This window comes from Rhodoferax sp. BAB1 (assembly GCF_013334205.1).
Classification (GTDB): Bacteria; Pseudomonadota; Gammaproteobacteria; order Burkholderiales; family Burkholderiaceae_C; genus Hylemonella.
Genome location: NZ_CP054424.1, coordinates 2,711,367 through 2,934,244, shown reverse-complemented (window position 1 = coordinate 2,934,244; position 222,878 = coordinate 2,711,367). Strand labels below are relative to the sequence as shown.

Here is a 222,878-nt window from a genome sequence, read left to right as displayed (position 1 = left end):
AACCCTGAGCGACGACGAACTCGTGGCCATGCCGGACAGCGAGTACATGAACGACAAGCAGCTGGCCGCCTTCCGCGTGCGCCTGCAGCGTCTCAAGCAGGACATCCTGAACAACGCCGGCGAGACCACCGAGCACCTGCGCGAGGACACCGTCATCGTGCCGGACCCGGCCGACCGCGCCACCATCGAGGAAGAGCACGCGCTGGAACTGCGCACGCGCGACCGCGAGCGCAAGCTGCTCAAGAAGATCGAGCAGTCGATCGGCCGCATCGACGCCGGTGACTACGGCTACTGCGACGAGACCGGCGAGCCCATCGGCGTGGGGCGCCTGCTGGCCCGGCCCACAGCCACGCTCTCGCTGGAAGCCCAGCAGCGGCGCGAACTCAAGCAGAAAATGTTCGGGGATTGATCCGGAATTCAGGCCCCGAATGACGCGCACCGCATAATCCAGACATGGCAGAAGAGGAAAACCGGTCCGGCTTGTTGTCCAAGGTGGCCAAGTTCGTGCGCAATCCGACCAAGGATTGGTCCGAACTCGACCAGAAGGAGCCGGAGGCCGACAGCGGTTACAGCAAGGAGGCGCTCAAGGAGATGATCGAGCGCAAGCGGCAGAACGACTTCGTGCGCAAGCGCGAATTCGACCACCTGCGCAAGCTGCGCCGACGCGAACCGCTGGGCCCGGCCGACCAGGCCGGCCGCCCCTCCTTCTTCCAGAGCAGCCTGACCTCCAACCACGACGACCGCGCCGAGACCCTGAAGAAGATCGACGAGATCGAGGCGCAGATGTCGCGCCAGTGGTGGAAGGGCAAGGAAGCCGCCTCACGTGCCGGCGCCTTCCCCGTCTCGTCAACGGGCCTGCGGCCCGATGCCGGGCCGACCGAACCCGCCTCGACCACAGCGCCCGACGCGGCGGCAAGCCATTCCGAGCCCGAGGACAGCCGCTTCGAGCCGACCGAGGCCTCGGCCCTGCGCCCCAACAGTTCCCAGTGGGCGGATGGCCCGTCCGGCGGTGAATACCCGCCCACCCAGCTGGCCGAGGCCGCCCCCACCATGCCGGCGCCGATGGCCATGCGGCAGGCGTCCCCTGCGGCGGGCGGGCGCACCCCCGCCAGCCGTTCGCAAGGCCTGCAACCCATGGCCGCCCGCGCGCCCATGGGCGCCGGTTTTTCGACCCAGCGCCTGTACGCTGCCGTGCCGTCCGACAACCTGACCGACCCGGATCTGGAGGACGCTGCCATTCGCTTCGCCAATGGCGACGATGCCGGTGCCGAGGAGAGCCTGCTGGCCGTGCTGAATGGGGACAATCTGCGTCCCGATCTGGCCGAGACCTGGATGTCGGCCCTGTTCGACCTCTACCGCGCCACCGGGCAGCAGGCGCGTTTTGACAGCGTGGCCATCGAGTTCGCCAACCGTTTCGGTCGTTCGGCGCCGGCCTGGTTCTCCACACCCGACCTGCTGAGCCGCTCCAAGGTCAGCGTGGCGCCGGTCAGTGCGCGTGCCAGCACTTCGGCCGCCAGTGCGCCGGACTGGAGCTGCCCGGCCGAGCTGAGCGCCGCGGCCCTGGAAGAACTGCAGACCCTGATGCGAGTGCCCGGTACGCTGGTGCTGGACTGGCAGGCCTTGTCGGTCATCGGCCTCGATGCTGTGTCCGTGCTGGCCCGCCTGGTGGCCCAGTGGTGCGTCACGCCGGCTGCCCTGGTCTTCCGCGGCCAGGCCAGCCTGGAGCGGGCGCTCCAGGTGATCACGCCTTCGGGCGACCGTACCGTCGATCCCCTGTGCTGGCAGCTGCGCATGGATGCGCTGCGCATCATGCGCCTGCAGGACGCCTTCGAGCTGGTGGCGCTGGACTATTGCGTGACCTACGAGGTCTCGCCCCCCTCCTGGCAGGAGCCGCGCTGCAGCTGCGAACTGCAGGGGGCCATGGATGCCGCCGAGGCCGAAGCCGAAGCCATCCGCTCCAGCTGGGATGCCCCGCACTCTACCTGGGACGACCCCTTGCAGAACCTGACCGTGCCGGTCGGCCTGGAAGACCAGCCACCGGCGGTGGTTGAACTCTACGGCGAGATCCTGGGCGATGCCGCCGAAGTGCTGGCCCGGCTGGAAGCCGGCATGGGGGGCGCCACCCGCATGGTGGTCTCCTGTGCCCGCCTGATCCGCGTGGATTTCTCGGCGGCCGGCAGCATCCTGAACTGGGTGGCCGAGCAGCAGGCCCGCGGCTGCCAGGTGCAGTTCCGCGACGTCAATCGCATCGTGGCCGCCTTCTTCAACGTGATCGGCATCTCCGAACACGCGCGCGTCGTTCCGCGCGCCGCGTAGAGACGCCCACCCCCGACCCTCCCCCACTTCGTGTGGGTCGTATCCCCCCTCAAGGGGGCGCACCCGATGGCCCGGCAAAGCCGGTTCCATGGGTGCTTGGACATAGACCCCATGCACCCTAGGTCGGCATTCGGATGCCGGACAATACGGCCATGGAACAATTTCACGGCACCACCATCGTCAGTGTGCGGCGCCAGACGGCTGCCGGCCTGCAGGTCGCCATCGGCGGCGACGGGCAGGTCACGCTGGGCAATATCGTCGTCAAGGGCACGGCGCGCAAGGTGCGCAAGCTCTACCACGGCAAGGTGCTGGCCGGTTTTGCCGGCGCGACCGCCGATGCCTTCACGCTCTTCGAACGCTTCGAGGCCAAGCTGGAGAAGCACCAGGGGCATCTGCAGCGCGCGGCGATTGAACTCACGCGCGACTGGCGCACCGACCGCGTGCTGCGCCGCCTGGAGGCCATGCTGGCCGTGGCCGACCGCGAGTGCTCGCTCATCATCACCGGCAACGGCGACGTGCTGGAGCCGGAAAACGGCGTGGTGGCCATCGGCTCCGGTGGCGCCTACGCGCAGGCCGCGGCCATCGCCCTGCTCAAGCACTCCGAGCTGGGCGCACGCGACATCGTCAAGCAGTCGCTGGAGATTGCCGGCGAACTCTGCATCTATACCAACCTGAACCACACGATCGAGACGCTGGACTGAAGCTTCCACGTCCCGGTCTGCACGCCCGATACCGACATGTCCTCCATGACCCCGCAGGAGATCGTCTCCGAACTCGACCGCCACATCGTCGGCCAGGCCGATGCCAAACGCGCCGTGGCCATCGCCTTGCGCAACCGCTGGCGCCGCCAGCAGGTGGACGCCGCGCTGCGCCCGGAGATCACGCCCAAGAACATCCTGATGATCGGCCCCACTGGCGTGGGCAAGACCGAGATCGCACGCCGCCTGGCGAAGCTGGCTGATGCCCCTTTCATCAAGGTCGAGGCCACCAAGTTCACCGAGGTGGGCTATGTGGGCAAGGATGTGGACTCCATCATCCGCGACCTCATGGAGGTGGCCGTCAAGCAGACGCGCGAAACGGAGATGAAAAAGGTGCGCATGCGCGCCGAGGATGCCGCCGAGGACCGCATCCTCGACGTCCTGATCCCGCCGCCGCGCCATGAAGCGGCCGTGTCGGAACCTGCGTCCGACAGCACGGCGCGCCAGGTCTTCCGCAAGAAGCTGCGCGAAGGTCAGCTGGACGAGCGCGAGATCGAACTCGACCTGGCCGAGCCGCGGCCCCAGCTCGAGATCATGGGGCCGGCCGGCATGGAGGACATGGCCGAGCAGTTGCGCGGCATGTTCGGCCAGCTCGGTGCGGGCAAACGCAAGGCACGCAAGCTGAAGATCGCGGAAGCCATGAAGCTGCTGGTCGACGAAGAGGCGGGCAAGCTGGTCAACGAGGAAGAGATCCGCGCCCAGGCGCTGGCCAATGCCGAGCAGAACGGCATTGTCTTCATCGACGAGATCGACAAGGTCACCTCGCGCTCCGAGGGCAGCGGCACGGCCGAGGTCTCGCGCCAGGGCGTGCAGCGCGACCTGCTGCCGCTGGTGGAGGGCACCGCGGTCTCCACCAAGTACGGTGTCATCAAGACCGACCACATCCTCTTCATCGCCTCCGGCGCCTTCCACCTGAGCAAGCCCAGCGACCTGATCCCCGAACTGCAGGGGCGCCTGCCGATCCGCGTGGAGTTGCAATCGCTGTCGGTGCAGGACTTCGAGGCCATCCTGACGCAGACGCACGCTTCCCTGGTGCGCCAGTACCAGGCCCTGCTGGCCACCGAAGGCGTGACGCTGGTGTTCGCCCCCGAGGGCATCACGCGCCTGGCGCAGATCGCCTATGACGTGAACGAGCGCACCGAGAACATCGGCGCGCGCCGCCTGGCCACGGTGATGGAACGCCTGCTCGACGAGGTGAGCTTCAACGCGACGCGTCTTGAGGGACAGACCGTGCGTATCGATGCCGCCTATGTCGACGCGCGCCTGGCCGACCTCAGCCGCAACGAAGACCTGTCGCGCTACATCCTCTGAAAACGGGGCCCGGGCCTGTTCTTGCGTACATGGCTCCGGCGAGGGCGTGTCCCGGCGTCGCATTTTTGCGCCGCAGCCGGCTAGTGAGGCCTGCCGGGATGTCCCTTCAAGCATCACATTCATAACGTTGGCTAAGTGCTTAATTTAGAAAGACATTTCACGCCGGAGAATTGTGTGAAAGTGTTTCTAAGTCATTGATTTCATTGAAATTTTTCTTGTTCCCCCTTGTCTGCTGGTGTTTTGCTGCTACAGTGCAAAAAAGTGGAATTAAGTGGTAAAAAGTGCGTCTGCGCTTTTCTCCCTCCCGTACTGGTGCAGAAAAAGGGGTAGTGCGCGTGTTTCAAGGGGCTTCGTCGCTGAGTCTGGATGCCAAGGGGCGGCTGTCTGTGCCGACCCGGCACCGTGACGTGCTCAGCGCGACGGCCGCCGGCCAGCTCACCATCACCAAGCACCCGCACGGTTGCCTCATGGTCTTCCCGCGCCCCGAGTGGGAGAAGTTCCGCGAGCGCATTGCCGCGCTGCCCATGGCGGCCCAGTGGTGGAAGCGCATCTTCCTGGGCAATGCCATGGATGTGGAGATGGACAGCACCGGCCGTGTGCTGGTCTCGCCCGAGTTGCGCGCCGCCGCCGGCATCACCCGCGACACCATGCTGCTGGGCATGGGCAACCACTTCGAGCTCTGGGACAAGGCCACGTACGACGCGCAGGAGGCCCAGGCCATGCAGGGCGACATGCCCGACGTCTTCAAGGACTTTTCCTTCTGAAAGAAGACGGTGGAACAAGCCCCATGGACACACACCACCGTCTTGTTGAACGAAGCGATCGAAGCCTTGCTCAACAAGCCGGACGAGTTGGCAGCGGAGCCGGCCGACGGCCACTACGTGGATGCCACCTTCGGCCGCGGCGGACATTCCCGCCTGCTCCTGTCGAGGCTGTCGCCACAAGGGCGGCTGACCGCCTTCGACAAGGACCCGGCCGCCATCACCGAGGCGCAGACCATCGCGGACCCGCGTTTTGCGATCCGGCACCAGGGCTTCCGTTACCTGGGCGAGCTGCCGTCGGCCAGTGCGGCCGGCGTGCTGATGGACCTGGGCGTGAGCTCGCCCCAGATCGACGACCCCACCCGCGGTTTCAGCTTCCGTTTCGACGGGCCGCTGGACATGCGCATGGACACCACGCGGGGCCAGAGCGTGGCGCAATGGCTGGCGACAGCCGAAACCCGAGACATCGCGGAGGTGATACGTGACTACGGTGAAGAACGGTTTGCTGGCCAGATTGCAAAGGCGATTGTCGCGCGCCGACAGGAACGGGGCCCAGTTTCAACCACCGGCGAACTGGCCCAGCTCGTGGCTGACACGGTCAAAACCCGCGAGCCGGGCCAGAACCCTGCAACGCGCACATTTCAGGCTCTTCGGATTTTCATCAACGCCGAGCTTGAGGAGCTGCAAGAAGCGCTAGCGGCGAGTCTCGATGTACTGCAACCCGGAGGACGGCTGGTCGTGATCAGTTTCCATTCGCTGGAAGACCGCATCGTCAAACAGTTCATCGCGCAACACTCGCGCGAGGTCTACGACCGCCGTGCGCCTTTCGCCGAGCCGAAACCCATGAAGCTGCGCTCGCTCGACCGCATCAAGCCCTCGGCGGCCGAGGTGGCGGCCAACCCCCGCGCGCGCAGCGCCATCATGCGTGTGGCCGTGAGGACAAAAGCATGACCAGAGTGAATCTCGTCCTGCTGCTCGCCGTGCTGGCCAGCGCGCTCTATCTGGTGAGCGTGCAGTACGATTCGCGCCGCCTGTTTGCCGAGATCGACCGCGCCGTGCTGGAGGCGCGCCGCATCGAGACCGAGCGCGAGCAGCTGGAGCTGCAAAAGCGCCAGCAGGCCACGGTGCAGCGTGTCGAGAAGCTGGCCAAGGACAAGCTGGACATGCGCGCGGCCACGCCCGCCATCACCGACTACGTGAGCTACCAGCCCTACAGCGGCAGCGTTCCGGCCGCCGCTGTCGTGCAGCCGCGGGTCTCCGGGGGGCGCTTGCAATGAGCAGTCGCGGCATCCAGTACACCTCCAGCCCGCTGCTGGCCAGCCGCACGCCGGTGTGGCGCAGCAAGTTCGTGGTGGCCATGATCGCGCTGGCCTTCGTGGTGCTGGCCGGGCGCGCGGCCTACATCCAGGTGCTGTCCAACGACTTTTTCCAGAAACAGGGCCAGGTGCGTTTTGCGCGCACGCTGGAGCTGCCGGCCAATCGCGGCCGCATCCTGGACCGCAACGGCCAGATCCTCGCCACCAGCGTGCTGGCGCCCAGCATCTGGGCCATCCCCGAGGACATCGAGCGTGACCCGAAACAGCTGCAGCGCCTGGCGCGGCTGCTGGAGATGCCGCTGTCCGATCTCAACCGCAAGCTGGAGGACGAGGACAAGACCTTCGTCTGGCTCAAGCGCCAGGTTGATGAGGGCGTGGCGAAGCAGATCGCCGCGCTGGAGATCAAGGGCGTCTACCAGCGCAAGGAGTACAAGCGCCAGTACCCCGAGGGTGAGGTCGCCGCGCACCTGGTGGGTTTCACGAACGTGGAGGACCATGGCCAGGAGGGCGTGGAACTGGCCTTCAACCAGACGCTGGCCGGCAAACCCGGCTCGCGCCGTGTCATCAAGGACCGCCTGGGCAGCGTGATCGAGGCGGTGGGTGCGCAGGTGCCGCCGGTCGAGGGGCGCGACGTGCAGCTGTCCATCGACAGCAAGATCCAGTTCTTCGCCTATCAGCGCCTCAAGCAGGCGGTGCGCGAGCACCAGGCCAAGGCCGGCAGCGTGGTCGTGCTGGACGCCCAGACCGGCGAGATGCTGGCGCTGGCCAACTACCCCAGCTACACACCGGGCAAGCGCCAGGGTTTCAAGGATGCCTTGCGCAACCGCGCGCTGACCGATTCCTTCGAGCCTGGTTCGACCGTCAAGCCCTTTGTGGCCGCGCTGGCGCTGGAGAAGGGCGTGGTGTCACCTTCGAGCACGATCCAGCTCAGCAGCAGCGGACGCATGAACGTGGGCAACGCCACCATCAGCGACACCCACGCGCATGCGATGCTGACCCTCAACGAAGTGGTGCAGAAGTCCAGCAACATCGGCATGGTCAAGCTGGCCCTGCAGATGCCGGCGCGCGACCTGTGGGAGATGTACAGCCAGGTCGGTTTCGGCCAGCGGCCCCAACTGCCCTTCCCGGGCGCCGTCAGCGGCCGCCTGCGGCCCTGGAAGACCTGGAAGCCCATCGAGCACGCCACCATGAGCTATGGCTACGGCCTGTCGCTGAGCCTGGTGCAGCTGGCCCACGCCTACACGGTGTTCGCCCACGACGGCGAGATCATCCCCGTCACCCTGCAGAAGGCGCAGGGCCCGGTCAGTGGCGTGCGCCTGCTGCAGGCGCGTCACGCCCGCGCCGTGCGCCACATGCTGCAGCTGGCCACCGGGCCGGGCGGCACCGCGCCCAAGGCGCAGACCATGGGCTACTCGGTGGGCGGCAAGACCGGCACCGCGCGCAAGCAGGAAGGCCGGGGTTACGCCGACAAGAAATACCGCAGCTTCTTCGTGGGCCTGGCGCCGGTCGCCAAGCCGCGCATCATCGTGGCCGTCATGATCGACGAGCCCGATGCCGGCAAGTACTACGGCGGCGACGTGGCCGCCCCCGTGTTCAGCGAAACCGTGCAGCAGACCCTGCACCTGCTGGGCGTGCAGCCCGACATCGAGGTCACGCCGCAGATCGTGGCGCAGGCCGGGGAGGGTCTCGCATGGTGACCCTGCTGCAGACCCCGGTCCAGGCCGCCCAGTGGCTGCAGGGCCGCGTGCGTGGCACGCTGCAGACCGACAGCCGGCAGGTGGGGGCGGGCGACGGTTTCATCGCCTGGCCCGGTGCCGCGCGTGACGCTCGCCAGTTCGTGCCGGGTGCGCTGGCGCAGGGCGCGCTGGCCTGTCTGGTCGAGCGGGACGGCGTCGAGCCCTACGGTTTTGTCGATGAGCGCGTCGCGAGTTACCCGGGGCTGAAAGCCGCCAGCGGTCCGATCGCTGCGGCCTACTACGAACAGCCTTCGCAGCAGATCGATGTCCTGGCCGTCACCGGGACCAATGGCAAGACCTCCACCAGCTGGTGGCTGGCCCAGGCGCTGCAGGCCCTGAGTCCGCCGCTGCCCTGTGGCCTGATCGGCACCCTGGGGGTGGGCCGTGTGCCGGCGCCTGGCGCACCCGAAGACACGTCCATCGTCAGTACCGGCCTGACCACACCCGACCCGGTGCTGCTGCAGCAGACCCTGCGCCGTTTTGCCGACGAGGGGCTGGTCGCCTGCGCCATCGAGGCCTCGTCCATCGGCATCGCCGAGCGACGCCTGGACGGCACGCACATCCGCACCGCCATCTTCACCAATTTCACGCAGGACCATCTCGATTACCACGGCAGCATGGCCGCCTACTGGTTGGCCAAGGCCGGGCTGTTCGACTGGCCAGGCCTGCGCGCCGCCGTCATCAACCTCGACGACCCGAAGGGTGTCGAGCTGGCCGCGACCCTGTCCGCGCGGGCCCTCGATGTGTGGACGGTATCGCTGCGCCGCGAGGCGGGTGCGCGGCTGAGCGCGCAGGACATCCGCATGGGCAGCCAGGGTGTGCACTTCACCGTCTGCGAAGGCGGCGAGCGCATCGCGCTGGCCACGCAGGCCCTCGGCGACTACAACGTCAGCAACCTGCTGGGCGTCATCGCCACGCTGCGCACGCTGGGCGTGTCGCTGGCCGCCGCCGTCGAGGCCTGCCGCGTGCTGCGTCCGGTGCCGGGCCGCATGGAGTTCCAGGGCGGCGACGGATTGCCGCTGGCCGTGGTCGATTACGCGCACACCCCCGATGCGCTGGCCCAGGTGCTACAGGCCCTGCGTCCGCTGGCCGAGCAGCGTGGCGGCCGGCTGTGGTGCGTGTTCGGCTGCGGCGGTGACCGCGATCCGCACAAACGCCCGCTCATGGGGGCGGCCGCGGCGCGGCATGCCGACCGCGTGGTACTGACCAATGACAACCCGCGCAGCGAGGCCCCCGAGGCCATCGTGGCGCAGATCCGCCCGGGGCTGGCCGGCCTGGGCGCGACGGAGATCGTGTTCGATCGTGCGCAGGCCATCACCGGTGCGCTGCGCCAGGCTGCGGCGAACGACGTGGTGCTGGTGGCCGGCAAAGGCCACGAGGACTACCAGGAAACGGCGGGCGTGCGCCTGCCTTTTTCCGACCGGCAGCAGGTGGGCCTGGCGCTGCAGGCGCGCAGGCTGGGGGCAGCGGCATGAGCGCCCACACCGTCATGTTCAACCTGCAGCAGGCCCAGCCTTGGCTGGCTGGTGCGCGCCTGGTCGGGGACGGCTTGGTCGGTGTGCAGCGTGTGCACAGCGACACGCGCACCCTGCAGCACGGCGATCTGTTTGTGGCGCTGCAGGGTGAGCGTTTCGACGGCAACAGCTTCCTGGCCCAGGCGCAGCATGCCGGCGCGGTGGCCGCGCTGTGCAGCGACGAGGCGGCACTGCGCGCCAGCGGCCTGAGTGGACTGGTGGTGGCCGACAGCAAGCTGGCACTGGGGCAACTGGCCACGGGCTGGCGCGCTCAGTTCAAGCTGCCGCTGATCGCCGTCACGGGCAGCAACGGCAAGACCACGGTGACGCAGATGATCGCGGCGATCCTGCGGGCCTGGAAACCGCAGGCCACGCTGGCCACCGAAGGCAATCTGAACAACGAGATCGGCGTGCCGCTCACGCTGCTGCGCCTGCGCGGCACGCACCAGCAGGCGGTGGTCGAACTCGGCATGAACCACCCGGGCGAGATCGCCCAGCTGGCCGGCATGGCCCAACCCACGGTGGCGCTGGTCAACAACGCACAACGCGAGCACCTGGAATTCATGGCCACCATCGAGGCCGTGGCGCGCGAGAACGGCTCGGTGATCTCGGCGCTGGGGGCCAGCGGCACGGCCGTGTTCCCGGCGGACGATGCGTACAGCGGCCTGTGGCTTGAACTGGCGGGCGCCCGGCCGCATCTGAGCTTCGCGATCACGTCGCAGACCGATGCAGCCGATCTCAGTTGTGCTCCGCCGCAATGGATGGGCACGGCCTGGCAGGTCCAGGCGCGCACGCCGGCCGGACCTCTGGCGTACACGCTGCGCGTGGCCGGCCTGCACAACGTCAAGAACTCCCTGGCTGCTGCCGCCTGCGCACTGGCCGCCGGTGTGCCCCTGTCCCACATCGTGCTCGGGCTGGAGGCCTTCGAGCCGGTCAAGGGCCGGTCACGGGCGCTGGCCCTGCAGCTCGGTGGCCGCACCCTGACCCTGGTGGATGACAGCTACAACGCCAACCCGGATTCGGTGCGCGCGGCCATCGAGGTGCTGGCCGGCCTGCCCGGTCCGCGCCTGCTGGTGCTGGGCGACATGGGCGAGGTCGGCAGCGAGGGCCCGCGTTTCCATGCCGAGGTCGGCGCCTATGCGCGCGAGCGCGGCATCGAGCAGCTCTACGCCCTGGGCGAGCAGACGGCGCAGAGTGTGGCGCATTTCCAGGGCGGCCGTCATTTCGACGACGTCGAGGCCCTGAACGCCGCCGTGCTGCAGGCCTTGCCGACGCTCGCGAGTGTGCTGGTCAAGGGCTCGCGTTTCATGCGCATGGAGCGGGTGGTGCAGGCCGTGAGTGCCCACGCCGAACAGAACAAGGAAGAACATCATGCTGCTTAGCCTGGCCCAGTGGCTCCAGTCCATCTCGCCCGAATTCGGTTATTTCCGGGTCTTCCAGTACCTGACTTTCCGCGCCGTCATGGCGGCGCTCACCGCCCTGCTGATCGGCCTGATCGCCGGGCCCTACGTGATCCGCCGCCTGACCGAACTCAAGATCGGGCAGCCGGTGCGCGGCTACGGCATGGAGACCCACCTGTCCAAGAGCGGCACGCCCACCATGGGCGGCGTGCTGATCCTGCTGGCCATCGGCATCTCGACCCTGCTGTGGTTCGACCTGTCCAACCGCTTTGTCTGGATCGTGCTGCTGGTCACGCTGGGCTTCGGCGCGATCGGCTGGGTGGACGACTGGCGCAAGGTGGTCAACAAGGACCCCGAGGGCATGCGTTCGCGCGAAAAATATTTCTGGCAGTCGGTGATCGGCCTGATCGCCGCCTTCTACCTCGTCTTCTCGATTTCGGGCAGCAGCAACCAGGGCGTGTGGGAGCTTTTCATGACCTGGGTTCGTTCGGGTTTCTCGGTCGAACTGCCGGCGAAAGCCGGGCTGCTGCTTCCTTTCTTCAAGCAGGTCAGCTACCCGCTGGGTGTGATCGGTTTCGTCGTGCTGACCTACCTGGTCATCGTCGGCGCCAGCAATGCGGTGAACCTGACCGACGGCCTGGATGGCCTGGCCATCATGCCGGTGGTGATGGTGGGCTCGGCGCTGGGCGTCTTTGCCTACGTCACGGGCAGCGCGGTCTATTCCAAGTACCTGTTCTTCCCGCACATTCCCGGCTCGGGCGAGCTGCTGATCTTCTGTGCCGCCATGGCCGGCGCCGGCCTGGCCTTCCTCTGGTTCAATGCGCACCCGGCCCAGGTTTTCATGGGTGACGTCGGTGCCCTGGCCCTGGGCGGTGCCCTGGGCACCATCGCCGTGATCGTGCGCCAGGAGATCGTGCTGGCCATCATGGGCGGCATCTTCGTGGCCGAGGCGCTGTCGGTGATGCTGCAGGTCTCGTACTTCAAGTACACCAAACGCAAATACGGCGAGGGCCGGCGCATCCTGAAGATGGCGCCGCTGCACCACCATTTCGAGAAGAGCGGCTGGAAGGAGACCCAGGTGGTCGTGCGCTTCTGGATCATCACCATGCTGCTGTGCCTGGTGGGCCTGTCGACTTTGAAATTGCGATGAACGAAAACGACTTACCCGACGATCAGCCCCGGCCGCTGCCGCCTCAGGACGAGGCGGCTTCGGCGTTTTTGCCGGCTGATGAACCCATGCAGGCGCCGGTGGAGCTGCCGGCCGAGGTGCCAGGCGATCTGCCTGTGCCGCCGGCCGGCAAGCCGGCCAAGCGTGCCTTGCCCGAGACGCTGACGGCAGCGCAGGATGCCAAGGCCTTCGTGGCCCAGCTCTTTGCGGATGTGGCTCAGGCCGAACCCGCTGCGGCGACCGAGACGCTACCCGAGGCCAACGCTGAGCCCACAGCTGTCGAGTCGCCCGCGGAACCCGAGGCCGTCGCCGCGGTGCCGGTGTCCTCGCTGCAAGGGCAGCACGTGCTCGTGCTGGGCCTGGGCGCTTCGGGCCTGGCCATGGTGTGCTGGTGTGTGCGCCAGGGTGCGCGCGTGACCGTGGCCGATACGCGCGAGGCGCCGCCGCAACTCGTGACGCTGCAGGCCGAGTTGCCGCAGGTGAGCTTCCGCGCCGGAGCTTTCGAGGCCAGCCTGGTCGAAGGACAGGACATCCGCGCCGTTTTCAAGAGCCCGGGCCTCTCACCCGCAGCCGTGGCGCCGGTCTGGTTGGCGGCACAGGCCATGGGCCTGTGGACCGGCGGCGAGCTGGATCTGTATGCCGCCGCCTTGCGCGAACTGCAGGCCGAGCGCGGCTACGCGCCCAAAGTGCTGGCGGTCACGGGGACCAACGGCAAGACCACGACGACGGCGCTGACGGGCCAGCTGATCGAACTCGCCGGCAAGAGCGTTGCCGTGGCCGGCAACATCGGCCCCAATCTGCTGGACGTGCTGACGCAGCGGCTGGAGGCGGAGACTTTGCCCGAGGTCTGGGTGCTGGAGCTTTCCAGCTTTCAGCTCGACGGTGTGTCGGGCTTCGAGCCCACGGCCTCGGTGGTGCTCAACCTCACCCAGGACCACCTGGACTGGCACGGCAGCATGGAAGCGTACGGGGCGGCCAAGGCGCGCATCTTCGGCAGCCAGGGTCTGATCGTGCTCAACCGCGACGACGCGGCCGTCATGGCCATGCTGCCCGAGCCCCTGCGGGCCAAGCTGCAAAAACCCAAATACCGCGTCTACACGACCTTCGGTGCCGACATGCCGCAACGCCCGGGCGACTACGGCATCGAGCTGGTCAACGGCATGGCCTGGCTGGTGCGCGCGCAGGAGGCCGACGAGACGCAGAAACGGAAAAAGGGCGAAGAAGAGGAGATCTTCATCCAGCGCCTGATGCCGGCCGACGCGCTGCGCATCCGCGGCCGCCACAACGCCACCAACGCACTGGCGGCGCTGGCCCTGGCCCAGGCCGCAGGCTGCGCGCTCGGCCCCATGCTCTACGGCCTGCGCGAGTACCGCGGCGAGCCGCACCGGGTGGAGCCCGTGGCCATCGTGAACGAGGTCGAGTACTTCGACGACAGCAAGGGCACCAATGTCGGCGCCACCGTGGCCGCGCTGACCGGCCTGGGGACCGAGCGCCGCATCGTCGTCATCCTGGGCGGTGACGGCAAGGGCCAGGACTTTGCGCCGCTGTTTGCCCCGGTGCAGCGCTACGCGCGTGCCGTCGTGCTGATCGGGCGCGACGCACCGGCCATACGCCTAGCGGTGCAGGGCACGGGCGTGCCCCTGCTGGACGCGGGCACCTTGCCCGAGGCCGTGGCCCTGGCCCGCGCGCAGGCGCAGGCGGGGGATGCCGTGCTTCTGTCGCCGGCCTGCGCCAGCTTCGACATGTTCAAGGACTACGCGCACCGCGCCAGCGTTTTTGTCGAAGCGGTGCAGGCCCTGTCGAACGAGGGGGGGCTGGCATGACGGTATTGGCGCAACGCATTCGTGGCTGGTTCGGCGGCGCGCCGGCGAGCGATGCGCTGCCCGTGCGCCTGGGGCCGCAGGGTTACGGTCGCAGCGGCAGCCAGCCGGTGCGCCTGTCCGATTTCGACCATGCCCTGGTCTGGGTGGTGGTGGCCTTGCTGGCCTGGGGTCTGGTGATGGTGTATTCGGCCTCCATCGCCTTGCCCGACAACCCCAAGTTCGGGCGTTATGCCCACACGCATTTCCTGACGCGTCACCTGCTCTCGCTGGTGGTGGCCTTCGTGGCGGCGCTGATCGCCTTCCAGATTCCCATGGCCCGGTGGGAGAAGCTGGCGCCCTGGCTGCTGGTGGCCGCGCTGGTGCTGCTGGTGGCGGTGCTGATCCCCGGCATCGGCAAGGGCGTGAACGGCGCGCGGCGCTGGATTGCCCTGGGCATCACCAACTTCCAGCCCTCGGAGCTGGCCAAGCTGGCCGTGCTGCTCTACGCGGCCGATTACATGGTGCGCAAGATGGACGTGAAGGAGCACTTCTTCCGCGCTGTCGCCCCCATGGGCGCGGCCGTGGCCATCATCGGCCTGCTGCTGCTGGCCGAGCCCGACATGGGCGCCTTCATGGTGATTGCCGTGATCGCCATGGGCATCCTGTTCCTGGGCGGGGTGAACGCCCGCATGTTCTTCCTGATCGCCGCCATCCTGCTGGTGGCCTTCGTGCTGATGATCGCGCTGAGCGAGTGGCGGCGCGAACGCATCTTTGCCTACCTCGATCCCTGGGACGAGCGCCACACCCTGGGCAAGGGCTACCAGCTCTCGCATTCGCTGATCGCCTTCGGCCGCGGTCAGATCTTCGGCGTGGGCCTGGGCGGCAGCGTGGAGAAGCTGCACTGGCTGCCCGAGGCGCACACCGACTTCCTGCTGGCCGTGATCGGCGAGGAGTTCGGTCTGCTGGGCGTGCTGAGCATCATCGCCATGTTCTTCTGGCTCACGCGGCGCGTCATGCACATCGGACGCCAGGCCATCGCGCTGGACCGCGTCTTCGCCGGCCTGGTCGCGCAGGGCGTGGGCGTGTGGATGGGCTTCCAGGCCTTCATCAACATGGGCGTGAACCTCGGCGCCCTGCCGACCAAGGGCCTGACCCTGCCCTTCATGAGTTACGGCGGTTCGGCCATCCTGATGAACATGGTGGCGGTGGCCATCGTGCTGAGAATCGATTACGAAAACAGACAACTTATGCACGGAGGTCGGGCATGAGTTGTCTGTTTCATCAAAACACGGCACTGCGCGCAGCGCAGCATGACGCGGTACGCGACATGACTGATGCACGGAGGCAGATCATGAGTTGCCGGGTTCACCAAAACAGACATTGCGCGCCGCGCAGCATGGCGCGGTACGCGCCATGGCTCATGCACGGAGGTCGGTCATGACCGAACGCTGCGCATTGGTGATGGCTGGCGGCACGGGGGGGCATATCTTCCCGGGCTTGGCCGTGGCCGAGGCCCTGCGTGAGAAGGGCTGGCGCGTGCACTGGCTGGGCAACCAGGCCGGCATGGAAGGCCGGCTGGTGCCGCCGCGCGGTTTTGCCTTCGAGTCCATCGACTTCGGCGGCGTGCGTGGCAAGGGGCCGCTCACGCTGGCCCTGCTGCCGCTGCGCCTGCTCAAGGCCTTCTGGCAGAGCATCCAGGTGGTGCGCCGTGTGCAACCCGATGTGATCATCGGCCTGGGCGGCTACATCACCTTCCCGGCCGGGATGATGGGCGTGCTGCTGGGCAAGCCCCTGGTGCTGCACGAACAGAACTCGGTGGCCGGCCTGGCCAACAAGGTGCTGGCCGGTGTGGCCGACCGTGTGTACACCGCCTTCCCCGGCGCGATCAAGCAGGGGCTGTGGGTGGGCAACCCTTTGCGTGCCGCCTTCCTGCAGCAGGCGCAGCCGGCCCAGCGCTTTGCCGGCCGCAGCGGGCCGCTGCACCTGCTGGTGGTCGGTGGCAGCCTGGGGGCGAAGGCCTTGAACGAGGTGGTGCCACGCGCGCTGGCCCTGATCCCGGCCGAGCAGCGCCCGCAGGTCATCCACCAGAGCGGCGCGACGCAGATCGATGCGCTGCGCGCGAACTACGCCGCAGCCGGTGTGCAGGCCGAGCTCACGCCCTTCATCGAGGACACGGCGCAGGCGTTTGCCGCGGCCGATCTTGTGCTCTGCCGTGCCGGGGCCAGCACCGTGACCGAGCTTGCCGCCGTCGGCGCCGCTGCGGCGTTTGTACCCTTCCCGGCGGCGGTGGACGACCACCAGACGAGCAATGCGCGTTTCCTGGTGGACCAGGGCGCGGGGCTGCTGCTGCCCCAACAGGAACTGACCCCTGAACGACTGGCCGATCTGCTGCAGAACCTCGATCGCGGCACGCTGCTGCGCTGGGCCGAGCAGGCACAGGGCCAGGCCCAGACCGAGGCCACCGCACAGGTGGTCGCCGCCTGCGAGGAGCTGGCACGATGAAACACGCGATCAAGAAAATCCATTTTGTGGGCCTGGGTGGTGCCGGCATGTCCGGCATTGCCGAGGTGCTGCACAACCTGGGCTACGGCATCTCAGGCTCGGACCTGAGCGACAGCGCGACGCTGCGTCGTCTGGCTGCGCTGGGCATCCGCACCTGTGTGGGCCATGCGGGCAGCCACATTGAAGGGGCTGACGCCGTGGTGACCTCGACCGCCGTCAAACCCGACAACCCCGAGGTGCTGGCCGCGCGCGAGAAGAAGATACCCGTGGTGCCGCGCGCCGTGATGCTGGCCGAGCTGATGCGCCTGAAGCAGGGCATCGCGATTGCCGGTACGCACGGCAAGACCACCACCACCAGCCTGGTGGCCAGCGTGCTGGCCGAGGCCGGGCTGGACCCGACCTTCGTGATCGGCGGCCGCCTCAACAGCGCCAACGCCAATGCGCGTCTGGGCAGCGGTGACTACATCGTGGTCGAGGCCGACGAGAGCGATGCCTCCTTCCTGAATCTGCTGCCGGTGATGGCCGTCGTGACCAATATCGATGCCGACCACATGGAAACCTACGGGCATGACTTCGGCAATCTCAAGAAGGCCTTTGTCGATTTCCTGCACCGGATGCCTTTCTACGGCACGGCCATCCTGTGCACGGACGACGCCGCGGTGCGCGAGATCGTGCCCGAGGTGAACTGCCCCATCACCAGCTACGGTTTCAACGAGGGCGCGCAGGTGCGGGCGGTGAACGTGCGGGCCGTGGCCGGGCAGATGCATTTCACCGCGCAACGGCGCAACGGCGTGGTGCTGCCGGACCTGGACGTGGTGCTCAACCTGCCGGGCCGCCACAACGTGCTCAACGCCCTGTCGGCGATTGCGGTGGCAGCGGAGCTGGATGTCGCCGACGCCGCGCTGCTCAAGGCCCTGGCCGAGTTCAAGGGCGTGGGCCGGCGTTTCCAGCGTTACGGCGAGGTGCCGGCCAAAGACGGCGGCACGTTCACGCTGATCGACGACTACGGGCATCACCCGGTGGAGATGGCGGCCACGCTGGCCGCGGCGCGCGGCGCCTTCCCCGGGCGGCGCCTGGTGCTGTCCTTCCAGCCGCATCGCTACACACGCACGCGCGATTGCTTCGAGGATTTTGTCAAGGTCATCGCCGAGGCGGACGCCGTGCTGCTGGCCGAGGTCTACGCCGCGGGCGAGGCGCCCATCGTGGCGGCCGACGGGCGCAGCCTGGCGCGCGCACTGCGCGTGGCCGGCAAGCTGGAGCCGGTGTTCGTGGACGACATCGCGGCCATGCCGCAGGCCATCCTGGACAACGCGCGTGCGGGTGACGTGGTGATGTGCATGGGGGCGGGCTCCATCGGTGGGGTGCCGGCCAGGGTGGTCGAGTTGACGGGAAGTGGCAAGAAGTGAGCAAGGAACAAATGAATCTGGGCAAGGTGGCCGTCCTGATGGGCGGGTCTTCCGCCGAGCGCGACATCTCCATCATGTCGGGCACCGGCGTGCTCAAGGCGCTGCAGTCGCGTGGCGTGGACGCGCACGCCTTCGACCCGGCGCAACGTGATCTCTCCGAGCTCAAGCGTGAGGGGTTTGCGCGTTGTTTCATCGCGCTGCACGGCCGCTTCGGCGAGGACGGCACGGTGCAGGGCGCGCTGGAACTGCTGGGCATCCCCTACACCGGATCGGGCGTGATGGCCTCGGCCATTGCCATCGACAAGGTCATGACCAAACGCATCTGGCTGGCCGAGGGCCTGCCCACGCCGCAGTGGCGCAAGGTGGCCAGCGCCGAGGCCGCACGCGCCGCCTTCTCGGCGCTGGGCGCACCCATGATCATCAAGCCGGCGCGCGAGGGCTCGTCCATCGGCCTGACCAAGGTGCAAACGGCCGACGAATGCGAGGCCGCCTATGCCAGGGCAGCGCAGGTCGACGAACAGGTGCTGTGCGAGCAGTTCATCAGCGGCGAGGAGGTCACGGTGCCCGTGCTGGGCAGCGGGGTGCAGGCGCGTGCGCTGCCCGTGATCCGCATCGTGGCGCCCGACGGCAACTACGACTACCAGAACAAGTACTTCACTGACGAGGTGAAGTACCTCGTGCCCTGCGGCCTGCCCACGGGCGAGGAAGAGCAGATCCAGCAGATCGTGCTGCGGGCCTACCAGGTGCTGGGCTGCCGCGGCTGGGCCCGTGCCGACGTGATGATCGACGCGCGCACGCGCAAGCCCTATCTGCTGGAGATCAACACCTCGCCCGGCATGACCGGGCATTCGCTGGTGCCCATGTCGGCCAAGGCCGCGGGTATCAGCTACGAGGAACTGTGCGTGTTGCTGCTGCAGGCGGCCACGCTCGAGCATGGAGGCGTGCACGCATGAGCTCCAGCCTGCCCGTTCCCCTCGACGTCAAGCTCATGAACCTGACAGCCAATCTGCTGCTGCTCGGTTTCCTGCTGCTGGCGCTGGGTACGGGCGGGCGCTGGCTGATGCAGCACCCGGTGTTCGCGATCCGCGGCCTGACGGTGCTGGGTGACATCAGCCACACCAGCGCGCTGACGCTGCGCGCGCACGTGGGGCCGCAACTCAAGGGCACTTTCCTGACGGTGGACCTCAACGCCGTGCGCCTGGCTTTCGAGTCCGTGCCCTGGGTGCGGCGCGCCGTGGTGCAGCGCGAGTTCCCCAGCCGCCTGCGGGTGGTCCTGCAGGAGCACCAGGCCGCGGCCTACTGGGGCGAGGAGGGCGAGTCCACCCTGGTCAACAGCCACGGCGAAGTCTTCGAGGCCAACCTCGGCGAGATCGAGCAGGACCAGCTGCCGCGGCTGGACGGCCCGGTCGAACAGTCGGCCCAGGTGCTGGCCATGTACCGCGAGCTTTTGCCCCTGTTCGAGGCGCTGGACCTGCCCATCGAGCAGCTGGCCCTGAGCGGGCGCGGCAACTGGCGCGTGCAGCTGGCCAGCGGGGCCAGCCTGGAGCTGGGCAGCGGCGGCGTGCCGGAGGTGACGGCGCGCGCGCGGCAGTTCCTGGGCACGGTGGCGCAGGTGGCGGCGCACCACGGCCGCAAGCTCGACGCGCTGGAGGGGGCCGACCTGCGCTACGCCCAGGGTTATGCCCTGCGCCTGCGTGGCGTGAGCACGGTGACGGCGCAGGACCCGGCCAGGAAAAACTAGGAAAAAAGCAGGACCATCGACATGGCAAAAGAGTACAAGGATCTGGTCGTCGGCCTCGACATCGGCACCGCCAAGGTGATGGTGGTGGTGGCCGAGGTGCTGCCCGGCGGGGAGCTCAAGCTGGCCGGGCTGGGTGTGGCACCCAGCAACGGCCTCAAACGCGGCGTGGTGGTCAACATCGACGCCACGGTGCACAGCATCCAGCAGGCGCTGAAAGAGGCCGAGTTCATGGCCGACTGCAAGATCACGCGGGTCTATACCGGCATCACCGGCAGCCACATCCGCGGCATCAACTCCAGCGGCATGGTGGCGGTGAAGGACCGCGAGGTCAACGCAGCCGACGTGGCGCGTGTGGTGGAGACGGCCAAGGCCATCAACATCTCCTCGGACCAGCGCCTGCTGCTGGTCGAACCGCAGGAATTCATCATCGACGGCCAGGACGTGCGCGAGCCCATCGGCATGAGCGGCATCCGCCTGGAGGCCAAGGTGCACATCGTGACCGGCGCGCAGAGCGCGGCCGAGAACATCATCAAGTGCGTGCGCCGCTGCGGCCTGGAGGTCGAACAGCTCATGCTCAACCCGCTGGCCTCCAGCCTCTCGGTGCTGACGGACGACGAGAAGGAACTGGGCGTGGCCTGCGTGGACATCGGCGCCGGCACCACCGACGTGGCGGTGTTCACGGGCGGCGCGATCCGCTACACCTCGGTGATCCCGATCGCCGGCGACCTGATCACCAGCGACATCGCCATGGCGCTGCGCACGCCGACCAAGGACGCCGAGGACATCAAGGTCGAGAGCGGTTATGCCAAGCAGCTGCTGGCCGACCCGGACATCCAGGTCGAGGTGCCCGGCCTGGGTGACCGCGGCCCGCGCATGCTGAGTCGCCAGGCCCTGGCCGGCGTGATCGAGCCGCGCATCGAGGAAATCTTCTCCCTCGTGCAGCAGGTGCTGCGCGATTCGGGCTGCGAGGAAGTGCTGTCCTCGGGCATCGTGCTCACCGGTGGCAGTTCTATCATGCCGGGCATGGTCGAGCTGGGCGAGGACATCTTCCTCAAGCCGGTGCGCCGCGGTGTGCCGAAGTACAGCGGGGCGCTGTCCGACATGGTGGGCCAGCCGCGCGCGGCCACCGTGATGGGCCTGCTCGAAGAGGCGCGCCTGGCGCGCCTGCGCGGCTACAAGGTGGCGCAGAAACATGGCTCCATGAAAAACGCCGTGGGGCGCGTCAAGGACTGGTTCATCGGGAATTTCTGACCATGAAACACAGACTCTGGCTCGCGCGAGGCAGTCCGCACCACCGGCGGCGGTGTACCGGACCGCCAGGTTCGCGGCATCGACCCGACAGAGCAAACACACACGACACAAGGCAACTGGATTTAAGGAGAACAGCATGAGCATCGAAATGATTGAAGACGCAGCCTTCAACCTGGGCACCCAGATCAAGGTCATCGGCGTGGGCGGCGGCGGCGGCAATGCCGTCGAGCACATGATCGAGCGCGAGGTGCAGGGCGTGGAATTCATCTGCGCCAACACCGACGCGCAGGCCCTGAGCCGCAGCAGCGCGCACAAGGTCATCCAGCTCGGTGGCAGCGGCCTGGGCGCGGGCAGCAAACCCGAGAAGGGCCGCGACGCCGCAGAACTGGCCGTGGAAGACATCCAGAGCGCCATTGCCGGCGCGCACATGCTCTTCATCACTGCCGGCATGGGCGGCGGCACAGGCACCGGTGCGGCGCCCGTGATCGCGCGCGTGGCCAAGGAGATGGGCATCCTGACCGTGGGCGTGGTGACCAAGCCCTTCGACTGGGAGGGCGGTCGCCGCATGACCAACGCCGACGCCGGCCTGACCGAGCTGGAGGCCAACGTCGACTCGCTGATCGTGGTGCTCAACGAGAAGCTGCAGGAAGTGCTGGGCGACGACATCACCCAGGACGAGGCCTTCGCGCACGCCAACGACGTGCTGAAGAACGCCGTGGGCGGCATCGCCGAGATCATCAACGTGCCCGGGCATGTGAACGTGGACTTCGAAGACGTGCGCACCGTCATGGGCGAGCCCGGCAAGGCCATGATGGGCACGGCCGCGGCCAACGGCCCGGACCGCGCGCGTATCGCCGCCGAGCAGGCCGTGGCCTGCCCGCTGCTCGAAGGCATCGACCTGTCGGGCGCCAAGGGCGTGCTGGTGCTGATCACCGCGGCCAAGGGCAGCCTCAAGCTGTCCGAGTCCAAGCTGGCGATGAACACCATCCGTGCCTACGCCTCGCCCGATGCGCACGTGATCTACGGCACCGCCTACGACGACAGCCTGGCCGACCAGATCCGCGTCACCGTGGTGGCCACCGGCCTGTCGCGTCAGGGCGTGCGCCGCACCGCGCCCCCGCTGCAGGTGCTGACCACCACGTTGCGCACCGGCACCGACAACGTGCCTTTCCAGGTGCCCACGCTGAACAACGCCGTGGCCCCGGGCACGGCCGCCCAGGCGCCCGGCGTGGCCCAGCCCGACTACAACGCCATGGCCACGCCCAGTGTCTGGCGCACGCGCGACCGCACCCAGGCCGCGGCCAAGGTGGACGCGCTGTCCTCGGGCGGCATGGATGATTTCGAGATCCCGGCCTTTTTGCGCAAGCAGGCCGACTGAGTGAGGTGACATGCGCCCCGCGGTCTGCAGCGGGGCGCCACTTGGTCTAGGATGGACCGGTTTGTGCTGCCCGATGCCCGCGCATCGGCGGGCGGCGGCGCCACCGGTCCTCAGGAGTGCACCATGAAAACGCAACGCCCCTTCCTCGCACTGGCCCCGGGCCTGGCCCTGCTGCTCACGGCCTGTGCTCTGCCCACGGCGCCCCTGCCCCAGGACACGGTCTATGCCGTGACCCGCCAGCACGAACTGATCCGCTTCAAGGCCGACCGGCCACAGCAGGTGCTCGATCGCCGCGCGCTCAACGGCCTGGCCCCGGGGGACAGCCTGCGGGGCGTCGACTACCGCGTGGCCCGCGGTGTGCTCTTCGCCCTGGCCGACAGCGGCCGCCTTTACACCGTCGACACGGCGCAGGCACGCCTGTTGCCCGTGGCGGCAGCCGCACCCCAGCCCTGGCCCGTCCAGGGGGGCGTGAGCGGCTTCGACTTCAATCCCACGGTCGACCGCATCCGCGTCGTCAGTGCCAGCGCGCAGAACCTGCGCCTGCATCCGGAAACGAATGCCGTGGTGGATGGTGATGCGGCCCAGCCCGGTGTGCAGCCCGACGGCGCGCTGCGTTATGTGGCCGGCGACCGCCATGCGGGCCGCACGCCCGACATCGCCGGCGTGGCCTACACCTACAACCAGAAGAACGAAAAGATCACCACCAACTACGCCATCGACCGTGCGCTGGGTGCGCTGCTCATGCAGGGCTCGGCCGAAGGCGCCGAGCCGGTGGTCTCGCCCAACACGGGCCAGTTGCGCACCGTGGGCCTGCTGGGCACGGGCCCGCTGGCCGAGGCGCACTTCGACATTTCGGACATTGCCAACACGGCCCTGCTGGCGGCCCGGCCCGTCGGCCAGACACAGACGCGTCTGTACCGACTGGACCTGGCCAGCGGGCGCGCCACCGAAATCGGTCTGATCGCTCAGGGCGAGCCCCTGGCGGGTCTGGCCATCGAGCCCTGAGACCGTGACGCTACGCCTCTCCACCCTGTTCCTGCTGGCCTGGGCAATGGCCTGGCCGGTCCTGGCCGGCACGCTTGTGGTGGAGGTGCGCGACGGCGCCGCCCGGCCCCTGCCCGAGGCGGTGGTCTTTCTGGAATCGGCGCAGGCGCGCCGTCAGGTCCGCCCGCTGGACAAGGCGGAGATGGGGCAGGCCGGCAAGCAGTTCGTGCCACAGGTGCTGGTGGTGACGACGGGAACAGCGGTCGATTTTCCCAACCGCGACACGGTGCGGCACCATGTCTATTCCTTTTCGCCGGTCAAGAAGTTCGAGCTCAAGCTCTACATCGGCACCCCGAGCCAGCCGGTGCTGTTCGACCAGCCCGGCATCGCGGTGCTGGGCTGCAACATCCATGACCAGATGGTGGGCTGGATCGTGATCGTCGACACCCCTTATTACGGTCGCACGGCAGAACAGGGCCAGGTCCTGCTCGACAAGCTGCCGCCCGGCAACTACCGTCTGCGGACCTGGCATCCCGGCCTGCCCGTGGGGGCGGCGGCACTGGACCAGGCCGTGACCGTGCCGGCCGAAGGCCAACTGAGCGTGACTGTACGTTTGACGGGTGTGCGGCCATGAGTTTCACGTTCAACCGGCGCAGCCTGATCACCCGGCTGGTCGGCCTCTCGCTGCTGCTGCTGCTCTTCGTGCAACTCGCAGGGTTTTTCGTGGTGCGCGACAGCATTGCGCGCAACGCCCGCATGCAGATCGCGCGCGAATTCGATACCGGCGAGAAGGTGTGGCTGCGCCTGCTCGACCAGAACGCCGAGAAGCTGCGCCAGAGTGCCGCCCTGCTGGCCGCCGATTACGGCTTCCGCTCCGCGGTCAGCTCCGACGATCTGGAAACCATTGCCTCGGCACTGGAGAACCACGGGCAGCGCATCGGTGCGGCCATGACGGCGCTGCTCGATACCGGACTGAAGGTGCGTGCGGTCAGCACGGACACCCCCGGTGCCGACCTGTCGGCCATCCTGGGCCGGCTGGCCCCGGCCCTGGCCGAGCCCTCGCAGGGTGGGCGCATCGTCGTGCTGGACGGCCGCCCCTACCAGCTGGTCATGGTGCCCATGCGCGCCCCGCTGGTGGTGGGCTGGGTGCTGATGGGTTTCCCCGTGGGGGCCCCGCTGGCCGAGGAGATGCAAAGCCTGCTGGGCGTGCAACTGGTGCTGCAGGTGCGGCGGGCCGATGGCAGCCTGGCGGCGCCGGTCAGCACGCTGCCGGCGCAGGCGCTGCAGATGCTCCAGGGCATGAAGGGCGAGGTCCGGGAACTGGAGGTTGGCGGATCGACCCTGCTGGTGCGCGAGATCCGGCTCGACGCCGTCGGCGGCGAAAGCCGGGTGCTGCTGCTGCGCTCCATGGACGACGTGGTGGCGCCCTACCGCAATCTGCAGGTCCTGCTGGCCTTCATCACGGCCGGTGGTGTGCTGCTGTTCGCCCTGGGCAGCGGCCTGATGGCGCGGCGCCTGACCACGCCCCTGCGCTCCCTGCTGTTTGCCACACAGCGGCTGTCGCGCGGGGATTACAGCGTGCCGCTGGAAGACGTCGAGCGACGCGACGAGATCGGCAACCTGGCACGCTCCTTCGACCGCATGCGCGTGGACATCGCGGCCCAGCAGGCCGAGATCCGGCACCTGGCCTACTGGGACCGGCTGACCGGCCTGCCCAACCGGGAGAACTTCCGCGAATCGGTGCAGCAGGCCATCAGCAGCAGCGCGCCTGGCGGCGAGCTGGCCATCATCACCCTGGACCTGGACCGTTTCAAGCATGTCAACGACGTGCTGGGTTACGCCTTCGGCGATCAGCTGCTCAAGACCGTGGCCGGCAAACTGGCCGATGTGCTGGGCGACGCGTCGGGTGTGGTGGCGCGCCTGGGCGGCAATGAGTTCGCCCTCCTGCTGGAGCCGGGCAACCCGGCGCAGGCAACCGAGCTGGCGGCCCGGGTGGCCAGCAGCCTGGAAGTGCCGCTGGCCCTGGCCGAGCAGACCGTGGACCTGAGCGCTGGCATCGGCATTGCGTGCTGGCCCGCGGATGCTCAGGACGTGGACACGCTGCTGAGCCGCTCCGAGATCGCCATGTACGTGGCCAAGCGCAAGCTGGAAGGGCCGCTGCGTTACGACCCGGCCTACGATTCGGCCAGCACCCAGACCCTGTCGCTGCTGACCGAGTTGCGCCGTGCCGTGGACCAGGGCGAGCTGCGCCTGTTCCTGCAGCCCAAGGTGACCCTGGCCGACGGTGCAACGCACGCGGCCGAGGCCCTGGTGCGCTGGGAGCATCCGCAGCGCGGCCTGGTGCCGCCCATGCAGTTCATCCCCTTCGCCGAGCAGACCGGCTACATCCGCCAGCTCACGCTCTGGATGTTCGAGGAGACCGCACGCCTGCTGGCCACGCCGGCCGCCGCGGGCCTGCGCGTCTCGGTCAACCTGTCCACGCGCGACCTGCTGGACCTCGAACTCAGCGCCCGCCTGGGCCGCCTGCTGGAGGCGCACGGCGTGCCGGCTTCGGCCTTCTGCCTGGAGATCACCGAGAGCGCCATCATGGACGACCCGCAACGCGCCGAGGCCATGCTCAACCGCCTGTCCGAGCAGGGGTTCAAATTGTCTATCGACGACTTTGGCACAGGCTATTCCTCCCTGGCCTACCTCAAACGCCTGCCGGTGGATGAACTCAAGATCGACAAGTCCTTTGTCATGGGCATGGAGACCGACGCGGACGACGCCATCATCGTACGCTCCACCATCGACCTGGCCCACAACCTGGGCCTGAGCGTGGTGGCCGAAGGGGTGGAAAACGCCGCCATCCTGGAGCGCCTGCGTGCCCTGGGCTGCGACGAGGTGCAGGGTTATCACATCAGCCGTCCGATGCCCGCACCGGCCTTCATGGCATGGCTTAGTAAGTAAAATAAAGCCCATGCTGCAGCAACGTACCCTCAAGTCCCTGACCCGTGCCGTAGGTGTGGGCCTGCACAGCGGCCAGCGCGTGGAGATCACGCTGCGCCCGGCGCAGGCCGATACCGGCATCGTGTTCCGGCGCGTGGACCTGCCGCAGCCGGTGGACATCCCCATGTCGGCCATGGCGGTCAGCGACACGCGCCTGGCCTCCACCCTCTCCAACGGCGACGCCAAGGTGCACACCGTGGAGCACCTGATGTCGGCCTGTGCCGGCCTGGGTATCGACAATCTTTACGTGGACATCACGGCCGAAGAGGTGCCCATCCTCGACGGCTCTGCGGCTTCCTTCGTCTTCCTGCTGCAGAGCGCCGGCATCGAATTGCAGAACGCGCCGCGCCGTTTCATCCGCATCACCAAGCCCATCGAGGTGCGCGAGGGCGTGGGCGCCGGCCAGAAGTGGGCACGCCTGGACCCCTACCACGGCTACAAGCTCAGCTTCGAGATCGACTTCGACCACCCGGCCGTAGACTCCACCGGCCAGCGTGTCGAGTTCGACATGAGCGTGCACAACTACTCGCGTGACATCGCGCGTGCGCGCACCTTCGGTTTCACCAAGGACGTGGAGATGATGCGCGCCAACGGCCTGGCCCTGGGCGGCGGGCTGGACAACGCCATCGTGATGGACGACTACAAGGTGCTCAATGCGGGTGGCCTGCGCTACGACGACGAGTTCGTCAAGCACAAGATCCTCGACGCCATGGGCGACCTCTACATCCTGGGCAAGCCGCTGCTGGCCGCGTACAGCGCTTTCCGCTCCGGCCACGCCATGAACAACAAGCTGCTGCGTGAACTGCTGCAGCGCACCGACGCCTGGGAAACCGTCACCTTCGACAACGAGAAGTTGGCGCCCAAGGGTTTCGCGCAGCCGGCGCGCGCCTGGTGATATGGCCCCCACGCTCCACCGTTGCACGGGTCGCTGCCCCCCAAGGGGGCTAATTCGCCTTGGGGCGGCCCGGCGGCGAATTGCCCGCACGAGGTAAGCGCATGCTGCTGTTGCGCTGGCTCATCCTGCTGCTGCTGATCGGCGCAGCCGTCTGTTTCGCCTTTTATGCCGGCACCGGCCAGGCACGCTACAAACGCTGGGGCCTGGTCACGCTGAAGTGGACATTGATCGCCGCCTTCGGCTTTTTTGCCGTGCTGATCCTGCAGCGTATTGCCTAGACATCGGCCTTAAGTGCCACGGCGTCGCACCGTGGAAAACGGATCGGGCTCCCCCTTCTTTTTCGGTGCTTCGTCACGCGTCTTGACGGCATCGAGTTCGTTGAAGGCGGAGGGCATCTGGCTGTCCTGGAAAGCCACCGAGTCTTCCCACATGGCCCAGTCCGACTCCTGGTTGCCCTCGCTCACTTCCGGCAGGGGCGGGGGGGCGGGCGGCATGGCGCTGCGGGCCGAGGTGCCAGAGGGCGCCGCGGGCCGGGGCTGGGATGCCGTGGCTGGCCGGACGGGCTTGGCCGGGCTGGTGGGCTTCGGTGCGGACTTGAAGAATTTCAGCATGCGGGCATCCTGGGTGCTGTACGCTTGAGATGGCCACAATTTAGCGTGCGTAACGGTTTGTGACAAGTCGATGGCACGCATCCCCGTGAAAGAATGCCATGAAACCCCCATTTCTGCCGGATCTCCGGGTCGTGCTGCTGCCGGCGACCCTGTGGCTGCTGGCGGGCGCGGTTGCGGCCCAGGAGGGGGCATGGCGGGAGCGTCTGCGCGAACGCCAGCAGGCACCTGCGGTGGCGATCACCGCCCCGGGCGACTACCGCTACAGCTTGGAGCACGGCGGACGCACCCGCCTGTACCGCGTGCACGTGCCGGCCGGCTACCGCAGCGACAGCCCGGCGCCCCTGCTGCTCTCCTTGCATGGCGGGGGTGGCAGCATGGACCACATGGCCCGGGACGAGAATTACGGCCAGCTCGGCCATGCGGCCCGCGAAGGCCAGGTGCTGGTCTTTCCCAATGGCATCAGCCGTTTTCGCAATGGCATGTTCGCGACCTGGAATGCCGGCGCCTGCTGCGGCGCGGCGCGTGACGAGGGGGTGGACGACGTCGGTTTCATCCGCGCCGTGCTCGAGCGTGTCATGGGTCAGCTCAATATCGACCGCCAGCGCGTTTATGCCACCGGCATGTCCAATGGCGCCATGATGGCCTACCGCCTGGCCTGCGAGATGCCCGGCTTGATCCGTGCCGTCGCCGCGGTGGCCGGTACCGACAACACGCTCAGCTGCACGCCTGCGCAGCCGGTCTCGGTGCTGCACATCCATGCGCGCAACGATACGCATGTGCTTTTTGAGGGCGGCGCCGGCCCGGATTCGGTGGAACGGGCCCTGGTGACCGACTACCGCTCGGTGCCCGACACGGTGGCGCGCTGGGTGGAACGCAACCAGTGCCCGCGCACCTCCCAGCGTGTCCTGGAAAAGGACGGCGCCTGGTGCGAGCGTTACGCGCCCTGTTCGGGCGGCACCCAGGTGCAGTTGTGCGTGACGGACGCGGGCGGGCACAGCTGGCCCGGCTGTCAGAAGCGCCGCGGCGAGTCGCCCTCGCAGGCCGTGAGCGCGAACGAACTCATGTGGGCGTTTTTCGGGGCCCCGCCGCGCTGATCAGCGGCTGCGTCCGGCCCGGTACATGCCGCTGGTGCCGCGCGTGAGCACGGTGGCCCTGGCGATCTGGGCCTGCGAGGCGCCGGCATGGGCCTGCGTGATGGCGATGCCCAGCGCGTCGGCGGCGTCGGGGCCCGGCAGGCCCGGCAGCTTGAGCAGGCGCTTGACCATCTCCTGCACCTGGGCCTTCTGCGCACGGCCGTGGCCGACCACGGCCTGTTTCATCTGCAGCGCGGTGTACTCGGCCACCGGCAGGTCGGCGGTCACCAGTGCCGTGACGCAGGCGCCCCGCGCCTGACCCAGCAGCAGGGTGGACTGCGGGTTCACGTTGACGAAGACGATCTCCACCGCGGCCGACTGCGGCTGGTAACGCGCCACCACCTCGCGCAGGCCGTCGAACAGCACCTTCAGGCGCGCCGGCAGTTCGCCCTGGGCGATGTGCGTGGTGCTGATGGTGCCGCTGGCCACGTAGCTGAGCTGCTGCCCGGCGACGTCGATCACACCGAAGCCCGTGGTGCGCAGGCCGGGGTCGATGCCGATGATTCTCACGGCAGTTCGGCACGCCAGAGGCGGCCGGCGATCACGCTGGCGCGCTCGGCCAGGTAGGGTGACTGGGGCAGCTTTTCGTAATGACGCGGGCGCGGCAGCATGACGGCCAGGCGGGCGGCCTCGCCGGGGTTCAGGCGCGCCGCCGGCTTGCGGTAGTAATGCTGGGCCGCGGCCTCGGCGCCGAACACGCCTTCGCCCCACTCGACGTGGTTGAGGTAAAGCTCCAGGATGCGCTGTTTGCTCAGCAGCTTCTCCAGCAGGTAGGCCAGCACGAACTCCTGGCCCTTGCGCAGCAGCGTGCGTTCGCCCGAGAGCAGCAGGTTCTTGGCCAGTTGCTGCGTGATGGTGGAGCCGCCGACGATCTTAGGCGGGCGCACATTGCGCGCACCGTTGACGGCCAGCTGGGTGGCGCGTTCTTCGGCGGCGGCGTTTCTCTGCCAGGCTTTCTCCAGCGCGTCCCAGTCCACGCCCTCGTGCCAGGCGAAGCTGTCGTCTTCCGAGGCGATGACGGCGCGTTTGAGATGGTCGGAGATCTGCTCGTAGTCCACCCACTGCTGGCGCCAGCGCAGATCGCCTTTTTCACCCAGGATGCGCCAGGCCTCGGAGCGCTCGAAGGTGGTGGATTGCGGATGCGTCACGGCCATCAGGGCGATGCGGGCGACGAAAAAAAGCTGCAGCGCCAGCAGGGCGACCAGCAGCAGGACGAGCCAGCGCAGCACGGCTTTCATGGCATTCAGGGTGCGCTGAGGCGCGTTTCCAGGGTTTCGTTGCGCGAGAACTTGAAGCGCGAGACGACCACGATCTGGTCGGCCTCCTTGCGCATGCTCTCGGTGAAGCGGCCGAAAGGCGCGGACGCGCGGGCGATGGCTTCGGCGCGGCGGTCCAGCACGCGGTTGCCCGAACTCTCGGCGATCTCGGTGGAGACCACCTGCCCCTGGCGATTCACCGTCACCACCATGGTCAGTTCACCATAGAGTTTCCTGCCGCCCGAGGAGGGGAAGTTCTCGGTGCCCTTGTCCTCGATGGCGCGGCGCAGGCGGTCGTAATAGATGGCATAGGCTTCCTCGCGCGTGGAGGGGCCGATGTAGCGCTTGCGCGGTTTCTGGCTGTCCTGCTTGATGCGGCGCTCGATCTCGGCCAGCTGTTTGAGCAGCAGGCGGCGTTTGGCCTCCTGCGCGGCCTGTTCGTTGCTGGGCCTGGCCTGCTTGGGGTCCGGCAGGGGCAGGGAGGCGAGCTGCTGGCGCACCTGGGCCAGCAGCATGGTCTGCTGCTTCTGCAGTTGCTGCATCCGCTTTTGCGACTCCTCTTCCAGCGTGTCACCGCTGTCGGAGAGCTGGGTCGAGGGCAGGGGGCTGGTGGCGCGGCCACGCTCGGCCTCACCACCGCCCGCCAGGCTGGTCTGGGCAATCGCCAGCGCCTTGTCCGGGCGGGCGTTACCGCGCGCATTGACCAGGATGACTTCCAGCGGCGTGTCGCGGAAGGCGCGCTCGATCGCCTCGGGGTCGACAAAGCGCACCGTCAGCAGCACCGCATGCACGGCGACGGAGATGCCGAGGGCGTATTCGAGAGTGCTGAACTTGCGCAGTTTCACGAGGACGGATTATCCCCTGAAGCCTCGGCGGCGGGCGTCTCGGATTCGTTGACATCGACCGCAATCGCGATGGGGCCGGCGGCCAGGTGTTCGGCCTCGGCGTCCTCGGCTTCCTCCTCTTCCATCGGGGCCGCCTCGGCGTCGAGCCGCTCCAGCACCGTGCCGCTGACGTCCAGCGCTACCTCGTCGATGTTGCCCAGCCTGACCAGCACGCGTGCGCCGCGCGGCAGGCCCTGCGCGCCCATCACCGGCAGCACCAGTGGCAGGGTGTCGGCGCGCGCCAGGTTGTCCTTGAAGACCGTGGCTTCCAGCTCGGTGATGCCCCGCTGCTGCAGGTACTTCAGCGTCCAGTAGCGTTCGATGGTGGCCTGATAGCCGTTGTAGGTGCTGTAGGCGGCGTCGAAGCCCGAGATGATGGAGAACAGGTCCGCATCCTTGGGCTTGAAGGGCGCGGCCAGCGCGGCCGTCTTGCCGTGGCGCGCGCAGGCGATGATCTGCCACTGGTTCACCAGGTCGGTGTAACGACGCAGCGGCGAGGTGCTCCAGGCATAACTTTTCACGCCGAGGCCGGCGTGCGGCAGGGCTTTGGTGCCCATGCGCACCTTCATGCCCGGTGCGAGGGAAGCCTGGCTGCGGTAGATGGCCGGCACGCCGAGCTCGCCCAGCCACTGGCCCCAGGTGCTGTTGGCCAGGATCATGGCTTCGGCCACCATCAGGTCCAGCGGGGCGCCGCGGCTGCGGGTGCCGATCTGCACCTGCTCGCTGCCCTGTGGCTCGGCGCCCTCGTTGCCCACGAGCTTGAAGGTGTAGTCCGGGCGGTTGAAGGTCTCGGGTTTGCCGCGTACCACTTCACGCTGGGCCTTGAGGTGGCGCGCCAGGCGGTGCAGGAAAGCCAGTTCGGTGCGCAGGCCGGCGCTCAGGTGGTCCGGGTCGGGGGTCGCGTGTTTGAAAGACTGGTCTTCCAGCCAGGCGGTGGTGACCACCCCATCGATCTGGTCATGGCGCAGGTTGTGCGCGATCGGCACGCATTCCAGGCGCGTGTCGTGGCCCAGCACCTCCAGTGAGTCTTCCTTGAAGGCCACGTAGAGCGAGACCGCCGGGCAGGCGCGCCCTTCCTGCAGGGTGTAGCGCTGCACCACCTCGTCCGGCAGCATGGTGATCTTGTAGCCCGGCATATAGACCGTGGACAGGCGGGCGCGGCTGACGTTGTCGATGGGGTCGCCGCGCTGCACCGCCAGGCCCGGGGCGGCGATGTGGATGCCCACGGTGACGGTGCCCGTGCCCAGGCCCTGCACGGAGAGCGCGTCGTCGATCTCGGTGGTGGCCGAGTCGTCGATGGAATAGGCCTGGACGCTGGCCAAGGGCAGCTCATCCTTGATCTCCGGCGCCACCAGGGCCGGGAAACCATAGCCCTTGGGGAAATTCTCGAACAGGAAGCGGCGCCAGTGGAACTGGTAGGGCGAGTCGATGGCGCCGGCCTTCTGCAGCAGGTCCAGCGGCGCGAGGTGCGTGGCGCGCGAGGCCTCGACCACGGCCTTGTACTCGGGCGCGTTCTTGTCGGGCTTGAAGAGGATCTTGTAGAGCTGCTCGCGGATGGGCTGCGGGCACTCGCCGCGGCCCAGGGCCTGCGCCCACTCGACGATCTGCTCCTGGATCAGGCGCTTTTTCTCGATCGCAGCCAGCGCCTGCTGGATGATCTCCGCCGGCGCCTTCTTGTAGCGCCCCTTGCCGGCGCGACGGAAGTAGTGCGGCGCCTCGTGCAGGCGCAGCAACGTGCCGGCCTGCTGCGGCAGCGTGGGTGGGTCCTGGAAATAGACAGCGGCCAGATCGGCAAAACCGAAATCGTCTTCGGGCGCGAATTCCCAGGCCAGGTCCAGCTCGATGCTCTCGCTCAGGGCCTGGGCCGCGCCCAGCAGTTCGGCCGGGGCCGGCTTCTCGAACTTGAGCAGCACGTTGGCGGTCTTGACCTTGACGCGTTTGCCGGATTCCAGCTCCACTTGCAGCGAAGCTTCCGCTTCGGACAGGATACGCCCGGCGAGGAACTTGCCGGCTTCATCGAACAATGCATGCATAAACCCGATTGTCCCAGCAAATGCTGGCAGCCTCAGCTGGCCAGATCGAGAAAGGCCAGCACCTCATCGAGGTGGTCGGCAAATTCAGTGATGGCGTGGTTGCTGCCTTCCAGCAGTCGCATGTGTGCGCCCCGGTAGTGGGCGCTCATTTCCCGCCAGTCCAGCACCTCGTCGCCCTTGGCGATCAGGGCGTAATAACGGTCGGGGTTCGTGATGGCGGGCACGGCCAGGGCGCGCAGTTCGTCCACATAGGCGGCCTTGAACTCGAAGCTCTCCTGCGGCTCGTGCCAGCTCGGGTGCACGCCCACCTGGGTCGCCAGGTCCCGTGCCGCAAACACGGCCGGGTTGAGCACGGCGGCACGGCAGCCGGTCTGTTCGGCCACCCAGCTGGCATAAAAACCGCCCAGGGAAGAACCGATGACCGCCATGCGCCTGCGCGGCCAGTTGGCGATGCCCTGCATGACCCTGTCCATGGCCTCGTGCGGCGAGGGCGGCAGCTGCGGACACCAGAGCGTCACGCCCGGGTGCCGCTGCGCGATGCGCTCTTGCACCAGCTGAGCCTTGGTCGAGCGCGGGGAGGAGCGGAATCCGTGCAGGTAGAGCAGATGGGTGATGGGCATGGGGCGGTGGGATGCAAAAGTCACGACAGATCGTAAGGGATGGCACCTCCTCCCATGAACATGGGAGGGGCTGGCGTGGGCAGGGCAGGCGGTAGCGGCTATGCTCTGCCTGAACCGTGAGTGAGAGGTCGACAGGACTATGCAAGTGTGGCGCGTGCTGGTGGTGGAAGACGATGCGCAGATGCGGGATTTCTTCGCGGCCAGCGTCTCGCGCTGCGCCGGCCTGCAACTGGTGGGCGCTGTGGGCTCGGTGGCCGAGGCCCGGGCCTGGCTGGACAACGATGCCAATATGGTCGATGTGCTGCTGACCGACCTGGGGCTGCCGGATGGCAGCGGCCTGGAGGTCATCCGCCACGCCACGCGCCTGCACCCGCGCTGCGAGCCGCTGGTGATCTCGCTGTTTGGCGACGAGGACAACGTGCTGGCCAGCATCGAGGCTGGTGCCCTGGGCTACATTCACAAGGATTCGGCGCCGGACGACATCGCCCAGACCATCCTGGAGATGAAGGACGGTGCTTCACCGATCTCGCCCATGATCGCGCGCAAGGTCCTGTCCAAATACGCCAGCAAGCGCCCCCGTGCCGACGAGGTCCCGGCCGTGCCCGAGCCTTCGGCGCCCGCCCGGCCGTCGCCCGAGGCGCCGCTGCTGTCGCCACGCGAGCACGAGGTGTTGATGCTGATCGCCCGCGGTTTCTCCTATGCCGAGATTGCGCGCCTGCAGTCGGTCAGCGTGCACACGGTGCAGACCCATATCAAGAACCTGTACTCCAAGCTCTCGGTGCATTCCAAGAACGAGGCTGTCTTCGAGGCCTCGCGCCTGGGCCTGTTGCCACCGAGGGGCTGAGGCATGAGGCTGCTGCGCAGGCTGGGAGGGTTCTTGCTGCTGTGCGGCCTGCTGCCGCTGGCGCAGGCGGAGCTGCTGGAACTGCGCCGCGCGCAGGTGAGCACGGTGGTCGCCGGTGACCTGCTGGAGGGCGAGACCAGCCTGCCCTACAACTGGGACCGCCAGCACGGTGGCCAGTCGGGGGCGGCGGTGTTCGAAATTCCGTTGCAGCTGCTGCAACCGCCCGCCGAACCCTATGCCGTGTATTTCTCGCGGGTGGGCAATCGCGCCGAGATCTGGCTCAACGGCATCCTGCTCTCGCGTTTTGGCGACCTGAACCGGCCCAATCGCGAGGATTACGCCAAGGCGCCGCAGTACGTGCTGATCCCGGCCCAGCTGCTGCAGCGCGACAACCTGTTCCGCATCATCGTGCACGCCGATGGCGGCAGGCGCGGCGGGCTGTCCAGCATGCTGGTGGGGCCCGAGGTCGAGGTGCGCGAGCATTACCACTCGGTCTACCGCTGGCTGGTCAACGGCTCGATCGCGGTGTCGGTTTTCAGCCTGGTGGTGGGGGTGATCGCCCTGCTGCTGTGGGTGACCCAGGTCGAATCGGCCCCGGGGGCCCGGCCGCGGCGCGTCGGCCTGTACCTGAGCGCCGGCATTGCCGAGATGTGCTGGATGCTGCGCCTGTCCGACACGGCCCTGACCGACCCGCCGCTGGCCTGGCCCTGGTGGGGGGTGCTGCAGACCCTGGCCTACGCCGGCTGGTTCTGCGGCTCCGCCCTGTTCTGCCATTACGTCGCGGGCTGGCATCGGCATGCCTCCATGCGCTGGGTGCGCGGTGTGGTGTGGGCGCTGATGCTGACGGCCGCCCCGGCGGCCTGGCTGGCCTACACCCGCCACAACGATGCCTACCTGACCGGCTGGTATGGCTTTGCCACCTTCCTTTTCATCGCTTATGCCGCTGTCTATTTCTGGGGGTCCCTGCGCCGACCGACCACCGAGCATGTGCTGGTGGCCGCCGCCGGCGTGTTCAATGTGCTGGTCGGCTTTCGTGACTGGCTGGTGATCCGGGCCAGCAGCAATTTCAGCGAGATCTCCTGGATGCGCTATTCCTCGGTGTTGTTCGGCCTGGCCCTGGGGTACATCGTCATCACGCGCTTTCGCGAAGCCAGCGCCCAGGCACGCGACCTGATGGACAACATGGCGGCCAAGGTGCAGGAGAAGGAGCGGGCGCTGGCGGCCAGCTACCAGCAGCTCGAGCAGCTGGCGCGCGAACAGGAGCGTGCGGCCGAGCGCACCCGCATCCTGCGCGACATGCACGACGGCGTGGGCTCGCACATCAGCGCGGCCATCCGCCAGCTGCAGTCGGGCAAGGCCAGCAGCGACGACCTGTTGCAGACCCTGCGCGACTCGCTGGACCAGCTCAAGCTGTCCATCGATGCCATGAACCTGCCCCCGGGCGACCTGACCACCCTGCTGGCCAATCTGCGCTACCGGCTGGAGCCACGTTTCAAGGCCTCTGACATCGCCCTGGCCTGGGACGTGGACCTGTTGCCGCCGCTGGCGCGCCTGGACGGCAAGGCCATGCGCCAGCTGCAGTTCATGGTCTTCGAGGCCCTGTCCAATGTGCTGCAGCATGCCCAGGCCAGCGAGCTGCGCATCGAGTTGCGCGCTTGCCCGGGTGGCGGCGCCCGGCTGCGGGTGATCGACAACGGCCGCGGTTTCGACCCCGAGCGGGTGCAGCGCAAGGGCCTGGCCTCCCTGCGCGAACGCGCCGCCGCCATCGGGGTGGTGCTGGAGCTCAGCAGCGAGCCGGGGCGCACGGTGGTGGAAATCCTGATCGTCTAACGCCAGCTGGACACCGCATTGGCGGGATAATGCAGGCCATGCTGGTCACCTTCGAACGCCCCTCCCTGATGCAGCGCGCCATGCCCTGGTTCCAGGGCTTCGACGGGCCGCTGGCTTTTGCGGTCTTCATGCTGGCCGGCATCGGCCTGCTGACCATGTACTCCTCGGGTTACGACCACGGCACGCGTTTCATGGACCATGGGCGCAACATGCTGATTGCCGGTTTCATCATGTTCGTGGTGGCCCAGGTGCCGCCGCAGCGCCTGATGAGTTTTGCCGTCCCCCTGTATGTGCTGGGCGTGACCCTGCTGATCGCGGTTGCCATCTTTGGCATCACCAAAAAAGGCGCCAGGCGCTGGATCAACGTGGGCGTGGTGATCCAGCCCAGCGAGATCCTGAAGATCGCCGTGCCGCTGATGCTGGCCTGGTGGTTCCAGAAGCGTGAAGGCCAGTTGCGCCCGCTGGACTTCCTGGTGGCCGGCGCCCTGCTGCTGCTGCCGGTGGCACTGATCATGAAACAGCCCGACCTGGGCACGGCCCTGCTGGTGCTGGCCGCCGGCGTCTCGGTGATCTTCTTTGCCGGCCTGAGCTGGAAGCTGATCGTGCCGCCCGTGCTGCTGGGCCTGCTGGCCGTACTGCTGCTGATCATCTTCGAATCCGACCTGTGCGCCACGGGTGTGCGCTGGCCGCTGTTGCACGACTACCAGCAACAGCGCATCTGCACCCTGCTCGATCCCTGGCGCGATCCGCTGGGCAAGGGTTTCCACATCATCCAGGGCATGATCGCCATCGGCTCGGGCGGTGTGCTGGGCAAGGGTTATATGCAGGGCACGCAGACCCACCTGGAGTTCATCCCCGAGCGCACCACCGACTTCATCTTCGCGGCCTATTCCGAGGAGTTCGGCCTGCTGGGCAACCTGGTCCTGCTGGGCGCCTTCCTCTTCCTGGTGCTGCGCAGCCTGGCTATTGCGCTGGAGGCCCCCACGCTGTTCGCCCGCCTGCTGGCCGGTGCCATCACCACCATCTTTTTCACCTATGCCTTCGTCAACATGGGCATGGTCAGCGGCATCCTGCCCGTGGTGGGCGTGCCCCTGCCTTTCATCAGCTATGGCGGCACCGCCATGGTCACGCTGGGCCTGGGCCTGGGCATGCTCATGTCCATCGCCAAGTCCAAGCGCCTGATCCAGTCATGAGCGCCGCCCGGCCGCCAGCAGGCGCTCGCACCGCAGTGCACAGCACGGAGGTATTTCAGTGACGCGCCCGGCGGCGCCCTACCCCGTGGCCGTGGTGGGCGTCGGCAATATGGGCGGCGCCATGGCGGCACGCCTGCTCAAGCTGGGCTGGCCGGTGCAGGTGCACGACATCGATGCCCGGAAACATGTGACCTTGCTGGCCGCGGGCGCCATGGCCCATGCCAGCCCGGCACAGGCCGCCTTGGGCTGTGCGGCGGTGATCGTCTGCGTGGTCGATGCCGTGCAGTGCGAGCAGGTGCTGTTCGGCCCCCAGGGCCTGGCCGGGGTCATGCCACCCGGGGGCATGGTGCTGTTGTGCCCGACCATCGCCCCGCAGGACACCGAACGCCTGGCCGGGCGCCTGGTCCGGCATGGCCTCGAGGTGCTGGACGCGCCCATGTCCGGTGGCCCGGCCCGGGCGCGCGAGGGCAGCATGAGCCTGATGCTGGCCGGCCCCGACGCACTGGTCGCCCGGCACGAGACCCTGCTGGGCGCGCTGTCCTCGCGCATCTTCCGCATCAGCGAGCGGGTGGGCGATGGCGCCCGCACCAAACTGGTCAACAACCTGGCGGCCGGCATCAACCTGGTGGCCGCCGCCGAGGTGCTGGCCATGGCGCGCGCCATGGGTCTGGACCTGGGACGCACGCTGGACGTGATCGAGCAGTCCAGCGGGCAGAGCTGGATCGGTTCGGACCGCATGCGCCGGGCCATCGCCGGCGACTATGTCCCGCGCGCCCACATGACCCTGCTGGAGAAGGACACGCGCCTGGCCCTGCAGGCCGCGCAGGCGGCCGGTTACAGCGGGCCGCTGGGCGCTGCGGCGGCGCAGGTCTTTGCCCGCGCCAGCGCCGCCGGCCTGGCCGACCTGGACGACGCGGCCCTGCTGCGCTGGCTGGAAGACCCGTCCTAGTCCCTAGGCTGCAACGGACATGGGCCCGTCCTACAATGAACCCATGATTTCACGCGAACCCACCCTGGAGCGACTGGCGATCGCCCGTGAGCTGCTGCTCACCCCCTTCGGCCTGGACGAGTCGCACCTGCTGCGCGCCCTGTCCGAGATCCGCGCGCACAAGGTGGACGACGCCGACCTCTACTTCCAGTACACGCGCAGCGAGGGCTGGAGCCTGGAAGAAGGCATCGTCAAGACCGGCTCCTTCAGCATCGACCAGGGCGTGGGTGTGCGCGCCGTCAGCGGCGAGAAGACCGCCTTCGCCTATTCGGACGACATCTCCGAGGCCTCTCTGCTCGACGCCGCGCGTACCGTGCGCACCATCGCCAGCGCCGGCCAGTCGGGGCGCGTGAAGGCGGCGGCGCAGAAGATCGCCGGCTCGCGTTCGCTTTATCCCGGCACCGATCCCATCGCCACGCTGGACAGCACGGCCAAGGTGGCGCTGCTGGAGAAGGTGGAGAAGCTGGCACGCGCCAAGGATCCGCGCGTGGCGCAGGTCATGGCCGGTCTGGCCGGTGAATACGACGTGGTGCTGGTGGCCCGTGCCGACGGCACGCTGGCGGCCGACGTGCGTCCGCTGGTGCGCCTGAGCGTGACGGTGATCGCCGAGCAGGCTGGCCGGCGCGAGATGGGTTCTTCGGGTGGCGGAGGCCGTTTCGGCCTGGCCTATTTCGACGAGGCCATGATCCACCAGTACGTGAACGAGGCCGTGAGCGCGGCGCTGACCAACCTCGAGTCGCGCCCGGCCCCGGCCGGCGACATGACCGTGGTGCTCGGCCCTGGCTGGCCCGGCGTGTTGCTGCACGAGGCCATCGGCCACGGCCTGGAAGGCGACTTCAACCGCAAGGGCTCCAGTGCCTTTGCCGGCCGCATCGGTCAGCGTGTGGCTGCCAAGGGCGTGACCGTGCTGGACGATGGCACCATTGCCGACCGCCGTGGCTCGCTCAACGTCGACGACGAGGGCAACCCGACCCAGCGCAATGTGCTGATCGAGGACGGCATCCTCAAAGGTTACATCCAGGATTCCCTGAACGCACGCCTGATGAAGGTCCGCCCCACGGGCAACGGCCGGCGCGAGAGTTATGCCCATGTGCCCATGCCGCGCATGACCAACACCTACATGCTGGGCGGCGACAAGGCGCCCGAAGAGATCGTGGCCAGCATCGAACGCGGCCTGTACGCTCCCAACTTCGGCGGCGGCCAGGTGGACATCACCTCGGGCAAGTTCGTGTTCTCGGCCAGCGAAGCCTACTGGGTCGAGAAGGGCAAGATCCAGTACCCTGTCAAGGGCGCCACCCTGGTGGGCAACGGGCCCGACGCGCTGACCCGGGTGACCATGATCGGCAACGACATGCGCCTGGACAGCGGCGTGGGCACCTGCGGCAAGGAAGGCCAGAGCGTGCCGGTCGGCGTGGGCCAGCCCACGCTGCGCATCGAGGGCCTGACGGTCGGGGGAACGGCCTGAGACCGGCTGCGGCGGGCCCCGCCATTTCCTGTGCTATATTGAACGCCATGGTTTCGACCCGTTCCTACTTTTTTGGCTACTTTTGGTTCTCAAGCGCCGCCGGCGGAAGAGAGTTCTGAACGTACCCTGAAGAAACGTACCGAATTCCAAAAACCGCCGGCCCTGCCGGCGGTTTTTTTTTGACCTGAACACCTATCAACCGAGCAGAAGGAGCAAGACGATGACGGCCCAAGCCCAACCCACCAGCACCGACGCCTGGTATGCGCATCCCGGTGACAAGACCAGCCGCACCGACGATCAACGCATCAAGGACATCACCGTGTTGCCCCCGCCCGAACATCTCATCCGTTTCTTCCCCATCAGCGGCACGCCCGTGGAGAGCCTGATCTCCCACACGCGCCACACCATCCACAACATCATGGCCGGCAAGGACGACCGCCTGCTGGTCATCATCGGCCCCTGCTCCATCCACGACCCGGCCGCCGCCGTGGAGTACGCGCGCCGCCTGAAGGCGCAGCGCGAGAAGTACAAGGACACGCTGGAAATCGTGATGCGCGTCTACTTCGAGAAGCCGCGCACCACGGTGGGCTGGAAGGGCCTGATCAACGATCCCTACCTCGATGAGAGCTACCGCATCGACGAGGGCCTGCGCATTGCGCGCCAGCTGCTGATCGAGATCAACCGCCTGGGTTTGCCCGCGGGCAGCGAATTCCTGGACGTGATCTCGCCGCAGTACATCGGTGACCTGATCTCCTGGGGCGCCATCGGCGCGCGCACCACGGAAAGCCAGGTGCACCGCGAACTGGCCTCGGGCCTGTCGGCACCGATCGGCTTCAAGAACGGTACCGACGGCAACATCCGCATCGCCACCGACGCCATCCAGGCGGCGGCACGCGGCCACCACTTCCTGTCGGTGCACAAGAACGGCAAGGTTGCCATCGTGCAGACCAATGGCAACAAGGACTGCCACGTGATCCTGCGTGGCGGCAAGGCCCCGAACTACGACGCGGCCAGCGTGGCCGCATCCTGCAAGGAGCTGGAGGCCGCCAAGCTGCCCGCCACGCTGATGGTGGACTGCAGCCACGCCAACAGCAGCAAGCAGCACGAAAAGCAGCTGGAGGTGGCGCGCGACATCGGCGGTCAGATCGCTGGCGGTTCCCGCAGCATCTTTGGCGTGATGGTGGAAAGCCATCTGAACGCCGGCGCGCAGAAGTTCACGCCCGGCAAGGACGATGCGAGCCAGTTGGAATACGGCAAGAGCATCACCGACGCCTGCCTGGGCTGGGACGATTCCATCCAGGCCCTGCAGGTGCTGTCCGACGCGGTCAAGGCGCGGCGGGGATAAAGCTCCCCCAGGCTGCGCGCACTGCGTGTCGCTCCGCCATCCCCTCAAGGGGCGACACCAGCGGCCCGGCAAAGCCGGTTCCGCGGTGTCCCCGCTTAATTGGGCTTGATCACCTCGGGCTTAGCGCGTCCAGCAGCTTCTGGTGCACGCCACCGAAGCCGCCATTGCTCATGCACAGGATGTGGTCGCCCGGCCGGGCCGCGGCGACCACCTGGTGTACCAGTTCATCGATGTTGTCGGCCACCTGCGCGCGTACGCCCATGGGGGCCAGCGCCTCACGCGCGTCCCAGCCCAGCCCACCGCTGTGGCAGAAAGCCAGGGTGGCGTCCTCCAGGCTCCAGGGCAGCTGGGCCTTCATGGTGCCCAGCTTCATGGTGTTGCTGCGCGGCTCGAAAACGGCCAGGATGCGCGCCTGCGGCCCGACCTTGCGGCGCAGGCCGTCCACGGTGGTGCGGATGGCCGTGGGATGGTGGGCGAAGTCGTCGTAGACGGTGATGCCGTTCGCCGTGCCGCGCACTTCCATGCGGCGTTTGACGTTCTGGAAGTCGGCCAGCGCATGTGCCGCCACCTCGGGCGCCACACCCACGTGTTCGGCCGCGGCAATGGCGGCCAGCGCGTTGAGCTGGTTGTGCACGCCGCTCAGCGCCCACTGCACGCGGGCCAGGGGCCGGCCCTGCTGCAGTACCTCGAAATCATGCGGCTCGCCGCGCGCGCTGAAATCGCTGACCGCTGCTCCGAAGCTGCGCACCTCGCTCCAGCAGCCGGCGTGCAGCACACGCGTCAGGCTTTCCTCCAACCCGTTGACCACGACGCGGCCCGAAGCCGGGACCGTGCGCACCAGGTGGTGGAACTGGCGCTCGATGGCGGCCAGGTCGTCGAAGATGTCGGCGTGGTCGAACTCCAGGTTGTTCAGGATGGCCGTGCGCGGGCGATAGTGCACGAACTTGCTGCGCTTGTCGAAGAAAGCGGTGTCGTACTCGTCGGCTTCGATCACAAAGAGCGGACGGCCTTGCCCTGGTGCGGTGCCTAAACGCGCCGAGATGCCGAAGTTCATCGGCACCCCCCCGACCAGGAAACCGGGCTGGCGGCCCGCCGCCTCCAGGATCCAGGCCAGCATGGAGGTGGTGGTTGTCTTGCCGTGGGTGCCGGCCACCGCCAGCACATGGCGGCCCTGCAGCACGTGCTCGGCCAGCCACTGCGGGCCGCTGTTGTAGGGGGCGCCGGCCTCCAGGATGGCTTCCATCAGCGGGAACTTCGGGCTGCCGTCGGCGGCGCGGGCGCGGCTGACCACGTTGCCGATCACATACATGTCGGGCTTCAGGGCCATCTGTCCGGCCTCATAACCTTCGATCAACTCGATGCCCAGGGCGCGCAGCTGGTCGCTCATGGGCGGGTAGACGCCGGCATCGCAGCCAGTGACCTTGTGGCCCGCCTCGCGGGCGAGGGCGGCCAGCCCTCCCATGAAGGTGCCGCAGATGCCGAGGATATGAATATGCATCGGGCGATTCTAGGGGTAGCCTCAGGCAGGCCTGTGGCCGGCAGGAGCAGAATGGCGGCCGTGAACACGCAGGAAATTGCCGCCACAGCGGCCCAGATGGTGGTGGAAGAAGGTCTGGAGTACGGCCCGGCCAAACGCCGCGCCGTGCGCCAGCTCGGCCTGCCGCCGCGCACCCCCTTGCCGGGCAATGAGGAGGTCGAGGATGCGGTGCGCGAGTACATCGCCGTCTTTTGCGCCGATACCCAGCCGGCTGAACTGCAGGCCCTGCGCCGCCTGGCCCTGTTCTGGATGGAGCGGCTGGAGCGCTTCCGGCCGCATCTGAGCGGGGCGGTCTGGCATGGCACGGCCACGCGCCTGTCCGATATCTATATCCAGCTGTTCTGCGAAGACGAGAAGTCGGCCGAGATCGAACTGATCGACCAGGGGGTCGCCTACGAACCCCGGACCGTGGCGGGCTTGCACCGCGAACCGGTGGAGGCCCTGAGTTTCCATGCCCCCAGCCGGGAGCTGGGTGAAACGATCGGGGTACATTTGATGGTCCACGACCTGGACGACCTGCGCGGCGCCCTGCTGCGGGACAACAAGAACCGCACGCCACGTGGTGATTTGGCGGCAGTTCGCCGGATCTTGGATCAACTTGAAAACCATTGAGGCATCTTTTGACACCAGAAGAAAACAGTTCCCCGAAACGCCGCCGCGCGCTTTATGCCGTGGCCGCCGCCGTGGCGGGCTTGGCGGGCGCGGGCCTGGCTTGGTGGCGCTACACCCCCGCGCCTCTGGATGAGGCGGTGGCCCAGCAGCTCTGGACACTGGAATTCGACACGCCGGCCGGGACACGGCTGGCGCTGAGCAGCCTGCGCGGGCGTCCCCTGATGATCAATTTCTGGGCCACCTGGTGCCCGCCTTGTGTCGAGGAGCTGCCTTTATTGAACAGCTTTTTCCAGGAAAACAGCTCAAAAGGCTGGCAAGTTGTCGGAATTGCGGTCGACAAGCTTGCGCCGGTACAGGCTTTCCTGGCCCGCCAACCGCTGGCTTTCCCGGTTGTGCTGGCGGGCATGGAGGGGCTGGCCTTGAGCAAGAGTCTGGGCAATCAGGCCGGCGGTTTGCCCTTCACGGTGCTGGTTGGAGCTGATGGATCCATTCTGAATCGTAAAATCGGCAAGCTCAGTGAGCGTGATCTGGCGCTTTGGCGCGAGCTCAAATAAGATCCCAGGATCGCTTATGATGGCGCCCGGCCTGCGAACGGGAGCTTAGAGTTCGCCGTAGATGGCTGGAAATTGCTGCCAATTGTTCTAAATTGGAGCAATATGGAATAACGACGTTGGAGATCCCATGGATTTGCGAAAACTCAAGACCCTGATCGATCTGGTGTCTGATTCGAACGTGTCGGAACTGGAAATCACCGAGGCCGAAGGCAAGGTGCGCATCGTCAAGGGCGGTCCTGCCATGGTCCAGGCCTATCAGATGCCGGTTGCCCAGGCCATGCCCGCCCCCGCCGCTGCGCCGGCACCGGCTGCCCCGGTGGCTGCGGCCCCGGCTGTTGCGGCCCCGGTGGACAGTGGTCATGCCGTCAAGTCGCCCATGGTCGGCACCTTCTACCGCTCGGCCTCGCCCGGCGCCAAGGCCTTCGTGGAAGTGGGGCAGGCCGTCAAGCAGGGTGAGACGATCTGCATCATCGAGGCCATGAAGATCCTCAACGAGATCGAAGCCGACAAGGCCGGCACCATCACGCAGATCCTGTGTGAGAACGGCCAGGCCGTGGAATACGGACAGCCCCTGTTCATCATCGAATAAGGCTGCCACCCCATGTTCAAGAAGATCCTGGTGGCCAACCGCGGAGAGATCGCTCTGCGCATCCAGCGCGCCTGCCGCGAGCTGGGCATCAAGGCGGTGATGGTCTACTCCGAGGCCGACCGCGAAGCCAAGTACGTCAAGCTGGCTGAAGAAGCCGTCTGCATCGGCCCGGCGCCGTCCGGCCAGAGTTACCTCAGCATGCCGGCCATCATCTCGGCCGCCGAGGTCACCGATGCCGAGGCCATCCACCCCGGTTACGGTTTCCTCAGCGAGAACGCCAATTTCGCCGAACGCGTGGAGCAAAGCGGCTTCCAGTTCATCGGCCCGACGCCCGAGTCCATCCGCATCATGGGCGACAAGGTCTCGGCCAAGCAGGCCATGATCAAGGCGGGTGTGCCCTGCGTGCCGGGTTCGGAAGGTGAACTGCCCGACGATCCGGCCCAGATCAAGCGCATCGCCAAGTCCGTGGGCTACCCGGTCATCATCAAGGCCGCCGGCGGTGGTGGCGGGCGCGGCATGCGCGTGGTGCATACCGAGGCGGCGCTGGTCAATGCGGTGCAGATGACCAAGAGCGAGGCGGGTGCCGCCTTCAACAACCCGGCTGTCTACATGGAGAAGTTCCTGGAGAACCCGCGCCATGTGGAGATCCAGATCCTGGCCGACAAGCACAAGAACGCCGTCTACCTGGGTGAGCGCGACTGCTCCATGCAGCGGCGTCACCAGAAGATCATCGAGGAAGCGCCGGCGCCCGGTATTCCGCGCAAGCTGATCGAGAAGGTGGGCGAGCGCTGCGTCGCCGCCTGCAAGAAGATCGGCTACCGTGGTGCGGGCACCTTCGAGTTCCTTTACGAGAACGGCGAGTTCTACTTCATCGAGATGAACACGCGGGTGCAGGTCGAGCACCCGGTGACCGAGATGATCACCGGCGTGGACATCGTGAAGACGCAGATCATGGTGGCGGCCGGCGAGAGGTTGCCCTTCACCCAGAAGGACATCGTGATCCGCGGCCACGCCATCGAGTGCCGCATCAACGCCGAAGATCCCTACAAGTTCACGCCCTCGCCAGGCCGCATCACCATGTGGCACGCACCGGGCGGCCCGGGTGTGCGCGTCGACTCGCACGTCTACACGAACTATTTCGTGCCGCCGAACTACGACTCCATGGTCGGCAAGATCATCACGCACGGGGATACGCGCGAGCAGGCCATGGCCCGCATGAGCACGGCCCTGGCCGAGACCCTGGTCGAGGGCATCAGCACCAACATCCCGCTGCATCGCGAACTGATGGCCGATGCCAAGTTCATGACAGGCGGCACCAACATCCACTACCTCGAAGAGTGGATGCGGCATCACAAGCGCTGAGCATGCATGAGCTGAGGCTGCTCTGCCCCCAGGACCGCGTTGAGGTGCTGGGGGATGCGCTCGATGCGCTCGATGCCCTGAGTGTCAGTGTCGAGGACGCCGATGCCCAGACCGAGGCCGAGCAGGCCCTGTTCGGCGAGCCCGGCATGCCGCCACCGGCCGAGGGCTGGCAACGCTCGCGCGTGCTGGCCCTGTTCCCCACGCGCGCGGCAGCTGACGAGGCTGCGGTCTTGTTGCAGGCCCAGGATTTCTTCACCGATTGCCGCCTGCTGGGTGTGGCCGAGGTGCCCGAGCAGGACTGGGTGCGCCTGACGCAGGCGCAGTTCGCGCCGGTGGACATCACCCCCGAGTTCTGGATCGTGCCGACCTGGCACGAGCCGCCCGCGCAAGCCAGGACCATCATCCGGCTCGATCCCGGCCTGGCCTTCGGCACCGGTACCCATCCGACCACGCGCATGTGCCTGCGCTGGATCGCGCGCCACGGCACCCAGGGCCTGGGCCGCGTACTGGACTACGGCTGCGGATCGGGCATCCTGGCCATCGGTGCGGCCAAGTTCGGTGCCCGTGACATCGACGCCGTCGACATCGACGAGGCGGCCGTGGATGCCACACGCCTGAATGCCGAAGCCAATGGCGTGATGCTGCACGCCGGCCTGCCGGAGCTGGTCCAGGGCCAGTACCAGACCGTGCTGGCCAACATCCTGGCCACGCCACTCAAGGTGCTGGCGCCGCTGCTGTGCTCACGGGTGGCCCCCGGCGGTGCCCTGGTGCTGGCCGGCATCCTGGAGCGGCAGTCGCAGGAGCTGCAAGAGGCTTATGCGCCCTACGGCCAGCTGGTCGTGAGCGACCGCGAGGACGGCTGGGTGCTGATGACCGCCGCGTTCTGAAGGGCCCGGTCGGGCTCTACAATCGCACGGACATGAGCCTGATCACACGCTGCCCTGCCTGCCGGACGATGTTCAAGGTCGTTCCCGACCAGTTGCGCATCTCCGAGGGTTGGGTCCGCTGCGGCAAGTGCGAGGAAATCTTCGACGCCGCCGCCCATATGCAGGAAGCCGTGGCACAGGAGGACAGCCCGCCTGCTGGCGCAACAGGACCGGACACCGTTCCCTTCGAAGGCGCACTGGCCCAGGCCATGGCCTCCGATGCCGGCGCGACCGTGAACCCGGCGGCACGGAAGTCGGTACCGGATCTTGCTGCCGACGTGGACATCGAATTGAAGGAGCCGCAGGGGGGTACGCTGCTGGAGCCGGCCGTGGCCAGTGCGGGCCTGCTGCCGGATGGATCGGCCTATGGTTTGACGGGGGAGCGGGCCGAGCCCCGGTTTTCGGGCGAGGCCGAGCCGGTGAAAGCGGCGGCCCCGGAGCTGTCCTTCATGCGCACCCGACCCCGGGCCTCGCGCTGGCATCGTCCGCTGGTGCGTGCCACCTTGCTGGTGATGTGTTTGCTGCTGGTGCTGGGGCTGGCACTGCAGTTGCTGGTGCATGAACGCGACCGTCTGGCGGCGGTCGAGCCCGGCCTCAAACCGCTGATCGAAGAGGTCTGCCTGCTGCTGGGGTGTGAGATCGAGCCGCTGCGGCAGATCGAGTCGGTGGTGATCGACAGCTCGGCCTTCAGCAAGATCAAGGGCGACCTGTACCGGCTCAGCCTGACCCTCAAGAACAATGCCCCCATCGACCTGGCCATGCCGGCTGTCGAACTGGCGCTGACCGATACGCTGGACCATGCGCTCATGCGGCGCGTGTTGCAGCCGGCCGAACTGGGCGTGAAGTCCGGTGTGATCCCGGCGGCCTCCGAGGCCCAGGCCACGCTGATCCTGACCATCAAGACCAATGGCAACGGCGAGCGTGTGGCGGGCTACCGCCTGCTCGCTTTTTATCCCTGACTTTCTCAAGAACTGAAGCACCCATGGCAACTCTCATCTGCGGCTCGCTGGCCTTCGACACCATCATGAACTTCGAGGGCCGTTTTGCCGAGCAGATCATGCCCGACCAGTTGCACATCCTCAACGTGTCCTTCCTGGTGCCCACGCTGCGCCGCGACTATGGTGGCTGTGCCGGCAACATCGCCTACGCGCTCAAGGCCCTGGGCGGGGCACCCCTGCCCATGGCCACGGTGGGCAACGACGGTGCCGGTTACGTGCAGCGCCTGCGTGAACTGGGCATCGATACGCAGCACGTGCGTGAGATCGCCGAGACCTACACGGCGCAGGCCCTGATCATGACCGACCGCGACAACAACCAGATCACCGCCTTCCACCCCGGCGCCATGATGCAGGCCCATGTCACGCGCATCGAGCGCCACCCCGATGTGAAGTTGGGCATCATCTCGCCTGACGGGCGCGACGCCATGCTGCAGCACGCCGAACAGTTCAAGGCGGCTGACATCCCCTTCGTTTTCGACCCGGGCCAGGGCCTGCCCATGTTCGATGGCCCGGATCTGGCGCGTTTCGTCGAACTCTCCACCTGGGTCACGGTGAACGACTACGAGGGCAAGATGCTGTGCGAGCGCACCGGCTGGAGCCCGGCCGAGATCTCGCGCAAGGTGCGAGGCCTGGTCATCACCCTGGGCCACGAGGGCAGCGAAGTCTGGGTGGACGGGAACAAGACCCTGGTGCCGCCGGTGCAGGCAGCTGCCGTGGTGGACCCGACCGGCTGTGGCGACGCCTACCGTGGCGGCCTGCTCTACGGCCTCGAGCGCGGCTGGTCGCTGGCCAAGGCGGCCGAACTGGGCAACCGCATGGGCTCGCACAAGATCGCGCACCGCGGCCCGCAGAACTACACCGTTTCTCCGCAGGCTTTCGGCGCCTGAGGGCCGTTCAGGCCTCGGTCGCGGGCGCCAGCCCTGGCCAGCGGGCCTGTCCGGCATAAGCAGCGGCCACGCGCAGCTGCTTGCGCCGCGCGCTGGCGCCGCGCAGCAACTCCACCGCTGATTTCGGGACACCCAGCGTCTCGGCCAACCAGGCCTGCAGCGCCAGATTGGCCTTGCCGTCCACGGGTGGGGCGTGCAGGCGCACACGCAATGCACCGTCGTGCAGGCCCTGGATCTGCGTGCGGGCCGCATTGGGCATGACGTGCACGTCCACGATGACGGCGCCATCCTTCTGCAGATGGAGGAAGGGCTGTGGGGGCAGGGTGGGCTGCATTCAGATCGCCAAAGAAAAAGCCCGCTGCCTTGTAAGGCAACGGGCTTGAGGCCTAGGACGTCTTAGGGACGGCTGGCCGTGGGGAAGGGCCATGCGGCCTGCGGGTTCAGAGTCGTCTGAGCCGCAGGAGCCGCGGGGGCCGGGGCTGCCGCAGGTTTGGCAGCAGGCTTTTTCGCAGCTTTCTTCGCCGGCTTTTTAGCGGCCTTCTTCGCAGCGGGCTTTTTGGCAGCCGGTTTCTTGGCAGCCTTCTTCGCTACTTTCTTGGCGGCCTTCTTGGCGGCGGGCTTCTTGGCAGCAGCCTTTTTCGCAGCCGGCTTCTTGGCAGCAGCCTTCTTGGCTGCCGGCTTCTTCGCTGCGGATTTCTTCGCAGCCGGCTTCTTAGCCGCGGCCTTCTTGGCCGGAGCCTTCTTGGCAGCGGCCTTCTTGGCCGGGGCCTTCTTCGCTGCAGCTTTACGGGCCGGAGCCTTCTTTGCTGCTACCTTCTTCTTCGCGGGGGCTTTTTTAGCCGCTTTTTTTGCAGTTGCCATTACTAATTCTCCTTGATCAAGTTACAAAGAGCACTTCATGCGTGTTGGATGCATGGAGCGATTCATGAGGCTGGGGTTGACCCCAACGCCATGAACGGGGTGACACAGGCTGGCGCCGCTCTCTGAGGAGCGATCAACAGCCGGTGTGATTCTGGAAGCCATAGATTGATTTTTTCAGTCCCAGGAGAGCGCGCCGCCGGACTGGTACTCGATGACGCGGGTCTCGAAGAAGTTGCGCTCCTTCTTGAGGTCGATCATCTCGCTCATCCAGGGGAAGGGATTCTCTTCGTTGGGGAACAGCGGCTCCAGGCCGATCTGTGTGGCGCGCCGGTTGGCGATGTAGCGCAGGTAGCCCTTGAACATGGAGGCATTCATGCCCAGCACGCCGCGCGGCATGGTGTCCTCGGCGTAGCGGTATTCCAGCTCGACGGCCTTCTCGAACAGGGCCTTGATCTCGGCCTTGAATTCGGCGGTCCACAGCTGCGGATTCTCCAGCTTGATCGTGTTGATCAGGTCGATGCCGAAGTTGCAGTGCATGGACTCGTCGCGCAGGATGTACTGGTACTGCTCGGCCGCGCCCGTCATCTTGTTCTGCCGGCCCAGGGCCAGGATCTGGGTGAAGCCGACGTAGAAGAACAGGCCTTCCATCAGGCAGGCGAAGACGATCAGGCTTTTGAGCAGGGTCTGGTCGGTTTCCAGCGTGCCGGTGTGGAAGTTGGGGTCCATGATCGCGTTGATGAACGGGAGCAGGAACTCGTCCTTGTCGCGGATGGACTGCACTTCGAGGTAGGCGCTGAAGATCTCGGACTCGTCCAGGCCCAGCGACTCCACGATGTACTGGTAGGCGTGGGTATGGATGGCTTCTTCAAAAGCCTGGCGCAGCAGGAACTGGCGGCACTCGGGCGCCGTGATGTGGCGGTAGGTGCCCAGCACGATGTTGTTGGCGGCCAGCGAGTCGGCGGTGGTGAAGAAGCCGAGGTTGCGCTTGACGATGCGGCGCTCGTCCTCGGTCAGACCGTTGGGGTCCTTCCACAGGGCGATGTCGCGGTTCATGTTCACTTCCTGCGGCATCCAGTGGTTGGCGCAGGTGGCCAGGTACTTTTCCCAGGCCCACTTGTACTTGAAGGGCACCAGCTGGTTGACGTCGGTCTGGCCGTTGATGATGCGCTTGTCGGCGGCCTTGATGCGATGCGTGGAGGCGGGGCTCACGCTGGCGGCCGGAGCGGCGGGGACAGGTGCCGCATGGTGCTGCGCCATGCGCAGCTGGGGAGTTTGCAAGGGAAGCTCAGTCGGGCGGCTGCTCGATGCAGCGCCAGCATAAGACATTGACGATGTGGGCTTGACTTCTTCGTCCCAGGACAACATAGGAGGTTCCAATCAGCGAATTATGGGAGCGACGACGTGAAATGGAAAGTATTCATTCACATCGCCGCCCGATTCTGTTGCTCAATAACATCGCAGGCATGAAGGCGCTGCGACATGTCGGCTGCGATCACTGGCAGGCTTCGCAACCCGGATCATCGATCGCGCAGAACTTGATGTCGGTGGCGGCCGTGGCCATCTGTGCCTGCGCTGCAGCCGCTGCTGCATCGAGGGCGCTCATGCCGCCGCTCGTTGCGCCGCCGGACGACACGGCGTTGAGACGACCGGCCGTCACGGTGGATTTCTCGGCGTGCGTGGCCGACATCGTGCGCAGGTAGTAGGTGGTCTTGAGACCGCGCAGCCAGGCCAGCTTGTAGGTGTCGTCGAGCTTCTTGCCCGAGGCGCCGGCCATGTAGATGTTGAGCGACTGGGCCTGGTCGATCCACTTCTGGCGGCGTGCCGCGGCTTCCACCAGCCAGAGCGTCTCGACCTCGAAGGCCGTGGCGTACAGGGACTTGATCTCCTGCGGTACCCGGTCGATGGGGGCCAGCGAGCCGTCGAAATGCTTGAGGTCCATGACCATCACGTCGTCCCACAGGCCCAGGCGCTTGAGGTCACGCACCAGGTAGCTGTTGATCACGGTGAACTCGCCGGACAGGTTGGACTTGACCGAGAGGTTGCCGAAGCAGGGCTCGATCGAGGCGTCCACGCCGATGATGTTGGAGATGGTCGCGGTCGGGGCGATGGCCACGCAATTGGAGTTGCGCATGCCGTCGGCCGCGATCTTGCGGCGCAGCGCATCCCAGTCCAGCGTGGCGGAACGGTCCACTTCCACATAACCGCCACGGGCCTTGGCCAGCAGGTCCAGCGTGTCCAGCGGCAGGATGCCCTGGTCCCACAGCGAGCCCTTGTAGCTGGAATACTGGCCGCGCTCGCGGGCCAGTTCGGTCGAGGCCCAGTAGGCGTGGTAGCAGACGGCTTCCATGGACTGGTCGGCGAATTCCACGGCGGCCTGGCTGGCGTAGGGGATGCGCAGCTCGTACAGCGCGTCCTGGAAGCCCATGATCCCCAGGCCCACCGGGCGATGCCGCAGGTTGGAGTCGCGCGCCTTCTTGACGGCGTAGTAGTTGATGTCGATCACGTTGTCCAGCATGCGCATGGCCGTGGAGATGGTCTTCTTCAGCTTGTCCTGGTCGATGGCGCCGTTTTTCAGGTGCTGGCGCAGGTTGACCGAGCCCAGGTTGCAGACCGCTGTTTCGGTGTCGCTGGTGTTGAGCGTGATTTCGGTGCACAGGTTGGAGGAGTGCACCACGCCGGCGTGTTGCTGCGGCGAGCGCACATTGCAGGCGTCCTTGAAGGTGATCCAGGGGTGGCCGGTCTCGAACAGCATGGAGAGCATCTTGCGCCACAGGTCGGTGGCCGGCACGGTCTTGCTGGGCTTGATCTCGCCGCGCTTGGCCTTGGCTTCGTAGACCACGTAGGCCTGCTCGAAGGCGGTACCGAACAGGTCGTGCAGGTCCGGCACGTCGGACGGGGAGAACAGCGTCCACTCGCCCTTTTCCATTACACGGCGCATGAACAGGTCGGGGATCCAGTTGGCCGTGTTCATGTCGTGCGTACGGCGGCGGTCGTCGCCGGTGTTCTTGCGCAGTTCCAGGAACTCCTCGATATCCAGGTGCCAGGTCTCCAGGTAGGTGCAGACCGCGCCCTTGCGCTTGCCGCCCTGGTTCACGGCCACGGCCGTGTCGTTCACGACCTTGAGGAAGGGCACGACACCCTGCGACTCGCCGTTGGTGCCCTTGATGTGGCTGCCCAGGGCGCGCACGCGGGTCCAGTCGTTGCCCAGGCCGCCGGCGAACTTGGACAGCAGGGCGTTTTCCTTGATGGACTCGTAGATGCCGTCCAGGTCGTCGGGCACGGTGGTCAGGTAGCAGCTGGAAAGCTGCGAACGCAGGGTGCCGGCGTTGAACAGCGTGGGGGTGGACGACATGAAGTCGAAGGAGGACAGCACCTCGTAGAACTCGATGGCGCGCGCCTCGCGGTCAATCTCGCCCAGCGACAGGCCCATGGCCACGCGCATGAAGAAGGCCTGCGGCAGTTCGATGCGGCTCTTGCGCACGTGCAGGAAATAACGGTCGTACAGGGTCTGCAGGCCCAGGTAGTCGAACTGCAGGTCACGGTCGGCCTTGAGCGCAGCGCCCAGGCGCTTGAGGTCGAACTGCAGCATGTCCGGGTTGAGCAGCTCGTTGTCCACGCCCTTCTTGATGAAGTCGGGGAAGTACTCTGCATACGCCTGGCCCATGCCGGCTTGCGGCACGTCGCGGCCCAGCACCTCGCGGGCGATGGTGTGGAACAGCAGGCGCGCGGTGGCGTAGGTGTAGTCCGGGTCTTTTTCGATCAGGGTACGGGCAGCCAGGATGGCGGCCTTGAAGACTTCGTCGATCGGCACGCCGTCGTACAGGTTGCGCATGGTCTCGGCGACGATGGGGTCCGGCTTGATGTCGGCGCCCAGTCCGGCACAGGCGTTCTCGATCAGCTGCTGCAGACGGCCCAGGTCGAGCGCGACGCGCTGGTCGCCATCGAGCACGTGCAGCAGGGGGGCTTTCGGTGCGGCCTGGGTGGCTTGCTGCGCGCGTTCCTGGGTGCGGCGCTCGCGGTAGAGCACGTAGGCGCGGGCGATCTCGTGGTGGCCGCCGCGCATCAGGCCCAGCTCGACCTGGTCCTGCACGTCCTCGATGTGGAAGGTGCCGCCGCCCGGGCGCGAGCGCATCAGCGCGCGCACCACGTTCTGGGTCAGGCTGTCCACCATCTCGCGCACGCTGGCGGAGGCCGCGCCCTGGGTGCCGTGCACGGCCAGGAAGGCTTTCATCATGGCCACGGCGATCTTGCTCGGCTCGAAGGGCACGACGGCGCCATTGCGGCGGATGATCTGGTAGTTGTTGAGCGGGCTGGCGGCCGTGTTTTCCTGGGTTTGCATGGTCAGGACACCGGTGTGCAGGGCGGGGGTGGCGGGGTTCAAGGCTGTTTGCATTATTTCCTCGTCGTCAGCAAATCTGTTGTTGGTTCTTGGGGTCCGTATTCTGGCTCGCGATGCGCTTTGTTGAAGAAAAGCGCTGCCAGCGGAAAGCACTATATATGGTGTGTCTGGTGAATACAAGCCACTACAGGTAGTGTAGCGTCGCTGATACGTTCCCCCGGTGCCGAGGGTAAAAAAATGCATCGTGTCCCATGGTGGGGCGCGGTGGCATGAACCACTGCGCAGCCGTTGAGAAACGTGCATGCGCGCACAAAAAGCAAGAATGCATGCGGCCTTGCGAGGCATTTCCCCGCCGGGGCCTCATGCCGTGGTGCATCAGCGCAGCGCAGGTGCCGTGGGGTGGTGCGCTGCGGGTGCCAGGCCGTGTGTGCGACTCAGGCGGTCTCTTCGGGAAAATACCGAGATGACCAGCCCAGGGTCTGCTGCAGCTCGGCCCACTGGAAACCCGGGCCGGGGTCGGCCTTGCGTCCGGGCGCCACGTGTTCGTGCCCGGCGATGTGCTGCACCGGGTAGCGCTGGCCCAGGGCGGCGCACAGGCTGCCCAGGGTTTCGTACTGTGCGGCCTCGAAAGACGCGCCCTCCAGGCCTTCGAGCTCGATGCCGACCGAGTCGTCGTTGCAGTTGTCGCGTCCGCGGTAGCTGGAGACGCCGGCATGCCAGGCGCGTTCGTCGCAACTGACGAACTGCCAGAGTTCGCCGTTGCGGCGGACGTAGAAATGCGAAGACACCTGCATGCCCTCGATGCTCTTGAAATAGGGGTGCGCGTTCCAGTCCAGCGTGTTGGTGAACAGGCGCTGCACCTCGTCGCCGCCGTACTGGCCGGGCGGCAGGCTGATGGAGTGGATCAGCAGCAGGTCGACGGCCGCGCCCGGCGGGCGCGGCCCGTAATTGGGCGAGTCCAGCCGGCGTGCAAAACGGTACCAGCCCCCGTCCCACAGGCCGTCACGTGTCGGCGCAGGTGCGAGGCTCATGCGGCGGGGTCGTTGTCCTGCGGCGTGTCGATGTTCAGGCGCGAGATGCGGTAGCGGATCTGGCGCAGGCTCAGGCCCAGCTTGGCCGCGGCGGCGGTGCGGTTGAAGCCGGTTTCCTGCAGGGCCTTGACCAGGATCTCTCGTTCCTGGCGGTCCAGATGGCCTTGCAGATCGGCGGGCAACTCCGCCTGGGCTCGTGGTGCCGGGGTTGGGCCAGGCGGCAACTCACCGGGGACGGTGGGGGCCAGGTCCGGGGCTGCAGGGTCCAGGATGGCCGGCGTGGTGTCGAGGCTGTCGAAACTCAGTTCGCTGCCGTCGCTCAGGGCCAGGGCACGGTGCAGGAGGTTTTCCAGTTCACGCACATTCCCGTTGAGCGGGTGCTTGCGCAACTGGGCCAGCGCCTCGGCTGTCAGGCGCGGGACAGGCAGGCCGGACTCCTGGGCGATGCGCTTGAGCAGGGCCTCGCACAGGACGGGCAGGTCTTCGCGCCGTTCGCGCAGCGGAGGAATGTCGATCTCGATCACGTTGAGGCGGTAGTACAGGTCCTGCCGGAAGCGGCCTTCCTGCACCTCGCGTGCCAGATGCTTGTGCGTGGCGCTGACGATACGCACGTCCACGGTCTCTTCCTGCGTGCCGCCGACCGGGCGCACGCAGCGCTCCTGGATGGCGCGCAGCAGCTTGGACTGCATGGACAGGGGCAGGTCGCCGATCTCGTCGAGAAACAGGGTGCCGCCGCCCGCCGCCTGGAAATAACCGGCACGGTCCTGGCTGGCGCCGGTATAGGCGCCCTTGCGCACGCCGAAGAATTCGGTTTCCAGCAGGTTTTCCGGGATGGCGCTGCAGTTGACCGCCACCATCGGGCCGCCGGCCCGGTGGCTGTTCGCGTGCAGGGCCAGTGCCGTCAGTTCCTTGCCGGTGCCGGACTCCCCGCAGATCAGCACCGGGGCCATGCTACGCGCCACCTTGAGGATGCGTTCGCGCACCTGGCGTATGGCGGGCGAGCTGCCGACCAGACGCTGCAACGCAGCCTCTCCCGCGAGGGGCGGAGTGGTGGTGCGTGGTGCTGCGGCCACGGCGGGAGGGGGCGGTGGCGCGACCCGGGGGGTGAGGGCATCCTGCACGGCCGAGGCGATGACGGTACGGAACTGCTTCAGGTCGACCGGCTTGGTCAGGTAGTCGAAAGCGCCGGCCTTGAGCGATTCCACGGCGTTTTCCGCCGAGCCATAGGCCGTGATGACCACGCCCCGTTCGCCGCGCTGCTGGGTGCGCAGGCGCTGGATCAGCTCGATGCCCAGCCCGTCGGGCAGGCGCATGTCGGTGATCAGAACCTCGTAGCGGTGCTCCTGCAGGTGTTTCCAGGCGTCGGCCACGGTTTCTGCCACGTCGACGTGATAGCCCTCGCGCAGCAGGGTCAGCTCGTAGAGCGTGCGCAGGTCGGGTTCGTCATCCACGACCAGGATGTGCGCGGGGGCGGGGGCGTGGGTGCTCATGGCGTGGCGGGCGCTCTGGACGCTGGCGACGGCAAGGCCGCCTGGCGCAGGGTGATGAAGAATTCGTTGCCGTCCATCAGGGTGTCGCGGGCGATGCGGCGGGCGCGGTGGTAGCCGATGGCGGCGCCATGCCCTTCGCACAATTCCCGACAAATATACAGGCCCAGGCCGCTGGAGCGGCTTTCCGAGGAAAAGAAGGGTTCGAACAGATGCTGTTCGACCGAGGGTTCCATGGGCGGACCGTCGCTCCAGACCGCCAGCAGGGCCTGCCCGCTGGCATCGGCGCGGGCATGCACCTGGATCGCATCGGGCAGCTGGCGGGCATAACGGCGCGCATTGTCCAGCAGGTTGACCAGCACGCGGCGCAGGTGCTCGGGGTCAAAGTGCACCGGCAGCGGATGCGTTGCCAGGTGCAGGGCCAGCATGGCACTGCTGCCCGTCTGCTGGGCCCAGTCCAGGCAGATGCGCTGCACGGAGGGTGCCAGCTCCAGGACGCGCGATTCGAAGGCGGTGGCCTGCTTGCCGGCGCGCGAGATATTGAGCACATCGTCGACGATGCGGTCCAGGCGCTTGGCGTTCTGGCGGATCATCTGGGTCAGGCGGATGTGGCGCGGCTCCTGGATGTCCTCTTCCAGCAGGGCATTGGCCTGGGCGATGGCCGCCAGGGGGTTGCGGATTTCGTGCGCCACGGCGGCCGACATGCGGCCCATGCTGGCCAGCTTCTCGGTGCGCATGCGCGCTTCCATCTCGCGCAGATCCTGCAGGAACATGACACACAGGATCTCGGACTCCCCCCAGTGGGCCGTGGTCATGCGGGTACGCACGCGCATGCGCCGGCTGCCCTGGCCCAGGTGCTCGATGCCGATGTCGGCATGGTGGAAGTCACCCCGGCCGGTGAAGACCTGGAAGGCCAGCTCGGCCAGCGATTGCCAGCCCGGTTCGTCGGCCAGGCTGAAGGGGGTGTGCCTGATGGGGCGTTCATCGGTCTGCAGCATGTGGCGTGCCGCCGGGTTGGCCGCATGCACGGTGCCGCGCACGTCCACCACCAGGATGCCGTCGGTGAGGGATTCGATCACCAGGTCGTTGACCTGCTGCTGGATGCGCATGGCATGCTGGCTGCGCCGTGCGCGTTGCTGTTCGCTGGCCAGACGGGCCGACAGCTGGTGGGCCAGGAAGGCGACCACGAAGCTGCCCGCGCCGGTGAGCGCCGCCTGGATGAAAAAAGGCGTGGCATCACCCGGGCCACGCAGCGCCTGCCAGGTGCTGTGCAGCAGCAGCAGCAGGGTAACGCCGGCGGCAGTGCCCATGGCCAGCGTCAGCGAGCCCAGCACGGCGGCCTGCAGCACCGGCAGCGCGTACAAGGGGGTGTAGTTGATGCTGCTGCCGTGCAGCAGGTGCAGGGCCGTGAAGACCACCACGTCCACGCCGATGCTGGACAGCCAGGACTGGTCGAAGGTATGGCCCATGCGGCGCGGCCGCGGCGCCACGCGCACCATCAGAGTGGCGGCGAAATAGGCGCCGCACAGCAGTGCAAGCCAGACATTGGGCGCCTGCCCCAGGACGTACAGGGTCACCTGCAGCAACAGGAGCACCAGGCCCAGCATGACGCGGGCCGTCATGAAACCCAGCCACAGCCGCTTGAATTCCTGCTGCTCCTCGGGCGCCTCCAGCCGCTCGTCCAGCAGCGAAGGGCCGAACCAGGAATGCATGCTGTCGGACGGGTGGGACATCAGGGCTCCGCTTGTTGCTGGTGTTCCTTGCTGCAATACAGGCCGATGCGGCCCACGATGGCATCGCCATGTGGCAGGTGCACGCCGCAGTGCGCGCAGCGCACCATTTCCTGCGGCCCGGGTGGGGTCGGCGGGGTGGGTGTGGCCTGGTCGGAAGGGCTGTCGCTGCGGCGGCCCGAGCGCCATAACCAGACGACCAGCAGAGCAATGACGAGGAAGAGCAGGAATTTCATGCGGCGCTGCGCCCCAGGACAATCTCGAGCACAAAACGCGAGCCCACATAGGCCAGCAACAGCAGGCCGGCACCCGTGAAGAGCAGGCGGGCAGCGCGCCAGCCGCGCCAGCCAAAACGGGCCCGCCCGACCAGCAGCAAGGCAAAGACGCCCCAGGACAACACGGAAAACACGGTCTTGTGGCTCCATTTCCAGGCCGTGCCGTAAAGCTGCTCGTCGAACAGCAGGCCGGCCAGCAGCGTGGCCGACAACAGCACAAAACCGGCGGTGACGAAGCGGAAGGTCAGGCGCTCCAGCGTCAGCAGCGGCAGGCCGCTGTCGGTATCCGCCGCCAGGCGGATGCGCTGCTCGGCGCGCAGCATCAGCAGGGCATGCACCACAGCCACCGCGAACAGGCCGTAGGAGGCGATGCCCAGGGCCAGATGCAGCGGCAGCCAGGCCGAGGCGCTGGCCTGCAGGGGCTGCCCCGGGAAAATGAGGGCCAGCAGCACGGCGCCGGCGCCCAGGATGGAGAGCGCCCAGCGCGTCTGCAGCTGCGGGTAGAGCTGGCTTTCGATGGCGTAGACCGCGGCCACCAGCCAGACCGTGACCGAAAGCGCCGGGGCAAAACCGAAGCGTGGTGTTTCGCCCATCAGGCTCCAGCCCAGCAGCAGGCCGTGCAGCAGCCAGGCCAGCAGTACCGCCCGCGGTGCCGCCGCCGGGGCCAGGCGCACCACGGCAGGGGCCGCATAGGCAAGGGCGGCGACCGCCGTCAGGGCCAGGCTGGTGGTGGAGGCACTGGGTAAAATCATGGGTACAGTTTAGCGTTTCGCATCGTGCCAGCATTCTGCTGGCGACTAACCAAGGTTCCGTTCAACGGAATACCGTCATGGCCTCCGCCCTCACCGACAAACTCAGCCGCCTGGTCAAGGAAATCCGCGGCCAGGCCCGCATCACCGAATCCAACGTGGCCGACATGCTGCGCGAGGTGCGCATGGCCCTGCTGGAGGCCGACGTGGCCCTGCCCGTGGTGCGCGACTTCATCGTCCGGGTCAAGGACCAGGCCCTGGGCCAGGCGGTCATGGGCTCGCTCACCCCCGGCCAGGCCCTGGTGGGCATCGTCAACCGCGAACTCGCCGCCACCATGGGCGAGGGCGTGGCCGACATCAACCTCGCGGCCCAGCCGCCGGCCGTGATCCTGATGGCCGGCCTGCAGGGTGCCGGCAAGACCACCACCACGGCCAAGCTGGCCCGCCACCTGATCGAGAAGCGCAAGAAAAAGGTACTCACGGTCTCTGGCGACGTCTACCGCCCGGCGGCCATCGAGCAGCTCAAGACCGTGACCGCCCAGGCCGGGGCCGAATGGTTCCCCAGCACGCCGGAGCAGAAACCCGCCGACATCGCGCGCGCCGCGCTGGACTACGCGAAAAAGCACTTCTTCGACGTGCTGCTGGTCGACACCGCCGGCCGCCTGGCCATCGACGAGGCGCTGATGCGCGAGATCCGCGAGCTGCACGCCGTGCTCAACCCGGTGGAAACGCTGTTCGTGGTCGACGCCATGCAGGGCCAGGACGCCATCAACACGGCCCGGGCCTTCAAGGAGGCCCTGCCGCTGACCGGCATCATCCTGACCAAGACCGACGGTGACTCGCGTGGCGGCGCGGCTCTGTCGGTGCGCGCCGTGACCGGCGTGCCCATCAAGTTTGCCGGCACCAGCGAGAAGATCGACGGCCTGGAGGTCTTCGACGCCCAGCGCCATGCCGGCCGTGTGCTGGGCATGGGCGACATCGTGGCCCTGGTCGAGCAGGTCACCGCCGGCGTGGACATGGAGGCCGCGCAGAAACTGGCCGCCAAGGTCAAGAGCGGTGCGGGCTTCGATCTCAACGACTTCCTGGCCCAGCTGCAGCAGATGAAGCAGATGGGCGGCCTCTCCAGCCTGATGGACAAGCTGCCCGCGCAGATGGCGGCCAAGGCCGGCCAGGTCGACACCGACAAGGTCGAGCGTGACCTGCGCCGCAAGGAAGGCATCATCAACAGCATGACCAAGCTGGAGCGCCGCAAGCCCGAGCTCATCAAGGCCACGCGCAAGCGCCGCATCGCCGCCGGTGCGGGCGTGCAGGTTCAGGACGTCAACCGCATGCTCAAGGAATTCGAGCAGATGCAGGAGATGATGAAGAAGATGAAGGGCGGCGGCATGATGAAGCTCATGAAACGCATGGGGGGCATGAAGGGCATGCCCAAGCCCTTCTAGGCTTTTGCCGTCACCACCTCACCGCGTAGGCTGTAGTGCAGCGCCTCGGTGATGCTCACGTCGAGCATCTGGCCGATCAGCCGTTGCGGTGCCTTGAAGTTCACCACGCGGTTGCATTCGGTGCGGCCCATCAATTCGCTGGCGTCCCGTTTGGATGGCCCTTCCACCAGGATGCGCTGCATGGTGCCGACGCGGCTGGCGCTGATCTGCTTGAGATTCGCTTCGATGACGGCCTGCAATGCCTGCAGGCGCTTGAGCTTGACTTCATGCGGCGTGTCGTCGTGCAGATTGGCCGCGGGCGTACCCGGGCGCGGGCTGAAGATGAAACTGAAGGAGTTGTCGAAGCCCACGTCTTCGATCAGCTTCATCATCCGGCTGAAATCGTCGTCGGTCTCACCCGGAAAGCCGACGATGAAGTCGCTGCTGATGGACATGTCGGGGCGGATGGCGCGCAGCTTGCGCACCGTGCTCTTGTATTCCATCGCCGTGTAGCCACGCTTCATGGCCATCAGGATGCGGTCACTGCCGTGTTGCACCGGCAGATGCAGGTGGCTGACCAGCTTGGGCAGCTTCTCGTAGGCCGCGATCAGTGAGGGCGTGAACTCGTTGGGGTGGCTGGTGGTGTAGCGGATGCGGGCTATGCCCGGGATCTCGGCTACGTAGTCGAGCAGGGTGGCGAAGTCAGCGGTTTCCCCGGATGTCCCCATGGGCGCGCGCCAGGCGTTCACGTTCTGCCCCAGCAGGTTGACTTCCCTGACCCCCTGGTCGGCCAGGCCGGCGATTTCCACCAGCACGTCCTCGAAGGGGCGGCTCACTTCCTCGCCACGGGTGTAGGGCACCACGCAGTAGCTGCAGTACTTGGAGCAGCCTTCCATGATGCTGACAAAGGCGGTGGCGCCCTCGACCTTGGCCGGCGGCAGGTGGTCGAACTTCTCGATCTCAGGGAAGCTGATGTCCACCTGCGGCCGGTTCTGCGCTTCACGTGCGTTCAGCAGCTCAGGCAGGCGGTGCAGGGTCTGCGGGCCGAAGACCACGTCCACATAGGGCGCACGGCGGATGATCTCGGCACCTTCCTGGCTGGCCACGCAGCCGCCCACGCCGATCTTCACGCCCTTCTTCTTCAGGTGCTGCACACGGCCCAGGTCGGAAAACACCTTCTCCTGCGCCTTCTCGCGCACCGAACAGGTATTGAAAAGGATCAGGTCGGCCTCTTCCACGTCCTGCGTGGGCTCGTAACCCTGGGCGGCGCCCAGCACGTCGGCCATCTTGTCCGAGTCGTACTCGTTCATCTGGCAGCCGAAGGTCTTGATGAAAACTTTCTTGCTCATGGGTATCTCCTTGCCTCCGGTGCGACCGGCGGCGGCCGGGTCACAGCCGGCGGTGGTTCAGGGGATCGGCGCCGCTGCGGCCTCAGTTGGCCGGTGGGCTGCTGTAGGACGGCGGCAGGGGGTCGGCTGCGGCTTCCTCGGCGCTGAGCACCCAGACCTCGAACACCAGCCCCAGCGGGTCGCGTGTGTAGCGCACGGGCAGGTCCTCGCCTATGAAGGTGCCCGAGACCGTGATCAGATTGTTGCGGTTGCGGATGCGCGCGCCCGGTGCCAGACGGGCGGGCTGGCCATTGAGCAGCACCTCGGGCGGCATGGTGATGCGCAAGGTCCCGCGTTGGGCCTTGACCGAGATCGGCGGGATGCGCTGGGGGAGGTGGACCCCGGTCTGGCTTTGGGCCAGGACATGGAGGGGGCCTGCCATGAGGCCCAGGCAAAAAATCAGGTGCACTACAGAGAACTGCAGCAGCAAGGGGCGGAGACAGCGGTTCATGGTGTATATCCAGAGGCTGTGGATTCAGAGGGGATGGGGTCTGATCTCTTGCCAAGTCGCGAGATCAGCGTAAACGGGATCATAGCGCCAACTTTTTTTTCACCAGTTCCAGGCGTCTCGCCATCTCGGGGCTCCCGAAGCCCGTGCGCTGGATATTTTCCAGGCGAGGGATGGCGCTGGTGCCCGTATAAAAGGATGAGTAGGCTGAGGCACGTTCGAACTCCTCCAATACGGATCCAATGAACCATTCAATGATGGAGCCGCGGGGATCCAGCGTTTCGAAATACTTGCTCGCGGCCAAAAAAGGCTCGCCTAGATCAACCTGTCGTGTGGCTTGGAGGTATTTGATCAGCGCATTCAGCGCCGATACTGCCACTGTACGCGCACCGAATTCGCGAGCCACCCTGGCTAGGGTGATGAGACGCGATGGTGTCGCCCTTTGCTGGCACAGGGTGGTCAACAACTCCATGCAGGCTTGCAGCGCCTGGTATCGGTCCGCAAGAGGACAGTCTGTCCGGTGCGCTGCGCTGTGCAGGGTCAGTGCGGTTTCCAGATCGCCTGATTGGCCTTGACTGACGGTTTGCTTCCAGTGATCGAGGAGTTGCTGGCTATATGCAAAACGGATGAGTGCCTGTTCCCATTGGCCGGGCTGGAGGTCATTCAGTCGCGCCAGTATGGCAGGCTCCTCGCGAGGCCGCATATTTTTGGCCAGGATGAGGTGTCCTTGTTCAGCGAGGGAGTGTGCCCGGTCGGGCTTGCAGCAGAACAGGTTCAGCAGGAACCCATCCACGGGATCTTCAGGAACAAAAGGAACGAGCAGATCAAGGCCGGGAACCAGGCGGTACGACTCATACCCGATCGTCTTGAACGCATGCACCAGTTCCACATGCAACTGCGTTACTGCCCTGACTTCGTATTGGACCAAGGGCGATAAGGTACTGAAGAAATCCTTTCCGCCCTTGATGATGGCGGCCTCTTCGCCCTCAGCATCTATTTTCAAAAAGTCTATGCTTTGCCATCCATACTCAGCCATGGCGGCATCGAGGGTGGTCAGGCCTACGGTCTCAAACGAACCGGTCGCCCCGCCCTCGCGGACGATCTCGTTGAGTTCGGCGTGGGTGTTCAGTGAGAGCCTGGCTGTTCCCTGGCGATCGGAAAGGGCGCGCTGGTCCAGGGTAATGTGGCGCCATTGGTTGGCGGCTATGCTTTCGGCCAGGAATGCGGCAGTTGATGAGGCGGGCTCGAATGCCCATACCTTGCCTTCTCCACCGACGGACTGGGCTAGGCTCAGGGTGAAGAGCCCATAGTTAGCCCCGATGTCGATCGCTGTTTCACCCGGGCGTAGGACTTGACGCACGAACTTGATTTCGTCCTCGAACCAGTCCCCTTGCTCTTTGAGTACGTAAGGGGTGATCAGATTGAGGGAATCAGGCACGACGACAGCGATACCGTCGGCAAATCGGAGGGTGATTTTGGCGGACATGGACAGGTTTCAGGCGACAGGTTGCCGATTATGTTCGGGCATCAATGTTCTCGGCTTTTGCCCCCTCCACTTGCCGCTGATGCATGGTGGTGTAGAGGGTCTCGATGTCGCGTGTGAGTTGCCCCGTCCTGAACAATGGCGATGTCAACCGCTTGTCGGACAGCTGTTGCCGTAGGAGGCGCAGTCGGGCGGGATTAAGCGCCAAACCCAGTGCCAGCATTTCGTAGTCCTCGGCGGATTCGGTCACCAGCTCTGGTAGGCCTACAGCGTGCAGCAGGCTGGCCGCCACCCGGCTGGCGAAAGATTGCCCCATCCTTGTGAGGACCGGTACACCTGCCCACAGGGCATCGCAGGCCGTGGTGTGCGCGTTGTAGGGCAGGGTGTCGAGGAAAAGGTCGGCCAGCCGGTAGCGTGCCAGGTGATCAGCCATGGCATCCACGCGCCGTGCAAAGACCAGCCGGACAGGATCCACGCCACGCGCGGCAGCCTCGCGGCGCAGATTCTCCTTGGCCACAGCCGGACCATCTGAGAGCCACAGCACAGAACCGACCACACCCTTGAGCAGGCGCATCCAGATATCGAATACCTCAGGGCTGATCTTGTAGTAGTTATTGAAGCAGCAAAAAACGAACCCTGTCTCGGGCAAACCGAATTCGCTGCGTGGCGGGGTGTGGTCAGAGATGGTCTGCTGGCTGTCGTGGGGCATGAAGCAGTTGGGCACGCGGGCCAGCTTCTCGGTATAAAAAGGCTCACTGCCCGGGGGGGAAGCCACGGCATCCGTGATCAGGTAGTCCATGTACTCGGCGCCCATGGTGCCTGGAAATCCCAGGTAGTTCACTTGGATAGGAGCGACTCGCTGAGCAAACAGGTTAGTTCTCTGTCCGGCCGTGTACCCGCCCAAGTTGATCGCGATGTCCAGCTTCAGCTCGCGGGCCAGAATAATCACCTGCGCGTCGCTCATCTCGCCTACGTCGAGGAAACGATCGAAGGCTTTGGCGATGCGCTGGCCCAGCGGGCTGGTGGATTCTGCGCCAAAGGAAAAACCGAATACCTCGAAGCGCGATCTGTCATGCAACTCCAGTGACTCTACAAGCAGTTGGGCTACCGGATGATCACGGAAGTCGGCCGAGAAGTAGCCGATCCTGAGGCGACGTCCGTCCCCGGGCGCTGGTGCGAGGGGGGGCGACGGGGTCAGATGTTCCTGTTTTGCGTAGCGTTCAGCTGTGATCCGCTGTATTTTGGGGGCATCCAGCAGTGCTATGAAGCTGAGGGGGTCTGCAAAAGCCCGTCCGTCTTGCAAACCTAAAGCTAGCTCGTGGATCTCACGTTCCCGATCGCTCCAGTCGCACTCGGCGGCCTGCGTTATGAGCTTCCAGCAAAGCAGGTAGTCGAGTGCTTGGTCCAGGGCATGGGCCTTGCGCAAGCAGCCCATCGCTTCGTCAACTCGCTTGAGTTCCTTAAGCGCGAGGCCCAATTGACACCACGCGGAAGCGGCATGCGGGTCTAGCTCAACAGATTTCCGAAAAGCAGTTTCAGCATGCGCGTGGCGGGATTGAAGCCCATACATGGCGCCCAGACCGGCCCAGGCCTCCGCGGACAGGGGATTCAGTGCTACTGATTTCTTGAATACTGTTTCGGCTTCCTTGAACCGGTGTTGCCCGACGCGAATCACCCCCAGGCTTTCCCAGGCTTCCGGGAGTTCCTCGGCCAACGCCAGGGCCTTGCGTGTGGCGGCCTCCGCTTCATCGAGTCTGTGCTGTTTGTGCAGGGCAGCCGAAAGATTGACCCAGGCTTGGGCCTGGCCAGGAGCCAGCTCAATGGCGCGACGGGCTGCCTGTTCTGCATCTGCATACCGCTTCAGATCGATGCATATTCCGGCTAGGTTGACATGCAGCAGGGGTTCCTGGGGGGCCAGTTCGATGGCGCGAAGTACATGCTCTTTGGCCTTTTCTGGCAACTTGCGCTTGCGGTATAGCTTGCCCAGGTTCGAGTGTGCGTAGGCGAATTGAGGCATCAGATCAATGGCACGTCGCAGGCAGGTTTCGGCCGACTCCAGCGCCCCCAGTTCGAGCAGATGCAGCCCGATGCTGTTGAGTCCGACGGCCGAGCCCATGGATCGCAAGCGTGCCTGCTCAAGGGCGGTGATGGCGGCCTGCTTCTGGCCCAGCCGGGCTTGTGCGATGCCCAAGTTGAACCACGCTTCGGGTATGCCCGGGTTCAGCGCCAGCGCCAGCTGGCTGTATTCGACCGCCTTGGCAGGCTGTCCTTGCTGGTTGGCGGCATGGGCCGCGTTGACGTACTGGGCGAGAAGAGGGTGCGACATGGGTGTGTGCGGGTCAGCGGCAGGAGAGGGTCACGTCGGTTGCGGCACTGCTACTGCGACAAAGGCATATTAAGGCCTTATTTTGCGGGACAGCATTGAGGGCCCGCAGGGTGCAGTTGATGAATGTTCAGCGGGCATTGAAGGCATGTGGCGGTACCCGGAATGAAAAACCCCCTGCAGGCAGGCCTGCAAGGGGTTGATGTCTGGTGGTGATAGGTGGATTTGAACCACCGACATCAGCATTATGAATGCTGCGCTCTAACCAACTGAGCTATATCACCAACGGGGCAAATTATACCGTTTTTTGCCGCCTCAGCAATTCCGGAAAGCGGGCTTGCGCTTGTTGACAAAGGCGTCCATGCCCTCTTTCTGGTCCGCCGTCGCAAACAGGGCGTGGAAGAGGCGGCGCTCGAACATCACGCCGTCGTTCAAGCTGCCTTCGAAGGCCCGGTTCACGGCTTCCTTGGCGGCCATCACGGCCACCTGGGAGTAGTCGCTGATCATCAGGGCGGCGCCCAGGGCCTCCTCCATTAATTTGTCCACTGCCACTACGCGGCTGACCAGGCCGGCGCGCTCGGCTTCCGTCGCGTCCATCATGCGGCCGGTCAGCGTCATGTCCATGGCCTTGGCCTTGCCCACGGCGCGTGGCAGGCGCTGGGTGCCGCCGGCGCCGGGGATGACACCGAGCTTGATCTCGGGCTGGCCGAAGCGGGCGTTGTCGGCGGCGATGATGAAGTCGCACATCATGGCCATCTCGCAGCCACCGCCCAGGGCAAAGCCGCTGACGGCGGCAATCACCGGCTTGCGTATGCTGCGCAGGGTTTCCCAGTTGCGCGTGATGTAGTCGCCCTTGTAGACGTCGGCAAAGCTGTAATTTGCCATGGCGCCGATGTCGGCGCCGGCGGCAAAGGCTTTTTCGCTGCCTGTAATGATCATGCAAGCGATGGCCGCGTCGGCGTCAAACGCCTTGAGCGCCGCACCCAGCTCGTCCATCAACTGGTCGTTCAGGGCATTGAGCTGCTTGGGGCGGTTCAGGGTGATGATGCCGACCTTGCCGGCCTCGGTGCGCACCTGGATCAGTTCATAAGTCATGGGGTCTCCAATTCAGTGGTGCTCAGGCTTGCAGGAACATGCGGTAGGCCGGGTTGCGTGTTTCCTCCACATAGGCGTAACCCAGGGTGTCGAGGAATTTGGCAAAAGCCTTGTCGTCGGCCTTGGGCACCTGGAGGCCCACCAGGATGCGGCCGTAGTCGGCCCCCTGGTTGCGGTAGTGGAAGAGGCTGATGTTCCAGTTGGGCCGCATCAGGTTCAGGAACTTCATCAGCGCGCCCGGTCGCTCGGGGAAGACGAAACGCAGCAGCCGCTCGTCTTTCGCCAGTGCAGAATGGCCACCCACCATGTGGCGGATGTGCTCCTGCGCCAGGTCGTCGTGCGTGAGGTCCAGCGTGGCGAAGCCGTGGCGTTTGAAGTTGGTCGCGATCTTGCCGCTCTCGCCTTTGGCCGAAGTGGTCAGGCCGACGAACACATGGGCTTCCCGGTCGTCGCTGATGCGGTAGTTGAACTCGGTCACGTTGCGCGGCCCGCCGGGCAGGGTGCCGATCAGTTCGCAGAAGCGGCGGAAGCTGCCGCGCTCCTCGGGGATGGTCACGGCGAACAGCGCCTCGCGCTCCTCGCCCACTTCGGCGCGCTCTGCCACGAAGCGCAGGCGGTCGAAGTTCATGTTGGCGCCGCAGAGGATGGCGGCATAGGTCTGGCCTTTGGTCTTGTGCTTCGCCACGTACTGCTTGATGGCGGCCACGGCCAGCGCGCCGGCCGGCTCCACGATGGAGCGCGTGTCCACGAAGACGTCCTTGATGGCGGCGCAGACGGCGTCGGTGTCGACCTCGATGTAGTCGTCGACCAGCTTGCGCGTCAGGCGAAAGGTCTCCTCACCCACCAGCTTCACGGCGGTGCCGTCGGAGAACAGGCCCACGTCCTGCAGCGTGACGCGTTTGCCCGCGCGCACCGACTGGATCATGGCGTTGGAGTCGTTCATCTGCACGCCGATGACCTTCACCTCGGGGCGCACGGCCTTGATGTAGGCCGCCACGCCGCTGATCAGGCCGCCGCCGCCGATGGCCACGAACACCGCGTCCAGCGGGCCCTGGTGCTGGCGCAGCATCTCCATGGCGATGGTGCCCTGGCCGGCGATCACGTCCGGGTCGTCAAAGGGGTGCACGAAGGTCAGTCCCTGCTTTTTCTGCAGGGTCAGGGCATGGCTGTAGGCGTCGGAATAGCTGTCGCCCTGCAGCACCACTTCGCCGCCCAGGGCCTTGACGGCATCGATCTTGAGTTGCGGTGTGGTGGTGGGCATCACGATCACGGCGCGTGCGCCCAGCCGGTGCGCGCCCAACGCCACACCCTGGGCGTGATTGCCGGCCGAAGCGCAGATCACCCCCTTCTTGAGTTCAGCCGGGGAGAGATGCGCCATCTTGTTGTAGGCACCTCGCAGCTTGAAGCTGAACACGGCCTGCTGGTCCTCGCGCTTGAGCAGCACCTTGTTGTGCAGGCGGCGGCTCAATGTCTTCGCGGGCTCGAAGGGCGATTCCACGGCCACGTCGTAGACGCGGGCGGTCAGGATTTTCTTCAGGTAATCGGCGGGCTGGAGTACTTTGTTTTTCATGAGGGCTGGCGGTATGGGGATAATTTGCGCCAGACCCCCATTTTGACAAGGAACAGAACATGGAATGCACAGTCAGCTGGACCGGCGCCACCGGTGCGCGCTCCAACATGGGTTTCGTGGCCGAAACCGGCAGCGGCCACGTGCTGGTGATGGATGGCGCGCCCGACGCGGCCAAGTCCGAAAACGGCGGGCAGAACCTGGCGCCGCGCCCCATGGAAACCGTGCTGGCCGGCACCGGCGGCTGCACCGCCTACGATGTGGTGCTCATCCTCAAGCGCGGGCGGCACGAGGTGCGCGGCTGCAGTGTCAAGCTCACGAGCGAGCGGGCCACCGAAGATCCCAAGGTCTTCACCAAGATCCACATGCATTTCACCGTGACCGGCAAGGGCATCCCGGCCAGCGCCGTGGAGCGCGCCATCAAGATGAGCCACGACAAATACTGCTCGGCCAGCATCATGCTGGGCAAGACGGCCGAGATCACGACCAGTTTTGAGGTACTGGAGGCCTGAGAGAGGGCTGGCCGAGGAGGCCGTAAAACTGGCGAAGAAATCGTAGGCCCGAGCGCAAGACGGACGGAGCACAGCCACCGGAACGTACTACCTGTACGTGAGGATGGCGCGCACCGCCCAACGCCGCGATCGGGTCGCGCAGTAGATTTATTCGCCAGTTTTTAGATGTGGTGAGCGGTGGTGGTCATGACCTTGGCCGCAGCGCGCATCAGCTCCTTCACCGGCCCGGGCAGTTCCATCGCCCCGGCCTTCTGCGCGTCCACCGCGTGCTTCACCTCGTCGGCCGCCATCTGCGTCACGATGGCACGCGACGTCATGTCCCCGGCGGGCAGGCGGTCCATATGGCTCATCAGGTGGGCTTCCACCTGGCGCTCGGTTTCCACCACAAAACCCAGGCTGATTGCATTGCCCAAGCGCCCGGCCAGCAGGCCGATGCCGAAGGCGCCGGCGTACCAGAGCGGGTTGAGGGCCGAGGTGCGTGAGCCCAGCTCGTCCAGGCGCTGTTGGGTCCAGGCCAGGTGGTCGGTCTCTTCGGCGCAGGCGCGCGTGAAGTGCGCGCGCAGGGCCGGGTTGGGCGTGGTCAGGGCCTGGGCGGTGTAAAGCGCCTGGGCACAGACCTCACCCACGTGGTTCACGCGCATGAGAGCCGCCGAGAGGCGTTTTTCCTCCGGCGTCAATGCCTGGTCCGGATCGGCCGGGCGCGGTGTGGGCTGGGCCGCGCGAGGTGGGGCCAGCAGGGTGCGCAGGGCGGTGTCGGCGGCGGTGAGCAGGGCGTCGATGGGCGTGGTCATGGCCGGATTGTCCCGAATTCAGCGCCCGGCGGCTTTGGCCTGGCTCAACAAGGCCTCCAGTTGTTGCCGGCGCGTGCCCGGTGGGGGCGGCTGCATGGCCGGCGAGGCGGCGGCTTGCAGCCGACCGATTTCGTCCAGCAGGGTCGCCAAAAGCGCAGGCTCCAGCAGATAGAAGTCGACCTTGTTGTGGTTGAGCACGGCCACCGGCTGGCCAGCCGCCTGGCGCAGCACGGCCGCCGGGTTCTTCTTGAACTGGGACATGCTGATGGCCAGGTCCGCGAGCAGGGTTTGCATGATGGGCTCCATTATCGGCTCTGGATTCGGCGCTTTTTCATCGTGCGTTCATATTGCTGATACGAGGGTTGCCTCTTGTTTGGGCAATGTTGCAGGGCGACAACGAAAGCCGGGTGAAATCAGACCGACTCCGGGTTTTTCCTTTGACCCGGGCTAGGCCCTCTGGTGCAATACCTTCAACTTCCTTGTTAGAGGAGGTTGGCCCGGGGACCGAAACCTCCCTTCGGGACCCTTGTTAAACCTTTGGAGAACTTTCAATATGAAAAAGACCCTGATTGCCGTGGCCGCCCTGGCTGCCACCAGCGCTTTCGCCCAAGTCACCATCACCGGTACGATGGATGCCACCTATCGCATGACCAGCAATGACCAGGCCGATGGAACCTCCTACGACTCCAGCGTGCTCGACAACGACGGTCTTGCCACGACCGGTTTCACCCTGAGCGGTATGGAAGACCTGGGCGGCGGCCTGAAGGCTGTGTTCCTGTACGAGCACAACTTTGAAATGACCGACACCGGCGGCGGCGCTGCTGCTGTCACCAGCACCACTGTGACCGGTACCGCTGCTGTGAGCGGCTTCCAAGCCAACGGCCAGATGTTCGTCGGCCTGGAAGGCGCCTTCGGCTCCATCAAGCTTGGCGCTCCCAACACCCCCTCGCTGACGATTCAGGGTGCCCGTGGCGCCGGTTTCGGCACCAAGGACGGCGGCCGCGCCAACAGCGCCGGTTTCGGTACTTCCCTGACCCGTTTCGACAGCTCCATCGTCTACGGTTCGCCCAACTTCTCCGGCTTCAGCTTCGGCCTGATGTACGTGCCTGAGAACGAGACCGCTGGTGCCACTACTGGTGCGACGAGCACGGGTGCTCAGTCCGACCTCGGCCTGTTCTATGCCAACGGCCCGCTGGCTGGTGGCGTGTCTGTGTACAGCACGGACCTGAACAAGACCGCTGGTGCGAACTCCGGCACCGAGATCAGCCAGTCCAACTACTACGTGGCCTACAACTTCGGCTTCGCCAAGTTCACCCTGGGTGGTCACGACCACGAGACGAAGAACGCTGCTGGCACGACCACCGTCGAGCAAACCGGCTGGAACGTCGCTGCCGACGTGCCGCTGTCGCCCGCCCTGACCCTGACCGCCAACATCCAGATGGTGGATGACAAGCTGGCCAGCAACCAGGACAAGGACAGCCTGGCTGTCGGCCTGCAGTACGCCATGAGCAAGCGCACCACGACCTACGTCCGTTATGTGAACGTGTCGACCGACAACGTCGCCGCTGGCGCCACCGTCAACGACGCTACCACCTTCCTGGTGGGCCTGCGCCACAACTTCTGATCTGACGCTGGCGCAAGCCAGTGGATGATTGAAGCTAAAAACCCTGCCGTGGTAACGCGGCAGGGTTTTTTTATGGAAGAGCTGAACTGGACTGCAGGGCCCCCGGGCCGACCCACCTTTATGCCGAAAAAACACACCGGGCTCACGCAAGGGCTGCGCTGGCTTTTGCCGATCGCCGCCATGTTGTCGGCCGGCTGCAGCGCCCCGCCGATCGGGCGCGGCGGCAGCGAGCCAGCGGCATCAACCATGCTCCCGGGCTGGTCGCACATGACCCTGCCCGGCAAGACGCCTACCGCCTATGTGCCGGTGCGCGACGGGCAGCGTGCCGCGCTGGAAGTGCAGGCCCTGTCGTCGGCCAGCTTGATGCGGCAGCGCCTGAGCATCCCGGCGGCCGAACTTGGCGCGATCCGTTTTTCCTGGAGGGTGCCGGCCCTGATGCCCCAGGCCGACCTGGCGCGGCGCGAGGTGGCCGATGCTGTGGTGCGGGTGGTGCTGTCTTTCGAGGGCGATCGCACGCGCCTGTCCGCGCGCGACCACATGCTGTCCGAACTGGCCTTGCTCATGACGGGTGAGCCCCTGCCCTATGCCACGCTGATGTACGTCTGGTGCCCCACGCGCGAGGCAGGCAGCATCATCACCAACCCGCGCACCGACCGCATCCGCAAGCTGGTGGTGGAAACGGGTACGGCGCGGCTGGACCAGTGGCTGGACTATGAGCGCGATGTGCGTGCCGACTACCGCAAGGTGTTCGGCGAAGAGCCCGGCCGGCTGATCGGCGTGGCCCTCATGACTGACAGCGACAACACCGGCAGCCATGTCCGCGCCTGGTACGGGCCGGTGGAACTGGATGGCTCCTTGCTGGCACGCAACCCCTAGTGCTGGGGCTGCGCTTCAGGCGTAGCGCTTGTTGCGCAGGTTGTTCTTCATTTCCTTGAGCATGGGCTGCAGGCGGTTGCCGCCGATGCGCAGGGCCACGCAGGTGGCCAGGATGTCCACGATCATCAGGTGCATCAGGCGCGAGACCATGGGGCTGTAGCGGTCGTACCCTTCGGGGTGGTCGGCAGCCAGATGGATGTGGCCGGCCATGGCCAGCGGCGAGCCGCTGGTGGTGATGACGATGGTGGTGGCGCCGTTCTTGCGCGCGATGTCGCAGGCGTCCATCAGGTCGCGTGTGCGGCCCGAGTTGGAGATGACCACCAGGCAGTCACCCGGGCCCATGAGCGAGGCGCTCATGACCTGCATGTGGCCGTCGCTGTAGGCCACGGTGTTCACGCCCAGACGGAAGAACTTGTGCTGCGCGTCCAGCGCCACGATGCCCGAGTTGCCCGCGCCGATGAACTCGATGCGCTTGCCGGTCTTGTAGGTGGCGGCCAGGATGGCGGCGGCCTTGTCGATGGCGGCGGTGGACGCGTCGTTGCGGTATTTCAGGAAGGCCGCGACCGTGTTGTCGATGACCTTGACCACCACGTCGCTGGTCTTGTCGTCCACGTCCACGCTGCGGTGGATGAAGGGCACGCCCTCGCTGACGGTGCCGGCCAGCTTGAGCTTGAAGTCGGAGAGACCGTCGTAGCCCATGCTGCGGCAGAAGCGCACCACGGTGGGTTTGCTCACATGCGAGCGGTCGGCCAGTTCGCTGACCGGCAGGTTGGCAAAGGCGCGCGGATCAGCCAGGACGAGCTGGCCCACGCGCTGTTCAGCGGGAGCGAGAGAGGGCAGCGAAGCGCGGATACGATCGAGCATGGGGATTCCTGTGCACCGCTTGTGGCAGCGCAGGGTTACAGGCGAAGATGCCGGAGTGTAATTTTATTACAACCTGGAGACGGCGGTTGACTGCCCGTTTCCAGGTTCATCGATAATCCACAGCCATGAACCAGCTCGAAGCACTACGCCAGTTCACCACCGTGGTGGCCGACACCGGGGACTTTCACCAGCTGGCCGCTGTCCGGCCGCAGGATGCGACCACCAATCCCTCCCTCATTCTCAAGGCGGTGCAGAAGCCGGAGTACCGGCCGCTGCTGCAGGAGACCGTGGATCGGTTCCGAGGCCGTGCGCTGGACGAGATCGTGGACCGGCTGCTGGTGCGTTTCGGTTGCGAGATCCTGGCGTTGATCCCGGGGCGCGTTTCCACCGAGGTCGATGCCCGTCTGAGCTTTGACACCCAGGCCACGGTGACGCGTGCCGAGCGCATCATCGAGTTCTACCAGGCGCTGAGCATCCCGGTCGACCGGGTGCTGATCAAGATCGCCGCCACCTGGGAGGGCATCCAGGCGGCGGCGCAGCTGGAGAAGCGCGGCATCCATACCAATCTCACGCTGCTGTTTTCTTTTTCCCAGGCGGTGGCCTGCGGGCAGGCCAGGGTGCAATTGATCTCGCCTTTCGTGGGGCGCATCTATGACTGGTACAAGAAGAGCGCGGGCAGCAGCTGGGACGAAGCGGCCAACAGCGGCGCGAACGACCCGGGCGTGAAATCCGTGCGCGCCATCTACAACCACTACAAACGCCACGGCATCGCCACCGAGGTCATGGGCGCGAGTTTTCGCAACACGGGCCAGATCGTGGCGCTGGCGGGGTGTGACCTGCTGACCATCGCGCCAGAACTGCTGGCCCAGCTGGCGGGCAGCGAGGCGCCGGTGCAGCGGGCGCTGGAGCCGGAAGCCGCGCGTGCCCTGGACCTGCCGGCCGTGCAGTATGACGAGGCGGGCTTCCGTTATGCGCTCAACGAAGACGCCATGGCCACCGAGAAGCTGGCCGAGGGCATCCGCGCCTTTGCGGTCGACACGCTCAAGCTCGAGCAACTGATACGCTCTGCCTGATGACACGCATGCGATGTGACCGCACGCCGGCCTGGACGGCCTTGCGGGCGCTGTACGAGACGCAGGGGCGATCCCTGGACCTGCGCCAGGCTTTTGCTGCGGACGAGGGCCGCTTCGAGCGCCTGAGCCTGCAGGCGCCGCATGTGTTCGCCGACCTGTCCAAGAACCTGATCCAGGCCGCGATCCAGGCCCAGCTGACCGAGCTGGCCCGCCAGTGCGGGACGGAGCAGCACCGTGAAGCCATGTTCCGTGGCGAGCCTGTCAACAGCACGGAGGACCGGGCCGCCATGCACTTCCTGCTGCGCCATCCCGGCGGCGCCACTGCCCCTCAGCTGACGCCGTACGTACAAGGCGAGTTAAGCGAAGTGCACCAGGTGCTTAATGCCATGCTGGCTTATGCCCAGGCGGTGCGTGAGGATGCGGCCATCACCGACGTGGTGAACATCGGCATCGGGGGCTCCGACCTGGGGCCCCAGATGGCGGTGCTGGCACTGGACGAATTCGTCGACCATGGCAAGCGTTACCACTTTGTCTCCAGCGTGGACGGCCATGAACTCAGCGGTGTGTTGCGCCAGGTGCGGCCCGAGAGCACGCTGTTCCTGGTGGCGTCCAAGTCCTTCACCACGCTGGAGACCATGACCAACGCCCGCTCGGCCAAGGCCTGGTTCGAGGCGCAAGGCGGGCGCAACATCGCGCGCCATTTCTGCGCGTTGACCAGCAATGTGCAAGCAGCGGCCGAATTCGGCATCAGCACCACCTTCGGTTTCTGGGACTGGGTGGGCGGACGTTATTCCATGTGGTCGGCCATCGGTCTGCCGATCGCCATCGCCATCGGTCCGCAGCGTTTTCGTGAGTTGCTGGCCGGTGCCCACGCCATGGACGAGCATTTCCGCACGGCAGCGCTGGAACACAACCTGCCGGTGCAGCTGGCCCTGCTCGACGTCTGGTACCGCAACTTCCACGGCTTCGGCAGCCGCAGTGTGGCGCCGTACCACAGCGGCCTGCGCCGCATGCAGGCCTACCTGCAGCAGCTGGAGATGGAGAGCAATGGCAAGCGTGTCGATGAGACCGGGCAGGCCCTGCCCTATGCCACTTCAGCGGTGATCTGGGGTGAGCCGGCCGCCAACGGCCAGCACGCCTATTTCCAGATGCTGCACCAGGGCAGCGATGTGATTCCGGTGGAGTTCATCGCCGTGAAGAAGGTGGCGCACGATTTGTCGGAGCACCATCACAAGCTGCTGGCCAATGGCCTGGCCCAGGCGCAGGCCCTGATGCTGGGGCAGCAGGATGCCGGCGGCCACCGCCACATGCCGGGCAACCGGCCCAGTACCTTCCTGGTGTTGGAGGAACTCACGCCGGCCAGTCTGGGGGCGCTGATCTCCTTGTATGAGCACCGCGTGTTCGTGGCCGGCTCGCTCTGGGGCATCAACAGCTTCGACCAGTGGGGCGTGGAACTCGGCAAGGTGCTGGCCCAGGCCATCGAGCCGCGCCTGGCCAGCGGCGACACCACCGGCCTGGACGCATCGACGGCGGGTCTGCTCAAACGCCTGCGCAGCTAGGAAGCAGACGCCCAAGAAAAAACCCGCAGCGCGCGAGCACTGCGGGTTTTTTTGTTTGTGCCGAGTGACGTGGTGTCATCCGACGCAGCATGGCGATTCAGGGCTAGGCGCGGCGGCGCAGACAGTACGTTTGTGTACGGCAAGCCGCCGCAACGACGCCCTGGATCGTCAGGCAAGGAGCACTTACATGCCCATGTCGCCCATGCCGCCCATACCACCCATGCCGCCCGGCATGCCGCCGCCGGCAGCGCCCTCGTCCTTCGGGGACTCGGACACCATGCATTCGGTGGTCAGCATCAGAGACGCGACCGAGGCAGCGTTCTGCAGGGCGGTGCGGGTCACCTTGGTCGGGTCCAGAATGCCCATCTCGATCATGTCGCCGTAGGTGTCGTTGGCGGCGTTGAAGCCGTAGTTGCCCTTGCCATTCAGCACGGCGTTCACGACCACGCTCGGCTCGCCGCCGGCGTTGTAGACGATCTCGCGCAGGGGCGCTTCGATGGCCTTGAGCACCAGCTTGATGCCGGCGTCCTGGTCGGCGTTGTCACCCTTGATGGTGCCAGCAGCCTGACGGGCGCGCAGCAGGGCCACGCCACCACCGGCCACGATGCCTTCTTCCACGGCAGCGCGGGTGGCGTGCAGGGCGTCTTCCACGCGGGCCTTCTTTTCCTTCATCTCGACTTCGGTGGCTGCGCCGACCTTGATCACGGCCACACCGCCGGCCAGCTTGGCCACGCGCTCTTGCAGCTTCTCGCGGTCGTAGTCGCTGGTGGCTTCTTCGATTTGCACGCGCACTTGCTTGACGCGGGCTTCGATGTCAGCGGCAGCGCCGTTGCCGTCGATGATGATGGTGTTTTCCTTGCCCACCTCGATGCGCTTGGCCTGGCCCAGATCGGCCAGGGTCACCTTCTCGAGGGTCAGGCCCACTTCTTCAGCGATGACCTTGCCGCCGGTCAGGATGGCGATGTCTTCCAGCATGGCCTTGCGACGGTCGCCGAAGCCCGGAGCCTTGACGGCCACGACCTTCAGGATGCCGCGGATGGTGTTGACCACCAGAGTCGCCAGGGCTTCGCCCTCGACGTCCTCGGCAATGATCAGCAGCGGCCGGCCGGCCTTGGCAACCTGCTCCAGCGTGGGCAGCAGGTCACGGATGTTGGACACCTTCTTGTCGTACAGCAGCACGAAGGGGTTGTCCAGCAGGGCGGCCTGCTTCTCGGGGTTGTTGATGAAGTAGGGCGACAGGTAACCACGGTCGAACTGCATGCCCTCGACGACGTCGAGTTCGTTCTGCAGGGACTTGCCGTCTTCCACGGTGATCACGCCTTCCTTGCCGACCTTGTCCATGGCATTGGCGATGATCTCGCCGATGCTGACGTCGCTGTTGGCGGAGATGGAGCCGACCTGGGCGATCTCCTTGGAGGTGGTGGTGGGCTTGGAAGCCTTCTTCAGCTGCTCGATCAGGGCCGTCACGGCCTTGTCGATGCCGCGCTTCAGGTCCATGGGGTTCATGCCGGCGGCCACGTACTTCATGCCTTCGCGCACGATGGCCTGGGCCAGCACGGTGGCGGTGGTGGTGCCGTCACCGGCGTTGTCGCTGGTCTTGGAAGCAACTTCCTTGACCATCTGCGCGCCCATGTTCTGCAGCTTGTCCTTCAGTTCGATTTCCTTGGCCACGGACACACCGTCCTTGGTCACGGTGGGGGCGCCGAAAGAGCGCTCGAGCACCACGTTACGGCCCTTGGGGCCCAGGGTTACCTTGACCGCGTTGGCCAGGATGTTCACGCCTTCGACCATGCGGGCACGTGCTTCACCGCCGAAAATTACGTCTTTAGCTGCCATGTGTATTACTCCAGATTCAAGTTCAAACGATTAAGTCGGATGGATCAATCGCGTTGCGATTTACTTCTCGACAACAGCAAACAGGTCTTCTTCCTTCATGACCAGCAGTTCGTCGCCGCCGACCTTGACGGTCTGGCCGCTGTACTTGCCGAACAGGACGCGGTCGCCGACCTTGACGTTCATGGCGATGATCTCGCCCTTGTCGTTCTTGCGGCCGGGGCCCACAGCCAGGACTTCGCCCTGGTCCGGCTTCTCGGCGGCGCTGTCGGGGATGACGATGCCGGAGGCGGTCTTGGTTTCGTTTTCAACGCGCTTGACAATCACGCGATCGGCCAGAGGACGCAGTTTCATCAGGTATCTCCTACAGTTAGAAACAGGGTTAGCAAAATAAGCGAGCACCAAAAGTTAGTGCTCATTAACTTGTCTTGAACTCGAGGTGTTAGCACTCGAATCCAACGAGTGCTAATCATAAGGCTTTTTTGCCCTGTTTCAAGATCGGCCGCCTGGGGGGGGGCGGAGGGGATTCGCTACACTGCGGGGCTGCTTCCTCCCGACAACGTTCCGTTTTCCACGCTTATTCGTGACTGATACGTCGAATCCCAGGCCTGCAAGACCGCGTCTCAGCTACTGGCTGCTTGCCCTGGCCCTCGGCTTGGCCGTCATGGCCGTGGATCTGTGGTGGTGCGGGGGGGCATTGCCAGCGGCACAAGCCGTCCGGCCGGTGGCGGGCGCACCGGCACCGGCGCTGCTGGCCCTGAAGGCGGCCGGCCGTATTCCCATGCCGCCGAACACGCCCGCAGCCCATGCCAGCTCCTTGCTGGCCATGCCGGCGGGCCATGCGGCGGCCGTGCAGGCCTACTGGTTTGCCGGTTCCCGCGAAAGCGGGGCGGACGTACAGATTGCCTTTTCCCAGTTCGAGCGCGCCACCCAGCAGTGGACTCCGGCCACTTATGTGGTGAATCGGCACGCTGCCGCCGCGCAATTGGGCCATGGCCTGCGGCGCATCGGTAACCCGGTGGCCTGGCGCGATGGCCAGGGGCGTACCCATCTGTTTGTGGTGGCCACGGGCCTGGGCGGCTGGGCGGCCGGGCGTATCCTGCATTTGCGCCAGGACGCTGCGCAACAGCCTTTTGTGCCGCTGCGCACCTTGCCCCTGTCCTGGCTTTGGAACACCAGCCACCTGGTGCGCGCCATGCCCTTGCCGCTGGCTGATGGCGGCATGGTCCTGCCGGTGTATTTCGAAATCGGTGTGAAGTACCCCGTGGCCCTGCGCTTTGATGCGGCCGGTGAGTTTCGCGGTTTGACGCGCATGTCGCAGCGCCGCGACCTGCTGCAACCCACCTTGCTCGCACGCAGCGAGACCGAATGGCTGGCCCTGCTGCGCGACAACCGCACGGACCGAAAGCTGCGCGCGGTGCAGACTAGCGACGGCGGGCGCAGCTGGTTGGACCTGCCCGACCCCGGACCCGCCAACCCCGACGCTGCCGTGGCGGGCCTGGCGCTGCGGCCTGAGCTGATGTTCCTGGCGCATAACCCGCGCGCCGAATCCCGGGCGCAACTGGTGTTGAGCCAGTCGCGCGATGGCCTGGAGTGGACGGTGCTGGAAACGCTGGCACAGGCCCCGGCGGGCAGCGAGATGTCCTACCCCTCCATGGCCTGGGCCGACGATAGCCTATGGGTCAGTTACACCGAGCAACGCCAGGCGATTGCCTGGCAGCGCTACATTTTTGTGCCGGTGGCACCCTAGGACCGGTTGATGGAACTGAGTCAGCTGTCCACTGCCCTGCTGTCAACGCAGGTGAGTGCATTGCCCGCCCCGCTGGCGGGTCGTCTCTACCTGGGGCTGGCCTGGGGACTGGTGCTGGCCGTCCTGGCGCTCGTGCTGCTGCGCCACCGCGGGCTGAACCCGATGGGCCTACAGCGCTGGCTGCCGCCGCTCCTGCTGCTCTGCTGCCTGCTGCCCGGCGGGCTGTCGCCCGCCTTCTGGCTGGGCCTGGCGTTTCGTGCACCGAGCGGCTTGCTGGCGCTGTTGTGCGCCTGGGTGCTGTTGCGATACTACCGACCGCAGACACCGGGTGCCAGTGGGTTCGAGAGCTTGCGTTTCGGGACGCCGGCCCTGGTTCTGCTGGGCTGGGCCCTGCTGCTCGACACTTTTGCCCTGTTGCCGCTGAGCCTGTATGCATGGGGTTTTGCACCGCTGACGCTGGGGGCGCTGGTGCTGCTGGCCTGTCTGCCGTGGCTGCTGCGCGGCAACGCAACCCTGTCCGGTCTGCTGGTGACTGCGCTGTTGCTGCATGTGCTTATGCGTCTGCCCAGCGGCAATGTCTGGGATGCGGTGCTGGACCCCTGGTTCTGGCTGCTGCTCCAGGTGGACTGGCTGCGGCGCCACTTGCGCCGTTCTCACGCTTAAGAGCGCACCAGCAACCATTCCCTGCGGTACAGCCACTGCTGCGGGTACCAGAGGTTGTCCTTGCGGATCTCGCCCGGCGCGTGCCGGCTGGTCAGCAACCAGCGTTCGCCCAGCACTCGGCAACCCGGCAGACAGGGCGGCGTGGTCTGTTCGCCATGGCTGGCGGCCCAGATCACCGCCTCGTGCGTGTTCAACAGTTGGTGCAATTCCTCCGCGGCCTGCGCCTGGCCCTCGGCATCGGGACCACGGCGTGCGCGCGCCTGAGCGCGGCTGTCATAGGGCAGGAACTGGTGCGCGCCGGGCAGCAGGAACTGGAAACGTTCGAACTGACCGTTGAAGCCCGAGGGCACGGCAATGCGACCGGCCGGTGCTGCCGCGATGGCGCGCTCGTCGTAACGGCCGGCGGGGCCGTCCATGGGGGTGACCAGGGCGTTGAAGGCGGCGTAGACCAGTAGAGTGGTCAGCACGGCCGCGCCGCGGCTCCAGGCGCTGCGCCACAGGCCCGCCACGATGCAGACGAGAGCGGTGACCACGATCCCCAGCGTGAGACTGATCTCGGGCACGGAAGCCAGGCCGATCTCATAGCCTACCCAGGCCAGGCGTGTCAGTACCAGCAGGACCGGTGCGGCCAGCAGCAGTGTGGGCAGGAACCAGGCGCGCGGAATGTCGCGCCAGTACAAGGCCAGCAGCATGGCCACGGCCGGCATGGCCGGGATCACGTAACGGGCCGAGCGCTGGCTGGGGAAGATGAACACCAGCAGCCAGACCAAGGCCCAGGCCAGCAGGATGGCTTGCGTTGCGGGCAGGGGCCAGTGCCGGCGCAGCTGCGGCAAAGCTTTCAGCCCTAGCCAGACCAGGCCAGGCAGCACGAAAAACAGCAGGCCCGCGTTCACCGCATAAGCCAGCAGCTGAGACCAGATGCCCGAGCCATCGAAAGCCAGGGCGGCGCGCCAGTAACCACGCGTGTCGGCGAACTTGGCGGCGTTCTCACCCACGATGAATTCGCGCCACACCGATTGCGGATCGGGGTCCAGCACGAACCACAGGGCGAACACGCCCAGCGCCAGTAGCGCGCTGAAGGCCACGCGCAAGGTGTGGCGCAACGGGGCGGTCCAACTCAGGTGCGACTCGCTGACCACCAGGGCCAGCCACCAGGCCGCCGCCGCGGGGGCCACGAGCGCGAAGGACTTGTAGGCCAGGCCTAGGCCCAGGGCGATGCCAAAGAGCGCATGCGCGATCCATCCGGGGCAGGAAGCCGGCAGACGAGCGCGCTGGATGATGAGCGCGAACAGCGGCAGGCTGAACCAGAAGGTTTCGGCGGCGCTGGTGAGATAAGGCCGGCCGTAGCGGAATGTGCTGAGGAAGGCGAGGAAAAGGCAGGCTGCCGCCAATCCTTCCTGCCAGCGTTGGGTCACGGCGCGCAGGCTCAGCACCAGGGCGCCGCAGATGAGCAGCAGGTAGAGCAGGCTGGGCGTGCGTAGGGCAACCAGTGTCCAGCGATCGCCCCAGCCACCGGCGACCATGGCCTGCCAGATCAGCAGGGGCGGCTTGGTATTACGCATGTTCTCCAGTTCCGAGGCCAGCGGCAGCCACTGGCCGGTCTCGGCGGTTTCACGCGCGATGTGGGCGTAGACCATTTCGTCGCCATTGGTCGGCACGTACTGGCCGCCGATGCCCAATGCATAAACGCAAAGACCCAGCAGGAGGACCGCCAGCCAGAAGGCGGTGGAATAGCGTTCGGGAGTAGGGGGGAGGACTTGCATGCGCATCACACCGGGCACCGGGGTGGCGCCAACGCCGGCATTATGGCTTGCGTGCGTGCCGGAAGGTCCAGCGGTCGTTGGCAATGAAGTTGCTCACGCTGGCAATCACGATGGCCGTGACGTTGGCGATCAGGTAGTGCAGGCCCAGGTGCGTGAGCCACAGCGTCAGCGCGTACTGCAGCAGGATGCCCAGCCACGAGGCCGTGGCGTACTGGCCCAGCTGCGCGAGCAGGCTGCGCTTGCGCAGGCGCTGGCCGTCCTCGACGGCCGTGGCGTGCTGCCGGTCCGACCAGGTCCAGAGCCGGTTCCAGGTGAAGTTGTTGACCGTGGCCACCGCAATAGCCAGGGCCAGCGAGAAATAGGGCTTGCTGCCCACGGGTTCGATGGCGCGGAACAGGTATTCGTGCGCCACATAGAGCACGGCCAGGTTCACGACGGTACCGCTGGCGCCCACGAGGCCGAAGCGCACGTAGCGGAAGCCGTGCAGCCAGTCGACCAGTAACCAGATGCGTTCGCGCAGGGAGGGAGAGCTCATGCGGTCGCAGGCGTGTTGTGCAGGGCCTGCAGCGCGTCGGCCAGCACGGGATCCGGGGCGATGCGCTTGAGACACTGGTTGTCGCCGTCGCAGAAGGTCAGGCGGTGGTTGTAGGCCGAGAGGCAGGGCGAGCAGGCGATGCCGGATTCGTAGACCGTGGCCTTGGGGCCGATGCCGGGCAGGGGGCCGTAGAGCTTGCCGGTCTCGGGGCCGAAGAACATCAGCACGCGGATGGTCGTGAGGCTGGCGAAGTGGCCGGGGCCACCGTCATTGGTCAGCAGCAGGTCGCTGGCGTGGAAGAGCATCAGCAGCTCGCGCAGGCTGCGTGTGTAGCCGGTCAGCGCCACGCAATACTCGCTGCCCACCTGGGCGCGGATCTCGTTGGCCAGGGCCAGGTCGTCCTTGAGGCCGATGAAGGCCACGGCATGGCCGGCATCACACAGGCCTTTGGCCACGCGGGCGTAATGCGCGGCCGGCCAGGCGCGTTCGGGCAGGATGCCGCCGCCCGGGTACATGAGGGCGATCTTGCGGCCGGCCAGTACGGGGTGGTCACGCAGGACCTGTTCGCGATAGGTGCGCAGCTCCTCAGGCGTGAAGGGCACGGACAGGCCGGTTTCAGCCGGCAGCTCGCGGATGGGCGCGGCCTTGTGACGCGGACCGCCTTCGCTGTCCAGCGCATCGACCAGCGAGAGGAACTGCTTGCTGATGTGCTGGTAGGGGTTGTAGGGAATCGCGCAGTTGATGTAGCTGCCGCGGTACAGGCCTTCCTGCGTGTGCGGCGTGAAGCCGGCGCGGCGCGGCGCACCCGTGAGGTAGCACAGCAGGCTGCTCACGCGCGAGAACAGTTCGCAGTCGATCACGGCATCCAGTGGCAGCTGGCGCATGGCCAGACTGACGCGCCAGATGTCGCGGGCCAGCCGGATCGGCGAGCTGTCGTCCAGGCCATGGAAGTTGGCGTCTTCCGTCAGACGCAGCATGCGCGCAACTTCCTGGTTTTTTTTCAGCTGCAGCACGTGCAGGGTGACACCGGGGTACTGTTCGCGCAGCGCCTTGAACATGGGGCCGGCCAGCACGATGCTGCCCATCTCGGACAGCAGGATGACCAGGATGTGGCGCGGTGCCTTGCTGCGATCGACTTTCGGCACACGCATGCCGAACAGGCGCGCCCACAGGGAAACGGCAGAACACAGAAGCTGACCAACCCAGCGGTCGATCCAGCGTTGTGTCTGCAGTTTCATGTGAGTTTCCTTGTTCTCGATGCCTTGTGGCTACGGCCGGCGCTGCGCGCCTTGACTTCGCGATGCAAAGTCAGCCTTCGCCGCAAGGCCCAGGACGCGCTATGCGCGTGCCGTGCTTACAGCCCGGCCGCTGCACGCAGCGCCTGGGCCTTGTCGGTCCGTTCCCACGTGAACTCCGGCTCTTCACGACCAAAGTGACCGTAGGCGGCCGACTTCTCGTAGATCGGGCGCAGCAGGTCCAGCATCAGGATGATGCCCTTGGGACGCAGGTCGAAGTGTTCGGCCACCAGGGCGGCGATCTTCTCGTCGGAGATCACGCCGGTGCCCATGGTGTTGACCGTGATGTTCATGGGCTTGGCCACGCCAATGGCGTAGGCCACCTGGATCTGGCACTTCTTGGCCAGGCCGGCGGCCACGATGTTCTTGGCCACATAACGCGTGGCGTAGGCGGCGGAACGGTCCACCTTGGACGGGTCCTTGCCCGAGAAAGCGCCGCCACCGTGGGGGCAGGCGCCGCCGTAGGTGTCGACGATGATTTTGCGACCGGTCAGGCCGCAGTCACCCTGGGGGCCACCGACGACGAAGCGGCCGGTGGGGTTGACCAGGTACTTGGTGTCCTTGAGCCATTCCTTGGGCAGCACGGGCTTGATGATCTCCTCGATCACGGCTTCGTAGAAGCTGGCCTTGAGCTTGGTCGGGGTCTCGCTCTGGTCCGGGCTGTGCTGGGTGGACAACACCACGGTGTCGATGCTGTGCGGCTTGCCGTCCACGTAGCGCATGGTCACCTGGCTCTTGGCGTCGGGACGGAGGAAGGGCAGGCGGCCGTCCTTGCGCAGCTGGGCCTGGCGCTCGACCAGGCGGTGCGCATAGTGGATGGGCGCAGGCATCAGCGCCGGGGTTTCGTCGCAGGCGTAGCCGAACATCAGGCCCTGGTCGCCAGCGCCGATGTTGAGGTGGTCGTCGCTGGCGTGGTCCACGCCCTGGGCGATGTCGTTGGACTGCTTGTCGTAGGCCACGAGCACGGCGCAACCCTTGTAGTCGATGCCGTATTCCGTGTTGTCGTAGCCGATGCGCTTGATGGTGTCGCGTGCGACCTGGATGTAGTCCACGTGCGCGTTGGTCGTGATCTCGCCGGCCAGCACCACCAGACCGGTGTTGCACAGGGTCTCGGCGGCCACGCGGCTGCGCGGGTCCTGCTTGAAGATCGCGTCCAGGATGGCATCGGAGACCTGGTCGGAGACCTTGTCGGGATGGCCTTCGGAAACGGACTCGGAAGTGAAGAGGTAATCGTTCGCCATTGAATAAACTCCAAAATGTTTGTCAGGCGCGTTGCCTGGGCTGGGAGCTTCGGCGAACGCTTTAGCAGAGGTGTCATGAATGACGGCACAATCGATCCCTTTGCGGGGCAGTCCGTGCCTGTCGCCCTGCAAGTAGTTCCGTAACTCGGCGACGCCCGTATTTTATCCGAATGATCACGCTGTTTCGCGTCCTGTCCTGGTTGCCTTTGTGGCTCTTGCACGGTATCGGCTGGGGCCTGGGCTGGCTGGTATTTGCCCTGTCGCCGACCTACCGGCGGCGTTTTCTGGCGAATTGCGCACAAGCCGGCCTGGCCTGGCGGCAGTGCCGTGGCGCCGTGGGCCAGGCCGGGCAACTGGTGGCGGAATTGCCGCGCCTGTGGTTCGGGCGCCCCGTGCCTGTGAGCTGGGAGGGGGCGGGCTACGTCGAGCAGGCGCTGGCCGCGGGACAGGGCATCGTGTTCCTGACGCCTCACATGGGCAGCTTCGAGGTGACGGCCCAGGACTATGCCGCGCGTTTTGGCGCTACGCAGCCCATCACCGTCCTGTTTCGCCCTTCGCGTCAACCGGCGCTGCGTCAACTGGTGGCCACGGCGCGCCAGCGCCCCCATCTGCAGACCGCGCCCACCACGCTGGCCGGGGTCAAGCAACTGATCAAGGCGCTGCGCCAGGGACAGTCGGTGGGCCTGTTGCCTGACCAGGTGCCGCCGAATGGGCTGGGTGTCTGGGCCCCGTTTTTTGCGCGCGATGCCTACACCATGACACTGTCGGCCCGCCTGGCGCAGCAGACCGGTGCGGCCGTTCTGCTGGTCTGGGGCGAGCGCCTGTCATGGGGCCGGGGCTACCGGGTGCATGCCCGGCCGCTGGGGGCCGAGTTGCCGCAGGACCCGGTAGCTGCCGCCACCGCCATCAACGCCGCCATGGAGCAGGTCATTACCGCCTGCCCGGGGCAGTACCTCTGGGGTTATGCCCGCTACAAACAGCCGCGGCAGGAGAAACTGTGATGGCGCACCCGGGCGTTCTTTTCATGCGATGGATCGCTCGCCTGCCCCTGGGCTGGGTGCGGGCGCTGGGCACGCTGGTGGGCTGGGTGCTGTATGTGCTGGCCGTGCCGCGGCGTCGCGTGGTGATGCGCAATCTCGCCCTGTGTTTTCCGCAGCACCCGCTGGCCCAGCGCCGCCGCTGGGCTCTGGAGTGTTTTGTCTATTTCGCCCAGGCCTGGTTCGATCGTTCGTGGTTGTGGAATGGCCCGGTCGACGTGCTGCGTGGGCGACTGCGCATCGTCGGCGCGGTGCAGGAGCTGCAGGGCCAGGAGCCGACCGTCATCTTTGCGCCGCATTTTTTCGGGCTCGACGCTGCGGGCACGGCGATCAATCACCAGATCGGCCGGCCCATGGTCAGCATCTACACGCCCCAGCGCAGCGAGGCCGTGGACCAGTGGCTGCACGACGGGCGCCGGCGTTTTGGCAACCTGCAGCTCTTTTACCGGGACCAGGGTGTCAAGGCGCTGATCGCCGCCTTGCGTGAAGGCGCGCTGCTCTATCTCTTGTCCGACATGAATTTCGGGCCCGAGGAATCGATCTTCGTGCCCTTTTATGGTGTGCCCGCCGCCACCGTGCCTTCGCTGCCGCGTTTTGCCCGCCTGGGGCGTGCCAAGGTGGTGCCGGTGACGGCGCGCATCACGCCGCAGGGTTATGACATCGAGGTACACCCGGCCTGGCGCGACTATCCGGGCAGCGACGTGGAAGCTGACACGGCCTACATGAACCGCTGGCTGGAGGGCGTCATCAACACCATGCCCTCGCAATATTACTGGGTGCACAAACGTTTCAAGACCCGTCCGGCGGGTGAACCCCCGGTCTATTGAGCCAGGAATTTCTGCAGCGAGGCGATCACCCGCTGCGGCTGTTCATGCACGATCCAGTGCGTGGCATCGGGCACGGTCTCCAGCGTGAGCTGCGGGATGTAATCGTCCAGACCCTCGATGAGTTCCGGTGGCAGGGCGGTATCGCCCAGGCCCCAGAGCACCAGCGTCGGCAGGGTGATGGTGATCATCTCGCGTGGCAGTTCAATGCTGCTGGCGGCCGGGTCTCCCGCACGCGGCGGACGCAACGGGGAGGCGCGGTAGTAGTTGCAGCCGCCGCTCAGGCCCTGGTCCCAGACGGCGCGGTAGCGTGCTTTCATCGCTTCGGTGAGCCAGCCAAACCCGCCGGTTCCGGCCCCCATGCCAAGGAAGAAGTCCCAGAGGCGGCGGTAGTCGTTCTCGGCCAGCAGCTTCTCGGCGTCAGGCCGGATCAGGAAGTTCATGTAGGCGCTGGCGGCCTGCTGTTTCGGGTTGCGCTGCAACTCCCGCAGGAAGGTTCCGGGGTGTGGCGAGTTGATGATGGCCAGTTTCTGGCTCAGCTGGGGCAGCTGGTTGGCCAGGTTCCAGGCTACGGCGCCACCCCAGTCGTGCGCGACCAGGCAGGCCAGCGGCGCCTGCGGGGATTCGATGGCGATCAGCGCCGCGATGTCCTGCACCAGGTGCTTGGCGCGGTAGGCTGCCACCTCGGCCGGGGCGCTGGAGCGCTCGTAGCCACGCAGATTGGGCGCCACGCAACGGTAGCCGCCGTGTTCGGGCCGGGCGTAGTGCTCCAGCAGTTCGTCCCAGACAAAAGCGGCCTCCGGGAAACCATGCAGGAACAGCAGCACCGGGCGGCCGCGTTCACCGGTGGCGCGGCAACTCAGGGTGATGCCATGCGGCAGCGGCTGCAACCAGGTCTGGATCATGCGCTCGCTGGGGGGCTGTCCGGATGGGCCCATTGCCACAGCAGCGTGGCCACGTCCTCGATGCCGGTGCGTTTGGTGGCCGAGAACAGGCGCACCTCGCCGCCGCCGGCCTGCAGCTTCATGATGGACAGGGCCTTGGCCCCTTCACTGCGGGTGAGCTTGTCGGCCTTGGTCAGGATGACCAGGAATTTCAGGCCTTCCTCGACACGCGGGCGCACCACCTCCAGCAGGACCTGGTCCAGCTCGGTCAGGCCGTGGCGCGGGTCGCACATCAGCACGATGGCCTTCAGGTTTTCACGCGTGACCAGGTAATTGGCCATGACCTGCTGCCAGCGGATCTTGTCCTGCTTGGGCACGGCGGCGTAACCGTAGCCCGGCAGGTCGGTCAGCACGGCATCGGTGACACCCTGTTTGCCCAGGGCGAACAGGTTGATGTGCTGGGTGCGGCCGGGCTTCTTGGAGGCGAAGGCCAGCTGGTTCTGCTGCGTCAGGGTGTTGATGCAGGTGGACTTGCCGGCATTGGAGCGGCCGACAAAGGCGATTTCCGGCACGTCCAGGGCGGGCAGAAAGTGCAGCTCCGGCGCGGTGGTCAGGAAACGGGCCGTGTGCAGCCAGCCCAGGGCCTGGACGGCTTGCGGGCTGGGAGGGGCGGGCTTGCCGCTCTGGCGGGCCGCGGCGGCAGTTTTGGAGGGGGGGTCATGGAGTATTGGTGGAGTGCCCGGACCTGCATTGTAGAATCGGGCTGTTTTGCTCCAACCACACCCGAACCACCATGAAGTTGCTTGCTCCCCTGATGTTGGCTGCCGTGCTGGCAGCGCCCGCCCTTGCAGCCCAGGACGCCAAGGCGCCGGCCAAGCCTGATCTGGCGCAGGGCGAAACCAAGTACACCGCGGTCTGCGCGGCCTGCCATGGCGCCGACGGCAACTCCGCCATCGCCGCCAACCCCAAGTTGTCCCAGCAGCACCCGGAGTACCTCGTCAAGCAGCTGCAGGAGTTCAAGTCCGGCAAGCGCAACAGCGCCGTGATGAAGGGCTTTGCTGCCGTGCTCAGCGACGAGGACATGAAGAACATCAGCGCCTGGCTCGTGTCCCAGAAGGCCAAGCCCGGTTTTGCCAAGGACAAGGATCTGGTGACCCTGGGTGAGCGCATCTACCGCGGTGGCATCCCCGATCGCCAGATTGCCGCCTGCGCTGGCTGCCACAGTCCCAATGGCGCCGGCATTCCGGCCCAGTACCCGCGGCTGAGCGGCCAGCATGCCGACTACACCAGTGCCCAGCTGGTGTCCTTCCGTGACGGCGTGCGCAAGAACAGCGTGCAGATGAGCCAGGTCGCCGCCAAGATGAATGATCGCGAGATCAAGGCGGTGTCGGATTACGTTGCCGGCCTGCGTTAAGGCAATACACCGACATCCTGCCCGGTTATCCCGGTATGAATAAGCCGCGGATGATGTTTGGTTCACAATGCCGGCTAAACGCCCGCTGACGGAACCCTGCAGTCCCCAAGCACTCCTACCCAGGCGGGTCTTTGCATGAAGACCCGCCTTTTTTCTTGTTGCAGATCACCGCCACTACCGCCATGACCATCTCCACCCAGGGCCTGGAACTGCCCGCATCCTCCCGCACCCTGCGTGCGGCGGTGGAGTTGCTGTCGTCGATGCGTTTTTCCATCTCGCTGCTGACGGTGATCTGCATTGCCTCGGTCATCGGCACCGTGCTCAAGCAGCATGAGCCGCTGAACAACTACATCAACCAGTTCGGTCCTTTCTGGGCCGAAGTCTTTGGCAAGCTGGATCTGTACGCGGTCTACAGCGCCTGGTGGTTTCTGCTGATCCTGGCTTTCCTGGTGACCAGCACCAGCCTGTGCATCGCCCGCAACACCCCCAAGATCCTGGCCGATCTCAAGGCCTACAAGGAAAACATCCGGGAGCAATCGCTGCAGGCCTTCCACCATCGGGCGCAGGCTACCGTGCCCGACGCCCCCGAGGCGGCGGCGCAGCGCCTGGGCCGCCTGCTGGCCACCGGGGGCTGGAAGGTGAAACTGCAGCAGCGCGACACACCGGCGGGTACCGGTTGGATGGTTGCAGCCAAGGCCGGAGCGGCCAACAAGATCGGTTACCTGGCGGCGCACAGCGCCATCGTGCTGGTCTGCATCGGGGGGTTGCTGGATGGTGACCTCATGGTGCGGGCCCAGATGTGGTGGGGCGGCAAGACGGTCTACAACGGTGGCGGCCTGATTGCCGACGTCAAACCCGAGCACCGCCTGAGCGAACGCAACCCGACCTTCCGCGGCAACCTGCTGGTGGCCGAGGGCACCCAGTCGGGGACGGCCATCCTGAACCAGTCCGACGGCATCCTGCTGCAGGACCTGCCCTTTGCCATCGAGTTGAAGAAGTTCATCGTCGAGCACTACTCGACCGGCATGCCCAAGCTGTTCGCCAGCGAGATCGTGATCCACGACAAGGCCACCGGCGAAAAGAAGGAGGCCCGGGTCGAGGTCAACCACCCGGCCAGCTACAAAGGCATCGAGATCTACCAGTCCAGCTTCGACGATGGCGGCTCGACCGTGCGGCTCAAGGCCCAGCCCATGAACGCGGCGACCCGGCCCTTCGAGATCGAGGGCGTGATCGGTGGCACTTCGCAACTCAGCAATGGTAACCAGAAGCTGACGCTGGAGTACACCGGTCTGCGCGTGATCAACGTCGAGAATTTCGCGGCCAACAGCCCTTCGGGCGTGGACGTGCGCAAGGTCGACCTGCGCACCTCGCTGGACCAGCGGCTGGGCGCGGCCAACAAGGCGGATGCGCCCAAGACCCAGCGCAATGTCGGCCCCAGCGTGAGCTATAAGCTGCGCGACGAGGCTGGCCAGGCGCGCGAATTCCACAACTACATGCTGCCAGTCGAGCTGGGTGACGGTGTTCCGGTCTTCCTGCTGGGCATGCGCGAGACACCGTCCGAGCCCTATCGTTACCTGCGTGTGCCGGCGGATGCCCAGGGTTCGACCGACGAATTCTTCCGCCTGCGCGCCGCGCTGGCCGATCCGGCCCTGCGGGCCCAGGCCGTGCGCCGTTATGCCGCGCGTGTGGTCGATCCCTCGCGCAAGGATCTGCTGCCACAGCTCAGCGCCTCGGCCTTGCGCGCGCTGGTGCTGTTCTCTGGCGCCGAAGCCGTGCCGGGCAGCCGTGCGCCGGGCGGTCTGCAGGCCGTGGCCGATTTCATGGAAGGCAACGTGCCCGAGGCCGAACGTGAACGTGCCGGCGAGATGCTGGTGCGCATCCTCAACGGTGCGCTGTTCGAGTTGCTGCAGGTAGCGCGCGAGCGCGCCGGGCTCAAGCCCCTGGTGTCCGACGAAAGCACCCAGGCCTTCATGACGCAGGCCGTGCTGGCACTCAGCGATGCCTATTTCTATCCGGCCCCCATGGCCCTGCAACTGGCCGACTTCAAGCAGGTGCAGGCCAGCGTGTTCCAGGTGGCGCGTGCCCCGGGCAAGACCATCGTCTATCTCGGCTGTGCCCTGCTGATCCTGGGGGTTTTCGCCATGCTCTATGTGCGTGAACGCCGTCTGTGGATCTGGCTCACGCCGCAGGGCCAGGGTGCCCAGGCCAGCATGGCCCTGTCGTCCAATCGCAAGACCCTGGATGCCGATCGCGAATTCGAGCAGCTGCGCGACAAGCTGTTGCCTAGCAAGGAGTAGTCTCATGAACACCGCCACGACCACCCTGACCCTCAACGAGGGCTACTTTGCCAAGCGCAATCTCTTCGACTGGCTGTTCGCTGCCCTCGTCACCCTGGGCGGCCTCTACGCCTACGCCAACTACCACGCCTTCATGGATGTCTACGAGAAGGGCATCCTGCTGCTGGCCATCCCATCGGTGGTGGCGCTGGGCTGGTTCTGGCGGCCGCTGCGCGCGCTGATGCTGGTGGTGGCGGCCTTTTCCCTGCTGGGTATCTATTCCTACCAGGGACAGCTGGCGCGCGCTGAAAGTGTGTTCTGGCTCAAGTACTTCCTGTCCAGCCAGTCGGCCATCCTGTGGATGAGCGTGCTGTTTTTCATGAGCACGGTGTTCTACTGGATCGGCATGTTCAGCCGGGCGCAGGGTGCCACCATGGAACTGCTCGGCTCGCGCCTGACCTGGGTGGCCGTGGCCATGGCCCTGATCGGCACCATGGTGCGCTGGTATGAGAGCTACCTGCTCGGCCCGGACATCGGCCACATCCCGGTCAGCAACCTGTACGAGGTCTTCGTGCTGTTCTGCTGGATGACGGCGCTGTTCTACCTGTATTTCGAGCAGCAGTACGGCACGCGCGGCATGGGTGCCTTCGTCATGCTGGTGGTCAGCGCGGCCGTGGGTTTCCTGCTCTGGTACACCGTGGTGCGCGAGGCGCACGAGATCCAGCCCCTGGTGCCGGCCCTCAAGAGCTGGTGGATGAAACTGCACGTGCCGGCCAACTTCGTGGGTTACGGCACTTTTGCGCTGGCCGCCATGGTGGCTTTTGCCTACCTGATCAAGAGCCAGGCGCAGCAGGAAGCGCAGCAGAAGGTCCGCTGGTACAGGCTGGCCCCGCTGTGGATCTTCGGCATCGTGCTGTGTTTCGTGCCGCTGGCCTTCCGCCAGAGCTCGGCTGCCGCCGGCGGCAGCTACTGGCTGGTCTACTTCATCATCGCGGCGCTGATCGTCGGCGGCATCCTGCTGGGGCGTCGCCGCATTGCCGAGCGCCTGCCGGCGCCCGAGGTGCTGGACGACGTGATGTACAAGTCCATCGCCGTGGGTTTTGCCTTCTTCACCATCGCCACCGTGCTGGGCGCCCTGTGGGCGGCCGAGGCCTGGGGTGGCTACTGGAGCTGGGACCCCAAGGAAACCTGGGCCCTGATCGTCTGGCTCAACTACGCGGCCTGGCTGCACATGCGCCTCATGAAGGGCCTGCGCGGTACAGTGGCCTCCTGGTGGGCGCTGGCTGGCTTGGGCGTGACCACCTTCGCCTTCATCGGCGTCAACATGTTCCTCAGCGGCCTGCACAGCTACGGTGCGCTGTAGGGCCATGCCATCCGCCCGCACCGACGGGCGCGATCTTTGTAAGAATGGGCACCAGTCCTGCGACTGAATCCCCAGGAGGATCGCATCATGTTGATCAAGACCCGTGACGATGGCTTTGCCCATCCTGTGCCCAGCGAGATCACCCCGCAAGAGGTTTACCAGGACCGGCGCCAGCTGATGCGCCTGATGGCCGGTGGCGCGGCCGGGGCCGTGCTGGCCAGTTGGGCGGCGCGCGATGCACGTGCCCAGGTGACCAGACCCGGCAAGCTCCAGCCTTTGTCCAGCCGGTCCTCGGCTGTCAGCGGCGCCTCGACGATGGAAAAGGTCACCGAGTACAAGGACGCCAGCGGCTACAACAATTTCTACGAGTTCGGCATGGACAAGAGCGATCCGGCGCGCAATGCCCACACGCTCAAGACCACGCCCTGGACCGTGGCCATCGAGGGCCTGGTCAAAAAGCCCGGCAATTACGCACTGGAAGACCTGCTCAAGCTGTCGGCGATGGAGGAGCGCATCTACCGCATGCGCTGCGTCGAAGGCTGGTCCATGGTGATCCCATGGGTCGGTTATTCGGTCGCGGAGCTGATCAAAAAGGTCGAGCCCTTGGGCAGCGCCAAATACGTCGAGTTCGTGACGCTGGCCGACAGCAAGACCATGCCCTATGTGGGTTCGCGCGTGCTGAACTGGCCTTATGTGGAAGGCCTGCGTCTGGACGAGGCCATGCACCCGCTGAGCCTGCTGACTTTCGGCATGTACGGCGAGGTGTTGCCCAAGCAGAACGGCGCGCCCCTGCGTCTGGTGGTGCCGTGGAAGTATGGCTTCAAGAGCGGCAAGAGCCTGGTGAAGATCCGCTTCACAGACAGGCAGCCGGCCACGGCCTGGAGCATGGCGGCACCGCAGGAGTATGGCTTCTATTCCAACGTCAATCCGCAGGTCGCCCATCCGCGCTGGAGCCAGGCGACCGAACGTCGTATCGGCGAGGATGGCCTGTTTGCCAAGAAGCGCCCGACCCTGATGTTCAACGGCTATGAGACCCAGGTGGGGCAGCTGTACGCCGGCATGGACCTGAAAAAGTATTACTGACAGATCGCTTCCCGTGGACACGGCGCGCCTGAATCGTTGGTTGCTGGGCCCAGCCGTCAAGCCCGTGCTGTTCCTGGCCTGCCTGCTGCCGGCGCTCTGGCTGGTCTATGCCGCGGCGACCGATCAACTCGGCGCCAATCCGGCCGAGGCGCTGATCCGTTCCACGGGGGACTGGACCCTGCGCATGCTGTGTCTGGTCCTGGCCGTCACGCCCCTGCGCGTTCTGCTGAAGCTGCCGGCGCTGGCGCGGTGGCGCCGCATGCTGGGGCTCTACGTCTACTTCTACGTCGTGCTGCACCTGCTCTGCTACGCCTGGCTGGACATGGGGCTGGACCCGGGCGATATCGTGCGCGACATCATCAAGCGGCCGTTCATCCTGGTGGGGTTCTCGGCCTTCGTGTTGCTGACGCCCCTGGCCGCCACCTCGTGGAACCGGGCCATACGCGCCTTGGGGGCCACGCGCTGGCAGCTGCTGCACAGGCTGGTGTATGCCGTGGCCGTTCTCGCCGTGCTGCACTTCTTCTGGATGCGCGCAGGCAAGAACGATTTTGCCGAGGTGCAGGTTTATGCCGCTGTCCTGGGCGCTTTGCTGGCTTGGCGGCTGTGGCGCGCTGTTTCAGTTCAGCGCGGCCGGTCGGCTGTTGGTCAGGCGCGGATCGATCAGGGTCCGCGGTAGCTGGTACATGCGTTCGTCGAAGAGGTCGATGCCGCAGCTCAGGTTTTCGATCCAGTCGAAGAAGGCGGCAATGGCCGGCCCGGCCAGCGGTGCGCCGTGTTGCGGCACCAGCATGGAAATATCGAGCTTGCGCGCCATCGCGGCCCAGAGCCGCAGGATCTTGTTCGACACCATGTAGCGCCGGTGGAAACCCTCCATCAGCGGCACATGCGCCTTGAAGTCGGTCACCGGTTTTTTGGCCTGTTCGCCTGACATCATGGAGACGCCGAGGTCGCCGGTGAAGAGGATCTTGCTGATCGGGTCGTAGAAATGGAAGTTGCCCTCGGAGTGCATGAAGTGCGCCGGCAGCAGGTGCAACTCGCTCTTGCCCAGCGGCAGGATGCCCCCTGCGTCGGCGACGCCGATGACCCGGCCGTGGGTCTTGCCGGCCTTGGTGAAGTGTGGAACAAAGCGTTCCCAGATGCGCGAGATGACGAGCTGGGCTGGCGTCGATGTCAACCAGCGATCGAGCGAGGCGATGATGTCCGGATCCGCGTGCGAGGCGATCAGGTAGGACAGATGCTGCGGGGTGAAGAAGCGGGAGCTGGTAAGCAGCAGTTCGTTGAAAGCCAGGTTGCCACCCGGGTCGATGATGGCGCCATGCTCATGGTCGACGATCAGGAACTGGTTGGACTGGACGATATCGCCATCCTCTTCCACCAGATCGGTGAACATCAGGCAGACGTGGTTGGGGTCCCGGTAAAGCTCGATCGACACGTTCGGCCTTTCTGTGGTGGTGTGACAGCAAGGCGCGACTATAGGAAAGACAGCCGCTCCACGATTTGATGTGAGTCAAATCGTGGCGGATTGGATGGGTCAGAGCAGCTTTTCGTGCTGGAACGTGTCGCTGGCGCTCTCGCGGCGACGGATCAGGTGGGCTTGATCACCGTCGACCAGGACCTCGGCGGCACGGCCGCGCGTGTTGTAGTTGCTGGCCATGCTCATGCAATAGGCGCCGGCCGACAGCACGGCCAGCTGGTCGCCGGCCTGCACGTTCAGGGCGCGGTCGCGCCCTAGCCAGTCGCCGCTTTCGCAGATCGGTCCCACCACGTCCCAGCTACGACCGGCTCCCGCGCGCGGTGCCAGCGGCACGATCTGGTGGTAGGCCTCGTACATGGCCGGGCGCGGCAGGTCGTTCATGGCGGCGTCGACGATGCAGAAGTTCTTCTGCTCGCCCGGCTTGAGGTAGAGCACCTCGGTCAGGCAGACGCCCGCGTTGCCCACCAGGGAGCGGCCGGGTTCGATCATCAACTGGCGTTGGCCGTAGCCGCGCGCGTCCAGCTTGGCCAGCAGCTTGGCCCACAGGGCGTCGGCGGCGGGTGGGGTGTCACCGTTGTAATCGATGCCGAGGCCACCGCCGAAGTCGATGTGATGCAAGGGGATGCCGACCGCTTCGATGGCCTGGACCAGATCCAGCACGCGGTCCATGGCGTCCAGGTAGGGGGATTCCTGTGTGATCTGCGAGCCGATGTGGCAGTCGATGCCCACGACATGCAGACCCGGCAGCGTGGCCGCACGCTGGTAGATGGCCAGCGCGCTTTCGTGGGCGATGCCGAACTTGTTGCCCTTGAGCCCGGTCGAGATGTAGGGGTGGGTCTTGGCGTCGACGTTGGGGTTGACGCGGATGCTGATGGGCGCGCGTTTGCCGGCGGCCTGCGCCACCTCGTTGAGCACGTCGATTTCTGCCTCGCTCTCGACGTTGAAACAGCCGATGCCGGTGTCGAGCGCCCGGCGCATCTCGACGCGCGTCTTGCCCACACCGGAAAAGATGATTTTCCCGGGCGCACCGCCTGCAGCCAGCACGCGTTCCAGTTCGCCAGCAGAAACGATGTCGAAGCCGCAGCCAGCCTGGGCGAACAGCTGCAGCACGGCCAGCGACGAGTTGGCTTTCATGGCGTAGCAGATCTGCGCCTGGCGGCCGGCAAAGCCGCGCTGGTAGGCCCCCAGGGCCGAGAGCATGGCCGCTTTGGAGTAGACGAACAGGGGGGTGCCGTGCTGATGGGCCAGGTCGGCCAGGCGCACGTTTTCGATGAAGAGTTCATCGCCCCGGTAGGCGATATGGGGCTGGCCCGGGAGTTTGGAGACGGTCATGGGACGGCAGGAGCGTTGACGGGTGCGGGGGCGGAGGGCTGGCTGGGGGTCGGTGGTGTGGCGGGGGTGCCGGGTTTCTTGCGGTCCGGCATGGCGGGCCACATGGATTGGGGCAGGGTGGCGCGTTTGGCCGCAGCCGGCTCGGTTGGCAGGTACAGATTGCCGGTCTGGCCACAGCCGGCCAAGGCCAGCGAGGCGATCGTGGCAATGACAGCAAACGCGGTGTGGCTTAGGGGCCTGACTAGAATCCGGGAGCTTTGCAACATCACGGAATTGTAATGACCGACACTGAATTCATGGACCGCGCCGAGAGCGTTTTGCGCGCCATCGAAACCTGCTGCGACCGCCTCAACGAGGAAAGCGATGTCGACATCGACAATCAGCGTGTGGGCGGCATGGTCACCCTGGTGTTTCGCGATCGCAGCCAGATCGTGGTGAACCTGCAGAAACCTCTGCACGAGATCTGGCTGGCGGCCCGCTCGGGCGGTTACCACTACAAGTTCGACGGCCAGAGCTGGATGGATACCAAGGGCCACGGCGAATTCTTCGCCGGCCTGTCGCGTGATGCGAGCGCGCAGGCCGGGACGCGTCTGGAGTTCCGGGTCTGATCAGTTCCTGAACAGGTCGAGGATGCGCAGGCGCTCCTCGCCGACCGGTGCCGAGGCGGGGGCGCCGGGAGACGGTGCCACCGGAGCCGGAGCCGGTACAGGCATTGGGGCTGGAACCGTCGCAGGGGGGGGCAGCACGCCTCCCGGCGGCGGCATGACGGCAGGCATGTCGTCCAGGCCCAGGGACAGCACGCCGCCATCCTTGGCGTGTTCAGCGTAGAGCCAGTCGATGCCGGCATGCACGACGCCTTCGGGCGGTGCCAGTTCCAGGGTGGGCACATCACGCAGCGCGTGTTCCATATAGCTGATCCAGACTGGCAGGCTCAGGCCGCCGCCGGTTTCGCGGTCACCCAGCTTGCGCGGTGTGTCGTAGCCGATCCAGGTCACCGCCGTGAGGGTGGGGTGATAGCCGGCGAACCAGGCGTCCATCGAGTCGTTGGTGGTGCCCGTCTTGCCGTAGATGTCGGGCCGTTTGAGTGTGGCCTGGGCCCGTGCGCCGGTGCCCGTGCGCATGACTTCCTGTAACAGGGTGGAGATGACAAAGGCGTTGCGCGCATCCACGGCGCGCATGGATTCATCCGGTACCGGCGGCTTGGTCTGGATCAGGGTCTTGCCTTTTTGCTCGGTGATCTTGCTGATGAGCCAGGGGTTGATGCGGTAGCCGCCATTGGCGAAGACCGAATAGCCGGTGGCCAGTTGCATGGGGGTGACCGAACCCGCGCCCAGCGCCATGGTCAGATACGGCGGGTGCTTTTCAGGCTCGAATCCGAACTGGGCGATCCATTCCTGGGCGTAGCGTGCACCGATGGCGTCCAGAATGCGGATCGAGATCATGTTCTTGGATTTCGCCATGCCCCGGCGCAAGGGCATCGGCCCTTCGAAGGCGCCGTCGTAATTCTTCGGCTCCCAGGGTTGGCCGCCGGTCAGCTCGGGTTCGAAAAACAGCGGAGCGTCATTGACCACGGTCGCTGGCGTGAAGCCTTTTTCCAATGCGGCCGAGTAGATGAAAGGCTTGAAGCTCGAGCCCGGCTGGCGCCAGGCCTGGGTGACGTGGTTGTATTTGTTCTTTTCGAAATCAAAGCCGCCCACCAGGGCCTTGATGGCACCGTTGCGCGGATCCAGGGATACGAAGGCGCCTTCGACTTCCGGCAACTGCAGGATTTCCCAGGTGTTCTTTTGGGTCTTCATGATCCGGATGATGGCGCCACGGCGGATCTTGAGCTTGGGCCCGGCCCGGGGTTGCAAGCCCGGCTGGGCAATGCGCAGGCCTTCGCCGGTGATTTCCAGTATTTCGCCACCGCGGCGTGTCGCCACGACCTTGCGCGGATTGGCTTCGAGCACGACAGCCGCCAACAGGTCGCCGTTGTCGGGATGCTCATCCAGTGCGTCATCGATGGCATCCTCAAGCTCGTCGGCTTTCTGCGGCAGGGTGATGAATTTCTCGGGGCCCCGATAGGCCTGACGACGCTCGAATTCCATGATGCCCTGGCGCAGGGCCTGGTAGGCCACCTCCTGGTCGCTGGAGCGTATGGTGGTGTAGACGTTGAGCCCGCGCGTATAGGTTTCTTCACCGTACTGTGCAAAGATCATCTGGCGCACCATTTCGGCCACGAATTCGGCATGGCTGCGTGTCGGCGCGTTGCCGCCGCCAGCATGGTTCCCGCCTGTCTTGACCCGCAGTTCCTGTGTTCTGGCGGTCTCGGCCTCCTCGGCCGTGATGAAGCCGTTATCCAGCATGCGGTCGATAATGTAAAGCTGGCGGCTGCGGGCACGTTTGGGGTTGCTGATCGGGTTGTAGGCGGACGGGGCCTTGGGCAAGCCGGCCAGCATGGCGGCCTCGGCGATGGTGATGTCCTTGAGGGCCTTGCCGAAATAGGTCTCGGCCGCCGCCGCAAAGCCGTAGGCGCGATTGCCCAGATAGATCTGGTTCATGTAGATTTCGAGAATCTGGTCCTTCGTCAGCAGGTGCTCCAGCTTGAAGGTCAACAGGATCTCGTAGATCTTTCGGGTGAAGGTCTTCTCCGATGACAGGTAGACGTTGCGTGCCACCTGCATGGTGATGGTGGAGGCGCCCTGGCTCTTGGCCTTGCCCACATTGGCCAGGCCGGCACGCACGACACCCACATAGTCGACCCCGCCATGCTGGAAGAAGCGCGCATCTTCGATGGCCAGGACCGCGTCGGTCAGCGCCTGCGGGATGTCCTTGATGGGGGTGAAATTGCGGCGCTCCTCGCCGAATTCGCCAATCAGATCACCTTCTGTGGAAAAAATGCGCAGCGGCAGTTTGGGGCGGTATTCCGAGAGGTCGGAGATATCGGGCAGATTGGGATAAGCCAGTGCCATGGCGATCGACACGGCGATCAGGATCGAGACCAGACCGGCCAGGCCGACGCCGCCCGCCCACAGGCCGATGCGCAGAAACCGGCGCAGGGCGGCAGATTGGATGTATTTCATGCCGGCTGGGCTGGAGGAGGGAGCGGACTCGGGTTGGGGATCAGGAGGCATAAAAACTTTGTAAGGTCGCGTCAGCATTATAAAAATCTGGGCGCTCCGACGGACCGCTGATGCTTTTTTATTCACCCGGTTTGCCCCGGCGATGGCATGGGACTTTGCTCTCGGCCTGTTGCAATCGCATACAAAACGTCTGCTTTTGACAACGCTCGAAGATGCGGCAATCGGAAAAAACCTTTGCAGGACAAGGACCTAACTGCTAGCATTCAAGTGAATTCACAAGTTCGCCGGCCTCTGGCTGGTTTCTTTCAGGGGATGCTCTTGATCTCATTGGGATCCTTGTTCGGTAGCCAGCCTGAACCGATGCTGGGTTTGGATGTCAGTTCCTCCAGTGTCAAGCTGGTTGAGCTGAGTAAAAACAAGGCTGGTCAGTATGTGCTTGATCGCTGTGCGATCGAGCCGCTGGAGCGCGGCTGGATCACGGACGGCAACATCGAGAAGTTCGATGAGGTGGCCGAGGCCGTGCGTCGTCTGGTCAAGAAGAGCGGAACCAAGACCAAGAATGTGGCCATGGCCCTGCCGCCTTCGGCCGTGATCACCAAGAAGATCGTTTTGCCCGGCGGCATGAGCGAGGTGGAACTCGAGATGCAGGTGGAGGCCGAGGCCAACCAGTACATCCCCTTCCCTCTGGAGGAAGTGAGTCTGGACTTCTGTGTCATCGGCCCCAGCGCTAACTCGGCAGGTGATATTGACGTGCTGATTGCGGCTTCGCGTCGGGAGAAGGTCCAGGACATTCAGGGTTTGGCCGAATCGGCCGGCCTCAAGCCCGTCATCGTCGACGTGGAGTCCTACGCATCCCGCCTGGCGGCCAAGCGCCTGATTGCCAATCTGCCCGAGCAGGGGGTGGGTGCCATCGTGGCCCTGTTTGAGGTCGGGGCATTGACCACCAGCATGCAGGTGATCCGCGATGACGAGGTGCTGTACGAACGTGACCAGGCTTTTGGCGGCGCCCAACTGACCCAGTTGATCGTGCGCCAGTATGGTTTTTCGCTGGAAGAGGCTGAGGCCAAGAAGCGCAGCGGTGAGCTCCCCGAGGACTACGAGAGCAGCGTGTTGCGGCCCTTCATCGAAAGCATGGTGCAGGAAATCGGACGTGCCTTGCAGTTCTTCTTCACCAGTACGCCCCACCACAAGGTGGACTACATCATGCTGGCGGGTGGGGCAGCGGCCCTGTCCGGCTTGACCGATGCCGTGACCCAGCAACTGAGTTTTCCGTGCAGCCTGGTCAACCCCTTTGATGGCATGGAGATCGGTGACGGGATACGCCTCAAGAAGATGACCCGCGAGGCGCCGTCCTATCTGACGTCCTGCGGGCTGGCGATGCGGAGGTTTCTGCAGTGATACTGATCAATCTGCTGCCTCACCGTGAGGCCGCCCGCAAGAAAAGACAGGACGTATTCAACGTTTCCCTGGGTGCGTCTGCCCTGGCCGGTGGCCTGATCGCCGGCATCGTGTTCCTGTGGCTCCAGGGGCAGATTTCCTCGCAGGAAGGCCTGAACACGGTATTGACCCAGGAGATCCAGAAACTGGACAACCAGATCAAGGATATCGCTGCACTGGAAGCTGAAATTGCCGCTTTGCGGGCCCGGCAGCAGGCGGTGGAAAACCTGCAGGCGGATCGCAACATGCCGGTGCATCTGCTGACCGAGCTGACGCGGCAGTTCCCGGAGGGGGTGTACATCACCAGCATGCGCCAGGACAACCAGCTGATTACCTTGCAGGGGACGGCGCAGTCCAACGAGCGGGTCTCGGAGTTGTTGCGTAACTTGGCCTACCATTCGCCATGGTTCGCGAAACCAGAACTGGTCGAGATCGTGGCGGCCAATGTTCCTATCGGCAAAGACCAGCGTCGCGTGGCCAATTTCACCATGCGTGTGCGCATGCTGCGTGCCAGCGAGGTGCAGAGGCCGCCTGAGCCGGCCGCATCTGCGCCCGCGTCAGCGGCCTCGCAGCCTGTGAAGCCATAAGGGGACCGACATGGCAAGCACATCATCTCTGAATTTGAAATTGGCGCAGCTCAAGGAAACGCTGCAGTCCCAGTTCAGCAATCTGGATCCGCGCAACCCCGTGATCTGGCCGGCGCTGCCGCGCTACGGGCTCTTCTTGGCACTTGCGATTCTCGTTGTCGTCGTATTGTGGTTTGTCTGGCTCAGTGGCGAGGACGAAATTCTCTCCCAGGCGCGCGAGAAGGAAGTGAAGCTGCGCGAGGAATACAGGACCAAGCTGGCCAAGGCGATCAATCTGGATGCACTTCGCAAACAGCGTGAGCAGGTCCTGCAGTACGTGACGCAACTGGAAAAGCAGTTGCCCAGCAAGGCGGAAATGGATGCGTTGCTGTCCGATATCAACCAGGCCGGTCTGGGACGCAGCTTGCAGTTCGACCTGTTCAGGCCTGGTTCGGTGGTGATCCGGGACTACTATGCCGAGTTGCCGATTGCCATCAAGGTAACCGGTCGTTTCCATGACATGGCTTCCTTCACTTCCGATATCGCGCATCTGTCGCGCATCGTGACGCTGAACAACCTGACGGTGGTGCCGGGGAGCACTCGTGGTGCGGGTACCCTGGTCATGGACGCAACGGCCAAGACCTTCCGTTACCTCGATAAAGACGAAATTGCCGCGCAGCGCAAGCCTGCAGGGGGCAAGAAATGAATCTGATCAGGCATCTGCCTTTGCTGATGACGGTGTTTGTTCTGACGGGTTGTGGTGCATCCAGTGAGGATGAGTTGCGTGCATGGATGCTGGAACAGCGTAACCAGATGCGCCCCAAGGTTGCCCCCATTTCCGAGCCCAAACCGTTCAAACCCGAAAGTTACGTCGATACGGCCTCTGTCGATCCTTTCAGTCAGGACAAGCTGACATCGGCACTGAAGCGTGACGTGGTCCAGCCTGCCACCATCACCAGCGCCCTGATCACCCCGGAACTGGCACGCCGCAAGGAAGCCCTTGAAGCCTTTCCCCTGGACACCATGTCCATGGTCGGCAGTCTGATCCAGGAAGGGCAACCGGCGGCATTGATCCGGGTTGATCGATTGCTTTACCAGGTCAGACTGGGCAGTTATCTGGGCATGAACTATGGGCGTGTGACCAAAATCACCGAAACAGAAGTCATCTTGCGCGAAATTGTGCAAGACGCCGTGGGCGAGTGGATCGAGCGTCCCGCCACACTGCAGTTGCAGGAGAAAGTCAAATGAAGAATCAGATTGTGTGGGCGCGCTGGGCTGGCGCCGTGGTCGTGGCCGTATGGGGTGTTTCTGTGCTCGCACAGACAGCCGCAACGCAGGCGTCCAATACGACGGCGACGCCTGCAAGCCAACCGATCATCGAGGCGGTGACCGGTTCCTTGCAAAGTGGGGCTGAGGTCGTCAAGATCGATCTGTCGCAACCCCTGACGGCCATACCCAACGGTTTTTCTATCAAATCACCCGCCAAGATCGCACTGGACATTCCTGGTGTGGGCAATGCCATGGGGCGTTCGACGATCGAAGTCAACCAGGGCAATCTGCGCTCGGTCAACCTCATCCCGGCCGGGGATCGTACCCGCGTGGTCCTGAATCTGAACCAGGCTACGAATTACAAGGCGGAACTACAGGGTAAATCGCTGCTGCTCACACTGGACCCGGTGGCGGCAACCATGGCACCCACCGCACCTGCCCCCACGTTTGCCGAAAGCAAGAGCCGCGAAACCCTGCCAATCAAAGACCTTGATTTCCGTCGCGGTGTGAGCGGTTCGGGACGAGTGGTCGTGGCCTTGCCGAACAACCAGGTTGGTGTGGATATCCGTCAGAGTGGGCAGACCCTGGTGGTCGAGTTCATGAAATCCAGTTTGCCGGAAGGCTTGCGTCGCAAGCTCGATGTGACCGATTTCGGCACGCCGGTGCAGACCGTGACCGCTTTCCAGGTCGGTGACCGTGTGCGGATGGTGATCGAGCCCAAGGGGGCCTGGGAGCACAGTGCCTACCAAAGCGATGATCAGTTTGTGGTGGAGGTCAAGTCGCTGCGTGTGGACCCTGCCAAGTTGACTCAGGGACCGGGCTACAACGGCCAGAAACTCTCGCTGAATTTCCAGAATATTGAAATTCGGGCCCTGCTGCAGGTCATTGCCGATTTCACCAACTTCAATGTGGTGACCTCAGACTCGGTGGCTGGTAACGTGACCCTGCGCTTGCAGGATGTGCCCTGGGATCAGGCGCTCGACATCATTTTGCAATCCAAGGGCTTGGGCCTGCGCAAGAATGGCAATGTGCTTTGGATTGCGCCCAAGGACGAGATTCTGGCCAAGGAAAAACTGGAGCGTGAAGCCAACGCTGCGCTCGAGACCCTGGAGCCCGTGCGCACCCAGTCCTTTCAGCTCAACTACGCCAAGGCAGTGGACGTGGCGCGTCAACTCTCGGGCGCTGGGGCTGTTGGCGCGGGCGCCGGGGCTGTGGTAAGTGCTCGCATCCTCAGCCCCCGGGGCAGTGCGATTGCCGAGCCGCGGACCAATCAGTTGTTCGTGACCGATATCGGCAGCAAGCTGGAGCAGGTGCAGGATCTGATCGCGAAACTGGACATAGCCGTGCGTCAGGTGCTGATCGAGGCGCGGATCGTGGAAGCATCTGATACCTTTGGCAAGTCCTTGGGTGTCCGATTGGGAGGGGGGATAGACCAGATCACCTCGACGTCGGGCCGGGGCGTAGATTTCGGCCCCACCTACAATGCCGCTTCAGCCGGAACGACCAATGGTACTTTCGTCAACCTGCCTGCTGGCGGTCAAGGTGGCTTCAATGCATCGACCTTTGCGGTGTCGATCTTCGGTGAGAATGCAGCGCGTTTCCTGAATCTTGAGATTTCTGCGCTGGAAGCAGATGGCAAGGGCAAAGTGGTATCCAGCCCCCGCGTGGTGACGGCTGACAAGGTCAAGGCGGTGATCGAGCAGGGCACGGAGCTCCCATACCAGATCGCTTCGGCCAGCGGCGCGACATCGATTGCCTTCCGCAAGGCCAACCTGATGCTGGAGGTGACGCCGCAGATCACCCCTGAGGGCAATGTGATCCTCGAACTGGACATCAACAAGGACACGGTGGGCCAGTCCACACCGGCCGGTTTTGCCATCGACACCAAGCACGTCAAGACCCAGGTGTTGGTCGAAAATGGCGGTACGGTGGTGATCGGCGGCATCTTCACGCAAGCAGAGGCTGAAGATACGGCTAAGGTGCCCTTCTTCGGTGACTTGCCGGGTCTGGGAGTGCTGTTCCGCAACAAGGTCAAGCGCTCCGAGAAGCGGGAGATGCTGGTATTCATCACCCCCAAGGCCCTGACGGATCGCACGTCCCTGCGCTGAGGGTCGGGGGTAGGACGGTCGCTTGTTCATCAGTCTGATCGGATTGCCCGGCTCGGGCAAGTCCACCGTAGGGCGCCAGTTGGCGCGGCGTCTGCAGTTGCCTTACGCGGATGCCGATCAAGTACTCGAGCGCCGTATCGGCTGCCCCATCCGCGAGTTCTTCGAGCGGGAGGGCGAAGAGGCCTTTCGTGATGTCGAGGAACAAGTTCTCGATGAATTGACCCGGGAGCCCGGGGTCCTCTCGACCGGCGGCGGGGCTGTGCTTCGGGCGACGAACCGGCAGCGCCTGCACGAGCGCGGCAAGGTGGTGTACCTGAAGTCGACGCCGGAAGAGCTCATGCGCAGGCTGCGACACGACACCCAGCGCCCCCTGCTGCAGGTCAGCGACCCCTTGCAACGCTTGCGGGAACTGCATACCACGCGCGATCCTCTTTACAGGGAAACAGCGCACTTTGTCATCGACATAGGACGCCCATCCGTGGCCACCCTGGTCAACATGATCGTCATGCAGTTGGAACTGGCCGGTGTTGTGCCGCAGCAGGACTGAGCTTTAAATGCCCAGCCAGGCATCGCCCCGGCCAGGTGCCCTAAACTTGAGGGATGTCACAAAGTACCGAATCAGCCGCGATGGCAAGTCCGCAGGTGCAGATCGACCTGGGCGAGCGCAGCTATACCATCCTTATCGGCAGTGGCCTGCTGGCGCAGGCTGAAAGTTATGCCGGTTTGCCGCGGGCATCACAGGCGCTGATTGTCAGCAACAGCACGGTGGCGCCGCTCTATGTTGAAAAACTCAAGAAGGTCCTGCAAGCGCTGCATGGTCAAGTGCATGTGGTCGAGTTGCCGGATGGTGAGGCGCACAAGGATTGGCAGACCCTCAACCTCATTTTCGATGCCCTGCTGGCGCATGCCTGTGATCGCAAGACCGTGTTGTATGCCCTGGGTGGTGGCGTGGTCGGGGACATGGCGGGCTACGCAGCAGCGAGTTACATGCGAGGTGTGCCTTTTGTTCAGGTGCCGACGACGCTGCTGGCCCAGGTTGACTCGTCGGTAGGCGGGAAGACGGCCATCAACCACCCGCAGGGCAAGAACATGATTGGCGCCTTCTACCAGCCGCTGCGTGTTATCTGCGATCTGGACACCCTGAAGACCCTGCCGCATCGTGAGCTCAGCGCGGGCCTGGCCGAGGTCATCAAATACGGGCCGATCGCAGACATGGCTCTGCTGGGCTGGCTCGAACAGAACATGGAGGCACTGCGGGCGCGGGACCCATCCGCCTTGGGGCATGCCGTGCGGCGCAGCTGCGAAATCAAGGCCGCAGTCGTGGGGCAGGATGAACGCGAGGCCGGGTTGCGGGCCATCCTCAACTTTGGCCATACCTTTGGGCATGCCATCGAGGCCGGCATGGGTTATGGCGCCTGGCTGCATGGCGAGGCCGTGGGCTGCGGCATGGTCATGGCTGCCACGTTGTCGGAACGCCTGGGCCTGATCGACGCGGCTTTTGTGCAGCGCCTCAAGCAATTGATTGCGCGTGCCGGCTTGCCGGTGACCGGGCCGCAGCTCGATGAGAAGGACAACGCCGGCCGCTACCTGGAACTCATGCGTGTGGACAAGAAAGCCGAAGCCGGTGAAATCCGCTTCGTCGTGATTGAGGCCCCGGGCCGGGCTGGCGTACATGGCGCACCCGATGCGCTGGTGCGCGAGGTCATTGATGCTTGCTGCCTACGCCTGTGATCCGGAGCGCACGCGTGGTAGGCGGTACCCTGAGGCGCCAGCGCCGACACGGACCGAGTACCAGCGTGATCGCGACCGCATCGTCCACTCCACCGCTTTTCGCCGTCTGGTTTACAAGACACAGGTTTTCCTGAACCACGAAGGCGACCTGTTCCGCACCCGTCTGACGCATTCGCTGGAGGTCGCGCAACTGGGCCGCTCGATCGCCCGCTCGCTGGGCTTGAATGAGGATCTGGTCGAAGCCATTGCGCTGGCGCATGATCTCGGGCACACGCCGTTTGGCCATGTCGGACAGGACGCGCTCAACGAGTGCATGGCTGGACACGGTGGCTTCGAGCACAACCTGCAGAGCCTGCGCGTGGTGGACCAGCTCGAAGAGCGTTATCCGGCCTACGACGGACTGAACCTGACCTTTGAAACGCGCGAGGGTATCCTGAAGCACTGCTCTCGCGTGCATGCGGAGGAGCTTGAAGCCATGGAGCCGGGCGGTGTGGGCGCGCGCTTCCTGGCGCGCACCCAACCCAGTCTGGAAGCGCAGCTGTGCAATCTGGCCGATGAAATCGCCTACAACGCCCACGACATCGACGATGGCGTGCGGTCGGGGCTGATTACGCTGGAGCAACTCCGGTCGGTCGCCCTCTTCGAGGACTACCGTCTGCAAGCCGTTCAGGCGTATCCGCAGCTCCAGGAGGCCGGTGCCGGGCGCCGCCTGCTCTACGAGACCATACGCCGGATGCTGAGTGCCCAGGTTTATGACGTGATCGAGGCGACACGCGATGGACTGGAGCGGGCCCGGCCGGCGAGCCCGGATGCCGTGCGCCTGCTGCCTTCGCTGGTGACTTTCAGCACCGGGATGCGCGAGCGTTCCATCGTGCTCAAGAAATTCCTGTTCCAGAATCTTTACCGCCACCCGAAGGTGATGCAGACCACCGGCCAGGCGCGCCAGGTGATCCAGGAGCTTTTCGACTGTTATCGGCAGGCGCCCCATGAGATGCAGTCGGGTCATGCTGCGCGTGCAGCACAGGCCCGTGAAGATACTGAGAGCGCCGTGCTGCGCGTGATTGCGGACTACATTGCCGGCATGACCGACCGGTTTGCGGGCCGCGAGCATGAGCGGCTGACCGGCAAGAGCTTGTGGGCATGAAACGCCAGGGTGTTCATCCGGCCTATGTGGTCATTGCCGCCGGCGTGGCCGCCGCCCTGCACGTGGGCAAGCTTTCGCCGGCACTGCCGGTCCTGGAGCAGGCGCTGGGCGTGACCCTGCTGCAGGCAGGTTTCCTCCTGTCCCTGGTCCAGCTGGCCGGGATGCTGCTGGGGCTGGCGGTCGGACTGGCGGCCGATGGTCTGGGGCTCAGGCGCAGCATGCTTGTTGGGCTCTTGCTGCTGTCGTTGGCTTCCTGGCTGGGCGGCTGGGCCCGGGAAGCCCACATGCTGCTGGGCCTGCGTGCGGTGGAAGGCCTGGGATTCCTGCTCGTTTCCATGCCGGCACCCAGCCTGATCCGACATCTGGTGGAGCCCAGGCGCATGAGCGCCATGCTGGGGCTCTGGGGGGCTTATATGCCACTGGGCACGGCAACGGCCTTGCTGTGCGGTCCCCTGGTGATATCGCTGTGGGGCTGGGAGTCCTGGTGGTGGGGGCTGGGCGCGGTGACACTGGTCATGGCCTGGTGGGTCTGGCGGGTGGTTCCTCCGGACACGCGGCATGTCCCGTCGGCTTCGGGCATCGGCTCGCCGCAAGGTGGCTGGATCGCTCGCCTGCGCCAGACCCTCAGTGCGCCCGGTCCCTGGCTGGTGGCCATCAGCTTTGCCGTGTACTCGGGCCAGTGGCTGGCGGTGATCGGTTTTTTACCCACCATCTACGCCCAGGCCGGCGTTGCCGGGGGCGTCAGTGCCGTGTTGACCGCGCTGGTCGCAGCCGGCAACATGGTGGGCAATATCGTTTCAGGGCGCCTGCTCGGGCGTGGCGTGCGTGCGCAACAGCTGCTGTACACGGGTTTTGCGGTCATGGGTTTGGGGACCCTGATGGCGTTCTTCGTCTGGCCACTTGCTGCGGGGGGTGAAGGCTTGTCGGCGACGGCGCGCTTCGTCGCCGTGCTGTTGTTTTCCATGGTGGGGGGGGTGATCCCCGGGACGCTGTTCTCATTGGCAGTGCGCCTGGCTCCCGGTGAGGGTACGGTTTCCACCACGGTCGGATGGATGCAGCAGTGGGCGTCCTTCGGCCAGTTCGCCGGACCGCCGCTGGTGGCCTGGGTGGCCAGTGGCGCGGGGGGCTGGCACTGGACCTGGGCCGTGACTGGAGCCTGTTCGGGCATCGGACTGCTGCTGGCCTGGCGCCTCGGCTCCTACAGGGGGCGGGCATGACGGCGTTGCAACGCGGGATTCCCCCCGGTTTCGCCGAAACCGTCCAGCACGACATGCAGGTCTGGCTGGAGCGTGCCGTGATCGGGCTCAACCTGTGTCCTTTTGCCAAGAGCGTACATGTCAAGGGGCAGATCCACTGGGTCGTGAGTCTCGCCCGCGAGGTGGAGGATGTGCGACGTGACTTGCAGCGTGAGCTGCAGGATCTGCAGGCCAGTGAGCCCGCGCAGCGGGATACCACGGTGCTGGTATTGCCCCTGTGTTTCGATGAATTCATCGAGTTCAATGATTTTCTGGCGCAGGCCGACACGGTGCTGGCTGATCTGGGCTTGCAGGGTGAACTGCAGATTGCCAGCTTCCATCCGCAATTCCAGTTTGCCGGCACGGAGGTGGATGACATCACCAACTGCACCAATCGCGCACCCTATCCAGCCCTGCACCTCCTGCGCGAGGCAAGCATAGACCGTGCTGTGGAGGCTTTTCCCGAGGCGGAGACCATCTATGAGAAAAACATGCAGGTGCTGGAACAACTGGGCCCCGACGGCTGGGATGCGCTGGGGATTCGTCGCCACGCCCATGACGCCGGGCCCGAAAATGAAAACGGGGATAAGGCGTGAAACACGAACAGCACAAAGGGCGTAAGCCCGCACCGGCACAAGATGGGCAGGCTCAACCGCTGGCACCAGAAATCCGGCCCGGTCAGTCCATCGAATTGCTCAAGGAGCTGCACATCCTGACGCGCGAGGGCAAGCTCAACCAGGATTCCCGGCGCAAGCTCAAGCAGGTCTACCACCTCTTCCATTTCATCGAGGAGCTGTTGCAGGACCTGTCGGCACAGTGCAAGGACGGTGGTGCGCAGCAGGCCGGGATCACCCTGGCCGACCATGGTGCCGGCAAGTCCTATCTGGGTTTCATCATCTACGACCTGTTCTTCAGGCAGAACCCCAGCGGGCATGTCTACGGCATCGAGACCCGGGCTGAACTGGTGCAGAAGTCGCGTGAACTGGCCGCGCGGCTGGGTTTTACGCGCATGTCCTTTCTCAACCTCAGCGTGGCCGAGTCCATGCAGGCCGGTGACTTGCCCGAGCGCATCGATATCGTGACCGCCTTGCACGCCTGTGACACGGCCACCGATGACGCCATCGCCTTCGGCCTCCAGAAGCAGGCCCGCTACATGGTGCTCGTGCCCTGCTGCCAGGCCGAGGTCGCACGCGCCCTGAACTCGGGCAAGGCCTTGTCCCTGTCGCGTACCCCGCTGGCCGAGTTGTGGCGGCATCCCCTGCACACCCGGGAACTGGGCAGCCAGATCACCAATGTGCTGCGCTGCCTTTACCTGGAAGCCATGGGCTACCAGGTGAGCGTGACGGAACTCGTGGGCTGGGAACACAGTCTCAAGAACGAACTCATCATTGCGCGCTACACCGGGCAGCGCAAGCGTGCCGCGGCCCAGCGCCTGCGGGCGATACTGGAGGAATTCGGATTGACGGACCTGCTGCAAAGCCGCTTCCGTTTGCCTGAGGGTCAACCGCCAGTGTCCGCCGGCGTTGTCTGAAGATGGCCGGACGGTGCAGGCATGCAATTTTATTGAGGATGGAATCATGAACAAGCTTTGGATGTGGGGTTTCGTGCTGGCGCTGGCAGGTTGCGCCAGCAGCAGCCCGGACGTCATCCAGCGCGGTGACGCCCAGCGCCTGTCGAGCGTGGTCGACGCGGTGGTGCTTTCCGTGCGTACCGTGACGGTCGAGGGCAGCCAGTCAGGTGTGGGTGCGGCCGCCGGTGGTGCGGTGGGCGGCATCGCCGGTTATGGCGCCGGGGGCAGCCAGCGCGAGGCGCAGATCATCGGCATCCTGGGGGCCACGGCCGGTGCCGTGGCGGGCAACGTGATCGAGCGGGCAGGCACCCGGGAAGAAGCTTATGAAATCCTGGTGCAACTCAAGAACGGCGAGCGGCGTGCCATCGTGCAGGCCAAGGGCACCGAGGTCTTTCAGCCAGGCGACCCGGTGATACTGATCACCACCAGCGGCAAGGTGCGCGTCACCAAGGCGCCCAAGCAGTAATCGGGGCCAGATGCAATCTATGATGCTGCGATCACCACGTCGCAGCATCATGGCCCGTCTCTCCCGACTCAGCATCGCCGCCTATCCGCACCACGTTGTCCAGCGGGGCAACAACGGGCAGGCCATCTTTCTGTCGGATCAGGACCGGCTTCAGATGCTGGACTTGCTGGAGTCCCATGCGCAGCTGTGTGAGGTCGCCGTCCACGCCTATGTGCTGATGGACAACCATTTTCATCTGCTGCTGACGCCCCGGACGGCAGACGGCCTGTCCCGCCTGATGCAGGCCATCGGACGCCGTTATGTGCGCTACTTCAACGACCGCCACGGCCGTACGGGCACGCTCTGGGAAGGTCGCTATAAATCCACGCTGATCGAGGCCGAGACCTATCTGCTGGCTTGCATGACCTACATCGATCTCAATCCGGTGCGCGCCGGGCTGGTGGGGCAGGCGCGCGACTATCCCTGGTCCAGCCACGCCCATTACGCCGGCTTGCGAGGTGATCGTCTGGTCACGCCACATCCGCTGTATTGGGGTTTGGGCAATACCCCCTTTGCTCGGGAGGCGGCTTACACGCGCCTGGTGCAGGAAGGGCTGTCTTTGTCCCAGCAGCAGGCCTTGACCGAATCCGTGCTCAAGGGTTGGGCGCTTGGCAGTCCGGCCTTCGTGGAGGAACTTCAGAAAAAAACACCGCGCCGACTCAGCAAATCCCGTGCGGGGCGGCCAGTTTCCAAATCGGCCGCGGTTTGAGTGCCGGAGGTGGAAGGCCTGTCACAGCTTCTCGCTAGTCTTTATTATCTGTCCCTAATTATCTGGTGAGTTAAAAATTCAAAAAATAATAAGAATCTGACCCCTATTATTTTTCTTGGAAATATTGTTGCGCTGCACTATGCTTACGACCCCTGCGAAATATTTAGGAGTGCGCCATGACCACGGCTGCCGAGATTAAGCATCTCCAAGAAAACGGTTTGTATTCGAGCGCCAACGAACACGACGCCTGTGGCGTGGGTTTCGTGGCCCATATCAAGGGCCACAAGAGCCACGACATCGTCCAGGGCGCACTCAAGATCCTCGAAAACCTGGACCACCGCGGTGCGGTGGGGGCGGACAAGCTGATGGGCGACGGCGCCGGCATCCTGATCCAGCTGCCCGACACCCTCTACCGCGAGGAAATGGCCAAGCAGGGTGTGACCCTGCCGCCGCCCGGTGAGTACGGCGTGGGCATGATTTTCCTGCCCAAGGAGCATGCCTCGCGTCTGGCCTGCGAACAGGAGATGGAGCGCGCGATCAAGGCCGAAGGCCAGGTGCTGCTGGGCTGGCGCGACGTGCCGGTCAACCGCGACATGCCCATGTCGCCCACCGTGCGCGAGAAAGAGCCGGTGTTGCGGCAGATCTTTATCGGCCGTGGCAGCGACGTGATCGTGCAGGATGCGCTGGAGCGCAAGCTGTTCGTGATCCGCAAGACGGCCAGCGCCGCCATCCAGAACCTGCAGCTCAAGCACAGCAAGGAATACTACGTTCCGAGCATGTCCAGCCGCACCGTGGTCTACAAGGGCCTGCTGCTGGCGGATCAGGTTGGCACTTACTATCATGACCTGCAGGACAAGCGTTGCGTCTCCGCCCTGGGCCTGGTGCACCAGCGCTTCTCCACCAACACCTTCCCGGAGTGGCCGCTGGCCCATCCCTACCGTTATGTCGCCCACAACGGCGAGATCAACACGGTCAAGGGCAACTACAACTGGATGAAGGCGCGCGAAGGCGTGATGTCCTCGCCCGTGCTGGGCAACGACCTGCAGAAGCTCTACCCGATCAGCTTCGCCGGCCAGTCCGACACGGCCACCTTCGACAACTGCCTGGAACTGCTGACCATGGCCGGCTACCCGATCAGCCAGGCCGTGATGATGATGATCCCCGAGCCCTGGGAGCAGCACACCACCATGGATGAGCGCCGCAAGGCCTTCTACGAGTACCACGCCGCCATGCTGGAGCCCTGGGACGGCCCGGCCTCCATCGTGTTCACCGATGGCCGCCAGATCGGCGCCACGCTGGACCGCAACGGCCTGCGCCCTTCGCGCTACTGCATCACCGATGACGACCTCGTGATCATGGGTTCCGAGTCCGGCGTGCTGCCGGTGCCCGAGAACAAGATCGTGCGCAAGTGGCGCCTGCAGCCTGGCAAGATGTTCCTGATCGACCTGGAGCAGGGCCGCATGATTGACGACGAGGAGCTCAAGGCCAGCCTCGCCAACAGCAAGCCGTACAAGCAGTGGATCGAGAACCTGCGCATCAAGCTCGACGACGTCGAGACCGGCGCTGCCGAACTGCCCAAGGCCGAAGCCGCCAGCCTGCTGGACCGCCAGCAGGCCTTCGGCATGACACAGGAAGACATCAAGTTCCTGATGGCCCCGATGGCCGTGAATGGCGAGGAGGGCATCGGCTCCATGGGCAACGATAGCCCGCTGGCCGTGCTGTCGGACAAGAACAAGCCGTTGTACAACTACTTCAAGCAGCTGTTCGCCCAGGTGACCAACCCGCCGATCGACCCGATCCGCGAAGCCATCGTGATGTCGCTGGTGTCCTTCATCGGCCCCAAACCCAACCTGCTGGACATCAACCAGGTCAACCCGCCCATGCGTCTCGAGGTGAGCCAGCCCATCCTGGACTTCTCGGACATGGCCAAGCTGCGCAACATCGAGGCCACGACCCAGGGCAAGTTCCGCAGCGCCACGCTGGACATCACCTATCCGCTGGTCTGGGGCCGTGAGGGCGTGGAGGCCAAACTGGCTTCGCTGTGCGCCGAAGCGGTGGACGCGATCAAGGGCGGCAAGAACATCCTCATCATCAGCGACCGCGCCGTGAGTGCCACCCAGGTGGCCATTCCTGCGCTGCTGGCCCTGTCGGCCATCCACCAGCACCTGGTCCGCGAAGGTCTGCGTACCTCGGCCGGCCTGGTGGTCGAAACCGGGACCGCACGTGAAGTGCATCACTTCGCCGTGCTGGCGGGATATGGTGCCGAGGCGGTCCACCCCTATCTGGCCATGGAAACCCTGGCCGCCATGCACCAGGACCTGCCGGGCGACCTGAGTGCCGACAAGGCCATCTACAACTACATCAAGGCGATTGGCAAGGGCCTGTCCAAGATCATGTCCAAGATGGGCGTATCGACCTACATGAGCTACTGCGGCGCCCAGCTGTTTGAAGCCATCGGTGTCAACGACGAAACCATCGAGAAGTATTTCACCGGTACCCCCAGCCGCGTGGGTGGCATCGGCGTGTTCGAGATGGCCGAGGAAGCCATCCGCATGCACAAGGCCGCCTACGGCAATGACCCGGTGCTGGCCACCATGCTGGACACCGGCGGCGAATACGCCTGGCGCGCGCGTGGCGAAGAGCACATGTGGACACCCGACGCCATTGCCAAGCTGCAGCACAGCACGCGTGCCAACAGCTTCAGCACCTACAAGGAATACGCGCAGATCATCAATGACCAGAGCAAGCGGCACATGACGCTGCGCGGCCTGTTCGAGTTCAAGCTGGATCCGGCCAAGGCCATTCCGGTCGAGGAGGTCGAGCCGGCCAGCGAGATCGTCAAGCGTTTTGCCACCGGCGCCATGTCGCTGGGATCGATCTCGACCGAGGCGCACGCGACGCTGGCCGTGGCCATGAACCGCATCGGCGGCAAGAGCAACACCGGCGAGGGTGGCGAAGACCCGGCACGTTACCGCCAGGAGCTCAAGGGCATCCCGATCAAGAAGGGCGAAACGCTCAAGAGCGTGATCGGCGATGCCCAGGTGGAAGTCGACCTGCCCTTGCAGGACGGCGATTCGCTGCGCTCCAAGATCAAGCAGGTGGCCTCGGGCCGTTTTGGCGTCACCGCTGAATACCTGTCGAGTTCGGACCAGATCCAGATCAAGATGGCCCAGGGCGCGAAGCCGGGCGAAGGCGGCCAGCTGCCGGGCGGCAAGGTGTCCGACTACATCGGTAAGCTGCGTTACTCCGTGCCGGGCGTGGGCCTGATCTCGCCGCCGCCGCACCACGATATCTACTCGATCGAGGATCTGGCCCAGCTGATCCACGACCTGAAGAACGTGGCGCCGCACGCCAGTATCAGCGTCAAGCTGGTGTCGGAGATCGGTGTCGGCACCATTGCCGCGGGTGTGGCCAAGTGCAAGAGTGATCACGTCGTGATCGCCGGCCATGACGGCGGCACCGGCGCCTCGCCCTGGTCGTCCATCAAGCACGCCGGCAGCCCGTGGGAGATCGGCCTGGCCGAGACCCAGCAGACCCTGGTGCTCAACCGCCTGCGCGGTCGCATCCGCGTGCAGGCCGACGGCCAGATGAAAACCGGCCGTGACGTCGCCATCGGCGCCCTGCTGGGGGCCGACGAATTCGGTTTCGCCACCGCACCGCTGGTGGTCGAGGGCTGCATCATGATGCGCAAGTGCCACCTGAACACCTGCCCGGTGGGTGTGGCCACGCAAGACCCGGTGCTGCGCAAGAAGTTCTCGGGCAAGCCCGAGCATGTGGTGAACTTTTTCTTCTTCATCGCCGAGGAAGTGCGCCAGATCATGGCCCAGCTGGGCATCCGCAAGTTCGACGACATGATCGGCCGCGCCGACCTGCTCGACGTGCGCAAAGGCCTGGAGCACTGGAAGGCCCGTGGCCTGGACTTCAGCCGCCTGTTCGCGATGCCCATCGTGCCCGCCGGCGTGCCTGTTTTCCATGTGGCCGAGCAGGAGCACGGCCTGGAGAAGAGCCTGGACCGTGTGCTGATCGAGAAATCCCGGGCCGCCATCGACAAGGGCGAGAAGGTCCAGTTCATGGAGGTGGTGCGCAACGTCAACCGTTCGGTGGGCGCCATGCTCTCGGGCGCACTGACCAAGGTGCACCCGGAAGGGCTGACCGACGACACCCTGCGTATCCAGCTCGAAGGCACGGGTGGACAGTCCTTCGGTGCTTTCCTGGCGCGCGGCATCACGCTGTACCTGATCGGTGACGCCAACGACTACACCGGCAAGGGTCTGTCGGGCGGCCGCATCGTGGTGCGCCCGAGCATCGATTTCCGCGGTGAATCCACCCGCAACATCATCGTCGGCAACACGGTGATGTACGGCGCCACCAGCGGCGAGGCTTTCTTCAGCGGCGTGGCCGGCGAACGTTTCGCCGTACGCCTGTCGGGCGCCAATGCTGTCGTTGAAGGCACGGGTGACCATGGCTGCGAGTACATGACGGGCGGTACGGTGGCCGTGCTGGGCAAGACCGGCCGCAACTTCGCCGCCGGCATGAGCGGTGGCCTGGCCTATGTCTACGACGAAGACGGTCAGTTTGCCGCGCGCTGCAACACCGCCATGGTCTCGCTGGACAAGGTGTTGCCCGCAGCCGAGCAGGAGAAGAGCGTGCCGCGCGCCATCTGGCACCGTGACCAGACCGACGAGGCCCAGCTCAAGAAGCTGCTGGAAGACCACCACCGCTGGACTGGCAGCAAGCGTGCGCGCGAGCTGCTGGACCACTGGAGCGAGGCTCGCGCCAAGTTCGTCAAGGTGTTCCCCAACGAGTACAAGCGCGCGCTGGGCGAGATCAACGCCAGGAAGGTTGACGCTGCTCCGGCCAAGGCGGCGGCCAAGAAAGAAGCCGCTGCGGCCAAGTAAGAAGAAGGACGAAGGAAAGAATCATGGGAAAAGTCACTGGCTTCATGGAGTACGAGCGCATCGAGGAGGGCTACGAGCCCGTGGCGAAGCGCGTCAAGACCTACAAGGAATTCGTGATCGGCCTCAGCGATGAGCAGGCCAAGGTGCAGGGTGCGCGCTGCATGGACTGCGGCACGCCCTTCTGCAACAGTGGTTGCCCCGTCAACAACATCATCCCGGACTTCAACGACTTGGTTTACCAGGGCGACTGGAAGAACGCGATCGAGGTGCTGCACTCGACCAACAACTTCCCGGATTTCACCGGCCGTGTCTGCCCGGCGCCTTGCGAGGCAGCTTGCACGCTCAACATCAACAACGATGCCGTGGGCATCAAGTCGATCGAGCACGCCATCATCGACAAGGCCTGGGCGCAGGGTTGGGTCAAGCCGCAGCCGGCCGCCGTGAAGACCGGCAAGAAGGTTGCCGTGGTGGGTTCCGGCCCGGCCGGCATGGCCGCGGCCCAACAGCTGGCACGTGCCGGCCACGCCGTGACCGTGTTCGAGAAGAACGACACCATCGGTGGCCTGCTGCGCTTCGGAATCCCGGACTTCAAGTTCGACAAGTCACATATCGACCGCCGGGTGAAGCAGATGGAAGCCGAGGGTGTGGTGTTCAAGACCAATGTCATGGTCGGCGAACTGCCCAAGGATTCCAAGGTGACCAACTGGGCCAAGGAAACCGTCAGCCCGGCACAACTGCAGAAGGACTTCGACGCCGTCGTGTTGGCTGGCGGTGCCGAGCAGTCGCGCGATCTGCCGGTGCCGGGACGTGACCTCGATGGCATCCATTTCGCCATGGAGTTCCTGCCCATGCAGAACCGTGTCAACGCTGGCGGCAAGGTCAAGGACCAGATCATGGCCACGGGCAAACACGTCATCGTGATCGGCGGCGGTGACACCGGCTCCGACTGCGTGGGTACCAGCAACCGCCATGGCGCGGCCAGTGTGACCCAGTTCGAAGTGATGCCGCAGCCGCCCGAGCAGGAGAACAAGCCCCTGGTCTGGCCCTACTGGCCGCTCAAGCTGCGCACCAGTTCCAGCCACGAAGAGGGTTGCGCGCGCGAGTTCGCCGTCTCGACCAAGGAATTCATCGGCAAGAACGGCAAGGTCACGGGCCTGAAGACCGTGCACGTCGAGTTCAAGGACGGCAAGTTCGTCGAGATTCCCGGCACCGAGAAGGAATACAAGGCCGACCTCGTGCTGCTGGCCATGGGTTTCGTGAGCCCGGTGGCGACCGTCCTGGACGCTTTCGGCGTGAGCAAGGACGGCCGTGGCAACGCCAAGGCCAGCACGGACTTCCAGGGTGGTTATGTCACCAGCGCCCCCAAGGTCTTTGCCGCCGGCGATATTCGCCGCGGCCAGAGCCTGGTCGTCTGGGCGATTCGGGAAGGCCGCCAGGCTGCCCGGGCCGTCGATGAGTTTCTGATGGGTAGCAGCAGCCTTCCGCGCTAGGCGGCCTTCACGAATCGCCCGATGGGCGCAACAGGAATGGCGGGCTGTTCGCTCGCCATGCGCGAGGGTCGCCGGGCTGCGCGTGCGCTTGACGAATTCCTCATGGGGGCCAGCACCCTGGCGCGCTGACACAGTACTTTGCCGTATGATGCAAGAGCCGGAACAAGCCGGCTTTTGCATTTTTATGGCTGCATCATCAGATACCTCCCTGGTCGAGCTGCGTAACGTCACCTTTGGCTACAGTGACCGTGTCATTCTGGACAAGGTCAGCCTGAGCGTTCCGCGTGGCAAGGTCACCGCCCTGATGGGCGCCTCCGGTGGCGGCAAGACCACCGTCCTGCGCCTGATCGGTGGGCAGAACCGCGCCCAGGAGGGCGAGGTGCTGTTCGATGGTGAGGACGTGACGCGCATGGATCCGCAGCAGCTCTACGTGGCGCGACGTCGCATGGGCATGCTGTTCCAGTTCGGCGCCTTGTTTGCCGACCTCAGCGTCCTGGAGAACGTCGCCTTTCCGCTGCGTGAACATACCGATCTGACCGAAGAGCTGCTGCGTGATGTCGTGCTGATGAAGCTCAATGCCGTCGGTCTGCGCGGTGCGCGTGACCTGATGCCCAGCGAGGTGTCCGGCGGCATGGCACGGCGCGTCGCGCTGGCACGCGCCATCGTGCTGGACCCCGAGCTGGTGATGTACGACGAGCCCTTCGCCGGCCTGGACCCAATCTCCCTGGGGACGGCGGCCCAGCTCATCCGCCGGCTCAACGACAGCCTGGGCATCACCAGCATCGTCGTCTCGCACGATCTGGAGGAAACCTTCCAGATTGCCGACAAGGTGGTGATCCTGGCCAATGGCGGCATTGCAGCCCAGGGCACGCCCGATGAGGTGAAGCGATCCACCGATCCGTTGGTACAGCAGTTCGTGCAGGCCCGGGCCGAAGGGCCGGTGCATTTCCACTACCCGGGCCCGACGGTACAGCAGGATTTTGGCGGGGAGGCCGCATGAGCTGGTGGCGACCATCGGACGTGGGGTATGCCGTGCGCCGCAAGCTGGGTGACATGGGTTACGCCGCTCGGCTTTTCCTGCGTCTGCTGCAGCTGGCGGGCCCCACCTTTAAGCGTTTCAGCCTGGTGCGTGACCAGGTGCACCTGCTGGGCAACCACTCGCTGGCCATCATCGTGGTCTCGGGCCTGTTCGTCGGTTTCGTGCTGGGCCTGCAGGGTTATTACATCCTTGTGGACTTCGGCTCGGACGAGGCCCTGGGCCAGATGGTGGCGCTGAGCCTGGTGCGTGAACTCGGCCCCGTGGTGGCCGCCCTGCTGTTTGCCGGGCGGGCCGGCACGTCGCTGACGGCCGAGATCGGCCTGATGAAGGCCGGTGAGCAACTGAGCGCCATGGAGATGATGGCGGTGGATCCGATCCGCCGCATTCTGGCGCCGCGATTCTGGGGGGGCGTGATCGCCATGCCCCTGCTGGCTGCCGTCTTCAGCGCAGTGGGTGTGATGGGGGGCTGGCTGGTCGGCGTGGTCATGATCGGCATCGACCCCGGCGCTTTCTGGAGCCAGATGCAGGGTGGTGTGGATGTCTGGCAGGACGTGGGCAACGGTGTCGTCAAGAGCATCGTGTTCGGTTTCACGGTCACCTTTGTCGCCTTGCTGCAAGGTTATGAGGCGCAGGCCACGCCTGAAGGGGTAGCGAGTGCCACCACGCGGACGGTGGTGATGGCCTCGCTGGCAGTTCTGGGTCTGGATTTCATCCTGACCGCCATGATGTTTACGATTTGAGGAGAGTGTGGTGCAACGCTCAAGAAATGATCTCTGGGTCGGTCTGTTTGTCCTGATCGGTGCCGTCGCCATCCTGTTCCTGGCACTGCAGGCGGCCAATCTGCTCAGCCTGAGCTTCCAGAGCACCTACCGGGTCGAAGCGCGCTTCGACAATATCGGCGGCCTCAAGCCCAAGTCGGCCGTGCGCAGCGGCGGTGTGGTCGTCGGTCGGGTCGAGGCCATCAGCTTCGATGACAAGACCTTCCAGGCGCGGGTGATCCTGGCCCTGGAGAGTCGCTACAAGTTCCCCAAGGACAGCTCGCTCAAGATCCTGACCAGCGGCCTGCTGGGTGACCAGTACATCGGTGTAGAAGCCGGTGCCGAGGAAAAGGTCTTGGTGGCCGGCGACGTGATCACCTCCACCCAGTCCGCCATCGTGCTGGAAAACCTGATCGGCCAATTCATCTACAACAAGTCGGCTGAGGGCGCTGGGCCGAACGCGGCCAAGAAATGAGGGGGGCCGCAGCCTTGCACTTGCGGCCGTTGCGCCTGCTGATACTGGCCCTGGCCCTGCTACTGGCCGGTTGCGCCACCGGTCCGCAGGCCAATCCCGCTGACCCGCTCGAGCCCTGGAACCGCGGTGTCTACCAGTTCAACGACACGCTCGACCGCGCCGTGCTCAAGCCCGTGGCCACGGTCTACCAGGAGTCGGTGCCGGAGATGCTGCGCAAGGGTGTCGGCAATTTTTTCGGCAACCTGGAAGATGCGTGGACCACGCTCAACGGCGTCCTGCAACTGAAGGGGCAGGTGGCCGGCGAAAGCTTCACCCGTTTCTGGGTCAACACCTTTTTCGGCATCGGCGGCGTGCTGGACGTGGCCAGCGAAATGCAGATCCCGCGGCACAACGAGGATTTCGGGCAGACCCTGGGCTATTGGGGCGTGGGGGCCGGGCCTTATGTGGTGCTGCCCCTGCTGGGGCCCTCCACGGTGCGCGACACGGCGGCCCTGCCGGCGGAGTGGCGCGGAGACATCGTGAGCTATATCGAGGATGTGCCCACGCGCAACACGCTGGCCGGTGTCCGTGTGGTGCACAGGCGCGCGCGCCTGCTGAAGCAGGAGGGCTTGCTTGAAGAGGCTGCGCTGGACAAATATACTTTCCTGCGCGATGCCTATCTGCAGCACCGGCGCAATCTCGTTTATGACGGGGAACCCCCGGAGGAACCGATGATCGAAGATGAGGCGCCCGACGAGAAGGAGCCCGCCAGGTGAGCCCTGTCGGCTGGTTGCAGACGGCAGGCGTTAAGGTGATGAGGAATGGGTCGGCATCCGGCCGGCACATGGCCAGTGTTCTGGAGTGTTACACCATGCAAAGACGAGTTTTCCACCGCCTGCTGGCTGCCTGTGCCGGCGCGGCTGTTTTCCTGGCGCAGGCGCTGACGCCCGCCTGGGCGGCCGAGGAAGGCGCCGATGTCATGATCCTGAAGCTGTCGAACGAGGTGCTCGACAGCATCAAGGCCGACCCGGCCATCAAGGCGGGCGACGTCAGTCGCATCATTGCGCTGGTCGACAGCAAGATCATGCCCAACGTCAATTTTCAGCGCATGACGGCGTCCTCGGTCGGCCCAGGCTGGCGCCAGGCCAGCCCTGAGCAGAAGAAGCGCCTGCAGGAGGAATACAAGATCTTGCTGGTGCGCACCTACGCGGGTGCCCTGGCCCAGGTCAATGACATGACCGTGACCGCCAAGCCCATGCGTGCGGCACCCGACGACAAGGAAGTCGTGGTGCGCACGGAAGTCAGGGGCAAAGGCAATCCCGAGCCCATCCAGCTCGATTACCGCCTGGAAAAGACACCGGGTGAAGGCCGCGGCTGGAAGATCTACAACCTCAACGTCATGGGCGTCTGGCTGGTGGAGACCTACCGTAGCCAGTTTGCCCAGGAAGTCCATGCCAAGGGCATCGACGGCCTGATCGCCTCGCTGGTCGAGCGCAACAAGGCCAACGCCAAGAAAGCCTGAGCATGCTGGTCCTGCCCTCTGAACTCACCCACAAGCAGGCCTCGGCCTGCCTGCGCATGCTGGTGCAAGGCCTGCCGTCCCAGACCGGTCCGGCGGTGGTGGTGGATGCCGCCTCGCTCACGCGTTTCGATTCCTCGGCGCTGGCGGTGCTGCTGGAATTCCGGCGTGCCAGCGTGGCGCTGGGCAAGGGCTTCGAAATCCGCAGCCTTTCGTCCCGGCTGGTCGATCTGGCCCGCCTCTACGGGGTGGCCGAACTGCTGCTGCCGGCCGCCTGAACCCGGGGTCTCTCCCGACCGCCTAAAATAGCGGGTTCCCATGCCCGCCATCTCCTTCCAGTCCGTCTCCCGGCACTACCCGCTCGCCCGCGGTCCCAAGGGCGCCACCTTCGCCGCTCTGGACGATGTCAGCCTGGACATCGAGCAGGGCGAATTTTTTGGCCTGCTCGGGCCCAATGGTGCCGGCAAGACCACCCTGATCAGCATCCTGGCCGGCCTGGTGCGTGCCAGCAGCGGCAAAGTCTCCGTGCTCGGCCACGATGTGCAGGCCGACTACGCGCAGGCGCGCAGGCTGCTGGGCGTGGTGCCGCAGGAGCTGGTGTTCGATCCCTTCTTCAATGTGCGCGAGACGCTGCGCATCCAGTCCGGCTACTTCGGTGTCAAGAACAACGACGCCTGGATCGACGAACTGCTGGACAGCCTGGGCCTGGCCGACAAGGCCCAGGCCAATATGCGCCAGCTCTCCGGCGGCATGAAGCGGCGCGTGCTGGTGGCCCAGGCTCTGGTGCACAAGCCGCCGGTCATCGTGCTGGACGAGCCCACCGCCGGCGTGGACGTGGAGTTGCGCCAGACCCTGTGGGCTTTCATCTCGCGGCTGAACAAGCAGGGCCACACGGTGCTGTTGACCACGCACTACCTGGAGGAGGCCGAGGCCCTGTGCGGCCGCATTGCCATGCTCAAGGCAGGCCGGGTGGTGGCGCTGGAACGCACCAGCGAGTTGCTCAAGACCGCGTCCAGCCATGTGCTGCGCATGAAAATCGAGGGCCAGTTGCCGGCCGACCTGGCTGCACAGGCGCGGGTGACCGGGCGCATCGTGCAGTTCCCGGCGCATGACGCGCGCGAGATCGAGACCTACCTGGCCGCCGTGCGCGAGGCCGGGGTGATCGTGGACGACGTCGAGATCACCAAGGCCGATCTGGAAGACGTCTTTCTCCAGGTGATGGGAGACAAGAAATGAGCGGTTGGCAGACCCTGCTGTACAAGGAAGTGCTGCGCTTCTGGAAGGTCAGCTTCCAGACCATTGCCGCGCCGGTTCTGACAGCCGTGCTCTACCTGCTGATTTTCGGCCATGTGCTGGAAGACCACGTCAAGGTCTACGACCGCATCGGCTACACCGCCTTCCTGATCCCCGGCCTGGTCATGATGAGCGTGCTGCAGAACGCCTTTGCCAACAGCTCGTCCTCGCTGATCCAGAGCAAGATCATGGGCAACCTGGTCTTCCTGCTGCTCACGCCCCTGTCGCACTGGGCCTGGTACCTGGCCTACGTCGGCTCTTCAGTGCTGCGTGGCCTGGTGGTGGGCTCGGGGGTGTTCCTGGTGACCTTCTGGTTCACCGACCTTACGATCCAGGCGCCGTTGTGGATCCTGGTCTTCGCGGTGCTGGGCGCGGCCCTGCTGGGCTCGCTGGGCCTGATTGCCGGCCTGTGGGCCGAGAAGTTCGACCAGCTCGCGGCCTTCCAGAACTTCGTCATCATGCCCATGACCTTCCTCAGCGGCGTGTTCTATTCCATCCACTCGCTGCCGGCCTTCTGGCAGGGGGTGAGCCATCTCAACCCCTTTTTCTACATGATCGACGGCTTTCGCCACGGCTTCTTTGGGGTAAGCGATGTCTCGCCCTGGCTGAGCCTGGCCATCGTCGGTACCGCCCTCATCGTTGTGGGCGGCCTGGCGGTGCACCTGCTACGCACCGGTTACAAGATTCGAGGCTGAGAACATGACTGCTGACAAACTGCAATCCATCATCGCGGCGGGGCTGAAATGTGAGCATATCGAGCTCACCGGGGACGGCCGTCATTGGTATGCCACCATCGTGTCGCCGGAGTTCGAGGGCAAGCGGGCCATCCAGCGCCACCAGCGCGTCTACGCCACGCTGGGCCAGAAGATGCACACCGACGAGGTGCATGCCCTGTCGATGAAAACCTATACGCCGGCCGAATGGGCGGCGCAACCCAGGTGACTTTCCATGGATAAATTGCTGATACGTGGTGGCCGCGCGTTGCGCGGCGAGGTGCCGATCTCCGGCGCCAAGAACGCCACCTTGCCCGAGTTGTGTGCGGCCCTGCTGACGGCGCAACCGGTGACCCTGCTCAACGTGCCGCGTCTGCAGGACGTGGCCACCATGCTCAAGCTGATCCGCAACATGGGCGTGAGCGTTGAGCAGTCGGCCGACGGCACGGTACGCATCGACGCGGCCCGGCTGAGTTCGCCCGAGGCGCCCTACGAACTGGTCAAGACCATGCGCGCTTCGGTGCTGGCGCTGGGGCCTTTGCTGGCGCGTTTCGGCGAGGCCACGGTCTCGCTGCCCGGCGGCTGCGCCATCGGCTCGCGCCCGGTGGACCAGCACATCAAGGGCCTGACGGCCATGGGGGCCGAGATCACGGTCGAGCATGGTTACATGATTGCCAAATTGCCCAAGGGCAGGAAACGTCTGCAGGGCGCGCGCATCACGACCGACATGGTCACCGTCACCGGCACCGAGAACCTGCTGATGGCGGCGACCCTGGCCGAAGGCGAGACCATCCTGGAAAACGCGGCACAGGAGCCGGAGATTCCGGATCTGGCCGAAATGCTCATCAAGATGGGCGCCAGGATCGAGGGGCACGGCAGCAGCCGCATCCGTATCCAGGGCGTGGAGGCCTTGCACGGCTGTGAGCACCAGGTGGTGGCCGACCGCATCGAGGCGGGCACCTTCCTGTGTGCCGTTGCGGCCACGGGGGGCGATGTGGTGCTCAAACATGGGCGCGCCGACCATCTGGACGCCGTGATCGAGAAGCTGGTGGCCGCGGGCGCCACCGTGACCGCCTTGCCTGAGGGCATCCGCGTGCAGTCGCAGGGCCGCTTGCAGGCGCAGAGCTTCCGCACCACCGAGTACCCGGGTTTTCCCACCGACATGCAGGCCCAGTTCATGGCGCTCAACTGCATCGCGCAGGGCACGGCCAAGGTGACCGAGACCATCTTCGAAAACCGTTTCATGCACGTCAACGAGCTGGTGCGCCTGGGCGCCAGGATCCAGATCGACGGCAAGGTGGCCGTGATCGAAGGGGTCGCGCATCTCTCGGGCGCCACTGTCATGGCCACCGACCTGCGGGCCTCGGCCAGCCTGGTGATCGCCGGCTTGGTGGCTGAGGGCGAGACCGTGGTAGACCGCATCTATCATCTGGATAGGGGTTATGACCGCATGGAAGCCAAGCTGGCAGCCATAGGCGCGGACATCGAGCGTATCAAGTGAGAAAATGACCAGATGATCACGCTCGCTCTCTCCAAAGGTCGCATCTTCGACGAGACCCTGCCCCTGCTCAAGGCGGCCGGCATCGAGGTGCTGGACGATCCCGAGAAAACCCGCAAGCTCATCCTGGCCACCAACCAGCCCGAAGTCCGGGTGGTGCTGGTGCGTGCCACCGATGTGCCGACCTATGTGCAGTACGGCGGTGCTGATCTGGGCATCACCGGCCTGGACACGCTGATCGAACATGGCAGCGACGGCTTGTACCAGCCGCTGGACCTGCAGATCGCCAAGTGCCGCGTGAGCGTGGCCGTGCGCGAGGGTTATGACTACGCGGCCGCCGTGCGCCAGGGTGCGCGCCTGCGCGTGGCGACCAAGTACGTGGCGATCGCGCGCGAATTCTTTGCCGCCAAGGGTGTGCACGTGGACCTGATCAAGCTCTATGGCAGCATGGAGCTGGCCCCGCTGACCGGTTTGGCCGATGCCATCGTTGACCTGGTCTCCACCGGCAACACGCTCAAGGCCAATCACCTGGTCGAGGTCGAGCGCATCATGGACATCAGCTCGCGCCTGGTGGTCAACCAGGCCGCCCTCAAGCTCAAGCGCGAACCCATCCGCCGCATCATCGACGCCTTCGGCCAGGCCCTGGGGCAGCCATGAGCTTCCAGGCCCGTCCCCTGCGCCTGTCCACCGCGCAAGCTGACTTTGAGCAGCGCTTCAAGGAGCGCCAGCACTGGTCCGGTGAGACCGACGCGGCCATCGAGTTGCGCGTGGCCGAAATCCTGGCCGACGTGCGCCAGCGTGGTGACGCGGCCGTGCTCGAGTACACCGCCCGCTTCGACGGTCTGCAGGCTGGCGCGCTCAAGGACCTGGAACTGACACAGGCCGAACTGAAAACCGCCTACGAGGCCCTGCCGGTCGCCCAGCGCGAGGCCCTGACCGCTGCTGCCCAGCGTGTGCGCAGCTACCACGAGGCCCAAAAGCGTGCCAGCGGCGAGAGCTGGAGCTACCGCGACGCCGACGGCACCTTGCTGGGCCAGAAGGTCACGCCGCTGGACCGCGTGGGCATCTACGTGCCCGGCGGCAAGGCGGCCTATCCGTCTTCCGTGCTGATGAATGCCATTCCCGCCCACGTGGCCGGGGTGGGCGAGATCATCATGGTGGTGCCCACGCCGCGGGGCGAGAAAAACCCACTGGTGCTGGCCGCCGCCTATGTGGCCGGCGTCACACGCGCCTTCACCATCGGTGGCGCCCAAGCCGTGGCGGCCCTGGCTTACGGCACGGCCACCGTGCCCGGCGTGGACAAGATCACCGGTCCGGGCAATGCCTATGTGGCCAGCGCCAAGCGCCGCGTCTTCGGCCAGGTCGGCATCGACATGATTGCCGGCCCCAGCGAGATCCTGGTGCTGGCCGATGGCACGACCCCGGCCGACTGGGTGGCCATGGACCTGTTCTCGCAGGCCGAACACGACGAACTGGCGCAGAGCATCCTGCTGTGTCCGGACGCGGCCTACATCGACGCCGTGCAGCGCGAGATCGACCGCCTGCTGGGCGAGATGCCACGCGCCGAGATCATCGCCAAGTCCCTCAACGGCCGCGGCGCGCTGATCCACACGCGCAGCATGGAAGAGGCCTGCGCCATCAGCAACCGCATTGCGCCCGAGCACCTCGAGGTGTCGAGCAACGATCCGCACAAGTGGGAGCCGCTGCTCAAGCACGCCGGGGCCATCTTCCTCGGTGCGTACACCAGCGAATCGCTGGGTGATTACTGTGCCGGCCCCAATCACGTGCTGCCCACCAGCGGCACCGCGCGCTTCTCCTCACCGCTGGGCGTCTACGATTTCCAGAAACGCAGCAGCCTGATCGAGGTCAGCGAGGCCGGCGCGCAGACCCTGGGGCAGATCGCCTCGGTGCTGGCGCACGGTGAAGGCCTGCAAGCCCATGCCCGCGCGGCCGAGATGCGCCTGAAAGCCCCGAAGAAATGACGCCCCTTGATCCCAAGCTGCAGCGCCTGATCCGCCAGGACATCCAGTCCATGCATGCCTATGCCATCCAGGCGTCGGCCGGTATGGTCAAACTCGATGCCATGGAGAACCCCTACAGCCTGCCGCCTGCGCTGCAGGTCGAGTTGGGGCGGCGCCTGGGCCAGTTGGCCTTGAACCGCTATCCGGACGGCCGCGTGGACGAGCTGCGCGCCGCGCTGGCAGCCTACGCCGGCATGCCCGAGGGCTATGCGCTGATGCTGGGCAACGGCTCGGACGAACTGATTTCCCTGCTGGCCATGGCCTGTGACGTGCCGGGTGCCTCCATCCTGGCGCCGGTGCCGGGTTTCGTGATGTACGCCATGAGCGCGCAACTGCAGGGCCTCGCCTTCCATGGTGTGCCGCTCACGTCCGAGTTCGAGCTCGATGTGACGGCCATGCTGGGGGCCATTGCCAAGCACAAGCCGACCATCACCTACATCGCCTACCCGAACAACCCGACGGCCAATCTGTGGAACGACACGGCGATCGAGAAGATCATCGCCGCCGTCGGCGAGCAGGGCGGCCTGGTGGTGATGGACGAGGCCTACCAACCCTTTGCCTCGCGCAGCTGGCTGGATCGCATCCGCGCCAAGCCGGCGGCCAACAGCCACGTGCTGCTGATGCGCACGCTCTCCAAGTTCGGGCTGGCCGGCGTGCGGCTGGGTTACATGATGGGCCCGGCGGCCCTGATCGCCGAGGTCGACAAGGTGCGCCCGCCCTACAACGTCAGCGTGCTGAACTACGAGTGCGCGCTGTTCGCACTCGAGCATGCCGACGTCTTTGCGGCCCAGGCGCAGGACATCAAGGCCCAGCGTGCTATGATTTTGGAAGCGTTGAAGGCCATGCCCGGGGTGCGAGCCTGGAACAGCGACGCCAACATGATCCTGCTGCGTGTGCCCGATGCGGCCCGGACCTTTGAAGGCATGAAGGCGCGCAAGGTCCTGGTGAAGAATGTGTCCAAACTGCACCCCCTGCTGGTCAACTGCCTACGCCTGACCGTGGGCACCCCGCAGGAAAACCAGTTGATGCTGGCTGCCTTGAAAGAATCCTTATGAGCGCCGCACGGCCGTCCGAAGGCGCTCGTACCGCAATGCGCAGCATGGAGGTTGCTTAATGAATACACCACGTACCGCCGAAGTGTCCCGCAACACCGCGGAGACCCAGATTACCGTCAAGGTCAACCTGGACGGCACGGGCGTCTCGCGCCTGTCCACCGGCATTGGTTTCTTCGACCACATGCTGGACCAGATCGCGCGCCATGGGCTGATTGACCTGGACATCCAGGCCAAGGGTGATCTGCACATCGACGGCCACCACACGGTGGAGGACGTGGGCATCACCCTGGGCCAGGCCGTGGCCAGGGCCGTGGGCGACAAGAAAGGCATCCGCCGCTACGGCCATGCCTATGTGCCGCTGGACGAGGCGCTGTCGCGCGTGGTGATCGATTTCTCCGGCCGCCCCGGCCTGGAGATGCACGTGCCTTTCAAGAGCGGCATGATCGGCAGCTTCGACAGCCAGCTGGCCTACGAGTTCTTCCAGGGTTTCGTGAACCACGCCTTCGTCACGCTGCACATCGACAACCTGCGCGGCGAAAACGCCCACCACCAGGCCGAGACGGTGTTCAAGGCCTTCGCCCGTGCCCTGCGCGCCGCGCTGGAAATCGATCCGCGCGCGGCTGGCACCATCCCATCCACCAAGGGATCGCTCTAGTCGTATGACCTCCGGACTGCCGGCCAAGACCGTCGCCGTGGTGGATTACGGCATGGGCAATCTGCGCTCGGTGTCGCAGGCCGTGCAGGCCGCGGCCCAGGGCAGCGGCTGGCATGTGCTCATCACCTCTCGCCCCGATGAGGTGCGTGCAGCCGCCCGCGTGGTGCTGCCGGGGCAGGGCGCCATGCCCGACTGCATGCGCGAGCTGCAGGAGTCCGGCCTGCGCGATGCCGTGCTGGAGGCCGCCGCCGCCAAGCCCCTGTTCGGCGTCTGCGTGGGCATGCAGATGATGCTGGACCACAGTGCCGAGGGGGACACACCCGGCCTGGGTCTGATTCCCGGCGAAGTCGTCAAGTTCGACCTGGCCGGCCGCCTGCAGCCCGATGGCAGCCGCTACAAGGTGCCGCAGATGGGCTGGAACCAGGTGCGGCAGATGGACCACGGCCAGGGACGCCACCCAGTATGGGCCGGCGTGCCGGACGGCAGCTATTACTATTTCGTGCACAGTTTTTATGCCCGACCGTCGGATGCGCGCCACAGCGCGGGGGAGGCCGACTACGGTGGCCGCTTCACGGCGGCGATTGCACGCGATAATATTTTTGCGACACAATTCCACCCAGAGAAAAGCGCTGCCCACGGCTTGGCCCTCTATCGCAACTTCCTCCACTGGAATCCCTGATTCTTCGCACGGTTCAGCCTGAACGCGCATCCGCCCTAGTCCTTGCCCCAGCATCATGCTTCTCATTCCTGCGATTGATCTGAAAGACGGTCACTGTGTGCGCCTCAAGCAGGGCGATATGGACCAGTCCACCACCTTCGGCGAAGACCCGGCGGTGATGGCGCGCAAATGGGTGGACAAGGGCGCCCGCCGCCTGCACCTGGTGGATCTGAACGGCGCCTTTGCGGGCCAGCCGAAGAACGAACAGGCCATCCGCAGCATCCTCAAGGAAGTTGGCAGCGAGATCGACGTGCAACTGGGCGGTGGCATCCGCGACCTGGACACCATCGAGCGCTACCTGGACGCCGGCCTGCGCTACGTCATCATCGGTACCGCCGCCGTCAAGAACCCCGGCTTCCTGCAGGACGCCTGCACGGCCTTTGGCGGACACATCATCGTCGGCCTGGACGCCAAGGACGGCAAGGTGGCCACCGATGGCTGGAGCAAGCTGACCCGCCATGAGGTCATCGACCTGGGCAAGAAGTTCGAGGATTACGGTGTCGAGTCCATCATCTACACCGACATCGGCCGTGACGGCATGCTCTCGGGTATCAACATCGAGGCCACGGTCAAGCTGGCCCAGGCGCTGACCATCCCGGTGATCGCCTCCGGTGGCCTCAGCAATATGGCCGACATCGAGGCCCTGTGCGCGGTGGAGAGCGAGGGCGTGGAGGGTGTGATCTGCGGCCGTGCCATCTACACCGGCGACCTCGACTTCGAAGCCGCCCAGATCCGCGCCGACGAACTGAATGGCTGAGCCGGCGGCGGGTGGCAGCATCGAGCTGTTCCACGGCCTGCCCTCCCTTGCCCTGAGCCTGCCCAACGGCGACCGCCTGCGGGTCCTGTTGCACGGTGCCCATGTCGTGTCCTGGGTAGCGGCCGGCCGCGAACGTCTTTATCTCAGCCCCCGCAGCGCTTTCGATGGCCGGTCCGCGATACGCGGCGGCGTTCCCATCTGTTTTCCCCAGTTCAACCAGCGCGGGCCGTTGCCCAAGCATGGTTTCGTGCGCAATCTGCCCTGGGTGGCCGACGTGCCGCCCGTGCTCACGTCGGAAGCGGCGCGTATGAGCCTGCGTCTGCCCGCCAGTGCGGCGACACAGCAGTTCTGGCCCCAGGCTTTCGAGCTCACCTTGACGATGGAGTTGCGCCCGGCTTGCCTGCAGCTGACCCTGGACGTGCACAACAGGGACCTCGTGCCCCTGAACTTCACCGGGGCCCTGCACACCTATCTGGCGGTCGATGACATCGCGGCGGTGCAGCTTGCGGGCCTGGAGGGCCAGCCCGAGTGGGATGCGCTGATGGACCGGCATGGGCGAGCAGCCGGCCCCTTGCGCTTTCAGGGGGGATTCGATCGCGTTTATGACGCCGCGCCCCAAGCGCTGGTCTTGCGCGACGGGCAGCAGCGCTTGCGGATCGAACAAAGTCCCGGCTGGGCCCAGACCGTGGTCTGGAACCCGGGGGCGGATCTGGCTGCCGCATTGCCCGACCTGCCGGCCGATGGCCATGCTCATATGCTCTGCGTGGAGGCGGCCCAGGTCATGCAGGCCATCGCCGTGCCCGCCGGCAGCACGTGGCAGGGCTGGCAGCGGCTGAGCGTCAGCTGAGGGCGCTCCCCCGCCCTACAATCCGGGCATGCTGGCCAAACGTATCATTCCCTGCCTGGACGTGACGGGCGGACGCGTCGTCAAGGGCGTCAATTTCGTCGAACTGCGCGATGCCGGGGACCCGGTGGAAATTGCCGCACGCTACAACGAGCAAGGCGCCGACGAACTCACCTTCCTCGACATCACCGCGACCAGCGACGGGCGCGACCTGATCCTGCACATCATCGAGGCCGTGGCTTCCCAGGTGTTCATCCCGCTGACCGTGGGCGGCGGTGTGCGCACCGTCGAGGACGTGCGGCGCCTGCTCAATGCCGGGGCCGACAAGACCAGCTTCAACTCGGCTGCCATCGCCAACCCCCAGGTCATCCGCGACGCCTCGCACAAATACGGTGCCCAGTGCATCGTGGTGGCCATCGACGCCAAGCGTCGTTACGGTGAGGACCTGCTGGCGCGCGGCGAAGGCTGGGACGTCTACAGCCATGGGGGTCGCAAGAACACGGGTCTGGATGCCGTGGCCTGGGCGCGCCAGATGGCCGAATACGGCGCTGGCGAGATCCTGCTCACCAGCATGGACCGCGACGGTACCAAGTCCGGCTTTGACCTGGCGCTCACGCGGGCGGTCAGCGATGCCGTCAGCGTGCCGGTCATTGCTTCGGGTGGTGTGGGCAATCTGGATCACCTGGTCGAAGGTGTCAAGCAGGGTGGGGCCGACGCGGTGCTGGCCGCCAGCATTTTCCATTACGGCGAGTACACCATTGCCCAAGCCAAGGCCCGTATGGCGCAGGCCGGCATCCCGGTGCGCATCGAGGTGGCGGCATGAGCGCCGCCGGGCCGTCCCAAGGCGCGAAGGCCCCCTCGGGGGGCAGCGCAGCACACGAAGTGGCAAGCGTGGGGGCTCCTGTGTCCTGGCTCGACGAAGTGAAATGGGACGCCCAGGGCCTGGTGCCGGTGATTGCCCAAGAGCAGGGCAGCAACGATGTGCTGATGTTCGCCTGGATGAACCGCGAGGCCCTGCAGAAAACGGCCGAGCTCGGCCGCGCCGTCTATTTCAGTCGCTCGCGCGGCAAGCTCTGGTTCAAGGGCGAGGAGTCGGGCCACGTGCAGACCGTGCACGAGATCCGGCTGGACTGTGACAGCGATGTCGTCCTGCTCAAGGTCACGCAACTGGGCCATGAGCCCGGCATTGCCTGCCACACCGGCCGCCACAGCTGTTTCTTCAGTGTTTACAAGGACGGCGCCTGGCGTGCCGTCGATCCGGTCCTCAAGGACCCCGAAACCATCTACAAGTGAAGACCATGGCCGAGTCCACGAATTCTGTCGATGCCCTGGCCCGCCTGGCGGCCGTCATCGAAAGCCGCCTGCCTGCCCAGGGGGGTGATCCTGAGAAAAGCTACGTGGCCCGCCTGCTGCACAAGGGCCCGGACGCCTTCCTGAAGAAGGTGGGCGAGGAGGCGACCGAGGTTGTGATGGCGGCCAAGGACGCCGACCACGGCGGTGATCGCAGCAAGATCGTGGGCGAGGTGGCCGACCTCTGGTTCCACACCATGATCGCCCTGGCTCACTACGGCCTCAAGCCGGCCGACGTGATCGCCGAACTGGAGCGCCGCGAAGGCACCAGCGGGATCGAGGAAAAGGCCTTGCGCAAGGTGCTGGCCCGCGAGAGCGGGGCACAGTAAGCCCTTGCCAGCCCCTGCATCATTCACGGAGTTTCACGCATGAGCGACGTCAAGCACAGCGATCCGGACTGCATCTTCTGCAAGCTGGTGTCCGGCAAGATTCCCGCGAAGAAGGTCTACGAGGACGAGGACATCTTTGCCTTCCACGACATCAATCCGTGGGCACCGGTGCATTTTCTGCTGATTCCCAAGCGGCATATCCCTTCGATGGCCCAGGTCGGGCCTGAACATGTGGACGTGCTCGGGCGCATGATGGCCCTGGCACCCCGGCTGGCCCAGGAGCAGGGCTGCCGGCCTTATCCGGAGGGCGGTTTCCGCATGGTGTGCAATACCGGAGGCGACGGCGGCCAGGAAGTGCACCACCTGCACATCCACGTGATCGGCGGCCCGCGCCCCTGGGTAAAAGGTTGATTTTCCCGGTTCGCGCCGATTGCACGGCGCGGCGATTAAAATCACAAATTCCTTAGGAGAGAAATATGGGTTCCTTTTCCATCTGGCACTGGCTGATCGTGCTGCTGATCGTGGTCATGGTGTTCGGCACCAAGAAGCTGAAGAACCTGGGTAGCGACCTGGGTGGCGCCGTCAAGGGTTTCAAGGACGGCATGAAAGAAGGCGGCTCGACCGAGGACAAATCGGCTGCTGCCCCCGCGCCCCAGCAGGTGGCCAGCACGGCAGCTCCCGCAGCCGACAAGAACACCATCGACGTCGAAGCCAAGCCCAAGGCCTGATCGTCCGGCGTAGCCCACAGGCATGATCGATCTCGGCCTTTCCAAGATGGCGCTCATCGGTGCGGTGGCGTTGATCGTCATCGGGCCGGAGAAGCTGCCGCGCGTGGCGCGCACCATCGGCACCTTGCTGGGCAAGGCCCAGCGTTACGTGTCCGATGTCAAGGCCGAAGTCAACCGCTCGATGGAGCTCGAAGAGCTCAAGAAGATGAAGAGCACGGTCGAGGGGGCAGCCCAGGAAGTCGAGAACTCGATCCAGACCACCACATCGGACTTCGAGAAGGATTGGGCCGGCGCCACCTCGGGGCTGGAGTCGGCGACCGATCTGTCCTCCAGCCTGGATATCGCCCCCGAGTACAAGCACCCGGGCAAGAACTGGCGCCTCAAGCGCGGCAGCACGCCCAATTGGTACAAGGCACGCCAGGGCGTCCGTACCCGCGCCTTGTCTGGCGCGGCGCGGGTGGCCCGCTACCGGCCCCAAAAACTGAACTGAGCCCCGCCGGCTCGCCCAGCACACAAGCAGGGTGCGGGCGGCCTGGCCCCGCAACCGGTAACAACGCATGGCAGACCCACTAAGCAAAGACGACGAGCTGGCCGGTACCGAGCAGCCCTTCGTGCAGCACCTGATCGAGCTGCGCGACCGGCTCATCAAGACCGTGATCGCCATGGCCATTGCCGCGGCCGTCCTGGCCCTCTATCCGGGGCCCGGTGAGCTCTATGACATTCTGGCCGCACCGCTGGTGGCGCACCTGCCCAAGGGCGCCACGCTGATCGCCACCTCTGTCATTTCGCCTTTCATGGTGCCGCTCAAGATATTGCTGATGGCGGCTTTCCTGCTGGCCCTGCCCGTGGTGCTTTACCAGGTCTGGGCCTTTGTGGCGCCCGGCCTCTACACCCATGAGAAGAAGCTGGTGCTGCCGCTGGTGATCTCCAGCACTTTGCTGTTCTTCATCGGCGTGGCCTTTTGTTATTTCTTCGTCTTCGGTCAGGTATTTGCCTTCATCCAGAGCTTTGCGCCCAAGAGCATCACGGCTGCGCCGGATATCGAGGCCTACCTGAGCTTCGTGTTGACCATGTTCATCGCCTTCGGCCTGGCCTTCGAGGTGCCCATCGTGGTCATCGTGCTGGCCCGCATGGGCCTGGTGAGCATCCAGAAGCTCAAGGACTTCCGCGGTTATTTCATCGTGCTGGCCTTCATCATCGCGGCCATCGTGACGCCTCCGGACGTGGTGTCGCAGCTGGCGCTGGCCATTCCGATGTGCGTGCTGTACGAGGTGGGCATCTGGGCAGCCCAGATTTTCATCAAGCACACACGTGCACCCGACGCCGAGCCGGCCGACTCCTGATCGCTGATCCGCTTTACTGCGGAACGCGGCGCGGTTTGGGCCGCACCCCCGGCGTGATGTTGATCTCCAGCGTCCGGTCCTGACGGCGTACGCCGAAGCTGACCGGGCTCCCTGGTTTGAGTGCTGCCACCCGGGTCAGCAGTTCCGAGACGCTTTGCACGGGCTTGCCAGCTACGTTGGTGATGACATCACCCGGGCGGATGCCGGCCAGGGCGGCCGGGCCGTTCTGCAACACGCCGGTGATGATCACGCCCTCGTCCGTCTTGACGCCGAAGGTCTCGGCCAGCTCCGGTGACAGGTCGCTGGGCTCCACACCGATCCAGCCGCGTGTGACCTGCCCTTCCTTGACGATGCTCTCCAGCACCTGCTGGGCCGTAGCCACGGGGATGGCAAAGCCGATGCCCATATTGCCACCCGAGCGTGAATAGATGGCCGTGTTGATGCCCAGCAGGTTGCCGCTGGCGTCCACCAGGGCGCCGCCCGAGTTGCCGGGGTTGATGGCAGCATCGGTCTGGATGAAGTTCTCGAAGGTGTTGATGCCCAGCTGGTTGCGCCCCAGGGCGCTGACGATGCCGCTGGTGACGGTCTGGCCAACGCCGAAGGGGTTGCCAATGGCAAGCACCGGGTCGCCGACCTGCAAGGCGTCGGAATTACCCAGAACAATCACGGGCAGCTTGTCGAGTTCGATCTTGAGCACGGCCAGATCGCTGTCCGGGTCGCTGCCGATCACGCGGGCGCGGCTGCGCCGGCTGTCGTTGAGGATGACCTCGATTTCGTCGGCGCCCTCGATCACATGGTTGTTGGTCAGGATGTAGCCGCCGGGGCTGACAATGACACCGCTGCCCAGGCCCACCTGGGGCTCGTTGTCCTGGTCACCGAAAAAGAAGCGGAACCAGGGATCGTTGCTGTTCGGGTTGCGCCGGGCCGCCTTGCTGGTGTTGATGCTGACCACGGCGGCCGAGGCTTTCTGGGCCGCCAGTCGGAAGCTGCCGGGCGCATGCGTGGTGTTGCGGTCGGAAGGCGCCTGGAAGAGGGCGACGGTTGGCGTTTCACCCGGCTGCATGACCCAGGCAGGCTTGAGCGTGGCCACGACGAAGTAGGCGGCCAGCAGGACGGTGACAGCTTGCGAGAACAGCAGCCAGAATCGTTTCATATGGGAAATTGTAGAGTGCCTGCTGCCATGTTGCCCCGGATCATCCATATTCAGCCCCTTGCCCCGGCCAAGCCGGCCCCGGGCCAGCCCTGCAATGGCTGTGGTGTGTGCTGCCTGCATGAGCCCTGTCCCTTGGGTATCCTGCTCTCGGGGCAGCGCCGTGGCGCCTGTACGGCGCTGCGCTGGGAAGAGGCGGGGGCCCAGTACCGTTGTGGTGCCATGGTGCAGCCACGTGAGGTGCTGCGCGCGGCCCTGCCAGTAGGCCTGGGCTGGCTGGCGCCCGTCCTGCTGCCGCTGCTGCGGCGCCTGGCAGGCCGCTGGATTGCGGCCGGCCAGGGCTGTGACTGCAGTCTGGAGGTGTCGCCAGGCCAGGCGGCCGCACAAACTGACCGACAATCGGCGCCATGACGGACCGCATCCAGCTTTTGCAGGCCTTCGATGCCCTGCTGCAACCCGAGCGCTTTCGCGACTACGGCCCCAACGGCCTGCAGGTGGAGGGGCGCCTGCCGGTGCGCAAGATCGTCTCGGGCGTCACCGCCAGCCGGGCCCTGATCGAGGCGGCGATTGCGGCCCAGGCCGATGCCATCTTCGTGCACCATGGCCTCTTCTGGCGCGGCCAGGACGGCCGCGTGACGGGCTGGATGAAACAACGCCTGGCCCTGCTGCTGGCACATGACATCAACCTCTATGCCTACCACCTGCCGCTGGACGCCCATCCCGAGCTGGGCAACAACGCCCAGCTCGCGGCGCGGTTGGGGCTGCAGGCACAGGCGCGCTTTGGCGAGCAGGACCTAGGCTTCCTGGGGCAACGCACGGATGGGGGTGCCTTTGCCGATGCGGCCGACCTCGCCGGCCATGTGCAGCGAGTATTGAGGCACACGGTCACGGTGGTCGGCGAACCAAGAGGCGCTATCAAAAACGTAGCGTGGTGCACGGGTGGCGCTCAAGGCTATTTTGAGGCAGCCATCGCTGCCGGTGCCGACGCCTTCATCACCGGTGAAATTTCCGAACCGCAGGCGCATTACGCACGCGAGTGCGGTGTCACCTTCATCGCCTGCGGTCACCATGCCAGCGAGCGTTATGGCGCGCCGGCCGTGGCGGGGCATGTTGCGGCACAGCTGGGGCTGGTCCATGAGTTCATCGAGATCGACAACCCGGCCTGACATGACGCGACCGCTGGCCATCACCTTGGGCGATGCCGCCGGCATCGGGCCGGAAATCATCGCCAAGGCCTTTCGCGATGCCCCCGACCTGACGCGCGGCTGCTTCGTGGTGGGTGACGCAGCCACGCTGCGACGCGCCACGCAGCTGATCCGGCGCGAAGGCGAGGCTGTCCAGTCGCTCGTGCTGCTGGACAGCGCAGAGGAGGCGCTGTCAGCGCCGCCGCATTGCCTGCCGGTGTTGCAGGTCGAGGCACTGGCGGCTCCCGTGCCTTTTGGCCGCATCAGCGCCGAGGCGGGTCGTCTGGCCGGGCGTTGCGTGGTCTGGGCGGCACAGGCCGCCTTGCGTGGGGAGATTGCCGGTCTGGTCACTGCGCCCTTGCACAAGGAGGCCCTGGCTGCCGCCGGGGCGCCTTTCGATACCTTTCCGGGACATACCGAGTTGCTGCAGGCCGAGGCGGCCGCCTTCCTGGGCCAACCGGTGAGCGAGCTGCCGGTTCGCATGATGCTGGCCAATGACGAGTTGCGCACCGTGCTGGTCAGCATCCATGTGTCGTTGCGCGAGGCGATCGAGGCGGTGACTGTCGACAATGTGCTGCAGACGCTGCGCATCACCCATGCGGCATTGGCCTCCATGCTGGGCCGTGCGCCACGCATTGCCGTGGCTGGCCTGAACCCGCACGCGGGCGAGGGAGGGCTGTTCGGGCGCGAGGAGCTCGACATCATTGCGCCGGCCCTGACGCAGGCGCGTGCCGAGGGACTGGATGTGCAGGGACCTTATGCCCCCGATACCGTGTTCATGCGAGCGCGTGCACGCGACGGCCAAGCAGGTGAATTCGATGTGGTGGTGGCGATGTACCACGACCAGGGATTGATCCCTGTCAAATACCTGGGCGTCGAAAAAGGCGTTAATGTCACCCTGGGTTTGCCGCTGGTGCGCACGAGCCCGGACCATGGCACGGCCTTCGACATCGCGGGGACCGGGCAGGCCGATGCGAGCAGCCTGATCGAGGCGCTGCGCATGGCGCATCGCCTCTCGGACGCACGCAGTCAGCGCCTGGAGGTCGGCTAGAATCATCAGCTGATCTGTATGGTCATATAAGTCAGTAAGCATATAACCCGGTAGACTTGATTGAGGATTTCCATGAGCGACACGCTTGCCGATAAGAGTCAGATGGACCCGAGCAAACGGACGTGGCTGATTGCCACTGGTTGTGCAGGTACCGTGGGTGGCGTGGCAGCCGCCATTCCCTTCATCAGCACTTTCCAGCCTTCCGAGCGCGCCAAGGCGGCCGGTGCGGCGGTCGAGGTGGACATTTCTGCTCTCAAGCCGGGCGAGAAGGTGACGATCGAGTGGCGCGGCAAGCCGGTCTGGATCATGCGCCGCACACCCGAGCAGCTGGCCACCCTGGAAAAGGTGGAAGGCCAGCTCGCCGATCCGAATTCCGATCGCAAGGCCTATCCGACCCCCGATTACGCCAAGAACCGCCATCGCTCCATCAAGCCTGAGCTGTTCGTCGGTGTCGGTATCTGCTCGCACCTGGGTTGCTCGCCGTCCGACAAGCTGCAGCCGGGCGCACAGCCCTCGCTGCCGGACGACTGGCAGGGTGGTTTCCTCTGCCCCTGCCACGGTTCGACCTTCGACATGGCCGGCCGCGTGTTCAAGAACAAACCGGCGCCCGATAACCTGGAAGTGCCGCCCCACATGTACCTGTCCGACAGCAAGCTGCTGATCGGCGAAGACAAGAAGGCTTGAGGAACAAGAACATGGCTGAATTCAAGGAAATCGCTGCCGACGCTCCGGTGGTGGCCAAGGTCACCAACTGGCTGGAAAACCGCTTCCCGACCGCGTTCGACGCCTACCGTGTGCACATGTCGGAGTACTACGCTCCGAAGAACTTCAACTTCTGGTATTTCTTCGGCTCGCTGGCCATGCTGGTGCTGGTGATCCAGATCGTGACCGGCATCTTTCTGGTCATGCACTACAAGCCCGATGCGGCCCTGGCCTTCGGCTCGGTCGAGTACATCATGCGCGACGTGCCCTGGGGCTGGCTGGTGCGCTACATGCACTCCACCGGCGCCTCCGCCTTCTTCGTGGTGGTCTACCTGCACATGTTCCGTGGCCTGATCTACGGCAGCTACCGCAAGCCGCGTGAGCTGGTCTGGATCTTCGGCTGTGCGATCTTCCTGGTGCTGATGGCCGAGGCCTTCATGGGCTACCTGCTGCCCTGGGGCCAGATGTCCTACTGGGGCGCCCAGGTGATCGTGAACCTGTTCTCGGCCATTCCCTTCATCGGTCCGGACCTGGCCCTGCTGATCCGTGGCGACTACGTGGTCGGTGACGCCACGCTGAACCGCTTCTTCAGCTTCCACGTGATCGCCGTGCCCCTGGTCCTGCTGGGCCTGGTGGTGGCCCACCTGCTGGCCCTGCACGATGTCGGTTCCAACAATCCCGACGGCGTCGAGATCAAGGGCCCGAACGCACCCAAGGATGCCAAGGGCAAGCCGCTGGACGGCATCCCCTTCCACCCCTATTACACGGTGCACGACATCATGGGCGTCAGCGTGTTCCTGATGGTCTTCTCGGCCATCGTGTTCTTCGCGCCCGAGTTCGGTGGTTACTTCCTGGAGTACAACAACTTCATCCCGGCTGATCCGCTCAAGACCCCGGCGCACATCGCCCCGGTCTGGTACTTCACGCCCTACTACTCCATGCTGCGCGCCATCACCACCGAGATGATGTACGCCCTGATCGCCTGCGTGGTGCTGGCGGCTGCCCTGGGCGTGCTGCGCACCCAGCTGTCGATGCTGGGCAAGGGTGTGGTGATGGGGGCTGCTCTGGTGCTGATCGCGCTGATGCTGGCCATCGATGCCAAGTTCTGGGGTGTGGTCGTGATGGGTGGCGCCGTGGTCATCCTGTTCTTCCTGCCCTGGCTGGACAACTGCGCGGTCAAGTCGATCCGCTACCGTCCGGACTGGCACAAGGTCCTCTACGGCATCTTCGTGATCAACTTCGTCATCCTGGCCTACCTCGGCGTGCAGGCGCCGTCGCCGATCGGTGAGCGCGTGTCGCAGGTCGGTACCTTGTTCTACTTCGGCTTCTTCCTGCTGATGCCCTGGTGGAGCCGTCTGGGTCAGACCAAGCCGGTGCCCAGTCGCGTGACTTTCGAGGCGCACTGAGCCGGAGAAACAAAATGAAAAAAATTATTCTTGCCCTCACCACTTTCTTCGTGTTCAGCACGGGTGCGCTGGCTGCCGAAGGCGGCATCGCCTGGGACAAGGCACCCGGCAACACCAGCGACCATGCTTCGCTGCAGAACGGTGCCAGGCTCTTTGTCAATTACTGCCTGAACTGCCACTCTGCCGCCTACATGCGCTACAACCGCCTGCAGGACATCGGTTTCACCACCGAGCAGATCAAGGACAACCTGCTGTTCACGACCGACAAGGTCGGCGAGACCATGAAGGCGGCCATCGATCCAAAACAGGCCAAGGAATGGTTCGGCGCCAACCCGCCCGACCTGACCGTGATCGCCCGCTCGCGTGCCGGCCATGGCGGCACCGGTGCCGACTACCTTTACACCTTCCTGCGCACCTTCTATCCGGACGCCACCAAGGCCACGGGCTGGAACAACCTGGCGTTTCCCAGCGTCGGCATGCCGCACGTGCTGTGGGAGTTGCAGGGCCAGCGTCGGCCGCTGGTCGAGATCCGCAAGGAGCACGGCCACGACGTGGAGATCTTCAAGGGCTGGCAGCAGGTGACACCTGGCACCATGACACCCCTGCAGTACGACCAGGCGGTGGGTGACTTGGTGAACTTCCTGCAGTGGATGGGCGAACCCTCCCAGAACACGCGCGTGCGTGTGGGTGTCTGGGTCATGCTTTTCCTGCTGGTCTTCACCCTGATCGCCTGGCGACTCAACGCGGCCTACTGGAAAGACATCAAGTAAGCGCCTGTTTTGACTAATTTTGCACCAAAACGGTGCAAAACTTGCTATTTATAGAGTGGGTTTGCGACAATGCAGCCCACTCTTTTAGTTTCGACCTGATCTGCTCACAGATCAGTCTGCCCTGAAACTAGGTTTTGATTTTTAGGAGCTTCCCCCATGATGGTGTTGTACTCGGGCACGACCTGCCCCTTCTCCCACCGCTGCCGCTTTGTCCTGTTCGAGAAGGGCATGGATTTCGAGATCCGTGATGTTGATCTCTACAACAAGCCCGAAGACATCAGCGTCATGAACCCCTACGGCCAGGTGCCGATCCTGGTCGAGCGTGACCTGATCCTGTACGAGTCGAACATCATCAACGAGTACATCGACGAGCGTTTCCCGCATCCGCAGCTCATGCCCGGCGACCCGGTTGATCGCGCCCGCGTGCGCCTGTTCCTGCTCAACTTCGAGAAGGAGCTGTTTGTCCATGTATCCACGCTCGAATCGCGTGCCGCCAAGAGCAACGAGAAGGCTCTGGAGAAGGCCCGCTCGCACATCCGCGACCGCCTGACCCAGCTCGCCCCGGTGTTCCTGAAGAACAAGTACATGCTGGGCGATAACTTCTCCATGCTGGACGTGGCCATTGCCCCGCTGCTGTGGCGCCTGGATTACTACGGTATCGAACTGAGCAAGAACGCGGCGCCCCTGCTGAAGTACGCGGAGCGCATCTTCTCGCGCCCGGCCTACATTGAAGCGCTGACGCCGTCCGAGAAGGTGATGCGCAAGTAAGGCCTGTCTCCGTGTCCACGACGAGTGCCAGCGGGACGACATCGACCCGCCCCTATCTGATCCGTGCTCTTTACGAGTGGTGTACCGACAACGGCCTGACGCCCTATGTGGCCGTTCGGGTCGATGACACGGTGCGCGTGCCGCGCGAGTACGTCAAGGACGGCGAGATCGTCCTGAACATCAGCATGGACGCCACCAGCGCCTTGAAGCTGGGCAATGACTACATCGAGTTCAAGGCCCGCTTTGCTGGCGTGGCGCGCGACATCATGGTGCCGCTGAACCGGGTCATGGCCATCTATGCGCGCGAAAGCGGTCAGGGCATGGCTTTCCCGCTGGACGAGGAGGAGCAGGCCTCAGGTCCGATGACTGACGAAGCGGGTGCCGCGGCAGCCGAGCCCGAAACGCCCCCCACCCCGACGCCCATGCTGAGCAGTGTCGAGCCGGCACGCAGCGAGGGGGGGGATGAACCCGAGCCGCCACGACCCGGCGGGGCGGGACGCCCTGCGCTCAAGCGCATCAAGTAAGGCAGTCGGCGCAGGGGGCTGGCACCCTGCTGCCATCTGTCCCGGGCCTCGGGGGGGCGTACAGTAAAATTGCCAGCGCGCCGATTTAGCTCAGTTGGTAGAGCAACCGCCTTGTAAGCGGTAGGTCGTCAGTTCGAATCCGACAATCGGCACCATTTCCGGTCAAAAATCTCTCTTTGGCCTGCTTTTTGCATAGTCAGCGGGCAGGCGGAATTTGTACTTTGAGCCGGATTGCGCTAACCTCCCAGCCTTTGGTGCGCAAATGAGCCTCCATCGCTGGCAGAAGCTGGCGGATCTTGGCAGCAGCAGCGTTGCTGTTAACAATCAGACACCAAATTGAACCGTCGATCGGCCCCGCTATGACGGCGGGGCGCAGCACGGCCGGTATCATCGCTTCAACAGCTTTGAGCCGGGCGACGGAGTCCTTGCTGAGCTCGCTCAGGCGGGTCAGCATCGGCGATTCCTGTGTGGCCTGCAGCAGCGTGACTGTCTGATGGCGGCGGGTCGTCATTCGAGGGTGGGTAAAGAGGGAATAGAGATGCATTTGATTATCACGGATGCATGGCTGGCCAAAAGCCGTGCAATACATCTGAGTGGTACCAAGCTGCTGCTGGCCGGCCTGAGCCTGTCCTTCGCACTGATGCTGGTGGCTGCGGGTCTGTACCACTGGGTGTTCCTGAAGGGCGCCCGTGAAGGCTGGCCTGTGATTGGTGCGCTGGTCAAGCTGGTGGTCAAGGACGAATTCGCCTTGCGGGACCGCTTCATGCGCGAAAACCTCGATGTCATGGCGCGTCGCCTCGGTGAGATGCAGGCCAAACTGCTGCAACTGGAATCCCTGGGTGAGCGTGTTTCCGGCCTGGCCGGCATCAATCCTGCCGACATCCGGGCCAAACCTGGCCAGGGTGGCGCTCTGGTGTCGGGCCGTCCCCTGACCATGGAGGAACTGGAGAAAACCCTGGCGGATCTGGACCGCGTGACGGCCCAGCGCACCGACCTGATGGCTGTCGTCGAATCCCGCCTGTTCGAGCAGAAGGTTCGTACCATGATGATCCCGACCCAGCATCCTGTTGCCTTCGGGGGAGCCGGGTCCGGCTTTGGCTGGCGCATCGACCCGTTCACCGGCCGCTCGGCTCTGCACACCGGCATCGACTACCAGTCTTCGACCGGAACGGCCATCCTGGCGGCCGCTGGCGGTGTGGTGGTTACCCAGGAATTCCGGCCGGATTACGGCAATATGGTCGAAGTCGACCATGGCAAGGACCTGATCACGCGGTATGCCCATGCATCCAAGGTCATGGTCAAGAAGGGCGATCTGGTCAAACGGGGGCAAAAGATCGGCGAAGTGGGCACCACCGGGCGTTCAACGGGCCCGCACCTGCATTTCGAGGTACTAGTACGTGGCGTACCCCAGGACCCGCACAAGTTCATGAGCGCCAGCCGCAGTCAGCCAGCCCAGCAACTGGCGCTGGCTTCAGCAGCGCCAGCGCCGCTGGCGGTCAAGGCCCCGGCCCCGGTGGCAGCGACCATTGTTGCCCCTGCCCAGACCAAGGCGCCCGCTGTGGCGACAGCCCTGGGCGTCGCTCAGCCTCAGGTCAAGGCGGTGGCGCCATCGGTTCCCACGCCGCCGGTTGTTGCTGCGCCTGTGCCAGCAAGCATCGCCGCGGCCAAGCCGGCCACCGTCGCTCCTGCTGCCGACGCCGTGCCTACGCCGGCAGCACCCGCCCCGCCAGCGCTACAAAGGTAGAATCAAGCGCTTCGCGCTCCCGGCGCCGCAAGGCGACGGGATCAGCTGTTGCCTTAGCTGGCGACACTCATCATCTAGACAGATAAGGATTGCACGGCTCTGCCGGTTTCGGAACCAGCAGGGTGGTGCGGCGTTCATGGGCATCAACATCCTCACCAAAATATTCGGCAGTCGCAATGATCGGCTGCTCAAGCAATACCGCGGCGTGGTCGTCCGCATCAATGCGCTGGAACCTGAATTCGAAAAGCTGGACGATGGCGCCTTGCAGGCCAAGACAGGCGAATTCCGTGAGCGCATAACGAAAGGCGAAAGCCTGGAGGCGCTGCTGCCAGAAGCGTTTGCTGTGGTCAGGGAAGCCTCCAAGCGTGTCATGAAGATGCGTCACTTCGATGTGCAGCTCATGGGCGGCATGTCGCTGCACCAGGGCAAGATATCGGAGATGCGGACGGGTGAGGGCAAGACCCTGACCGCCACCCTGCCGGTCTACCTCAATGCGCTGACGGGCCAGGGTGTGCACGTCGTCACGGTCAATGACTACCTGGCCAATCGTGACGCCAAGTGGATGGGGCGGCTCTACAACTTCCTGGGTCTCACGGTGGGGGTGAATCTGCCGCAGATGTCGCGTCAGGAAAAGCAGGCCGCCTACGCTGCCGACATCACCTACGGCACGAACAACGAATACGGCTTCGACTATCTGCGCGACAACATGGTCTACGAGGTGGTGGACCGCGTGCAGCGCGGCCTGAACTACGCCATCGTCGACGAGGTCGACTCGATCCTGATCGACGAGGCGCGCACGCCGCTCATCATCAGCGGCCAGGCGGAAGACCATACCGCGCTGTACCTGGCCATCAACAAGCTGGTGCCGGGCCTGACGCGCCAGGAGGGCGAGGCCGATCCCCGCACCGGTGAGGGAGTGATCAAGCCCGGTGACTTTACGGTGGACGAGAAGAGCCACCAGGTCTTCCTGACCGAGATGGGCCATGAAAAGGCTGAGGCCCTGCTGGCCCAGGCCGGCCTGCTGCCCGAAGGCGCCAGTCTTTACGACCCGGCGAACATCACCTTGGTCCACCATCTTTATGCCGGCCTGCGGGCAAGGCACCTGTACCACCGGGACCAGCACTATGTGGTCCAGAACGGCGAGGTCGTCATCGTCGACGAGTTCACGGGCCGTCTGATGACCGGCCGGCGTTGGAGCGACGGCCTGCACCAGGCCGTCGAGGCCAAGGAGGGGGTGGCGATCCAGGCCGAGAACCAGACCCTGGCTTCCATCACTTTCCAGAACTATTTCCGTCTCTACGGCAAGCTGGCCGGCATGACCGGGACGGCGGATACCGAGGCTTACGAGTTCCAGGAGATCTACGGCCTGGAAACGGTGGTGATTCCGCCCAACCGACCGAGCAGCCGGGACGACCAGCTCGATCGCGTGTACAAGACCACACGCGAGAAGTACGAGGCGGCGATCACCGATATCCGCGAGTGCTACGAACGGGGCCAGCCGGTGCTGGTGGGGACGACCTCGATCGAGAATTCGGAAATTATTGCGCAGCTGCTGGAGAAGGCCAAGTTGCCGCACCAGGTGCTCAACGCCAAGCAGCACGCACGCGAGGCGGACATCATCGCCCAGGCCGGACGCCCCAGGATGATCACTATCGCCACCAATATGGCGGGCCGCGGGACCGACATCGTGCTGGGCGGCAATGTGGAGAAGGCCATCGAAGGGATCGAAGCCGATACTTCGCTGGACCCGAACAGCAAGCGGCAGAAGATCGACGCGTTGCGTGTGCAGTGGAACCAGGAGCATGAGAAAGTTGTGGCTCTGGGCGGCCTGCGCATCATCGCCACCGAGCGCCACGAGTCACGTCGCATCGACAACCAGCTACGTGGTCGTTCCGGCCGCCAGGGTGACCCCGGCTCTTCGCGTTTCTACCTGAGTCTGGACGATGCGCTGATGCGCATCTTTGCCGGTGACCGCGTGCGTGCCATCATGGACCGGCTCAAGATGCCCGATGGTGAGGCCATCGAGGCCGGCATCGTCACGCGCAGCATCGAGAGCGCCCAGCGCAAGGTCGAGGCGCGCAATTTCGATGTCCGTAAGCAGCTGCTTGAATACGACGATGTGGCGAACGACCAGCGCAAGGTGATCTACCAGCAGCGCAATGCCATCCTCGACGCTGAAGTGCTGTCGACGCAGATCGCCTCGCTGCGCGAAGGCTGTTTCACCGACCTGGTGCGTCAATTCGTGCCGGCAGAGTCGGTGGAAGAGCAATGGGATCTTCCGGCGCTTGAAAAAGTGTTGCATGACGAATGGCAACTGGACTTGTCCCTGCAAAGCCTGGTGCAGGATGCCAGCGCGATCAGTGACGAATACGTCCTGGAGAAGGTGATCGCCGCGGCGCATGCGGCTTACGAAGCCAAGGTGACACAGGTTGGCGCCGGCAATTTCACCCAATTCGAGCGCATGGTGCTGCTGCAGAGCATCGACACACAATGGCGCGAGCATCTGAGCGCATTGGACTACCTGCGCCAGGGCATCCACCTGCGCGGTTACGCGCAGAAGCAGCCCAAGCAGGAGTACAAACGCGAGGCTTTCGAGTTGTTTGGCCAGTTGCTGGATTCCGTCAAGAATGAAGTGACGCGTGTGCTCATGACGGTGCGCGTGCAGTCTAGCGAGCAGATCGAGCAGGCGGCCGAGGCCATGGAGAGCAAGGCTGAACACATCGCCAACGTGACCTATACCGCGCCGTCGGAAACCGGCGAAGTGGTGACCACTGTCGACGCTGCAACCCAGGTGGCTGCCGTGGCGCGTGTGGGCCGCAACGAACCCTGTCCCTGCGGCAGCGGCAAGAAGTACAAGCATTGCCATGGCAAGCTGAGCTGAGGCCTTCCTCGTATCCCTCATCGTTCACGAGTCGCACCATGCCCGTCAACCTGTCTGCTCCCAATCCGGCTGAACTCTTTCCCATCGCAGGGGTGCGCATCGGCGTTGCCGAAGCCGGTATACGCAAGGCCCATCGAAAAGACCTCACGGTTGTACTGCTCGATGAGGGCGCTTCGGTGGCCGGTGTCTTTACGCAAAACCGTTTCTGTGCCGCACCGGTGCAAGTCTGTCGCGAGCATCTTGCCGCGGGCCGCGGTATCCGCGCGATGGTGATCAACACGGGGAATGCCAACGCGGGCACCGGGCTGGAAGGTCTGGCACGTGCGCGAAGCACCTGTGCGGCGTTGGCCAAACAACTGAAGATTGCGCCGGAGCAGGTGTTGCCGTTCTCGACGGGCGTGATCATGGAGCCCTTGCCCCACGAGCGTATCGAGGCCGGCTTGCCGGCGGCACTGGCCGATGCGCGCCAGGACAACTGGATGCGCGCGGCCGAGGGGATCATGACCACTGACACCATGCCCAAGGCCTTTGGTGCACAAGTCACCATCGCTGGCACCAGGGTCAGCATCACGGGCATCAGCAAGGGGGCCGGCATGATCCGCCCGAATATGGCCACCATGCTCGGTTATATGGCGACCGACGCCTGTGTCAGCCCGGCCGTGATGCAGCAGCTGGCGCGTGAGTTGGCAGAGGGATCGTTCAATCGCGTCACGGTTGATGGCGACACGTCCACCAACGACTCCTTCGTTGTCATTGCCAGCAACAAGGCGGCCCATCCGGTGATCGAATCGCTGGACAGCGCCGAGGGCCGGCAGCTCAAGGCGGCCATGCTCGAGGTGGCGCGCAAGCTAGCCCAGGCCATCGTGCGCGATGGCGAAGGGGCCACCAAATTCATGACCATCCGCGTGCAGGGCGGCAAGAATGCCGAAGAGTGTCGCCTGGTGGCCTATGCCATTGCCCACTCGCCGCTAGTCAAGACGGCTTTCTATGCCAGCGATCCGAATCTGGGGCGCATCCTGGCCGCGGTGGGTTATGCCGGCATCGCCGACCTCGACCAGAGCCGCATCGATCTTTTTCTGGACGATGTGCATGTCGCCGTACAAGGTGGGCGCAACCCGTCCTATCGCGAGGAAGACGGCCAGCGCGTGATGAAACAAAGCGAGATCACAGTGCGTGTGGTGCTGGGGCGTGGCCAGGCCGAGGATACGGTCTGGACCTGTGACTTCAGCCATGAGTACGTAACCATCAACGCGGATTACCGTTCCTGATCTTCATGCAGTCCCAACTCGAACGCCTGCTGCTCCGCGCCGAGCACCTGATGGCGCGCATCGAATCCATCCTGCCCCAGCCTTTGAGCCAACCGGACTGGGAGGCATCGATTGCCTTTCGCTACCGCAAGCGCAGCTCGGGCCACGGCGTCATCGAGCCGGTGCGCCACGTGGGCGCGATGAAGCTGGAGCATCTCAAGGAAATCGATCAGCAGAAAGAGAAGATCCAGCGCAACACCGAGCAGTTCGTGAACGGCCTGCCGGCCAACAACGTGCTGCTCACCGGGGCGCGCGGAACGGGCAAGTCCTCGCTGATCCGGGCCTGCCTGCATACCTATGCCGAGCAGGGTTTGCGCCTGATCGAGGTCGACAAGTCCGATATGGTGGATTTGCCCGATATCGTTGAGGTCGTGTCGCAACGTCCCGAAAAGTTCATCGTCTTCTGCGATGACCTGAGCTTCGAAGACGGCGAACCCGGCTACAAGGCATTGAAGTCCATCCTCGATGGCTCGGTATCGGCCACTACGGCCAATGTGCTGATCTACGTGACGAGCAACCGCCGCCACCTGTTGCCCGAGTACATGAAGGACAACCTCAGCTACAGCCACACCGAGGACGGCGAGATCCATCCCGGTGAAGTGGTGGAGGAGAAGATCTCCCTGTCCGAGCGCTTCGGCCTGTGGGTCAGTTTCTACCCCTTCAGCCAGGACGAGTATCTGAGCATCGTGGCGCAGTGGCTGTCGTCCTTCGGTGTCTCTCAGTCCGCCATCGCAGCCGCCCAGCCCGAAGCGCTGGTCTGGGCACTTGAGCGTGGTTCCCGCAGCGGTCGCGTGGCCTACCAGTTCGCCAAGGACTATGCCGGCAAGCATGTTGGCCAGGCATGAGCAGCCGGCCCCTGGTCGCTGATGGGGACCGCCCGCGTGAGGGCGGGTCAGACCGGCCGGTGACCGAAGTCGCCGTTGGTGTGTTGATCCAGCCGGATGGACGCTTCTTGTTGACCTCCCGTCCTGACGGCAAGGTCTATGCCGGCTACTGGGAGTTCCCGGGCGGCAAGCTGGAGGCTGGGGAAGGCGTGGCGCAGGCGCTGGAACGCGAGTTGCATGAAGAACTAGGTATTGAAGCGTTGGAGATCCAGCCCTGGAAGAGCGAACTGGTCGACTATCCGCATGCGCTGGTGCGCTTGAACTTCTGCAAGGTCACGTCCTGGCGTGGCGAGCTGCAGATGCGCGAAGGCCAGTCCTTTGCGTGGCAGCAACTGCCGGTCCAGATGACCCCCGTGCTACCTGGCGCCGTACCGGTGTTGCAGTGGCTGGCCGAAGAGCGCGCTTATACAGGCGCTATCCGCGCCTCAGTCTGAACTCCGGCGCGCAGGCTATTGCAGCTTGGGGTCGCCGAATTCCTGGTCATCCGGTGGTGCGTCGGCCGGCATGCGGAAGTTTTCACTGGCCCAGGCGCCGAAATCCATTTTCTTGCAACGCTCGCTGCAAAAGGGCCGGTAGGGATTGCTGGGGGCGTAAATGCTGTCGCCGCCACACGTCGGGCAGGGTACCCGTCTTGCCTGGTCTGCTGACGTGTCAGTGGGACGTTGCATGGTGCAATGGCGTTACTGGGACTGAAGTCTCAGGAGCACAGAGTCAGGTCGAACGAAGCGTCCTGGTTGCTGGCATGCAGACGGTCATCGGCTTCGAGACGCATCAGACGGATCGAGACGATCAGGCGATTGCCACTGATTTCCGGAATCAGACCCAAGGCAGGGTCGATAGTCAGGCGCAGCAACTGGAAAGTGCGTCCCTGGGGCAGGGGCTGCTGGTACTGGCCACCCGGTGCCATGACTTTTTGCGGTACACCCGCGTCCCGCAGCAGCGTCAACAGCAGGCCGATGGCATCGGCGATGGGGGTCAGGGTGGCAATCCAGCGCTGCAGGTCGGTGCGGCGCTGGTCGCCCGTTTGGTGTTGCCAAGCGAAGTATGCCGGCAGATCAAAGGCGCACGTACCCCCCGGAATGCCGATGCGGCTGCGGATGCTCATGAGCCAGTCGTTCTCGGTCAGGTGGTGGCCTGCCTTGCCGGAGAGGTTGTTGAGCTGGCTGTAGCACTGCTCGACCTGCTGCAGGACTTCGTCGAGCACGGACTGGGCAATGCTCGGATTACCCCGGTAAGCATTGAGGATCTGTTTTTGCCGGTCCAGGTCACGCAGCACATCGGATTTGAGGTCGGCCCGGGCGCCTACGTCCATGACTTCGAAGAGGCTGGCCAGGGCGTAGTGGTGGTCCAGTGCCTCGTCGCGCGCGACCAGCTCGAGCAGTCGGCGGAACAGGTTCTCCAGACGCAGATAGGTCCTGATGCGCTCGTTGAAGGGATATTCGTAGGTGATCACGCTGGTACTTCCGGACGGCGAATCATAGCCCGAAGCGACGTGCCAGGAGCCCGACCAGACGTGCCAGTTCAGGCAGGTCCAGACCGTCGTTGCAGATCACGTGGTCGGCCGCCTGCAGGCGCAGGTGACGGCTCACCTGCTGCGCGAGGATGCGCTCGACCTCGTCGCGGCTGAGCCCGTTGCGCCGCATCACCCGTTCGATCTGGGTCTCGGGTCGGCAGTCCAGCACCAGCACCTGGTCGAGCCGGGCGCGCCAGTGGGCGGATTCGACCAGTAGCGGGATATCAAAGACGATGCAGGGGTAGCCAGACGCGATGGCTGCCTCGGCCTGGCGCCTAGTTTCCAGACCGACCAGCGGGTGCACGATCTGTTCCAGCCGTCGGCGTGCCGTGGGGTCGCTGAAGGCCAGGGCGCGCATGCTGTCCCGATCAAGCGCGCCTTCGGGGGTGATGAAGGCCGGACCGAAGGCCTGCCGGATGGCATCGATGGCCTGGCCACCTGCCGCCGTGGTCTGGCGGGAAATCGCATCGGCATCGATGATCGCGGCCCCGCGCTCGGCCAGCATCCCGGCTACCGTGCTCTTGCCGCTGCCGATGCCGCCGGTGAGGCCGAGACGTGTCACGCCCCGCATCGTTCACAGCCCGACAGAACGCAGGATGCTTTGCGGCCCGAAGATCATGGCGGTCAGCCCGGCGGCAGCCAGAAAGGGGCCGAAAGGCACATAGCCGCCTTCACGCAAGCCAGCGCTGAATTTCAGGGCGATGCCGATGATGGCGCCGATCACTGAGGCCATCAGGATGATGGGCACCAGTGCGGTCCAGCCGAACCAGGCCCCCAGGGCCGCATAGAGCTTGAAATCGCCAAACCCCATGCCTTCCTTGCCGGTGACCAGCTTGAAGCTCCAGTACACCAGCCACAAGGCCAGATAGCCGGCGACGGCGCCCCAGAGGGCGTCTGCCAAGGGCACGTTGTTCCATTTCAGTGTCGCCGCGATGAGGCCGGCCCAGAGCAGGGGCTGGGTGATGCTGTCGGGTAACAGCGTGGTGTCCCAGTCGATCAGGGCCAGGGCGACGATGGCCGCCGAGAAACCACACCAGACCAGACCCATCGGGGTGGCACCCCAGCTCCAGACACAGTAGAAGAACAGGGCGCCGGTGGTCAATTCGACCAAGGGATAGCGCGGGCTGATCGGCGTGCTGCAGGCCGAGCATTTGCCACGCAGAAAGAGGTAGCTCAGCACGGGGATGTTTTCGTGCCAGCGGATCTGATGGCCGCACTTCTGGCAACGTGAACGCGGCAGCACCAGGTTGAAGGTTTCCGTCTGCGGCAAGTCCTTGCCGGCGAGTTCGGCGCACTCTTCAGCCCACTGCCGTTCCATGATTTTTGGCAGGCGGTAGATCACCACATTGAGGAAACTGCCGATCATCAGCCCCAGCACGCCGGCCAGGCCGGCATCAAACACCTGCGAGACCAGCATCAGACCACCTGGCCCAGCTTGAAGATGGGGAGGTACATCGCGACCACGATGCCACCGACGATGGTGCCGAGGAACACGATGATGATGGGTTCCATCAGGCTGGAGAGGCCGGCGACCATGTCATCCACCTCGGCTTCATAAAAATCGGCCGCCTTGCCCAGCATGTGGTCGATCGAGCCGGACTCTTCGCCGATGGCACACATCTGCAGGACCATGCTCGGGAACAGATGCGCATTGGCCATGGCCGCCGTCAGGCTGGTGCCGGTGGAGACTTCGTGCTGGATCTTGAGGGTGGCTTCTTCATACAGCCAGTTGCCTGCGGCACCGCCCACGGAGTCCAGGGCTTCCACAAGTGGCACACCGGCCGCGAACATGGTGGAGAGCGTGCGGGTCCAGCGCGCGATGCAAGATTTATCGATCAGTGCACCGAAGACGGGGATCTTCAACATCAGCCGATCCATGGCCTGCTGCATCTTGCGGTTGCGCTGCCAGGCCTGGAAGAAGAAGTAGAGGCCGCCGCCGATGCCGCCGAAAATCAGCCACCACCAGGCGACGAAGAATTCACTCATGGCGATGACCATCAGCGTCGGGGCTGGCAGGTCGGCGCCAAAGGAAGAGAAAACCTGCTTGAAGGCCGGAACGACGAAGATCATGATCACGGCGACCACAACGAAGGCCACCACGACCACCGAGATCGGGTACATCAGCGCCGACTTGATCTTGGACTTGATGGCCTGGGTTTTTTCCATGTAGACCGCCAGGCGGTCCAGCAGCTGATCCAGGATACCGGCCTGCTCGCCTGCTTCGACCAGGTTGCAATAGAGGTTGTCGAAGTAGATCGGGTACTTGCGGAAGGCGGTGCTCAACGATGTGCCGGTCTCGACGTCGTTGCGGATGTCGTTGAGCAGCCGTGTCACGCTCGGGTTGGCATTGCCGCGACCCACGATGTCAAAGGCCTGCAGCAGGGGCACGCCGGCCTTCATCATGGTAGCCAGCTGGCGCGTGAACAGGGTCAGGTCCTTGGCGGTGATCTTCTTGCCGGATCTCATCCGGCGTTTCTTGACCTTGCCGGGCATGATGCCCTGGCGGCGCAGCGAGGCGAGCACCTGGTTCTCGCCGGCGGCGCGTATCTCCCCGCGCACCATCTTGCCGTTGCGATCCTTGCCTTCCCACTCGAAGACCACTTCCTTGGCGTTCTTGGATTGTGCTGTTGCCATGCTGTCCCCTGAAGCTCCCGCTTGTTATTCGTTGGTGACGGCCAGGACTTCTTCGAGCGAAGTCAGGCCCTGCTTGACCTTGTGCAGGCCGGACAGGCGCAGCGAGCGCACCCCCTCGGCCTGCGCCTGCTTGGCGATTTCCAGGGCGGAGCCATCACGCAGGATGATGCGCTGCAGCTCCTCGGTGATCGGCATGACCTGGTAGATGCCCACACGTCCCTTGTAGCCGTTGTTGCAGGCGGAACAGCCGACCGGGCGGTAGTTGATCCAGGAGCCGTCCAGCTCGTCCGGCTGGAAGCCCGCATCGAGCATCGTCTTCTTGGGGATCTCGGCCGGTGCCTTGCAGTTCGGGCACAGGCGGCGCGCCAGACGCTGCGCCGTGATCAGGATCACGCTGGAGGCAATGTTGAACGGGGCGATCCCCATATTGCGCATGCGCGTGAGGGTGGTGGGCGCGTCATTGGTGTGCAGCGTGGACATCACCAGGTGACCGGTCTGGGCCGCCTTGATGGCGATGTCGGCGGTCTCCAGGTCGCGGATTTCGCCGACCATGATGATGTCGGGATCCTGGCGCAGGAAGGATTTGAGCGCGGCGGCGAAGGTCAGGCCGGCCTTGTCGTTGACGTTGACCTGGTTCACGCCCGGCAGGTTGATTTCGGACGGGTCCTCGGCCGTGGCGATGTTCACCCCCGGCTTGTTCAGCAGATTCAGACAGGTGTACAGCGACACCGTCTTGCCCGAGCCGGTGGGGCCGGTGACCAGGATCATCCCGTAGGGACGGCTGATGGCCTTGAGCAGCCGTTCTTTTTCTTCCGGTTCGTAGCCCAGCGCATCGATGCCCAGCTTGGCGCTGTTCGGGTCCAGGATACGGATCACGATCTTTTCACCGAACAGCGTGGGCAGCGTGCTGACCCGGAAATCGATGACGCGTTCGGGGCCGACCTTGAGCTTCATCTTGCCGTCTTGCGGCACCCGCTTCTCGGAGATGTCCATCTTCGAGATGACCTTGATGCGCGAGGCCAGCTTGTCCTTGATGGCCACGGGCGGCGAGGCGATCTCGCGCAGTTCGCCGTCGATGCGGAAACGCACCCGGTAGTTGTGCTCGTAGGGCTCGAAATGCAGGTCCGAAGCGCGCATGCCGATGGCATCGATCAGCATCTTGTGCAGGAACTTGACGACCGGCGCGTCGTCCACCTCGGAAGTGGCGGACTCGGCGCTGTCGCTCACGGCCTCGGTCGTGAACTCGTCGAATTCGATATCACCACCGACGATGTTGTCGATGGCTTCCGAGGCCGAGGTGGCGTGGACTTCCACCAGCTTGAGCAGCTTGTCATATTCCGCAATGACCCAGTCCACGCCCATCTGGCTGGCAAACTTGATCTTTTCTGCGGCGGCCTGATCAGAGGGGTCGGCCGTGGCGACCACCAGCCGGTTGGTGCGCTTGCCCAGGACCACCACGCGGTAGTCATGGCAGATCTTGGGGTCCAGCAGTTCCTTGGGCAGGCGTTGTGTGTCGACGGCGTCCAGGTCGATCAGCGGGGCGGCGAATGCCGCTGACATGGTGTGGGCCAGATCCGCAGCAGAAACGGCTCCCGAACCCGTGAGTTCGGCGATGAAACTGGTGCGGTTGCTGGACGCCTTGCGGAACAGTTCCTCGGCCGACTTCTGCTCCAGCTTGCCAGCCAGAATCAGGGCGCGCCCCAGTCCGGGCAGGGCAACGGGAGCATTTTCGCGGTGGATGGCGGTATCTACGGCGGCCATGGACTGTGGTTTTTTCGAAATTCCGGGGGTGAGGAAACCCACGGATCATCGCCGATTGCCCGGCTGATGTAAACGAAAGCACGGCGCCATTTTGCAAGCAGACGTAGCGGCGCAACATGGAAAAGATGCAGTGGGAAGGCCTTACCGGGCTACCCAGGGGGATACCCGAGCCCCTCGGGGCTGGAGCAAGGCAAGTGATTGGTCGGAATGAGAGGATTCGAACCTCCGACCCCTTCGTCCCGAACGAAGTGCGCTACCAGGCTGCGCTACATTCCGATGTCCCGAACTGCCGGGTGGGCGTCAAGACTGACGCGCCAGCAGCTGAGACGCCAATTGTATCAAACTGGCGGCATGGGGTCCGGCGGGCAGGCACTGCGCTGCCGCAACGGCGCGCTCTGCTTCGCGGGCAGCGGCCTGGCGTGACACGTCCAGCGCCCCGGTGCGCCGCACGATGGCGATCACCTGGTCCAGTTCCTCCACGGAGCCGTGTTCGATGGCGTCGCGGATCAGCTTGCGCTCCGGGTCCGTGCCGCGCTGCATGGCGGCGATCAGCGGCAAGGTCGCCTTGCCCTCGCGCAGATCGTCCCCCAGGCTCTTGCCCATCACCGTGGCATCACCGGCATAGTCCAGCACATCGTCGATGACCTGGAAAGCCGTGCCCAGTGCCTGGCCGTATTCGGCGCAGGCCTCTTCCAGGGGGGTCTCGGCCCCCGCCAGGATGGCGCCGCAGCGGGCGCTGGCCTCGAACAGCTTGGCCGTCTTGGAGCGGATGACCTGCAAGTAACCGGCCTCGTCCAGGTCGGCGTTGTGCATGTTCATGAGCTGTTGTACCTCCCCTTCGGCGATGACGTTGGTGGCGTCGGCCAGCACTTGCATGATGCGCATGCTCTGTGCGTCCACCATCATCTGGAAGGCGCGCGAATAGAGAAAGTCGCCCACCAGCACGCTGGCAGGGTTGCCAAAGGTCTCGTTGGCCGTGGCGTTGCCGCGGCGCAGGGTGGAATCGTCCACCACGTCGTCGTGCAGCAGGGTGGCCGTGTGGATGAACTCGACCACGGCCGCCAGGTTGTAGCGCTGCTCACCACGGTAGCCCAGGGCGCCACAGGCCATCAGCAGCAGGGCCGGGCGCAGGCGCTTGCCGCCGGCGCTGATGATGTAGCGCGCCACCTGGCCCACCAGAGGGACCCCGGAATCCAGCTTTTCGGCAATGACACGGTCCACCTCTCGCATGTCGTCGGTTATCAGGGCAAGCGGGGCGGCGGGGTGGGGGGCGTTCACGAGTGGGATGGAGGTAAACCGGTGCGGGATGGCCCGATTATAGGAAGATGGCCCCCCGCCCTAGGCGGCCTCCAGGATGGCCATGTCAGTGAGTGCAAACCGTGCTACAATATTCGGCTCTGCGGAAATCCGTCTGCAGAGGCTCAATTCAAGAGGTCATTCATGTACGCGGTCATAAAAACCGGTGGCAAACAGTATCGTGTTGCTGCTGGCGAAAAAATTAAAGTAGAACAGATTGCTGCGGACGTAGGCCAGGAGATCGTCATCGACCAGGTTCTGGCAGTCGGCAACGGCGCTGAACTCAAGGTCGGTACACCCCTGGTGTCCGGCGCGACTGTCAAAGCCACGGTCGTGGCTCACGGCAAGCACGACAAGGTTCGCATCTTCAAGATGCGCCGTCGCAAGCACTATCAGAAACGTCAAGGGCACCGCCAGCAGTTCACCGAACTGCAAATCGGCGCCATCTCCGCATAAGGAGCAAGAGACATGGCACAGAAAAAAGGCGGCGGCTCTACGCGAAACGGGCGCGATTCGCAGCCCAAGATGCTCGGCGTGAAGGCCTTCGGTGGCCAGCAGGTCAGCGCCGGTTCCATCATCGTGCGCCAGCGTGGCACCAAGTTCCATCCCGGCACCAATGTCGGCATCGGCAAGGACCACACCCTGTTTGCACTGGTCGACGGCCAGGTGTCGTTTGCCATCAAGGGCGAACTCAACAAGCACACGGTGAACATCACCGCTGCTTGAGGCCCCACTGGCTCCCGCACGAAACCCTGCGCCTCAAGCGCAGGGTTTTTGTTTTCAGCCCACCGTGTTTGACTTGCGCATCGCGAAGTTAGCCTGTAACGCAAGCCGCCAGCGGCTTGTCATCTGGGAGAATCATTCTCATGAAGTTCGTTGACGAAGCCTTTATCGACATCGCCGCCGGCGATGGGGGGAACGGCTGCGTCTCGTTCCGGCATGAGAAGTACAAGGAGTTTGGCGGCCCCAACGGCGGCGATGGTGGCCGTGGTGGTCACGTCTTTGCGGTGGCCGACCCCAACCTCAACACCCTGGTGGATTTCCGCTTTACCCGTCGTTTCGATGCCAGGCGCGGTCAGCACGGCATGGGCTCGGATATGTTCGGCGCCGCCGGCGAGGACATCACGCTCAAGATGCCCGTGGGCACCATCATCACCGACGCCGAGACCGGTGAGGTGCTCTACGAGCTGCTGACGCCGGGCGAGGTCATCACCATCGCCAAGGGCGGCGACGGCGGCTTCGGCAACATGCGCTTCAAGAGCGCCATCAACCGTGCCCCGCGCCAGAAGACGCCGGGCTGGCCGGGTGAGAAGAAGAACCTCAAGCTTGAGCTCAAGGTGCTGGCCGACGTCGGCCTGCTGGGCCTGCCCAATGCCGGCAAGTCCACCCTGATCACGGCCATCTCCAACGCCCGTCCGCGCATTGCCGACTACCCCTTCACGACCCTGCACCCGAATCTGGGCGTGGTGCGCGTCGGCCCCGAGCAGAGTTTCGTGGTGGCCGACCTGCCGGGCCTGATCGAGGGGGCGTCCGAAGGCGCCGGCCTCGGTCACCTGTTCCTGCGCCATCTGCAACGCACCCGTCTGCTGCTGCATGTGGTGGACCTCGCGCCCTTCGACGACAACGCCGACCCGGTGGCCCAGGCCAAGGGCATCGTGGCCGAGCTCAAGAAGTACGACGCGGGGCTGTACGAGAAGCCGCGCTGGCTGGTGCTCAACAAGCTGGACATGATCCCGCTCGACGAGCGCGAGGCTCGCGTCAACGATTTCATCAAGCGCATGAAGTACAAAGGTCCGGTGTTCCAGATCTCGGCGCTCACGCACGAAGGTTGCGACCACCTGGTCAAGACTGTCTACAAGCAGGTCAAGATCCAGCAGGTGGCCGAGCAGCCCCCCGTGGCCGAGGTCGATCCACGCTTCAAGGACATGCCGGACGAATCGTGATCGTCCACGCTCGTCACTGCGTGGGCTGCGCTGCCCCCTGAGAGGGCGAGTCCGCCTTGGGGCGAACTAGAATCCCCGGATTGCCTCTATCGCTGCCGACACCCCTCGTGCAGCTGCTGCCCTCAACATGAATCAGAAATCCGCGACAGCTGTCATGCGCGCCGCCCGGCGCATCGTGGTCAAGGTCGGCTCCAGCCTCGTCACCAACGAAGGGCGCGGGCTGGACGAAGCCGCCATCGAGGAGTGGAGCCGCCAGATTTCCGTCCTTATTCGTGAGGGGCGCGAGGTCATCATGGTTTCCAGCGGCGCCATCGCCGAAGGCATGAAGCGCCTGGGCTGGACCAGCCGTCCCAAGGAAATCCACGAACTGCAGGCCGCTGCCGCCGTCGGCCAGATGGGCCTGGCGCAGATGTACGAGACGCGCCTGCGTGCGCACGGCCTGGGCAGCGCCCAGGTGCTGCTTACGCACGCCGACTTGGCCGACCGCGAGCGCTACCTCAATGCCCGCTCCACGCTGCTGACCCTGATCCAGCTGGGCGTGGTGCCGGTCATCAACGAAAACGACACCGTCGTCACGGACGAAATCAAGTTCGGCGACAACGACACCCTGGGCGCCCTGGTGGCCAACTTGGTCGAGGCCGATGCCCTCATCATCCTGACCGACCAGAAGGGCCTGTACACGGCCGATCCGCGCAAGGACCCGGCCGCGCAGTTTGTGCACGAGGCCCAGGCCGGCGACCCGGCCCTTGAGGCCATGGCGGGTGGCGCTGGCTCCAGCCTGGGCAAGGGCGGCATGATCACCAAGATCCTGGCGGCCAAGCGCGCCGCCGGCTCGGGCGCTTCCACCGTGATCGCCTGGGGCCGCGAGCCTGATGCGCTGGTGCGCCTGGTGCAGGGCGAATCCATCGGTACCCTGCTGGTGGCGCAGACCGCCAAGACCCAGGCACGCAAACAGTGGATGGCCGACCATCTGCAGCTGCGCGGTGCCGTGGTGGTGGATGCCGGAGCGGCACGCAAGCTGGTGGAAGAGGGCAAGAGCCTGCTGCCGATCGGCATGACGGCCGTGGAAGGCGAGTTTTCCCGAGGCGAGGTGATTGCCGTGCGCGACGAACAGGGCGCCGAGATCGCCCGCGGCCTGGCCAACTACGCCAGTTCCGAGGCGCGTCTGTTGTGTCGCAAGCCCTCGGGCGAGTTCGAGAAACTGCTGGGCTACATCGCCGAGCCCGAGATGGTGCATAGGGACAACCTGGTCCTGATGCGCTAAGGGCACACCGTCAGGGTCGCCTTACTGCCCCTGCGGTTCCGTGCGATCCTTGCTGGCTTGATCCGATTGCGGGTCGGGGTCAAAGCTGGCGCCGGGCGGCAGTTCCATGCCATGACCGTCGACCGTCGAAACGTGGTGCAGGTGATCGCCCTCGCGCGGGCGATGGCCCTGGCGCAGGAAACGGTTGCGCTGGTCGTTGCGGGGCATGAAACGCGCCAGCTCGGTCAACGCCATTTCGTAGACGCCGCGCTTGAACTCCACCACCATGTCCAGCGGCACCCAGTACTCGTTCCAGCGCCAGGCGTCGAACTCGGGGTGGTCGGTGGCACGCAGGTTCAGGTGCCAGTCCTGGCCCGTCAGCTGCAGCAGGAACCAGATCTGCTTCTGGCCCTTGTAGTGGCCACGTGCTTCGCGTCGGATGTAGCGATCCGGCACCTCGTAGCGCAACCAGTCCCGGGTCCGGGCCACGATGCGCACGTGCTCGGGCTGGAGCCCGACTTCTTCATGCAGCTCGCGGAACATGGCCTGTTCCGGGGTTTCGCCCCGGTCGATGCCACCCTGCGGAAACTGCCACGAGTGGGTGCGTATGCGTTTGCCCCAGAAAACCTGATTCTTCTGGTTGAGCAGGATGATGCCGACATTGGGCCGAAAGCCGTCCCGGTCAAGCATAATCAAACCCCAAATTTTGAACTGTTTCCATTATGCACGGCACTTGCCGCGCATCAAGGGAATCAGCCTGCATCCGTCAGAAAAAGCACGCCATGAAAGCCTCCCAATTTCTCATCTCCACCCTCAAGGAAGCACCGGCCGACGCCGAGGTGGTGAGCCACAAGCTCATGATGCGCGCCGGCATGATCAAGAAGCTGGGCGCCGGCATCTACAACTACATGCCCATGGGCCTGCGCGTGATCCGCAAGGTGGAGGCCATCGTGCGCGAGGAGATGAACCGCGCCGGCGCCGTGGAGCTCACCATGCCTGTGGTGCAGCCCGCCGAGCTGTGGCAGGAGACGGGCCGCTTTGCCAAGATGGGGCCCGAGCTGCTGCGCATCAAGGACAGGCACGACCGCGACTTCGTCATCCAGCCCACCAGCGAAGAGGTGGTGACCGACATCGCGCGCCAGGAGATCAAGAGCTACAAACAGCTGCCCAAGAACCTGTACCAGATCCAGACCAAGTTCCGCGACGAGCGCCGTCCGCGTTTCGGCCTGATGCGCGGGCGCGAGTTCATCATGAAGGACGCTTACAGCTTCGACCGTAACCAGGTCGCGGCCAAGGCCAGCTACCAGGTCATGGCCCAGGCCTATCGCAAGATCTTCGACCGTTTCGGCCTCACCTACCGTGCCGTGGCGGCCGACAGCGGCGCCATCGGTGGTGACCTGAGCGAGGAGTTCCAGGTGATCGCCGCCACCGGCGAGGACGCCATCGTCTACTGCCCGGGCAGCGACTACGCGGCCAACATCGAGAAGGCCGAAGCCCTGGCGCCGCAAGCGCCACGTCCAGCCGCTGCTCAGGCCATGCAGAAGGTGGCCACGCCGGGCAAGAGCACCTGCCCCGAGGTGGCGGAGCTGCTGGGCCTGCCGCTGGCGCGTACCGTCAAGTCCATCGTGCTGGCCACCGACGAAATCACCGACAAGGAAGAAATCGGCAAGACCAGCGTCTGGTTGCTGCTGCTGCGCGGCGACCACGACATGAACGAAGTCAAGGTCGGCAAGCTGCCGGGCATGGAAGGCGGCTTCCGTTTTGCCACCGAGGTCGAGATCGTCGAGCACTTCGGCAGCAAGCCGGGTTACCTGGGGCCCGTGGGCCTGAAGAAGCCGGTCCGTGTGGTGGCCGACCGCGAGGTGGTGGTCATGGCCGACTGGGTCTGCGGCGCCAACGAGGCGGGTTTCCACAGCACCGGCGTCAACTGGGGCCGCGACCTGCCCGAGCCCGATCTCGTGGCCGACATCCGCAACGTGGTGGCCGGTGACCTCTCGCCCGACGGCAAGGGTGCGCTGGCCATCGAGCGCGGCATCGAGGTGGGTCATGTGTTCTACCTCGGCACCAAGTACAGCCGCGCCATGAACGCCACCTTCCTCGACGAGAACGGCAAGCCGCAGTTCATGGAGATGGGCTGCTACGGCATCGGCATCACGCGCCTGCCGGCCGCCGCCATCGAGCAGAACCACGACGACAAGGGCATCATCTGGCCCGACAGCATCGCCCCCTTCACCGTGGTGATCTGCCCCATCAACCCGGATCGCAGCCCCGAGGTGAAGGCCGCCTCGGAGCAACTCTACGCCGAGTGCATGGCCGCCGGCCTGGACGTGATCCTGGACGACCGTGGCGAGCGCCCCGGCGCGATGTTTGCCGACTGGGAGCTCATCGGCGTGCCGCACCGTGTCACCATCGGTGACCGCACGCTCAAGGAGGGCAAGGTCGAGTACCAGCACCGCCGCGACGCGGCCGCCACCCCGCTGCCCCTTGCCGAAGTCACCGCACTGCTGAAGTCCAGGCTCGGCGCCTGACCATGGCAGCACCGGGGCCCGCCATGCAGCGACGCGCTGGGCTGCAGGCCTTGCTGGCCGCCGCCGGGCTGTTGCTGCTGCCGTCGCGTGCCCGTGCCGGCAGCCAGATCGAGGAGCCGCTGGCCGACTCGGTGCGCACGGCCCTGAGTGCGGCCATCGCCAATACCGCGCCGCCGGTGCCCGAATTCACGGACACGGAAACGCGCCTGGCCTACCTGCGCTGGCTCGGCGCCATGAGCGATCGCCTCAAGGGCAAAAAGCCGGACTGGCCGGATCGCCGCGACTTCCTGCAGACGGTCTGGTACGAGAGCCGGCGCGCCGGGCTGGACACCGCGCTGGTGCTGGGCCTGATCCAGGTCGAAAGCAATTTCCGCCGGTTCGCCATTTCGCGCGTGGGGGCCCGCGGTTACATGCAGGTCATGCCCTTCTGGCTGCGCCTGATCGGTGACGGCGACGGCGACGCCGGCCGGTTGTTCCGCATGCAGACCAATCTGCGTTTTGGCTGCGTCATCCTGCGCCACTACCTGGACCGGGAGCGGGGCGACCTGTACCTGGCCCTGGGCCGTTACAACGGTTCGCGCGGCAAGCCGCACTATCCGAATGCCGTTCTCGCTGCGCAGCGCAAGTGGTTGTACAGCGATGCGCCTGCGGCGCGTTAGCCGGCCCTGGCGGGCAGCCGCGTCACCATGACCTGGTCGATGCGGTAGCTGTCCACATCCATGACCTCGAAGCTGTAACCCTCCCACAACACGCGGTCGGTTCGGCGCGGCACACGACGCAGCATCACCATCAGGAAGCCGGCCAGGGTCTCGTAGTCCTCGGCGTGCGGCAGTGTTTCCAGGCCCAGCGCGCGCTGCACGTCGGTCATGGGGGTCATGCCGTCGATCAGCCAGGAGCCTTCCTCGCGTAACACGATCATTTCCTCGTCGGTCGGCGCCACCAGGTCGCCCATCACCGTGCTCATCACGTCGTTCAGCGTGACCACGCCCACCACCAGGCTGTATTCGTTGACGATGACGGCAAAGTCCTCGTGCGCCTGGCGGAACTGCGCCAGTACCTCGGTCAGCGTCAGCCGGTCAGGCACCACCACGGCCTTGTGCAGCAGGGCCGGGTCGTCCAGGCGGATGGGCTGGTTTTTCATGACCCGCTGGAACAGGTCCTTGGCGTCCACGTAGCCGATCACGTGGTCGATGTTGCCGTCGCACACCGGGTAGGTGGAAAAGGGCTCGGCCGTGATGCGGGCGCGCACGATGGCGTCGCTGTCCTGCTTGTCGAACCAGGCGATGCGGTCGCGCGCCGTCATGGCGCTGCTCACGGTGCGGGTGTCGAGCTCGAAGACGTTGGCAATCACCTGCTGCTCGTCGCGCGCCAGCACGCCGGCCTGCGCGCCGGCCTCGGCCAGGGCCAGGATGTCGTCGGAGGTGACGCGGTCGTCGCGCTGGGTCGACAGGCCCAGCAGGCGGAACAGCGCATCCGTGGTGCGGCTGTAGACCCAGACCACCGGCTTGAAGACGCGCATGCACAGGCGCATGGCACCGTTCAGGCGCAGGGCCAGCCGCTCGGGCTCGGCCATGGCCAGGCGTTTGGGAAAGAGGTCGGAGAAGACGATGAAGAGCGAGGTCACCAGCGCAAAGGACAGCACGAAACCCGTGGTCCCGGCGGCCGGGGCCGGCAGCCAGGCCTGCAGCAGCCGGCCCAGCAGCGGGCTGAACGCGCCTTCGCCCACGATGCCGCCCAGGATGGCTACCGCGTTCTGGCCGATCTGCACCACCGTGAAGTAATGCCCCGGCTGCTCCTGGATGCGCAGCACCGTTTCGGCGCGTGCGTCCCCCTCGTCGGCCAGCTGGCGCAGGCGCAGGCGGCGCGAGGCGGCCAGCGACATTTCCGCCATGGAGAAAAAGGCGCTGACGGCGATCAGCAGGGCGATGACAAGGAGGCTTTGCGTGAGACTCATGGGGCGGCGCCCGGCTGCAGGACCGGGGTGCCTGGCTAGTGTAGCGGGGGGCTCGCCCCCGGGCTACTGGAGGAAGCCCACGCGCGTCTTGCTGCCGCCAGCGCGCGGCAGGTCGGCCGCCTGCAATTCGTCGCGCCCGGCCAGGCGCGCATTGCCAAAACCCGTCATCAAGGCGCGGCGCATCTCGCGCGGCGCCAGCTCGGCCAGCCCGTCCAGCACCTCCTCGCCGGGTTCGGGCGCAAAACGCTCGCCCCAGCCGTGCTCGCTGCGCAGGCCCTGGTAGAGCCGCAGCGCGATGGCACGGGCCTGCTCGCGCGTGGGCGCCGGCACCTCGAACACGTTCATGCGGTTGAGGATGGGCTCGGGGATGGCGCGCTCGTCGTTGGCCGTGGTGATCCAGATCACCTGGCTGGCGTCGATCGCCACCTCGGCGAACTCGTCCACGAAGCTGTGTGCCGTGTCGTGCTCCAGCAGGCTGTAGAGCGCGCCCAGCGGGTCGTACTGCGCGTCGCAACTGGCCTTGTCGATCTCGTCCACCACCAGCACCGGGTTGGCGTACTGCCCGTCCACCAGGGCCTCGAAGACCTTGCCCGGGCGCGAGCCCTTCCATTGCGAGGACGAGCCGGAGAGCAGCCAGCCCGCCGTCATCGAACTCATGGGCACCAGGTTCATGCCCGTGCCCAGCAGGGCGGCCAGCTGGCGTGCGAAATGCGTCTTGCCGATGCCCGGCACGCCCAGCAGCAGCATGGGGGTGAGCTCCAGGCCGTCGCGGCTGTCCTGGCTCAGCGCCACGTGGCGCTTCACGTCGTCCAGCACCTCGGAGAAATTGGGCAGGTCGTCGTAGAGACCACTCATGTCGGGCACGCCGGCCGGTTTGACCTGGAAGCGTTCGGGCCCGCGCTCCAGCATGCGCTGGTAGGTGCTGCGCAGGCTTTCATGCTCGCGCTCGGGCAGCTTGGCCAGCTTGCGCTCCACCTCGTCGGGCTGGAACACGCTGCGCATGCGGGCGATGGGCAGGCGGAAGGGGTGACCGTGCGGAACCAGTGAATGCGACTCCATCTTTCACTCCATGCAGAGATTCACTCGCATGAAACCATTCAAGCACAAGCCGTGCCTGCACTCAAGACGGGAAGACCACAAACAAAGGCCAGTCTGTCGCGTTTTTCTCACGATGGGCGCAGACATGAAAAAACCACCGGCAGCGCAGCGCTGGCGGTGGTCGGATGCGAAGCTGAAAGAATCAGGCCTGGGTGCCCAGCACCTTCTGCAACTCGCCGCTCTCGTACATCTCCATCATGATGTCCGAGCCGCCGATGAACTCGCCCTTGACGTAGAGCTGGGGGATGGTGGGCCAGCTGCTGTATTCCTTGATGCCCTGGCGGATGCCGTCATCCTCCAGCACGTTGACGGTCTTCACGGCCTTGGGGTCCACGCCGCAGGCCTTGAGGATCTGGATGGCGCGGCCGGAAAAACCGCACATGGGGAAGCTGGCGCTGCCTTTCATGAAAAGGAGCACTTCGTTCTGTTTGACGAGGTCGTCGATGCGTTGCTGGGCGTCGCTCATGGCATGAATCCTTGAAATTGGCAAAAACGGAATGGCATGACGCGATTATTTCACCTTCGTCCCGGGTCTGCAGGCAGGGGGGCGCCGGTAGCCTGGCAGGCTTGCCGGAAGCGGCGGCTAGAATGCATCGCAAAAAGGGGAGGACACGCATGAATGACGCAGTCATCGGCGCGCCGGCGCTCAAGCCGGCCTCGGAACTGTCGCAGGCCATCGTCAGGAACATCGAAAAGGTCCTGGTCGGCAAGCATCAGCAGGTCGAACTGGCGCTGGCTGCCGTGGTGGCCGGCGGCCATCTGCTGATCGAAGACGTGCCCGGCCTGGGCAAGACCATGCTGGCGCGGGCGCTGGCCACGTCGGTCGGCCTCAAGTTCCGCCGCATCCAGTTCACCGCCGACCTCATGCCATCGGACATCGTGGGCGGCCCGGTCTACAACCCCAAGGACGGCAGTTTCGTGCTGCGCCCCGGTCCGGTGTTTGCCAACTTCGTGCTGGCCGACGAAATCAACCGTGCCAATGCGCGTGCCCAGTCGGCGCTGCTGGAATGCATGGAGGAAGGCCAGGTCACGCTGGACGGGCAGACCTTGCCGCTGCCGCAGCCTTTCGCCGTGCTGGCCACCCAGAACCCGATCGACATGGCAGGCACCTATCCGCTGCCCGAGGCCCAGCTCGACCGCTTCCTGATCCGCCTCTCGCTCGGTTACCCCGACGCCGCCACCGAGGCCAGCCTGGTGCAGGTGCAGCAGTTCGCGCACCCCATCAGCAGCCTGCAGCCGGTCTGCCAGCCGGAGCAGTTTGCACAACTGGTCAGTGCCGCGCGGGCCGTGCAGATCTCGCCCGAGGTGGCGCAGTTCATCACCGCCATCGTCGGGGCCACGCGCCACCATGCCGGCATCCGTTTCGGCGCCAGCCCGCGTGGCACGCTCGCCCTGGCCCGGGTGGCGCGCGCGCTCAGCTGCATGCGCGGCTACAACTACGTCGATCCTGCCGTCGTGCGCGAACTTGCCGTCCCGGTGCTGGCGCACCGTGTCATCGTGCAGGCGCAGGGCTCGGTCCAGGCCCAGAAACCGGCGGCAGCGATGATCGAGGACATCCTGCAGGCGCAGAAAACGCCTCGCTGAAGCCGCGTCCATGGAACGCTGGCTGAGCAAGTCCCGGGTGCTGCTGGCCCTGTGCGGCGTGCTGCTGATGGCTGCGCTCAACCGGCAGGACCCCATGGTCTACGCCATGTTCCTGTTCCTGGCCGTCCTCAGCCTGTTGGGTTTCGTGCTGCCCTGGGTCTCGCTGCGCGGCATGCGCGTGCATGCGGCCATGGCCCCGGGCGGCAGCGGCCAGGTCGTGGAGGGCCAGCCCTCCAGCCTGCAGCTGCTGATCCACCGCCGGGCCTGGTGGCCGGCCTTCATGGTGGACGTGGAAACCCGCTGGCGCTGGGCGTCCCGCGAGATCGTGTTGCGCCAGACCGTGCCGGTGATACGCGGTGGCCGCCAGCTCGACCTGGGGCGCGAGTTGCGTTTCCCCTGCCGCGGTGACTACCGCCTGGTCGGCGTGACGCTGACCAGTGGCTTCCCGCTGGGCCTGATGCGGGCCAGCCAGACCATCGCCCCCGACGACGTGCGCCTGCTGGTGCTGCCGCAGGCCCAGGCCGTGCAGCAGGCACTGGACTGGAGCGTGTCGGAAGACCCGCAGGGCGAGTTGACCACGCGCCGCACGGGCCAGTCCTTCGAACTGGGCATGCTGCGCAAATACGAGGCGGGTGAGTTCCTCGGGCGCGTCAGCTGGCGCGCCTCGGCCCGCATCGGCGATCTGGTGATCCAGCATTTCCAGCAGAGTGCCTCGCCACTGCTGCGCCTGGTGCTGCAGATCCCGCCGGCCGGCGAAGCCGGCGACCCTGCGGCGCCCTCCGAGCAGGCCCTGCGGCTTGCGGCCGGCCTGTGCGAACGCGCCCTGGCCGAAGGCGTGCGCCTGCGCGCCTACCTGCCCTCGGCCCCGCAAGCCGTGCAGGACATGGCGCAACTGCTGCCGGCCCTGGCCCGTGCCGAGCCGGGTACGCTGGATCTGTCGCAGGCCATGCAGCGCGCGGCGCAGGACATGACGGCCGGGGAGCAACTGGCCGTGGTGGTCGGGGCGAACTATTCGGCGGTCACGCTGCTGCAGGAGCTGGCGACGGCCGGGCTGCAGAACTGGCCGGTGCGCGTGCACATCGCCTGTCCGCCGCGAGCGGCCGCGGCACTCTTGTCTGCCGCGCAGGACCTGCAGCTGCGCCTGCAGCAGTTCGGCATCGCCGCCCACACCGAACTGGCATGAGCACGACGACCGCCGCCGCACCGGCCGACCAGCCCCTCACCAGCCGCGCCGTCGTGCTGCTGACGGCCTGCAGTTATCTGTGTGTCTGTCTGTCCTTTTCCTACCTGGACCGGCGCTACGGAAAATTTGGCTTCGAGAGCCTGCTCTGGCTGGTCTGGACCGCGCTGGGCTTTGGCGCTGCCCTGTTTTATGTCGGCAAAAACAGCCGGGCCGCAGATACCCACTGGAAGGTGCAAGGCACGCTGGGCATGCTGCTGGCGCTGTTCCCCGGTTTCCTCATGTTCAACCTGCTGCGCTGGGCCAGCCTCTCGCTGCTCATCGTCCTCTCAGCCCGCGCCGTGGTCATGCGCACCCGGCGAGATTTCTACATGAACCTCACGGTCATCTTCGTCGTCAGCCTCATGGTGGCCACCTACATGACGGCCGACTGGACCGTCTGGTTCTATCTCGCCCCGGCCTGGCTTTTCGCCGGCCTGGCCCTGGCCTGGGAGCACGCCACCGGCACGGCCATCTCGCGCTGGGCCAAGGGCGGCCTCACCGTGGCCTTCATCGGCCTGTCCTTCCTGCTGGCCATGCTGCTTTTCCTGCTGGCGCCGCGGCCGCCCACCCTGGGCTTCGGTTTCCTGCCGCCGGGCACGGACACCCCCAATCTGGTGAAGCAGGAGGCCGGCAGCCAGGGGCAGGGCCGGGGCGAGGGGGGCGATGCCAGCAGCCGTGGCGGGCGGGCCCCCGGTACGCAGGCCGGTGCCGGGGCCGACCCCTGGCAGCAGATGTTCGACCGCATGCGCCGCGACCTCCAGGACCGCCACATGCCCGACTGGCAGCGCCAGACCCTGCAACGCCTGACCGGTTGGGGCGAGATCCTCGCCGCCGCCTTGACGGGCAGGCTGGTTCCCGGTTCTGGCGTGCCAGCCACGGGATCCCTGGAGGAACTGCTGCGCGAGGCCGGCGAATACTGTGTCGAGAAAATCATCCTGCCCTGGTGGCCCTTTCTGCTTCTGTTCCTCCTCCTGCTCTGGCTGATCTTCCGGCTCTGGCCGCGTCGCTACGGGCTGGGTGCCGCCGGCCTGCTGCAGGTGGCCGATTTGCTGGCGCGCTGGCAACCCATGCTGTCCATGCGCCTGTCCGCCCTTGCGCTGAACTGGTGCCTGCGCCAGCAGGGGCATGGCCGTGCCAGCGGCCAGTCGGTGCGGGAGCATCTGGCGGGTGCTGCCTCCGTGCCGGATCTGCCGCGGCGCTGGCTGGGCTATGCTGTCGACCTTTATTGCGAGACACGTTTCGGGAGCACGGCGGCCACGCGCCAGCGTGCGGCTAATATGCACAAAGCCATCCACGGCGCCAGTCAGATCCTGGCGGGCGCCATGCCCGAGTTGAAGCGTGCCTGAGCCCTGGCCCACACGAGATTCCGGAATCCAACATGAAGATCACCAAAGACACCGCCGTCACCATCCGCTACCGCATCAGCGACGCCACGGGCAAGCTGCTGGAAGACGGCAAGGAACCCACGTCCTACCTGCACGGCGGTTACGGCAACACCTTCCCCAAGGTGGAAGAGGCGCTGGAAGGCCGCGAAGCCGGTTATCAGGCCAGCCTGGACTTGCAGCCGGCCGACGCTTTCGGCGAGCGCAACGAAGCCCTGGTGCAGGTCATCCCCAAGACCCAGTTTCCGCCCGGGGTCAAGGTCGGCGGCCAGCTCGAAGGCCGCGGCGAGGACGGCCACACCCATGTCTTCACGGTGGTAAAGATCAAGGGCCCCGAAGTGCACCTGGACGGCAACCACCCCCTGGCCGGCAAGGCCCTGCGCCTGAACGTCACGGTGGTGGAGGTGCGTGCCGCCAGCGCTGAGGAAATCGCCCACGGGCATGTGCACGGCGCCCACGGCCATCATCACTAAGTTGCGGGCGGCCGGAGGCCGCCAGACTCAATAACCGGTCTTGCGGCCCTGGATGACGGGCAGCGCGTCCTGGCTGATCAGGGCCCAGATCACGCGCACGATGGTTTCCGAGGCGATCACGGTGTGCGCGTTCTTCGATGCCACCAGCTTGTCGCGCAGTTCGCGCCGTACATCGGGCAGGCCGGTCAGATCGAAAATCACGTCGATGCGGTTGCCCAGCGCCACGATGTCATCCAGCGACTTGATCGCGATGCCGGATTTGGCCGCGAGCTGGCGCCCGGGCGTGTCGGCCGCCTCGGCGGCGCAGACCAGTTCGATGCCCTGGCTGCGCTTTTGCAGCATCTGGCTCAGGAAAGCCGAACCGATGCGGCCCAGGCCGATGATGGCGATGCGTTGCTGTTCCAAGGGGTGTCCTTTCGGGTTTGACCGGTGGCTGGTGCCAGCGTATGCGAACCATGCTAGCCCACGCGTCTGCCCTGTCTCATAATGGTTATCACCAAGGACCACCGGGGAGAAGACGCATGTCGCAGGTGTATGTCGCAGACGATCCGCAGGGGGGCCGCGTGGAATATCGCGATCGCAAGCGTGCCTGGTGGCTGCTCTCGGTGGTGTACCCGCTGCTGCCCTTCACCGGCATGGCACTGCACGCGTACACCGGCGCGCAGATCGCCCTTGGGCTCCCCCTGCTCATCAGTTACGGCCTCATGCCGCTGCTGGACTATCTGCTGGGCGAGGACGAGAACAACCCGCCCGAGGCCGTGGTGCCCCAGCTGGAGCAGGACCGCTACTACCGCTGGCTGACCTGGGCCACCGTGCCCCTGCACTTCGTGGCCCTGGTGGGCTGCGCCTGGTGGGTGGGCACGCAGGATCTGGCCTGGTGGGCCGTGCTGATGCTGGCCTACATCGCCGGCACCGACTCTGGGCTGGGCATCAACACCGGCCACGAGCTGGGCCACAAGTACACGCGCACCGAGCAGTGGCTGGCGCGCCTGGTGTTGGCCGTACCCGCTTATGGCCACTTCACCGTGGAGCACGGCCGCGGCCACCACCGCTGGGTCTCCACGCCCGAGGACCACGCCAGCGCCCGCATGGGCGAGAACATCTACCGCTTCGCCCTGCGCGAACTGCCGGGCGGCATCCGCCGCGCCTGGGCGCTGGAGAAGGAACGTTTGCAGAAGGAAGGCCGCAGCGCCTGGAGCCTGCACAACACCATGCTGCAGTCCTATGCCATCACGGCCGTGCTGCAGCTGGGGCTCGTTGCCACCTGGGGCTGGGTCATGCTGCCCTTCCTCGCCGTGCACAACGTGGTGGCCTGGTGGCAGCTGACATCGGCCAACTACGTGGAGCACTACGGCCTGCTGCGTGATCGTTTGCCCAGCGGGGCCTACGAAACCCCGCAACCCCACCACTCCTGGAACGCCAACCACCTGGTCACCAACCTCGCACTCTTCCACCTGCAGCGCCATTCCGATCACCACGCCTATCCTTCACGGCGCTACCAGTCGCTGCGCCATTTCGAAGACCTGCCGCAGCTGCCCAGCGGCTACTTCGGCATGTTCCCGCTGGCCTACATTCCGCCGCTGTGGTTCAGGGTGATGGACCCGCGCCTGCTGGCCCTGCCGCATGTGCGGGGGGATCTGGGCAAGGTGAACATCGATCCGGCGCGGCGTGAGGCCATCGTGGCGCGGTACGGCGTGCCCCGGCATTGACGCGGAACCCATGGCGGTGAGCATGAAGCTGATCCCCTGCACCCACGAGTTGCATGCGCAGCCCATCCTCGACATCCTGAACGAGGCCATTGCCAACTCCACGACGATCTATGATTACCAGCCGCGCATCCTGGACACGCCGGCGCAGCCGGTGGACGGCTGAGCGGAGCGCCCGATGATCGTGCTGCAGACCATCACCTACGTGCCGGGCCTGCGCGGCCAGGAGATCTACGATTTCCTCACCCACCCGGACGATCGCAGCTACCAGCGCTGGTGGCTGGGCACGCACCTGCAACTGCATCTGGTCGGCGGCGCGGATCGTGGTGAGGGCGGCGTTGGCAGCGAAATCCATATGGACGAATACGTCGGGAGGCGCCGGGTCCGGATGAATGCCGTGGTGACCGAGGCGGTGCCGGGACGGCGCATGGTCATGCGCATGAAGAAGCTGGTGCGGCTGCCCGCCACGCTGACCCTGGAGTTCGACGACGCCGGCGGCGGCGTGCGCATCGTGCATACGCTGCGCGCCGGCTACGCGGGGCCGGGCCGTTTGCTGGACCCGTTGCTGCGCCTGCATTTCACGCCGGCCTTCGCGCGCGACCTGGACGCCCACGTGCACACCGAGTTTGCGAAGCTGCGCGAGCTGCTGCACGGTGGCGCGCCCGGCGCGGTCTGAGCATGCCCATCCCGTCCGATTACCAGCGCGCCTCGCTCGACTTCGAGCGCTTCATGGTCGACGCGCGCGACGCGGCTGGCCTGGCCACCACCAACATGGCCTGGAACATGGTGGTGGGCGTGCTGCACACCTTCCGCCGCCGGCTCAGCGTGGCCGAGGCGCTGCGTTTTGCCGATGTGCTGCCGCCCGTGCTGCGCGCCATCTTCGTCAGCGAATGGCAGCCGGACGCAGCGCCGCTGCCCTTTGCGGACCGCGCCGCGCTCACGCGCGAGGTGCGCTCGCTGCGCCCCGCGCACAACTTCTCTCCCGACGACGCCATCCGCGCCGTGGCGCAGGCCCTGCGCCGGCAGGTGGACGAGGCGGCGCTGGAGCGCGTGCTGGCTACCCTGCCGCCGGGCGCGCGCGAGTACTGGGCCGTTTAGGGGCGGTGTACTCCGGCGGGCGATTCGCAGTTTGTCATGCGCTCGGGCCTACGGTATATTGGTTCGCATTCTTCAGACAAAACAAGCACGCAGCTTGCAGCAAGGGGGCACTTGGATGAACGTCCGTCCATGTTATTTCGCATTTTTGCGGTCCATATCACGTTAGACAGCTCATGCCAGCGCTTCCCCGTGAGGTAGTCCTGACGTTCTGCCAGCACTGCGATTGGGCTGAGCAGTGTTGGCAACTCCGAAAGTACCTGTTCGATGACAATCCGGACCGTCAAGAGCTGTTCGAACCGAGGCACAACCACTTCTTCAATCGGCTGGCTCTCATTCTTCAAGAGTATTGGCTACAAGAGGTCGCGAAGCTGCACGATCCTGCACGGCAAGCTGGGCGATCGAATCTCACAGTTGATTACGTCTTCGAGTACGGAGAGTGGACGGATGAAGATCGCGAGCGGCTGTCAGCTATCCGAGCCCGTTTGGCAGCCTTGGCCGGTGCCATTCGTGAAGTGAGGAACAAGTTGCTCTCTCACCACGATCTGGGTGTGATTCTGAGTGAGCAGTCGCTGGGGGCGTTCGCGGAAGGGATGGACGTGGCCTACTTTGAAGCTCTTCGCGAGTACGCTTCTGTGGTCCACGAGGCAGTGCTGGGTTCTCCGTACGAATTTGACGACCTTACACCAAACGATGTGGACGCGTTCATGGCGCAGTTTCGGAGAGGAACTTTCTAATATGGCAGTCAACACGGACGTCCTCGCGGCTGGCTTTCGCCAGCCTATGGGCCGCCCGTTACTTCTACGTCGGGCATCACAACAAGGGGAGATCGCACGTGACCAAAGCACTCATTACTGAGCAGAGCCTTATTGACGCAATAAATTTGGCACTTCGCCATGACTGGCCCCACAAAGACTGCCACTGTGAAGTCTCGGCCTTAAGGAAAGCGAATTACCCGGAACGGAACTGGGAGGTTGAGTTCAGCAGCATGGGCGGTACGAACCTTCTTCATACAGAAGAATGTGAACGCCTCTTGGGCAGAGTGTTGAATGAGCTAGTCGGAAAGTATGAAGTCCAGTGGACAACGTAGTGCAGCCAAACCCGTCAGCCGAGAGAGGCGCTTCGCCGGCAGGCCGGCTTCGCGTCGCTGAGCTTGCGCGTTGAGTCCGAGTGGTTTCAGGCCTTCAGCAAGCCGCGTGTCTCGATGAACTTCACCACCTCGTCCACACCCGCCAGGGTCTTGAGGTTGGTCATCACGAAAGGCTTGAGCCCCTGCGCATTGGTGCGCATGCGCTCGGTATCCGCCTTCATCACATCCAGGTTTGCGCCCACGTAGGGTGCGAGGTCGGTCTTGTTGATCACGAAGAGGTCGCTCTTGGTGATGCCGGGGCCGCCCTTGCGCGGGATCTTTTCGCCGGCAGCCACGTCGATCACGTAGATCGTCAGGTCGCTGAGCTCGGGGCTGAAGGTGGCGGCCAGGTTGTCGCCGCCGCTTTCGATGAAGACGACGTCGGCGTTGGGGAAGTCCACCAGCATGCGGTCGATGGCTTCCAGGTTGATCGAGGCGTCCTCGCGGATGGCCGTGTGCGGGCAGCCGCCCGTCTCCACGCCCATGATGCGTTCGGCCGGCAGCGCGCCGCTGACGGTCAGCAGGCGCTGGTCTTCCTTGGTGTAGATGTCGTTGGTGATGGCCACCAGGTCGTATTTCTCGCGCATGGCCTTGCACAGCATTTCGAGCAGGGTGGTCTTGCCCGAGCCGACCGGGCCGCCGATGCCCACGCGCAGGGGGGGCAGGGGTTTGCTGCGGTTCTTGATGTGGTGCAGGGAAGGTGCGTTCATGGTCAGGAGCGGAAAAGTCTTGAGTACTGGGTCTCGTGCCGGCTGGAAAGGATGGCCAGCATGGGGCTGAAGGCCTGGCGGTCATCGTCGTGTAGCGCCAGGGCCTGTTCGACGGCGACGGGAATCTCGCTGGCCAGGCGCGCCAGGATGCGCTGGCCCGAGGTCTGACCCAGGGGCACGGCTTTCAGCGCGGCCTGCATCATGTTCTCGGCCCAGCCGAAGGCGTAGCTCAGCAGCACGTCGCGTTCGCCCGCGCCGCTGCCGGCGGCGGTGAGCGCGAACAGCACGGGATAGGTCGGCTCCAGCGCGGCGGCGAACTCCAGCGTGGCCGGGCTGGCCAGTGGCAGGTTGCGCAGCCACTCGCGCAGGGAGCGGCCCATCTGCTCGGTCTGCAATCTCAATTCGGCGGTCTCGCGGGTCTGCAGCAGCCAGGCATTGAGTGCGCGCACACGCGCGTGGTCACCCTTGCGCCAGGCAATCAGGGCCTGGGCGATCACGGGCAGGTCGGCGCGCGCCAGCGTGAGGTGCAGCTGTTGCACCAGCCAGTCGCTGGCGGTGGCTTCGTTGCTCACCAGTCCGGCGTCGACCGCGGCTTCCAGCCCTTCGGAATAGGAGAAGCCGCCCACGGGCAGCGCCGGCGAGGCCAGCCAGATCAGCTGCAGCAGGCTGGAGGGTGCGAGCGGCTCAGTGAGGGTGTTTGTGCGCATGTCCATGGTCATCTCCATGGTCGTGGCCGCAACCGGGGCCGTGCTCATGGCCAGGGTCGTGCGGGTGTGCATGACCGTGTGTGTGCTCGTATGCATGGTCATGGCCGTGATCGTGTTCGTGCCCATGCGCGTGACCGTGTCCGCCCGCGCTGTAGGCACCGCCTTCGGGTTCGAAGGCTTCCTGCGCCTCGACCACGGTCAGGTGCATGGTGCGCAGCATGTCGGCCAGCACATGGTCGGGTTCGATCTTCAGGTGGTCCGGCTTGAGTTCGATGGGTACGTGGCGGTTGCCCAGGTGGTAGGCCGCGCGGGTCAGGTCGAAGGGCGAGCCGTGCTGGGCGCAGGCCGTGATGCGCAGCACCGCCTGCGGCGCCGCGATCACGCGGATCAGCGAGCCGTCTTCGGCCACCAGCACGTCACCGCCGCGCACCAGGGTGCCGCGCGGCAGGAAGACACCGAGTTCACGGCCCAGGCTGTCGGTGGCGGCGAAACGGCTTTTCTGGCGCACGTCCCAGTCGAGTTCGACGGAGGAGGCGCGTTTGAGCAGCACGGGCGCCAGGCCCTGGCCTTGGGGGAGCAGTTTGGAAACGGTGAGCATGCCGAAATTAGAACAGGAAGTAGCGCTGCGCCATTGGCAGGCTGGTGGCCGGCTCGCAGGTCAGCAGCTGGCCGTCGGCGCGCACGTGGTAGGTCTGGGCATCCACCTCCATGCGCGGCACGTAGTGGTTGTGGATCATGTGGCGCTTGCCGACGCCGCGGATGTTCTTCACCGCCGCCAGCGTCTTGCCCAGGCCGTAGCGCTGGCCCACGCCGGCGGCCAGGGCGGCCTGCGAGACGAAGGTCAGCGAGGTCCGCGCCAGGGCGCCGCCGTAGGCGCCGAACATGGGGCGGTAGTGCACGGGCTGCGGCGTGGGGATGCTGGCGTTGGGGTCGCCCATGGCGGCGAAGGCGATGAAACCGCCCTTGAGGATGAGCGCGGGTTTCACGCCGAAGAAGGCGGGCTTCCAGATCACCAGGTCGGCCCACTTGCCCGGCGCGATGCTGCCCACCTCGTGGCTGATGCCGTGGGCGACAGCCGGGTTGATGGTGTACTTGGCGATGTAGCGCTTGACGCGGAAGTTGTCGTTGCGCACACCGTCCTCGTCCAGGCGGCCGCGCTGCGCCTTCATCTTGTGCGCGGTCTGCCAGGTGCGGATCACGACCTCCCCCACGCGGCCCATGGCCTGGCTGTCGCTGCTCATCATGCTGATGGCACCCAGGTCGTGCAGGATGTCCTCGGCCGCGATGGTCTCCTTGCGGATGCGGCTCTCGGCGAAGGCCAGGTCCTCGGCAATCGCCGGGTCCAGGTGGTGGCAGACCATGAGCATGTCCACATGCTCGTCCAGCGTGTTCACGGTGTAGGGACGTGTGGGATTGGTGGAGGAGGGCAGCACGTAGTCTTCGCCCACCACCTTCAGGATGTCGGGTGCGTGGCCGCCGCCCGCACCTTCGGTGTGGAAGGTGTGGATGGTGCGGCCCTTGAAGGCGGCGATGGTGTCTTCCACGAACCCCGATTCATTCAGCGTGTCGGTGTGGATGGCCACCTGCGTGTCGGTGGCCTCGGCCACGTTGAGGCAGTTGTCGATGGCCGCGGGTGTGGTGCCCCAGTCTTCGTGCAGCTTCAGGCCAATGGCGCCGGCAGCGATCTGCTCGTGCAGCGCGGCCGGCAGGCTGGCGTTGCCCTTGCCCAGGAAACCCAGGTTCATGGGGAAGGCGTCGGCCGCCTGCAGCATGCGCTCCATGTTCCAGGGGCCGGGTGTGCAGGTGGTGGCGAAGGTGCCGGTCGCTGGCCCGGTGCCGCCGCCCAGCATGGTGGTCACGCCGCTGCAAAGCGCCTCCTCGATCTGCTGCGGCGCGATGAAGTGGATGTGGCTGTCGATGCCGCCGGCGGTGACGATATTGCCTTCGCAGCTGATGATCTCGGTGCCCGGGCCGATGACCATGTCCACCCCCGGCTGCGTGTCCGGGTTGCCGGCCTTGCCGATGGCGGCAATGCGCCCGTCCTTCAGGCCGATGTCGGCCTTGACGATGCCCCAGTGGTCGATGATGAGCGCATTGGTCAGCACCGTGTCCATCGCGCCCTCGCTACGAGTGCGCTGGCTCTGCGCCATGCCGTCGCGTATGGTCTTGCCGCCGCCGAACTTCACCTCTTCGCCGTAACCGCCGGCGCGCAGGGTGTAGTCCTGCTCCACCTCCACGATCAGGTCGGTGTCGGCCAGGCGCACGCGGTCACCCTCGGTGGGGCCGAACATCTCGGCGTAGGCGCGTTTGGGGATCATGTTCATAACTGGACTCCCGTCGGGCCGCCCCAAGGGAGGCCACGGCCCCCTCGGGGGGCAGTGAATACACGAAGTGATGAACGTGGGGGCTTCATAGCTTCCCTTGCACCAGGCCGCGAAAACCGTAGACCTTGCGCTCGCCCGCGTAGTCCACCAGTTCCACCGTGCGCTGCTGGCCCGGCTCGAAACGCACGGCCGTGCCGCTGGCGATGTTCAGGCGCATGCCGCGCGCGGCCTTGCGGTCGAAGTCCAGCGCGCCGTTGGTCTCGGCGAAGTGGTAGTGCGAGCCGACCTGGATGGGCCGGTCGCCCGTGTTCTTCACCACCACGGTCAGCGTGCGCCGGTCCGGGTTGAGCGTGTGCGCGCCGTCGTCGATCAGCAGTTCGCCGGGGATCATGGCCTGCGTCCCGATCTACTTGCGCAGGGTCCAGATCGCCACGGCGATGAGCACGGCGACGATGACGAAACCCAGTACATCGGTGGCATGCCAGTGGGTGCCGCCCAGGCCATGCCCCTCGTGGGCCCGTGCCAGCAGAGGCAGCAGCGTGGCGCAGCCGGTGATGTGTGACAGCAGTCGTTTCATACGGGAGTCTCCGGTTGGAATGTCGGTTTCACTTGCGCAGGTGCCAGACCAGCATGCCGCCCAGCACACCAAAGGCGATGAAGCCGATGATGTCGCGCAGCGGCAGTTGCAGCGGCGCCAGGGTATTGCCATCGCCCGCCACCGTGGCGCTGGTCATGAGCAGGGCGAGCAGGCAGAGGACGAGTTGGCGCATGGTCTGGCAGCTTTCAGACGATGGGTTGGTGCACGGTGACGAGCTTGGTGCCGTCGGGAAAGGTGGCTTCGACCTGGATGTCGGGAATCATCTCGGCGATGCCGTCCATCACGTCGGCGCGCGTCAGCAGGGTGCGGCCCTCGCTCATGAGCTGGGCCACGCTCTTGCCGTCGCGCGCGCCTTCCATCACCGCGGCGCTGATGTAGGCCACGGCTTCAGGGTAGTTGAGCTTGAGCCCGCGCGCCATACGCCGTTCGGCTAACAGGGCGGCGGTGAAGATCAGCAGCTTGTCTTTTTCACGGGGCGTGAGTTCCATATCGCTTCGCTTCAAAATCAGACCGTGCGGCCGTTAAGGCCGGCCGAACGCGCGGCGTGAGTTCCATGGTCGTGCGTGGTGTGTTGTGTCCTGCTTATGCAATAGCCGTGCCGTCGTGCCCGCGCGGCGCCATGCCCGGATTTGTGCCTGGGCCCGCAGTTTCGCCTGTTTCGGGTGCACCGTCATCCCGTTGCGCACCGCCATGAGGCAATTCACCGGTTCAGATGCCTGTTAACCGTGCATGCAGGGCACTCAGCTGGCGTGGCAGCCGGGCCGGCGTTTCGGCAATGCGGTAGTTTCCGGCCCCGAAAATCCGGCGCGCATAAGCGGCTGCACCGGCATCCACGGCCAGGCCGCAGACCGGCAGGCCCAGGCGGGCCGCTTCCAGCACGGCGGCGCGTGCGTCCTCGACCAGATAACGTGCGTCGTGCACATCCACATCCGACGGCGCACCGTCGGTCAGTACCAGCAGGGCGCGCCGCTCGGCCGGTTCCGCCGCCAGCAGGGTGCTGGCGTGGCGCAGGGCGGCGCCCAGGCGGGTGGACCAGGCCGGGCGCAGGGCCAGCAGCCGGGCCTCGGCCTGCGCGTCCAGCGGCGCGCCGAAATCCAGCAGCCGGTGGTAACGCACCCGGGCCCGTGTGTCCGAGCAGAAAGCGTGCAGGGCGATGCGTTCGCCCGCGACCTGGGCCGTGCGTGCCAGCAGCAGGGCGGCCTGCTGCTCCACCTCCAGCAGGCTGGGGGCCGCTGCGCCGGCGCGTTCGCCGGTGGACTGGGAAACATCGAGCAGTACCAGCAGGCTCAGGGGCCGGGCCTGCGGGCCCGGGCGCTGGAAGAGGCGGCCCGAAGGCGCCCCTGCCAGGCGGCGTTCGACGGCGGCCTCGATGGCGGCGTCCAGGTCCAGCGTTTCGCCTTCCCACTGGCGGCGCAGGCGCCGGCCGTGCAAGGGGCGGTGCCGGTGCACGAGGGGCAACAACTGGTGTGCGGGCGCGGCGGCTGCGCCGGCCTGGAGCAGGGGCCGCAACTCGTACAGGGTGCACCAGTCCTGTCGCAGCACGGCACTGCGCGCGTCCCATTCGGGGTAGTGGTGGACGGCGATGAAGGATTCGACGGTCTGTGCCGCTGCGCCACCCGCAGGCGGCTGCTCCTGCAGCGGGGCCTGCAGGGCCTGGGCCTCTTCATCACGCGCCACGCCGTGGTCCCAGAGGTAGCTGTTGTCGTCGCGGTAGGTGGCGGGCACGGCGTACTGCTGCGGCTCGAAACGCACGCGCATCTGGCCCAGGTCGTTGGCCAGCACGGCGGCCAGGCGGCGAAAGGCCGTGCAGTCCTGCAGGCCGTGCTGCGCGCGGGCAGCGGCAAAAAGCGAACGCCCCTTGTCCACCCAGGCGTTGCCGTCGGCATAGTCCTCGTCGTGCAGGGCCAGGCTCAGGCGCGAGACCAGGGCCGTGAAGCTCAGGCCCTGCGGCTGCAGGCTCTCGCGCAGACCGGCCAGGAACCAGGGGCGTATCCCCGGCAGCTGAGCCATCAGCAGCTGTTCGACACGTGCATCCTCCACGGCTGCCACCACGGCCTGCGCGAGCGGCTTGAGTGTGGAGGAAGCCTGCGCCACGGGTGAGTGCAGCAGATGCGCCGCGGCATGGGCCACGGCAGCGCGCTGCTGTGCCCAGTCGCCTGCCGGCAGCAGCAGATGGGTGGGCGTGAGGATGGCGCGCGCAGGGGGCGTATCGGGCGGCGCCGCGGGCAGGGTCTGCAGCTGCAGCTCACGCCCGCTCAAGGCCTGCAGCAGCAAAGCGAGCGCCGGACGTGGCGCTTCAGGGGAAACTGGCATCGACCAGGGCGCGCAGGGCGGCGCTCATGTCGGGGTCGTCGGTCAGCGCGCGCGTCATGGTCATGTCGCAGCTGTCGCGCGGGTCCACGCCGTCGCGGATCAGGGTGCCGGCATAAACCAGCATGCGCGTGGACACGCCTTCGTCCAGGCCCCGTTCGCACAGGGCGCGCGAGCGCCGCGCGATGCCCACCAGGCGGGCGGCCAGTTCCGGCGCGATGCCGGCCTCGTGCGCCACGATCTCGGTCTCCACGGCCTCGGGCGGGTAGTCGAAGGCCAACGCCGCGAAGCGCTGGCGCGTGGACGGTTTCATGTCCTTGGCGCGGCTCTGGTAACCCGGGTTGTAGGAGACCACGAGCTGGAAGTCCGGGTGCGCGTGCACAAGCTCGCCCTTGCGGTCCAGCGGCAGCATGCGCCGCGCGTCGGTCAGCGGGTGGATCACCACCGTGGTGTCCTGGCGCGCCTCCACCACCTCGTCCAGGTAGCAGATGCCGCCATGGCGCACGGCCAGGGTCAGCGGGCCGTCGTGCCAGGTGGTGCCGCGTTCGTCCAGCAGCCAGCGGCCCACCAGGTCGGAGGCGCTCATGTCCTCGTTGCAGGCCAGCGTGACGAGCGGGCGCCCCAGCTTCCAGGCCATGTACTCGACGAAACGCGTCTTGCCACAGCCCGTCGGCCCCTTGAGCAGAAGCGGCAGGCGCTGCGCGTAGGCGTGTTCGTAAAGCGCCACCTCGCGCGCCGCCGGGCGGTACCAGGGCTGCGTGCGGATGCGGTAGACGGCCAGCGGATCGCCTGGGCTGTCGGACAGGTTCATGGTGTGCTGCGTGCCGGGGTGGCCGGCACCCTGGGTTCAGCGATGCACGGGCGGCGTGTTCGGAATGCCCTCGATGGGGCACTCCGGCGTGCCCACGGTGGAACGCGTGAAGGACTCCACCTGCTTGCGCGTGCCCTCGGGGTCGCTGATCCATTTGCCGTAGAACTCGTAGGGGCAGGCCGCCACACCGGTGTCGCCTTCGCCCGAGTTGATCTTGCCGGTATAACCGCGGTGCAGCAGCTTGAACAGGTGGTTCTCGCTCTGCCCGTTCTTGCGGAAGTCGCGGATCAGGCTCTTGGACAGGGCAGCGTACTGCACGCCGTATTCCTCCTCGCCGCATTCGCCCAGCGTGCGGCCGTCGAAGCCGATCAGGGCCGAGTGGCCGAAGTAGCTGTAGACACCGTCCCAGCCGGCCGCGTTGGCCACGGCCACATAACTGTTGTTGGCCCAGGCCATGGCCTTGGCCATGAGCACCTGCTGGTCCTTGGCCGGGTACATATAACCCTGGCAGCGCACGATGAGCTCGGCACCCTTCATGGCGCAGTCGCGCCAGATCTCGGGGTAGTTGCCGTCGTCGCAGATGATGAGGCTGACCTTGAGCCCCTTGGGGCCGTCGGAGACATAGGTGCAGTTGCCCGGGTACCAGCCTTCGATGGGCACCCAGGGCATGATCTTGCGGTACTTCTGCACGATCTCGCCCTGGTCGTTCATGAGGATGAGCGTGTTGTAGGGCGCCTTGTTCGGGTGCTCTTCGTGCCGCTCGCCGGTCAGCGAGAACACGCCCCAGACCTTGGCCTTGCGGCAGGCCTCGGCAAAGATTTCAGTTTCTTCACCGGGCACGGCAGCGGCGGTCTCGTACATTTCCTTGGCGTCGTACATGATGCCGTGGGTGCTGTACTCGGGAAAGATCACCAGGTCCATGCCGGGCAGGCCCTGTTTCATGCCGACCAGCATGTCGGCGATCTTGCGGGCATTGGCCAGCACTTCGGCCTTGCTGTGCAGGCGGGGCATCTTGTAGTTGACGACTGCGACGCCTACGGTGTCGTTGCTGCTGGAGATATCGCCGTGGATCATTTCGTTTCTTCCTTGTCTATTGGGTGTTTCTGTTCAGGTGGTGGGCTGAGAGAGTTTTGTAACCACCCCCTATCCCCCCCCGCCCCCTTCCCACCCTCGCCAGGGCGGGAAGGGGGAGCCGATTTGGTGGTTGGTGGAGGGATACGCTTCTACGACGCATAGGTCGCCACCGGTTTTGGATTGCCTGCATTTCAGGCTGGCGGTCGTAGAGACCGCGAAGGGATGTGCGCACCCCTGGCTGGCAGCTGCGCGCCAGCGAACGAGCCATTGACTACGACCGTAGCCCTCTACTCTCGGCAAGCAGAAGCAGTTCGCGACCTCACCCTTGTAGAAGCGTAGCCGGCGCGACGAAACAAAATCGGGCTCCCCTTCCCGCCCTGGCGAGGGTGGGAAGGGGCGGGGGGATAGGGGGTGGAAGAAGAGGCGTACATAACAAGTACGGCAAAAAAGAAAATCAGTGACTGATCATCCAAGGCCGCTTACCAGCAAAGGACTTGCTCCCATCCGCCGCCGTCACGGTAGAGCCACGCTTGCCACTGGTAGAACAACACCCACACCCCGCCGGATGCTTGAGCCGCCCATACGCCCCATCCCGCGAGGACCGCGGAGCATGAGAGGCACGCTCATTCGTCTCGTGCGCAGCCCGTGTCTCGCTGCTCAGGCAAGCCAGACGCGGTGCGCTGACGAACACGCGCGTGCTCACGGTGCCGCAATCCGGGCAGCTGCAGGGCTCGTTGCGCTGCGCCAGGCTGCGCAGGGCCTCGAAGCCCCCGCAGTCCGGGCAGTCGTAGTCGTAGGTAGGCATGCGGGGCTCCTGTGCGCTTACTTCACGTCCTGCGAGATCGGCATCTGGATGCTGCCGTCGATCATCTTCACCGGGCCGGCGGCCGTGGGGTTGATGTCGAAGTCGAAGATCTCGGTCGGCAGCCACAGGGTGGCGCAGGCGTTGGGCACGTCGACCACGCCGCTGATGTGGCCTTGCACCGGCGCCGTGCCCAGGATGGAATAGGCCTGGGCGCCGCTGTAGCCGAACTTCTTGAGGTACTCGATGGCGTTCAGGCAGGCCTGGCGGTAGGCCACGTTGACGTCCAGGTAGTGCTGCTTGCCGGCCTCGTCCACCGAGATGCCTTCGAAGATCAGGTAGTCCTTGTAGTTGGGCGTGATCGGGCTGGGCTTGAAGATGGGGTTCTTGATGCCGTACTTGGCCATGCCGCCCTTGATCAGGTTCACGCGCATGTGCACCCAGCCGGCCATCTCGATGGCGCCGCAGAAGGTGATTTCGCCGTCGCCCTGGCTGAAGTGCAGGTCGCCCACGCTCAGGCCCGCGCCGTCCACGTAGACCGGGAAAAACACCTTGGAGCCGCGCGACAGGTCCTTGATGTCGCAGTTGCCGCCGTGTTCGCGCGGGGGCACGGTGCGCGCGCCTTCGGCGGCGACCTTCTTGGCGGCTTCGCCCGTGAGCTTGCCCAGGTGGGCGGTGGCGGCGAAGGGCGGGTTGGCCAGGCCGGGCACGCGGGTGGGGTCGGTGTCGATCAGTTCCTGCTCGCGTGCGTTCCAGGCATCGAGCATCTTCTTGTCGGGCAGGCAGCCGATCAGGCCGGGGTGGATCAGGCCGGCGTATTCGACGCCGGGCACATGGCGGCTCTTGGTGAACATGCCGTTGAAGTCCCAGATGGACTTCTGCGCCAGCGGGAAGTGGTCGGTCAGGAAACCGCCGCCGTTCTTCTTGCTGAAGAAGCCGTTGAAGCCCCAGGGGCTCTCGTCCTTGGCGCCGATGTCCAGCAGGTCCACCACCAGCAGGTCGCCGGGTTCGGCGCCCTTGACCCCCACCGGGCCGGTCAGGAAGTGGACGATGGACAGGTCGATGTCACGCACGTCGTCGGCGCTGTCGTTGTTCTTGATGAAACCGCCGGTCCAGTCGTAGGTTTCGAGGATGAAGTCCTCGCCGGGGTTGACCCAGGCCGCCATGGGAATGTCCGGGTGCCAGCGGTTGTGCACCTGGGGGTTGCTGTAGGCGGACTGCTTGAGGTCGACTTTGATGAGGGCTTCGGCCATGGTGCTTCTCCTAAAGGTCAGGGTGAAAAAATGGGGGAGGGGTCAGACGGAAAGGTAGGACTTGATGCGCTTCACATCGGTCTGGTCACGCGCGGTCTCGTGCACCAGGCGGCCGCCTTCGATCACGAACAGGCGGTCGGCCACGTCCATCGCGAAGGACAGCACCTGCTCGGAGACGATGATGGTGATCTCGCGCAGCTTGCGGATCTCGTTGAGCGCCTTGGCGATGTCCTTGATGATCGAAGGCTGGATGCCTTCGGTGGGCTCGTCCAGCAGCAGCACCTTGGGGTTGGTCACCAGCGCGCGGGCAATCGCCAGCTGCTGTTGCTGTCCGCCCGAGAGGTTGCCGCCCTTGCGCCGGCGCATGTCCCACAGCACGGGAAACAGCGCGTAGATCTCTTCGGGAATCTGCTTGTGCCTGGCGTTCTCCAGGCCGGTCTGGATGTTTTCCTCGACGGTCAGCGTCGGGAAGATCATGCGACCCTGGGGTACGTAGGCGATGCCCTTGGCAACCCGGCGGTAGCTTTCGTCCTTCGAGACGTCCTGCCCGTCGACCAGGATCTGCCCGGACTTGAGCGGCAGCACACCCATCAGGCTCTTGAACAGCGTGGTCTTGCCCATGCCGTTGCGGCCCATGATGGCGACCGTCTCGTTCTTGTTGCTTTCGAAAGAGATGCCGTGCAGGGCCTCGCTCTGGCCGTAGGCCGTGTACATGTCGGTGACTTTGAGCATGGTTGTTTCTCCTGGGGAATCAGTGACCGAGATAGACGTCGATCACCTTGGGGTCGGCCTGCACCGTGGCCATGGAGCCCTCGGCCAGGATCTTTCCCTGGTGCATGACGGTGACCTTGTGCGCGATCTGCTTGACGAACTCCATGTCGTGCTCGATCACGATCACCGAGCGGTTCTTGCAGATGCGCTTGAGCAGCTCGGCGGTGAGTTCACGCTCGCGTGCGCTCATGCCGGCGATGGGTTCGTCCAGCATCAGCAGCTCGGGGTCCTGCATCAGCAGCATGCCGATCTCCAGCCACTGCTTCTGCCCGTGCGAGAGCAGGCCGGCCTCTTTCTCCAGCGTGTCGGCCAGGCCGATCTCCTCGGCCACCACCTGCACGCGGGCCTTCACCTCGCCGGTGCACTTGAAACCCAGCGCGCCGAAGACCGAGCGGCCCGTGGGGTAGGACACCTCCAGGTTCTGGAAGACGGACAGGTTCTCGTAGATCGACGGCGTCTGGAACTTGCGGCCGATGCCGCGGCGCACGCGGATGTGCTCGTCCAGTTTGGTCAGTTCCTCGTTCTTGAACTTGATGCTGCCGCCGCTGGCCTTGGTCTTGCCGCAGATCAGGTCCAGCAGCGTGGTCTTGCCCGCACCGTTGGGGCCGATGATCACGCGCAGCTCGTTCTTGTCGATGTAGAGGGTCAGGTTATCGATGGCCTTGAAACCGTCGAAGGAGACCGTCAGGTCTTCCACGGCCAGGGCGAAGTCGGTATTGCTCATGGTGTGCTCCTGTGTCGGGGGGTCAGGCGCTCTGGCCACTCAGCTGGGCTGGCGTGGGTCGTGCCGCGGGGCTGGCCTGGGTGACCGGCGTATCGGTGGCCGCGTCGGCCGCTACCGCGGCGCGGATGGCCAGGCGCTCGGCCTGCTTGCGCTGCCACCAGGGCTTGACTTTCTTGTCCCACAGACCGGCCAGGCCGTCGGGGAAAGCCATGGTCACGCCTATGAAGAGCGCGGCCATCAGGAAGAGCCAGAGGTCGGGGAAGCTCTCGGAGAAGTAGGTCTTGCCGAAGTTCACGAGCAGGGTGCCGTAGACTGCACCCACCAGGCTCAGGCGCCCGCCCACCGCGGCGTAGATCACCATCTCGATCGAGGGCACGATGCCCACGAAGGACGGCGACATGAAACCCACCTGCAGCGTGAACAGGGCCCCGCCGATGCCCGAGAGCGCCGCCGCCAGACAGAACACAAAGACCTTGAACATGGCCACGTCGTAGCCCGAGAAACGCACCCGGTCTTCCTTGTCGCGCATGGCCAGCAGCAGGGTGCCCAGCTTGCTCTTCTGGATCCACAGGCACAGCAGGATGCCGCCGATCAGCAGGAAGGTGCAGAGGTAGTAGAGGATGTACTTGGCGCTGTCGGTGCGCGTGTCCCAGCCCAGCACGGTCTTCAGGTCGGTCATGCCGTTGACGCCGCCCGTGTAACCCTGCTGGCCGATGATGAGCACGGTGAGGATCAGCGCCACGGCCTGCGTGATGATGGCGAAGTACACCCCGCCCACACGCCGCTTGAACATGGCGTAGCCGACGATGAAGGCCAGCAGCGTCGGCACCGCCACCACCGCGAACAGCGCGAAGGGCAGGTACTCGAAGGGCTGCCACCACAGCGGCAGGGCCGTGAGCTGGTTCCAGTCCATGAAGTCCGGGATGCCGGGGGTGGACTGGATCTTGGTGGTGATGGGGTCGGACGCTTCGAGCTTGAGGAACATGGCCATGGCGTAACCGCCCAGGCCGAAGAACACGCCCTGGCCCAGGCTCAGCACGCCGCCGTAGCCCCAGAGCATCACGAGCCCGAGGGCGACGAAGCCGTAGGTCAGGTACTTGCCCACCAGGTTGAGGCGGAAGATGTCGAAGACCAGCGGAAAGACGACGGCCAGCAGCACGGCCAGGATGAGCACGCTGCCCAGTCCCTTGCTGGCGATCCACGCGTTGAATTTGTTCATGGGGTGACTCCGGAAGTAAGAAGCAGGATCAGCGACGCACCTTGCTGGCGAACAGGCCTTGCGGGCGGATCATCAGGATCACGACGATGATGGAGAGCGTCAGCACCTTGGCGTTCGAGCCGCTCATGAAGAACTCGCTGATCGACTGTGTCTGCGCGATGCCGAAGGCCGAGGCCACCGTGCCCAGCAGGCTGGCCGCCCCGCCGAAGGTCACGACCAGGAAGGAGTCCACGATGTAGAGCGAGCCGCTGGTCGGGCCCGTGGAGCCGATGGTGGTGAAGGCCGCGCCCGCCACGCCGGCGATGCCGCAGCCGATGGCGAAGGTCAGGCGGTCGGTCTTGCTGGTGTTGATGCCGATGGCGTTGGCCATGGTGCGGTTGCTCACCGTGGCGCGCACCCGCAGGCCCCAGCGGCTCTTGTACAGCGCCAGCAGCACACCGCAGGTCACGAAGGTGGTCAGGCCCAGCACGAACAGGCCGTTGATCGGGATGTCCAGGCCCTCGTGCGGCGACCAGGAGCCCATCAGCCAGTCGGGCAGCGTGGGGCTGACCTCCTTGGGGCCGATGGCGGTGCGGAAGATCTGCTGGATCGCCAGGCTCAGGCCCCAGGTGGCCAGCAGTGTGTCCAGCGGGCGCTTGTAGAGAAAACGGATCAGGCCCCACTCCACCAGCCAGCCCGCGATGAAGGCCAGGCAGAAGGCCACCGCGATGGCGACCAGGAAGTAATAGGGCATCAGATTGGGGGCGAACTTCTCCACCAGCGTGGAGAAGAGGAAGACCGTGTAGGCGCCGATGGTCATGAACTCACCATGCGCCATGTTGATCACGCCCATCTGGCCGAAGATGATGGCCAGGCCCAGGCCCATGAGCAGCAGCACCGAGAACAGGCTCAGCCCCGCGAAACCCTGCATCAGGGTGATGTTGAGTATTTCCGAAAATTCCATGGCGTCACCTGCCTGTCTGTGTACGAATCACGGGTGGCGGCCCCCGGGTCAGCGGGCGGCCGCCACCTTCTTTCCCTGAGCGGATCTGATTACTGGTAGCCCTTCGGGAAGGGATCGGGTTCGATCAGCTTGGGCGACTCGGCCACCACCTTGAAGGTGCCGTCCTTGTTGCCGATGGCGATGCGCGACTTGCTCCACAGGTGGTGGTTCTCGTGCAGCTTCACGTAGCCTTCGGGTGCGGTCTTGAGCTCGATGCCGGGCGATGCGGCCACGACCTTGTCCACGTCGAAGCTGCCGGCCTTCTCCACGGCGGCCTTCCACAGCCAGGGGCCGAGGTAACCGGCCTGCGTCACGTCGCCGATCACGGCGTCCTTGCCGTACTTGGCCTTGAAGGCCGCGACGAACTTCTTGTTGTTCTCGTTGTCCAGCGACTGGAAGTACTTCATCGAGCTGTAGAAGCCGGTGAAGTTCTCGCCGCCCACACCGGTCATTTCGTCTTCCGTCACCGACAGGGTGAGCAGGAACTGCTTGTCACCGGTGATGCCGGCGGCCTTGAGCTGCTTGTAGAAGGCCACGTTGGAGCCGCCCACCACGGCCGCGAAGATGCAGTCCGGCTTGGCCACCTTGATCTTGTTGATCAGGGAGTTGAAGTTGGTGTTGCCCAGCGGGTAGTACTCCTCGCCGACCACCTTGCCCAGCTTGCCCACGGACTCGATGTGCTTGCGCGCGATCTTCATCGAGGTGCGCGGCCAGATGTAGTCCGAGCCGACCAGGAAGAAGGTCTTGGCTTTCTTTTCCTTCGAACCCCAGTCCAGGCCGTAGATGATCTGCTGCGTGGCTTCCTGGCCCGTGTAGATCACGTTCTTGCTCTGCTCCAGGCCTTCGTAGAAGGTCGGGTAGTAAAGCAGGCCGTTTTCCTTCTCGAACACCGGCAGCACGGCCTTGCGCGAGGCGCTGGTCCAGCAGCCGAAGACGGCGGCCACGTGGTCGTTGACCAGCAGCTTCTTGGACTTCTCGGCGAAGGTCGGCCAGTCGGAGGCGCCGTCTTCCTTGATCACCTTGATCTTGCGACCCAGGATGCCGCCCATGGCGTTGATCTGGTCGATGGCCAGCTGCTCGGCCTGGATGGAGCCGGTCTCGGAGATGGCCATGGTGCCGGAGGACGAGTGCAACTGCCCCACGATCACTTCGGTGTCGGTCACGGCCAGCTTGGTCGTGTTGACCTTGGCGGTCGGGAACTGCTGGGCCGCGGCCAGGGCGGGCACACCGGCCACGGACAGGGCGCCCATGGCCTGCAGGACCTGGCGGCGCTGCAGGCCGGTGGCCAGCGGGTGGGAGGGGGCAGACGGTTTCTTCATGAGGCACTCCAGTTAGAGGAAGAGGGAACCAGGAAACACCTGCGGGAGGTGCGGGCAACACGGTGTCACCACGGCCTTGAGATTAGGGAGAGGAGCGCGTACGGCCCATACGTCAATCAACGTATCGGTGTCGCATCGCGATCCGAGAACAGTTCTTGCATGTGCACCTGCATGGGTCCTGCGCACACCAGAAAGAGGCGCCCTGGCCCGCACGCACCTTTATGAAGAACGCACCGCAAAAAATCTTCCGCATCCGCCGCGACTACAACTCCTGGGTGGCCAACGAGACCCTGGAGGACTACGCGCTGCGCTACACGCCGCACAGCGCGCGCAAGTGGAGCGAATGGCGCGTGGCCAACACGGCCTTCGGCGGCATGTCCTTCCTGGCGTTGGAGGCCATCGGCGGCGCCATCGCGTTGAACTACGGTTTCGACAACGCGCTGTGGGCCATCCTGGTCATGGGGCTCATCACCTTCCTCACCGGCCTGCCCATCGCCGTCTACGCCGCGCGCTACGGCCTGGACATGGACCTGCTCACGCGCGGCGCGGGTTTCGGTTACCTGGGCTCCACCGTCACCTCGCTGATCTACGCCAGCTTCACCTTCATCTTCTTCGCGCTGGAGGCGGCCATCATGGCGCTGGCGCTGCAGCTCGTGCTGGACTGGCCGCTGGTGTGGTGCTACGTGCTGTCCTCGCTGGTCATCATCCCGCTGGTGCTGTACGGCATCACCTTCATTTCGCGCCTGCAGACCTGGACCCAGCCGCTGTGGGTGGTGCTGCTGCTCTGGCCCTTCCTCTGGTTCGCCGTGGCCCAGCCCGAGCTCTACCGGGAATTCACCGGCCTGTCGGGCCTGAGCTCGGGCAGCAGCGAGTTCGAGCCGCTCATGTTCGGCGCGGCCGCGGCCGTGGCCTTCTCGCTGGTGGTGCAGATCGGCGAGCAGGTGGACTACCTGCGTTTCATGCCCGAACGCACCCGGGCCAACCGCTGGCGCTGGTGGGGTTGCGTGCTGGCCGCCGGGCCGGGCTGGATCGTGCCGGGCATGCTCAAGATGCTGGGCGGCGCTTTCCTGGCCTTCGTCGCCCTGCAGTACGGCGCGCTGCCGGGCCATGCGGCCGAACCCACGCAGATGTACCTGGTGGGTTACAGCCAGTCGCTAGACAGCCCGGTGCTGGCCCTGTGGCTCACCGTGCTCTTCGTGGTGATCTCGCAGGTCAAGATCAACGTCACCAACGCCTACGCCGGCTCGCTGGCCTGGAGCAACTTCTTCGCGCGGCTCACGCGCAGCCACCCGGGGCGCGTGGTCTGGCTGGTGTTCAACGTCATCATCGCCATGCTGCTCATGACCCTGGGCGTCTTCGGCGCGCTGGAGAAAGTGCTGGGCCTGTACGCCAACGTGGCCATCGCCTGGGTCGGCGCCCTGGTGGCCGACCTGGTCATCAGCAAGCCCCTGGGCCTGTCACCGAAGGGTGTGGAGTTCCGCCGTGCCTACCTTTACGACCTCAACCCCGTGGGCCTGGGCGCCATGGGCCTGGCCGTGCTGCTGTCGGTCACGGCCCATGCCGGGCTGCTGGGCGAATACGCGGCGGCCTTCTCGCCCTTCATTGCGCTCTTCACCGCCATGCTCGCCGCGCCGCTGCTGGCCTGGGCCACCAAGGGGCGCTATTACCTGGCGCGGCACGACGCCTCGCCCTGGAAACCGGGCGAGGTGCTGCGCTGCAGCGTCTGCGAGAACCAGTTCGAAAGCGCCGACATGGCCAGCTGCCCGGCCTACGGCGCGCCCATCTGCTCCCTGTGCTGCTCGCTCGAATCACGCTGCCACGACCGTTGCAAGAGCCAGTCGCGCGCGGCCGACCAGCTGCGCGTGGCCTTGGCCGCCTTCCTGCCGGCCAGCCTGAACAAAAGCTACAACTTCCGCGTGGCGCAGTACTTCACGGTCTTCCTGGGCCTGTGCGCGCTGCTGGCCTTCGTGCTGGGCGTGGTCTACGTGCAGGAGAGCCTGCAGACCCCGGCCGAGCAGTTGCGCGAACCCTTCATCAAGGCCTTCTCCCTGCTGGCCCTGCTGGCCGCCGTGTGCGCCTGGTGGGTGGTGCTGGCCAACGAGAGCCGGCGCATGGCGCACGACGAATCCGAGCGCCAGACCCAGCTGCTGCAGAAGGAGATCGACGCCCACCAGCGCACCGACGAAGCCCTGCAGGGCGCCAAGGAGGTGGCCGAGGCCGCCAGCCAGGCCAAGACCCGCTACGTGGCCGGCATGACGCACGAACTGCGCACCCCGCTCAACAGCATCCTGGGTTACGCGCAGATCCTGCTGCGCGGCAAGGAGCTGCAGGGCAGCCCGCGCGAGATGGTCACCACCATGCAGCAGAGCGGCCAGCACATGCACGCGCTGATCGACGGCCTGCTGGACCTGGCCCGCATCGAGGCCGGCCGCCTGCGCCTGGACCCGGCGCCCCTGCCTTTCCCCGAATTCCTCTCCGAACTCGCGCGCATGGTGCAGCCGCAGGCCGAGGGCAAGGGCCTGACTTTCCGGCTGGAGACGCAGGGCCGCGTGCCGGCCTGGGTGCAGGCCGACGCCAAGCGCCTGCGCCAGATCCTCATCAACCTGCTGGCCAATGCCGTGCGCTTCACCGACCGCGGCGGCATCGTGTTCCGGGTGGACTGCCGGCACGAGGTGCTGCGCTTCGAGGTGGAAGACAGCGGCATCGGCATCGCCCCGCAGGACCAGGAGCGCATCTTCCAGCCCTTCGAGCGCGGCAGCGCCGGCCGGCGCACCAGCGAATCGGGCACCGGCCTGGGCCTGACCATCACGCACCTGCTCACCGAACTCATGGGCGGCGAGCTCACGCTGCGCAGCGCCGTGGGCGAGGGCAGCACCTTCAGCGTGCGCCTTTATCTGCGCGAGATCGATCCGCCCGCCGTGCCCGCGGTGCGCCACCTGCGGCCCATCGTGGGCTACCTTGCGCCGCGCCGCACCCTGCTGGTGGTGGACGACCAGCCCATCCAGCGCCAGCTGCTGGCCAGCCTGCTGCTGCCCCTGGGTTTCATCGTGCGCGAGGCCGCCAGCGGCCGCGAGGCGCTGGAGATCCTGCAGCAGCACCAGCCCGACGCCGTGCTGCTCGACATCACTATGGACGACCTCAACGGCTGGCAGACCGCACAGCTCATCCGCAGCAGTTGCCCGGCGCAGCTGCCCATCATCTTCGTCTCGGCCGACCCCTTCGAGAACCGCCCCGAGCTGCTGGCCGCCGTCGGCGCCCAGGGTTTCGTGAGCAAGCCCGTGATCGAGTCCGAGCTGCTGGACCTGCTGGCGCGTGTGCTGCAACTGGAATGGGTGCACGAAACCCAGCGCCTGGCCGCCTCCCCCACCGCACCCGACGGCGCCACCGCCCTGCCGCTGCCCGCCGAACTGCGCCAGCGCCTCATCGCCCTGGCGCGCCTTGGCAATGCCAGCGGCCTGCGCAGCCTGCTGCGCAACAGCGCCCAGGAGGCGCCGGCCATCGCCGACGTGCTGCAGGCCCTGGTGGTGCACGTGGACCGTTTCGACTTCACCGCCCTGATCGCCCGCCTGAAAGAGACCGAAGATGAATCCGCCTGAGCCCCTGCCCCCGTCCGCCGTCTCCAGCGTGGTGCTGGTGGTGGACGACGCGCCCGACACCCTGCGTTTGCTCTGCGACGCGCTGGCCATCGAGGGTTACACCGTGCTGGTGGCCCGCGACGCCATCGAGGCGCTGGAGCGCTTCGAGATGGCCGTGCCCGACGCCGTGCTGCTCGACGCCATCATGCCCGGCGACGACGGCTTCACCCTCTGCCGCCGCCTCAAGGGCGAACCCTCCTGGGCCCATGTGCCCGTGATCTTCATGACCGGCCTGGCCGAGACCGAGCAGATCGTCGAGGGCTTTGCCAGCGGTGGGGTGGACTACGTCGTCAAGCCGCTGAAGATCCCCGAGGTACTGGCCCGCCTGGCCACCCATCTGCGCAACGCCCACGTGAGCCGCCTGGCGCGCGAGGCCGTGGACGTGGCCGGCCTGGGCGTGCTGCTGCTGGACACGCAGGGCCGTCTGGCCTGGCGCTCTCCCCAGGCCATGCGCTGGCTGGCCCAGGCCCTGGGCCCGGAGCAAGACGACACGACCCAGCGCCAGTGGCTGCAGCAGGTCGTGCACCAGGGCGAGACCCTGGCTCCGCTGCCCGACGGCAGCCAGCTGCAGGCGCGTTACCTGGGGCAGGGCGGCCCCGGTGAAGTCATGGTGCTGCTGCGCCGTGTCGCGCTGGCGCTCGACCCGGCGCAACGCCGCCTTTCCGTGGCCGCGCTCACCCCGCGCGAGACCGAGGTGCTCTCCTGGCTGGCCAAGGGCAAGACCAACCGCGACATCGCCGACATCCTGGGCATGAGCCCGCGCACGGTGAACAAGCACCTCGAACACATCTTCGAGAAGCTGGGCGTGGAGACACGCACGGCGGCGGCGGCGATTGCTAGCAGTTTGTTGCAGGAGGGTTAAGGGCCCTTGCAGCCGGGTGTTGGGCGCCATTCTTTATGTCGAATATATTTGACATTAATGGAGACCTGTCCTAGAGTGTTGCCATGTCCACCCTGGCAGAACTCAGCACCGTCGTCCGCACCCGTCGCGCCGACATGGGCCTCACGCAGGCCGCGCTGGCGCGGCTCAGCGGCCTGTCGCGCGCCACAGTCAACCAGCTGGAAGCCGCCAGCCTCCAGGATCTGAGCTTGCTGCGGGTGAGTCGCCTGCTGGGTGTGCTGGGTCTGTCCGTCACGGTGGCGCCGCAGCCGACGGTGGGCAAGACTCCGGCCCTGGAACTCGCAGCGCGCAGCGCCAGCGTGAGTTACCGCCAGCCGCTGACGGCCAGCGTGCTGCGCGCGGCCCTGCTGCAGGGGCGCGTGCCGGCCGCCTTCCAGCCGCACGTGGCCACCCTGCTGGACGAGGCCACGCCCGCCCTGCTGGCGGCCGTGGTGGAACAGTTGCATGCGCAAGAGGGCGTACCGCGTGCCGAGGTCTGGGCACGGATGCGTGAGCTGGCGCGGGGTTTCAAGAGTGCGCGGGGTTTGTGGGCATGAGTTCCAGGCTTGACCTCAACCGTCCCGGCGTCTGGCGTGAGCTGTGGCCCCAGGCGCTCGGCCTGATGACGCATCTGGAAGGCATGGTGCATCAGCCGCTGTGGACCTTTGGCGGTGGCACCGTGCTCATGCTGCGTCACGGGCATCGGCTCAGCAAGGACATTGACCTCTTCGTGCCCGACCCGCAGTACCTGGGTTATGTGAACCCCAGGCTCAGCGATGTGGCCGAGGCGGTAAGCGCGGACTACGAAGAGAACGCCGAGTTCATCAAGTTCTACCTGCCGCAAGGCGAGATCGATATCGTGGTGGGCATGGCACTGACGGCGCAGCCCTACGAGGTGGTGCGGCATGCGGGGCGCGAGATCAAGGTGGAGCGCAGCGCGGAGATCATCGCCAAGAAGATGTGGTTTCGGGGTGACCAGGCGAAGGCGCGCGACCTGTTCGACCTGTGTGCCGTGGCTAATTTGGAGCCGAAGGCGATCGCAGAGGCCAGTCCCTTCTTCGTGCGACACGGTGATGCCTTCCTGCGCCGCTTGCAGGAGCGGGCGGAACTGGCTCGTGCGGAATTCGAGGCGATCGATGCGCTGGACTTCCAGCAGTCGTTTGACGAATGTCTGCAGCAGGCGCGGGGACTCCTGGCGCCACTGCTCAAGCGACGTGGCTAGGTCAGCTCGGTGTGGGGGCACACAGGGGCTAGGTGAGTCGGGGGAAGGCTGATATAAATCAGGCACTTAAAAACATCAGGGGAGGCGCCATGAACTTTGTGATGCCGACAGATTTGCAGCCCATATTAAGCTAGGTCGTATAAATATGGACTTGCTTGAGCACGCAGATGATCCGATGCCGACCGCATCGGAGGTCGAGCACATCCAGGCTCTCACGGCCGAACAGGTGGCCGAAATCGACGCGGTTGTGCTCTCGAACGTAACACCAGCGTGGCGAAAGGTCGCATTGATCGTCGCCAAGACCCTCCGTCATTTCCAAGATGCGCAGCCTGAGTTGCCGGATGTCTACTACGCCATGCGTATTGCCGAGCTTGTGCAGCGAGGGGAATTGGAATCGCAAGGGAACTTGCGGCGTATGCGTTTTAGTGAAATTCGGCTTTCACAACGGACGTAACGCTAGGCGTCCAAACGGAGGCAAACGATGACACGAGTTCGTGTTGAGGGCTTCACCATCTCGCTCGACGGATACGGAGCAGGCCCGAATCAGGACCTCAATCATCCGCTCGGCGTGGGCGGGACGGAACTGCACCAGTGGCTGTTTCCAACACGCACCTTGCAGCGGGCCTTGTTCGGCAAGGACGGCACGACCGGCGTTGACGATGATTTCGCCGCCCGTGGCTTCCAGAATGTCGGGGCCTGGATACTCGGAAGGAACATGTTCGGACCGGTACGCGGTCCCTGGCCCGACATGAGCTGGAAAGGCTGGTGGGGCGACAGCCCGCCCTATCACGTTCCAACTTTCATCCTGACGCATCACGCACGCGAGCCCCTCCAGATGGAAGGCGGCACGATATTCCACTTCGTCACGGGCGGCATACACGAGGCGCTGGACCGGGCGCGCGAGGCAGCCAAGGGCAAGGATGTACGCATAGGCGGCGGAGCCAACACCATCCAGCAATATCTGCGTGAGGGCCTCATCGATGAGCTGCACGTCGCCATCTCGCCGGTTCTGCTGGGCGCGGGAGAGCGACTGTTCGAGGGGATGGACATGCGCGCTCTGGGGTACGAATGCGTGCAGTTCGTGGCGTCGGAGAAAGCCACCCATGTGGTACTCCGGCGCCAGGGGAACAAGGATGCCTGAGCGGAGCGTTAGCCGCCAAAACGAAGTGCCGCAGGGCCGGTGTGCAGAAGCAGGAATTTCTGTCCAATGGAGAAGTGACATGACAACACCAGCAAAGAACACGATTTGCCTTTGGTACAAGGGCGGTGCTGAAGAAGCGGCACGGTTCTACGCCGATACCTTTCCAGACTCCTTCGTCGGTGCCGTGTTACGCGCGCCGGGAGACTTTCCGTCGGGGAAGAAGGGAGACGTGTTGACCGTGGAGTTCACGGTCATGGGCATCCCCTGCCTCGGGCTCAACGGCGGGCCTGCCTTCACGCAAAGCGAGGCGTTTTCCTTCCAGGTGGCGACCACGGACCAGGCCGAAACGGACCGTTACTGGAACGCGATCATTGCGCATGGTGGCCAGGCAAGCGCTTGCGGCTGGTGCAAGGACAAGTGGGGGGTGTCCTGGCAGATCACACCGGTGGTTCTGACCCGGGCCATTGCTGATCCCGACCCGGCTGCCGCCAAGCGCGCCTTCGATGCGATGATGGACATGACAAAAATCGACATCAGCGCCATCGAGGCGGCGCTACGCGGCTGAGCGACACCTGCATTTACGCCAGGCAGATTCCGCCCCACCCCGGGGCATGGCACGGAATCTGCACTCTCCCGGGGCATGAACGCCCCGGAATCCCTGGCCCCTGACCTTGCTGCGCCGCCGCATACGCCGGCGGCCGTGCAGTCCATCGTCAAGATCCGGCGCGACTACAACTCCTGGGTGGCGCGCGAGACCATGGAGGATTACGCGCTGCGCTACACGCCGCAGCGTTTCCGCAAGTGGAGCGAATGGCGGGTGGCCAACACGGCCTTTGGCGCGGCCTCCTTCCTGATCCTGGAGGCGGTGGGGGCCACGCTGCTGGTGCAGTACGGCTGGGCCAATGCCTTCTGGGCCATCCTGGCCACGGGGCTCATCATCTTCCTCGCCGGCTGGCCCATCAGCGTCTACGCCGCGCGTTATGGCGTGGACATGGACCTGCTCACACGCGGCGCGGGTTTTGGTTACATCGGCTCCACCATCACCTCGCTGATCTACGCCAGCTTCACCTTCATCTTCTTCGCGCTGGAGGCGGCTGTCATGGCCTATGCGCTGGAACTGGCGCTGGACATTCCACCGCGCTGGGGTTACCTCATCTGCGCGCTGGTGGTCATCCCCCTGGTCACGCACGGGGTGTCGGCCATCAGCCGCCTGCAGGTCTGGACGCAGCCGCTGTGGCTGCTCATGCTGGTCGTGCCTTTTGCCTATGTGCTGGCACTGGACCCGGACGCGTTTTCGGGCGTGGTGCACTACAAAGGGGAGAAAGGCGCGTCTTCAGACTTCGCCTTGCCCCTCTTTGGTGCCGCCTTGACGGTGGGCATTGCCCTGATCACGCAGATGGGCGAGCAGGCCGACTACCTGCGTTTCATGCCGGCCCGCACGGAGGCCAACCGCAAGCGCTGGTGGTTCGGGGTCATGGCGGGCGGGCCGGGCTGGGTGCTGCTGGGCGTGGTCAAGATGCTGGGCGGCGCGCTGCTGGCCTACCTGGCCATCACGCATGCCGTGCCCATCGAACGCGCGGTGGACCCGAACCAGATGTACCTGGCCGCTTATGAATACGTGTTCCCGAACTACGGCTGGGCCGTGGCGGCCACCGCGCTTTTTGTGGTGATCTCGCAGCTCAAGATCAACGTCACCAACGCCTACGCGGGTTCGCTGGCCTGGAGCAACTTCTTCTCGCGCCTCACGCACAGCCACCCGGGGCGGGTGGTGTGGGTGGTGTTCAACACACTGATCGCCTTCATGCTGATGGAGATGAACGTCTTCCAGGCCCTGGGCGACGTGCTGGGCCTGTACAGCAACATCGCCATCGCCTGGATGATGGCCGTGGTGGCCGACCTGGTGATCAACAAGCCCCTGGGCCTGTCGCCCAAGGGCATCGAGTTCAAGCGCGCGCACCTCTACGACATCAACCCCGTGGGTGTGGGTGCCATGGTGCTGGCCTCCATCCTCTCGGTCACGGCCCACCTGGGCCTGTTCGGCCCGCTGGCCCAGGCCTTCTCGGCGGTGATCGCGCTGGGCACGGCCTTCATCGCCGCGCCGTTGATCGCTTGGGCCACACGCGGGCGTTATTACATCGCGCGGCAGAGCGAGCTGGCTCCCGAGGCCCAGGCCAACGCAGGCCCCTATGCGCGCTACGGTGTACGCCGCTGCGTGATCTGCGAGGGCGACTACGAAGGCCCGGACATGGCCCACTGCCCCGCCTACCAGGGGCCCATCTGTTCGCTCTGCTGCACGCTGGACGCGCGCTGTGGTGACATGTGCAAACCCCAGGCCAGCCTCTCGGCGCAGTGGATAGGCATGTTGCAGCGCCTGCTGCCGCGCAGCCTCTGGCCCTATCTGGATTCGGGGCTTGCGCATTTCCTCCTGCTCATGCTGGTCACCGTGCCGCTGCTGGCGGGTGTCTTCGGCCTGTTCTACCAGCAGGAGCTGCAGGCCCTGATGCACGTCTATGCCGACAGTGAACTGCCCGCTTTCATGCAGGCCGCCTTGCGCGGCGGCTTCCTCAAGACCTATATGGCCCTGCTGCTCATCGCGGGCATGGCGGCCTGGTGGGTGGTGCTGGCGCACAAGAGCCGCCAGGTCGCGCAGGAAGAGTCCAACCGCCAGACGGCATTGCTGATGCGTGAGATCGAGTTGCACCAGCAGACCGACGCCGCCCTGCAGGAGGCGCGTCGCACGGCCGAGCAGGCCCAGCACCAGGCCGAGCAGGCCAACCAGGCCAAGAGCCGCTACATCAGCGCCATCAGCCACGAGCTGCGCACGCCGCTCAACAGCATCCTGGGTTACGCGCAACTGATGGGCGAGGACCCGCAGGTGCCCAAGCACCGCAAACACGCGGTGCAGGTGATCCGCCGCGGGGGGGAACATCTGCTCTCGCTGATCGAGGGCACGCTGGACCTGGCGCGCATCGAATCGGGCAAGCTCACGCTCGACGTCAAGCCCATGGCCTTCGCCGACACCGTGCACGAACTGGCCGCCATGTTCGAGCTGCAGGCCGCGGCCAAGGGCCTGGCCTTCCGTTTCGCGCCCCTGTCCGTGTTGCCCGAGCGCGTGCGTGCCGACGAGAAACGTGTGCGCCAGATCCTCATCAACCTGCTGGGCAACGCCATCAAGTTCACGGCCCAGGGCGAGGTGACTTTCCAGCTGCGTTACGCGCGCGAGATGGCGCACATTGACATCCGCGACACCGGCCCCGGCATGACGCTGCAGGACGTGGACCGCCTCTTCGAGCCCTTCACGCGCACCGCCTCAGCCCAGGGCACACCCGGCGCCGGCCTGGGCCTGACGATTGCCAAGATGCTCACCGACCTCATGGGCGGCGAACTCACGGTGCAGAGCACACCGGGCCTGGGCTCGGTCTTTCACGTCAAGCTTTTCCTGCCCGAGGTGCATGCCGCGCTGCCCTCGGCGCGGCCCGCCGTACCCAAGCCGCCACGTCGTGGTTACACGGGCGCGCGCCGCCACGTGCTGGTGGTGGACAACGAAGAGCCCGACCGCGAGATGCTCAGCCAATTGCTCGTGCCCCTGGGCTTCGTGCTGCGCACCGCTGCCAGCGGGCACGACGCGCTGGACCTGCTGGCCGCCGGTTACCGGCCCGACGCCGTTTTCATGGACCTGGCCATGCCCGGCATCGACGGCTGGGAAACCATACGCCGCCTGCGTCGTTTGAACGGCCTGGACAAGCTGCCCGTGGCCGTGGTCTCGGCCAATGCCTTCGACAAGGGCCTGGAGAACGACGTGGGCATCACGCCGGCGGACTTCATCACCAAACCCATACGCCACAGCGAGCTGCTCGACTGGCTGGAGCAGCGCCTGCAACTGCAGTGGACCGAACGTGTGCTGCCCCCCGAAGCGCCGCCCGCACCGCCCGGGCCCCTGCTGCCCCCGCGCGCCGAGCGCCTGGCCGAGCTGCGCGAGCACACCAGCCTGGGCTATTACCGCGGCATCGTGCGCCTGCTAGACGAGATCGAGGCCGAAAGCCCCGCGCACCACAGCTGGGTGGAGCAGGTGCGCGGCCTGGCGCGGGCCTACCGTTTCGACGCCATACTTGCCTTGCTGGACACCAGCCCGGAAAAGACATGAACGACACCCTGGACCAGGCCCTGAACCGCGCACAGAGCGACGTGGTGCTCATCGTCGATGACGTGCCCGACAACCTGTCTCTGCTGCACGACGCGCTGGACGAATCGGGCTGCACCGTGCTGGTGGCGCTGGACGGCGCCTCGGCTCTGCAGCGCGCCGCGCAGGCGCGCCCCGACATCGTGCTGCTCGACGCCATGATGCCCGGCATGGACGGCTTCGAGGTCGCGCGCCGCCTCAAGGCCAATGCTGCCACCGCCCACATCCCCATCATCTTCATGACGGGCCTGACCGAGACCGAGCACCTGGTCGCCGCGCTGGAAGCCGGCGGCACCGACTACGTGACCAAACCCATACGGCCGAAGGAAGTGCTGGCGCGCATGCAGGTGCACCTGCAGGGCGCGCGCGAACGCCGCCAGGCCCGCAACGCGCTCGACGCCTTCGGTTACGCCAGCATCACCGTGCGTGCGAGTGATGGCCGGCTCATGTGGCAGACCCCGCTGGCGCGTGAGCTGCTGCAGCGCTACTACGGCGCCAGCGGCCCGAACGTGCCCGAGCCCGTGCTGTCCTGGCTGCACCGCGGCGTGGCCCACCTGGCCGAGGTGCAGGCCCGCGGCGACACCCTGGCCGAACCGCCCCGCCTCTCGGTGGAGCAGGGCGCCAAACGCCTGACCTTCCGCCTGCACCAGCGCAACGACGACGCCCCCACGCCCGAAGCCGGCGGCGACTGGCTGCTCATCATGCAGGAGGCCTCGGACGAAACGGTGATCGAAGCCATCTCCCTGAGCTTCCGCCTCACGGCCAAGGAGGCCGAGGTGCTCTACTGGGTCATCAAGGGCAAGATCAACCGCGACATCGGCGACATCCTGGGCAGCAGCCCCATGACGGTCAAGAAACACCTGGAGCGGGTCTACGCCAAGCTCGGCGTGGAGACGCGCACGGCGGCGGCGGCGCTGGCGCTGGGGCGGATACGGCAGTTGCATCCGCAGTTCGAGGGTTGAGGACTGTGGTGGGGTGACCCTTTTGGGGGGTGGCGCTCGGGTTGCTGGCTTTCTAGAATGATCAGGACACGATGCGAAGCTTCGCTCGCTCAATCCTTTTTATGATGAGTACATTCGCTAATGCTTGGTAAATCTTCGCTGCACCAAATAACCGATCATTCGTTGATGGCTGCTCTGCGTTCGCATTGGAAGACTTGGCTACCGTTTTGGTTGTTCATAGGTGTGTGGGTTTTTCTAGGATTCGCAACCTCGTTTGGTTTGCGTCTACCTGACGCAACCTTCTGGATTGCCATGCCATTCTTTTTTGGTACATGGTTTTGGGCTATTGGCCCCTATATGCGAAAAGAGGTCACGTTTTGGCAGCAGACTTTCTGGCTGCTACTGACTCCTTTTGGAATTACCGCCCTTCTGTTCGTGCTCAGGTGGTTTGTCGAGCTTGCACGCTAGCGTATTGATTCCATGGCCACTCAGTACTACACCGCCACCAGCCTCGACGGCCACATCGCCACCGAAGACAACTCCCTGGAATGGCTGTTCCCGCTCGGCGACGTGAACGACACGAGCTACCCCGATTTCGTCGCCAAGGTCGGCGCCCTGGCCATGGGCTCGACCACCTACGAATGGATGTTGCGCCACGCCGAGATTGTGCAGAAGGAGACCGGTTCGCCCTGGCCCTACACGCAGCCCGCCTGGATCTTCTCCAGCCGCAAGTTGCCGGCCATCCCCGGTGCCAATCTGCATTTCGTGCAGGGTGATGTGCGCCCCGTGCACGCGGCCATGCTGCAGGCTGCGGGCGGCAAGAACCTATGGGTGGTGGGCGGGGGCGATCTGGCGGGGCAGTTTTTTGACGCAGGCCTGCTGGACGAGATGATCGTGCAGGTGGCCTCGGTGACGCTGGGCCAGGGCAAGCCCCTGTTCCCGCGCCGTCTCACCAGCCCGCCTCTGCGGCTGGAATCCGTGCGCCAGGTCGGCACCGGTTTTGCCGAGCTGCGCTACACGGTGCCCCGGCCGGCGGCCTGAGCCTTCACTGCCGGCGCGTTGGCCATGCGCGCAGCGCGACAGTCGCCCTGGAAGGACCACGGGCGTCTGTGAAACCTTGTTGACAACCAGGCCTGACGTTTTCCACACGGCGTGTCCGGTTGTCATCAAACTGAATGCTTCTCTGCCCATACTTTTCAGCACGGCAAACGCAAGAGTGTCGAGCGGATGCCGCTGGAAACGGGAGAGCCGATTTGATGCATGTTCTGAAGATGGACCCACGGGGATCCACCATCCATCACACCAGGATCGTCGAGGTCATCGCCCTGAGCCGGGTCTGGCTGGGCGTCGCCGAGGTCAGCAAGATACGGGAGTTGTCGGAGCTGGCGCCGGAGCGGGTCTTGCAGGCGCTGCAGGCCGGGGAGCGTGTGTTGTGGCAGGGCTGGACGCTCAAGACCCTGCCGCCACGGCGCATCGGCCTGCCCCTGCAGACCTCGGAATGGGCCGCGGGGATTCTGGCGCTGTCAGCGTATGGGCTGCTCAGCGAACTGCGCGTGGATGCCGAGTGCGTGCAGCGCATCTGCCAGCGCATGCAGGACATGGAGATCCGCCAGGCCCGGGCCCGCAAGGACGAGGCCCAGGACGCAGGCTGCCAGGCCTCGGAGCTGGAGGACGGCTAGTTCTCTGTCCAGCCGTAGGTGACGGGCCGGCTGCCCAGCCGGGCGCGTGCCTGGCCGAGCCGCTGCGCCCAGAGATGAGGTGGCCGCTGCTCTTTCCTTCTTTCGCCATGGGGCAGCACGCTGGCCAGGAGCTGTCCGTGTTCGACCTCTTCTTTCAGCTGGACCACGACCGGATCGTCGGGGCCATAACGATCGGACAGATCGTTGTACACGGCAGTGAGTCTGGCAAGCTGTCTGGACATGGCGCCCTCTTTCTTTGGTGACCTGGCGCGACTTTAGCCCGGCCCCGGGGGCGCCCGCCGGGCAAACTCGACTGTTTTGCTGGGCTGCTCAACTTCATGCCCGGTGTAGGCCGGCGTACAGCGTCTTGTGGTGGCGTGACCCTTTTGGGGGATAAGTCGCAAGGTGCTTGCTGCCTAGAATGGCTTCAATCCCTGGCCGGCTCGTTCTGAATCTTGATAGGAATAGACATGGGTGCAAAAACCTGGATGCTCGTACTGGCGGAATCGAACGCACGTGATGCCCTAGCTGCACAACCCCGGCTGGACCGGGAGGCGACCCGGCAACTTGCCAATCTCCTCTTCCCCGGAGAGAGGCTTGAGCTGCTGGGGGAGGATGGCGATCTTTCCTATACGTGTCCGCCGGATGACGAAGTCCATATCGGCTGTTTCCCCGGGGTGTCTGTCATTGCGGCCAAGGAATTTGCCAACGATTACCCCTCCAGGCTGCCACAGAGGTTCATTGCTGCAGGAGGACATGGGACGGCAACACTCCATGTCATGCACAGCGTCGTCGACTGGTTCGCGTATGCGGTCTGGAAGAACGGAAGTTTGCAGCGCTCTCTGAGCCTGTCGCCGGACAGCGGCATCCTGGAAGATATCGGGCCGCGGCTGGATTTCGAACAGCCTTATTGGGACGGTGCACATCCCGTGGGGGATGAAGACGAAGAGGAGGACGCTTATCCTTTTCCGTTTCATCCCCTGGAGCTCGGTGAAGAGGTCTTGAAGAACCTGTTTGGCTACCAGCTGGAAGGTTATGTCGATGCTTCACTGCTGCAGCCGGAGTCTGTGCCTTTGCTGCGCTACAAGCGTATTCGTCGTTCCTGGTGGAAGTTCTGGTGAATTCACCATCGGCCAGGCATCTGTCGGGTGCAAGCGGGGAGCCGTCCGGCCAATGGCCTGGCTGATCAGACAGGGCAGAACCACTGGCAGAATCAAGCCATGCACCACCTACCGCCCCTGATCGCCCCGCAAGAGTTCACCGACGCGGCCGCCGCGCTGGCCCATGTGTGCCGCATCTACGACAGCAGCATCGCCCACCTGCGTGCGGGCATGCAGCGCTTCGTGGCCGGGGACGACAGCGCCGGCCCGGTGCGCGCCTTCTACCCCTTGGTGCGCATCCGGACCGACACCGTGCTGCGCCAGCCGGCCGGTGCGAAGGAGCGTTTGAGTTACGGTTTCGTGGCGGGGCCGGGGGTGTACGAGACCACGCTCACGCGGCCCGACCTGTTCAACAACTATTACCTGGAGCAGTTCCGCCTGCTGCTGCTCAACCACGGCGTGACGCTGGAGGTGGCCACCAGCAAGCAGCCCATACCCGTGCATTTCTCCTTCGCCGAGAACGAGCACATCGAGGGCGAGCTCGGCGCCGGGCGCCGGCAGATGATGCGCGACTGGTTCGACCTGCCCGACCTGGGCGCCATGGACGACGGCATCGCCAACGGCACCTACGAGCCGCAGCCCGGCAGGCCCTTCCCCCTGGCGCTGTTCACCGCGCCGCGTCTGGACTATTCCCTGCACCGCCTGCGCCACTACACGGGCACGGTGCCCGAGCACTTCCAGAACTTCGTGCTCTTCACCAACTACCAGTTCTACATCGACGAGTTCATCCGCCTCGGCCACGAGCTCATGCAGGACGCCGGCGGTGACTATGCCGCCTTCGTCGAACCCGGCAATGTGGTGACCCGCCGTGTGGGGGAGGCCGCCCAGCCGGGTGATGCGCTGGGCAAGGCCCCGCCCAGATTGCCGCAGATGCCGGCTTACCATCTGGTGCGCCCGGACGGCAACGGCATCACCATGGTCAACATCGGCGTGGGCCCGGCCAATGCCAAGAACATCACCGACCACATCGCCGTGCTGCGTCCGCACGCCTGGCTGATGCTGGGCCACTGCGCCGGCCTGCGCAACGGCCAGCAGCTGGGCGACTACGTGCTGGCCCACGCCTATGTGCGTGAAGACCACGTGCTGGACGAAGAGCTGCCCCTGTGGGTGCCCATTCCCGCGCTGGCCGAGGTGCAGGTCGCGCTGGAGCAGGCCGTGGCCGAGGTGACCGGCCTGCACGGCGCGGAACTCAAGCAGATCATGCGCACCGGCACGGTGGCCACCACCGACAACCGCAACTGGGAGCTGCTGCCCGACAACCAGCCCCAGCGCCGCTTCAGCCAGAGCCGCGCCGTGGCCCTGGACATGGAGAGTGCGACGATTGCCGCCAACGGCTTCCGCTTCCGCGTGCCCTACGGCACCCTGCTGTGCGTGAGCGACAAGCCCCTGCACGGCGAGATCAAGCTGCCCGGCATGGCCAACCATTTCTACCGCGAGCGCGTGGACCAGCACCTGCGCATCGGCATCCGCGCGCTGGAGCTGCTGCGCCAGGGCGGTATCAACCAGCTGCACAGCCGCAAGCTGCGGAGTTTTGCGGAAGTGGCGTTTCAGTAAGCGTGTGTTTATGACCCTTTTGGGGGATAGGCAGGGGGCGTGGGGCCCGCTAGGATGCAGCGCAGATACCAGTAACTTGTCTGACGGATTCCCCAGCCACTTCCATCACCTGCTGCATGCTTGAGTTGATTTTTGAGGTCCTTGGCGAATTTCTGCTTCAAGCCGTGGGGGAAGCCCTCTTCGAGCTTGGCTTCCACTCACTGGGGGAGCCCTTTCGCCGTCCGCCCAACCCATGGTTGGCGGCCTTGGGCTATACACTTTTTGGGGCCATCCTGGGTGGGCTGAGTCTTCTGGTCTTCCCCGACAATCTGGTCCCCGAGGCATGGCGCATCGCCAATCTGGTGCTGACGCCCTTGGCGGTAGGCGCAATGATGGCCGGCATGGGTGCCTGGAGAGCGCGACGCGGACAGCCTGTCCTGCGCATCGACCGCTTTGCTTACGGTTACCTGTTTGCCCTGTCGCTGGCACTCATCCGTTTCTATTTCGCGGCATGACGCGCAAGTCTTCCATCCACCGGACATGTCCTGGAAAACCGGGACATGCTGGTCATCTCAAGCGGTAGCCTGCACTTATGTGGCTCGGAATGTTTCTATTGCTTGCGCTTGCTGTCTTCATCGTCTGGGATTCCCGCCGTCTGCGTGATAAGGCGCCAGAGCCCCTCTCGCGCGAGCGCCTAGAACAGGGATTTCTTCCGCGAGGCTTCGTTCCTTGGCATTTTCACCTTGGGCTCAGTGGGGTGCTGGCCCTGCTTGCCTTGCTCGAATGGGAAACCCCATCCCAGCCCCCGTTCACGGGGCGGTGGTCTTGGCTGCATCACGCTGTCTTCGAGATTTTCGGTGAGCGCGGTCTGTTTGCATGGTGGTTGGTATTGGCCGGGCTCATGCTGGTGGTGGGCGTTGCCCAGCTGCGTCGGGCAAAAGGTAAAAGCCGCGGTGTCTGAGTGGCAGCTATACGGCGCTGTCAATAGCGGATCGCTTTTGGCATGCATTTACTTCCAGTGATAGGTGCCAGCATGCGTATCTTGTCCATACTTACCTGGCTGCTGTTTATTCCCATGCTCGCAGTAGCGGCGGGAACGGATCGACCCACGGGCAAGAACTGCAATTTGGCGTCTCCTCCTGCTGCTGCAGGGGAGGATTTCAATCACGGCATCACTTTGCGGATATATCCACGGGCCAAGGACATAGACGCGCATTACAGCGGATGCCAGGTCCTGCTCATGCCAGAGGGTGAGAAGTGGGTCACGGTTTCGTTGACTGAGGTGATCGGTGGTGACCCGGTCCGGGGTTGGTCAGCCTACGAAAAGGACCCAGCTGTCCTTGCTTGTCGATTCAAGCGAGGCAAGGTGATTCAGGGTGACCCTAGCAAGTGCCCAGTGCCTGAGTTCATCCTGTTGAAATCAGTGCCACGTGCTTGTGTGGACAAGATGAAGAACGCCGCCAACCAGGGAACCCAATGGCCACCCAAGGGTTGTGAGTACGAGTAAGGTGCCGGTTTTTGACCTACGGCCTCCGGCGTATTCCGCTCCAGGCCCTCTCGTCCTACAGTGAGTCCATCGCGGTCTGCGGTTCGCGCAGGATTTTCCGCATGCGCGCCTGAGCGCCCTTCCCTGCATTCCTGATCGCATCCGTCCGTCTTGTTCCTGTTTCCGTACAAGACGAACGGCAAAACCATCTGCGTTCATTGGCATACATGTTGCATGTCTACATGTATACAAGACCGAATGCAGCAAGATGGTGCAACCCACAAACCCAGTTCCCGGTGCTCAAGCGCAGGCCCAGCCCGCGGCTGCGGCGCAGGCCTGGATCTCCCGTTATGAGACGGCGCTGCCGGGGGCGAACGCAGGACCGCTGAGTGGGCTGCGCTTCGCCGTCAAGGACAACATCGACGCGGCCGGCCTGCGCACCACGGCAGCCTGCGAGGCCTTTGCATTCCAGCCCGCCGCGCATTCCGCCGTGGTGCACAAGCTGCTCGACGCTGGTGCATCGCTGCTGGGCAAGACCAACCTGGACCAGTTCGCCTGCGGCCTGAACGGCACGCGTTCGCCCTGGGGGCCGGTGCCCAATGCTTTCGACCCCCTCTATGTATCCGGTGGTTCGAGCTCGGGCTCGGCCTATGTGGTGGCCACGGGGCAGGCCGACTTCTCGCTGGGCACGGACACCGCCGGTTCGGGCCGGGTGCCCGCGGGCCTGAACAACATCGTCGGCCTCAAGCCTTCCAAGGGGCTCATCAGCACACGCGGTGTGCTGCCTGCTGCACAGAGTGTGGACTGCGTGTCCATCTTCGCGCGCACCGTGGGCCTGGCCGCGCAGGTGCTGGCCGCGGCGCGGGGTTACGACCCGCTGGATCCGTACTCGCGCGAGCTCGACATGGCGTCGCAGCCTTTCCCCGCGGCCTTCCGTTTCGGTGTGCCGCAGCAGCTGGAGTTCTACGGTGATGCGCTGGCCGAGGCGGCCTTCCAGGAGGCGAGGGCGCAGCTGCGTGCCCTCGGCGGTGTGGAAGTGCGCATCGACTTCTCGCCGTTTTCTCAAGCTGCCACGCTGCTGTACGAGAGCGCGCTGGTGGCCGAGCGCTACGCGGCCATCCGTGCTTTCTTCGACGCGCACGAGGCCGAGGTCATGGAGCCGGTGCGCAGCATCATCGGCAAGGGCCGGGCCTACAGCGCGGCCGATCTGTACGAGGCGCAGACCCAGCTGCGCGCCCTGGGCCAACGCGCCGCCGAGGTCTGGAAGGGCATGGACCTGATGTGCGTGCCCACCGCGCCCACGCACTACACCATCGCGCAGATGCAGGCCGACCCGGTGGTGCTCAACCGCAACCTGGGTGCCTATACCAACTTCGTCAACCTGCTGGACTACGCGGCGCTGTCCGTGCCCAGCTGCATCCGCAGCGACGGCCTGCCTTTCGGCATCACGTTGATCGGTCCCTGCGGGAGCGACTGGCAGCTGGCCGAACTGGGCCAGCGTTACCACCAGGCCACCGGCCTCACGCAGGGCGCCACCGGCGAGCGTCTGCCGGCCCCTTCTGCGATCCCCGGCATCCGCCCGCGCGCCATGGTGAAAGTGGCCGTGGTGGGCGCCCACCTTTCGGGCATGCCACTCAACAGCCAGCTGAGCGAGCGCGGTGCGCGTCTGCTCGCGGCCACCGAGACCGCGCCCGACTACCGCTTCTACGCCCTGGCCGGCACCGTGCCGCCCAAGCCCGGCCTGCTGCGCGTGGCGCCGGGTGAGGGCGCACGCATCCAGCTCGAACTCTGGGAGATGCCCGTCGAGCACTACGGTTCTTTCGTCGCCCTCGTGCCTGCGCCGCTGGGCATCGGCACGCTGACGCTGGCCGACGGCAGCAGCGTGCAGGGTTTCCTCTGCGAAGCGCAGGCCCTGAGCGGCGCGCTGGACATCACCCATTTCGGCGGCTGGCGCGCCTACCTGGCTTCGCTCCAGGGCGCACCGACCCCGTTGACCCATCCCTTCCCTTAACCCCTAGCAGGAGCGCCTCATGAAAGACCAGACCCTCACTTCCCTGTCCGCCACCACCACGCGCCGCAAGCTCATGCAGGCGGGCGGCGCCGGCCTGGCGCTGGCCGCGCTGGGCGCACCGGCCCTGGTGCGCGCGCAGAGCGGCCCCAAGATCCGCATCGGCTACTGGCCCATCGCGGCCGGCCTGCCCTTCTACGCCGCCATCGAGAAGGGGTACTTCAAGGAAGCCGGCCTGGACGTGGAGGCCCTGCGTTTCGCGGGTGCCCAGCAGGTGATGGAGGCCGTGCTGTCCGACCGCGCCGATGGCACGTCCAACGGTACGGGCTCGGCCAATATCGCCATCGGTGAACTGGCCGCGCCGGGCACCTTCAAGATTTTCTGCTCCAACCCCAGCAATGTGAAAAACGTGCTGGACGAGATCATCGTCCCGGCCGCCAGCCCGGCCAAGACCCTGGCCGACCTCAAGGGCAAACGCATCGGCTCCGGCCCCGGCATCCAGAACGTGACCCTGGCCAAGACCGTGCTGGAGCGCGGCGGCGCCACCGGCGCCACCGTGGTGGAGCTGCCCATCGGCCAGCACGTGGCCGCACTCGCCGCGGGCCAGCTCGACGGCTGCTACACCCTGGAGCCCACGGGAACCATCGGCCGCCTGAACGGCACCACGCGTGTGCTCGAAGCCGGCGTGATCTCGAAATACGTGCTGGGGGATGCCATGGCGCCCTGGTTCGGCGGCTCGGCCTCGCTGTCCTCGGCCTTCATCAAGAAAAACCCGGAAGCGGCCAAGAAGTTCATCGCCGCCTACGGCAAGGGCGTGGACTACGTGCGCAAGAACAACGTGGAAGCGCGCCAGTACCTCAAGGGTTACACCGCCATCGAAGGCGCGCTGACCGCCGAAGTGCCGCTGGCGGCCTACATGATGTACAACGAGTTCAAGCCCTCCGACGTGGCGCACTTCCAGAAGTTCTTCGACCTGTTCTCGGAGAAGGGCATCTTCTCCTCGCGTCTGATGGTCGACAGCATGCTCTACAAGGGCTAAGCACCATGTTGGCGGACTCCACCACCACCAGCGCCGCTGCACCGGCCGCGCCCTGGTCCCCGCCGGCGGTGCCGGTGGCGGCCGCGCCGCGCAAGGTCAACTGGGGCAAGGCCCTGCCCTTCATCGGCCCGGTGCTGCTCTTCATCGTCTGGGACCTGACGGTGCGCTTCGGCGCCATCAAGGCCATCCTGCTGCCGCCCCCGGCCGAGACCGTGACCACGCTGATCAACGGCCTGGCCGGTGGTCCGCTGCTCAAGGACTTCATCGTCACGCTTTGGCGCACCGCGCAGGCCTTCCTGATCGCGGCCGTGGTGGGGGTACCCCTGGGCGTGGTGCTGGGCAGCGCCGAGAAGGCCTACCGCAGCGTGGAGTTCCTGATCGACTTCTTTCGCTCCACGCCGTCCTCGGCGCTGATCCCGCTGTTCCTGATGATCTTCGGTGTGTCCGACATCAACAAGGTGGCCATCGCCGCCTTCGGTGCCCTGCTCATCGTTGTCTTCAACAGCGCCTACGGTGTCATCAACGCGCGCAAGCAGCGCGTGATGGCGGCCAAGGTCATGGGTGCTTCGCGCTGGCAGATCTTCAAGGACGTGCTGGTCTGGGAAAGCCTGCAGCCCAGCTTCGTGGGCCTGCGCTCGGCGGTCTCCATGGCGCTGGTGATCGTGATCGTGGCCGAGATGTTCATCGGCTCGGACAGTGGCCTGGGCAACCGCATCATCAACTCGCAGCAGGTCATGAACGTGCGCGACATGTACGCATCCATCCTGGCGGCAGGCGTGCTGGGTTATGCGCTGAATATCTTGTTTCTTGTTGCCGAGCGCCGCATCGTGCACTGGAGTGGAAGATGAGCGCCGTACTGAATGCACCCGTTGTCGCGGACGTACCCGTGCCGCCCTTCAAGCCCGGCCCGGCCGGCACCCACATCACCATCCGCGGCCTGACCAAGTACTTCGCGGGCTGGCCACTGTACGAGAACTTCGACCTCGACATCCCCAAGGGCAAGATCGTCTCGGTCTTCGGGCCCAACGGCTGCGGCAAGTCCACGCTGATCAACATGATCGCCGGGCTCATCCCCATCGACAGCGGCGAAATCCTCTTCGACGGCAAGTCGCTCAAGGACACCAAGATCGGTTACGTCTTCCAGAACTACCGCGAGGCCATGTTCCCCTGGATGCGCACCATCGACAACATCGCCTACCCGCTCAAGCTCGAAGGCAGGAGCAAGGCCGAGGTGGACCGGCGCATGGCCGAGCTGGTGGCCAGCTTCGACGTCAAGTTCGACCTGAACCGCTACCCCTACGAACTCTCGGGCGGCCAGCAGCAGACGGCCTCCATCATGCGGGCCCTGGCGCCCAAGCCCGAAGTGCTGTTCCTTGACGAGCCTTTCTCGGCGCTCGACTTCGAGATGACGCTCTTCATCCGCGAGAAGCTGCAGGAGGTCTTCATGCAGACCGGCACCACCATGCTGCTGGTCTCGCACGATCTGGAAGAGGCCGTCTACCTGGCCGACCAGGTGCTGCTGCTGACCAAGCGGCCCACCAAGGTGGCCGAGATCCTGCCCTACAACGACCCGCGCCCGCGCACGGTGGAAACGTTGTCCGAAGCCAGTTTCATCCGCACCAAGAAACTCAGCCTGGAGATCTTCCAGCGCGAAGTGCGGCGCTGATCAGCTGCTTTCCGATGTCAAGAACGCCGTCACCATCTGCCGTGTGAGTTTCTGATGCACCCTCTGCCACGCCGCCTGCTGCATATCCTTGTTGAAGATGCGGGACAGCGTGTGGACGTGGGCGCGCCCATAGTAGGACAGGCTGACCATGGCCACATAGAGGTGCAGGGCGTCGATGCCGGGCCGCACCTGCCCGCCGGCCACACCACGTGCCAGCAGCTTGCGGAGCAGGCTCAGCACCGGAGAGGACATCTCGGGAATGCGTTCCGAGCGCGCCAGGTGCCGCGCCTCGTTCAGGTTCTCGAAGGCCAGCAGCTTGCGCAGGCGCGGGTGCGTAGCGAAATGGTGGTCCACGAAATCGAAGATGCGCAGCAGGCCTTCCAGCGGGTCCAGCGTGGCGGCGTCGAGCTGCAGTTCGTCGTGCCGCAGATCGGCCAGCACCGTCTCCAGCACCACAACGTAGAGATCGTCCTTGCCGCCGAAGTAGTGGTAGAGCATGCGGATGTTGCTGCCCGCGTGCCGCGCGATGCGTTCGGTACGCGCGCCGCTGTAGCCGTGGCTCGCGAATTCCTCGACCGCGGCTTCGAGCAGGCGCGCGCGTGTGGCTACCGGGTCCCGCCTGGTGGGCGTTTCCTTGCGGGCCGATGTGCGGCCAGGTGAACGCGATGTCAAAACCGTCACTCCTTTGTCGGCAAGAGCGCCACGGCCAGATCCAGCAGGCGTTCGTCCTGCCCGGGGCCGGCGATGAAGGAGATGCCCACGGGCAGGCCCTCCACCTGCAGCAGTGGCAGCACGATCTGCGGCAGGCCCGCGTGGCCCGCCAGAGCGCCGAGGGCCAGGGCCCGTTCATAAAAAGCACCGCGTTGCTCAGCGCTGGCATCCAGCGGCAGGGCCACACCGGGTGCGGCGGGCAGCAGCCAGGCTTCGTCTGGCCCGATGCGCGCCACGAGTTCACGTTTCATCGCTTCCCGCCAGCGGGACCAGGGCGCTTGCAGCGCCGGGTCCAGCGCCAGCGCGCCGGCGAAGCGCGGCGCAATGGCGGGGCCGAAAGCCGGTTGTCGTTCACGGATCCACGGGCCCAGGGCCGCCTGGATCTCAAGCCCTTGCAGCAGGGAGTAAGCCTCTTGCACTTCGCGCCAGGGGCGCACGAAAGCCTGGCGCGTTGCCGTGATGCCCTTCGCCTGGGCCCAGGCACGCAGGGCCTGCGCCACCGCGGGCTCGGCCAGGGCCAGCGCGTCTTCGGCCAGACACAGGCGCAGGGGCTGGGTTGCAACATGGCGCCGCGTGCCGAGCAGCACCTGGCCGGCGGCGCGCAAGAGCGTCGCATCCCGCGCGAACCAGCCCACGGTGTCGTAGCTCTCGGCAAAGGGCAGCACGCCCGCCAAGGAAATGCGACCGTGGCTGGGCCGCATGGCATGCACGCCGCAGAAGGAAGCGGGTACCCGCACCGAGCCGCCGGTGTCCGTGCCCAGGGCGAGTTCGGCTTCGCGTCCGGCCACCGCCACGGCAGAACCGCTGGACGATCCACCGGGCAGCCGGTCCGGTGCCGCCGGGTTGCGTGGTGTGCCGTGGAAGGCGTTCTCGCCCTCCAGGCTGAAGGCCAGTTCGTCGGTGACCGTCTTGCCGACGACACGTGCACCCGCGGCGCGCAGGGCCGCCACGCAGGGCGCATCTTCCATGGGCACCGCGTGGCTGGCCGCCCAGTCGGGGTTGCCGCAGGTGCTGGGTGTGCCGCCTACAGCTATCAGGTCCTTGACGGCCACACGCAGGCCATCCAGCACACCCGTGCCCGTGGGCTCGCGCTGTGCACGCGGCCCGGGCACAAAGGCACCGGAAGGGGATGACGATGTTGCTTTCACTTGGGCAGCGCCTGCAGCACCTGCGTGGAGTCGGTCACGAAGCCGAAGCACTTCTTCACGTTCCAGACCGTGGCCTCGGTGCAGAAGGCGGGCGAGCTGGTGGCGCAGCAGTCTTCCAGCATCACGCAGCCGTAGCCCAGGAAGTTCGCGTCGGTCAGGGTGTGCAGCACGCACTGGTCGGTGTTGCAGCCCGCGAACAGGATGCTCTTGATGCCCAGGTTTTTCAGCATGCTGTCCAGCGGCGTGTCCCAGAAGCCGCTGATGCGGTGCTTGTCCACGCAGTAGTCGCCCTCGATGGGTTTGAGCTCGTCCACCACCGCCGCGGCCCAGGAATCTTTCTCCAGCACGTTGCCGCCGCCACCGGGCAGCGGGTAACCCAGGCCCACGCCGGCACCGCCGTTGTCGTAGAGGTGGATCTGGTTGGGCGGCATATTGGCCAGGTCGGGGCGGTTGCCCCAGTTGACCCAGATCACGGGCACGCCGGCCGTGCGCAGCGCGGGCAGCAGCTTTTGCAGGGGGGCGATGGGCGTGCGGTCGGCCGTGTAGTCCAGGCCCAGCGAATCGACCCAGCCCCCTTTGGCGCAGAAGTCGTTCTGCAGATCGATGATGACGATAGCCGTGCGCCGCAGGTCCAGCACCACGTTCTGCGGCTGCGCCGCGATGCGCGCGGGCACCGGTGCGGGCGGCGCGATCGACATATCCACTTCATGCGCGTTCGCCACCCAGTAGTACTGGTGGCCCAGTCCGAGCGCCCCTTGGGGCCGGGGGTCGGGCAGGTAGGGGTGACGTTTCATGAGGACTCCTGTTGTGTGCGTTCCATGGGCATGCACTGCTGCATGCTGGTGCGCGCGCACCGTTTGCGCGCGCGCAGGCGGCAAAAAACGGCTGTGGCACTGGCATCTTTATTGCAGGACATGGTCGTAAGTAATCAGTTATTTACTTCCCTCCACCACTAAGCGAAAGGCATGCCATGAAGGTTTCATTCCCCTCCCGCCGTATGTTCACCCTGGCCGCCGTTGCCGCAGCTGCGTTCACGCTGGCCGGGCCCGCACAGGCAGCCGATCCGGTGACGGTCGGCATCCTGATCCCCGGCTCCAAATCCGACAAGGGCTGGATGGAGTCCGGCTACGACGGCCTGGTGGCCGCGCAGAAGGAGTACGGCGCCAAGGTCAAGGTGCAGATGATCGAGAACATCAACTACGCCGACATGGAGCAGGCCCTGACCAACCTGGCCAGCAAGAACACGCTGGTGATCGGCGTGGGCGGCCAGACGCAGGCCGCGGTGTTGAAAGTCTCCAAGCGCTTCCCCAAGACGAAGTTCTCCATCGTGGGCGGCAACAAAGGTGAAGAGCTGGCCAACGTGGCGGGTTACGACGTGAAGCAGGCCGAGATCGCCTTCGTGGCCGGCGCTGCCGCGGCCATGCTGTCCAAGAACGGTGCCGTGAGCTACGTGGGCGGCATGGAGATCCCCTCCATCGTCAACGCCGGCAAGGAGTTCGGCAACGGCGCCAAGTACATCAACCCCAAGATCAAGTACTTCGAGAACTACACCGGCGATTTCGACAACGTCGCCAAGTCCAAGGAAGCCACGCTGGCCGCCATCGCCCAGGGCGCCGACGTGCACTATCACATCCTGAACCTGGGCCTGCGCGGCATGGAGCAGGCGGCCAAGGAGAAGGGCACCAAGATCGTCGGCAGCTACACCGACCGCTGCGGCAGCGACCCGCTGTACCCGGCCTACAGCATCACCGGCGTGGGTTACCAGGTGCAGTACGCCATCTCCGAGGCCGTCAAGGGCACGTGGAAGGCGGGTTACAAACCCTTCGGCCTGGCCATGGGCCCCAAGGCCTCCGACATGGTGGTCTGCGGCGCCACGCCCGCGATGAAGACCAAGCTGGAAGAGATCAAGAAGGACATCCAGAGCGGCAAGATCAAGGTGCTGGAAGGCTGAACACCGTGCGCACCGAGGCTGTCACCGGCGAGGCTGCAGGCGCGACGTCGCAAGACGTCGCGCCCCTGCTGCGCATCGACGGCCTGGCCAAACGCTTCGGCTCGCTGCAGGCGCTGGCCGACGTGTCGCTGGCGCTGATGCCCGGTGAGGTGCATTGCCTGCTGGGCGAAAACGGCGCGGGCAAGTCCACGCTGTGCAACCTGGTGTTCGGCGTGCACGGCCCGGACGCCGGCACCATGACGCTGGCCGGTGCGCCCTACACCCCGCATTCGCCGGCCGATGCGCTGGCCCAGGGCATCGCCATGGTCCACCAGCACTTCAGCCTGGTGCCGGACCTGACGGTGGTCGACAACATGCTGCTGGGCCAGTCGCGCGGCGTGCTCGACCGCAAGGCCTGTGCCGCCAGGCTGGAGACCATGCGCGAACGCTACGGGCTCGCGCTCGACCCTTATGCGCGCATCCAGGATCTGTCGGTGGGCGAGCGCCAGCGCGTCGAGATCGTCAAGTGCCTGGTGCGCGAGCCCCGGCTGCTGGTGCTGGACGAACCCACCGCCGTGCTGCTGCCCGCTGAGATCGAGGCTTTGCTCGCGGTCTGCGAGCGTGTGGCCGCGCAGGGCTGCGGGGTGGTGCTGGTCACGCACAAGCTGGCCGAGATCCGCCTGGTGGCGCGCCGCGCCACCGTGCTGCGCGGTGGGCGTGTGGTCGCGCGTTCCGATGCGCCGGCGCAGGAGATCGACCTGCTGGTGCGCGCCATGATCCAGCGCGACCTGCAGGCGCCCGCCAGCACCACGACGCCCGAGCGCAGCGTGAAGCAGGTGGTCCACGAAACACTGCCGCCGCGCGAGATGGCGCTGCTGGCCGATGGCCTGACCGTGCGCGATGCTGATGGTGTTTTGCGCCTGGACAATTTCACGCTGATGGTTGCGCCGGGCGAGATCGTCGCCGTCGCGGGCGTGGAGGGCAATGGCCAGAGTGAACTCGGTGCCGTGCTCTCCGGCATGCTCAAGCCCAGCGAAGGCCGTTTCCACATCTTCGGCGAGGAGATGACGGGCAAGAGCCCCAAGACCCTGACGGCCGCCGGCTGCGGCGTGGTGCCCGAAGACCGCCACGCCCTGGCCTGCGTGACCGGCATGAACGTGGCCGAGAACATGATGCTCGACCGCCTGGGCCGCTACAAAAAATACGGCCTGCTGGACCGCGAGGCCCTGAACCGCGCCGCGCGCGAGCTGATGCAGCGTTTCGACGTGCGCGCCGCCGGCCCCGAGGTGGCCTTCGGCGGCCTCTCCGGCGGCAACCAGCAGAAGGCCGTGCTGGCGCGCGAACTCACGCTCGAACCCCTGCGTTTCCTGCTGGCGGCCCAGCCCACCCGCGGCCTGGACGTGGGCGCGGTGGAAGCCATCTATGGCCACATCCGCGCGGTGGCCGCGCGTGGTGTGGGTGTGCTGCTGATCTCGTCGGAACTGGAAGAACTGCTGGCCGTGGCCGACCGCATCGTCGTGCTCTACCGCGGCCGCCTCATGGGCACTTGCAATGCCGACCCGGCCGAGCGCCCGCGCATCGGCGCCTGGATGGCCGGGCAGGAAACACCGGCAGCGCTGCCTGAGGAGGCCCTGGCATGAGCACCGCACTCACCCTGTGGCGCAGCGTGCGGCCCGGCCCCGCGCTGGGCATGTCGGTGGCCGCCGTCGCGGCGGCCCTGCTGATCGGCGGCGTACTGGTGGCGCTCATGGGTGTGTCCGTGGGCGAGGCCGTGGCCGCTTTTGCCGACGGGGCCTGGGGCTCGCCCTACGCCCTGGCGGCCTCGATCAACCGCGCGCTGGTGCTGATGCTCGTGGGCCTGGGCTTCGTGCTGGCCGAACGCGCCAGCCTCACCAATGTCGGCGGGGAAGGGCAGATCGCCGTGGGCGGCATTGCTGCCACGGCCTTCGCGCTCTGGCCACCGGTGGCCGGCCTGCCCTGGGGCCTGGCCTTCATCGTGCCCATGCTCGGCGCCTGCCTGGCGGGCGCGCTGTGGGGCGGCGTTGCGGGCGTGCTCAAGGTCAAGGCCGGCACCAACGAAGTGATCGCCACGCTGCTGCTGTCTTTCATCGCGGTGTGGCTGGTCTACGGCAGCGTGCAGAGTGAACAGCTGCTGCGCCGGCCCATGACGACCTCGGCCACGCTGCCCGAGTCGCTGGAGATTCCGCTGGCCACCCAGCTGCCGCTGCTGCTGGGGGATGCCTCGGTGCCGCTGCATGCGGGCCTGCCCATCGGACTGGTGTTTGCAGTGGTGGTGGCCGTGGTACTTGGTTTCACGGTGCTGGGCCTGCGCCTGCGCGCCACGGGTTTGAACGCGCGCGCCGCGCGCCGCGCCGGCATGGCGGTAGACCGGCTCACCGTGGGTGTGCTCTGCGCGGCAGGTGCGCTGGGCGGCCTGGCCGGCGCCTGCATGTTGCAGGGCGAGCAGTACACGCTGAAGGCCGGCTTCTCCTCGGGTTACGGTTTCGACGGCCTGGTCGTGGGCCTGCTGGCGCGCGGCTCGGTGCCGGGGGTGATCGCCGGTTCGCTGCTGTTCGGCTTCCTGCGCTCGGGCGGCATCAATATGGAAATGGTGGCGCAGGTGCCCACCGCGCTGGTGGTGGTGATCCAAGGCCTGATCATCGTGATCCTGGCCGGCGCGGCGCTCGCCATCCAGCGCATGGAGGCCCGCCGATGATCGAACCCGAACTCGCCGCCGTCTTCGTCGGCTCCAGCATCCGCCTGGCCGCGCCCCTGCTGCTGGCCGCCACCGGCGAACTCGTGAGCGAACGCGCGGGCGTGCTCAATATGAGTGTGGAAGGCATGATGCTCACCGGCGCCTTCGCGGGCGCCGTGGGCTCCTGGGCCACGGGTTCGCCCCTCATCGGCCTGGCCCTGGGCGTGCTGTGTGTGCTGCCCATCGCCTGGCTGCAGGCTTTCCTGAGCATCACGCTGCGCGCCAACCAGATCGTCACCGGCATCGGCATCAACATCCTGGTGCTGGGCGCCACCACCCTGGGTTACCGCGCCCTGTTTGGCAGCCGATCGCGCGCCGAGATCCCGGGCCTGGACAAGTGGGCTCCGCCCGGCCTGGCCGACATTCCGCTGCTGGGCGAGCATGTGTTCCACCAGACCTGGCTGCTCTACGGGGCCGTGCTGCTGGTGATAGTCGTGGCCTGGGTCATGCGCTCGACCTCGCTGGGCCTGGCGCTGCACGCCGCGGGCACGGCACCGCAGGCGGCGGCCAACTCCGGGCTCAAGGTCACGCGCATACGCTACGGCGCGGTGCTGTTCACCGGTTTCATGTCGGCGCTGGCGGGCTGCTTCCTGTCGATTGGCGACATCCACACCTTCACCGAAGGCATGACCGGCGGCGCCGGTTACCTGGCCATCGCCGCGGTGATCTTCGGCAACTGGAAGCTGGGCCGCACCCTGCTGGCCTGCGGCCTCTTCGGCGCGGCCACGGCCCTGCAGTTCCAGCTGCCCGCCATGGGCGTGCAGGTGCCCAGCGCCCTGCTCATCATGCTGCCCTATGTGCTGGCACTGCTGGCCGTGGGCGGGCTGGTGGGCCGTCAGGTCGCCCCCGCCGCACTCACCCGTCCCTACACAGGCCACTGAGATGAACGAAGAAGAAGTCCTCGCCTACGTCCGCGCGACCGCGCGCGCGCTGGAGCTGCCGCTCGACGAAGCACGCGCCCAGGCCGTGGCCCTGCACCTGGGCCGCACGGCCGCGCTGGCGCAGCTGCTCGAAGCCATGCCCCTGGGGGTCGAAGACGAACTGGCCGAGATCTACCGGCCGGCCCCCTTTCCGCAGCAGGACCCGGCCCCATGAACAGCACCGAACTGTTGCACGTCATCCGCAGCGGCGCCCTGTCGGCCGTCCAGGCCTGTGAAAACGCCATCGCGCGCATCGAAGCCACCGAGCCCCGGGTCAATGCGTTCACCGGCCGCACGTTGGCGCGCGCGCGCGCCGAAGCCGCGGCTATCGACCAGCGCCGTGCGCGCGGTGAGGCGCTGCCCGCACTGGCCGGGCTGCCCTATGCCGTGAAGAACCTCTTTGACATCGAAGGCCTCACCACCCTGGCCGGCTCCAAGGTCAACCACGGCCTGCCGCCGGCCCACGCCGACGCGGTGCTGGTGCAGCGCCTGCAGGCGGCCGGCGCCGTGCTGCTGGGCGGCCTCAACATGGACGAGTACGCCTACGGCTTCACCACCGAGAACACGCACTACGGCCCATGCCGCAATCCGCACGATGGCACGCGCATCGCCGGCGGTTCCTCCGGCGGCAGCGGTGCCGCGGTGGCCGCGGGGCAGGTGCCGCTGACGCTGGGTTCGGACACCAACGGTTCCATCCGCGTGCCGTCCTCGCTGTGCGGCGTGTGGGGGCTCAAGCCCACCTTCGGTCGCCTGTCGCGGCGCGGCAGCTATCCCTTTGTGCACAGCATCGACCACCTCGGCCCGATCGCCGATCGCGTGGAGACCCTGGCCCTGGCCTACGACGCCATGCAGGGCCCCGACCCGCTGGACCCCGGTTGCCATGCGCTGCGCGTGCAGCCGGTTGCGCCCACGCTCCTCAATGGCCTCAAAGGTTTGCGGATCGGCGTGCTGGGCGGCTATTTCCACGAAAACGCCAGCGCCCCGGCACGCGAAGCCGTGGCGCGGGTAGCGCAGGCGCTGGGCGCGCGCGGTGAGGCCAGCTGGCCCGATGCCGCTGCCGGGCGCGCTGCCGCTTTCATCATCTCTGCCAGCGAAGGCGGTAGCCTGCACCTGGCCGACTTGCGCCAGCGCGCGCAGGATTTCGAGCCGCTCTCGGTGGACCGCTTCATCGCCGGCGCCCTGCAGCCCGCGCACTGGTACCTGCGTGCGCAGCGTTACCGCCGTGTCTACCGCGACCGCGTCAACGCCCTGTTCGCCGACTGGGACCTGCTGCTGTGCGCTGCCACGCCGGTGAGCGCGCCGCAGATCGGCCAGGAGTGGATCGAGGTGAACGGCCAGAAACATCCCACCCGGCCCTCCATGGGCCTGCTGACCCAGCCCGTCTCTTTTGCCGGTTGCCCCGTGGTGGCCGCGCCGCTCTGGCCCCAGGGCACGGGCGGCCTGCCCATCGGCGTGCAGATCATTGCCGCACCCTGGCGCGAAGACCTCGCGCTGCGCGCGGCCGCCGCCTTGCAGGCCGCCGGCGTGGCCGGCCCCAAGGAGCCCCCGCTGTGAAGACCATCGCCGCCCAGCCCTTCGCCTACGCCTTCGAGCCCGCGCACACCGCGCTGGTCATCATCGACATGCAGCGCGACTTCATCGAGCCCGGGGGCTTCGGCGAGACGCTGGGCAACGACGTATCGCTGCTCGAAGCCATCGTGCCGGCCTGCCAGTCTGTGTTGCTGGCCTGGCGCGCGGCGGGTGGTCTGGTGGTGCACACCCGCGAGGCGCACCGCACTGATCTTTCCGACTGCCCCCCAGCCAAGCGCAACCGTGGCAACCCGACACTGCGCATCGGCGACGCCGGCCCCATGGGGCGCATCCTGGTGATGGGCGAGCCGGGCAACCAGATCATCCCGGCGCTGGCGCCCATCGCGGGCGAGCTCGTGATCGACAAGCCGGGCAAGGGCGCCTTCTACGCCACCGGCCTGCACGAGATGCTGCAGGCCCGCGGCATCACGCACCTGCTGTTCATGGGCGTGACCACCGAGGTCTGTGTGCAGACTTCCATGCGCGAGGCCAACGACCGCGGCTACGACAGCCTGCTGCTGGAGGACTGCACCGAGAGCTACTTCCCCGCCTTCAAGGCCGCTGCCGTGGAAATGATGCGCGCGCAGGGCGCCATCGTCGGATGGACCGCCGGCAGCGGCCAGCTGCTGGCTGCCCTGCAACGCTGATAGAGTGAGCCTGTGGTCACCACCAGCCGTCGCTCCCCCCGCCAAACTGACGCGCCCGTTTTCCACTCGCGTGCCGAGATGGTCTACGAGCAGCTCAAGCGCGATGTGGCCGACTTCAAGCTCGTGCCGGGCGACCG

Annotated in this window: 221 protein-coding genes, 3 tRNA genes and 1 pseudogene (2 of these 225 cut by a window edge); 150 read left to right on the top strand and 75 right to left on the bottom strand. The window is 65.5% G+C overall.

The window, feature by feature from the left end; genetic code table 11:
- The 24 genes from dksA to HTY51_RS13985 form a co-directional block, all read left to right on the top strand.
- Nucleotides 1-409, top strand: the 3' end of a protein-coding gene (gene dksA / locus HTY51_RS14100; protein WP_174253310.1) for an RNA polymerase-binding protein DksA. Its footprint begins 584 nt before the window's first position; only the last 409 of its 993 coding nucleotides appear in the window; the start codon falls outside the window, past its left edge; the stop codon is at nucleotides 407-409.
- Between the two features lie 44 nt (nucleotides 410-453).
- Entirely contained in the window at nucleotides 454-2,316 is a 1,863-nt protein-coding gene (locus tag HTY51_RS14095) for an STAS domain-containing protein (RefSeq protein WP_174253309.1), read from the top strand.
- 152 nt (nucleotides 2,317-2,468) lie between these two features.
- Nucleotides 2,469-3,017, top strand: a complete 549-nt coding sequence (gene hslV / locus HTY51_RS14090; protein ID WP_174253308.1) for an ATP-dependent protease subunit HslV — start codon at nucleotides 2,469-2,471, stop codon at nucleotides 3,015-3,017.
- A 36-nt stretch (nucleotides 3,018-3,053) separates the two neighbouring features.
- Nucleotides 3,054-4,385 (top strand): ATP-dependent protease ATPase subunit HslU, encoded by a 1,332-nt coding sequence (gene hslU / locus HTY51_RS14085; RefSeq protein ID WP_174253307.1) that lies wholly within the window; start codon nucleotides 3,054-3,056, stop codon nucleotides 4,383-4,385.
- 335 nt (nucleotides 4,386-4,720) lie between these two features.
- Nucleotides 4,721-5,149: a division/cell wall cluster transcriptional repressor MraZ gene (gene mraZ, locus HTY51_RS14080; RefSeq protein WP_174254296.1), complete on the top strand. Its 429-nt coding sequence runs from the start codon at nucleotides 4,721-4,723 to the stop codon at nucleotides 5,147-5,149.
- Nucleotides 5,150-5,194: 45 nt separating this feature from the next.
- Nucleotides 5,195-6,097 (top strand): 16S rRNA (cytosine(1402)-N(4))-methyltransferase RsmH, encoded by a 903-nt coding sequence (gene rsmH / locus HTY51_RS14075; RefSeq protein WP_371733838.1) that lies wholly within the window; start codon nucleotides 5,195-5,197, stop codon nucleotides 6,095-6,097.
- On the top strand, nucleotides 6,094-6,423 hold the full coding sequence (gene ftsL / locus HTY51_RS14070) for a cell division protein FtsL (protein ID WP_174253305.1): 330 nt from the start codon (nucleotides 6,094-6,096) through the stop codon (nucleotides 6,421-6,423). Before rsmH ends, ftsL begins: the two co-directional genes overlap by 4 nt.
- Entirely contained in the window at nucleotides 6,420-8,159 is a 1,740-nt protein-coding gene (locus HTY51_RS14065; RefSeq protein WP_174253304.1) for a penicillin-binding protein 2, read from the top strand. Before ftsL ends, HTY51_RS14065 begins: the two co-directional genes overlap by 4 nt.
- Entirely contained in the window at nucleotides 8,153-9,673 is a 1,521-nt protein-coding gene (locus HTY51_RS14060; RefSeq protein WP_174253303.1) for a UDP-N-acetylmuramoyl-L-alanyl-D-glutamate--2,6-diaminopimelate ligase, read from the top strand. The genes HTY51_RS14065 and HTY51_RS14060 overlap by 7 nt, the downstream gene beginning before the upstream one ends.
- 14 nt (nucleotides 9,674-9,687) lie before the next feature.
- The gene (gene murF, locus HTY51_RS14055) at nucleotides 9,688-11,094 is read left to right on the top strand and encodes a UDP-N-acetylmuramoyl-tripeptide--D-alanyl-D-alanine ligase (protein ID WP_371733874.1); all 1,407 of its coding nucleotides are present in this window, start codon (nucleotides 9,688-9,690) and stop codon (nucleotides 11,092-11,094) included.
- The gene (mraY, locus tag HTY51_RS14050; protein WP_174253301.1) at nucleotides 11,084-12,262 is read left to right on the top strand and encodes a phospho-N-acetylmuramoyl-pentapeptide-transferase; all 1,179 of its coding nucleotides are present in this window, start codon (nucleotides 11,084-11,086) and stop codon (nucleotides 12,260-12,262) included. Before murF ends, mraY begins: the two co-directional genes overlap by 11 nt.
- Nucleotides 12,259-14,103 carry a UDP-N-acetylmuramoyl-L-alanine--D-glutamate ligase gene (murD, locus tag HTY51_RS14045; RefSeq protein ID WP_174253300.1) on the top strand — a complete coding sequence of 615 codons (1,845 nt, stop codon included), beginning with the start codon at nucleotides 12,259-12,261 and terminating at the stop codon, nucleotides 14,101-14,103. Before mraY ends, murD begins: the two co-directional genes overlap by 4 nt.
- Entirely contained in the window at nucleotides 14,100-15,350 is a 1,251-nt protein-coding gene (gene ftsW, locus HTY51_RS14040; protein ID WP_174253299.1) for a putative lipid II flippase FtsW, read from the top strand. Before murD ends, ftsW begins: the two co-directional genes overlap by 4 nt.
- A gap of 169 nt (nucleotides 15,351-15,519) precedes the next feature.
- Nucleotides 15,520-16,584 carry an undecaprenyldiphospho-muramoylpentapeptide beta-N-acetylglucosaminyltransferase gene (gene murG / locus HTY51_RS14035; RefSeq protein WP_174253298.1) on the top strand — a complete coding sequence of 355 codons (1,065 nt, stop codon included), beginning with the start codon at nucleotides 15,520-15,522 and terminating at the stop codon, nucleotides 16,582-16,584.
- Complete coding sequence (gene murC, locus HTY51_RS14030; protein ID WP_174253297.1) at nucleotides 16,581-17,990, top strand: UDP-N-acetylmuramate--L-alanine ligase; 1,410 nt, start codon at nucleotides 16,581-16,583, stop codon at nucleotides 17,988-17,990. Before murG ends, murC begins: the two co-directional genes overlap by 4 nt.
- 11 nt (nucleotides 17,991-18,001) lie before the next feature.
- Nucleotides 18,002-18,943: a D-alanine--D-alanine ligase gene (locus tag HTY51_RS14025; protein WP_174254295.1), complete on the top strand. Its 942-nt coding sequence runs from the start codon at nucleotides 18,002-18,004 to the stop codon at nucleotides 18,941-18,943.
- Nucleotides 18,940-19,731 carry a cell division protein FtsQ/DivIB gene (locus HTY51_RS14020; RefSeq protein ID WP_174253296.1) on the top strand — a complete coding sequence of 264 codons (792 nt, stop codon included), beginning with the start codon at nucleotides 18,940-18,942 and terminating at the stop codon, nucleotides 19,729-19,731. The genes HTY51_RS14025 and HTY51_RS14020 overlap by 4 nt, the downstream gene beginning before the upstream one ends.
- Nucleotides 19,732-19,752: 21 nt before the next feature.
- The gene (gene ftsA, locus HTY51_RS14015) at nucleotides 19,753-20,982 is read left to right on the top strand and encodes a cell division protein FtsA (protein ID WP_174253295.1); all 1,230 of its coding nucleotides are present in this window, start codon (nucleotides 19,753-19,755) and stop codon (nucleotides 20,980-20,982) included.
- A 136-nt stretch (nucleotides 20,983-21,118) separates the two neighbouring features.
- Nucleotides 21,119-22,360 (top strand): cell division protein FtsZ, encoded by a 1,242-nt coding sequence (gene ftsZ / locus HTY51_RS14010; RefSeq protein ID WP_174253294.1) that lies wholly within the window; start codon nucleotides 21,119-21,121, stop codon nucleotides 22,358-22,360.
- Between the two features lie 123 nt (nucleotides 22,361-22,483).
- Entirely contained in the window at nucleotides 22,484-23,365 is an 882-nt protein-coding gene (locus tag HTY51_RS14005; protein ID WP_174253293.1) for a DUF4394 domain-containing protein, read from the top strand.
- 46 nt (nucleotides 23,366-23,411) lie between these two features.
- On the top strand, nucleotides 23,412-23,978 hold the full coding sequence (locus HTY51_RS14000) for a methylamine utilization protein (RefSeq protein WP_174254294.1): 567 nt from the start codon (nucleotides 23,412-23,414) through the stop codon (nucleotides 23,976-23,978).
- A complete protein-coding gene (locus HTY51_RS13995) occupies nucleotides 23,975-26,293 on the top strand; it encodes a bifunctional diguanylate cyclase/phosphodiesterase (RefSeq protein WP_174253292.1) in 2,319 nt (772 codons plus the stop codon). The genes HTY51_RS14000 and HTY51_RS13995 overlap by 4 nt, the downstream gene beginning before the upstream one ends.
- A gap of 10 nt (nucleotides 26,294-26,303) precedes the next feature.
- Nucleotides 26,304-27,227 (top strand): UDP-3-O-acyl-N-acetylglucosamine deacetylase, encoded by a 924-nt coding sequence (gene lpxC / locus HTY51_RS13990; protein ID WP_174253291.1) that lies wholly within the window; start codon nucleotides 26,304-26,306, stop codon nucleotides 27,225-27,227.
- A 101-nt stretch (nucleotides 27,228-27,328) separates the two neighbouring features.
- Nucleotides 27,329-27,505, top strand: coding sequence for a hypothetical protein (locus tag HTY51_RS13985; protein WP_174253290.1), 177 nt, complete (start codon nucleotides 27,329-27,331; stop codon nucleotides 27,503-27,505).
- A 9-nt stretch (nucleotides 27,506-27,514) separates the two neighbouring features.
- Here HTY51_RS13985 and HTY51_RS13980 read toward each other — a convergent pair whose 3' ends face one another.
- Entirely contained in the window at nucleotides 27,515-27,838 is a 324-nt protein-coding gene (locus HTY51_RS13980; RefSeq protein WP_174253289.1) for a hypothetical protein, read from the bottom strand.
- A gap of 98 nt (nucleotides 27,839-27,936) precedes the next feature.
- Here HTY51_RS13980 and HTY51_RS13975 point away from each other — a divergent pair, with 98 nt between their 5' ends.
- The gene (locus HTY51_RS13975; RefSeq protein WP_174253288.1) at nucleotides 27,937-28,932 is read left to right on the top strand and encodes a PHB depolymerase family esterase; all 996 of its coding nucleotides are present in this window, start codon (nucleotides 27,937-27,939) and stop codon (nucleotides 28,930-28,932) included.
- On the opposite strand, the gene ruvC is transcribed toward HTY51_RS13975, so the two are convergent.
- Genes ruvC through HTY51_RS13950 form a run of 5 tightly spaced genes read right to left on the bottom strand, consistent with a single transcriptional unit; the run spans nucleotide 28,933 to nucleotide 33,764 of the window.
- A complete protein-coding gene (ruvC, locus tag HTY51_RS13970) occupies nucleotides 28,933-29,481 on the bottom strand; it encodes a crossover junction endodeoxyribonuclease RuvC (RefSeq protein WP_174253287.1) in 549 nt (182 codons plus the stop codon). It lies immediately after the preceding gene.
- A complete protein-coding gene (gene mtgA, locus HTY51_RS13965) occupies nucleotides 29,478-30,209 on the bottom strand; it encodes a monofunctional biosynthetic peptidoglycan transglycosylase (RefSeq protein WP_174253286.1) in 732 nt (243 codons plus the stop codon). The genes ruvC and mtgA overlap by 4 nt, the downstream gene beginning before the upstream one ends.
- Before the next feature lie 5 nt (nucleotides 30,210-30,214).
- The gene (locus tag HTY51_RS13960; RefSeq protein ID WP_174253285.1) at nucleotides 30,215-31,072 is read right to left on the bottom strand and encodes an energy transducer TonB; all 858 of its coding nucleotides are present in this window, start codon (nucleotides 31,070-31,072) and stop codon (nucleotides 30,215-30,217) included.
- Nucleotides 31,069-33,144, bottom strand: a complete 2,076-nt coding sequence (locus HTY51_RS13955; RefSeq protein WP_174253284.1) for a ribonuclease catalytic domain-containing protein — start codon at nucleotides 33,142-33,144, stop codon at nucleotides 31,069-31,071. The genes HTY51_RS13960 and HTY51_RS13955 overlap by 4 nt, the downstream gene beginning before the upstream one ends.
- A gap of 32 nt (nucleotides 33,145-33,176) precedes the next feature.
- Nucleotides 33,177-33,764: a YqiA/YcfP family alpha/beta fold hydrolase gene (locus tag HTY51_RS13950; RefSeq protein ID WP_174254293.1), complete on the bottom strand. Its 588-nt coding sequence runs from the start codon at nucleotides 33,762-33,764 to the stop codon at nucleotides 33,177-33,179.
- Between the two features lie 139 nt (nucleotides 33,765-33,903).
- Here HTY51_RS13950 and HTY51_RS13945 point away from each other — a divergent pair, with 139 nt between their 5' ends.
- From HTY51_RS13945 to HTY51_RS13920, 6 genes are all read left to right on the top strand, one after another.
- Nucleotides 33,904-34,608 (top strand): response regulator transcription factor, encoded by a 705-nt coding sequence (locus HTY51_RS13945; protein ID WP_174253283.1) that lies wholly within the window; start codon nucleotides 33,904-33,906, stop codon nucleotides 34,606-34,608.
- Nucleotides 34,609-34,611: 3 nt separating this feature from the next.
- Nucleotides 34,612-36,438, top strand: a complete 1,827-nt coding sequence (locus tag HTY51_RS13940; RefSeq protein ID WP_174253282.1) for an ATP-binding protein — start codon at nucleotides 34,612-34,614, stop codon at nucleotides 36,436-36,438.
- A 38-nt stretch (nucleotides 36,439-36,476) separates the two neighbouring features.
- Entirely contained in the window at nucleotides 36,477-37,631 is a 1,155-nt protein-coding gene (gene rodA / locus HTY51_RS13935; RefSeq protein ID WP_174253281.1) for a rod shape-determining protein RodA, read from the top strand.
- A 58-nt stretch (nucleotides 37,632-37,689) separates the two neighbouring features.
- Nucleotides 37,690-38,580, top strand: coding sequence for an NAD(P)-dependent oxidoreductase (locus HTY51_RS13930; RefSeq protein WP_254606895.1), 891 nt, complete (start codon nucleotides 37,690-37,692; stop codon nucleotides 38,578-38,580).
- Between the two features lie 43 nt (nucleotides 38,581-38,623).
- Nucleotides 38,624-40,084 (top strand): metalloprotease TldD, encoded by a 1,461-nt coding sequence (tldD, locus tag HTY51_RS13925; protein WP_174253280.1) that lies wholly within the window; start codon nucleotides 38,624-38,626, stop codon nucleotides 40,082-40,084.
- Between the two features lie 220 nt (nucleotides 40,085-40,304).
- Nucleotides 40,305-41,429, top strand: a complete 1,125-nt coding sequence (locus HTY51_RS13920; protein ID WP_174253279.1) for a 3-deoxy-7-phosphoheptulonate synthase — start codon at nucleotides 40,305-40,307, stop codon at nucleotides 41,427-41,429.
- 109 nt (nucleotides 41,430-41,538) lie between these two features.
- Here HTY51_RS13920 and mpl read toward each other — a convergent pair whose 3' ends face one another.
- On the bottom strand, nucleotides 41,539-42,927 hold the full coding sequence (mpl, locus tag HTY51_RS13915; RefSeq protein ID WP_174253278.1) for a UDP-N-acetylmuramate:L-alanyl-gamma-D-glutamyl-meso-diaminopimelate ligase: 1,389 nt from the start codon (nucleotides 42,925-42,927) through the stop codon (nucleotides 41,539-41,541).
- 96 nt (nucleotides 42,928-43,023) lie between these two features.
- Here mpl and HTY51_RS13910 point away from each other — a divergent pair, with 96 nt between their 5' ends.
- From HTY51_RS13910 to HTY51_RS13880, 7 genes are all read left to right on the top strand, one after another.
- Nucleotides 43,024-43,578 (top strand): hypothetical protein, encoded by a 555-nt coding sequence (locus tag HTY51_RS13910; RefSeq protein WP_371733873.1) that lies wholly within the window; start codon nucleotides 43,024-43,026, stop codon nucleotides 43,576-43,578.
- Nucleotides 43,579-43,586: 8 nt separating this feature from the next.
- Nucleotides 43,587-44,132, top strand: coding sequence for a TlpA disulfide reductase family protein (locus HTY51_RS13905; protein WP_254606894.1), 546 nt, complete (start codon nucleotides 43,587-43,589; stop codon nucleotides 44,130-44,132).
- A 127-nt stretch (nucleotides 44,133-44,259) separates the two neighbouring features.
- On the top strand, nucleotides 44,260-44,721 hold the full coding sequence (accB, locus tag HTY51_RS13900) for an acetyl-CoA carboxylase biotin carboxyl carrier protein (RefSeq protein WP_174253275.1): 462 nt from the start codon (nucleotides 44,260-44,262) through the stop codon (nucleotides 44,719-44,721).
- Between the two features lie 12 nt (nucleotides 44,722-44,733).
- Complete coding sequence (accC, locus tag HTY51_RS13895; protein WP_174253274.1) at nucleotides 44,734-46,083, top strand: acetyl-CoA carboxylase biotin carboxylase subunit; 1,350 nt, start codon at nucleotides 44,734-44,736, stop codon at nucleotides 46,081-46,083.
- Between the two features lie 2 nt (nucleotides 46,084-46,085).
- Nucleotides 46,086-46,970 (top strand): 50S ribosomal protein L11 methyltransferase, encoded by an 885-nt coding sequence (gene prmA / locus HTY51_RS13890; protein ID WP_174253273.1) that lies wholly within the window; start codon nucleotides 46,086-46,088, stop codon nucleotides 46,968-46,970.
- 68 nt (nucleotides 46,971-47,038) lie between these two features.
- The gene (locus HTY51_RS13885) at nucleotides 47,039-47,968 is read left to right on the top strand and encodes a zinc-ribbon and DUF3426 domain-containing protein (RefSeq protein ID WP_254606893.1); all 930 of its coding nucleotides are present in this window, start codon (nucleotides 47,039-47,041) and stop codon (nucleotides 47,966-47,968) included.
- Nucleotides 47,969-47,991: 23 nt separating this feature from the next.
- Nucleotides 47,992-48,894 carry a carbohydrate kinase family protein gene (locus tag HTY51_RS13880; protein ID WP_174253271.1) on the top strand — a complete coding sequence of 301 codons (903 nt, stop codon included), beginning with the start codon at nucleotides 47,992-47,994 and terminating at the stop codon, nucleotides 48,892-48,894.
- A 7-nt stretch (nucleotides 48,895-48,901) separates the two neighbouring features.
- On the opposite strand, the gene HTY51_RS13875 is transcribed toward HTY51_RS13880, so the two are convergent.
- From HTY51_RS13875 to HTY51_RS13835, 9 genes are all read right to left on the bottom strand, one after another.
- The gene (locus tag HTY51_RS13875) at nucleotides 48,902-49,228 is read right to left on the bottom strand and encodes a DUF167 domain-containing protein (RefSeq protein WP_174253270.1); all 327 of its coding nucleotides are present in this window, start codon (nucleotides 49,226-49,228) and stop codon (nucleotides 48,902-48,904) included.
- A gap of 62 nt (nucleotides 49,229-49,290) precedes the next feature.
- Nucleotides 49,291-49,755 (bottom strand): histone H1-like DNA-binding protein, encoded by a 465-nt coding sequence (locus tag HTY51_RS13870; protein ID WP_082605357.1) that lies wholly within the window; start codon nucleotides 49,753-49,755, stop codon nucleotides 49,291-49,293.
- A gap of 174 nt (nucleotides 49,756-49,929) precedes the next feature.
- Entirely contained in the window at nucleotides 49,930-51,120 is a 1,191-nt protein-coding gene (locus HTY51_RS13865) for a ribonucleotide-diphosphate reductase subunit beta (protein ID WP_174253269.1), read from the bottom strand.
- Nucleotides 51,121-51,247: 127 nt separating this feature from the next.
- Nucleotides 51,248-54,148 (bottom strand): ribonucleoside-diphosphate reductase subunit alpha, encoded by a 2,901-nt coding sequence (locus HTY51_RS13860; RefSeq protein WP_174253268.1) that lies wholly within the window; start codon nucleotides 54,146-54,148, stop codon nucleotides 51,248-51,250.
- Between the two features lie 380 nt (nucleotides 54,149-54,528).
- Nucleotides 54,529-55,125: a 1,6-anhydro-N-acetylmuramyl-L-alanine amidase AmpD gene (gene ampD / locus HTY51_RS13855; RefSeq protein WP_174253267.1), complete on the bottom strand. Its 597-nt coding sequence runs from the start codon at nucleotides 55,123-55,125 to the stop codon at nucleotides 54,529-54,531.
- Nucleotides 55,122-56,615, bottom strand: a complete 1,494-nt coding sequence (locus HTY51_RS13850; RefSeq protein WP_174253266.1) for a sigma-54 dependent transcriptional regulator — start codon at nucleotides 56,613-56,615, stop codon at nucleotides 55,122-55,124. The genes ampD and HTY51_RS13850 overlap by 4 nt, the downstream gene beginning before the upstream one ends.
- Entirely contained in the window at nucleotides 56,612-58,345 is a 1,734-nt protein-coding gene (locus HTY51_RS13845) for a nitrogen regulation protein NR(II) (RefSeq protein WP_254606892.1), read from the bottom strand. The genes HTY51_RS13850 and HTY51_RS13845 overlap by 4 nt, the downstream gene beginning before the upstream one ends.
- The gene (locus tag HTY51_RS13840; protein ID WP_174253265.1) at nucleotides 58,345-58,578 is read right to left on the bottom strand and encodes a PP0621 family protein; all 234 of its coding nucleotides are present in this window, start codon (nucleotides 58,576-58,578) and stop codon (nucleotides 58,345-58,347) included. Before HTY51_RS13840 ends, HTY51_RS13845 begins: the two co-directional genes overlap by 1 nt.
- Entirely contained in the window at nucleotides 58,575-59,369 is a 795-nt protein-coding gene (locus HTY51_RS13835; protein WP_174253264.1) for an inner membrane protein YpjD, read from the bottom strand. The genes HTY51_RS13840 and HTY51_RS13835 overlap by 4 nt, the downstream gene beginning before the upstream one ends.
- 77 nt (nucleotides 59,370-59,446) lie before the next feature.
- On the opposite strand from HTY51_RS13835, the gene ffh reads away from it, so the two are divergent.
- The gene (gene ffh, locus HTY51_RS13830; protein WP_174253263.1) at nucleotides 59,447-60,808 is read left to right on the top strand and encodes a signal recognition particle protein; all 1,362 of its coding nucleotides are present in this window, start codon (nucleotides 59,447-59,449) and stop codon (nucleotides 60,806-60,808) included.
- On the opposite strand, the gene miaB is transcribed toward ffh, so the two are convergent.
- From miaB to ilvA, 7 genes are all read right to left on the bottom strand, one after another.
- Nucleotides 60,805-62,136 carry a tRNA (N6-isopentenyl adenosine(37)-C2)-methylthiotransferase MiaB gene (gene miaB / locus HTY51_RS13825; RefSeq protein WP_174253262.1) on the bottom strand — a complete coding sequence of 444 codons (1,332 nt, stop codon included), beginning with the start codon at nucleotides 62,134-62,136 and terminating at the stop codon, nucleotides 60,805-60,807. The two genes, ffh and miaB, sit on opposite strands and share 4 nt — an antisense overlap.
- 82 nt (nucleotides 62,137-62,218) lie before the next feature.
- A complete protein-coding gene (locus tag HTY51_RS13820) occupies nucleotides 62,219-62,626 on the bottom strand; it encodes a hypothetical protein (RefSeq protein ID WP_254606891.1) in 408 nt (135 codons plus the stop codon).
- A gap of 79 nt (nucleotides 62,627-62,705) precedes the next feature.
- Nucleotides 62,706-64,109 (bottom strand): FkbM family methyltransferase, encoded by a 1,404-nt coding sequence (locus HTY51_RS13815; RefSeq protein ID WP_174253261.1) that lies wholly within the window; start codon nucleotides 64,107-64,109, stop codon nucleotides 62,706-62,708.
- 28 nt (nucleotides 64,110-64,137) lie between these two features.
- Nucleotides 64,138-66,432, bottom strand: a complete 2,295-nt coding sequence (locus HTY51_RS13810) for a glycosyltransferase family 41 protein (RefSeq protein WP_174253260.1) — start codon at nucleotides 66,430-66,432, stop codon at nucleotides 64,138-64,140.
- 204 nt (nucleotides 66,433-66,636) lie between these two features.
- A tRNA-Met gene (locus tag HTY51_RS13805) sits at nucleotides 66,637-66,713 on the bottom strand.
- Between the two features lie 31 nt (nucleotides 66,714-66,744).
- On the bottom strand, nucleotides 66,745-67,524 hold the full coding sequence (locus HTY51_RS13800) for an enoyl-CoA hydratase (protein ID WP_174253259.1): 780 nt from the start codon (nucleotides 67,522-67,524) through the stop codon (nucleotides 66,745-66,747).
- 22 nt (nucleotides 67,525-67,546) lie between these two features.
- A complete protein-coding gene (ilvA, locus tag HTY51_RS13795; protein WP_174253258.1) occupies nucleotides 67,547-69,094 on the bottom strand; it encodes a threonine ammonia-lyase, biosynthetic in 1,548 nt (515 codons plus the stop codon).
- A gap of 59 nt (nucleotides 69,095-69,153) precedes the next feature.
- Between ilvA and HTY51_RS13790 the strand changes: the two genes are divergently transcribed.
- The gene (locus HTY51_RS13790) at nucleotides 69,154-69,603 is read left to right on the top strand and encodes an OsmC family protein (protein WP_174253257.1); all 450 of its coding nucleotides are present in this window, start codon (nucleotides 69,154-69,156) and stop codon (nucleotides 69,601-69,603) included.
- Between the two features lie 161 nt (nucleotides 69,604-69,764).
- Here HTY51_RS13790 and coq7 read toward each other — a convergent pair whose 3' ends face one another.
- The gene (gene coq7 / locus HTY51_RS13785; RefSeq protein WP_174253256.1) at nucleotides 69,765-70,394 is read right to left on the bottom strand and encodes a 2-polyprenyl-3-methyl-6-methoxy-1,4-benzoquinone monooxygenase; all 630 of its coding nucleotides are present in this window, start codon (nucleotides 70,392-70,394) and stop codon (nucleotides 69,765-69,767) included.
- 18 nt (nucleotides 70,395-70,412) lie between these two features.
- Complete coding sequence (locus HTY51_RS13780) at nucleotides 70,413-70,688, bottom strand: type II toxin-antitoxin system Phd/YefM family antitoxin (protein WP_174253255.1); 276 nt, start codon at nucleotides 70,686-70,688, stop codon at nucleotides 70,413-70,415.
- Nucleotides 70,689-70,947: 259 nt separating this feature from the next.
- Here HTY51_RS13780 and HTY51_RS13775 point away from each other — a divergent pair, with 259 nt between their 5' ends.
- Nucleotides 70,948-72,018, top strand: coding sequence for a porin (locus HTY51_RS13775; RefSeq protein WP_174253254.1), 1,071 nt, complete (start codon nucleotides 70,948-70,950; stop codon nucleotides 72,016-72,018).
- A 120-nt stretch (nucleotides 72,019-72,138) separates the two neighbouring features.
- A complete protein-coding gene (locus tag HTY51_RS13770) occupies nucleotides 72,139-72,894 on the top strand; it encodes a DUF3047 domain-containing protein (protein WP_254606890.1) in 756 nt (251 codons plus the stop codon).
- A 15-nt stretch (nucleotides 72,895-72,909) separates the two neighbouring features.
- Here the strand turns inward: HTY51_RS13770 and HTY51_RS13765 are convergent, their stop codons facing one another.
- The gene (locus HTY51_RS13765) at nucleotides 72,910-73,758 is read right to left on the bottom strand and encodes a MurR/RpiR family transcriptional regulator (RefSeq protein ID WP_174253253.1); all 849 of its coding nucleotides are present in this window, start codon (nucleotides 73,756-73,758) and stop codon (nucleotides 72,910-72,912) included.
- A 125-nt stretch (nucleotides 73,759-73,883) separates the two neighbouring features.
- Here HTY51_RS13765 and tal point away from each other — a divergent pair, with 125 nt between their 5' ends.
- Both tal and pgi read left to right on the top strand, forming a co-directional pair.
- On the top strand, nucleotides 73,884-74,831 hold the full coding sequence (gene tal / locus HTY51_RS13760) for a transaldolase (protein ID WP_174253252.1): 948 nt from the start codon (nucleotides 73,884-73,886) through the stop codon (nucleotides 74,829-74,831).
- Nucleotides 74,831-76,390: a glucose-6-phosphate isomerase gene (gene pgi, locus HTY51_RS13755; protein ID WP_174253251.1), complete on the top strand. Its 1,560-nt coding sequence runs from the start codon at nucleotides 74,831-74,833 to the stop codon at nucleotides 76,388-76,390. Before tal ends, pgi begins: the two co-directional genes overlap by 1 nt.
- Nucleotides 76,391-76,573: 183 nt before the next feature.
- Here pgi and groL read toward each other — a convergent pair whose 3' ends face one another.
- Nucleotides 76,574-78,226, bottom strand: a complete 1,653-nt coding sequence (gene groL, locus HTY51_RS13750; protein ID WP_174253250.1) for a chaperonin GroEL — start codon at nucleotides 78,224-78,226, stop codon at nucleotides 76,574-76,576.
- A gap of 60 nt (nucleotides 78,227-78,286) precedes the next feature.
- Entirely contained in the window at nucleotides 78,287-78,577 is a 291-nt protein-coding gene (gene groES, locus HTY51_RS13745) for a co-chaperone GroES (RefSeq protein WP_174253249.1), read from the bottom strand.
- Nucleotides 78,578-78,887: 310 nt separating this feature from the next.
- Here groES and HTY51_RS13740 point away from each other — a divergent pair, with 310 nt between their 5' ends.
- Together HTY51_RS13740 and HTY51_RS13735 are read left to right on the top strand one after the other, a co-directional pair.
- Nucleotides 78,888-79,973, top strand: a complete 1,086-nt coding sequence (locus HTY51_RS13740) for a sialidase family protein (RefSeq protein ID WP_174253248.1) — start codon at nucleotides 78,888-78,890, stop codon at nucleotides 79,971-79,973.
- A 9-nt stretch (nucleotides 79,974-79,982) separates the two neighbouring features.
- The gene (locus tag HTY51_RS13735) at nucleotides 79,983-80,636 is read left to right on the top strand and encodes a hypothetical protein (protein ID WP_174253247.1); all 654 of its coding nucleotides are present in this window, start codon (nucleotides 79,983-79,985) and stop codon (nucleotides 80,634-80,636) included.
- On the opposite strand, the gene HTY51_RS13730 is transcribed toward HTY51_RS13735, so the two are convergent.
- The 4 genes from HTY51_RS13730 to metK form a co-directional block, all read right to left on the bottom strand.
- A complete protein-coding gene (locus HTY51_RS13730) occupies nucleotides 80,633-82,399 on the bottom strand; it encodes a glycosyltransferase family 39 protein (protein ID WP_174253246.1) in 1,767 nt (588 codons plus the stop codon). The genes HTY51_RS13735 and HTY51_RS13730 overlap by 4 nt on opposite strands.
- 40 nt (nucleotides 82,400-82,439) lie before the next feature.
- Nucleotides 82,440-82,934, bottom strand: coding sequence for a GtrA family protein (locus HTY51_RS13725; RefSeq protein WP_174253245.1), 495 nt, complete (start codon nucleotides 82,932-82,934; stop codon nucleotides 82,440-82,442).
- Nucleotides 82,931-84,172 (bottom strand): glycosyltransferase family 9 protein, encoded by a 1,242-nt coding sequence (locus HTY51_RS13720; RefSeq protein WP_174253244.1) that lies wholly within the window; start codon nucleotides 84,170-84,172, stop codon nucleotides 82,931-82,933. Before HTY51_RS13720 ends, HTY51_RS13725 begins: the two co-directional genes overlap by 4 nt.
- Before the next feature lie 116 nt (nucleotides 84,173-84,288).
- Nucleotides 84,289-85,470 carry a methionine adenosyltransferase gene (gene metK / locus HTY51_RS13715; protein ID WP_174253243.1) on the bottom strand — a complete coding sequence of 394 codons (1,182 nt, stop codon included), beginning with the start codon at nucleotides 85,468-85,470 and terminating at the stop codon, nucleotides 84,289-84,291.
- Between the two features lie 170 nt (nucleotides 85,471-85,640).
- On the opposite strand from metK, the gene HTY51_RS13710 reads away from it, so the two are divergent.
- Together HTY51_RS13710 and HTY51_RS13705 are read left to right on the top strand one after the other, a co-directional pair.
- Nucleotides 85,641-86,471, top strand: a complete 831-nt coding sequence (locus tag HTY51_RS13710) for a lysophospholipid acyltransferase family protein (RefSeq protein ID WP_174253242.1) — start codon at nucleotides 85,641-85,643, stop codon at nucleotides 86,469-86,471.
- A 23-nt stretch (nucleotides 86,472-86,494) separates the two neighbouring features.
- Nucleotides 86,495-87,334 carry a lysophospholipid acyltransferase family protein gene (locus HTY51_RS13705; protein WP_174253241.1) on the top strand — a complete coding sequence of 280 codons (840 nt, stop codon included), beginning with the start codon at nucleotides 86,495-86,497 and terminating at the stop codon, nucleotides 87,332-87,334.
- On the opposite strand, the gene HTY51_RS13700 is transcribed toward HTY51_RS13705, so the two are convergent.
- Both HTY51_RS13700 and yihA read right to left on the bottom strand, forming a co-directional pair.
- Nucleotides 87,328-88,236, bottom strand: a complete 909-nt coding sequence (locus HTY51_RS13700) for an alpha/beta fold hydrolase (RefSeq protein WP_174253240.1) — start codon at nucleotides 88,234-88,236, stop codon at nucleotides 87,328-87,330. The genes HTY51_RS13705 and HTY51_RS13700 overlap by 7 nt on opposite strands.
- Nucleotides 88,233-88,856, bottom strand: a complete 624-nt coding sequence (yihA, locus tag HTY51_RS13695; protein WP_174254288.1) for a ribosome biogenesis GTP-binding protein YihA/YsxC — start codon at nucleotides 88,854-88,856, stop codon at nucleotides 88,233-88,235. The genes HTY51_RS13700 and yihA overlap by 4 nt, the downstream gene beginning before the upstream one ends.
- A 152-nt stretch (nucleotides 88,857-89,008) precedes the next feature.
- Here yihA and HTY51_RS13690 point away from each other — a divergent pair, with 152 nt between their 5' ends.
- The 5 genes from HTY51_RS13690 to HTY51_RS13670 all read left to right on the top strand — a co-directional run bounded on the left by HTY51_RS13690 (nucleotide 89,009) and on the right by HTY51_RS13670 (nucleotide 95,027).
- Complete coding sequence (locus HTY51_RS13690; RefSeq protein WP_174253239.1) at nucleotides 89,009-89,629, top strand: cytochrome c; 621 nt, start codon at nucleotides 89,009-89,011, stop codon at nucleotides 89,627-89,629.
- A gap of 182 nt (nucleotides 89,630-89,811) precedes the next feature.
- Nucleotides 89,812-91,926 carry a cytochrome c biogenesis protein ResB gene (locus HTY51_RS13685; RefSeq protein ID WP_174253238.1) on the top strand — a complete coding sequence of 705 codons (2,115 nt, stop codon included), beginning with the start codon at nucleotides 89,812-89,814 and terminating at the stop codon, nucleotides 91,924-91,926.
- Nucleotides 91,927-91,930: 4 nt separating this feature from the next.
- The gene (ccsB, locus tag HTY51_RS13680; protein WP_174253237.1) at nucleotides 91,931-93,268 is read left to right on the top strand and encodes a c-type cytochrome biogenesis protein CcsB; all 1,338 of its coding nucleotides are present in this window, start codon (nucleotides 91,931-91,933) and stop codon (nucleotides 93,266-93,268) included.
- Between the two features lie 87 nt (nucleotides 93,269-93,355).
- The gene (gene msrP, locus HTY51_RS13675) at nucleotides 93,356-94,351 is read left to right on the top strand and encodes a protein-methionine-sulfoxide reductase catalytic subunit MsrP (protein WP_174253236.1); all 996 of its coding nucleotides are present in this window, start codon (nucleotides 93,356-93,358) and stop codon (nucleotides 94,349-94,351) included.
- Between the two features lie 28 nt (nucleotides 94,352-94,379).
- Nucleotides 94,380-95,027 (top strand): sulfite oxidase heme-binding subunit YedZ, encoded by a 648-nt coding sequence (locus HTY51_RS13670; protein WP_174254287.1) that lies wholly within the window; start codon nucleotides 94,380-94,382, stop codon nucleotides 95,025-95,027.
- Here the strand turns inward: HTY51_RS13670 and HTY51_RS13665 are convergent.
- From HTY51_RS13665 to HTY51_RS13655, 3 genes are all read right to left on the bottom strand, one after another.
- Entirely contained in the window at nucleotides 94,968-95,783 is an 816-nt protein-coding gene (locus HTY51_RS13665; RefSeq protein WP_174253235.1) for an MBL fold metallo-hydrolase, read from the bottom strand. The genes HTY51_RS13670 and HTY51_RS13665 overlap by 60 nt on opposite strands.
- A gap of 99 nt (nucleotides 95,784-95,882) precedes the next feature.
- Complete coding sequence (lysA, locus tag HTY51_RS13660) at nucleotides 95,883-97,157, bottom strand: diaminopimelate decarboxylase (protein ID WP_174253234.1); 1,275 nt, start codon at nucleotides 97,155-97,157, stop codon at nucleotides 95,883-95,885.
- A complete protein-coding gene (locus tag HTY51_RS13655) occupies nucleotides 97,154-97,423 on the bottom strand; it encodes a lipoprotein (protein WP_174253233.1) in 270 nt (89 codons plus the stop codon). Before HTY51_RS13655 ends, lysA begins: the two co-directional genes overlap by 4 nt.
- 12 nt (nucleotides 97,424-97,435) lie before the next feature.
- Here HTY51_RS13655 and cyaY point away from each other — a divergent pair, with 12 nt between their 5' ends.
- Nucleotides 97,436-97,765 (top strand): iron donor protein CyaY, encoded by a 330-nt coding sequence (gene cyaY / locus HTY51_RS13650; RefSeq protein ID WP_174253232.1) that lies wholly within the window; start codon nucleotides 97,436-97,438, stop codon nucleotides 97,763-97,765.
- Here the strand turns inward: cyaY and HTY51_RS13645 are convergent, their stop codons facing one another.
- A complete protein-coding gene (locus HTY51_RS13645; RefSeq protein WP_174253231.1) occupies nucleotides 97,766-100,270 on the bottom strand; it encodes a penicillin-binding protein 1A in 2,505 nt (834 codons plus the stop codon). It lies immediately after the preceding gene.
- A 267-nt stretch (nucleotides 100,271-100,537) separates the two neighbouring features.
- Between HTY51_RS13645 and HTY51_RS13640 the strand changes: the two genes are divergently transcribed.
- From HTY51_RS13640 to tatC, 39 genes are all read left to right on the top strand, one after another.
- On the top strand, nucleotides 100,538-101,617 hold the full coding sequence (locus HTY51_RS13640; RefSeq protein WP_174253230.1) for a pilus assembly protein PilM: 1,080 nt from the start codon (nucleotides 100,538-100,540) through the stop codon (nucleotides 101,615-101,617).
- Nucleotides 101,614-102,243 (top strand): PilN domain-containing protein, encoded by a 630-nt coding sequence (locus HTY51_RS13635; RefSeq protein WP_174253229.1) that lies wholly within the window; start codon nucleotides 101,614-101,616, stop codon nucleotides 102,241-102,243. The genes HTY51_RS13640 and HTY51_RS13635 overlap by 4 nt, the downstream gene beginning before the upstream one ends.
- 10 nt (nucleotides 102,244-102,253) lie before the next feature.
- Nucleotides 102,254-102,928: a type 4a pilus biogenesis protein PilO gene (locus HTY51_RS13630; RefSeq protein WP_174253228.1), complete on the top strand. Its 675-nt coding sequence runs from the start codon at nucleotides 102,254-102,256 to the stop codon at nucleotides 102,926-102,928.
- Nucleotides 102,925-103,470, top strand: coding sequence for a pilus assembly protein PilP (locus HTY51_RS13625; RefSeq protein WP_174253227.1), 546 nt, complete (start codon nucleotides 102,925-102,927; stop codon nucleotides 103,468-103,470). The genes HTY51_RS13630 and HTY51_RS13625 overlap by 4 nt, the downstream gene beginning before the upstream one ends.
- Nucleotides 103,467-105,599 carry a type IV pilus secretin PilQ gene (gene pilQ / locus HTY51_RS13620; protein WP_174253226.1) on the top strand — a complete coding sequence of 711 codons (2,133 nt, stop codon included), beginning with the start codon at nucleotides 103,467-103,469 and terminating at the stop codon, nucleotides 105,597-105,599. The genes HTY51_RS13625 and pilQ overlap by 4 nt, the downstream gene beginning before the upstream one ends.
- 22 nt (nucleotides 105,600-105,621) lie before the next feature.
- Nucleotides 105,622-106,146, top strand: a complete 525-nt coding sequence (locus HTY51_RS13615) for a shikimate kinase (protein ID WP_174253225.1) — start codon at nucleotides 105,622-105,624, stop codon at nucleotides 106,144-106,146.
- Between the two features lie 80 nt (nucleotides 106,147-106,226).
- Entirely contained in the window at nucleotides 106,227-107,330 is a 1,104-nt protein-coding gene (gene aroB, locus HTY51_RS13610; protein ID WP_254606888.1) for a 3-dehydroquinate synthase, read from the top strand.
- On the top strand, nucleotides 107,308-108,474 hold the full coding sequence (locus tag HTY51_RS13605) for a deoxyguanosinetriphosphate triphosphohydrolase (protein ID WP_254606887.1): 1,167 nt from the start codon (nucleotides 107,308-107,310) through the stop codon (nucleotides 108,472-108,474). The genes aroB and HTY51_RS13605 overlap by 23 nt, the downstream gene beginning before the upstream one ends.
- On the top strand, nucleotides 108,471-109,691 hold the full coding sequence (locus HTY51_RS13600) for a CynX/NimT family MFS transporter (protein ID WP_174253223.1): 1,221 nt from the start codon (nucleotides 108,471-108,473) through the stop codon (nucleotides 109,689-109,691). Before HTY51_RS13605 ends, HTY51_RS13600 begins: the two co-directional genes overlap by 4 nt.
- Nucleotides 109,688-110,305 (top strand): DUF1415 domain-containing protein, encoded by a 618-nt coding sequence (locus tag HTY51_RS13595; RefSeq protein ID WP_371733837.1) that lies wholly within the window; start codon nucleotides 109,688-109,690, stop codon nucleotides 110,303-110,305. Before HTY51_RS13600 ends, HTY51_RS13595 begins: the two co-directional genes overlap by 4 nt.
- Entirely contained in the window at nucleotides 110,302-111,240 is a 939-nt protein-coding gene (locus HTY51_RS13590; protein ID WP_174253222.1) for an SAM-dependent methyltransferase, read from the top strand. The genes HTY51_RS13595 and HTY51_RS13590 overlap by 4 nt, the downstream gene beginning before the upstream one ends.
- A 46-nt stretch (nucleotides 111,241-111,286) precedes the next feature.
- Nucleotides 111,287-111,745: a hypothetical protein gene (locus HTY51_RS13585; RefSeq protein ID WP_174253221.1), complete on the top strand. Its 459-nt coding sequence runs from the start codon at nucleotides 111,287-111,289 to the stop codon at nucleotides 111,743-111,745.
- Between the two features lie 49 nt (nucleotides 111,746-111,794).
- Nucleotides 111,795-112,493, top strand: coding sequence for a transposase (locus HTY51_RS13580; RefSeq protein WP_174253220.1), 699 nt, complete (start codon nucleotides 111,795-111,797; stop codon nucleotides 112,491-112,493).
- A gap of 176 nt (nucleotides 112,494-112,669) precedes the next feature.
- The gene (locus HTY51_RS13575) at nucleotides 112,670-117,391 is read left to right on the top strand and encodes a glutamate synthase-related protein (RefSeq protein ID WP_174253219.1); all 4,722 of its coding nucleotides are present in this window, start codon (nucleotides 112,670-112,672) and stop codon (nucleotides 117,389-117,391) included.
- A 23-nt stretch (nucleotides 117,392-117,414) separates the two neighbouring features.
- Nucleotides 117,415-118,881 (top strand): glutamate synthase subunit beta, encoded by a 1,467-nt coding sequence (locus HTY51_RS13570; protein ID WP_174253218.1) that lies wholly within the window; start codon nucleotides 117,415-117,417, stop codon nucleotides 118,879-118,881.
- 184 nt (nucleotides 118,882-119,065) lie between these two features.
- Nucleotides 119,066-119,881, top strand: a complete 816-nt coding sequence (locus HTY51_RS13565) for an ABC transporter ATP-binding protein (RefSeq protein ID WP_174253217.1) — start codon at nucleotides 119,066-119,068, stop codon at nucleotides 119,879-119,881.
- Nucleotides 119,878-120,660: a lipid asymmetry maintenance ABC transporter permease subunit MlaE gene (mlaE, locus tag HTY51_RS13560; protein ID WP_174253216.1), complete on the top strand. Its 783-nt coding sequence runs from the start codon at nucleotides 119,878-119,880 to the stop codon at nucleotides 120,658-120,660. The genes HTY51_RS13565 and mlaE overlap by 4 nt, the downstream gene beginning before the upstream one ends.
- 10 nt (nucleotides 120,661-120,670) lie before the next feature.
- Nucleotides 120,671-121,153: an outer membrane lipid asymmetry maintenance protein MlaD gene (gene mlaD, locus HTY51_RS13555; RefSeq protein ID WP_174253215.1), complete on the top strand. Its 483-nt coding sequence runs from the start codon at nucleotides 120,671-120,673 to the stop codon at nucleotides 121,151-121,153.
- Entirely contained in the window at nucleotides 121,150-121,908 is a 759-nt protein-coding gene (locus HTY51_RS13550) for a VacJ family lipoprotein (protein ID WP_174253214.1), read from the top strand. Before mlaD ends, HTY51_RS13550 begins: the two co-directional genes overlap by 4 nt.
- 95 nt (nucleotides 121,909-122,003) lie before the next feature.
- The gene (locus HTY51_RS13545) at nucleotides 122,004-122,654 is read left to right on the top strand and encodes a phospholipid-binding protein MlaC (RefSeq protein ID WP_174253213.1); all 651 of its coding nucleotides are present in this window, start codon (nucleotides 122,004-122,006) and stop codon (nucleotides 122,652-122,654) included.
- 2 nt (nucleotides 122,655-122,656) lie between these two features.
- Nucleotides 122,657-122,929: a lipid asymmetry maintenance protein MlaB gene (locus HTY51_RS13540; RefSeq protein WP_174253212.1), complete on the top strand. Its 273-nt coding sequence runs from the start codon at nucleotides 122,657-122,659 to the stop codon at nucleotides 122,927-122,929.
- Nucleotides 122,930-122,969: 40 nt separating this feature from the next.
- Nucleotides 122,970-123,887, top strand: a complete 918-nt coding sequence (locus HTY51_RS13535) for an ABC transporter ATP-binding protein (RefSeq protein WP_174253211.1) — start codon at nucleotides 122,970-122,972, stop codon at nucleotides 123,885-123,887.
- Entirely contained in the window at nucleotides 123,884-124,639 is a 756-nt protein-coding gene (locus HTY51_RS13530; protein WP_174253210.1) for an ABC transporter permease, read from the top strand. The genes HTY51_RS13535 and HTY51_RS13530 overlap by 4 nt, the downstream gene beginning before the upstream one ends.
- A gap of 4 nt (nucleotides 124,640-124,643) precedes the next feature.
- Entirely contained in the window at nucleotides 124,644-124,886 is a 243-nt protein-coding gene (locus HTY51_RS13525; protein ID WP_174253209.1) for a BolA family protein, read from the top strand.
- A gap of 6 nt (nucleotides 124,887-124,892) precedes the next feature.
- A complete protein-coding gene (gene murA, locus HTY51_RS13520) occupies nucleotides 124,893-126,158 on the top strand; it encodes a UDP-N-acetylglucosamine 1-carboxyvinyltransferase (protein ID WP_174253208.1) in 1,266 nt (421 codons plus the stop codon).
- 12 nt (nucleotides 126,159-126,170) lie between these two features.
- Entirely contained in the window at nucleotides 126,171-126,812 is a 642-nt protein-coding gene (hisG, locus tag HTY51_RS13515) for an ATP phosphoribosyltransferase (protein WP_057673781.1), read from the top strand.
- Nucleotides 126,809-128,137: a histidinol dehydrogenase gene (hisD, locus tag HTY51_RS13510; RefSeq protein WP_174253207.1), complete on the top strand. Its 1,329-nt coding sequence runs from the start codon at nucleotides 126,809-126,811 to the stop codon at nucleotides 128,135-128,137. Before hisG ends, hisD begins: the two co-directional genes overlap by 4 nt.
- On the top strand, nucleotides 128,134-129,231 hold the full coding sequence (gene hisC, locus HTY51_RS13505) for a histidinol-phosphate transaminase (protein ID WP_174253206.1): 1,098 nt from the start codon (nucleotides 128,134-128,136) through the stop codon (nucleotides 129,229-129,231). Before hisD ends, hisC begins: the two co-directional genes overlap by 4 nt.
- Before the next feature lie 58 nt (nucleotides 129,232-129,289).
- Nucleotides 129,290-129,886, top strand: a complete 597-nt coding sequence (hisB, locus tag HTY51_RS13500; RefSeq protein WP_174253205.1) for an imidazoleglycerol-phosphate dehydratase HisB — start codon at nucleotides 129,290-129,292, stop codon at nucleotides 129,884-129,886.
- A 4-nt stretch (nucleotides 129,887-129,890) separates the two neighbouring features.
- Nucleotides 129,891-130,565, top strand: a complete 675-nt coding sequence (hisH, locus tag HTY51_RS13495) for an imidazole glycerol phosphate synthase subunit HisH (RefSeq protein WP_174253204.1) — start codon at nucleotides 129,891-129,893, stop codon at nucleotides 130,563-130,565.
- A gap of 55 nt (nucleotides 130,566-130,620) precedes the next feature.
- Nucleotides 130,621-131,361 (top strand): 1-(5-phosphoribosyl)-5-[(5-phosphoribosylamino)methylideneamino]imidazole-4-carboxamide isomerase, encoded by a 741-nt coding sequence (hisA, locus tag HTY51_RS13490; protein ID WP_174253203.1) that lies wholly within the window; start codon nucleotides 130,621-130,623, stop codon nucleotides 131,359-131,361.
- Nucleotides 131,354-132,208 (top strand): D-hexose-6-phosphate mutarotase, encoded by an 855-nt coding sequence (locus HTY51_RS13485; protein ID WP_174253202.1) that lies wholly within the window; start codon nucleotides 131,354-131,356, stop codon nucleotides 132,206-132,208. The genes hisA and HTY51_RS13485 overlap by 8 nt, the downstream gene beginning before the upstream one ends.
- A 28-nt stretch (nucleotides 132,209-132,236) precedes the next feature.
- Nucleotides 132,237-133,028 carry an imidazole glycerol phosphate synthase subunit HisF gene (gene hisF, locus HTY51_RS13480; RefSeq protein ID WP_174253201.1) on the top strand — a complete coding sequence of 264 codons (792 nt, stop codon included), beginning with the start codon at nucleotides 132,237-132,239 and terminating at the stop codon, nucleotides 133,026-133,028.
- 80 nt (nucleotides 133,029-133,108) lie between these two features.
- Nucleotides 133,109-133,498, top strand: a complete 390-nt coding sequence (gene hisI / locus HTY51_RS13475) for a phosphoribosyl-AMP cyclohydrolase (RefSeq protein WP_174254284.1) — start codon at nucleotides 133,109-133,111, stop codon at nucleotides 133,496-133,498.
- A gap of 5 nt (nucleotides 133,499-133,503) precedes the next feature.
- On the top strand, nucleotides 133,504-133,884 hold the full coding sequence (locus HTY51_RS13470; protein ID WP_174253200.1) for a phosphoribosyl-ATP diphosphatase: 381 nt from the start codon (nucleotides 133,504-133,506) through the stop codon (nucleotides 133,882-133,884).
- 39 nt (nucleotides 133,885-133,923) lie between these two features.
- Complete coding sequence (locus HTY51_RS13465) at nucleotides 133,924-134,295, top strand: histidine triad nucleotide-binding protein (protein ID WP_174253199.1); 372 nt, start codon at nucleotides 133,924-133,926, stop codon at nucleotides 134,293-134,295.
- Nucleotides 134,296-134,360: 65 nt separating this feature from the next.
- Nucleotides 134,361-134,612 (top strand): Sec-independent protein translocase subunit TatA, encoded by a 252-nt coding sequence (tatA, locus tag HTY51_RS13460; protein WP_174253198.1) that lies wholly within the window; start codon nucleotides 134,361-134,363, stop codon nucleotides 134,610-134,612.
- 22 nt (nucleotides 134,613-134,634) lie between these two features.
- Nucleotides 134,635-135,102, top strand: a complete 468-nt coding sequence (gene tatB / locus HTY51_RS13455; protein WP_174253197.1) for a Sec-independent protein translocase protein TatB — start codon at nucleotides 134,635-134,637, stop codon at nucleotides 135,100-135,102.
- A 67-nt stretch (nucleotides 135,103-135,169) separates the two neighbouring features.
- The gene (tatC, locus tag HTY51_RS13450; protein WP_174253196.1) at nucleotides 135,170-135,955 is read left to right on the top strand and encodes a twin-arginine translocase subunit TatC; all 786 of its coding nucleotides are present in this window, start codon (nucleotides 135,170-135,172) and stop codon (nucleotides 135,953-135,955) included.
- 13 nt (nucleotides 135,956-135,968) lie between these two features.
- Here the strand turns inward: tatC and HTY51_RS13445 are convergent, their stop codons facing one another.
- Entirely contained in the window at nucleotides 135,969-137,108 is a 1,140-nt protein-coding gene (locus HTY51_RS13445; RefSeq protein ID WP_174253195.1) for a S1C family serine protease, read from the bottom strand.
- Nucleotides 137,109-137,240: 132 nt separating this feature from the next.
- Between HTY51_RS13445 and HTY51_RS13440 the strand changes: the two genes are divergently transcribed.
- From HTY51_RS13440 to HTY51_RS13400, 9 genes are all read left to right on the top strand, one after another.
- Nucleotides 137,241-137,516 (top strand): hypothetical protein, encoded by a 276-nt coding sequence (locus tag HTY51_RS13440; RefSeq protein WP_371733836.1) that lies wholly within the window; start codon nucleotides 137,241-137,243, stop codon nucleotides 137,514-137,516.
- Nucleotides 137,513-138,271, top strand: coding sequence for a Nif3-like dinuclear metal center hexameric protein (locus HTY51_RS13435; protein ID WP_174253193.1), 759 nt, complete (start codon nucleotides 137,513-137,515; stop codon nucleotides 138,269-138,271). The genes HTY51_RS13440 and HTY51_RS13435 overlap by 4 nt, the downstream gene beginning before the upstream one ends.
- Before the next feature lies 1 nt (nucleotide 138,272).
- Nucleotides 138,273-139,340: a 4-hydroxythreonine-4-phosphate dehydrogenase PdxA gene (pdxA, locus tag HTY51_RS13430; protein ID WP_174253192.1), complete on the top strand. Its 1,068-nt coding sequence runs from the start codon at nucleotides 138,273-138,275 to the stop codon at nucleotides 139,338-139,340.
- A 72-nt stretch (nucleotides 139,341-139,412) separates the two neighbouring features.
- Complete coding sequence (gene petA, locus HTY51_RS13425) at nucleotides 139,413-140,024, top strand: ubiquinol-cytochrome c reductase iron-sulfur subunit (protein ID WP_174253191.1); 612 nt, start codon at nucleotides 139,413-139,415, stop codon at nucleotides 140,022-140,024.
- An 11-nt stretch (nucleotides 140,025-140,035) separates the two neighbouring features.
- Nucleotides 140,036-141,448 (top strand): cytochrome bc complex cytochrome b subunit, encoded by a 1,413-nt coding sequence (locus HTY51_RS13420; protein WP_174253190.1) that lies wholly within the window; start codon nucleotides 140,036-140,038, stop codon nucleotides 141,446-141,448.
- Between the two features lie 14 nt (nucleotides 141,449-141,462).
- Nucleotides 141,463-142,218: a cytochrome c1 gene (locus HTY51_RS13415; protein ID WP_174253189.1), complete on the top strand. Its 756-nt coding sequence runs from the start codon at nucleotides 141,463-141,465 to the stop codon at nucleotides 142,216-142,218.
- A gap of 156 nt (nucleotides 142,219-142,374) precedes the next feature.
- Nucleotides 142,375-142,986 (top strand): glutathione S-transferase N-terminal domain-containing protein, encoded by a 612-nt coding sequence (locus HTY51_RS13410; RefSeq protein WP_174253188.1) that lies wholly within the window; start codon nucleotides 142,375-142,377, stop codon nucleotides 142,984-142,986.
- 11 nt (nucleotides 142,987-142,997) lie between these two features.
- Entirely contained in the window at nucleotides 142,998-143,510 is a 513-nt protein-coding gene (locus HTY51_RS13405; protein ID WP_174253187.1) for a ClpXP protease specificity-enhancing factor, read from the top strand.
- A 79-nt stretch (nucleotides 143,511-143,589) separates the two neighbouring features.
- Nucleotides 143,590-143,665, top strand: a tRNA-Thr gene (locus HTY51_RS13400).
- Between the two features lie 41 nt (nucleotides 143,666-143,706).
- Here HTY51_RS13400 and HTY51_RS13395 read toward each other — a convergent pair.
- Entirely contained in the window at nucleotides 143,707-144,054 is a 348-nt protein-coding gene (locus HTY51_RS13395; protein WP_254606885.1) for a hypothetical protein, read from the bottom strand.
- On the opposite strand from HTY51_RS13395, the pseudogene HTY51_RS13390 reads away from it, so the two are divergent.
- The 5 genes and pseudogenes from HTY51_RS13390 to HTY51_RS13370 all read left to right on the top strand — a co-directional run.
- A pseudogene (locus tag HTY51_RS13390) lies at nucleotides 144,049-144,996 on the top strand (M23 family metallopeptidase); the annotation flags it as partial. The gene HTY51_RS13395 and the pseudogene HTY51_RS13390 sit on opposite strands and share 6 nt — an antisense overlap.
- 394 nt (nucleotides 144,997-145,390) lie before the next feature.
- Nucleotides 145,391-148,135, top strand: a complete 2,745-nt coding sequence (secA, locus tag HTY51_RS13385; protein ID WP_174253186.1) for a preprotein translocase subunit SecA — start codon at nucleotides 145,391-145,393, stop codon at nucleotides 148,133-148,135.
- A gap of 38 nt (nucleotides 148,136-148,173) precedes the next feature.
- The gene (gene argJ / locus HTY51_RS13380) at nucleotides 148,174-149,403 is read left to right on the top strand and encodes a bifunctional glutamate N-acetyltransferase/amino-acid acetyltransferase ArgJ (RefSeq protein WP_174253185.1); all 1,230 of its coding nucleotides are present in this window, start codon (nucleotides 148,174-148,176) and stop codon (nucleotides 149,401-149,403) included.
- Nucleotides 149,404-149,408: 5 nt separating this feature from the next.
- Nucleotides 149,409-150,287, top strand: coding sequence for an ATP-binding protein (locus HTY51_RS13375; RefSeq protein ID WP_174253184.1), 879 nt, complete (start codon nucleotides 149,409-149,411; stop codon nucleotides 150,285-150,287).
- Complete coding sequence (locus tag HTY51_RS13370; protein ID WP_174253183.1) at nucleotides 150,284-150,760, top strand: NUDIX domain-containing protein; 477 nt, start codon at nucleotides 150,284-150,286, stop codon at nucleotides 150,758-150,760. The genes HTY51_RS13375 and HTY51_RS13370 overlap by 4 nt, the downstream gene beginning before the upstream one ends.
- A 15-nt stretch (nucleotides 150,761-150,775) precedes the next feature.
- On the opposite strand, the gene HTY51_RS13365 is transcribed toward HTY51_RS13370, so the two are convergent.
- The 8 genes from HTY51_RS13365 to HTY51_RS13330 all read right to left on the bottom strand — a co-directional run bounded on the left by HTY51_RS13365 (nucleotide 150,776) and on the right by HTY51_RS13330 (nucleotide 157,464).
- Entirely contained in the window at nucleotides 150,776-150,994 is a 219-nt protein-coding gene (locus HTY51_RS13365) for a DNA gyrase inhibitor YacG (protein WP_057673754.1), read from the bottom strand.
- Nucleotides 150,995-151,023: 29 nt separating this feature from the next.
- Nucleotides 151,024-151,779, bottom strand: a complete 756-nt coding sequence (zapD, locus tag HTY51_RS13360; protein ID WP_174253182.1) for a cell division protein ZapD — start codon at nucleotides 151,777-151,779, stop codon at nucleotides 151,024-151,026.
- Nucleotides 151,780-151,801: 22 nt separating this feature from the next.
- Nucleotides 151,802-152,410 (bottom strand): dephospho-CoA kinase, encoded by a 609-nt coding sequence (coaE, locus tag HTY51_RS13355; RefSeq protein ID WP_174253181.1) that lies wholly within the window; start codon nucleotides 152,408-152,410, stop codon nucleotides 151,802-151,804.
- Nucleotides 152,411-152,413: 3 nt separating this feature from the next.
- On the bottom strand, nucleotides 152,414-153,256 hold the full coding sequence (locus HTY51_RS13350) for an A24 family peptidase (RefSeq protein ID WP_174253180.1): 843 nt from the start codon (nucleotides 153,254-153,256) through the stop codon (nucleotides 152,414-152,416).
- A complete protein-coding gene (locus HTY51_RS13345) occupies nucleotides 153,256-154,473 on the bottom strand; it encodes a type II secretion system F family protein (RefSeq protein WP_174253179.1) in 1,218 nt (405 codons plus the stop codon). The genes HTY51_RS13350 and HTY51_RS13345 overlap by 1 nt, the downstream gene beginning before the upstream one ends.
- 24 nt (nucleotides 154,474-154,497) lie before the next feature.
- Nucleotides 154,498-156,234 carry a type IV-A pilus assembly ATPase PilB gene (pilB, locus tag HTY51_RS13340; RefSeq protein WP_174253178.1) on the bottom strand — a complete coding sequence of 579 codons (1,737 nt, stop codon included), beginning with the start codon at nucleotides 156,232-156,234 and terminating at the stop codon, nucleotides 154,498-154,500.
- A gap of 199 nt (nucleotides 156,235-156,433) precedes the next feature.
- Nucleotides 156,434-156,510 (bottom strand) — tRNA-Pro (locus HTY51_RS13335).
- 24 nt (nucleotides 156,511-156,534) lie between these two features.
- Nucleotides 156,535-157,464 (bottom strand): polyprenyl synthetase family protein, encoded by a 930-nt coding sequence (locus tag HTY51_RS13330; RefSeq protein ID WP_174254282.1) that lies wholly within the window; start codon nucleotides 157,462-157,464, stop codon nucleotides 156,535-156,537.
- A 210-nt stretch (nucleotides 157,465-157,674) separates the two neighbouring features.
- On the opposite strand from HTY51_RS13330, the gene rplU reads away from it, so the two are divergent.
- The 4 genes from rplU to proB all read left to right on the top strand — a co-directional run bounded on the left by rplU (nucleotide 157,675) and on the right by proB (nucleotide 160,737).
- On the top strand, nucleotides 157,675-157,986 hold the full coding sequence (gene rplU, locus HTY51_RS13325) for a 50S ribosomal protein L21 (protein ID WP_082605348.1): 312 nt from the start codon (nucleotides 157,675-157,677) through the stop codon (nucleotides 157,984-157,986).
- Nucleotides 157,987-157,998: 12 nt separating this feature from the next.
- Nucleotides 157,999-158,256, top strand: a complete 258-nt coding sequence (rpmA, locus tag HTY51_RS13320) for a 50S ribosomal protein L27 (RefSeq protein WP_057673747.1) — start codon at nucleotides 157,999-158,001, stop codon at nucleotides 158,254-158,256.
- Nucleotides 158,257-158,396: 140 nt separating this feature from the next.
- Nucleotides 158,397-159,473 (top strand): Obg family GTPase CgtA, encoded by a 1,077-nt coding sequence (gene cgtA / locus HTY51_RS13315; protein ID WP_057673746.1) that lies wholly within the window; start codon nucleotides 158,397-158,399, stop codon nucleotides 159,471-159,473.
- A 154-nt stretch (nucleotides 159,474-159,627) separates the two neighbouring features.
- Nucleotides 159,628-160,737, top strand: a complete 1,110-nt coding sequence (gene proB, locus HTY51_RS13310; RefSeq protein WP_371733872.1) for a glutamate 5-kinase — start codon at nucleotides 159,628-159,630, stop codon at nucleotides 160,735-160,737.
- Nucleotides 160,738-160,758: 21 nt separating this feature from the next.
- On the opposite strand, the gene HTY51_RS13305 is transcribed toward proB, so the two are convergent.
- On the bottom strand, nucleotides 160,759-161,406 hold the full coding sequence (locus tag HTY51_RS13305) for an RNA pyrophosphohydrolase (protein ID WP_174253176.1): 648 nt from the start codon (nucleotides 161,404-161,406) through the stop codon (nucleotides 160,759-160,761).
- 92 nt (nucleotides 161,407-161,498) lie between these two features.
- Between HTY51_RS13305 and HTY51_RS13300 the strand changes: the two genes are divergently transcribed.
- Together HTY51_RS13300 and HTY51_RS13295 are read left to right on the top strand one after the other, a co-directional pair.
- Nucleotides 161,499-163,244 (top strand): proline--tRNA ligase, encoded by a 1,746-nt coding sequence (locus tag HTY51_RS13300; protein WP_174253175.1) that lies wholly within the window; start codon nucleotides 161,499-161,501, stop codon nucleotides 163,242-163,244.
- 23 nt (nucleotides 163,245-163,267) lie between these two features.
- Nucleotides 163,268-163,903 carry a transglycosylase SLT domain-containing protein gene (locus HTY51_RS13295; RefSeq protein ID WP_254606884.1) on the top strand — a complete coding sequence of 212 codons (636 nt, stop codon included), beginning with the start codon at nucleotides 163,268-163,270 and terminating at the stop codon, nucleotides 163,901-163,903.
- On the opposite strand, the gene HTY51_RS13290 is transcribed toward HTY51_RS13295, so the two are convergent.
- The 3 genes from HTY51_RS13290 to grxD all read right to left on the bottom strand — a co-directional run bounded on the left by HTY51_RS13290 (nucleotide 163,900) and on the right by grxD (nucleotide 166,762).
- Nucleotides 163,900-165,198, bottom strand: coding sequence for a hemolysin family protein (locus HTY51_RS13290; RefSeq protein WP_174253173.1), 1,299 nt, complete (start codon nucleotides 165,196-165,198; stop codon nucleotides 163,900-163,902). The genes HTY51_RS13295 and HTY51_RS13290 overlap by 4 nt on opposite strands.
- 63 nt (nucleotides 165,199-165,261) lie before the next feature.
- Entirely contained in the window at nucleotides 165,262-166,257 is a 996-nt protein-coding gene (locus HTY51_RS13285; RefSeq protein ID WP_174253172.1) for an AAA family ATPase, read from the bottom strand.
- Between the two features lie 181 nt (nucleotides 166,258-166,438).
- Nucleotides 166,439-166,762, bottom strand: a complete 324-nt coding sequence (gene grxD, locus HTY51_RS13280) for a Grx4 family monothiol glutaredoxin (protein WP_174253171.1) — start codon at nucleotides 166,760-166,762, stop codon at nucleotides 166,439-166,441.
- Between the two features lie 149 nt (nucleotides 166,763-166,911).
- Here grxD and HTY51_RS13275 point away from each other — a divergent pair, with 149 nt between their 5' ends.
- Genes HTY51_RS13275 through HTY51_RS13260 form a run of 4 tightly spaced genes read left to right on the top strand, consistent with a single transcriptional unit; the run spans nucleotide 166,912 to nucleotide 170,957 of the window.
- A complete protein-coding gene (locus tag HTY51_RS13275) occupies nucleotides 166,912-167,880 on the top strand; it encodes a MoxR family ATPase (RefSeq protein ID WP_174253170.1) in 969 nt (322 codons plus the stop codon).
- Between the two features lie 10 nt (nucleotides 167,881-167,890).
- On the top strand, nucleotides 167,891-169,063 hold the full coding sequence (locus tag HTY51_RS13270) for a DUF58 domain-containing protein (protein ID WP_174253169.1): 1,173 nt from the start codon (nucleotides 167,891-167,893) through the stop codon (nucleotides 169,061-169,063).
- Entirely contained in the window at nucleotides 169,060-170,448 is a 1,389-nt protein-coding gene (locus HTY51_RS13265) for a transglutaminaseTgpA domain-containing protein (RefSeq protein ID WP_174253168.1), read from the top strand. The genes HTY51_RS13270 and HTY51_RS13265 overlap by 4 nt, the downstream gene beginning before the upstream one ends.
- A gap of 32 nt (nucleotides 170,449-170,480) precedes the next feature.
- Nucleotides 170,481-170,957: a peptidylprolyl isomerase gene (locus tag HTY51_RS13260; RefSeq protein WP_174253167.1), complete on the top strand. Its 477-nt coding sequence runs from the start codon at nucleotides 170,481-170,483 to the stop codon at nucleotides 170,955-170,957.
- A 27-nt stretch (nucleotides 170,958-170,984) separates the two neighbouring features.
- Here the strand turns inward: HTY51_RS13260 and HTY51_RS13255 are convergent, their stop codons facing one another.
- Nucleotides 170,985-171,362 (bottom strand): homoserine dehydrogenase, encoded by a 378-nt coding sequence (locus HTY51_RS13255; protein WP_174253166.1) that lies wholly within the window; start codon nucleotides 171,360-171,362, stop codon nucleotides 170,985-170,987.
- 116 nt (nucleotides 171,363-171,478) lie between these two features.
- Between HTY51_RS13255 and HTY51_RS13250 the strand changes: the two genes are divergently transcribed.
- The 5 genes from HTY51_RS13250 to HTY51_RS13230 all read left to right on the top strand — a co-directional run bounded on the left by HTY51_RS13250 (nucleotide 171,479) and on the right by HTY51_RS13230 (nucleotide 174,495).
- Nucleotides 171,479-172,666: an alkane 1-monooxygenase gene (locus HTY51_RS13250; RefSeq protein ID WP_174253165.1), complete on the top strand. Its 1,188-nt coding sequence runs from the start codon at nucleotides 171,479-171,481 to the stop codon at nucleotides 172,664-172,666.
- Between the two features lie 22 nt (nucleotides 172,667-172,688).
- Complete coding sequence (locus HTY51_RS13245; protein WP_371733835.1) at nucleotides 172,689-172,829, top strand: hypothetical protein; 141 nt, start codon at nucleotides 172,689-172,691, stop codon at nucleotides 172,827-172,829.
- A 12-nt stretch (nucleotides 172,830-172,841) separates the two neighbouring features.
- A complete protein-coding gene (locus HTY51_RS13240; RefSeq protein ID WP_174253164.1) occupies nucleotides 172,842-173,339 on the top strand; it encodes an SRPBCC family protein in 498 nt (165 codons plus the stop codon).
- A 2-nt stretch (nucleotides 173,340-173,341) separates the two neighbouring features.
- Nucleotides 173,342-173,761 carry a DUF2267 domain-containing protein gene (locus tag HTY51_RS13235; protein WP_174253163.1) on the top strand — a complete coding sequence of 140 codons (420 nt, stop codon included), beginning with the start codon at nucleotides 173,342-173,344 and terminating at the stop codon, nucleotides 173,759-173,761.
- A 173-nt stretch (nucleotides 173,762-173,934) separates the two neighbouring features.
- The gene (locus HTY51_RS13230; protein WP_174253162.1) at nucleotides 173,935-174,495 is read left to right on the top strand and encodes a hypothetical protein; all 561 of its coding nucleotides are present in this window, start codon (nucleotides 173,935-173,937) and stop codon (nucleotides 174,493-174,495) included.
- Between the two features lie 439 nt (nucleotides 174,496-174,934).
- Here HTY51_RS13230 and ureG read toward each other — a convergent pair whose 3' ends face one another.
- The 18 genes from ureG to urtA form a co-directional block, all read right to left on the bottom strand.
- On the bottom strand, nucleotides 174,935-175,597 hold the full coding sequence (gene ureG, locus HTY51_RS13225; protein ID WP_174253161.1) for an urease accessory protein UreG: 663 nt from the start codon (nucleotides 175,595-175,597) through the stop codon (nucleotides 174,935-174,937).
- Nucleotides 175,598-175,599: 2 nt separating this feature from the next.
- Nucleotides 175,600-176,310 carry an urease accessory protein UreF gene (locus HTY51_RS13220; protein WP_371733834.1) on the bottom strand — a complete coding sequence of 237 codons (711 nt, stop codon included), beginning with the start codon at nucleotides 176,308-176,310 and terminating at the stop codon, nucleotides 175,600-175,602.
- Nucleotides 176,282-176,902, bottom strand: coding sequence for an urease accessory protein UreE (ureE, locus tag HTY51_RS13215; RefSeq protein WP_174253160.1), 621 nt, complete (start codon nucleotides 176,900-176,902; stop codon nucleotides 176,282-176,284). Before ureE ends, HTY51_RS13220 begins: the two co-directional genes overlap by 29 nt.
- Before the next feature lie 7 nt (nucleotides 176,903-176,909).
- Entirely contained in the window at nucleotides 176,910-178,628 is a 1,719-nt protein-coding gene (ureC, locus tag HTY51_RS13210; RefSeq protein ID WP_174253159.1) for an urease subunit alpha, read from the bottom strand.
- A gap of 85 nt (nucleotides 178,629-178,713) precedes the next feature.
- Nucleotides 178,714-179,019 (bottom strand): urease subunit beta, encoded by a 306-nt coding sequence (locus HTY51_RS13205; RefSeq protein ID WP_174253158.1) that lies wholly within the window; start codon nucleotides 179,017-179,019, stop codon nucleotides 178,714-178,716.
- A 15-nt stretch (nucleotides 179,020-179,034) separates the two neighbouring features.
- The gene (locus HTY51_RS13200; protein WP_174253157.1) at nucleotides 179,035-179,205 is read right to left on the bottom strand and encodes a hypothetical protein; all 171 of its coding nucleotides are present in this window, start codon (nucleotides 179,203-179,205) and stop codon (nucleotides 179,035-179,037) included.
- A 28-nt stretch (nucleotides 179,206-179,233) separates the two neighbouring features.
- Nucleotides 179,234-179,398: a hypothetical protein gene (locus tag HTY51_RS13195; RefSeq protein WP_174253156.1), complete on the bottom strand. Its 165-nt coding sequence runs from the start codon at nucleotides 179,396-179,398 to the stop codon at nucleotides 179,234-179,236.
- A gap of 13 nt (nucleotides 179,399-179,411) precedes the next feature.
- Nucleotides 179,412-179,714 (bottom strand): urease subunit gamma, encoded by a 303-nt coding sequence (locus HTY51_RS13190; RefSeq protein WP_174253155.1) that lies wholly within the window; start codon nucleotides 179,712-179,714, stop codon nucleotides 179,412-179,414.
- Nucleotides 179,715-179,934: 220 nt separating this feature from the next.
- Nucleotides 179,935-181,539: a nitric oxide reductase activation protein NorD gene (locus HTY51_RS13185; RefSeq protein ID WP_174253154.1), complete on the bottom strand. Its 1,605-nt coding sequence runs from the start codon at nucleotides 181,537-181,539 to the stop codon at nucleotides 179,935-179,937.
- Nucleotides 181,523-182,347, bottom strand: coding sequence for a CbbQ/NirQ/NorQ/GpvN family protein (locus HTY51_RS13180; protein WP_174253153.1), 825 nt, complete (start codon nucleotides 182,345-182,347; stop codon nucleotides 181,523-181,525). The genes HTY51_RS13185 and HTY51_RS13180 overlap by 17 nt, the downstream gene beginning before the upstream one ends.
- Nucleotides 182,348-182,383: 36 nt before the next feature.
- A complete protein-coding gene (locus HTY51_RS13175) occupies nucleotides 182,384-183,421 on the bottom strand; it encodes an aliphatic amidase (RefSeq protein ID WP_174253152.1) in 1,038 nt (345 codons plus the stop codon).
- A gap of 454 nt (nucleotides 183,422-183,875) precedes the next feature.
- The gene (locus HTY51_RS13170; protein ID WP_174253151.1) at nucleotides 183,876-184,226 is read right to left on the bottom strand and encodes a zinc ribbon domain-containing protein; all 351 of its coding nucleotides are present in this window, start codon (nucleotides 184,224-184,226) and stop codon (nucleotides 183,876-183,878) included.
- A 17-nt stretch (nucleotides 184,227-184,243) separates the two neighbouring features.
- The gene (gene fmdA / locus HTY51_RS13165) at nucleotides 184,244-185,476 is read right to left on the bottom strand and encodes a formamidase (RefSeq protein WP_174253150.1); all 1,233 of its coding nucleotides are present in this window, start codon (nucleotides 185,474-185,476) and stop codon (nucleotides 184,244-184,246) included.
- A 42-nt stretch (nucleotides 185,477-185,518) separates the two neighbouring features.
- Complete coding sequence (urtE, locus tag HTY51_RS13160; protein WP_174253149.1) at nucleotides 185,519-186,208, bottom strand: urea ABC transporter ATP-binding subunit UrtE; 690 nt, start codon at nucleotides 186,206-186,208, stop codon at nucleotides 185,519-185,521.
- Nucleotides 186,209-186,227: 19 nt separating this feature from the next.
- Nucleotides 186,228-186,971 (bottom strand): urea ABC transporter ATP-binding protein UrtD, encoded by a 744-nt coding sequence (gene urtD / locus HTY51_RS13155; RefSeq protein ID WP_174253148.1) that lies wholly within the window; start codon nucleotides 186,969-186,971, stop codon nucleotides 186,228-186,230.
- A 22-nt stretch (nucleotides 186,972-186,993) separates the two neighbouring features.
- Nucleotides 186,994-188,190 carry an urea ABC transporter permease subunit UrtC gene (gene urtC, locus HTY51_RS13150; RefSeq protein ID WP_174253147.1) on the bottom strand — a complete coding sequence of 399 codons (1,197 nt, stop codon included), beginning with the start codon at nucleotides 188,188-188,190 and terminating at the stop codon, nucleotides 186,994-186,996.
- A 28-nt stretch (nucleotides 188,191-188,218) separates the two neighbouring features.
- Nucleotides 188,219-189,133 (bottom strand): urea ABC transporter permease subunit UrtB, encoded by a 915-nt coding sequence (urtB, locus tag HTY51_RS13145; protein WP_174253146.1) that lies wholly within the window; start codon nucleotides 189,131-189,133, stop codon nucleotides 188,219-188,221.
- Nucleotides 189,134-189,222: 89 nt separating this feature from the next.
- The gene (gene urtA, locus HTY51_RS13140) at nucleotides 189,223-190,491 is read right to left on the bottom strand and encodes an urea ABC transporter substrate-binding protein (protein ID WP_174253145.1); all 1,269 of its coding nucleotides are present in this window, start codon (nucleotides 190,489-190,491) and stop codon (nucleotides 189,223-189,225) included.
- Between the two features lie 221 nt (nucleotides 190,492-190,712).
- On the opposite strand from urtA, the gene HTY51_RS13135 reads away from it, so the two are divergent.
- The 11 genes from HTY51_RS13135 (at nucleotide 190,713) to HTY51_RS13085 (ending at nucleotide 204,169) form a co-directional block, all read left to right on the top strand.
- Nucleotides 190,713-194,087: an ATP-binding protein gene (locus HTY51_RS13135; RefSeq protein WP_174253144.1), complete on the top strand. Its 3,375-nt coding sequence runs from the start codon at nucleotides 190,713-190,715 to the stop codon at nucleotides 194,085-194,087.
- Nucleotides 194,074-194,988: a DNA-binding response regulator gene (locus HTY51_RS13130; protein ID WP_174253143.1), complete on the top strand. Its 915-nt coding sequence runs from the start codon at nucleotides 194,074-194,076 to the stop codon at nucleotides 194,986-194,988. Before HTY51_RS13135 ends, HTY51_RS13130 begins: the two co-directional genes overlap by 14 nt.
- 83 nt (nucleotides 194,989-195,071) lie before the next feature.
- Complete coding sequence (locus HTY51_RS13125) at nucleotides 195,072-195,563, top strand: helix-turn-helix transcriptional regulator (RefSeq protein WP_174253142.1); 492 nt, start codon at nucleotides 195,072-195,074, stop codon at nucleotides 195,561-195,563.
- On the top strand, nucleotides 195,560-196,228 hold the full coding sequence (locus HTY51_RS13120) for a nucleotidyl transferase AbiEii/AbiGii toxin family protein (protein WP_174253141.1): 669 nt from the start codon (nucleotides 195,560-195,562) through the stop codon (nucleotides 196,226-196,228). The genes HTY51_RS13125 and HTY51_RS13120 overlap by 4 nt, the downstream gene beginning before the upstream one ends.
- Nucleotides 196,229-196,373: 145 nt before the next feature.
- Nucleotides 196,374-196,682: a DUF3658 domain-containing protein gene (locus HTY51_RS13115; RefSeq protein ID WP_174253140.1), complete on the top strand. Its 309-nt coding sequence runs from the start codon at nucleotides 196,374-196,376 to the stop codon at nucleotides 196,680-196,682.
- Between the two features lie 27 nt (nucleotides 196,683-196,709).
- Nucleotides 196,710-197,369: a dihydrofolate reductase family protein gene (locus HTY51_RS13110; RefSeq protein ID WP_174253139.1), complete on the top strand. Its 660-nt coding sequence runs from the start codon at nucleotides 196,710-196,712 to the stop codon at nucleotides 197,367-197,369.
- Nucleotides 197,370-197,448: 79 nt separating this feature from the next.
- Nucleotides 197,449-197,934: a VOC family protein gene (locus tag HTY51_RS13105; RefSeq protein WP_174253138.1), complete on the top strand. Its 486-nt coding sequence runs from the start codon at nucleotides 197,449-197,451 to the stop codon at nucleotides 197,932-197,934.
- Nucleotides 197,935-198,009: 75 nt separating this feature from the next.
- Entirely contained in the window at nucleotides 198,010-201,513 is a 3,504-nt protein-coding gene (locus tag HTY51_RS13100; RefSeq protein WP_174253137.1) for an ATP-binding protein, read from the top strand.
- Nucleotides 201,510-202,511 (top strand): response regulator, encoded by a 1,002-nt coding sequence (locus HTY51_RS13095; RefSeq protein WP_174253136.1) that lies wholly within the window; start codon nucleotides 201,510-201,512, stop codon nucleotides 202,509-202,511. The genes HTY51_RS13100 and HTY51_RS13095 overlap by 4 nt, the downstream gene beginning before the upstream one ends.
- A gap of 459 nt (nucleotides 202,512-202,970) precedes the next feature.
- Nucleotides 202,971-203,531, top strand: coding sequence for a dihydrofolate reductase family protein (locus HTY51_RS13090; RefSeq protein ID WP_174253135.1), 561 nt, complete (start codon nucleotides 202,971-202,973; stop codon nucleotides 203,529-203,531).
- A gap of 215 nt (nucleotides 203,532-203,746) precedes the next feature.
- The gene (locus tag HTY51_RS13085; RefSeq protein WP_174253134.1) at nucleotides 203,747-204,169 is read left to right on the top strand and encodes a hypothetical protein; all 423 of its coding nucleotides are present in this window, start codon (nucleotides 203,747-203,749) and stop codon (nucleotides 204,167-204,169) included.
- On the opposite strand, the gene HTY51_RS13080 is transcribed toward HTY51_RS13085, so the two are convergent.
- Nucleotides 204,166-204,411, bottom strand: coding sequence for a hypothetical protein (locus HTY51_RS13080; RefSeq protein WP_174253133.1), 246 nt, complete (start codon nucleotides 204,409-204,411; stop codon nucleotides 204,166-204,168). The two genes, HTY51_RS13085 and HTY51_RS13080, sit on opposite strands and share 4 nt — an antisense overlap.
- Nucleotides 204,412-204,639: 228 nt before the next feature.
- Here HTY51_RS13080 and HTY51_RS13075 point away from each other — a divergent pair, with 228 nt between their 5' ends.
- The 9 genes from HTY51_RS13075 to HTY51_RS13035 all read left to right on the top strand — a co-directional run bounded on the left by HTY51_RS13075 (nucleotide 204,640) and on the right by HTY51_RS13035 (nucleotide 213,061).
- On the top strand, nucleotides 204,640-205,290 hold the full coding sequence (locus HTY51_RS13075; protein WP_174253132.1) for a hypothetical protein: 651 nt from the start codon (nucleotides 204,640-204,642) through the stop codon (nucleotides 205,288-205,290).
- Between the two features lie 99 nt (nucleotides 205,291-205,389).
- The gene (locus HTY51_RS13070; protein WP_174253131.1) at nucleotides 205,390-206,883 is read left to right on the top strand and encodes an AMP nucleosidase; all 1,494 of its coding nucleotides are present in this window, start codon (nucleotides 205,390-205,392) and stop codon (nucleotides 206,881-206,883) included.
- Between the two features lie 116 nt (nucleotides 206,884-206,999).
- Nucleotides 207,000-207,377 (top strand): hypothetical protein, encoded by a 378-nt coding sequence (locus tag HTY51_RS13065; RefSeq protein WP_174253130.1) that lies wholly within the window; start codon nucleotides 207,000-207,002, stop codon nucleotides 207,375-207,377.
- An 89-nt stretch (nucleotides 207,378-207,466) separates the two neighbouring features.
- The gene (locus HTY51_RS13060) at nucleotides 207,467-207,823 is read left to right on the top strand and encodes a hypothetical protein (protein ID WP_174253129.1); all 357 of its coding nucleotides are present in this window, start codon (nucleotides 207,467-207,469) and stop codon (nucleotides 207,821-207,823) included.
- Nucleotides 207,824-207,895: 72 nt separating this feature from the next.
- Nucleotides 207,896-208,369 (top strand): hypothetical protein, encoded by a 474-nt coding sequence (locus tag HTY51_RS13055; RefSeq protein ID WP_174253128.1) that lies wholly within the window; start codon nucleotides 207,896-207,898, stop codon nucleotides 208,367-208,369.
- Between the two features lie 247 nt (nucleotides 208,370-208,616).
- Nucleotides 208,617-210,359: an allophanate hydrolase gene (gene atzF, locus HTY51_RS13050; RefSeq protein WP_174253127.1), complete on the top strand. Its 1,743-nt coding sequence runs from the start codon at nucleotides 208,617-208,619 to the stop codon at nucleotides 210,357-210,359.
- 19 nt (nucleotides 210,360-210,378) lie between these two features.
- Complete coding sequence (locus tag HTY51_RS13045) at nucleotides 210,379-211,395, top strand: ABC transporter substrate-binding protein (protein WP_174253126.1); 1,017 nt, start codon at nucleotides 210,379-210,381, stop codon at nucleotides 211,393-211,395.
- Between the two features lie 5 nt (nucleotides 211,396-211,400).
- Nucleotides 211,401-212,243 carry an ABC transporter permease gene (locus HTY51_RS13040; RefSeq protein WP_371733833.1) on the top strand — a complete coding sequence of 281 codons (843 nt, stop codon included), beginning with the start codon at nucleotides 211,401-211,403 and terminating at the stop codon, nucleotides 212,241-212,243.
- Nucleotides 212,240-213,061 carry an ABC transporter ATP-binding protein gene (locus tag HTY51_RS13035; protein WP_174253125.1) on the top strand — a complete coding sequence of 274 codons (822 nt, stop codon included), beginning with the start codon at nucleotides 212,240-212,242 and terminating at the stop codon, nucleotides 213,059-213,061. The genes HTY51_RS13040 and HTY51_RS13035 overlap by 4 nt, the downstream gene beginning before the upstream one ends.
- Here HTY51_RS13035 and HTY51_RS13030 read toward each other — a convergent pair whose 3' ends face one another.
- The 3 genes from HTY51_RS13030 to HTY51_RS13020 are packed head-to-tail and all read right to left on the bottom strand — an operon-like array spanning nucleotide 213,062 to nucleotide 215,714.
- Entirely contained in the window at nucleotides 213,062-213,742 is a 681-nt protein-coding gene (locus HTY51_RS13030) for a TetR/AcrR family transcriptional regulator (protein ID WP_371733832.1), read from the bottom strand.
- Nucleotides 213,739-214,920 (bottom strand): amidase, encoded by a 1,182-nt coding sequence (locus HTY51_RS13025; RefSeq protein ID WP_174253123.1) that lies wholly within the window; start codon nucleotides 214,918-214,920, stop codon nucleotides 213,739-213,741. Before HTY51_RS13025 ends, HTY51_RS13030 begins: the two co-directional genes overlap by 4 nt.
- Complete coding sequence (locus tag HTY51_RS13020; protein ID WP_174253122.1) at nucleotides 214,917-215,714, bottom strand: cysteine hydrolase; 798 nt, start codon at nucleotides 215,712-215,714, stop codon at nucleotides 214,917-214,919. Before HTY51_RS13020 ends, HTY51_RS13025 begins: the two co-directional genes overlap by 4 nt.
- A gap of 203 nt (nucleotides 215,715-215,917) precedes the next feature.
- Here HTY51_RS13020 and HTY51_RS13015 point away from each other — a divergent pair, with 203 nt between their 5' ends.
- From HTY51_RS13015 to HTY51_RS12980, 8 genes are all read left to right on the top strand, one after another.
- Nucleotides 215,918-216,871 (top strand): BMP family protein, encoded by a 954-nt coding sequence (locus HTY51_RS13015; RefSeq protein WP_371733831.1) that lies wholly within the window; start codon nucleotides 215,918-215,920, stop codon nucleotides 216,869-216,871.
- Between the two features lie 5 nt (nucleotides 216,872-216,876).
- On the top strand, nucleotides 216,877-218,490 hold the full coding sequence (locus tag HTY51_RS13010; RefSeq protein WP_174253120.1) for an ABC transporter ATP-binding protein: 1,614 nt from the start codon (nucleotides 216,877-216,879) through the stop codon (nucleotides 218,488-218,490).
- Complete coding sequence (locus HTY51_RS13005; RefSeq protein WP_174253119.1) at nucleotides 218,487-219,566, top strand: ABC transporter permease; 1,080 nt, start codon at nucleotides 218,487-218,489, stop codon at nucleotides 219,564-219,566. Before HTY51_RS13010 ends, HTY51_RS13005 begins: the two co-directional genes overlap by 4 nt.
- Nucleotides 219,563-220,486 carry an ABC transporter permease gene (locus HTY51_RS13000; protein WP_174253118.1) on the top strand — a complete coding sequence of 308 codons (924 nt, stop codon included), beginning with the start codon at nucleotides 219,563-219,565 and terminating at the stop codon, nucleotides 220,484-220,486. Before HTY51_RS13005 ends, HTY51_RS13000 begins: the two co-directional genes overlap by 4 nt.
- A 1-nt stretch (nucleotide 220,487) precedes the next feature.
- Entirely contained in the window at nucleotides 220,488-220,700 is a 213-nt protein-coding gene (locus HTY51_RS12995; protein ID WP_174253117.1) for a DUF4089 domain-containing protein, read from the top strand.
- A complete protein-coding gene (locus tag HTY51_RS12990) occupies nucleotides 220,697-222,079 on the top strand; it encodes an AtzE family amidohydrolase (protein ID WP_174253116.1) in 1,383 nt (460 codons plus the stop codon). Before HTY51_RS12995 ends, HTY51_RS12990 begins: the two co-directional genes overlap by 4 nt.
- Nucleotides 222,076-222,741, top strand: coding sequence for a cysteine hydrolase family protein (locus HTY51_RS12985; RefSeq protein WP_174253115.1), 666 nt, complete (start codon nucleotides 222,076-222,078; stop codon nucleotides 222,739-222,741). The genes HTY51_RS12990 and HTY51_RS12985 overlap by 4 nt, the downstream gene beginning before the upstream one ends.
- Nucleotides 222,742-222,819: 78 nt before the next feature.
- Nucleotides 222,820-222,878, top strand: the 5' portion of a protein-coding gene (locus HTY51_RS12980; RefSeq protein WP_174254279.1) for a GntR family transcriptional regulator. 592 nt of this gene lie beyond the right edge of the window; only the first 59 of its 651 coding nucleotides appear in the window; its start codon is at nucleotides 222,820-222,822; the stop codon falls past the right edge of the window.

Bases quoted from the DNA above. Each gene is read 5' to 3' on its own strand.
- HTY51_RS14095 (WP_174253309.1), top strand. From the start codon at position 454: ATGGCAGAAGAGGAAAACCGGTCCGGCTTGTTGTCCAAGGTGGCCAAG.
- hslV (WP_174253308.1), top strand. From the start codon at position 2,469: ATGGAACAATTTCACGGCACCACCATCGTCAGTGTGCGGCGCCAGACG.
- hslU (WP_174253307.1), top strand. From the start codon at position 3,054: ATGTCCTCCATGACCCCGCAGGAGATCGTCTCCGAACTCGACCGCCAC.
- ftsL (WP_174253305.1), top strand. From the start codon at position 6,094: ATGACCAGAGTGAATCTCGTCCTGCTGCTCGCCGTGCTGGCCAGCGCG.
- HTY51_RS14065 (WP_174253304.1), top strand. From the start codon at position 6,420: ATGAGCAGTCGCGGCATCCAGTACACCTCCAGCCCGCTGCTGGCCAGC.
- HTY51_RS14060 (WP_174253303.1), top strand. From the start codon at position 8,153: ATGGTGACCCTGCTGCAGACCCCGGTCCAGGCCGCCCAGTGGCTGCAG.
- murF (WP_371733874.1), top strand. From the start codon at position 9,688: ATGTTCAACCTGCAGCAGGCCCAGCCTTGGCTGGCTGGTGCGCGCCTG.
- mraY (WP_174253301.1), top strand. From the start codon at position 11,084: ATGCTGCTTAGCCTGGCCCAGTGGCTCCAGTCCATCTCGCCCGAATTC.
- murD (WP_174253300.1), top strand. From the start codon at position 12,259: ATGAACGAAAACGACTTACCCGACGATCAGCCCCGGCCGCTGCCGCCT.
- ftsW (WP_174253299.1), top strand. From the start codon at position 14,100: ATGACGGTATTGGCGCAACGCATTCGTGGCTGGTTCGGCGGCGCGCCG.
- murG (WP_174253298.1), top strand. From the start codon at position 15,520: ATGACCGAACGCTGCGCATTGGTGATGGCTGGCGGCACGGGGGGGCAT.
- murC (WP_174253297.1), top strand. From the start codon at position 16,581: ATGAAACACGCGATCAAGAAAATCCATTTTGTGGGCCTGGGTGGTGCC.
- HTY51_RS14025 (WP_174254295.1), top strand. From the start codon at position 18,002: ATGAATCTGGGCAAGGTGGCCGTCCTGATGGGCGGGTCTTCCGCCGAG.
- HTY51_RS14020 (WP_174253296.1), top strand. From the start codon at position 18,940: ATGAGCTCCAGCCTGCCCGTTCCCCTCGACGTCAAGCTCATGAACCTG.
- ftsA (WP_174253295.1), top strand. From the start codon at position 19,753: ATGGCAAAAGAGTACAAGGATCTGGTCGTCGGCCTCGACATCGGCACC.
- ftsZ (WP_174253294.1), top strand. From the start codon at position 21,119: ATGAGCATCGAAATGATTGAAGACGCAGCCTTCAACCTGGGCACCCAG.
- HTY51_RS14005 (WP_174253293.1), top strand. From the start codon at position 22,484: ATGAAAACGCAACGCCCCTTCCTCGCACTGGCCCCGGGCCTGGCCCTG.
- HTY51_RS14000 (WP_174254294.1), top strand. From the start codon at position 23,412: ATGGCCTGGCCGGTCCTGGCCGGCACGCTTGTGGTGGAGGTGCGCGAC.
- HTY51_RS13995 (WP_174253292.1), top strand. From the start codon at position 23,975: ATGAGTTTCACGTTCAACCGGCGCAGCCTGATCACCCGGCTGGTCGGC.
- lpxC (WP_174253291.1), top strand. From the start codon at position 26,304: ATGCTGCAGCAACGTACCCTCAAGTCCCTGACCCGTGCCGTAGGTGTG.
- HTY51_RS13985 (WP_174253290.1), top strand. From the start codon at position 27,329: ATGCTGCTGTTGCGCTGGCTCATCCTGCTGCTGCTGATCGGCGCAGCC.
- HTY51_RS13980 (WP_174253289.1), bottom strand. From the start codon at position 27,838: ATGCTGAAATTCTTCAAGTCCGCACCGAAGCCCACCAGCCCGGCCAAG.
- HTY51_RS13975 (WP_174253288.1), top strand. From the start codon at position 27,937: ATGAAACCCCCATTTCTGCCGGATCTCCGGGTCGTGCTGCTGCCGGCG.
- mtgA (WP_174253286.1), bottom strand. From the start codon at position 30,209: ATGAAAGCCGTGCTGCGCTGGCTCGTCCTGCTGCTGGTCGCCCTGCTG.
- HTY51_RS13955 (WP_174253284.1), bottom strand. From the start codon at position 33,144: ATGCATGCATTGTTCGATGAAGCCGGCAAGTTCCTCGCCGGGCGTATC.
- HTY51_RS13950 (WP_174254293.1), bottom strand. From the start codon at position 33,764: ATGCCCATCACCCATCTGCTCTACCTGCACGGATTCCGCTCCTCCCCG.
- HTY51_RS13945 (WP_174253283.1), top strand. From the start codon at position 33,904: ATGCAAGTGTGGCGCGTGCTGGTGGTGGAAGACGATGCGCAGATGCGG.
- HTY51_RS13940 (WP_174253282.1), top strand. From the start codon at position 34,612: ATGAGGCTGCTGCGCAGGCTGGGAGGGTTCTTGCTGCTGTGCGGCCTG.
- rodA (WP_174253281.1), top strand. From the start codon at position 36,477: ATGCTGGTCACCTTCGAACGCCCCTCCCTGATGCAGCGCGCCATGCCC.
- tldD (WP_174253280.1), top strand. From the start codon at position 38,624: ATGATTTCACGCGAACCCACCCTGGAGCGACTGGCGATCGCCCGTGAG.
- HTY51_RS13920 (WP_174253279.1), top strand. From the start codon at position 40,305: ATGACGGCCCAAGCCCAACCCACCAGCACCGACGCCTGGTATGCGCAT.
- mpl (WP_174253278.1), bottom strand. From the start codon at position 42,927: ATGCATATTCATATCCTCGGCATCTGCGGCACCTTCATGGGAGGGCTG.
- HTY51_RS13910 (WP_371733873.1), top strand. From the start codon at position 43,024: ATGGTGGTGGAAGAAGGTCTGGAGTACGGCCCGGCCAAACGCCGCGCC.
- accB (WP_174253275.1), top strand. From the start codon at position 44,260: ATGGATTTGCGAAAACTCAAGACCCTGATCGATCTGGTGTCTGATTCG.
- accC (WP_174253274.1), top strand. From the start codon at position 44,734: ATGTTCAAGAAGATCCTGGTGGCCAACCGCGGAGAGATCGCTCTGCGC.
- prmA (WP_174253273.1), top strand. From the start codon at position 46,086: ATGCATGAGCTGAGGCTGCTCTGCCCCCAGGACCGCGTTGAGGTGCTG.
- HTY51_RS13885 (WP_254606893.1), top strand. From the start codon at position 47,039: ATGTTCAAGGTCGTTCCCGACCAGTTGCGCATCTCCGAGGGTTGGGTC.
- HTY51_RS13880 (WP_174253271.1), top strand. From the start codon at position 47,992: ATGGCAACTCTCATCTGCGGCTCGCTGGCCTTCGACACCATCATGAAC.
- HTY51_RS13875 (WP_174253270.1), bottom strand. From the start codon at position 49,228: ATGCAGCCCACCCTGCCCCCACAGCCCTTCCTCCATCTGCAGAAGGAT.
- HTY51_RS13870 (WP_082605357.1), bottom strand. From the start codon at position 49,755: ATGGCAACTGCAAAAAAAGCGGCTAAAAAAGCCCCCGCGAAGAAGAAG.
- HTY51_RS13865 (WP_174253269.1), bottom strand. From the start codon at position 51,120: ATGTTGTCCTGGGACGAAGAAGTCAAGCCCACATCGTCAATGTCTTAT.
- HTY51_RS13860 (WP_174253268.1), bottom strand. From the start codon at position 54,148: ATGCAAACAGCCTTGAACCCCGCCACCCCCGCCCTGCACACCGGTGTC.
- ampD (WP_174253267.1), bottom strand. From the start codon at position 55,125: ATGAGCCTCGCACCTGCGCCGACACGTGACGGCCTGTGGGACGGGGGC.
- HTY51_RS13850 (WP_174253266.1), bottom strand. From the start codon at position 56,615: ATGAGCACCCACGCCCCCGCCCCCGCGCACATCCTGGTCGTGGATGAC.
- HTY51_RS13845 (WP_254606892.1), bottom strand. From the start codon at position 58,345: ATGTCCCACCCGTCCGACAGCATGCATTCCTGGTTCGGCCCTTCGCTG.
- HTY51_RS13840 (WP_174253265.1), bottom strand. From the start codon at position 58,578: ATGAAATTCCTGCTCTTCCTCGTCATTGCTCTGCTGGTCGTCTGGTTA.
- HTY51_RS13835 (WP_174253264.1), bottom strand. From the start codon at position 59,369: ATGATTTTACCCAGTGCCTCCACCACCAGCCTGGCCCTGACGGCGGTC.
- ffh (WP_174253263.1), top strand. From the start codon at position 59,447: ATGGCCTCCGCCCTCACCGACAAACTCAGCCGCCTGGTCAAGGAAATC.
- miaB (WP_174253262.1), bottom strand. From the start codon at position 62,136: ATGAGCAAGAAAGTTTTCATCAAGACCTTCGGCTGCCAGATGAACGAG.
- HTY51_RS13820 (WP_254606891.1), bottom strand. From the start codon at position 62,626: ATGAACCGCTGTCTCCGCCCCTTGCTGCTGCAGTTCTCTGTAGTGCAC.
- HTY51_RS13815 (WP_174253261.1), bottom strand. From the start codon at position 64,109: ATGTCCGCCAAAATCACCCTCCGATTTGCCGACGGTATCGCTGTCGTC.
- HTY51_RS13810 (WP_174253260.1), bottom strand. From the start codon at position 66,432: ATGTCGCACCCTCTTCTCGCCCAGTACGTCAACGCGGCCCATGCCGCC.
- HTY51_RS13800 (WP_174253259.1), bottom strand. From the start codon at position 67,524: ATGACTTATGAACTGATCCAGGTGCGCACCGAGGCCGGCAAGGTCGGC.
- ilvA (WP_174253258.1), bottom strand. From the start codon at position 69,094: ATGAAAAACAAAGTACTCCAGCCCGCCGATTACCTGAAGAAAATCCTG.
- HTY51_RS13790 (WP_174253257.1), top strand. From the start codon at position 69,154: ATGGAATGCACAGTCAGCTGGACCGGCGCCACCGGTGCGCGCTCCAAC.
- coq7 (WP_174253256.1), bottom strand. From the start codon at position 70,394: ATGACCACGCCCATCGACGCCCTGCTCACCGCCGCCGACACCGCCCTG.
- HTY51_RS13780 (WP_174253255.1), bottom strand. From the start codon at position 70,688: ATGCAAACCCTGCTCGCGGACCTGGCCATCAGCATGTCCCAGTTCAAG.
- HTY51_RS13775 (WP_174253254.1), top strand. From the start codon at position 70,948: ATGAAAAAGACCCTGATTGCCGTGGCCGCCCTGGCTGCCACCAGCGCT.
- HTY51_RS13770 (WP_254606890.1), top strand. From the start codon at position 72,139: ATGCCGAAAAAACACACCGGGCTCACGCAAGGGCTGCGCTGGCTTTTG.
- HTY51_RS13765 (WP_174253253.1), bottom strand. From the start codon at position 73,758: ATGCTCGATCGTATCCGCGCTTCGCTGCCCTCTCTCGCTCCCGCTGAA.
- tal (WP_174253252.1), top strand. From the start codon at position 73,884: ATGAACCAGCTCGAAGCACTACGCCAGTTCACCACCGTGGTGGCCGAC.
- pgi (WP_174253251.1), top strand. From the start codon at position 74,831: ATGACACGCATGCGATGTGACCGCACGCCGGCCTGGACGGCCTTGCGG.
- groL (WP_174253250.1), bottom strand. From the start codon at position 78,226: ATGGCAGCTAAAGACGTAATTTTCGGCGGTGAAGCACGTGCCCGCATG.
- groES (WP_174253249.1), bottom strand. From the start codon at position 78,577: ATGAAACTGCGTCCTCTGGCCGATCGCGTGATTGTCAAGCGCGTTGAA.
- HTY51_RS13740 (WP_174253248.1), top strand. From the start codon at position 78,888: ATGGCCGTGGATCTGTGGTGGTGCGGGGGGGCATTGCCAGCGGCACAA.
- HTY51_RS13735 (WP_174253247.1), top strand. From the start codon at position 79,983: ATGGAACTGAGTCAGCTGTCCACTGCCCTGCTGTCAACGCAGGTGAGT.
- HTY51_RS13730 (WP_174253246.1), bottom strand. From the start codon at position 82,399: ATGCAAGTCCTCCCCCCTACTCCCGAACGCTATTCCACCGCCTTCTGG.
- HTY51_RS13725 (WP_174253245.1), bottom strand. From the start codon at position 82,934: ATGAGCTCTCCCTCCCTGCGCGAACGCATCTGGTTACTGGTCGACTGG.
- HTY51_RS13720 (WP_174253244.1), bottom strand. From the start codon at position 84,172: ATGAAACTGCAGACACAACGCTGGATCGACCGCTGGGTTGGTCAGCTT.
- metK (WP_174253243.1), bottom strand. From the start codon at position 85,470: ATGGCGAACGATTACCTCTTCACTTCCGAGTCCGTTTCCGAAGGCCAT.
- HTY51_RS13710 (WP_174253242.1), top strand. From the start codon at position 85,641: ATGATCACGCTGTTTCGCGTCCTGTCCTGGTTGCCTTTGTGGCTCTTG.
- HTY51_RS13705 (WP_174253241.1), top strand. From the start codon at position 86,495: ATGCGATGGATCGCTCGCCTGCCCCTGGGCTGGGTGCGGGCGCTGGGC.
- HTY51_RS13700 (WP_174253240.1), bottom strand. From the start codon at position 88,236: ATGATCCAGACCTGGTTGCAGCCGCTGCCGCATGGCATCACCCTGAGT.
- HTY51_RS13690 (WP_174253239.1), top strand. From the start codon at position 89,009: ATGAAGTTGCTTGCTCCCCTGATGTTGGCTGCCGTGCTGGCAGCGCCC.
- HTY51_RS13685 (WP_174253238.1), top strand. From the start codon at position 89,812: ATGACCATCTCCACCCAGGGCCTGGAACTGCCCGCATCCTCCCGCACC.
- ccsB (WP_174253237.1), top strand. From the start codon at position 91,931: ATGAACACCGCCACGACCACCCTGACCCTCAACGAGGGCTACTTTGCC.
- msrP (WP_174253236.1), top strand. From the start codon at position 93,356: ATGTTGATCAAGACCCGTGACGATGGCTTTGCCCATCCTGTGCCCAGC.
- lysA (WP_174253234.1), bottom strand. From the start codon at position 97,157: ATGACCGTCTCCAAACTCCCGGGCCAGCCCCATATCGCCTACCGGGGC.
- HTY51_RS13655 (WP_174253233.1), bottom strand. From the start codon at position 97,423: ATGTTGCAAAGCTCCCGGATTCTAGTCAGGCCCCTAAGCCACACCGCG.
- cyaY (WP_174253232.1), top strand. From the start codon at position 97,436: ATGACCGACACTGAATTCATGGACCGCGCCGAGAGCGTTTTGCGCGCC.
- HTY51_RS13645 (WP_174253231.1), bottom strand. From the start codon at position 100,270: ATGCCTCCTGATCCCCAACCCGAGTCCGCTCCCTCCTCCAGCCCAGCC.
- HTY51_RS13630 (WP_174253228.1), top strand. From the start codon at position 102,254: ATGGCAAGCACATCATCTCTGAATTTGAAATTGGCGCAGCTCAAGGAA.
- HTY51_RS13625 (WP_174253227.1), top strand. From the start codon at position 102,925: ATGAATCTGATCAGGCATCTGCCTTTGCTGATGACGGTGTTTGTTCTG.
- pilQ (WP_174253226.1), top strand. From the start codon at position 103,467: ATGAAGAATCAGATTGTGTGGGCGCGCTGGGCTGGCGCCGTGGTCGTG.
- aroB (WP_254606888.1), top strand. From the start codon at position 106,227: ATGGCAAGTCCGCAGGTGCAGATCGACCTGGGCGAGCGCAGCTATACC.
- HTY51_RS13605 (WP_254606887.1), top strand. From the start codon at position 107,308: ATGCTTGCTGCCTACGCCTGTGATCCGGAGCGCACGCGTGGTAGGCGG.
- HTY51_RS13600 (WP_174253223.1), top strand. From the start codon at position 108,471: ATGAAACGCCAGGGTGTTCATCCGGCCTATGTGGTCATTGCCGCCGGC.
- HTY51_RS13595 (WP_371733837.1), top strand. From the start codon at position 109,688: ATGACGGCGTTGCAACGCGGGATTCCCCCCGGTTTCGCCGAAACCGTC.
- HTY51_RS13585 (WP_174253221.1), top strand. From the start codon at position 111,287: ATGAACAAGCTTTGGATGTGGGGTTTCGTGCTGGCGCTGGCAGGTTGC.
- HTY51_RS13580 (WP_174253220.1), top strand. From the start codon at position 111,795: ATGGCCCGTCTCTCCCGACTCAGCATCGCCGCCTATCCGCACCACGTT.
- HTY51_RS13575 (WP_174253219.1), top strand. From the start codon at position 112,670: ATGACCACGGCTGCCGAGATTAAGCATCTCCAAGAAAACGGTTTGTAT.
- HTY51_RS13570 (WP_174253218.1), top strand. From the start codon at position 117,415: ATGGGAAAAGTCACTGGCTTCATGGAGTACGAGCGCATCGAGGAGGGC.
- HTY51_RS13565 (WP_174253217.1), top strand. From the start codon at position 119,066: ATGGCTGCATCATCAGATACCTCCCTGGTCGAGCTGCGTAACGTCACC.
- mlaE (WP_174253216.1), top strand. From the start codon at position 119,878: ATGAGCTGGTGGCGACCATCGGACGTGGGGTATGCCGTGCGCCGCAAG.
- HTY51_RS13550 (WP_174253214.1), top strand. From the start codon at position 121,150: ATGAGGGGGGCCGCAGCCTTGCACTTGCGGCCGTTGCGCCTGCTGATA.
- HTY51_RS13545 (WP_174253213.1), top strand. From the start codon at position 122,004: ATGCAAAGACGAGTTTTCCACCGCCTGCTGGCTGCCTGTGCCGGCGCG.
- HTY51_RS13540 (WP_174253212.1), top strand. From the start codon at position 122,657: ATGCTGGTCCTGCCCTCTGAACTCACCCACAAGCAGGCCTCGGCCTGC.
- HTY51_RS13535 (WP_174253211.1), top strand. From the start codon at position 122,970: ATGCCCGCCATCTCCTTCCAGTCCGTCTCCCGGCACTACCCGCTCGCC.
- HTY51_RS13530 (WP_174253210.1), top strand. From the start codon at position 123,884: ATGAGCGGTTGGCAGACCCTGCTGTACAAGGAAGTGCTGCGCTTCTGG.
- HTY51_RS13525 (WP_174253209.1), top strand. From the start codon at position 124,644: ATGACTGCTGACAAACTGCAATCCATCATCGCGGCGGGGCTGAAATGT.
- murA (WP_174253208.1), top strand. From the start codon at position 124,893: ATGGATAAATTGCTGATACGTGGTGGCCGCGCGTTGCGCGGCGAGGTG.
- hisG (WP_057673781.1), top strand. From the start codon at position 126,171: ATGATCACGCTCGCTCTCTCCAAAGGTCGCATCTTCGACGAGACCCTG.
- hisD (WP_174253207.1), top strand. From the start codon at position 126,809: ATGAGCTTCCAGGCCCGTCCCCTGCGCCTGTCCACCGCGCAAGCTGAC.
- hisC (WP_174253206.1), top strand. From the start codon at position 128,134: ATGACGCCCCTTGATCCCAAGCTGCAGCGCCTGATCCGCCAGGACATC.
- hisB (WP_174253205.1), top strand. From the start codon at position 129,290: ATGAATACACCACGTACCGCCGAAGTGTCCCGCAACACCGCGGAGACC.
- hisH (WP_174253204.1), top strand. From the start codon at position 129,891: ATGACCTCCGGACTGCCGGCCAAGACCGTCGCCGTGGTGGATTACGGC.
- hisA (WP_174253203.1), top strand. From the start codon at position 130,621: ATGCTTCTCATTCCTGCGATTGATCTGAAAGACGGTCACTGTGTGCGC.
- HTY51_RS13485 (WP_174253202.1), top strand. From the start codon at position 131,354: ATGGCTGAGCCGGCGGCGGGTGGCAGCATCGAGCTGTTCCACGGCCTG.
- hisF (WP_174253201.1), top strand. From the start codon at position 132,237: ATGCTGGCCAAACGTATCATTCCCTGCCTGGACGTGACGGGCGGACGC.
- HTY51_RS13470 (WP_174253200.1), top strand. From the start codon at position 133,504: ATGGCCGAGTCCACGAATTCTGTCGATGCCCTGGCCCGCCTGGCGGCC.
- HTY51_RS13465 (WP_174253199.1), top strand. From the start codon at position 133,924: ATGAGCGACGTCAAGCACAGCGATCCGGACTGCATCTTCTGCAAGCTG.
- tatA (WP_174253198.1), top strand. From the start codon at position 134,361: ATGGGTTCCTTTTCCATCTGGCACTGGCTGATCGTGCTGCTGATCGTG.
- tatB (WP_174253197.1), top strand. From the start codon at position 134,635: ATGATCGATCTCGGCCTTTCCAAGATGGCGCTCATCGGTGCGGTGGCG.
- tatC (WP_174253196.1), top strand. From the start codon at position 135,170: ATGGCAGACCCACTAAGCAAAGACGACGAGCTGGCCGGTACCGAGCAG.
- HTY51_RS13445 (WP_174253195.1), bottom strand. From the start codon at position 137,108: ATGAAACGATTCTGGCTGCTGTTCTCGCAAGCTGTCACCGTCCTGCTG.
- HTY51_RS13435 (WP_174253193.1), top strand. From the start codon at position 137,513: ATGACGGACCGCATCCAGCTTTTGCAGGCCTTCGATGCCCTGCTGCAA.
- pdxA (WP_174253192.1), top strand. From the start codon at position 138,273: ATGACGCGACCGCTGGCCATCACCTTGGGCGATGCCGCCGGCATCGGG.
- petA (WP_174253191.1), top strand. From the start codon at position 139,413: ATGAGCGACACGCTTGCCGATAAGAGTCAGATGGACCCGAGCAAACGG.
- HTY51_RS13420 (WP_174253190.1), top strand. From the start codon at position 140,036: ATGGCTGAATTCAAGGAAATCGCTGCCGACGCTCCGGTGGTGGCCAAG.
- HTY51_RS13415 (WP_174253189.1), top strand. From the start codon at position 141,463: ATGAAAAAAATTATTCTTGCCCTCACCACTTTCTTCGTGTTCAGCACG.
- HTY51_RS13410 (WP_174253188.1), top strand. From the start codon at position 142,375: ATGATGGTGTTGTACTCGGGCACGACCTGCCCCTTCTCCCACCGCTGC.
- HTY51_RS13395 (WP_254606885.1), bottom strand. From the start codon at position 144,054: ATGCATCTCTATTCCCTCTTTACCCACCCTCGAATGACGACCCGCCGC.
- secA (WP_174253186.1), top strand. From the start codon at position 145,391: ATGGGCATCAACATCCTCACCAAAATATTCGGCAGTCGCAATGATCGG.
- argJ (WP_174253185.1), top strand. From the start codon at position 148,174: ATGCCCGTCAACCTGTCTGCTCCCAATCCGGCTGAACTCTTTCCCATC.
- HTY51_RS13375 (WP_174253184.1), top strand. From the start codon at position 149,409: ATGCAGTCCCAACTCGAACGCCTGCTGCTCCGCGCCGAGCACCTGATG.
- HTY51_RS13370 (WP_174253183.1), top strand. From the start codon at position 150,284: ATGAGCAGCCGGCCCCTGGTCGCTGATGGGGACCGCCCGCGTGAGGGC.
- HTY51_RS13365 (WP_057673754.1), bottom strand. From the start codon at position 150,994: ATGCAACGTCCCACTGACACGTCAGCAGACCAGGCAAGACGGGTACCC.
- coaE (WP_174253181.1), bottom strand. From the start codon at position 152,410: ATGCGGGGCGTGACACGTCTCGGCCTCACCGGCGGCATCGGCAGCGGC.
- HTY51_RS13350 (WP_174253180.1), bottom strand. From the start codon at position 153,256: ATGCTGGTCTCGCAGGTGTTTGATGCCGGCCTGGCCGGCGTGCTGGGG.
- HTY51_RS13345 (WP_174253179.1), bottom strand. From the start codon at position 154,473: ATGGCAACAGCACAATCCAAGAACGCCAAGGAAGTGGTCTTCGAGTGG.
- pilB (WP_174253178.1), bottom strand. From the start codon at position 156,234: ATGGCCGCCGTAGATACCGCCATCCACCGCGAAAATGCTCCCGTTGCC.
- HTY51_RS13330 (WP_174254282.1), bottom strand. From the start codon at position 157,464: ATGCGAGAGGTGGACCGTGTCATTGCCGAAAAGCTGGATTCCGGGGTC.
- rplU (WP_082605348.1), top strand. From the start codon at position 157,675: ATGTACGCGGTCATAAAAACCGGTGGCAAACAGTATCGTGTTGCTGCT.
- rpmA (WP_057673747.1), top strand. From the start codon at position 157,999: ATGGCACAGAAAAAAGGCGGCGGCTCTACGCGAAACGGGCGCGATTCG.
- cgtA (WP_057673746.1), top strand. From the start codon at position 158,397: ATGAAGTTCGTTGACGAAGCCTTTATCGACATCGCCGCCGGCGATGGG.
- proB (WP_371733872.1), top strand. From the start codon at position 159,628: ATGCGCGCCGCCCGGCGCATCGTGGTCAAGGTCGGCTCCAGCCTCGTC.
- HTY51_RS13305 (WP_174253176.1), bottom strand. From the start codon at position 161,406: ATGCTTGACCGGGACGGCTTTCGGCCCAATGTCGGCATCATCCTGCTC.
- HTY51_RS13300 (WP_174253175.1), top strand. From the start codon at position 161,499: ATGAAAGCCTCCCAATTTCTCATCTCCACCCTCAAGGAAGCACCGGCC.
- HTY51_RS13295 (WP_254606884.1), top strand. From the start codon at position 163,268: ATGCAGCGACGCGCTGGGCTGCAGGCCTTGCTGGCCGCCGCCGGGCTG.
- HTY51_RS13290 (WP_174253173.1), bottom strand. From the start codon at position 165,198: ATGAGTCTCACGCAAAGCCTCCTTGTCATCGCCCTGCTGATCGCCGTC.
- HTY51_RS13285 (WP_174253172.1), bottom strand. From the start codon at position 166,257: ATGGAGTCGCATTCACTGGTTCCGCACGGTCACCCCTTCCGCCTGCCC.
- grxD (WP_174253171.1), bottom strand. From the start codon at position 166,762: ATGAGCGACGCCCAGCAACGCATCGACGACCTCGTCAAACAGAACGAA.
- HTY51_RS13275 (WP_174253170.1), top strand. From the start codon at position 166,912: ATGAATGACGCAGTCATCGGCGCGCCGGCGCTCAAGCCGGCCTCGGAA.
- HTY51_RS13270 (WP_174253169.1), top strand. From the start codon at position 167,891: ATGGAACGCTGGCTGAGCAAGTCCCGGGTGCTGCTGGCCCTGTGCGGC.
- HTY51_RS13265 (WP_174253168.1), top strand. From the start codon at position 169,060: ATGAGCACGACGACCGCCGCCGCACCGGCCGACCAGCCCCTCACCAGC.
- HTY51_RS13260 (WP_174253167.1), top strand. From the start codon at position 170,481: ATGAAGATCACCAAAGACACCGCCGTCACCATCCGCTACCGCATCAGC.
- HTY51_RS13250 (WP_174253165.1), top strand. From the start codon at position 171,479: ATGTCGCAGGTGTATGTCGCAGACGATCCGCAGGGGGGCCGCGTGGAA.
- HTY51_RS13245 (WP_371733835.1), top strand. From the start codon at position 172,689: ATGAAGCTGATCCCCTGCACCCACGAGTTGCATGCGCAGCCCATCCTC.
- HTY51_RS13240 (WP_174253164.1), top strand. From the start codon at position 172,842: ATGATCGTGCTGCAGACCATCACCTACGTGCCGGGCCTGCGCGGCCAG.
- HTY51_RS13235 (WP_174253163.1), top strand. From the start codon at position 173,342: ATGCCCATCCCGTCCGATTACCAGCGCGCCTCGCTCGACTTCGAGCGC.
- HTY51_RS13230 (WP_174253162.1), top strand. From the start codon at position 173,935: ATGCCAGCGCTTCCCCGTGAGGTAGTCCTGACGTTCTGCCAGCACTGC.
- ureG (WP_174253161.1), bottom strand. From the start codon at position 175,597: ATGAACGCACCTTCCCTGCACCACATCAAGAACCGCAGCAAACCCCTG.
- HTY51_RS13220 (WP_371733834.1), bottom strand. From the start codon at position 176,310: ATGGACATGCGCACAAACACCCTCACTGAGCCGCTCGCACCCTCCAGC.
- ureE (WP_174253160.1), bottom strand. From the start codon at position 176,902: ATGCTCACCGTTTCCAAACTGCTCCCCCAAGGCCAGGGCCTGGCGCCC.
- ureC (WP_174253159.1), bottom strand. From the start codon at position 178,628: ATGAACATGATCCCCAAACGCGCCTACGCCGAGATGTTCGGCCCCACC.
- HTY51_RS13205 (WP_174253158.1), bottom strand. From the start codon at position 179,019: ATGATCCCCGGCGAACTGCTGATCGACGACGGCGCGCACACGCTCAAC.
- HTY51_RS13200 (WP_174253157.1), bottom strand. From the start codon at position 179,205: ATGAAACGACTGCTGTCACACATCACCGGCTGCGCCACGCTGCTGCCT.
- HTY51_RS13195 (WP_174253156.1), bottom strand. From the start codon at position 179,398: ATGCGCCAACTCGTCCTCTGCCTGCTCGCCCTGCTCATGACCAGCGCC.
- HTY51_RS13190 (WP_174253155.1), bottom strand. From the start codon at position 179,714: ATGGAACTCACGCCCCGTGAAAAAGACAAGCTGCTGATCTTCACCGCC.
- HTY51_RS13185 (WP_174253154.1), bottom strand. From the start codon at position 181,539: ATGCCAGTTTCCCCTGAAGCGCCACGTCCGGCGCTCGCTTTGCTGCTG.
- HTY51_RS13180 (WP_174253153.1), bottom strand. From the start codon at position 182,347: ATGAACCTGTCCGACAGCCCAGGCGATCCGCTGGCCGTCTACCGCATC.
- HTY51_RS13175 (WP_174253152.1), bottom strand. From the start codon at position 183,421: ATGATCCACGGCGATATCTCCAGCAGCAACGACACCGTAGGCGTCGCA.
- HTY51_RS13170 (WP_174253151.1), bottom strand. From the start codon at position 184,226: ATGCCTACCTACGACTACGACTGCCCGGACTGCGGGGGCTTCGAGGCC.
- fmdA (WP_174253150.1), bottom strand. From the start codon at position 185,476: ATGGCCGAAGCCCTCATCAAAGTCGACCTCAAGCAGTCCGCCTACAGC.
- urtE (WP_174253149.1), bottom strand. From the start codon at position 186,208: ATGCTCAAAGTCACCGACATGTACACGGCCTACGGCCAGAGCGAGGCC.
- urtD (WP_174253148.1), bottom strand. From the start codon at position 186,971: ATGAGCAATACCGACTTCGCCCTGGCCGTGGAAGACCTGACGGTCTCC.
- urtC (WP_174253147.1), bottom strand. From the start codon at position 188,190: ATGAACAAATTCAACGCGTGGATCGCCAGCAAGGGACTGGGCAGCGTG.
- urtB (WP_174253146.1), bottom strand. From the start codon at position 189,133: ATGGAATTTTCGGAAATACTCAACATCACCCTGATGCAGGGTTTCGCG.
- urtA (WP_174253145.1), bottom strand. From the start codon at position 190,491: ATGAAGAAACCGTCTGCCCCCTCCCACCCGCTGGCCACCGGCCTGCAG.
- HTY51_RS13135 (WP_174253144.1), top strand. From the start codon at position 190,713: ATGAAGAACGCACCGCAAAAAATCTTCCGCATCCGCCGCGACTACAAC.
- HTY51_RS13130 (WP_174253143.1), top strand. From the start codon at position 194,074: ATGAATCCGCCTGAGCCCCTGCCCCCGTCCGCCGTCTCCAGCGTGGTG.
- HTY51_RS13125 (WP_174253142.1), top strand. From the start codon at position 195,072: ATGTCCACCCTGGCAGAACTCAGCACCGTCGTCCGCACCCGTCGCGCC.
- HTY51_RS13120 (WP_174253141.1), top strand. From the start codon at position 195,560: ATGAGTTCCAGGCTTGACCTCAACCGTCCCGGCGTCTGGCGTGAGCTG.
- HTY51_RS13115 (WP_174253140.1), top strand. From the start codon at position 196,374: ATGGACTTGCTTGAGCACGCAGATGATCCGATGCCGACCGCATCGGAG.
- HTY51_RS13110 (WP_174253139.1), top strand. From the start codon at position 196,710: ATGACACGAGTTCGTGTTGAGGGCTTCACCATCTCGCTCGACGGATAC.
- HTY51_RS13105 (WP_174253138.1), top strand. From the start codon at position 197,449: ATGACAACACCAGCAAAGAACACGATTTGCCTTTGGTACAAGGGCGGT.
- HTY51_RS13100 (WP_174253137.1), top strand. From the start codon at position 198,010: ATGAACGCCCCGGAATCCCTGGCCCCTGACCTTGCTGCGCCGCCGCAT.
- HTY51_RS13095 (WP_174253136.1), top strand. From the start codon at position 201,510: ATGAACGACACCCTGGACCAGGCCCTGAACCGCGCACAGAGCGACGTG.
- HTY51_RS13090 (WP_174253135.1), top strand. From the start codon at position 202,971: ATGGCCACTCAGTACTACACCGCCACCAGCCTCGACGGCCACATCGCC.
- HTY51_RS13085 (WP_174253134.1), top strand. From the start codon at position 203,747: ATGCATGTTCTGAAGATGGACCCACGGGGATCCACCATCCATCACACC.
- HTY51_RS13080 (WP_174253133.1), bottom strand. From the start codon at position 204,411: ATGTCCAGACAGCTTGCCAGACTCACTGCCGTGTACAACGATCTGTCC.
- HTY51_RS13075 (WP_174253132.1), top strand. From the start codon at position 204,640: ATGGGTGCAAAAACCTGGATGCTCGTACTGGCGGAATCGAACGCACGT.
- HTY51_RS13070 (WP_174253131.1), top strand. From the start codon at position 205,390: ATGCACCACCTACCGCCCCTGATCGCCCCGCAAGAGTTCACCGACGCG.
- HTY51_RS13065 (WP_174253130.1), top strand. From the start codon at position 207,000: ATGCTTGAGTTGATTTTTGAGGTCCTTGGCGAATTTCTGCTTCAAGCC.
- HTY51_RS13060 (WP_174253129.1), top strand. From the start codon at position 207,467: ATGTTTCTATTGCTTGCGCTTGCTGTCTTCATCGTCTGGGATTCCCGC.
- HTY51_RS13055 (WP_174253128.1), top strand. From the start codon at position 207,896: ATGCGTATCTTGTCCATACTTACCTGGCTGCTGTTTATTCCCATGCTC.
- atzF (WP_174253127.1), top strand. From the start codon at position 208,617: ATGGTGCAACCCACAAACCCAGTTCCCGGTGCTCAAGCGCAGGCCCAG.
- HTY51_RS13045 (WP_174253126.1), top strand. From the start codon at position 210,379: ATGAAAGACCAGACCCTCACTTCCCTGTCCGCCACCACCACGCGCCGC.
- HTY51_RS13040 (WP_371733833.1), top strand. From the start codon at position 211,401: ATGTTGGCGGACTCCACCACCACCAGCGCCGCTGCACCGGCCGCGCCC.
- HTY51_RS13035 (WP_174253125.1), top strand. From the start codon at position 212,240: ATGAGCGCCGTACTGAATGCACCCGTTGTCGCGGACGTACCCGTGCCG.
- HTY51_RS13020 (WP_174253122.1), bottom strand. From the start codon at position 215,714: ATGAAACGTCACCCCTACCTGCCCGACCCCCGGCCCCAAGGGGCGCTC.
- HTY51_RS13015 (WP_371733831.1), top strand. From the start codon at position 215,918: ATGTTCACCCTGGCCGCCGTTGCCGCAGCTGCGTTCACGCTGGCCGGG.
- HTY51_RS13005 (WP_174253119.1), top strand. From the start codon at position 218,487: ATGAGCACCGCACTCACCCTGTGGCGCAGCGTGCGGCCCGGCCCCGCG.
- HTY51_RS13000 (WP_174253118.1), top strand. From the start codon at position 219,563: ATGATCGAACCCGAACTCGCCGCCGTCTTCGTCGGCTCCAGCATCCGC.
- HTY51_RS12995 (WP_174253117.1), top strand. From the start codon at position 220,488: ATGAACGAAGAAGAAGTCCTCGCCTACGTCCGCGCGACCGCGCGCGCG.
- HTY51_RS12990 (WP_174253116.1), top strand. From the start codon at position 220,697: ATGAACAGCACCGAACTGTTGCACGTCATCCGCAGCGGCGCCCTGTCG.